General features: G+C 43.2%; 175 protein-coding genes, 5 pseudogenes, 2 riboswitches and 3 other annotated features (1 of these 185 cut by a window edge). Of the genes and pseudogenes, 131 read left to right on the plus strand and 49 right to left on the minus strand.

Annotated features, from left to right (window positions below):
* The 7 genes from H539_RS0122550 to H539_RS0122580 form a co-directional block, all read left to right on the plus strand.
* Positions 1-650: the 3' portion of a response regulator gene (locus H539_RS0122550; RefSeq protein WP_026695402.1), read on the plus strand. Its footprint begins 34 nt before the window's first position; 650 of the gene's 684 nt are visible here — the last part of the coding sequence; the start codon falls outside the window, past its left edge; it ends in the stop codon at positions 648-650.
* Between the two features lie 138 nt (positions 651-788).
* Positions 789-2111: a CitMHS family transporter gene (locus H539_RS0122555; protein WP_425414763.1), complete on the plus strand. Its 1323-nt coding sequence runs from the start codon at positions 789-791 to the stop codon at positions 2109-2111.
* A 66-nt stretch (positions 2112-2177) separates the two neighbouring features.
* Positions 2178-3101: an AEC family transporter gene (locus tag H539_RS0122560; RefSeq protein ID WP_026695404.1), complete on the plus strand. Its 924-nt coding sequence runs from the start codon at positions 2178-2180 to the stop codon at positions 3099-3101.
* On the plus strand, positions 3079-3288 hold the full coding sequence (locus H539_RS0122565) for a hypothetical protein (protein ID WP_026695405.1): 210 nt from the start codon (positions 3079-3081) through the stop codon (positions 3286-3288). The genes H539_RS0122560 and H539_RS0122565 overlap by 23 nt, the downstream gene beginning before the upstream one ends.
* A gap of 223 nt (positions 3289-3511) precedes the next feature.
* Entirely contained in the window at positions 3512-3832 is a 321-nt protein-coding gene (locus tag H539_RS0122570) for a PadR family transcriptional regulator (RefSeq protein ID WP_026695406.1), read from the plus strand.
* Positions 3829-4368 carry a DUF2812 domain-containing protein gene (locus tag H539_RS0122575; RefSeq protein WP_026695407.1) on the plus strand — a complete coding sequence of 180 codons (540 nt, stop codon included), beginning with the start codon at positions 3829-3831 and terminating at the stop codon, positions 4366-4368. Before H539_RS0122570 ends, H539_RS0122575 begins: the two co-directional genes overlap by 4 nt.
* Positions 4369-4604: 236 nt before the next feature.
* Entirely contained in the window at positions 4605-5267 is a 663-nt protein-coding gene (locus H539_RS0122580) for a hypothetical protein (RefSeq protein WP_026695408.1), read from the plus strand.
* Positions 5268-5603: 336 nt separating this feature from the next.
* Here the strand turns inward: H539_RS0122580 and H539_RS29450 are convergent.
* Positions 5604-6527, minus strand: a pseudogene (locus H539_RS29450) (patatin-like phospholipase family protein).
* A 538-nt stretch (positions 6528-7065) separates the two neighbouring features.
* Here H539_RS29450 and H539_RS0122595 point away from each other — a divergent pair.
* From H539_RS0122595 to H539_RS0122615, 6 genes are all read left to right on the plus strand, one after another.
* Positions 7066-9852 carry a glycoside hydrolase family 3 C-terminal domain-containing protein gene (locus H539_RS0122595; RefSeq protein WP_026695409.1) on the plus strand — a complete coding sequence of 929 codons (2787 nt, stop codon included), beginning with the start codon at positions 7066-7068 and terminating at the stop codon, positions 9850-9852.
* A gap of 291 nt (positions 9853-10143) precedes the next feature.
* A complete protein-coding gene (locus H539_RS33175) occupies positions 10144-10251 on the plus strand; it encodes a thioredoxin domain-containing protein (protein ID WP_425414764.1) in 108 nt (35 codons plus the stop codon).
* The gene (locus tag H539_RS31075) at positions 10229-10621 is read left to right on the plus strand and encodes a DsbA family protein (protein ID WP_081415996.1); all 393 of its coding nucleotides are present in this window, start codon (positions 10229-10231) and stop codon (positions 10619-10621) included. The genes H539_RS33175 and H539_RS31075 overlap by 23 nt, the downstream gene beginning before the upstream one ends.
* Before the next feature lie 180 nt (positions 10622-10801).
* Positions 10802-11887, plus strand: coding sequence for a D-xylose ABC transporter substrate-binding protein (gene xylF, locus H539_RS0122605; protein ID WP_026695411.1), 1086 nt, complete (start codon positions 10802-10804; stop codon positions 11885-11887).
* A gap of 75 nt (positions 11888-11962) precedes the next feature.
* Complete coding sequence (locus H539_RS0122610; RefSeq protein WP_026695412.1) at positions 11963-13483, plus strand: xylose ABC transporter ATP-binding protein; 1521 nt, start codon at positions 11963-11965, stop codon at positions 13481-13483.
* On the plus strand, positions 13480-14649 hold the full coding sequence (locus H539_RS0122615; protein ID WP_026695413.1) for a sugar ABC transporter permease: 1170 nt from the start codon (positions 13480-13482) through the stop codon (positions 14647-14649). Before H539_RS0122610 ends, H539_RS0122615 begins: the two co-directional genes overlap by 4 nt.
* 79 nt (positions 14650-14728) lie before the next feature.
* Here the strand turns inward: H539_RS0122615 and H539_RS0122620 are convergent, their stop codons facing one another.
* Positions 14729-15160 carry a VOC family protein gene (locus H539_RS0122620; RefSeq protein ID WP_245602240.1) on the minus strand — a complete coding sequence of 144 codons (432 nt, stop codon included), beginning with the start codon at positions 15158-15160 and terminating at the stop codon, positions 14729-14731.
* Between the two features lie 242 nt (positions 15161-15402).
* Here H539_RS0122620 and H539_RS0122625 point away from each other — a divergent pair, with 242 nt between their 5' ends.
* A complete protein-coding gene (locus H539_RS0122625; RefSeq protein WP_026695415.1) occupies positions 15403-15945 on the plus strand; it encodes an SF0329 family protein in 543 nt (180 codons plus the stop codon).
* An 81-nt stretch (positions 15946-16026) separates the two neighbouring features.
* Complete coding sequence (locus tag H539_RS0122630; protein ID WP_026695416.1) at positions 16027-16593, plus strand: dihydrofolate reductase family protein; 567 nt, start codon at positions 16027-16029, stop codon at positions 16591-16593.
* 338 nt (positions 16594-16931) lie between these two features.
* Here the strand turns inward: H539_RS0122630 and H539_RS0122635 are convergent, their stop codons facing one another.
* Positions 16932-17291, minus strand: coding sequence for a helix-turn-helix domain-containing protein (locus H539_RS0122635; protein ID WP_026695417.1), 360 nt, complete (start codon positions 17289-17291; stop codon positions 16932-16934).
* Positions 17292-17475: 184 nt separating this feature from the next.
* On the opposite strand from H539_RS0122635, the gene H539_RS0122640 reads away from it, so the two are divergent.
* The 9 genes from H539_RS0122640 to H539_RS30350 all read left to right on the plus strand — a co-directional run bounded on the left by H539_RS0122640 (position 17476) and on the right by H539_RS30350 (position 26368).
* Positions 17476-18486, plus strand: coding sequence for an asparaginase (locus H539_RS0122640; protein WP_026695418.1), 1011 nt, complete (start codon positions 17476-17478; stop codon positions 18484-18486).
* A gap of 14 nt (positions 18487-18500) precedes the next feature.
* Entirely contained in the window at positions 18501-19931 is a 1431-nt protein-coding gene (gene aspA / locus H539_RS0122645; RefSeq protein ID WP_026695419.1) for an aspartate ammonia-lyase, read from the plus strand.
* Between the two features lie 75 nt (positions 19932-20006).
* Entirely contained in the window at positions 20007-20804 is a 798-nt protein-coding gene (locus H539_RS0122650) for a fumarylacetoacetate hydrolase family protein (protein WP_026695420.1), read from the plus strand.
* A gap of 75 nt (positions 20805-20879) precedes the next feature.
* Complete coding sequence (locus H539_RS0122655) at positions 20880-21113, plus strand: hypothetical protein (protein ID WP_026695421.1); 234 nt, start codon at positions 20880-20882, stop codon at positions 21111-21113.
* Between the two features lie 588 nt (positions 21114-21701).
* The gene (gene fabL / locus H539_RS0122665) at positions 21702-22472 is read left to right on the plus strand and encodes an enoyl-[acyl-carrier-protein] reductase FabL (protein WP_026695422.1); all 771 of its coding nucleotides are present in this window, start codon (positions 21702-21704) and stop codon (positions 22470-22472) included.
* A 60-nt stretch (positions 22473-22532) separates the two neighbouring features.
* On the plus strand, positions 22533-23063 hold the full coding sequence (locus H539_RS0122670; protein WP_026695423.1) for an acyl-CoA thioesterase: 531 nt from the start codon (positions 22533-22535) through the stop codon (positions 23061-23063).
* Between the two features lie 6 nt (positions 23064-23069).
* A complete protein-coding gene (gene fabF, locus H539_RS0122675; RefSeq protein WP_026695424.1) occupies positions 23070-24302 on the plus strand; it encodes a beta-ketoacyl-ACP synthase II in 1233 nt (410 codons plus the stop codon).
* Between the two features lie 83 nt (positions 24303-24385).
* On the plus strand, positions 24386-26077 hold the full coding sequence (locus H539_RS29455) for a class I adenylate-forming enzyme family protein (RefSeq protein ID WP_218970928.1): 1692 nt from the start codon (positions 24386-24388) through the stop codon (positions 26075-26077).
* A 111-nt stretch (positions 26078-26188) separates the two neighbouring features.
* The gene (locus H539_RS30350; protein WP_026695425.1) at positions 26189-26368 is read left to right on the plus strand and encodes a hypothetical protein; all 180 of its coding nucleotides are present in this window, start codon (positions 26189-26191) and stop codon (positions 26366-26368) included.
* Positions 26369-26926: 558 nt separating this feature from the next.
* On the opposite strand, the gene H539_RS0122695 is transcribed toward H539_RS30350, so the two are convergent.
* Together H539_RS0122695 and H539_RS0122700 are read right to left on the minus strand one after the other, a co-directional pair.
* Positions 26927-27757: a phytanoyl-CoA dioxygenase family protein gene (locus tag H539_RS0122695; protein WP_026695426.1), complete on the minus strand. Its 831-nt coding sequence runs from the start codon at positions 27755-27757 to the stop codon at positions 26927-26929.
* A 143-nt stretch (positions 27758-27900) separates the two neighbouring features.
* Positions 27901-28890, minus strand: coding sequence for an ArsR/SmtB family transcription factor (locus tag H539_RS0122700; RefSeq protein ID WP_035323809.1), 990 nt, complete (start codon positions 28888-28890; stop codon positions 27901-27903).
* A gap of 264 nt (positions 28891-29154) precedes the next feature.
* On the opposite strand from H539_RS0122700, the gene H539_RS0122705 reads away from it, so the two are divergent.
* On the plus strand, positions 29155-30570 hold the full coding sequence (locus H539_RS0122705) for a sugar porter family MFS transporter (protein ID WP_342664032.1): 1416 nt from the start codon (positions 29155-29157) through the stop codon (positions 30568-30570).
* Positions 30571-31206: 636 nt separating this feature from the next.
* Here H539_RS0122705 and H539_RS0122715 read toward each other — a convergent pair.
* Positions 31207-31788, minus strand: a complete 582-nt coding sequence (locus tag H539_RS0122715; protein ID WP_026695430.1) for an undecaprenyl-diphosphatase — start codon at positions 31786-31788, stop codon at positions 31207-31209.
* Positions 31789-32066: 278 nt separating this feature from the next.
* Between H539_RS0122715 and H539_RS29465 the strand changes: the two genes are divergently transcribed.
* Entirely contained in the window at positions 32067-34151 is a 2085-nt protein-coding gene (locus H539_RS29465; protein ID WP_051348748.1) for a DUF4179 domain-containing protein, read from the plus strand.
* Positions 34152-34290: 139 nt separating this feature from the next.
* Here H539_RS29465 and H539_RS0122725 read toward each other — a convergent pair whose 3' ends face one another.
* On the minus strand, positions 34291-34767 hold the full coding sequence (locus H539_RS0122725; RefSeq protein WP_026695431.1) for a metal-dependent hydrolase: 477 nt from the start codon (positions 34765-34767) through the stop codon (positions 34291-34293).
* A gap of 299 nt (positions 34768-35066) precedes the next feature.
* Between H539_RS0122725 and H539_RS0122730 the strand changes: the two genes are divergently transcribed.
* The 8 genes from H539_RS0122730 (at position 35067) to H539_RS0122770 (ending at position 45761) form a co-directional block, all read left to right on the plus strand.
* Positions 35067-36806, plus strand: a complete 1740-nt coding sequence (locus H539_RS0122730; RefSeq protein ID WP_081416016.1) for a sigma 54-interacting transcriptional regulator — start codon at positions 35067-35069, stop codon at positions 36804-36806.
* 144 nt (positions 36807-36950) lie between these two features.
* Complete coding sequence (locus H539_RS0122735) at positions 36951-38150, plus strand: iron-containing alcohol dehydrogenase (protein ID WP_026695433.1); 1200 nt, start codon at positions 36951-36953, stop codon at positions 38148-38150.
* A 23-nt stretch (positions 38151-38173) separates the two neighbouring features.
* The gene (locus tag H539_RS0122740) at positions 38174-39634 is read left to right on the plus strand and encodes a CoA-acylating methylmalonate-semialdehyde dehydrogenase (RefSeq protein ID WP_026695434.1); all 1461 of its coding nucleotides are present in this window, start codon (positions 38174-38176) and stop codon (positions 39632-39634) included.
* 64 nt (positions 39635-39698) lie between these two features.
* On the plus strand, positions 39699-40991 hold the full coding sequence (gene hisD / locus H539_RS0122745; RefSeq protein WP_026695435.1) for a histidinol dehydrogenase: 1293 nt from the start codon (positions 39699-39701) through the stop codon (positions 40989-40991).
* Positions 40992-41190: 199 nt separating this feature from the next.
* Positions 41191-42624, plus strand: a complete 1434-nt coding sequence (locus tag H539_RS0122750; protein WP_026695436.1) for a GntP family permease — start codon at positions 41191-41193, stop codon at positions 42622-42624.
* A gap of 117 nt (positions 42625-42741) precedes the next feature.
* The gene (locus tag H539_RS0122755; protein ID WP_245602241.1) at positions 42742-43365 is read left to right on the plus strand and encodes a helix-turn-helix domain-containing protein; all 624 of its coding nucleotides are present in this window, start codon (positions 42742-42744) and stop codon (positions 43363-43365) included.
* Between the two features lie 15 nt (positions 43366-43380).
* Complete coding sequence (locus H539_RS29470) at positions 43381-44037, plus strand: hypothetical protein (protein WP_051348749.1); 657 nt, start codon at positions 43381-43383, stop codon at positions 44035-44037.
* Between the two features lie 512 nt (positions 44038-44549).
* Positions 44550-45761, plus strand: a complete 1212-nt coding sequence (locus H539_RS0122770) for a CynX/NimT family MFS transporter (RefSeq protein ID WP_035323821.1) — start codon at positions 44550-44552, stop codon at positions 45759-45761.
* A 273-nt stretch (positions 45762-46034) separates the two neighbouring features.
* On the opposite strand, the gene H539_RS0122775 is transcribed toward H539_RS0122770, so the two are convergent.
* Positions 46035-46766: a hypothetical protein gene (locus H539_RS0122775; RefSeq protein ID WP_026695439.1), complete on the minus strand. Its 732-nt coding sequence runs from the start codon at positions 46764-46766 to the stop codon at positions 46035-46037.
* 220 nt (positions 46767-46986) lie between these two features.
* On the opposite strand from H539_RS0122775, the gene H539_RS32925 reads away from it, so the two are divergent.
* The gene (locus H539_RS32925) at positions 46987-47217 is read left to right on the plus strand and encodes an LD-carboxypeptidase (protein WP_245602242.1); all 231 of its coding nucleotides are present in this window, start codon (positions 46987-46989) and stop codon (positions 47215-47217) included.
* Positions 47192-47416 (plus strand): S66 peptidase family protein, encoded by a 225-nt coding sequence (locus H539_RS32930; RefSeq protein ID WP_026695440.1) that lies wholly within the window; start codon positions 47192-47194, stop codon positions 47414-47416. The genes H539_RS32925 and H539_RS32930 overlap by 26 nt, the downstream gene beginning before the upstream one ends.
* 186 nt (positions 47417-47602) lie before the next feature.
* Here the strand turns inward: H539_RS32930 and H539_RS0122785 are convergent, their stop codons facing one another.
* Positions 47603-48448, minus strand: coding sequence for an STAS domain-containing protein (locus H539_RS0122785; protein ID WP_245602243.1), 846 nt, complete (start codon positions 48446-48448; stop codon positions 47603-47605).
* 690 nt (positions 48449-49138) lie between these two features.
* Between H539_RS0122785 and H539_RS31085 the strand changes: the two genes are divergently transcribed.
* From H539_RS31085 to H539_RS0122805, 4 genes are all read left to right on the plus strand, one after another.
* The gene (locus tag H539_RS31085; protein WP_245602244.1) at positions 49139-49603 is read left to right on the plus strand and encodes a hypothetical protein; all 465 of its coding nucleotides are present in this window, start codon (positions 49139-49141) and stop codon (positions 49601-49603) included.
* A gap of 193 nt (positions 49604-49796) precedes the next feature.
* Positions 49797-50459, plus strand: coding sequence for a GntR family transcriptional regulator (locus H539_RS0122795; RefSeq protein WP_026695442.1), 663 nt, complete (start codon positions 49797-49799; stop codon positions 50457-50459).
* Between the two features lie 111 nt (positions 50460-50570).
* Positions 50571-51959 (plus strand): APC family permease, encoded by a 1389-nt coding sequence (locus H539_RS0122800; RefSeq protein ID WP_051348750.1) that lies wholly within the window; start codon positions 50571-50573, stop codon positions 51957-51959.
* Between the two features lie 22 nt (positions 51960-51981).
* Complete coding sequence (locus tag H539_RS0122805; RefSeq protein WP_051348751.1) at positions 51982-52884, plus strand: acetamidase/formamidase family protein; 903 nt, start codon at positions 51982-51984, stop codon at positions 52882-52884.
* A 161-nt stretch (positions 52885-53045) separates the two neighbouring features.
* Here the strand turns inward: H539_RS0122805 and H539_RS0122810 are convergent, their stop codons facing one another.
* Both H539_RS0122810 and H539_RS0122815 read right to left on the minus strand, forming a co-directional pair.
* Entirely contained in the window at positions 53046-53588 is a 543-nt protein-coding gene (locus H539_RS0122810; RefSeq protein ID WP_026695445.1) for an NADPH-dependent FMN reductase, read from the minus strand.
* Between the two features lie 285 nt (positions 53589-53873).
* On the minus strand, positions 53874-54308 hold the full coding sequence (locus H539_RS0122815; RefSeq protein WP_026695446.1) for an Rrf2 family transcriptional regulator: 435 nt from the start codon (positions 54306-54308) through the stop codon (positions 53874-53876).
* Positions 54309-54509: 201 nt separating this feature from the next.
* Here H539_RS0122815 and H539_RS0122820 point away from each other — a divergent pair, with 201 nt between their 5' ends.
* The 7 genes from H539_RS0122820 to H539_RS29485 all read left to right on the plus strand — a co-directional run bounded on the left by H539_RS0122820 (position 54510) and on the right by H539_RS29485 (position 60957).
* Complete coding sequence (locus tag H539_RS0122820; RefSeq protein ID WP_026695447.1) at positions 54510-55382, plus strand: SDR family oxidoreductase; 873 nt, start codon at positions 54510-54512, stop codon at positions 55380-55382.
* A gap of 490 nt (positions 55383-55872) precedes the next feature.
* On the plus strand, positions 55873-56616 hold the full coding sequence (locus tag H539_RS0122825) for an ABC transporter permease subunit (RefSeq protein ID WP_051348770.1): 744 nt from the start codon (positions 55873-55875) through the stop codon (positions 56614-56616).
* A 30-nt stretch (positions 56617-56646) separates the two neighbouring features.
* Positions 56647-57420: an ATP-binding cassette domain-containing protein gene (locus tag H539_RS29480; RefSeq protein WP_035323925.1), complete on the plus strand. Its 774-nt coding sequence runs from the start codon at positions 56647-56649 to the stop codon at positions 57418-57420.
* A gap of 38 nt (positions 57421-57458) precedes the next feature.
* Positions 57459-59087, plus strand: coding sequence for an FAD-dependent oxidoreductase (locus tag H539_RS0122835; protein WP_026695449.1), 1629 nt, complete (start codon positions 57459-57461; stop codon positions 59085-59087).
* Complete coding sequence (locus tag H539_RS0122840; protein WP_026695450.1) at positions 59084-59425, plus strand: 4Fe-4S binding protein; 342 nt, start codon at positions 59084-59086, stop codon at positions 59423-59425. The genes H539_RS0122835 and H539_RS0122840 overlap by 4 nt, the downstream gene beginning before the upstream one ends.
* An 18-nt stretch (positions 59426-59443) precedes the next feature.
* Positions 59444-60463, plus strand: coding sequence for an ABC transporter substrate-binding protein (locus tag H539_RS0122845; protein ID WP_026695451.1), 1020 nt, complete (start codon positions 59444-59446; stop codon positions 60461-60463).
* Positions 60463-60957 (plus strand): peptidase dimerization domain-containing protein, encoded by a 495-nt coding sequence (locus H539_RS29485; RefSeq protein ID WP_155890218.1) that lies wholly within the window; start codon positions 60463-60465, stop codon positions 60955-60957. The genes H539_RS0122845 and H539_RS29485 overlap by 1 nt, the downstream gene beginning before the upstream one ends.
* 629 nt (positions 60958-61586) lie before the next feature.
* Here H539_RS29485 and H539_RS0122860 read toward each other — a convergent pair.
* Positions 61587-62903: a prolyl oligopeptidase family serine peptidase gene (locus H539_RS0122860; RefSeq protein WP_051348752.1), complete on the minus strand. Its 1317-nt coding sequence runs from the start codon at positions 62901-62903 to the stop codon at positions 61587-61589.
* 528 nt (positions 62904-63431) lie between these two features.
* Positions 63432-63692: a binding site (T-box leader), on the plus strand.
* A gap of 75 nt (positions 63693-63767) precedes the next feature.
* Between H539_RS0122860 and H539_RS0122865 the strand changes: the two genes are divergently transcribed.
* A complete protein-coding gene (locus H539_RS0122865; protein WP_026695454.1) occupies positions 63768-65447 on the plus strand; it encodes a glutamine--tRNA ligase/YqeY domain fusion protein in 1680 nt (559 codons plus the stop codon).
* Between the two features lie 57 nt (positions 65448-65504).
* On the opposite strand, the gene asnS is transcribed toward H539_RS0122865, so the two are convergent.
* Positions 65505-66896, minus strand: a complete 1392-nt coding sequence (asnS, locus tag H539_RS0122870) for an asparagine--tRNA ligase (RefSeq protein WP_026695455.1) — start codon at positions 66894-66896, stop codon at positions 65505-65507.
* A gap of 52 nt (positions 66897-66948) precedes the next feature.
* Positions 66949-67182: a binding site (T-box leader), on the minus strand.
* Between the two features lie 186 nt (positions 67183-67368).
* Between asnS and modA the strand changes: the two genes are divergently transcribed.
* Together modA and modB are read left to right on the plus strand one after the other, a co-directional pair.
* Complete coding sequence (gene modA / locus H539_RS0122875; protein ID WP_026695456.1) at positions 67369-68178, plus strand: molybdate ABC transporter substrate-binding protein; 810 nt, start codon at positions 67369-67371, stop codon at positions 68176-68178.
* A 6-nt stretch (positions 68179-68184) separates the two neighbouring features.
* Positions 68185-68841 (plus strand): molybdate ABC transporter permease subunit, encoded by a 657-nt coding sequence (modB, locus tag H539_RS0122880; protein WP_026695457.1) that lies wholly within the window; start codon positions 68185-68187, stop codon positions 68839-68841.
* 479 nt (positions 68842-69320) lie between these two features.
* Here modB and H539_RS0122885 read toward each other — a convergent pair whose 3' ends face one another.
* Positions 69321-69860 (minus strand): MEDS domain-containing protein, encoded by a 540-nt coding sequence (locus H539_RS0122885; RefSeq protein WP_026695458.1) that lies wholly within the window; start codon positions 69858-69860, stop codon positions 69321-69323.
* A 617-nt stretch (positions 69861-70477) separates the two neighbouring features.
* Between H539_RS0122885 and H539_RS0122895 the strand changes: the two genes are divergently transcribed.
* Positions 70478-71740: a flavin-dependent oxidoreductase gene (locus H539_RS0122895; protein ID WP_081415998.1), complete on the plus strand. Its 1263-nt coding sequence runs from the start codon at positions 70478-70480 to the stop codon at positions 71738-71740.
* Positions 71741-72037, plus strand: a complete 297-nt coding sequence (locus H539_RS0122900) for a Dabb family protein (protein ID WP_026695460.1) — start codon at positions 71741-71743, stop codon at positions 72035-72037.
* A 509-nt stretch (positions 72038-72546) separates the two neighbouring features.
* Here the strand turns inward: H539_RS0122900 and H539_RS31090 are convergent.
* Positions 72547-72690: a YjcZ family sporulation protein gene (locus H539_RS31090; protein WP_081415999.1), complete on the minus strand. Its 144-nt coding sequence runs from the start codon at positions 72688-72690 to the stop codon at positions 72547-72549.
* Positions 72691-72947: 257 nt separating this feature from the next.
* Between H539_RS31090 and H539_RS0122915 the strand changes: the two genes are divergently transcribed.
* A complete protein-coding gene (locus H539_RS0122915) occupies positions 72948-74072 on the plus strand; it encodes a DUF1835 domain-containing protein (protein ID WP_026695462.1) in 1125 nt (374 codons plus the stop codon).
* Between the two features lie 444 nt (positions 74073-74516).
* Here H539_RS0122915 and H539_RS0122925 read toward each other — a convergent pair whose 3' ends face one another.
* Positions 74517-74969 (minus strand): YfmQ family protein, encoded by a 453-nt coding sequence (locus tag H539_RS0122925; protein WP_026695463.1) that lies wholly within the window; start codon positions 74967-74969, stop codon positions 74517-74519.
* Between the two features lie 252 nt (positions 74970-75221).
* Positions 75222-75448, plus strand: a binding site (T-box leader).
* Between the two features lie 103 nt (positions 75449-75551).
* Between H539_RS0122925 and H539_RS0122935 the strand changes: the two genes are divergently transcribed.
* Positions 75552-76913 (plus strand): amino acid permease, encoded by a 1362-nt coding sequence (locus H539_RS0122935; RefSeq protein ID WP_026695465.1) that lies wholly within the window; start codon positions 75552-75554, stop codon positions 76911-76913.
* Between the two features lie 345 nt (positions 76914-77258).
* Here H539_RS0122935 and H539_RS0122940 read toward each other — a convergent pair whose 3' ends face one another.
* A complete protein-coding gene (locus H539_RS0122940; RefSeq protein ID WP_051348754.1) occupies positions 77259-77660 on the minus strand; it encodes a hypothetical protein in 402 nt (133 codons plus the stop codon).
* A 391-nt stretch (positions 77661-78051) separates the two neighbouring features.
* Between H539_RS0122940 and H539_RS0122945 the strand changes: the two genes are divergently transcribed.
* On the plus strand, positions 78052-78249 hold the full coding sequence (locus tag H539_RS0122945; protein ID WP_026695467.1) for a hypothetical protein: 198 nt from the start codon (positions 78052-78054) through the stop codon (positions 78247-78249).
* Positions 78250-78361: 112 nt separating this feature from the next.
* Positions 78362-78595, plus strand: coding sequence for a UTRA domain-containing protein (locus H539_RS32935; protein WP_026695468.1), 234 nt, complete (start codon positions 78362-78364; stop codon positions 78593-78595).
* A gap of 237 nt (positions 78596-78832) precedes the next feature.
* Here the strand turns inward: H539_RS32935 and H539_RS0122960 are convergent, their stop codons facing one another.
* Positions 78833-79192: a L,D-transpeptidase gene (locus H539_RS0122960; RefSeq protein WP_026695469.1), complete on the minus strand. Its 360-nt coding sequence runs from the start codon at positions 79190-79192 to the stop codon at positions 78833-78835.
* A 308-nt stretch (positions 79193-79500) separates the two neighbouring features.
* A complete protein-coding gene (locus H539_RS0122965) occupies positions 79501-80010 on the minus strand; it encodes a hypothetical protein (RefSeq protein ID WP_026695470.1) in 510 nt (169 codons plus the stop codon).
* A gap of 733 nt (positions 80011-80743) precedes the next feature.
* On the opposite strand from H539_RS0122965, the gene H539_RS0122970 reads away from it, so the two are divergent.
* On the plus strand, positions 80744-81970 hold the full coding sequence (locus tag H539_RS0122970) for a multidrug effflux MFS transporter (protein WP_026695471.1): 1227 nt from the start codon (positions 80744-80746) through the stop codon (positions 81968-81970).
* A 428-nt stretch (positions 81971-82398) separates the two neighbouring features.
* Here H539_RS0122970 and H539_RS0122980 read toward each other — a convergent pair whose 3' ends face one another.
* Positions 82399-82806 (minus strand): MerR family transcriptional regulator, encoded by a 408-nt coding sequence (locus tag H539_RS0122980; protein ID WP_026695472.1) that lies wholly within the window; start codon positions 82804-82806, stop codon positions 82399-82401.
* A gap of 230 nt (positions 82807-83036) precedes the next feature.
* Between H539_RS0122980 and H539_RS0122985 the strand changes: the two genes are divergently transcribed.
* Complete coding sequence (locus H539_RS0122985; protein ID WP_026695473.1) at positions 83037-84077, plus strand: NAD(P)-dependent alcohol dehydrogenase; 1041 nt, start codon at positions 83037-83039, stop codon at positions 84075-84077.
* Between the two features lie 210 nt (positions 84078-84287).
* Here H539_RS0122985 and H539_RS0122990 read toward each other — a convergent pair whose 3' ends face one another.
* Entirely contained in the window at positions 84288-85094 is an 807-nt protein-coding gene (locus H539_RS0122990) for an ABC transporter ATP-binding protein (protein ID WP_026695474.1), read from the minus strand.
* 146 nt (positions 85095-85240) lie between these two features.
* On the opposite strand from H539_RS0122990, the gene H539_RS0122995 reads away from it, so the two are divergent.
* The 3 genes from H539_RS0122995 (at position 85241) to H539_RS0123005 (ending at position 90041) form a co-directional block, all read left to right on the plus strand.
* Positions 85241-85660 (plus strand): hypothetical protein, encoded by a 420-nt coding sequence (locus H539_RS0122995; protein WP_026695475.1) that lies wholly within the window; start codon positions 85241-85243, stop codon positions 85658-85660.
* 136 nt (positions 85661-85796) lie between these two features.
* On the plus strand, positions 85797-86894 hold the full coding sequence (locus H539_RS0123000; protein WP_026695476.1) for a lactonase family protein: 1098 nt from the start codon (positions 85797-85799) through the stop codon (positions 86892-86894).
* A gap of 135 nt (positions 86895-87029) precedes the next feature.
* Positions 87030-90041 carry an Ig-like domain-containing protein gene (locus tag H539_RS0123005; protein WP_026695477.1) on the plus strand — a complete coding sequence of 1004 codons (3012 nt, stop codon included), beginning with the start codon at positions 87030-87032 and terminating at the stop codon, positions 90039-90041.
* Between the two features lie 100 nt (positions 90042-90141).
* On the opposite strand, the gene H539_RS31785 is transcribed toward H539_RS0123005, so the two are convergent.
* On the minus strand, positions 90142-90285 hold the full coding sequence (locus H539_RS31785) for a hypothetical protein (protein ID WP_155890220.1): 144 nt from the start codon (positions 90283-90285) through the stop codon (positions 90142-90144).
* Between the two features lie 83 nt (positions 90286-90368).
* On the opposite strand from H539_RS31785, the gene H539_RS0123015 reads away from it, so the two are divergent.
* The 4 genes from H539_RS0123015 to H539_RS0123035 all read left to right on the plus strand — a co-directional run bounded on the left by H539_RS0123015 (position 90369) and on the right by H539_RS0123035 (position 93442).
* A complete protein-coding gene (locus H539_RS0123015; RefSeq protein WP_081416000.1) occupies positions 90369-90779 on the plus strand; it encodes a DUF4362 domain-containing protein in 411 nt (136 codons plus the stop codon).
* A 135-nt stretch (positions 90780-90914) separates the two neighbouring features.
* Positions 90915-91286 (plus strand): DUF2500 domain-containing protein, encoded by a 372-nt coding sequence (locus tag H539_RS0123020; RefSeq protein ID WP_026695479.1) that lies wholly within the window; start codon positions 90915-90917, stop codon positions 91284-91286.
* 662 nt (positions 91287-91948) lie between these two features.
* On the plus strand, positions 91949-92728 hold the full coding sequence (locus tag H539_RS0123030) for a phosphotransferase (RefSeq protein WP_026695481.1): 780 nt from the start codon (positions 91949-91951) through the stop codon (positions 92726-92728).
* A 297-nt stretch (positions 92729-93025) separates the two neighbouring features.
* Entirely contained in the window at positions 93026-93442 is a 417-nt protein-coding gene (locus H539_RS0123035) for a DUF1284 domain-containing protein (RefSeq protein ID WP_026695482.1), read from the plus strand.
* 246 nt (positions 93443-93688) lie between these two features.
* Here the strand turns inward: H539_RS0123035 and H539_RS0123045 are convergent, their stop codons facing one another.
* A complete protein-coding gene (locus H539_RS0123045) occupies positions 93689-94381 on the minus strand; it encodes a DUF421 domain-containing protein (protein WP_026695483.1) in 693 nt (230 codons plus the stop codon).
* Between the two features lie 188 nt (positions 94382-94569).
* Here H539_RS0123045 and H539_RS0123050 point away from each other — a divergent pair, with 188 nt between their 5' ends.
* The 10 genes from H539_RS0123050 (at position 94570) to H539_RS0123095 (ending at position 101486) form a co-directional block, all read left to right on the plus strand.
* A complete protein-coding gene (locus tag H539_RS0123050) occupies positions 94570-95163 on the plus strand; it encodes a YdeI/OmpD-associated family protein (RefSeq protein WP_026695484.1) in 594 nt (197 codons plus the stop codon).
* 148 nt (positions 95164-95311) lie between these two features.
* Entirely contained in the window at positions 95312-96076 is a 765-nt protein-coding gene (locus tag H539_RS0123055; protein WP_026695485.1) for a TerC family protein, read from the plus strand.
* Positions 96077-96212: 136 nt separating this feature from the next.
* Positions 96213-96896 carry an LbetaH domain-containing protein gene (locus tag H539_RS0123060; RefSeq protein WP_245602245.1) on the plus strand — a complete coding sequence of 228 codons (684 nt, stop codon included), beginning with the start codon at positions 96213-96215 and terminating at the stop codon, positions 96894-96896.
* 762 nt (positions 96897-97658) lie between these two features.
* The gene (locus H539_RS0123065) at positions 97659-98141 is read left to right on the plus strand and encodes a DUF2975 domain-containing protein (protein ID WP_026695487.1); all 483 of its coding nucleotides are present in this window, start codon (positions 97659-97661) and stop codon (positions 98139-98141) included.
* A 10-nt stretch (positions 98142-98151) separates the two neighbouring features.
* Positions 98152-98367: a helix-turn-helix domain-containing protein gene (locus tag H539_RS0123070; protein WP_026695488.1), complete on the plus strand. Its 216-nt coding sequence runs from the start codon at positions 98152-98154 to the stop codon at positions 98365-98367.
* A gap of 37 nt (positions 98368-98404) precedes the next feature.
* Positions 98405-99226 carry a DUF817 domain-containing protein gene (locus H539_RS0123075; RefSeq protein ID WP_035323825.1) on the plus strand — a complete coding sequence of 274 codons (822 nt, stop codon included), beginning with the start codon at positions 98405-98407 and terminating at the stop codon, positions 99224-99226.
* A gap of 6 nt (positions 99227-99232) precedes the next feature.
* The gene (locus H539_RS0123080) at positions 99233-99631 is read left to right on the plus strand and encodes a hypothetical protein (RefSeq protein ID WP_026695490.1); all 399 of its coding nucleotides are present in this window, start codon (positions 99233-99235) and stop codon (positions 99629-99631) included.
* Complete coding sequence (locus H539_RS0123085; RefSeq protein ID WP_026695491.1) at positions 99609-100436, plus strand: undecaprenyl-diphosphate phosphatase; 828 nt, start codon at positions 99609-99611, stop codon at positions 100434-100436. Before H539_RS0123080 ends, H539_RS0123085 begins: the two co-directional genes overlap by 23 nt.
* Before the next feature lie 67 nt (positions 100437-100503).
* A complete protein-coding gene (locus tag H539_RS0123090; protein ID WP_026695492.1) occupies positions 100504-101070 on the plus strand; it encodes a GNAT family N-acetyltransferase in 567 nt (188 codons plus the stop codon).
* Between the two features lie 41 nt (positions 101071-101111).
* Positions 101112-101486 (plus strand): nuclear transport factor 2 family protein, encoded by a 375-nt coding sequence (locus tag H539_RS0123095; protein WP_026695493.1) that lies wholly within the window; start codon positions 101112-101114, stop codon positions 101484-101486.
* Between the two features lie 274 nt (positions 101487-101760).
* Here the strand turns inward: H539_RS0123095 and H539_RS29500 are convergent, their stop codons facing one another.
* On the minus strand, positions 101761-102978 hold the full coding sequence (locus H539_RS29500; protein ID WP_051348755.1) for a trypsin-like peptidase domain-containing protein: 1218 nt from the start codon (positions 102976-102978) through the stop codon (positions 101761-101763).
* A gap of 388 nt (positions 102979-103366) precedes the next feature.
* Here H539_RS29500 and H539_RS0123105 point away from each other — a divergent pair, with 388 nt between their 5' ends.
* The 4 genes from H539_RS0123105 (at position 103367) to H539_RS30365 (ending at position 106795) form a co-directional block, all read left to right on the plus strand.
* A complete protein-coding gene (locus H539_RS0123105; RefSeq protein ID WP_026695494.1) occupies positions 103367-104284 on the plus strand; it encodes a LysR family transcriptional regulator in 918 nt (305 codons plus the stop codon).
* Positions 104285-104408: 124 nt separating this feature from the next.
* Complete coding sequence (locus tag H539_RS0123110) at positions 104409-105512, plus strand: 5-methyltetrahydropteroyltriglutamate--homocysteine S-methyltransferase (protein WP_026695495.1); 1104 nt, start codon at positions 104409-104411, stop codon at positions 105510-105512.
* Between the two features lie 121 nt (positions 105513-105633).
* Positions 105634-106494, plus strand: coding sequence for a hypothetical protein (locus tag H539_RS30360; RefSeq protein ID WP_051348756.1), 861 nt, complete (start codon positions 105634-105636; stop codon positions 106492-106494).
* The gene (locus tag H539_RS30365) at positions 106472-106795 is read left to right on the plus strand and encodes a hypothetical protein (protein ID WP_051348757.1); all 324 of its coding nucleotides are present in this window, start codon (positions 106472-106474) and stop codon (positions 106793-106795) included. The genes H539_RS30360 and H539_RS30365 overlap by 23 nt, the downstream gene beginning before the upstream one ends.
* 88 nt (positions 106796-106883) lie before the next feature.
* Here the strand turns inward: H539_RS30365 and H539_RS0123130 are convergent, their stop codons facing one another.
* The 5 genes from H539_RS0123130 to H539_RS0123150 form a co-directional block, all read right to left on the minus strand.
* Complete coding sequence (locus H539_RS0123130) at positions 106884-108299, minus strand: PQQ-dependent sugar dehydrogenase (RefSeq protein ID WP_026695498.1); 1416 nt, start codon at positions 108297-108299, stop codon at positions 106884-106886.
* A gap of 207 nt (positions 108300-108506) precedes the next feature.
* Complete coding sequence (locus H539_RS29505) at positions 108507-109226, minus strand: glycosyltransferase family 2 protein (protein ID WP_051348758.1); 720 nt, start codon at positions 109224-109226, stop codon at positions 108507-108509.
* Positions 109227-109248: 22 nt separating this feature from the next.
* The gene (locus tag H539_RS0123140) at positions 109249-110439 is read right to left on the minus strand and encodes a glycosyltransferase (RefSeq protein ID WP_026695499.1); all 1191 of its coding nucleotides are present in this window, start codon (positions 110437-110439) and stop codon (positions 109249-109251) included.
* 564 nt (positions 110440-111003) lie between these two features.
* Positions 111004-111246: a hypothetical protein gene (locus tag H539_RS0123145; protein ID WP_026695500.1), complete on the minus strand. Its 243-nt coding sequence runs from the start codon at positions 111244-111246 to the stop codon at positions 111004-111006.
* A gap of 143 nt (positions 111247-111389) precedes the next feature.
* Entirely contained in the window at positions 111390-112283 is an 894-nt protein-coding gene (locus H539_RS0123150; protein ID WP_026695501.1) for an AraC family transcriptional regulator, read from the minus strand.
* 191 nt (positions 112284-112474) lie between these two features.
* Between H539_RS0123150 and H539_RS0123155 the strand changes: the two genes are divergently transcribed.
* From H539_RS0123155 to H539_RS0123185, 6 genes are all read left to right on the plus strand, one after another.
* Positions 112475-113344 carry a DMT family transporter gene (locus H539_RS0123155; protein ID WP_081416020.1) on the plus strand — a complete coding sequence of 290 codons (870 nt, stop codon included), beginning with the start codon at positions 112475-112477 and terminating at the stop codon, positions 113342-113344.
* A 265-nt stretch (positions 113345-113609) separates the two neighbouring features.
* The gene (gene mntA, locus H539_RS0123160) at positions 113610-114017 is read left to right on the plus strand and encodes a type VII toxin-antitoxin system MntA family adenylyltransferase antitoxin (protein ID WP_026695503.1); all 408 of its coding nucleotides are present in this window, start codon (positions 113610-113612) and stop codon (positions 114015-114017) included.
* Positions 114007-114411 carry a type VII toxin-antitoxin system HepT family RNase toxin gene (hepT, locus tag H539_RS0123165; protein WP_026695504.1) on the plus strand — a complete coding sequence of 135 codons (405 nt, stop codon included), beginning with the start codon at positions 114007-114009 and terminating at the stop codon, positions 114409-114411. The genes mntA and hepT overlap by 11 nt, the downstream gene beginning before the upstream one ends.
* 131 nt (positions 114412-114542) lie before the next feature.
* A complete protein-coding gene (locus tag H539_RS0123175) occupies positions 114543-115025 on the plus strand; it encodes an immunoglobulin-like domain-containing protein (protein WP_026695505.1) in 483 nt (160 codons plus the stop codon).
* Positions 115026-115423: 398 nt separating this feature from the next.
* Complete coding sequence (locus tag H539_RS0123180) at positions 115424-115630, plus strand: hypothetical protein (protein ID WP_026695506.1); 207 nt, start codon at positions 115424-115426, stop codon at positions 115628-115630.
* A gap of 59 nt (positions 115631-115689) precedes the next feature.
* Positions 115690-115890 carry a hypothetical protein gene (locus H539_RS0123185; protein WP_026695507.1) on the plus strand — a complete coding sequence of 67 codons (201 nt, stop codon included), beginning with the start codon at positions 115690-115692 and terminating at the stop codon, positions 115888-115890.
* A 134-nt stretch (positions 115891-116024) separates the two neighbouring features.
* Here the strand turns inward: H539_RS0123185 and H539_RS0123190 are convergent, their stop codons facing one another.
* Positions 116025-116639, minus strand: a complete 615-nt coding sequence (locus tag H539_RS0123190; protein WP_051348759.1) for a hypothetical protein — start codon at positions 116637-116639, stop codon at positions 116025-116027.
* A gap of 455 nt (positions 116640-117094) precedes the next feature.
* Complete coding sequence (locus tag H539_RS0123200) at positions 117095-117412, minus strand: putative quinol monooxygenase (RefSeq protein WP_026695509.1); 318 nt, start codon at positions 117410-117412, stop codon at positions 117095-117097.
* A gap of 389 nt (positions 117413-117801) precedes the next feature.
* On the opposite strand from H539_RS0123200, the gene dhaK reads away from it, so the two are divergent.
* From dhaK to H539_RS0123220, 4 genes are all read left to right on the plus strand, one after another.
* Complete coding sequence (gene dhaK, locus H539_RS0123205; RefSeq protein ID WP_026695510.1) at positions 117802-118797, plus strand: dihydroxyacetone kinase subunit DhaK; 996 nt, start codon at positions 117802-117804, stop codon at positions 118795-118797.
* Positions 118798-118825: 28 nt separating this feature from the next.
* Positions 118826-119458, plus strand: a complete 633-nt coding sequence (dhaL, locus tag H539_RS0123210) for a dihydroxyacetone kinase subunit DhaL (protein ID WP_425414757.1) — start codon at positions 118826-118828, stop codon at positions 119456-119458.
* A complete protein-coding gene (gene dhaM, locus H539_RS0123215; protein ID WP_026695512.1) occupies positions 119455-119847 on the plus strand; it encodes a dihydroxyacetone kinase phosphoryl donor subunit DhaM in 393 nt (130 codons plus the stop codon). The genes dhaL and dhaM overlap by 4 nt, the downstream gene beginning before the upstream one ends.
* Positions 119848-119966: 119 nt before the next feature.
* Entirely contained in the window at positions 119967-120407 is a 441-nt protein-coding gene (locus H539_RS0123220; RefSeq protein WP_026695513.1) for an HIT family protein, read from the plus strand.
* Between the two features lie 155 nt (positions 120408-120562).
* Here the strand turns inward: H539_RS0123220 and H539_RS29510 are convergent, their stop codons facing one another.
* Positions 120563-121945 (minus strand): MFS transporter, encoded by a 1383-nt coding sequence (locus H539_RS29510; RefSeq protein ID WP_342664038.1) that lies wholly within the window; start codon positions 121943-121945, stop codon positions 120563-120565.
* Between the two features lie 281 nt (positions 121946-122226).
* On the opposite strand from H539_RS29510, the gene H539_RS29515 reads away from it, so the two are divergent.
* The 4 genes and pseudogenes from H539_RS29515 to H539_RS0123260 all read left to right on the plus strand — a co-directional run bounded on the left by H539_RS29515 (position 122227) and on the right by H539_RS0123260 (position 125336).
* Positions 122227-122637 carry a type 1 glutamine amidotransferase family protein gene (locus tag H539_RS29515; RefSeq protein ID WP_051348760.1) on the plus strand — a complete coding sequence of 137 codons (411 nt, stop codon included), beginning with the start codon at positions 122227-122229 and terminating at the stop codon, positions 122635-122637.
* A 54-nt stretch (positions 122638-122691) separates the two neighbouring features.
* The gene (locus tag H539_RS0123235; RefSeq protein WP_342664033.1) at positions 122692-123786 is read left to right on the plus strand and encodes a Gfo/Idh/MocA family protein; all 1095 of its coding nucleotides are present in this window, start codon (positions 122692-122694) and stop codon (positions 123784-123786) included.
* A gap of 231 nt (positions 123787-124017) precedes the next feature.
* Positions 124018-124428 (plus strand): annotated as a pseudogene (locus H539_RS29520) (mannonate dehydratase); the annotation flags it as partial.
* A 461-nt stretch (positions 124429-124889) separates the two neighbouring features.
* Positions 124890-125336, plus strand: a complete 447-nt coding sequence (locus tag H539_RS0123260; protein ID WP_026695517.1) for a mannitol dehydrogenase family protein — start codon at positions 124890-124892, stop codon at positions 125334-125336.
* A 73-nt stretch (positions 125337-125409) separates the two neighbouring features.
* On the opposite strand, the gene H539_RS0123265 is transcribed toward H539_RS0123260, so the two are convergent.
* The 3 genes from H539_RS0123265 to H539_RS33180 all read right to left on the minus strand — a co-directional run bounded on the left by H539_RS0123265 (position 125410) and on the right by H539_RS33180 (position 128626).
* Entirely contained in the window at positions 125410-126927 is a 1518-nt protein-coding gene (locus H539_RS0123265; RefSeq protein ID WP_026695518.1) for a glycine betaine uptake BCCT transporter, read from the minus strand.
* Positions 126928-126974: 47 nt separating this feature from the next.
* The gene (locus H539_RS0123270; protein WP_026695519.1) at positions 126975-127637 is read right to left on the minus strand and encodes a hypothetical protein; all 663 of its coding nucleotides are present in this window, start codon (positions 127635-127637) and stop codon (positions 126975-126977) included.
* An 857-nt stretch (positions 127638-128494) separates the two neighbouring features.
* Positions 128495-128626, minus strand: coding sequence for a hypothetical protein (locus H539_RS33180; RefSeq protein ID WP_281171464.1), 132 nt, complete (start codon positions 128624-128626; stop codon positions 128495-128497).
* Between the two features lie 285 nt (positions 128627-128911).
* Here H539_RS33180 and H539_RS0123285 point away from each other — a divergent pair, with 285 nt between their 5' ends.
* A complete protein-coding gene (locus tag H539_RS0123285) occupies positions 128912-129880 on the plus strand; it encodes a carbohydrate kinase family protein (RefSeq protein WP_026695521.1) in 969 nt (322 codons plus the stop codon).
* A gap of 153 nt (positions 129881-130033) precedes the next feature.
* Here the strand turns inward: H539_RS0123285 and H539_RS0123290 are convergent, their stop codons facing one another.
* Complete coding sequence (locus H539_RS0123290) at positions 130034-130705, minus strand: hypothetical protein (RefSeq protein WP_162144778.1); 672 nt, start codon at positions 130703-130705, stop codon at positions 130034-130036.
* Positions 130706-130949: 244 nt separating this feature from the next.
* On the opposite strand from H539_RS0123290, the gene H539_RS0123295 reads away from it, so the two are divergent.
* The 4 genes and pseudogenes from H539_RS0123295 to H539_RS29525 all read left to right on the plus strand — a co-directional run.
* Positions 130950-132008, plus strand: coding sequence for a M42 family metallopeptidase (locus H539_RS0123295; protein ID WP_026695523.1), 1059 nt, complete (start codon positions 130950-130952; stop codon positions 132006-132008).
* Between the two features lie 147 nt (positions 132009-132155).
* Positions 132156-132485, plus strand: coding sequence for a hypothetical protein (locus H539_RS0123300; RefSeq protein ID WP_035323829.1), 330 nt, complete (start codon positions 132156-132158; stop codon positions 132483-132485).
* Between the two features lie 21 nt (positions 132486-132506).
* Complete coding sequence (locus tag H539_RS0123305) at positions 132507-132767, plus strand: metal-sensitive transcriptional regulator (RefSeq protein WP_026695525.1); 261 nt, start codon at positions 132507-132509, stop codon at positions 132765-132767.
* A 78-nt stretch (positions 132768-132845) separates the two neighbouring features.
* A pseudogene (locus tag H539_RS29525) lies at positions 132846-132993 on the plus strand (sulfurtransferase TusA family protein); the annotation flags it as partial.
* Between the two features lie 87 nt (positions 132994-133080).
* Here the strand turns inward: H539_RS29525 and H539_RS0123315 are convergent.
* The gene (locus H539_RS0123315; protein ID WP_026695526.1) at positions 133081-133728 is read right to left on the minus strand and encodes a 2OG-Fe(II) oxygenase; all 648 of its coding nucleotides are present in this window, start codon (positions 133726-133728) and stop codon (positions 133081-133083) included.
* 174 nt (positions 133729-133902) lie between these two features.
* Between H539_RS0123315 and H539_RS29530 the strand changes: the two genes are divergently transcribed.
* Together H539_RS29530 and H539_RS0123325 are read left to right on the plus strand one after the other, a co-directional pair.
* A complete protein-coding gene (locus H539_RS29530) occupies positions 133903-135159 on the plus strand; it encodes a UDPGP type 1 family protein (RefSeq protein ID WP_051348761.1) in 1257 nt (418 codons plus the stop codon).
* A complete protein-coding gene (locus H539_RS0123325; protein WP_026695527.1) occupies positions 135156-135692 on the plus strand; it encodes a GNAT family N-acetyltransferase in 537 nt (178 codons plus the stop codon). The genes H539_RS29530 and H539_RS0123325 overlap by 4 nt, the downstream gene beginning before the upstream one ends.
* 59 nt (positions 135693-135751) lie before the next feature.
* Here H539_RS0123325 and H539_RS33185 read toward each other — a convergent pair whose 3' ends face one another.
* Complete coding sequence (locus H539_RS33185) at positions 135752-135886, minus strand: hypothetical protein (RefSeq protein WP_281171465.1); 135 nt, start codon at positions 135884-135886, stop codon at positions 135752-135754.
* Between the two features lie 430 nt (positions 135887-136316).
* Between H539_RS33185 and H539_RS29535 the strand changes: the two genes are divergently transcribed.
* From H539_RS29535 to H539_RS0123360, 6 genes are all read left to right on the plus strand, one after another.
* The gene (locus H539_RS29535) at positions 136317-140798 is read left to right on the plus strand and encodes a glycoside hydrolase family 2 TIM barrel-domain containing protein (protein ID WP_051348762.1); all 4482 of its coding nucleotides are present in this window, start codon (positions 136317-136319) and stop codon (positions 140796-140798) included.
* A gap of 86 nt (positions 140799-140884) precedes the next feature.
* Positions 140885-144493 (plus strand): glycoside hydrolase family 2 TIM barrel-domain containing protein, encoded by a 3609-nt coding sequence (locus H539_RS29540; protein WP_051348763.1) that lies wholly within the window; start codon positions 140885-140887, stop codon positions 144491-144493.
* Positions 144494-144617: 124 nt separating this feature from the next.
* Positions 144618-145328: a DUF4396 domain-containing protein gene (locus H539_RS0123345; RefSeq protein ID WP_026695529.1), complete on the plus strand. Its 711-nt coding sequence runs from the start codon at positions 144618-144620 to the stop codon at positions 145326-145328.
* A 76-nt stretch (positions 145329-145404) separates the two neighbouring features.
* A complete protein-coding gene (locus tag H539_RS30370) occupies positions 145405-146277 on the plus strand; it encodes a hypothetical protein (protein ID WP_026695530.1) in 873 nt (290 codons plus the stop codon).
* A gap of 115 nt (positions 146278-146392) precedes the next feature.
* Complete coding sequence (locus H539_RS32485) at positions 146393-146569, plus strand: SE1832 family protein (protein WP_169816044.1); 177 nt, start codon at positions 146393-146395, stop codon at positions 146567-146569.
* Positions 146570-146645: 76 nt separating this feature from the next.
* Positions 146646-146957 (plus strand): hypothetical protein, encoded by a 312-nt coding sequence (locus H539_RS0123360; RefSeq protein WP_026695531.1) that lies wholly within the window; start codon positions 146646-146648, stop codon positions 146955-146957.
* A 92-nt stretch (positions 146958-147049) separates the two neighbouring features.
* Here the strand turns inward: H539_RS0123360 and H539_RS31095 are convergent, their stop codons facing one another.
* Positions 147050-147151, minus strand: a complete 102-nt coding sequence (locus H539_RS31095; RefSeq protein ID WP_026695532.1) for a YjcZ family sporulation protein — start codon at positions 147149-147151, stop codon at positions 147050-147052.
* A 468-nt stretch (positions 147152-147619) separates the two neighbouring features.
* Positions 147620-147728: riboswitch (TPP riboswitch) on the plus strand.
* Between the two features lie 104 nt (positions 147729-147832).
* Positions 147833-147942: riboswitch (TPP riboswitch) on the plus strand.
* Between the two features lie 234 nt (positions 147943-148176).
* On the opposite strand from H539_RS31095, the gene H539_RS29550 reads away from it, so the two are divergent.
* The 6 genes and pseudogenes from H539_RS29550 (at position 148177) to H539_RS0123410 (ending at position 152641) form a co-directional block, all read left to right on the plus strand.
* The gene (locus tag H539_RS29550; protein ID WP_035323832.1) at positions 148177-148794 is read left to right on the plus strand and encodes a thiamine phosphate synthase; all 618 of its coding nucleotides are present in this window, start codon (positions 148177-148179) and stop codon (positions 148792-148794) included.
* Positions 148778-149889, plus strand: a pseudogene (thiO, locus tag H539_RS29555) (glycine oxidase ThiO). Before H539_RS29550 ends, thiO begins: the two are co-directional and overlap by 17 nt.
* 4 nt (positions 149890-149893) lie before the next feature.
* Positions 149894-150097, plus strand: coding sequence for a sulfur carrier protein ThiS (thiS, locus tag H539_RS0123390; RefSeq protein WP_026695534.1), 204 nt, complete (start codon positions 149894-149896; stop codon positions 150095-150097).
* Complete coding sequence (locus H539_RS0123395) at positions 150094-150867, plus strand: thiazole synthase (RefSeq protein ID WP_162144779.1); 774 nt, start codon at positions 150094-150096, stop codon at positions 150865-150867. Before thiS ends, H539_RS0123395 begins: the two co-directional genes overlap by 4 nt.
* Positions 150864-151877, plus strand: coding sequence for a ThiF family adenylyltransferase (locus tag H539_RS0123400; protein WP_026695536.1), 1014 nt, complete (start codon positions 150864-150866; stop codon positions 151875-151877). The genes H539_RS0123395 and H539_RS0123400 overlap by 4 nt, the downstream gene beginning before the upstream one ends.
* A gap of 482 nt (positions 151878-152359) precedes the next feature.
* Positions 152360-152641 carry a DUF3784 domain-containing protein gene (locus tag H539_RS0123410; RefSeq protein WP_035323836.1) on the plus strand — a complete coding sequence of 94 codons (282 nt, stop codon included), beginning with the start codon at positions 152360-152362 and terminating at the stop codon, positions 152639-152641.
* Positions 152642-152671: 30 nt separating this feature from the next.
* On the opposite strand, the gene H539_RS0123415 is transcribed toward H539_RS0123410, so the two are convergent.
* On the minus strand, positions 152672-153070 hold the full coding sequence (locus tag H539_RS0123415; protein WP_026695539.1) for a DUF2243 domain-containing protein: 399 nt from the start codon (positions 153068-153070) through the stop codon (positions 152672-152674).
* A gap of 338 nt (positions 153071-153408) precedes the next feature.
* Here H539_RS0123415 and H539_RS0123420 point away from each other — a divergent pair, with 338 nt between their 5' ends.
* Positions 153409-154287, plus strand: a complete 879-nt coding sequence (locus H539_RS0123420) for an alpha/beta fold hydrolase (RefSeq protein WP_245602247.1) — start codon at positions 153409-153411, stop codon at positions 154285-154287.
* Between the two features lie 39 nt (positions 154288-154326).
* Here H539_RS0123420 and H539_RS0123425 read toward each other — a convergent pair whose 3' ends face one another.
* Positions 154327-155784: an aldehyde dehydrogenase family protein gene (locus H539_RS0123425; protein ID WP_026695541.1), complete on the minus strand. Its 1458-nt coding sequence runs from the start codon at positions 155782-155784 to the stop codon at positions 154327-154329.
* Between the two features lie 106 nt (positions 155785-155890).
* Here H539_RS0123425 and H539_RS0123430 point away from each other — a divergent pair, with 106 nt between their 5' ends.
* From H539_RS0123430 to H539_RS0123460, 5 genes are all read left to right on the plus strand, one after another.
* Positions 155891-156769: a LysR family transcriptional regulator gene (locus tag H539_RS0123430; protein WP_026695542.1), complete on the plus strand. Its 879-nt coding sequence runs from the start codon at positions 155891-155893 to the stop codon at positions 156767-156769.
* Between the two features lie 897 nt (positions 156770-157666).
* Positions 157667-158644 carry a VanW family protein gene (locus H539_RS0123440; protein WP_035323845.1) on the plus strand — a complete coding sequence of 326 codons (978 nt, stop codon included), beginning with the start codon at positions 157667-157669 and terminating at the stop codon, positions 158642-158644.
* Between the two features lie 645 nt (positions 158645-159289).
* Complete coding sequence (locus H539_RS0123450; RefSeq protein WP_026695545.1) at positions 159290-160252, plus strand: MBL fold metallo-hydrolase; 963 nt, start codon at positions 159290-159292, stop codon at positions 160250-160252.
* 80 nt (positions 160253-160332) lie between these two features.
* On the plus strand, positions 160333-160476 hold the full coding sequence (locus H539_RS31790; protein ID WP_155890222.1) for a hypothetical protein: 144 nt from the start codon (positions 160333-160335) through the stop codon (positions 160474-160476).
* 89 nt (positions 160477-160565) lie between these two features.
* Complete coding sequence (locus tag H539_RS0123460) at positions 160566-161348, plus strand: class I SAM-dependent methyltransferase (RefSeq protein WP_342664035.1); 783 nt, start codon at positions 160566-160568, stop codon at positions 161346-161348.
* 468 nt (positions 161349-161816) lie between these two features.
* Here H539_RS0123460 and H539_RS0123470 read toward each other — a convergent pair whose 3' ends face one another.
* Complete coding sequence (locus H539_RS0123470) at positions 161817-162140, minus strand: hypothetical protein (protein WP_026695547.1); 324 nt, start codon at positions 162138-162140, stop codon at positions 161817-161819.
* Positions 162141-162501: 361 nt separating this feature from the next.
* On the opposite strand from H539_RS0123470, the gene H539_RS0123475 reads away from it, so the two are divergent.
* Together H539_RS0123475 and H539_RS0123480 are read left to right on the plus strand one after the other, a co-directional pair.
* On the plus strand, positions 162502-162918 hold the full coding sequence (locus tag H539_RS0123475) for a DUF1641 domain-containing protein (protein ID WP_026695548.1): 417 nt from the start codon (positions 162502-162504) through the stop codon (positions 162916-162918).
* Between the two features lie 39 nt (positions 162919-162957).
* The gene (locus H539_RS0123480; protein WP_026695549.1) at positions 162958-164136 is read left to right on the plus strand and encodes an NAD(P)/FAD-dependent oxidoreductase; all 1179 of its coding nucleotides are present in this window, start codon (positions 162958-162960) and stop codon (positions 164134-164136) included.
* A gap of 596 nt (positions 164137-164732) precedes the next feature.
* Here H539_RS0123480 and H539_RS30375 read toward each other — a convergent pair.
* Positions 164733-165323, minus strand: a complete 591-nt coding sequence (locus H539_RS30375) for a hypothetical protein (RefSeq protein WP_051348764.1) — start codon at positions 165321-165323, stop codon at positions 164733-164735.
* A gap of 11 nt (positions 165324-165334) precedes the next feature.
* Positions 165335-165892 carry an ABC transporter substrate-binding protein gene (locus H539_RS30380; RefSeq protein ID WP_051348765.1) on the minus strand — a complete coding sequence of 186 codons (558 nt, stop codon included), beginning with the start codon at positions 165890-165892 and terminating at the stop codon, positions 165335-165337.
* 309 nt (positions 165893-166201) lie between these two features.
* Between H539_RS30380 and H539_RS0123495 the strand changes: the two genes are divergently transcribed.
* Both H539_RS0123495 and H539_RS0123500 read left to right on the plus strand, forming a co-directional pair.
* The gene (locus tag H539_RS0123495) at positions 166202-166732 is read left to right on the plus strand and encodes a DinB family protein (protein ID WP_026695550.1); all 531 of its coding nucleotides are present in this window, start codon (positions 166202-166204) and stop codon (positions 166730-166732) included.
* A 109-nt stretch (positions 166733-166841) separates the two neighbouring features.
* Positions 166842-167012, plus strand: a complete 171-nt coding sequence (locus H539_RS0123500; protein ID WP_155890224.1) for a hypothetical protein — start codon at positions 166842-166844, stop codon at positions 167010-167012.
* A 35-nt stretch (positions 167013-167047) separates the two neighbouring features.
* Here H539_RS0123500 and H539_RS0123505 read toward each other — a convergent pair whose 3' ends face one another.
* Entirely contained in the window at positions 167048-167908 is an 861-nt protein-coding gene (locus H539_RS0123505) for an STAS domain-containing protein (protein WP_026695552.1), read from the minus strand.
* A gap of 458 nt (positions 167909-168366) precedes the next feature.
* Here H539_RS0123505 and H539_RS0123510 point away from each other — a divergent pair, with 458 nt between their 5' ends.
* On the plus strand, positions 168367-169737 hold the full coding sequence (locus tag H539_RS0123510) for a sugar porter family MFS transporter (RefSeq protein ID WP_026695553.1): 1371 nt from the start codon (positions 168367-168369) through the stop codon (positions 169735-169737).
* A 168-nt stretch (positions 169738-169905) separates the two neighbouring features.
* On the plus strand, positions 169906-170250 hold the full coding sequence (locus H539_RS0123515) for a YolD-like family protein (RefSeq protein WP_026695554.1): 345 nt from the start codon (positions 169906-169908) through the stop codon (positions 170248-170250).
* 289 nt (positions 170251-170539) lie between these two features.
* Here H539_RS0123515 and ade read toward each other — a convergent pair whose 3' ends face one another.
* Positions 170540-172297, minus strand: a complete 1758-nt coding sequence (ade, locus tag H539_RS0123520) for an adenine deaminase (RefSeq protein WP_026695555.1) — start codon at positions 172295-172297, stop codon at positions 170540-170542.
* 20 nt (positions 172298-172317) lie between these two features.
* Positions 172318-172788: a nucleoside deaminase gene (locus H539_RS0123525; protein ID WP_026695556.1), complete on the minus strand. Its 471-nt coding sequence runs from the start codon at positions 172786-172788 to the stop codon at positions 172318-172320.
* A 124-nt stretch (positions 172789-172912) separates the two neighbouring features.
* Between H539_RS0123525 and H539_RS0123530 the strand changes: the two genes are divergently transcribed.
* Positions 172913-173377, plus strand: coding sequence for a GNAT family N-acetyltransferase (locus H539_RS0123530; protein ID WP_026695557.1), 465 nt, complete (start codon positions 172913-172915; stop codon positions 173375-173377).
* A 26-nt stretch (positions 173378-173403) separates the two neighbouring features.
* Here H539_RS0123530 and H539_RS0123535 read toward each other — a convergent pair whose 3' ends face one another.
* Positions 173404-173922, minus strand: coding sequence for a DUF4871 domain-containing protein (locus H539_RS0123535; RefSeq protein ID WP_026695558.1), 519 nt, complete (start codon positions 173920-173922; stop codon positions 173404-173406).
* 917 nt (positions 173923-174839) lie between these two features.
* The gene (locus H539_RS31795) at positions 174840-174998 is read right to left on the minus strand and encodes a UTRA domain-containing protein (protein ID WP_155890226.1); all 159 of its coding nucleotides are present in this window, start codon (positions 174996-174998) and stop codon (positions 174840-174842) included.
* Between the two features lie 126 nt (positions 174999-175124).
* Here H539_RS31795 and H539_RS0123545 point away from each other — a divergent pair, with 126 nt between their 5' ends.
* The 6 genes and pseudogenes from H539_RS0123545 to H539_RS0123570 all read left to right on the plus strand — a co-directional run bounded on the left by H539_RS0123545 (position 175125) and on the right by H539_RS0123570 (position 177326).
* Positions 175125-175304, plus strand: coding sequence for a hypothetical protein (locus tag H539_RS0123545; RefSeq protein WP_026695560.1), 180 nt, complete (start codon positions 175125-175127; stop codon positions 175302-175304).
* 11 nt (positions 175305-175315) lie between these two features.
* Entirely contained in the window at positions 175316-175660 is a 345-nt protein-coding gene (locus tag H539_RS32940) for a hypothetical protein (RefSeq protein WP_051348766.1), read from the plus strand.
* Complete coding sequence (locus H539_RS31110; RefSeq protein ID WP_245602250.1) at positions 175591-175809, plus strand: GNAT family N-acetyltransferase; 219 nt, start codon at positions 175591-175593, stop codon at positions 175807-175809. The genes H539_RS32940 and H539_RS31110 overlap by 70 nt, the downstream gene beginning before the upstream one ends.
* A 20-nt stretch (positions 175810-175829) precedes the next feature.
* On the plus strand, positions 175830-176387 hold the full coding sequence (locus H539_RS0123555; RefSeq protein WP_026695561.1) for a DEAD/DEAH box helicase family protein: 558 nt from the start codon (positions 175830-175832) through the stop codon (positions 176385-176387).
* Between the two features lie 245 nt (positions 176388-176632).
* Positions 176633-176869, plus strand: a pseudogene (locus tag H539_RS29570) (LUD domain-containing protein); the annotation flags it as partial.
* A gap of 112 nt (positions 176870-176981) precedes the next feature.
* Positions 176982-177326: a hypothetical protein gene (locus tag H539_RS0123570; RefSeq protein ID WP_026695562.1), complete on the plus strand. Its 345-nt coding sequence runs from the start codon at positions 176982-176984 to the stop codon at positions 177324-177326.
* Positions 177327-177423: the final 97 nt, after the last annotated feature.

Consider the following 177423-nt stretch of genomic DNA (forward strand, 5'->3'; position numbering starts at 1 on the left):
ATTTCCGAATTGCGGATATACATGAAAAGTTTCTACTGGAATATAAGGAGTTCCAAGTGGTTGGAAAAGCCTTGAATGGATTGGAAACGCTTCATATTCTGAGAACCCACCAGCCCGACCTTCTACTTTTAGATGTGTATCTGCCGGATATGCTGGGGACGGAGCTTCTGCCCGCCATCCGGGAAGAGTTCCCGAAAATGGGCATTGTCCTGATTACAGCCGCTACCGATAAGACAGTCATTGAACAGGCATTAAGCTATGGAGTCGATTATTACTTAATTAAACCGGTGAACAGGGGCCGATTTGATGAAGTCATCTCGGGATTTATAAAAAAACATTCCTTATTACGATCGAATCAAGAGGTCGATCAGGCGTATGTGGATGTCCTTTTTGGACAGGGAAAGAAGGAAAGAGCCGGAAAGATCCAGGGATTGCCGAAGGGGATTGATGAAATCACGCTGGGAAAAGTCAAGGGAGTTCTTTTAGAAAAAGGAAAAGGGCTCTCTGCCGAAGAGGCGGGAAAAGAAATTGGGGCATCACGGATTACCGCCCGCCGCTATTTGGAATACCTGGCATCCGTCCAAGAGGCGAAAACCGAAGTGGTATATGGAATTGTAGGAAGACCGGAACGAAAATACTTCCCCGTTTAAAGAAGATTGTGCTGGTACACAATCTTCTTTTTTTAATGGAAATATACTCCTGCTGTGAACAAAATGTACGAAATCTATTTAATGAACGTTAATAACTTTATTTTGTAAACGTTTTCATAGATAGATATTTTGATTATTATAAATTTACTAATTAAAGGGGTGAAAGCTATGCTGGCGACTTTAGGATTTTTAATGATCATATCGTTCATGGTTTTAATCATGACAAAACGCTTATCGGCTATGATTGCTTTAATGGTCATTCCCGTTATATTTGCCTTAATCGGAGGATTCGGCAAGGAAATGGGCCCGATGGCATTGGAAGGGATCAAAAGCGTTGCACCAACCGGAATTATGATATTATTTGCCATTCTTTTCTTCGGGATCATGATTGATGCAGGAGTCTTTGATCCGATTATCCGGACCATCTTAAAGGTTGTAAAAGGGGATCCGGTCAAGATTGCGATTGGAACAGCGATCCTGGCGCTATTAATCTCTCTCGATGGAGATGGAACCACAACTTATATGATTACGATTTCTGCGATGCTTCCTCTGTACAAACGAATTGGGATGAAGCCACTGACGTTGGCGGGAATTGCGGTTTCTGCTTCAGGAGTCATGAATCTCCTTCCTTGGGGAGGGCCGACTGCAAGAGCCATGACCGCTCTTCATCTCGAAATGGGAGACATTTTTAATCCGGTCATCCCTAGTATGGTGGGCGGAGTGCTATTCGTTCTATTCATGTCCTACATGCTTGGAAGAAAAGAACGCAAGCGGATCGGCGTTCTCGAAGTGGATACCAGCACCATGATGATGATGGCTGCAGCATCCGAGGATGCGTATCTGAAACGTCCTAAATTAATTGCGATTAACTATCTATTAATCATCGTATTGCTTGTTGCCCTGATTCAGGAGGTATTGCCGACTGCGGTATTATTTATGATCGGGTTCGCGATTGCGATCACCATGAATTATCCGAAGCTTCAGGAACAAAAAGAACGGATCATGCACTATGCCGACAATGCTTTATCCGTCATTTCCATGGTATTTGCTGCAGGGATTTTTACCGGGATTCTTTCCGGAACGAAGATGGTGGATGCGATGGCAAATGTAATCGTTTCCAATATTCCGCACATGATGGGCTCCCATTTTGCTCTCATCACAGCCATCATCAGTGCTCCGTTTACCTTCTTCATGTCAAACGATGCCTTTTATTACGGAGTGCTTCCGCTGCTTGCAAAAGCGGCAGGAGGCTATGGAATTGACCCGGCCATGATTGGACGAGCTTCATTACTAGGGCTGCCGGTCCATTTATTGAGCCCGCTTGTTCCTTCTACCTACTTATTAGTAGGAATGGTTGGCGAGGATTTCGGGGACCTGCAGCGGTCTTTCTTGAAATGGGCGTGCGGTGCCACTGTAGTCATGATACTGGTCGCCGTGGTATTATCCATCATACCATTCTAACAAAATAGAACAATTTACACCTTAAGCTCCCTTAGTGGGGCTTTTGGTATTTGGCAGGGGAATTCTATGTATATATTTTTTCAAATTTTAGTACAGGTGATTTTACCTATCTTTCTTTTAATCGGTACGGGTACATTGCTGCATCGGAAGTTTCATTTTGATATGAATACACTCTCCAAATTAAGCACATATTTTTTAATGCCTGCAGTGAGCTTTACCAATATTTACGAGAACAAAATTGGGGGAGCAACGCTGGTACATATTCTTGGCTTTTTAACTTTGCAATGTGTATGTCTCATGTTTTTGAGTGCAGGCATCGCTAAAGTTGCGAAACTGGAAAAAGGGACTTCATCGGTCTTCAAAAACAGCGTTGTTCTTGTGAACTCCGGGAATTTCGGTCTTCCTGTGAGCCAGCTGGTGTTCCAGCATAATCCAATCGGCGCATCCATCCAGGTCCTGGTCATGATTTTTCAAAATCTCTTAACCTATACCTATGGCCTGTTCAATTCGGTTTCCGGCGACCGGAACAATGTAAAAGCCTTAAGGGAATTTATCAAAAACCCGGTGATTTATGCCTTTTTATTGGGGCTGCTGCTGCATACAGCTCACATCAAAATTCCCGGCTTTATCTGGGAGCCTATTAAAAATACATCCGATGCTTTTCTGGCCGTGGCGCTTGTTACACTGGGGGCGCAGAGTGCGTTTCTTAGATTCAGCCGGTTTTCACTGCCTCTCGTGTTAAGCCTGGCGGGCCGGCTGGTCTTGGGGCCGGCCGTTGCCCTGCTGATCATATTTACGTTAAAGCTGGACGGAGTGACGGCAAAGGCCTTGTTTATTGCCAGCTCTTTCCCGACTTCAAGAAACAGTGCCCTCTTTGCCCTGGAGTATGATAATCAGCCGGAATACGCGGCCCAGGTGGTCCTAATGAGCACCGTTTTCAGTATGATCACGGTCACTGGGGTGGTCTATGCATCCACCATATTATTCTAAAATAGCGAGGGATCAGCATGAAAGTAAAGAACACAGACATCAAAATCAAGATGGTGCAGAACGCTACGGAAAGATAGAAGATGGAGAAGTCCTGCAATTATCCAGCAGCTTCAGTGAACTAGTAAACTATGAACTTACCTTTGACGGTGTAAAACTTACGGCAGGAGAAGTAAAGATATTGGATTAAAAACAGATACAGTAATCGGTATCCTAAGTCAATGGGATTTTCACTTAGAAGACAGAATCCTTAAAAGGATATATAAAACAAAGAGGCTTTCCAATCGTTGAGTAAAATGGGTGAGCCTCTTTTTAATTACTAAAAAATAATTCTGTATATTATTGACAGTTATATCGATGGCTGATATAGTTTATATCAACAGCCGATATAACGGGTGATGATAGGTGGTGTGATGATGGACGATAAATCTCCATTGACAGAAGGTGTTTATTACATCCTGTTATCTCTGTATGAACCAAGACATGGATATGGGATCATGCAGTTTGTTTCCGAACTTAGCAGGGGGCGTGTTGAACTTGGTCCCGGCACCATTTATGGCGCGATTAAAACATTGGTGAAGCGCAAGTGGATTGTTGCTGTAGATGAGGATGGACGTAAAAAGGAATATGTAATTACGGACGCTGGGAAGCAGATGGTTGTCTCTGAAATGAACCGGCTTTATGAGCTGCATACAAACGGTTTGCTCATTACGAAGGGAGAAGACGCGCTGTGAAGAAAGTGAAGTTTCGCTTTTATTTGGATCATGAAAAAGAAGAAAAGTGGATTAATGAAATGGCCGGATCTGGCTGGCACCTAAAGAAGTTTACTTTGGGCCGGTTTACGTTTGAAAAAGGGGAGCCGGGTACATGTATTTACCGCAATGAATTTATCTCCGGCATGTCCAACGATGAGAAAAAGGATTATTTTGAATTCCTTAAAGACAGCGGGATTACCATTGTTCATGAATTAGGTGGCTGGGTGTACATGAAAAAGGACGCAGCTGATGGCCCGTTTGAAATATATACAGATACAGAATCGAAGATCTCCTATTATAAGCGCATGCTGAATATGTTTCTTTTCCTCTTTGTTTTAAATGCTTGGCTGGGTTTCATGAACATAAGTGTTTTTGGGAATCACACTAAAATAGAATTCCTAAACTCAGCTATTGGCATTTTTAACGTAGCTGCTGCCTTGCTTATAGCTGTGCCTACCATAAAAATCATTAGGCGGAAAAGGGAATTAAACGGGAAACGGCAGTTTTTTGAATGAAATATGTCGGCTGATTCATATTCAAATGCCTCTCCTGAAGGCCAGGGGAGGCTGGATAAATGTAAGAATGGTATTGTAGATATTTAATAATTTTATTAAACTGAAATTGTTCTATTCTCCAATTTTCTATCCAAGTCTTGATATGTCCTTTTATTTGCTCCGATTAACCTTTTTCACCGCCTTTATTAATCATTCCAAAGTTGATCACTACATTTATTTAAAGATGGAGGTATGCTATGGGGTTTGAAGAAGAATACCAGGCCTTTATGAATGCTCACTTGCAGGCGAGAAAGGGTGAGCGGCTGCGGCGCTTAGAAGAAGGTCACAAACATGCTGAAGGGTTGTTTTTGAAGCAAGTATGGTGGCCTTTATTTCACCATTTTCGGTATCTGCATCCAGAATATGAAGTCAATGATTTCAAGGATGGCAAAAGGTATTTGGATTTTGCCTATATCCGCCCCGCCGTCCGGATCTGCCTTGAGATCGACGGATACGGCCCTCACCTGAAAAACATAAGCAGATGGCAATTTTCCGACAGCCTGGAGCGGCAAAACCAGCTGGTGATGGACGGATGGACCGTCATCCGCTTTTCTTATGACCAAGTTCAGGAGAACCCTCGCAGATGCCAGCAGATTGTTCAGCAATTGATCGGCCGATGGCTGGGGGATGAACTGGACCAGACCACTCTGTCCTTCGCCGAAAAGGAAGTACTCCGGATGGCAATTCGAAAAGGAGAATCCATCTTCCCTATAGAAGTCGAAAACTATTTGATGCTTAGTGCCAAGACGGTAAGAAGAGTACTTTCTCAGCTAGTTGATAAAAAGCTGCTGATTCCCGCAACTGGGACAAAAAGGATCCGCTCGTATCGGTTGGGGGATCAGGTGAAGCATCCGATTTGATAAATAAAGGGAGGAATTCCCCTTATTTAGTAAATATGGCGAAAATCTGCTGAAATAAAGGGAGAAATTCCCTTTATTGACTCAAAAAATAAGGAAAAACGTAATTTTTCTTTGAATAACGGTAAAAGCTCCCCTTATATACCCCCTGAACTAGCTCTATCCTGCGTATAACGGTAAAAATTCCCCTTATTTTACGGGCGCTGGTTCCTCAAATTAAGCAGACAGAGGTCTAATAAACAAGCAGATAGACAGAAAGACCTTTAGCAATGTCTAGCTCATTACTTAACACAAGCTGAAGCCAGGCTTCATAATACAAAAAAGTCAGCACCAATACTCCTAAATAAATCTCAATGCCGGCTCTAAATTGGTTTGGTTGGCAATTTTAATGACGGTGGGAACCACAGTCAGGTCTTGTTTGGACAGGTTGGGGATCCGTGGGTTCAGCCGGAAAAAGCGGTCTCCCAGGAGCTCGGAACTGACCAAGGATTCATAATATCCGCTTCCATTGGCGATAAGCTGAAGAAGCGGCAGTAAGGGTTCATTGGGGAACGGTCGAAAAGGACTCCCCAATGGGGAGGGAGATTTTCCAGATTTTTGGGGCGTATGTTATCTGCGCTCACCATTCCCCAACCTCTTGTATCTCTATTTAACCGAATAGGGGCTTCGCCCGTTCCGATGGATAATACTGCGATTTGGCTTTGCCTACAGCAAAGGCGATACTTGCTGTACTGGGGTTCGTTGCTACCAGGAATCCATCTACATAGTTTTGATAGGCTCGCTGCGTGGCAGGAGCGGCACTGCTGCGCAGGATCACATCACTGACTTTTTCATTTAGATAGGGAGAGCCTGGGTAGTTATGGAATAAAACAGGATTCCAGCGATTCAGTTTCGGGGAGTATAGATGAAAGGAAGGGACAACAACCCGTTTTTTTAAGTCTTTGAAGCGAAGGTTCGGCGGGAAAAAGTTTTCGACAGCTTTAATAAAACCAGAGTAAGGCAATTGTTGATTCAATACAGGTCCTCCTGGCAGGGAAATACTGAATGCCGGCAGGATTTTTTTCTTAAAGTAACGGAGTGTTTCCTTCGGCGATCTTCCGCTGGCTAACGCAAGGGCAGTGAAGGAACCGATGGAGTTTCCCGCGAAAACCTGGGTACGGCAAATTAATCCCGATGTTTGTTTAGCCACCGGTTTAAAAGCTGCAGACTCAATGCGCCCAAGGTGCCGCCTCCATCAAACGTCATAATCCGGTATTTTGTCAAAGCTGATTTCTCCTCTCTAGTTTGAACAAAGGTATCATTATATATATGTTTGTCTCACGAGGGTCGTATGGACAAAATACCTCTTGGATAAAAGCGGGAATGCGTTTTTCCTCAGTTAATTCACTTTATTTATTTGCTAGACAAACTAACTTCAGGATGATAGAATGGGGTTGATTTCAGAATATTTTAATTTTAAAATTGTAAGCGATTACTAAAAAGGGATTAATCTTTCTATCTACTTAGTTTGTAGATTGTATAAACTAACTTCCCGATCACATGATCGCTAACTAATTTTGAAAACGCCTCCAAAGAAGTTCCACTCAACTTAAGAAGCCTCACACAAACCGCACCAAGAGTTTAGCATAAACGCGATCAAGGATGAATGCAGCATTAGGATTTCGATGACGGGCAGCGCATAAAAGAGCCGAGAAATCTGGATCAACTGCATGCAGCAAGTCTATTTCTTAAGGAATCTCCCAGGCCTGATGGAGGAATCTCTATTTATCTGGTGGATATAAATTTAAGAGGAGGATCATGTATGCGAAAGCACAAAAAAGCTCTGTCTCTGTTACTCACTGCCGCTCTTTGTGGAAGTATGTTCAGCAGTATACCGGCGGGAGCAGCGAAAGTGGAATCATCAGCGGTAAATGTAAAAGAAAACCAGCCTATTTATCTGGACAAGTCCTACTCCTTCCAGGAGAGAGCAGCGGATTTAGTTTCCCGCATGACGCTGGAAGAGAAGGCTTCCCAGATGGTATCGAGCCAGGCACCTGCCATTCCGCGGCTCGGCATTAAAGCCTATGGATGGTGGAATGAGGCCCTTCATGGCGTTTCCCGTCTTCAATATAATAAGTCAGGGAATGCCACTCAGCTTTATAACACCACCTCTTATCCGATCGACCTTTCACTGGGTTCTACTTGGGATCCGAGGCTCATGTATGATGAAGCTAAAATGGTTTCCGATGAGGCCCGTGAAGTTGTACCGGAAAACAGCCGTATGCTCAGCTTCTGGTCACCGACGATCAATCTTGCCCGCGATCCTCGCTGGGGAAGAAATGACGAATCCTATGGAGAAGATCCGTTCCTTACCACACAAGTCGCTTCTCAGTTTGTGAATGGGATGGAAGGCAAGGACATGGATGGAAAGCTTCTGCCTGAGAGCAAGGGTTATGTCAAAACGGTCACCACTTTAAAGCATTACCTTGCTAACAACAGCGAAGTGAACCGTTTAAATGGTTCATCCAATGTTGATGAACGTTCGCTGAGAGAATTCTATAGTGCACCTTTTAAAGGGATCATACAGAAAACCGATGTGCGTTCTGTCATGACTTCTTATAATAGCGTGAACGGTGTGCCGGCATCTGCGAACGTGCACACCATGGATGCTCTTCTTCGTCAGACGTTTGGATTCACTGGATATATTACCTCTGACTGTGACTCTGTCATGGAAATTACAAAAGGCCATAAATGGACTCCAGAAGGATGGACCCGGCCTTTAAATGAGGTCGAACGCTCTGCTTTTGCCATGTCAGCCGGTGAAGACCTGAACTGTAATGCAGGCTACAGGGATGCATTCAACTATTCAAATACGATCCCAGCTGCTGTTTCACAGAAAATAAAAACACAGATGGGTACGTTCTCAGAAAATGAAGTCGACACCTCTTTGATCCGTCTCTTTACAGCCCGCATGGAGCTTGGAGAATTTGATGATGCAAATAGTGTTCCATGGGTGAATGAAGCACGTAAACATGTTCCAGAGGGTACATGGACAAATAGCAATGAAAATAATGCGTTGACTCAGACTGCAGAAAGATTGGATATGGCACGAAAAGTGGCCGATAACTCGTTGGTTCTGCTGAAAAATGATAAAACGAAAATGAAAGACGGAAGCAAAGGGAAGCTTCTTCCTCTGCAGGTTCCGGCTTCTGGATCATACAAAGTGGCTGTTGTCGGCTATTTTGCTAATCCGGATAAAGCCAACATGTATCTTGGCGGATATTCTAGTTCTCAGGGAAGTGCCGCTTACAAAAATATGGTGAATGGCTACGAGGGTCTTAAAACGGCCATCCAGGCGAAAAATCCTCATGCTGAAGTCACGTACTACAAAGGCTTTACGGATAGCGGGACTCGTGCATCCGATCTTAAAACGATTGATTCAGCAGCAGTCGAGGCTGCCAAAAATGCCGACGTTGTCATCGTTTATACGGGAACCGACAACACCACTGCAGATGAAGCTGGCGACCGCCACGACCTGAGTCTGCCTGGAGCACAGGCCTCTTTAATCGAGCAGCTTGGTAAAGCGAATCCTAATACCATCGCCGTTATGGAAACAATCGGTCAGGTGGAAGTTAAGTCATTTGAACCGTATGTTTCTTCTATGATTTGGAGTTCTTATAATGGACAGCGCAAAGGGGAAGCTTTGGCAGACGTTGTTCTAGGCACTCATAATCCAAGCGGACATCTGCCATTCTTATGGTACCAAAGTAATTCACAGCTTCCAGCGATTACGGATTATACATTGAGACCGACAGGGGATAACCCTGGCCGAACGTATATGTATTTCCAAGGACCGATTTCCTATCCATTTGGACATGGTTTAAGCTATACAACCTTTAACTATACGAATTTCCATATCAATAAGAAAAGCATGGATGCCAATGGCCAGGTGGCTGTGAGTGTCAATGTTACGAACACTGGAAAAGTTAAAGGAGAAGAAGTGGTTCAGCTTTATGTGAACACTCCTGATGCATCAAAAGCTTCAGAACGTCCGATCAAGCGTCTGAAGGGCTTTGAGAAGGTTTCATTGAAGCCGGGAGAAACGAAGAATGTCATGATAAAGGTCAATATTGCGGATCTAGCTTTCTTTGATGAAGCACAGAATAAATATGTAGTAGACCAGGGACGATATGGATTCCAAATCAGCACATCCAGTGCCGATGCTGATATCAAGCAGCAAGGATTCCTGGAGGTTCATGGCAGCTTAAAGCCTGAGCTCAAGGTTGTAACAGTCAAGCCGGTTCAGGAAGGCGACATAGAGGCTGATATTCCTAGCCGTGTGATGTATGAAGCAGGGAAAGAAGTCATTCCTCAGGTTACCGTTTCTATGAATGATGAGACTCTCTATGGATATATTCACAAGGGAGCAAGCAAGGAATTCCCTAAAGGCATGAAATTCGAATACAGCAGCAACCGTCCTGATGTCGTTTCTGTTGATAAAAAAGGAAACATTAAAACAGTAAACAGCGGTGCCGCTACCATTACGGCTGCTGTAAGTTATCAAGGTGTTAAAAAGTCCGCTGACTTTATTGTGTATGTAAAAGAATAGAGACTGTTCGCTCGAAAAGAATCAGCTATTGGCAGAAATTCTGTCAATAGCTGATTCTTTTGAATAAAATGGAAATCCTGATCAGTTGAGGAGTTTTAAGTATGGTGAATCAAACAAAGAGGTCAAAAGAAACCTCTGCGAAGTGGATATTCTGCACAGTCTGTTTAGTGACTTTTACATTTTGAGGTTGATTTTTTTCGTTCCCACAAAAGTGAAAATGCGGCAGTTGTAAAAAAACAGAGTGAATCTACAAAGCAGCCATACATCGGAAAACGTTCCGCACCTGCTTCCATCTATGAGTTTGGAGATTATAAATGTCCTTCCTGTAAAATGTTTAATGAACAGGTCCTCCCGAGTATTAAAAAAGAATTTGTAGATACCGGCAAGGCGAAATTATGACTCAAAACGGTCCGCCGTCTTTGCTGAATCTGTTTATGCGGTTCTTGGAAATCAGACATTCTGGAAATTTCATGATCTCCTTTATCAAAAACAGCCTGAAGGCAGCCATTATGAAAAAATGGATGTGTATACTGAAAAATTTCTTACCGATACCTTAAAAGAGGTGGCCGGTGATGAGGAAGTACATAAAGTGGTTGAATATTTTAACACGAACCAGGGCGATGCTGCCTGGCAGAAGGATATGGATCTTGTGCATCAATGGCATGTGAATAGTACGCCTACTATCCTGCTAAATGGACAGGTGGCAAAGACCCTGGAGGATATAAGAGATATGGTGAACAAGGCTTCAAAAAAGAATAAAGATGAATAGCTGCGTATGCTTTTACCGAAAGATCTTTTACAAAATGCCCTGGAGCAAAGGATGACATCACCAAAAAGATAAAAAGATTAAAAATTTTGTAAACTTAGTTTATTTGATAGACAAACTATTTAAATGGTGGTATATTAACCTTGTAATTACAGTTAGAGGAAGAAGAGGGGGAAACAGTAAGTGAAAAAGTGGAGAGGCTTAATTGCTGGCTTTGTAGTCGTTTTATTAGTGAGTATGCTGGCAGCATGCGGCGGCCAGGATCTTGGCGGCAAAAATGTAAGCGGTAACAGCAAAGGCGGCAAAAAGGCTAAAATTAAAATCGGTTTATCGGTTTCAGACTTAACGCTCGAGAGATGGCAGCATGACAGAGATATCTTTGTTGACCAGGCAAAGAAGCTAAATGCAGATGTGCTGGTGCAATCAGCGAATGGGGATGAGGCGAAGCAATTATCTCAAATTCAAAATATGCTGTCTCAAGGCATTGATGCCCTCGTAATTATCGCTATCAACTCGGATTCATTATCTCCAGTTGTCGATCAAGCTAAAAAAGAAGGAATTCCTGTTTTAGCGTATGACCGCCTGATCAATAACGCTGATGTGGATGCATATGTCTCCTTCGATAACGTCCGCGTAGGAGAAATGCAGGCAGAAGCGATTGTTAAACAAGTACCGAAAGGCAACTACTTCCTTCTTGGCGGTTCTCCAACTGATAACAACGCTAAAATGTTCAGAGAAGGCCAAATGAATGTAGTGAAGCCGCTTGTTGATAAAGGCGATATCAAAGTCGTTGGAGACCAATGGGCAAAAGATTGGGATGCCAACGAAGCTATGAAGATTATTGAAAACGGTTTAACAGCCAATAAAAATAAAATTGATGCAATTGTAGCATCCAACGACAGCACGGCTGGCGGTGCCATTCAGGCGCTATCTTCCCAGCATTTAGATGGAAAGGTTGCCATTTCCGGACAGGATGCAGACCTGGCAGCTGTTCAGCGTATTGTGGAAGGCAAGCAGACGATGACTGTGTACAAGCCGATTAAAACGATTGCAACGAAGAGTGCGGAAGTAGCCGTTCAGCTTGCAAAAGGTGAAAAAGTGAAATCTGACAGTAAGGTAAACAATGGTAAGTTGGATGTTCCATTTATCAAGCTTGATCCAATCATGGTCAACAAGGATAACGTGATGGATACGATCGTTAAAGACGAGTTCCATTCTTATGATGAAGTTTACAAGAATGTTCCAGAAAGCGAGCGCCCAGCTAAATAATAGTAAAAGAAGAAGAAAGGGGAGCTGCTTTCCCCTTCTTCTTTATTAAGAACTACAAAATGGAGGGTACATGGTATGGAAGCTTTAGCTCTACAAATGCAAGGCATCACAAAAGAGTTTCCAGGTGTTAAAGCTTTAGATAATGTAACATTTTCAGTGCGCAAAGGAGAGATTCATGCTTTATGCGGTGAAAACGGTGCAGGCAAGTCGACATTGATGAAAATATTAAGCGGTGTATACCCTAGCGGCTCCTACAGCGGCCAAATTCTGATTAATGGCAAGGAAGTTTCTTTTAAATCAATCAAAGAGTCCCAGGTGGCCGGTGTCTCGATCATCTATCAGGAGCTTGCGCTGGTGGAAGAAATGTCTGTAGCGGAGAATATCTTCCTAAGTCATGACTTGATGAGAAGAAAAGTCATTGATTGGAATAAGATTAATACCGAAGCACAAAAATGGCTGCATTATATTGGTCTGGATATTGACCCGGAAGCCAAGGTGAATCAGCTTACAGTTGGAAAACAGCAATTAATTGAGATTACTAAGGCATTGACCAATAATACGGATATTTTAATTCTGGATGAACCAACGGCCGCTCTCACAGAGAGTGATGTGGAAATATTAAAAGGAATTTTGATGGATTTACGGTCTAAAGGAGTTACATGCATTTATATCTCTCATAAGCTTGGCGAGGTCATGGCATTAGCCGACAGTGTAACCATCCTTCGCGATGGCCAAACCATCGGAACCTACCCGATTGAAGAAATGAATGAAGATAAGATTATCGCAAAAATGGTTGGCAGAGAACTCACGGAATTATTTCCTTATGAGCCGAGGAAAATTGGTGAAACGGTCTTGGAAGTGGAAAATTATTCTGTTTATGATAAAAAAGCAGATCACATGATTATTAAAAATGCTTCCTTTAACTTGAAAAAAGGTGAAATACTTGGATTCTCCGGATTAATGGGGGCTGGCCGCACCGAGCTTTTTATCAGTTTATTCGGCGGTCTGGAAGGAAAAAAACAGGGCCGGGTAGTGATTGATGGGATTGACGTACATATACAAAAACCAGCGGATGCTATAAAAGCAGGATTGGCCTATGTTTCTGAGGACCGAAAAAGGTATGGACTGATCTTAGGGATGGATATTGCAAAGAACTCTACATTGGTCGCGCTGAATAAGATCATCAAGCTTAAAGTGATTGACAGTCATCTTGAAATGATAAGGGCAGAAGAAATCACCAAAAAAATGAAGCTTAAAGCACCGAATCTTGAGGCAAAGGTAGGTCAATTAAGCGGAGGGAATCAGCAGAAAGTCGTTTTAAGCAAGTGGATCCTCAACAATCCGAAAATTCTGGTTTTGGATGAGCCGACCAGAGGGATTGACGTTGGAGCCAAATATGAAATTTACAAAATCATTAATGAATTGGCTGAACAGGGAGTGGGAATTGTGATTGTTTCCTCAGAATTGCCAGAAGTACTTGGTATGTCAGACCGGGTTCTCGTAATGTCTGAAGGGGAGATAATGGGCGAATTCAGCCGTGCGGAAGCCACACAGGAAAAAATAATGGCATGTGCAACTGGAGGAAAAAAACGATGAGCAGTGAGATCTCTACTTCCACGAAATTGAAACAGCAAAACAATGCTGGCAGATTTAAGTTTGATATACAATCGTATACCTTAATTATTGCTCTGGTTTTAATAGCAATAATTTTTGGCAGTTTTACGAACGGAGAGTTTCTATCATCTAGGAATCTTTCGAATTTATTTACCCAGATGTCTGTGATGTCTGTTCTCGCTGTTGGAATGACACTGGTCATTGTAGCCGGCCATATTGATTTATCCGTTGGTTCCATTGTAGGGTTAACCGGCGGAATTGCGGCTATCTTACAGGTATGGAATGGCTGGAGCACGGTAACCGTTGTGATTGCGGGAATTATTGTCGGCGCCATCATTGGTTTATGGCAGGGCTGGTGGGTTGCCTACCGGAATGTACCGGCGTTCATTGTGACCTTAGGCGGGATGCTGATTTTCCGCGGCGTGCTGATTGGCTTAAGCAAAGGGCAGACGATTGCCCCGCTGAGCAGCAGCTTTGGGCAGATTGGAAACAGCTTTATCCCCTATGTGGTTGGGTACATTCTTGCGATTGCCGCAGTGGTTCTATTATTTCTATCAAAAATACGTTCAAGAGCAAAACGGCAGTCTTTAGGCCTGAGTCTTTCACCGGCAGCCATGGATTATGGAAAAATCTCTGTGTACTCGATCTGTATCCTATTCTTAACGTATATGCTGAATCGTTATTTGGGAATTCCCCTGCCGATGTTGATCGTAGTGGTTCTGGCCGGATTCTTCCTCTTTGTATCACTAAAAACATCATTCGGAAGATTCACCTATGCCATCGGCGGCAATGTTGAAGCTGCGGCATTATCCGGAATCAATATAAAACGGACGGTTCTATCTGTCTTCATCATAATGGGAGCATTGGCCGGCGTAGCAGGCGTATTATTAACAAGCCGATTAAACGCAGCAACCGTAAGTGCTGGAACTTCCTACGAATTAGATGCCATCGCAGCATGTGTCATCGGCGGTACAAGCTTGATGGGCGGTAAAGGAAAAATCGTGGGTGCCATTATCGGTGCGCTCATCATGACCAGCATTGATAACGGAATGAGCATGATGAACATCGAGGCATTCTGGCAGTACATTGTTAAAGGTCTGATCCTGATTTTTGCGGTATGGATGGATGTAGCGAACCATAAAAAATAAACTCGCTGTCCAAACACTGGCCAAAGGAAAATAAGCGGGACAAGAAGCACATATGGTGGATCTTGTCCCGCTTATTCGTTTACGTATTTTGCCTGGCTTCCTCTTGCATTTTTCTTACAGAATCAGAGTGGTAAGGGGAGCCCTCCACTTCATTCACCACACTAAATGGATTCCCATCCAAATCATAAAAACTAAAATATTTCATCCCTGCAAAATCATCGATCTCATTCGTAACGATTCCCTTATTGTTAAAATGTTGATAGGCAGCTTCAATATCATCCACGACAAAATTATAATAAGCGTTCCTCTGGTTCCTCTTTGTGACAAACTCAGCAGGCTGCGGGGATTCCACCTTTACCAGGGCCAATTGGGTGGATCCAGCTGGTAAATAAAATCCGGCCCCATCTTCCCACCGCCCAATTATTTTAACACCCAAAACGTCTTCATACCAAACTGCAGATTTCTCAATATCTGTAACTGGAATAAAAATACTGCCTACTTTAAACATCATGTTCCTCCATTCCTACAAAGGATATATAGTGAAAAGTTATATCTATAAATAATATAATTAATATAAAAATAAAATTCTATAAATTACTAATCATAAATGATATTTTATATATCATCGACAAAAAAAGCATTCTAAGATTAGGGTGCTCTATTACTCATAACCTCATCAGCCTCTTAAAACAAAAATGAGCCCCGGATGGTCCGGCAAGTTTTATGGTAATGATTGAAAAGGGAGGAAGTTCATTGTTATATCATCCGAAATGGAGCAAAGCAAAGAAACATTTAATGAGTTTTGTCTGTGAATCTTTGCATTCGAGGGTGGATTTTCAAGTGATAAATTATCGAAGGGCCCACGACCAGCTAGGCAGGGCTGTCATAACGGTGGATAAAGTAGAAAAATTAAGTATGTGTACGATTACTGCCGAAAGAAAAGAATATTATAGAGAAAGAGAAATTCGCAGTCATGTAAACAATTTTAATAATGAGGATGTTACTAGTATTCGAGAAATCCAGAACCAGGCTCATGAACAACTCAAGAAGGAAGGGATTTATGGACAATACGATTTCTTTTCTGCTTTGGAAGACTATTTTCGTTCACCCATCACAGTCTCTCTACAGTCGAAGGATATGTTAATCAAAATATTGTGTATTTTGGACCGCCGTGTAGGAAAAAGAACATTATGTAAAATGAAAGAATCCATTTTAGAAGAAGGTTTATTAGTTCAGGAGTTTTACACATTACGTTGTGATGCAGAAAATATTTCTTGTTATCAAGCAGGCGAATGAATAGATAGAACTTCTATTAAATAGTAACGGGTTCTCTTTTCTGATGGAAATTAATTTAGAAAGGTAAAAGGATGAATAGTTATGACTATTAACTTAAAACAGAGAAGAATAATTTTAGATGTAGCAGTTACTTTAGATGGTTTTATTGAAGGGAAAAATGGAGAAGTTGATTGGTGCATAATGGACCCTGATATGGGGTTTACTGATTTCTTAAACCAAATTGATACTATTTTATATGGTAGAAAAAGCTACGATTTATGGGGACAATATATTCCAAAAAATGAAGACCCTGATACCGAACAGGAGCTTTGGAAATTGGTTCATAGTAAAAAGAAATATGTTTTCTCCAGATCACAAAATGAAATTGATAGTCAAGCAATATTTATAAATGATAATATTATTGAAGAAGTAAATAAATTGAAGAACAAGTCTGGTAAAGACATCTGGCTATATGGTGGAGCCAGTCTCATTACAACTTTTATAAATTTGGGGCTTGTTGATGAATTTAGATTATCTATCCACCCTGTTGTTTTGGGAGAAGGAAAACCGTTGTTTAATGATTTAAAACAGAGGTTAAATTTAAAAATGATTCATACAAGAACATTTTCCTCGGGCGTTGTGCAAATAATTTATCATTGGAATGGCTAAAGAACTCCAAATTTATCTAGTAGTATATATTATAAGGGAATACTCAACAGTGTTTTCACCTATTGAACTAAAGGGAATCCATAAATAATGGGTTCCCCTTAATAATACTCAAAGTTAAAATTTAACAGAGAGCTGTTTATTGTAAAAAAAGGAGAGTTCCAATTTATCCCAATAAACAGCAGCATTGATCGTTAACAAAGTTTAAAATAAACAAGAGGGATGTATCCTTCATGACAGCCCGCTTGTCAGGTGAACAGCCTATTAGGAGCTGCTGGCAATAAAAGAACTTTTTTATGGATAATTCTCGTATCTCAGAAGCTCGTAACGCAGAAAATCGGTTATCCTTCTTGATCTTCTCCCATTTCCTCTGTTTTTACCATTCTTTTCACCCTGACAAACGAAATGAAATCCACTAATTCATCAGGAGACAGTAGCTTTCCATCTATGGATAGTCTGTGCCGGGGGCTTTTTAAAAGACCTGTAAGTTCGATGGCGTCCAGGCTGTTGTCTGTTCTTCCTAATAAATAATCAAGGGTTGTGTCAAATAAGTCTGCGATTTGGGATAAGGAGCGGATGGAGGGTTCACGGTATCCTGATTCGTATCCGGCATAGGTGCTTTTGGCTATATCGAGCTGGTCGGCGGTTTCCTGCAGGGACCAGCCACGCTTTTTTCTTAGTTCCGATAAACGTTCGCGCATCTTCAAAAACTCCCATTTCTTAAGTTGAGATAAATTATATCACGGGAAAATAAGTGAATCTAGAAAAAAGTACGCGAATCGAGAACGATATATTGATTTTTTTTCAGATAATTATATAATATCTTATATAAAATACGCGTTATGAGGAAATCACGGAAAATCTTTTTGTAATGGAGATGCATTTATGAAGAAGATATTATTGCTTGCTACCGGTGGCACGATTGCTTCAGTAGAAGGGAATGAGGGACTTGTTCCTGGATTAACGGCTGAAGAGCTGCTTCATTTTTTGCCAGCTGGATTAGGCGACATGAAAGTGGACGGCAGAATTTTGATGAACATTGACAGCACCAATTTACAGCCAGAACAATGGGTGCAGATTGCCGAGGCCGTATATTCGCATTATCACGAGTATGACGGATTTGTCATTACTCACGGAACGGATACATTGGCATATACATCCGCAGCTCTTTCTTATATGCTGCAGGGTCTGGGGAAACCGGTGATATTGACCGGATCGCAGGTGCCGATCAGCTTTAAAAAAACCGATGCCAAGAAAAATGTTTCTGATGCCCTTCGGTTTGCCTGTGAGGATATTGGCGGAGTATTTGTCATGTTTGACGGCCGGGTCATTCTCGGAACGAGAGCGGTGAAAATGCGGACAAAAAGCTATGATGCATTTGAAAGCATCAACCATCCATATGTAGCTTATGTCACGAATAATAACATAACTTATCAATGGAAACCATCTCCTTCCTCAAAAGAGATTTCTTTAAATACGAAATTATGTACGGATGTTTTTCTGATGAAATTATATCCGGGTATGAAGCCCGAGACATTTGATGTTCTGAAAAATTTATATAAAGGTATTATTATTGAAAGCTTTGGAAATGGCGGCCTGCCTTTTGAAGGAAGGAACCTGCTTTCTAAAATTCAGGAGCTGACAGAGCAGGGGACCGCCATTATTATCACGACCCAATGCCTGGAAGAAGGGGAAGATCTGCTGCTCTATGAAGTGGGACGGAAGGTAGCCCAGCATCAGATCATTTTATCCGGGGATATGAATACAGAAGCAATCGTGGCCAAATCCATGTGGGCGCTGGGTCAGACGGATTCCCTGGCAGAAGTCAAGGAGATCATCGAAACGCCGCTGGCAGGAGATTTATCCATGAAATTAGAGATAGAGGACGATAAATAAGGAGATAGAGAGATATGGCAATAATAGAGAGCCCCATACGAACAGAGAAAGATTTCCTAGGGTCAAAAGAAGTTCCTGCAGACGCATATTATGGAGTCCAGACTCTCCGTGCTGTGGAAAACTTTCCTATCACAGGGTATAGAATTCACGAAGAATTAATCAAAGCAATGGCTGTCGTGAAAAAAGCGGCTGCCCTGGCCAATATGGATGTGAAGCGTCTTTATTCCGGCATTGGAGAAGCGATTGTCAAGGCGGCTGATGAAATGATTGGCGGCATGTGGCATGACCAGATTATCGTCGATCCGATTCAAGGCGGGGCAGGAACTTCCATTAACATGAATGTAAATGAAGTCCTTGCCAACCGTGCCATTGAATTGCTCGGAGAACAAAAAGGGGACTACTACCATTGCAGCCCCAATACTCATGTGAATATGTCTCAATCTACGAATGATGCCTTTCCTACCGCTATACATATAGCAGTCCTGAATCTTTTGGAAAAGCTGCTGGCAACCATGGAGGATATGCATTCCGTTTTCCAGCAGAAGGCCCAGGAATTTAATTCTGTCATCAAAATGGGACGCACGCACCTTCAGGATGCTGTGCCGATCCGGCTTGGCCAGGAATTCGAGGCATACAGCCGTGCAATCGAACGGGATATCAAACGGATCAAGCAGACACGGGAGCATTTATATGAATTGAACATGGGGGCGACAGCGGTCGGAACCGGATTAAATGCAGATCCGCGTTATATTGAATTGGTGGTCACATATCTTGCAGACATCACCGGCCTTCCGGTCATCGGGGCTGAGCATCTTGTGGATGCAACGCAGAATACAGATGCTTATACAGAAGTATCGGCTGCGTTGAAGGTTTGCATGATGAATATGTCCAAAATCGCAAACGACCTGCGGCTCATGGCTTCAGGTCCGCGGGCCGGCCTCGGTGAAATCTCCTTGCCGGCACGGCAGCCTGGTTCGTCCATTATGCCAGGTAAAGTGAATCCGGTTATGCCTGAAGTGATCAATCAGGTAGCCTTCCAGGTGATCGGCAATGACCATACCATCTGCCTTGCGTCTGAAGCGGGCCAGCTTGAATTGAATGTCATGGAGCCGGTGCTGGTATTCAATCTGCTGCAATCGATCAGCATCATGAATAATGGCTTCCGCACGTTTGTGGATAATTGCTTAATCGGAATCAAAGCGAATGAAGATCGCTTAAAAGAATATGTGGAAAAGAGTGTCGGTGTCATAACCGCCGTTAATCCTCATATCGGTTACGAGGTTGCAGCCCGTATCGCACGCGAAGCCATCTTAAGCGGTGCGCCCATTCGGGAGCTTTGCCTGAAATATGATATCTTGACCGAAGAAGAGCTGAATTTGATCCTCGATCCGTATGAAATGACACACCCTGGTATTGCCGGCGCGTCCCTGCTGGAAAGAGAGTAGCAGGTTAAAAGCCGCATCACCGCCAATCATACTTACTAGAGAAGATGCACATCAATAATTGGAGTGGTTATATAAATGAAGGTTTTACAAAAAACACAAACAATTGTCCGCTATCGGAATGCCAATAATCAAGTATATTTCGGAATTGTCGAAGGCGAAGAAATTTTGCAGCTGTCCAGCAGTTTTGATGGAATTGTAAAAAACGAGCTGAAATTTGACGGGGTAAGAGTAAGCTTTCATGACGTAAAAATTTTGGAGCCTGTAGCCCCCTCAAAGGTCATTAATTTTGGCTGGACGTATGCCGGACATGCCATAGAGACCGGGGGAACGGCCAATCTCAAAGAACCGTTTCTGTTTTTAAAACCGGCTACAGCCCTGGTTCCAAATGAAGGGGATATCGTCCTCCCCCCTGAGAGCTTAACGAGTCAGGTGGAAATGGAGGGAGAAGTTGCCCTCATCATTGGCAAGCGCGGGAAAAACATCAAGGAAGAAGATGCCTTAGACTATGTTTTCGGCTGCACGATCTTCAATGATGTAACGGCCCGAGACCTTACAAGAAAGGATCCCCAATTCACACGGGGCAAAGGCTTTGACACATTCGGACCGCTGGGCCCGTGGATGGTCACAGGAGTGGATCCTACGAATCTGAACATCAAGACCACCCTAAATGATAGAGTCGTACAAAACGGCAATACCAATCAGATGTCCTTATCCATTCCTTACCTCATCAGCTGGGTTTCCCAGATCATGACCCTTGAGCCGGGAGATGTACTGGCGACCGGATCGCCGTCCGGAAGCTGCCCGATGAAGCCGGGAGATGTGGTGACAGTTGAGGTTGAGAAGATTGGCAGACTGCGGAATTATGTGAGATAGAGTGAAAAACCGAATACCTGAAGTATGTAGAGCAGCTCTTGTTGGCTGCTCTTTTATTTGGGCTGGAGGATGGGGTTGGGGACACCGGCGCTGATAATAAAGGGAGAAATTCCCCTTAATTATTATTTTTTCTTGAAATGGGCTGGAATAGAGGGAGAAATTCCCTCTATTGACTCAAAATATTCAAAAATAGGGGCTTTTTTTTATATAACGGTAAAACCTCCCCTTATTTTGCCCAAAAGAAGATCCATTTTAAAATTAGCGGTAAAACCTCCCTTTATTTTACCGTGCTGTCTAATAAGGCCCTAAAATCTAGGCAAAGAAAAAACGAAGTATAAACGGAAGGAAGGTGACAAACAGTCCTGCTGGAATTACGGTTAACATTCAAGTCACTCTGTTTGCTTTTAAACCATTTAAAAAAGATCAAGAAGAATAACAGCATGATAGGCACAACATAGTATCCTGTCATGACGTCGCACCAGTTCCTTAGTTCATCCCCGTATGCAGCGTTGATAGCTATGCTCGATTTTATTTAGGCCGGTGATGAACATCATGGAGACACCCAAAATATAGATCATAAAAATTCCTTTGACCCATCGGAACAGCTCTTTGTTTAAAATTGTGATCGCCAAAACGATGGGAAAAATGAGGAATGGCATCATTATTTCTCACCACTTATCTCCATCATAATAGAACTTGTAACGAATGAAAACCTAGTATGAACGCTATCTTTAAATGAATAGACTTTTCTTCGAATAGGAATAATTTAGGTGGAATCAATATAGCTCAAGCAAAATAATTGTCTAACGAAATTAAAAGGGATTAAACTAATCCTTGTCCTATTTTACTAGTGAGAAGCGTTATTCTATAAAAGTTTTCAAGATTGGAGGGATCGCTTTGAATACTCAGCCAACCGGGAAGTATGCCGGCAAGGTGGTGTGTGTGACAGGAAGCTCCCGCGGAATCGGCAGGCAGCTGGCTTTGCGGTTTGCCCAGGAAGGCGCTGATCTTGTGATCACGTATGCGAGAAATGGGGAGGCCGCAAGGAGTGTCGCCATGGAAATTGAGGCGATGGGTCAAAGGGCCATCACGGTTCGTGCCAATTTGGCACAGGAAGAGAAGATCGGTGTGTTGTTTGATGTTATTCAAGCAGAATTCGGCCGATTAGACGTTTTCATCCATAATGCTGCTTCCGGACGGAACCGGGAGATTATGGAGGTTGATGCAAAGGGGTGGGACTGGACGATGGATGTGAACACCCGGGCGTTTCTTCTTGGAGGGCAGCAGGCCGCTAAGCTTATGCCTGAAGGGGGAGCGATGCTTGCGATTTCTTCTTTTGGCTCTGATCGGGTATTTCCTTATTATTCTACAGTCGGCCCAAGCAAGGCAGCTTTGGAATCCCTGGTCCGTTATTTCGCCATCGAATTGGCACCGAAAAAGATCAATGTGAATGCGATCTCAGCGGGAGCTGTTGAAACCGATGCTTTAAATCATTTTCCGGAGATGGACCAGACGCTTGCTTCCATTAAAGAGAAAATGCCTTATCACCGCATGGTCACCGCCGATGATATTGCCAATACGGCGATTTTTTTATGTTCAAAGGAAGCTGAAATGATGCGTGGCCAAACACTGCGCTTAGACGGCGGGCTGACCCTGCTTGTTCCATAATTTTATCTATGAGACGCAGCTTGCCTTTAAACACGGCAGGCTTCTTTATATGGATGCAGCATGAAGAGAAAACTTAATGAATTCGCCCGAGAGAGAATGGGGAAACTGGAAGGGGATGGAACCTTCACTAGTTTCTGCTTAGAAGGGAGGATGAGCGAAATGGCGATGGGAAGCGTTGATTATACAATGAGAGTCAAATGGGGCGATTGCGATGCGGCGGGCATTTCTTATTACGCGAAAAATTTTGAATGGTTCACGGATGCACGTTTTGAACTTTTCGCCCATTATGGCTTTCCCTATATGGAAACCTTCCATCATAAAGGGATATCACTCGTATGTTTAAAGGCAGAAAGCGATTATAAGAAAATGATCCGTCCTCTAGAAGAGATCACCATAAAAACATCGATTTCTGAATTAACCAGGACGAGAATGGCCTTTACTTATCAAATTGTCAAATCAAATGGGGAATTGGCTGCCGAGGGATTCACGGCCCATGCGTATGTGAACTCGGAAGGACGACCATTAAATCTAAAAAAAAGCTTTCCAGCACTTTGGAATGATTTATCAATAGCACAGAGTGAAAAGGAGTAATAAGGAATGGCCAGTGAACGAATAGCAATAACAGGGATGGGAGCCGTCACACCGATTGGGATGGGTGTGGCTGCTTATTGGGAAAATTTAATTAGCGGCAAGAGCGGCACGGGCAAACTGACCCGCTTCGATCCAGGTGAACTGCCGGTGAAAATTGCGGCAGAGGTAAAAGACTTTGAGCCGACAGATTTTTTGCCGAAAAAACTTGTGAGGACAACGGATGTATTTATGCAGTATGCCCTCATTGCAGCAGAAGAGGCTATAAAGAATAGCGGAGTAAAGGCGGATCCGAGCCGGATCGGTGTGGTACTGGGAACCGCTCTTGGCGGAATCGCGACCATGGCTCGTACTCAGGAGGAAATGACGAGAAGCGGCAGTATCCGTTTAAGTCCGCATACCGTTCCCAAGATGCTCGGGAATGTGGCGGCTGCCCAAATCGCCATTGCCCATGGCTTTCAAGGGCCAAGCCTGACAGTAAGCACTGCTTGTTCTGCCGGTGCAGATGCGGTTGGAGTAGGTTCCATGCTCATCAAATCGGGCCAGGCTGATGCAGTGGTAGCCGTAGGAGCTGAATCCATTCTTACAGGACTGATGGCTGCTGGACTGGCTTCCGCGCGTGCCCTTTCGACTTACGATGGAGATGAGTCGAAAGCCAGCCGTCCCTTTGATTTGAACCGTGATGGGTTTGTGATGGGAGAAGGCGGTGGAGCAGTTGTTTTGGAATCCCTGGATTTCGCCAAAAGGCGGGATGCCGAGATACAAGCCGAACTCCTTGGGTATGCGAATTGTTCGGATGCTTACCATGTGACCGCACCTGAACCGAATGGAAGAGGAGAAATTCATTGCATTCAAAAAGCCTTGAACCAGGCAGGACTGCTGCCTGGGCAGATTCATTATATTAATGCCCATGGAACCGCGACCAAAATCGGTGATGCCATCGAGACAAAGGCCTTAAAAGCCGTCTTTGGCGAAGAAGGGGCGGGACGCATCCCAGTCAGCTCAACAAAAGGAGCGACCGGGCACTTGATGGGGGCAGGCGGCCTTACAGAATTGATTGCGTGCATCCAGGCAGTGCGGGAGGGAATCATCCCGCCGACGATCAATTATGAAACACCGGATCCTGAATGCGATCTTGATTATGTTCCGAATACATCTAGAAAACAAGAAGTCAAAGCGGCGATGTCGAACTCATTCGGATTTGGGGGACAGAACGCCTCACTGATTGTAGGACGCTACTAAGACAAAAAACTCATGGTTACCCAGAGTTCGCTCGGCGGGAATATTTTATAAATTTGTATGGATTCAAATGGGAGGGAATGAAATTGGAGCAGTTTACCTACGATGTCACAATGTTTAAAGAAAACTTTGAGAATGATTTTACCTATATAAATGGATTCATGCGGAATGTTCACAGATTTGCGAGCCGTCCTGCATTGACTTGTCCTATTAAAGAAAAAACATGGACGTATGCTGATTTGAATAAAGACGTGAATCAGCTGGCGCATGCGCTATTAGAGGATGGAGTGGAGCATAATGAGGTGGTCATGTACCAGCTCTTGAATTCTCCTGAGTTTGTGTTCTGCTATCTGGCTCCGCAAAAGATTGCGGCGATTAATTGTATGATTAATTTCAAGCTTTCTCCGGGCGAAACGGCGTTTCTTCTGGATGACAGCAAGCCAGCCGTTTACGTGTATGATGCGGAAGTGAAAGAGATGGCTGTGCAGGCACTGGAAATGGCCGGCCATAAACCCAGAAGAGTGATCATGGTGGACTTTACCGGGACAGTGGAAGCGCCGGAGGGTCATGTGACGTTTGTGGATTATGTGAACGGAAAGTCAGAAGAAAACCCGGCTGTGAACCGTCCGAAGCATATCTATGAGGAAGTTACCCGACTTTATACATCCGGAACAACCGGCCGTGCAAAAGGGGTTCCGTTAAATAATGTGAATGAAATTCTTTCAGCTCATGATGTTGCCATGCACTTTCCGTTAAGCTCGATGGATAAGACCATGAATATGACTCCCTGGTTCCATAGAGGCGGAATCCACTCCGGAGGACCAAACCCTACGCTTTATGTAGGAGGAGAAGTGGTCATCCTGCGGAATTTCACACCGAGGGCTGCCTTGGAATCCGTAGATAAATACGGAATTACGTTTTTGGTGGGTGTGCCGGCTGTGTTAAAAATGCTTTACAATGCCCAGCAAAAGAATCCGACCGATTTATCGAATCTAAAAGGAATCGTCACCATGGGAGCGCCTTTGGAAAAAGCAGACTGTATCAAGTTCCAGGAAACTCTTACGCCGAATATCTTTAATGGCTACGGAACTTCTGAGGCGTTTTGGAATACCTTCCTGCGTCCTCATGATCTGCCGGAAATGTCGGGCACATCAGGAAGATCCTGTACCGATGATGATGTGGCAGTTGTCAAAGTGTATCCAGACCGTAAAGGAGAGCCCGATGATTTTGTGGCGAAAGACAGCCAGGAGGTCGGCGAAATTATCGTCAAAGCCACTGGTAAATCGGCCTACGCCTATGTGAATAATGAAGAAGCCAGCAAACGGGTCTTTTACAAAGGCTGGATTTACATCGGAGACATGGGAACATGGGACGAGGAGGAATTTATCACTGTAGTGGGACGGAAGAACGATATGATCGTATCCTCCGGGGAGAACATTCATCCCATTCAGGTAGAAGAAACCCTCAATCAGCATCCAAAGGTGGAGGAATCCGTCGTAGTCGGAGTTCCGGATGACGTCAGGGGAGAAGTGGTGGTAGCGTATGTGATCAAAAAAGATCCATCCCTCACTCCATATGAACTCAATAAATACTGCCTGGATTCTCCGATGCTTGCCAATTACAAGGTTCCGCGCTATTACCGGTTCATTGAGGAACTGCCCTATACCGCAACAGGGAAAAAGAAGCACTATGTCATGAGGAAGCAGGGCATCAAAGACCGCGAGCTCGGCCTTCTCGAGCGGGGAACCTCGCGCGGACAGAGTGAGAAAGTTCAATAACGTGATACACCCAGTTACGCACAGTGTTTTGATCACTGTGCGTTTTTTTTATAGTTAAGGAGCGTTTGGTAATTTATGTTAAAATAAAGATATAAAAATTGAGAGAGGGAAATGAAGTGGCTGGTTGGAAAGCCTGACTTTATTGAAACGATTCAAAAACCTGAATCGAGCTATTACATCTATGGGAATGATGAACAACATTACGATGTGGAGTTTCGCTTAGTAACTGGCAAGGTAAAGCGATATTTAATTGCCAGCGATAAATATGAGGCCGCTCAAGGAATTTCATAAGGAGACAAGAAGGAGAAGGTATTCGTTTTATATGGAAAAAATTATTATGAAAGAAGTGATACAGGCTCAAAGATTATGGGATACTTTGATAAAGGTACATAAAATCAATATTGAATTTATACTGAACAGCGGCCAAGTGAAAGGGATGGTTGTTTCAGAGATAAAGAGCCCTGGGTTTTGAGCCCCTTTTGAGCCGTCAGCAAAGCTAAATAAGGGGAGATTTTCCCGTTAAATCCAAAATGGAGCTTGCTTTGGGTGATATAAGGGGAGATTTTCCCCTTATGCCATGCAAAATCACTTATTTTCGAATTTTTTGAGACAATAAAGGGAATTCCTCCCCTTATTTAAGCTCTTTTTGGTGCCAATGATGAAATAAGGGGAATTTTTCCCTCTATTGGTCGGGTGCTTAACCGGCCACTTTAGATACTAGATTTAAGCAGCTTTGAGGTCCGTCATCTGCCAGAGTTCGTGGATCGGCTCGAGGTTGTGTCATTGAGTGAGAGAGCATACAAAAACGGAGCCCTCCATTTTAAGAGGTCTCCGTTAAATCATTTCGGTTTACGCTTCACCCATTTTAAGCAGCTCGATATCGTGGGCTTGCTGGATCACTTCTAATTCATCCACCACACGGCACATCAGATGCTTTTTCAGATTTTCAGGCAGGCTTGCATAGAAGTTCTTTGTCACTTGCAGGTCATGGCGCTCATGGTTATTGGCAGTTGGTGCATCCACGCCAAGCACGAGAGTCGGCCTTGATTTATTCGAGTTATTGGCAGTTCCGCGGTGGATGGTAAGAGCGGATCTTACAGAGATATCTCCCATGGTAGGCATCTTCCGCTGTGCGCGCTCCTCATAGCGCGGATAGAGCTCCTTCGGCGGGAACATTTCATATTCGAAATCTGTGGCATCATCCCATTGTGTGCCGGGAGCGATTTCGAACGGTCCCATATCCGGATCTACATCGACTGTTGTCAGGTTAAACGCAAGTGAGTTGATTCGTCTTCCTTTTACAGTATCTTCTGGAGCAGGGAAGTCACGATGCCAAGGCTGGTTAACGGCACCAGGATTCGGGACATCAAAACCGATTTCGACAATCTTGTAATCCTTTCCCAGAACAGCTTCACAAACTGACTGGACCCAAGGATGGGTGACAAGTTCTACGAAGCCGCGGATGTCTTCCGGGTGAATTTCGACATAATGGCGGTTTGGACCCCGGCCAATGGCACCATCTGGACGTTCTAACGCCTCTTTATATAATCTGTTAATATCTTCTCCGAGCTGTGCTGTCCATTCTCGGCTGAATGCCCCTTTTAATCCCAATGTTCCCGGTCCGTATAATGCACTCATAATTTCAGCGATATCATATTTAGTAGTAGTTGTCATTTTCATCTTCTCCTCCATTACAACCGATTTTTTTGTTTTAAAACAAAATTAACTGCATGAAAGCAATTTCATAGTACCCCATTCCCCAAATTTGTGCAACAATTTTTAAAATTTTTAACATAAAAAAACCTACCGGGGATTCCGATAGGTTATCTTGTTGATTGGTTAAGCTGTGAAGTCTGCGCAGTGCGGTCATAATCCAATCGCAGAAGAATATCGGTCCCATAGTTTCCAAACATACGGCCGAAAAGATTGAGTCCGCCTACATTCTGTGCATCCGGCTTGACGCCGATTCGTACGGTGATAAACGGAGAATCGATGTTATTCAAATCGCTCAGTACCACATCTGATATCTTCAGTCCGTCTACTAAAGTTCCTTTGTTTGATACCTGCCAGCGCTTTAACAAACCAAACTGGGCGTATTGGATATCCCACCAGCTGGGTGTTAAAAATCCCCGTTCGCCCCCGAATTCTCCCGGACTGGTCCAGGTGCCGATCTCCCTTCCATTGATCCAAATGGTGATATCAGACGGCCAATCTTTACAGTAAAGGGGAGCTTCAGAACAGAGTTCCATGGATAATTCTAAGCTCGTCATCCTGCAGCCGGGCGGAATTCGATTAGGAAATCGGTATTCCAGATATCCCTGCTTAAACCAAATGAGCTGTGCGCCTGTCCTGCTGGGCTCGGAGAAGGACCGGATGTCGTCAAACTCGCCAATGATGGACGTTTCACTGACAAGCCCGCATGTCGGTGAAACTTCATAGTCAAAAAAGTTCCCGATAGGCATGGAGGTTTTGACACAGCTTTCTTCTGTTTCTTCTTCCGTTTCCTGTGTATCGACAATGATCCGCTTGAGGACTGCTGCACACAGCTTTTGCGACCCCCGTGTGCCGGGGACCAGCTCTGTACGGATCAATCCCACTTCTTCCAGTTTTCTAATATTTGCAGATGCTGTGGATGGCGGGATTTGAAACATCTCAGCCAATTCAGCCACATTCATGGAGCCTTTTAACAGTCTGCGGAACATTTCGATCCGAAGGTCAGAAGACAGTGCTTTGGCGATTTCCAGCAAATCATCCAAGGTAACATAAAGGATTTGATTGGACTGGTCTCCATATTGATTCAGTTCGTTATTCATGGAAATCTTCCTTGTCTGAGAAGTTTTTCAGCTGATTGCATTCTATAAGAATCATACCTTAAGGACTATTTGTACGCAATTTATATCCAAAACATTGCGAAAATTTCTTGAATCTTGTAAGATGAAAATGCTTTCATTTTGATTTTATGGTTTATAAACCGAAAAAGCTGGTGCATTAGCTGGGAAGGAGGATAAAGGCTAAGAAGGTCTTTAATACGTAATGTTCATTTATGCATTCAAATTTGATCCATAGGGGGATGAAGCGTGAGGGCTATACAAAAACCAATTCATGAAACCGTTAAAGAAACAGAGAGCAGGAAAAGCAGCATTAATATCAAATTTATTATTTTAGTGTCGGCAGTAGCAGCAGTGGGCGGCCTGATGTTCGGCTATGATACGGCTGTTATCTCAGGTGCGGAAGGGTTTATTCAGCAAAGATTTCATTTAACGGATGTGATGATTGGCTGGGTTGTATCAAGTCTGTTAATCGGCGCAATCATCGGAACCGCGGCAGGCGGCATTTTGAGTGACAAATACGGCAGAAAAAAAATGCTGTTCGTCTCTGCGGTCTTTTATGGCATCGGAGCCATTTATTCGGCCATCCCAAGTTCTGTTGCAGAACTTGTTATCGCTCGATTAATCGGTGGGATTGGAGTGGGCATGGCTGTGTTCCTGGCTCCTTTGTACATAGCCGAAATAGCGCCTGCCAACTGGCGCGGCCGTTTGGGCTCTCTCGATCAGCTTGCGATTAGTATCGGTCAATCGGTCGTATTCTTTATCAATGCAGCCGTTGCAAGTCAAGGCGGACAGCACTGGAATGTAACAACAGGCTGGCGATGGATGTTAGGAATCGGTGCAGCACCCGCCATCCTCTTCTTCCTTTTGCTGTTTTTTGTGAAAGAAAGCCCGCGCTGGCTGGAGAAGAAGGGAAGATCGCAGGAAGCTCTGCAGATTTTGAATCGAATTCATTTAGAAGAGAAAGATGCAAAAAAAGAGCTTGCTGAAATCAAAGAAGCCATTTCTCAGGAAAACGGCACGATGAAGGATATCTTTAAACCTGGTTTGCGGAAAGCCCTGATGATCGGTGTGGTCGTCGCGTTCCTTTCACAATGGGCCGGCATCAACGCCATTATGTATTACGCGCCAAAAATATTCCAAACAAGCGGATCGAATATCGATTCAGCCTTCATGCAGACCACGATTATGGGCGTCGTCATGGTGGTATTCACCGTACTTGGCTTACTGCTGATGGACCGGGTGGGACGGACGAAACTGATTTCCATTGGTACAGCGGTGATGGCCATATGCTTGTTTGGTATCGGATTATCCTTTAGTATAGGGCAGTCCTCAGGTTCATTGATTCTCTTTTTTATTCTCTTGTATATGGCTGCCTTCATGACAACCATCGGTCCGGGTATGTGGGTCCTGCTGTCTGAAATCTTCCCAACCCGGATCCGCGGACTCGCGATGTCGATTTCAACCGTGGCACTCTGGGTAGCGGACTATATCGTTTCGCAGATTTTCCCTGCTCTCCTGCAGGATGCAGGACCGGGCATCACCTTCTTCATCTTTGCGGCAGGTTCAGCAATCATCTCGGTCTTTACGATTAAAGTGATTCCCGAGACCCGCAACAAGAGCCTTGAAGAAATTGAGAGGATGTTTATCCGAACGGCTAAATAAGCAGGCTGTTCACTATCTTTAAGTATAGGGGCTGTCCTAGAAAGTCAGGCTAACCGGCTTTCTGGACGGCTCTTTTTAACTCTTAAACAATAAGGGGAGAATTTCCCCTTAAATTCAAAATGGAGCATGTTTCTGAGAAAATAAAGGGAAGAATTCCCCTTATGGAAAGAAAATTCTTTCATATTCAAGCTTTTTGAAGCAATAGAGGGAAATTCTCCCTTATTTCCGCTCATTTGACTCATTATTACGGAATAAGGGGAATTTTTCCCTTTAATTAGCAGCTTGGGTGCAGAAGTCAGGTCAGCTGATCAAAAACAATAAACAGGAGGGTTTCTCCCCCCCTGTTTTAGATCCTTAGCAATAAGGGGAGAAGTTCCCCTTAAATTTAAAATGGAGCTCATTTCAGAGAAAATAAGGGGAGGTTTTCCCCTTATGGAAAGAAAATTCCTTCATTTTCAAGCTTTTTGAAGCAATAGAGGGAAATTCTCCCTTTATTTCCGCTCGTTTAACTCATCATTACGGAATAAGGGGAATTTTTCCCTTTAATTAGCAGCTTGGGTGCAGAAGTCAGGTCAGCTGATCAAAAACAAAAACAGGAGGGTTTCTCCTCCTGTTTTTTAAAATTTTATGGCTTCCTCACTTTTCTATGCTTTGTTCCGTTTTAGGAACCAAAGGGATCCGGTTATACACATGGATGATGATCCGTCCAATTGGCATAAATACCCGGCTTAATGAATAGACAAACCAGCTCGCAAATAATGATACAACTATGCTCGCGAGTATATCAAAAGGATAATGATGTCCTACATAAACACGGGATATTCCTGTAAGTATCGCTAATAAGAGCATGGCAAGACCAATTTTACGATGTTTCCGCCATAAGACTGCAAGCGCCAGCGAAAAGGCACCTGTTGTATGATCGCTTGGAAAAGAAGAGTCTTTAGCATGCTGAATCAATAGATGAACATGATGGGTTACAAATGGGCGGGGTTCATAGTAGATATGTCCTAAAACAACGTTAATGAACAATCCTATGACACCGGTTATTCCAGCAAATACAACCGTATATTTAAATTTCTCTTTACCAAAAAACCACATGAGAAGCAGTACTAACGCGAAAATAAATAAAGCATCCTTCGTAATGAATACCATGAATCCATCTAAAAAGGAATGATGGCCGGCCTGTTGGTTAATATCTTGAAATAATGTGTAATTCAATGGTCCCTCTCCTTTAGAATAATGAAGTTTCCTTAATTCTCCGCAGCATTTTCTTTTTTGTCTTTTAATTTGGGCTGGTTAAGTATAGTAAATGAACCTTTTTATTTTCTTAATACAGCATTAAAAAAAGATTAAAAAGTCGATCTAAGCTAAAAACATACAGAAAAATCCATAGATTTGCCACTTATTGTAAATATTAATGATATAATTGTATGAAAGTTTTAATTAGATATTAAGTCTTGTTTAAGAGATAAATAAGTAAGGGGGAACCCAACCTTATGATTCCAGCGAAAGCAGATTCTGTTTCGATATTGGACATGAGACAAAAAGGCGTGGATGCTATTTTGGAGTGGCTTGAGCTGCATCCGTCTTTCTATGCACTGGGCTGGTGCTATCTTGGCAATCAGCCGCAAGTGGAAGAGCTTTTTTACCAGGCGATTCTTAAAGTACAAAAGAAGCTGCCTCGGTTTAAGAATCATACATCATTTGAAACGTGGGTTACCTCCATCTTTATACATATCTGCCGTGAACTTTCTCAGAGTAGAAGTCCAGGAGTTTCAAAGGAAATTGAATATGATCCTTATCTTAAGGCTCTGAATCGTTTGGAGGAGACCGAGAAGGAAGTGCTCCTCCTGACTTATGTAAGAGGAATTCCCAGGGTGGAAGGGGCGCAGGTTCTTTCGTTATGCGCAGAACAAATGAAGGAGTTATCCTTTTCCGGCATACAGTCTCTTAATAAAGAAATGGGGGAAGGAGCCGCCTTTAATGGCTGCAGGGAGTATCAAAAGGATTATATACATTATTTAGAACGGACTATGGACCGGCCGCAGAAGATTGAGTTTGAAAAGCATATCTATCATTGTCCCGGCTGCCAGGAGGATTTGGGTTCCTTTCAAGAAGTTATGCTGTATCTTATGGATCGGGTGGATCATATATTGGTGCCAGCTGGATTTATAGAGAATATCAAGAAAAGGCTGATAGAACGAGGAAGAGGGAAGCAGCGGAAAAACAAGCACCGTACAAAGGCAGGGCTTTTGATCACAGGTGTTTTCGCATTCTTAATAGGAACAGGCTATTTTACAGGTGCGTTTTCTTTCTTATACTATAAGTGGTCAGAAGATAATCCGGAACTGCGGGCTTCTCTCCAACAAGGCATTGGGGAAAGACTGAACCTTAAAGCAAAAAGCAAAGGCATCATCATTAAGATCAAGGGTGTAATCGCTGATGATTTTCAGACGATTGTTTATTATGAAATAGAAGATACGAAAAAAGATCATCAATATGCGCTGAATTTTGATGAGGGAGTTCGGGTGGAAAATGGATATAAAATCATGAAAAGTGACGACAGTCCAAGAATCTATCCTCCTGATTTTAAAAGGGATCTAAATATTAAGGAAAAGAACGTGTACGATGGAAAGATAAGTCTGCCGCCGCTTGCCAAAGATCAAGGGACAATCAAACTGCAGGTCACAAAGCTCCTGAAATTGTCTCGTAATTCTTCTAATCAACTTGATAGTAGAATGTATGAGGATTTGAAGCCAAAAGTGGGAAAATGGGACTTTACGATCCCGGTAACCAAGCAGCCTTCCATAGAATATGCAGTGAATAAAAAAAGAAACATTGAAGGAATTACAGTCCTGATTGACAAACTCATTCTTGCCCCGACAACCACAATTCTGAACTATGAGATGGTTAATACTCTCAATGAGAAGCAGATTGATTCTCTTAACTTCGACCATATGGAAGTGGATAAAAAGAAAGTAAAGCCGGATTTGTATGGTTTCTCTTTTGCAGATCCTATAAATGAAAATGCTTCTCAAGCAAGCTTCGACCCTTTGCCTGGAGAAAGACCAAAAGAGCTGAAGATAAAATTTGGATCTGTTTCTTCAACTGTGTACAATAATAAAACCATAGAACTGGATGCTTTTAAAACATATCCACAAACGGTTGAATATGCAGGCAGTAAGATCTCAATCGATAAACAGGAAACCGGAAAGGCTGTCACTATCATCATCAGCAATCATGAAATTAAGCAGCGAAAATATGACTCGCTTCAAGTCGATGTTATAAATGATGTTGAAGATAATGCTAATGTAATGGAGACAGATATGGAAGGAGTTTATGTGGATAAAAAAGGGGCGCAATATGATCCGAATAAACTACCCATATCCTATGAAGATATGGAGCAGCCCCGTTATTTCACGACTGTTCAAAGCATAAAGTTAGAAAATGACAACAATCAAAAAGTGACTCCGAAAAAACTAGAAATTTATGGATACAACACGATGAAATATTTGGATGATGTGGTGAAGATTAAGCTGGGAAAAGGAACACGGATGAAAGAAAATGAGAGTAACGAATAAGATACTATATATCACCACCAGAGCAGATCTCTTAGGCTGCTCTTTTTTTATGCTGGTATCTAAAAGGACAAAGTACACACACAAAGGGAGCAAGCGGAAAGTATTCCACCTGGCCTCTTTGTGTGTAAAACGGTTCTCTTTATAAGTACATATGATACCCGCAATAAGCGACAAGCATAATCAGTAATGAGAAAAACACTTTCTCAAAGCTGCCGCCTGTCCGGATTCCTAAAGGCAGCCCCACCCGGATCTTGAACGGCCAGAAGAATTGAATTCCTCTAACCGTAAGGGCATCCAGGAATAAATGACTCGCCATTCCCAGCCAGATGCCGAATTCGAAGGCGGCGGGCCAAGGGGTGTATCTGAATAATAGAAACGCAGCCACTAAGAATAGCAGACTGTGTGTGATGGTCCGGTGGCCGAACGCCTTGCTGACTAGATTGTCGAGCAGGGGGATCATTCTGCCGATCGTTGAGGTCGGCGAGCAGATGTCCGGTATGAGCGAGCCGGCAATGCAGCTCGCAAAAAACATCGTATCATTCTCGATTGTTCCGCCTGTTGATAGATAGAGCGCTCCAGCGGCGATTCCGCCCACTATATGTGTTTTGCCTTCCATAAATCCTCCTAAACAAAAACAGAAATCCTTTCTATCATACTCTCTTAAAATAAGAAGGAAAAGTGTCATTTTTCCTGTTATGGATAAATGTTTATGGGGAATTAATCTGAACTAAAATAATGTTCAAGTACCGCAAAGTTTTAGCTCCAATCTTTTTGGCCGCCTGCGGAAATGTTAGAATAAAGAGAATAGTTGAATAAAAACAGCTTACTGGTGAGGAGACGATTCAGTTGATCGATTACGAGCAAAAATCCCAGCTGTTAAACGAAATCAAAAACGCAGATCCAGTATGGAAGTGGATGACGCCGGACACGCATTATGTATTTCCGCACGAGCCACTGCGTTATGTTGTAGATTTAATGGGGAAGCATCGGATTGACGGGCTTCCGGTCATAGATGGTGAGAGAAGGGTGGTCGGACTGATCACCAAGTCAAAGCTGATGAAATGTTTTGTGGAAGGGGTATCACCAGATTCCCTCGTATCAGAGGTGATGACAAAATCGGTGGTCACCATCCAGCAAAACGAGTCGATCAAGCATGCCTCTGCGGTACCAGTCGGCCGCCTTCCGGTCGTAAATGAAGAGGGAAAACTGGCAGGAATTCTAACGAGGACAGATATTTTGCGTTCCTATTCCACCCATATTGATGAATTGCATGAAACCGTGCATGCTGCCTCCATCCTGAATACCATACTGGAAACGGCCTATGAAGGCATTGCGGTCATTGATATAAACGGAATCATCCGGGAATTTAATGAATCTTATGCCCGTTTCGTCGGGAAAAAGAGAGAAGAGGCGATCGGGCAGCATGTTACCTCCATTATTGAAAATACCCGGCTGCATCATGTGATTCAGACAGGTGTCGCGGAGAAGGGATATATCCAGCGAATCCAGGGGCAGGACATGGTTGTTCACCGTATTCCCATCAAAAGGAATGGCGAGGTCATCGGGGCCATCGGCATGCTGATTTTCCAGGGAGTGACGGAGCTTTACAATATACTCGGAAGAATGCAGGAGCTTTCCCGCCAGGTGACGCAGAACCTATTGGCGCAGGAAACCCAGGAGCAGCCAGATAATGGATTTAATCAAATCATCGGCAGAAGCGAAAAGCTGCAGCATGTGAAGCGCATGGCCAGAAAGGCGGCTGCCACACCATCGACCATCTTGATCACCGGTGACAGCGGGACCGGAAAGGAAATGTTTGCGAAGGTTGTCCATCAATCGAGCGCGTATGGTGAAGGGCCCTTTATCAGCGTGAACTGCGCGGCGATTCCTGAGCATCTGCTGGAGGCAGAGCTGTTCGGCTATGAGGAGGGAGCGTTTACTGGAGCGAAAAAAGGCGGAAAGCCCGGTAAATTTGAGCTTGCCCATAAAGGGACTCTGTTTCTCGATGAGGTCGGGGATATGCCTCGTGTCATGCAGTCGAAAATTTTGCGTGTCCTGCAGGAGCGTGAAGTGGAGCGGGTGGGAGGAGTCGCGAGGCATTCCGTCGATGTCCGGATTGTGGCCGCGACCAACCGGCATCTTGAAGACATGGTGAAGACAGGGGACTTTCGGGAGGATTTGTATTACCGGTTAAATATTATCCGCCTGGAGCTACCTGCTCTCCGAGAAAGGAAAGAGGATATCCCTCTCCTCCTGCACCATCAGCTCCACCATGTATGCCAGCGCTTCGGGGTTAAAGAAAAGCAATTTTCAGAGGATGCCCTGGCGGCCCTGGTTTCCTACTCCTGGCCTGGAAATGTGAGAGAGCTGGTCAATACGGTGGAAATGCTGGTAAGTCTTTCGGACACAGCGGTCATCAGCAAGGATGAGCTGCCATCACATTTTAAAATTCTCAAAGAGAGTGAGCCTGCCGCGGCTTTTATTAGGGAAGAAGCACCTCTTAAAAAAGTCAAAAATCAAGTGCTTGAACGAGAGAAAGACGCCATCCTGCAGGTGTTGAAGGAGACAAACGGAAACAAAGCGGCTGCTGCCAGGCTCCTGGGGATCCAGAGGTCGACTCTGTATGAGAAATTAAAAAGGCATAACCTACATTAATGTCTGGATAACCATACACTAACCATACACTTGTGTATGGTGAATCGGACACTATGATTCTGTAAACCTCTTATTTTCCGCCTTTTTCAAGTTGGCACGGTTCTTGCAAGTATAGTAGGTGTACAGATAAAGGAGGCGAAAGTTTTGAAAGGGTATGCAGAATTTCGTATGCCGGGTGCCGTGTTTTACGGAAAGGATTCACTGTCAAAACTCGGTGAAGAGGCTTCAAGGCTTGGACATAAGGCGCTGATTGTAAGCGATGAAATCATGGAGAAAATCGGAAATGTGAAAAGATGCCAGGATCTTCTGGATCAAAGCGGCATTTCCCATGTGGAATATTTGAAAGTCAATTCTGAGCCGACCGATGAACATGTCGAGGAGGCGTTAACGATCTGCCGTGAGAATGGCTGTGATGTGATTATTGCCATTGGCGGCGGCAGCTGTATGGATGCGGCAAAAGCGGTATCGGTTGTCGCTGCGAACGGAGGATATATCGGAGAGTATATGGGAGGCAGAAGACCGGTTGAAAAATCGCCGATTCCGATGATTGCCATCCCGACCACGGCAGGAACTGGCTCTGAGGTCACAAATGTAACCGTCATCACGAATACCAAAGAGGATATCAAAATGATGATCAAGGATCCGGCCTTCCTTCCGAAGATGGCGATTGTGGATCCGGTCCTGACGTATTCCTCACCGCCGAAGGTGACCGCAGCGACGGGTGTGGACGCTCTATGCCATGCAGTGGAAGCCTATATCTCAAGACTTGCCCAGCCGCTGACCGACCAGCTGGCCCTTTCAGCGATCGAGCTGATTGTCCAGCATCTCCGGGCGGCCTACATAAATGGAGAAGACAAAGAAGCGAGAGAAAAGATGGCATTTGCCTCCATGCAGGCAGGGCTTGCCTTCACGAACGCTTCTGTCACCCTGGTTCATGGAATGTCCCGGCCGATCGGCGCGTTGTTCCATGTTCCTCACGGGATCTCAAATGCCATGCTCCTTCCGGCAGTTCTCGAATTCACGAAGGAACAGGCTGCCGGCCGCCTTGCGGATATCGGGAAGATTTTGAGACCTGATTTGAAAGCGCTGTCCAATGAGGAGCTTGCTGATGTGACAGTCAACGAAATCAAAAAGCTCTGCCAGGACCTGAACATCCCGAATATGAAGGATTATGGACTGGACAGTGGAAAATTTAAGGAAGCTGTTTCCAAGATGGCGAAGGATGCCCTTGCCAGCGGAAGTCCGGGGAATAACCCAAGAGTCCCGTCCGCAGAGGAAATTATGGAGCTTTATCATACCTGCTATACCTATGATTTTTCGGTGTTTGAAGGCGTCACTAACTAATAAAGGAAAAGGGGAGATTGGATATGACATCAACAGTAGAAACCGTTGTACTAAAGAATTTTATTGGGGGAGAATGGGTTTCTTCCAAATCCCAGAAGACGGAGGGAGTTCCGAATCCTGCAACAGGGGAAATTCTTGCACAGGTGCCGATTTCAACCCGTGAGGATCTGGAAATGGCTGTGGAGGCTGCCAAAAAAGCCTTTCAATCCTGGAAAAAAGTTGCCGTACCAAAGAGAGCACGTATCTTATTCCGCTACCAGCAGCTTTTAATCGACCACTGGGATGAGCTGGCCGAGCTGATCACAAAGGAAAACGGCAAGAATTATGATGAGGCTTATGGAGAAGTGCAGCGCGGCATCGAGTGTGTGGAATTTGCGGCAGGCGCACCGACCCTCATGATGGGAACTCAGCTGCCGGACATCGCAACTGGCATTGAGTCAGGCATGTACCGCTATCCAATCGGAGTCGTCGGCGGCATCACACCGTTCAACTTCCCGATGATGGTACCATGCTGGATGTTCCCGCTTGCCATCGCCTGCGGAAATACCTTCATTTTAAAAGCATCCGAGCGCACTCCGCTCCTTGCCAACCGCCTTGCGGAGCTGTTCAAGGAAGCTGGACTGCCTGACGGCGTATTGAATTTGGTCCATGGCGCACACGATGTGGTGAATGGCATTCTCGATCACCCGGATATTAAAGCCGTATCCTTTGTCGGCTCCCAGCCGGTGGCTGAGTATGTGTATAAAACGGCTGCTGCCAACGGAAAACGCGTACAGGCCTTGGCTGGTGCGAAAAATCATACCATCGTACTTCCTGATGCAGACCTTGATTTAACGGTTACGAATATTGTCGGTGCAGCATTCGGCTCGGCAGGGGAGCGCTGCATGGCCTGCTCGGTTGTAGTGGCTGTCGGGGATGTGGCAGATAAGCTTGTGAACCGTCTGGTGACGGCCTGCGAAGAAATGACGATCGGAAACGGCCTGGAAAAAGGGAACTTCCTTGGACCGGTCATCCGTGAAGCCCATAAGGAGCGTACTGTTAAATATATTGAAATCGGCGAATCTGAAGGTGCCGAGCTGCTGCGTGACGGACGCAAGGATGAAGCGGTGTCAGGAGAAGGATACTTTGTCGGGCCGACCATCTTTGATAACGTAAAATTAGGCATGAAAATCTGGCAGGATGAAATTTTCGCTCCTGTACTTTCTGTGGTACGTGCAAAAGATTTGAGTGAAGCAATCAGCATCGCCAACGAATCTGAATTTGCGAACGGCGCCTGCCTCTTCACAGACAGTGCCAAAGCTGTGCGTCAATTCCGTGAAGATATCGATGCAGGAATGCTGGGAGTGAATATGGGCGTACCGGCACCAATGGCTTTCTTCCCATTCTCCGGCTATAAGAAGTCCTTCTATGGCGACCTTCATGCGAATGGCCGTGATGGCGTGGAATTCTATACCCGCAAAAAGATGCTGACAGCCAGATACTAAGAGAATGCAGCGGAGGCCGGTGTCTGGCCGGCCCCTGCTTACATAATGGAGGAGGAAATTCAGGATGGCGAGATTTCTTAAAACAGGCAAAACCAAGGAAGAGCTGGCAGTCCAGGCTGCACAGGTGACAGAGACCGTAAAAAGCATTTTGGATGATATAGAGAAGAATGGCGATTCCGCAGTACGTAATTATTCTGAAAGGTTTGATAAGTGGTCCCCTGAAGGCTTTAAGCTTTCACAGGAGCAGATCGAGGAGATCATCAGCACGGTTCCAGGGGAGACCATCAAGGATATTGAGTTTGCCCAGGCACAGATCCGGAGATTCGCGGAGGCCCAGAAATCTGCACTGCGTGATATTGAAGTCGAAACTCTGCCGGGAGTCTTTTTAGGACACAAAAATATCCCGGTGAACAGTGTGGGCTGCTATATCCCAGGCGGCAGATATCCGATGGTCGCTTCCGCCCACATGAGTGTCCTTACCGCAAAAGTGGCCGGCGTGAAGCGTGTGATCGCGTGCACACCGCCGATTAATGGGGAAATTCCAGCGGCAACCGTTGCCGCGATGTCACTGGCAGGTGCGGATGAAATTTATCTTCTTGGCGGAGTCCAGGCGATGGCAGCCATGGCGATCGGAACCGAAACGATTCAGGGAGTCGATATGCTGGTCGGACCTGGCAATGCCTTTGTGGCAGAAGCGAAGCGGCAGCTGTTCGGCCGGGTAGGCATCGATCTTCTGGCAGGTCCTACAGAGGTATTGGTGATTGCGGATGAGACCTCGGATGCAGAGATTGTGGCGACGGATCTTTTAGGACAAGCCGAGCATGGCCCGACTTCTCCGGCCGCCCTGATCACAACCTCTGAAAAGCTGGCCAATGAAACGGTCAAGGAAATCGAACGACAGCTGGAGACACTCGAAACAGCGGACGTGGCCCGCGCAGCCTGGAACGAATACGGCAGCATCATCCTGGTGGACAGCCTGGAGGAAGCAGTGGCAGAGGCGGACAAGCTGGCCTATGAGCATGTGGAAATTTTGACAGAGGATCCGCGTTTCTTTCTTGAGAACATGACCAATTTCGGAGCGCTGTTCTTAGGACCGGAAACCAATGTGGCGTATGGCGATAAAGTCATCGGAACCAACCACACCCTTCCCACAAAAGGAGCTTCACGCTACACAGGCGGACTGTGGGTAGGCAAATTCCTGAAAACCTGCACCTACCAGGAAATCCGCACACCAGAAGCAAGCGCCATGATCGGTGAATATGCCGAGCGCCTCTGCCATCTCGAGAACTTTGCCGGACACCGCGAGCAGGCACTCCTGAGGGTCCGCCGGTATAAGAAGGAATCGGTGCATCAGTGATTGTCACATAGAGGGCGGTTTGGCCGCCCTTTTTCTCTAAAGAGTATAAAGACCAGAATCCAACGCCTGCCGGGGAAATAGTGCTTTCATCAAGCGTATGAAGACCAAAATCCTACACCCCAGCATGAAATTGGCTATTAGAAATGGATAAATGAAATCCGCTAAACAAATTTTTGCATACTCAGATAGGAGGTACGATATGGAACTGGTTGTGATTTTGCTTGCCTTAGGACTTTTAATGTTCATTGCTTATAAAGGGTTTTCCGTTATTTTATTTGCTCCGCTCTGCGCCTTGTTTGCCGTATTGCTTACGGATCCATCTCATGTACTGCCGTTCTTTTCTAACATCTTTATGGAAAAGATGGTGGGCTTCATCAAGCTTTATTTCCCGGTTTTCCTGCTGGGCGCGATTTTTGGTAAGGTCGTCGAGACCTCAGGGCTTGCCGCTTCGATTGCGAAAACAATCGTCCGGGCAGTGGGGGCCAAGCGTGCCATACTTGCGATCGTGCTCATGACAGCAATCTTAACCTACAGCGGCGTCAGCTTATTCGTGGTTGCATTCGCTGCTTATCCATTTGCAGCAAAGCTTTTCCAGGAGGCTTCGATTCCAAAACGCCTGATTCCAGGTACGATTGCTTTGGGAGCGCTTTCTTTCACGATGGATGCCATGCCGGGTACACCGCAGATCCAAAACGTTATTCCGACTTCTTATTTCAAGACCGACATCTATGCGGCTCCCGTTCTTGGAATCATCGGTGCCATTTTTGTTTTTGCTTTAGGGATGGTTTATCTTGAATCCCGCCGCCGCAAGGCTGCCGCAGCCGGGGAAGGCTATCTGGGATTTGGGGGAGAAATAGCGGCAGCTGCTGAGCCGATTCCATCCGAACCTGCTCCTTCCTTTACCTCAGAAAAGGAAAGCCCGCTCCGCCAAATTCTCGCATTTGTGCCGCTTGTACTTGTCGGGGTGATGAACAAGGTCTTTACCGTTAATATTCCTAAATGGTACCCAAATGGGTTCGACTTTTCGAAGATTGGCTTAGATGTTTTTGGGAAGGTAGAGCTGCCGACTGTCCTTGGAGTCTGGTCCGTTGAACTCGCACTGGTCATCGGAATCATCACGACCATTGCCTTTAACTTCAAAAGCGTAGCAGTGGATTTCAAAACCGGACTCAACGCCGGTATTGGAGGAGCTCTGCTTGCCGCAATGAATACGGGCTCTGAATATGGATTTGGAGGAGTCATTTCATCTCTTCCTGGCTTTGGGGTTGTCCGGGACGGCATCTCCCATACGTTCTCAAGCCCGCTTATGAATGGTGCGGTCACCACCAACGTCCTTGCCGGTATCACCGGTTCTGCATCCGGAGGAATGGGAATCGCCCTCAGTGCGATGGGGGAGAAATATGTCCAGGCCGCCCAGAGCTCAGGGATTCCCATGGAAGTTATGCACAGAGTCATAGCCATGGCCTCCGGCGGCATGGACTCCCTGCCGCATAACGGAGCGGTGATCACACTCCTGGCTGTTTGCGGGCTGACACATAAGCAGTCCTACCGTGATATTTTTGCTGTTACGATTATTAAAACAATAGCTGTATTCTTCATTATCGGTCTATATTCCATAACAGGCTGGATTTAAAAGAATAAAGACAGGGACTCAATCCCTGTCTTTATTCTTTTGTATACCAATGAAGATTCTTTCATTAAAAAGGAATTTCTTAATTACTCAAAAATGGTATCAATGGGAATTTTGTAAATGAATGGAAATATTTCGTTGACTATTATCATTAATGAAAATATAATTACTAATGATAATGATTATACAAAGAGAATAGTGGTGATGTTTTTGAAAGGAGAATCCAAAGCCGATTTGATGCTTCATCCAGTCAGGTTCCGCATTGTCCAGTGCCTGTTAGGGGGAAAAGAAAAGACCGTTCAAGAAATTAGTACCGATCTGTCAGACATTCCGCAGGCCACCCTCTATCGCCACATAAACAAGCTTCTGGAGGGCGGACTGGTAATGGTGGTCGAACAGCGGCAGGTAAGGGGAACTCTGGAGAAGGTTCTTGCCTTGCAAAGTCCCGCAGCAGTTTCCCGGGAAGATCTAGGCAGGATGTCAAGAGACGAGCATATGCATATGTTTATGATGTTTGTGTCTTCCCTTGTTGATGATTATGACCGGTATCTTCACCAAGAAGAATTCGATTTGGTCAAAGACGGTGTCAGTTACCGAAAAGCCACGCTGTATCTCTCAGATCAAGAATTTACTGAAATGGTCACGGCGATTCGTCAGGCTATTGAATCTGCCCTCCCCAATACACCAAGTGAATCACGCCGCAAGAGGATCATTTCAAATATCGTAATGCCGGATGGCAATTAAGAAAGGATGACGTGTATGAAAAAAGCCATTGCAGTGAGTCCTCTTTACCTGCTCGTCAGTATCTTATTCTGGCTGTTATTCTGGAAGGCTGGTTATCCGATGAACTGGGGCTCGTTTGGATTTGGGATATTGGGCTGGTGGATCGCCTATTTACTTCGAATACCCATCAGCCTGGTTTTAATGAAAATCCAGGGAGGAAAACAGCCGAAAGGAATCATCTATTTCTCTGGTATATTGGAAGAATCGGTCCGTCTTATCATCCTGGTTTTAACTGGATCGGCCATCCAGAAGACTCTCTCTATAGGCCAGGGATGGGCGTTCATCGAGGTAGTATTCGCCATCGTAAACCTGCTGGCATTGAACAATCTGGCCGCCAAAACAGATGAAAAATCCATGCAGGCAAAAGAAATGTTAAGCGCTGCTGGAATGAAGATGGACGGAAGTCCCTTTTGGGGAGCATTCGAACGGATTTTTGCGAGCGCATTCCATATTGGGAGCACCTTAATCATTGCTTGGAATCCATGGATGGTTCTTGTGATGATTCCGGTCCATACCTTTTATAACATGGCCGTCACATATATTATGAAACGGTCCATTGCTTATATGGAACTGGCAAGTGCTGTATTCGGGAGTGTTGTATTTATTCTTGGACTACTAGTTTATTTACATTGAAGGTTAGGATGGGCTGGTACCATGCTAGGTTCAAGGGGAGTTAGAGTCATGTGCGGAATAGATTTTGTTATGGCAGTCTCTCATAAGGAAGCTGCCAAGGCAGACAGGTAGGTTCATTTTGATGAACGAATTCATCAGTATTTACAGAAGCAAAAGGAACCAGACCTAGGCTTTCTAGTAAAAAACAGCTTAGAAAAGATAGAAATTAAACCGATTGTCGGATAAAGCTTGAAAACCCTTCAGATGCTTTTAACAGATAAGAACCAATCAGTTCTCCTGCTATAGCTAGTATAAGATATAAATAAGGCATGGACCGTGATCCTCCTAAGTCGCCTTCGTTAGAACTTTACAGTGAGGGAATCACTCTATAGGGTACTTTTTTATAAATGAAGGAATTTGCTGAATTAATCTGTAAGGATAAGAGGCTTATAGAATAATGAATAAGCAAAGTGTACAATTAGTCATGAAAGAAAGTTCAACCACTCGCACATACATAGATGGAGTTGATTTATATGCAGCAGCGGTCAAAGTCATATCGCAGGAATCAAATTCTGCTGATTGCTGGGATTATTTTCATTGCTTTTAATTTGCGTCCTGCCATTACAGCAGTAGGGCCGATTATAGGCTCGATTCGGGCGGATATGGGGCTTTCGAATGGAATCGCTGGTTTAATTACAACACTGCCTTTGCTTTCCTTTGCGGTTCTGTCCCTTCTAGCGCCGAAGATAGGGTATCTCCTTGGAAATGAGCGGTCGGTGTTTATCGGTTTAATTATCCTGATTATTGGTATATGCATCCGTTCTGCCGGGTTTAACTTCACCTTATTTATAGGCACAGCTCTGTTAGGTGTTGGGATTGCCATCGGAAATGTTCTACTTCCAAGTATTGTGAAGCAGAACTTCCCTGAACGTGTTGGGTTGATGACTAGTATCTATTCAACCTCCATGACTACCTTTGCCGCTTTTGGATCAGGGATCAGTATTCCGCTTGCACAAGGAATGCAGTTAGGATGGCAAAAGGCATTGTTGAGCTGGAGCTTATTAGCAATGCTCGCCGCGTGTATATGGATCCCCCAGCTGCAAAGGAATGCTTCAATCCAACATGTTAAAAGACAGACCCATCCTCATGCATCAATTTGGCGATCAGCGGTTGCGTGGCAAGTCACATTGTTTATGGGCCTTCAATCTTTTATATTTTTCAGCACCGTTGCCTGGATTCCTGATATATTACATAGTCATGGAATAAGTATTGCGACATCCGGCTGGATGCTGTCGTTCATGCAGTTCATTTCACTGCCAACAACGTTTCTCGCACCCCTTTTGGCCAGCCGCTTAAAAAATCAGATTAGTATTATCATAGGGATTGGTGTTTTGTATTTCCTGGGGATTCTCGGCTTATTTGCCGGGCATCATCATGTATTAGTAATGGGATCTATTGTATGTATCGGCTTAAGCCAAGGGGCTACCATTAGTTTGGCGCTTGCTCTTATTGGTCTTCGTTCAGAAAATGCTGTACAAGCGGCTGAATTATCCGGCATGGCCCAGTCCGTTGGGTATTTCTGTGCAGCGGCCGGACCGATTCTTCTTGGTTTCTTGCTGGATCGGACTCATTCATGGACGCCATCCATCCTAGTACTAATGGTAATCGTCATTATCATGACTGCAGCTGGAGCTGGAGCGGGACGGAACAAGTATGTGTTAGAATCAAAGAACATTGTACCATAGTGGCACTTTATAGAACACGCCCATTCAAATCAACACAGATGTAGTAGAGGACAGCCGCATTTACTTAACGGATTCGGTTGATGGGGAGAAAATTGCTAATAACTAAGTAAATAACAAGTTTATTAGCGTATATTTCACCAGTAAATTAGTAATGTAAATGGCAAGCAAAAACGCTCAGATTTATTCTGAGCGTTTTTGGATGTTATAATTTTTTTAACCTAATTTACCTAAAACAACCACTAAATCAGGAAATTTATACTGATTCGTAATTTCTTATTTTTTTACTTTTCTAATCGGAAAAAAAACAAGTATTAATACTAATCCTAGTAACAAGGTTAAAAATGGGAATATTAAGGGGGTGAATATTGTAGGATAACCTTCCCAAGCGTCAGTGTAATATCCAATTGAATAAGGAACAACTACACCAGCATTAAGAAGTTCTGTTTGTAAAGCATCTCGTTCGGTGAAATTAAAAGAATTATTTTTGAAATTACCATCTTCATCTAATGTGTATAGCGTGTACTTCAATTTCTCTGAAGGTACCCCACCGACTATATCTCCGTTTGGCATCTCTTTTTCTAATTCTCTTGTTTTTTTCAAAAGTAGAATGAATTGGGTTTTATCATTTTTTTTATCTTCTAAGATTAAATATGCAATTTCTCCATAGTATCTATTCAAACCTTTTTCATCTATCCTTATAGGATAACCTTTTAATGTATCTATTTCCTTCCCATCTAATTTTAATGATAAATCTGCGATGCCAATTTTATTACTCCAAGGGTCTATATAACTTTCGTCATCTATTATTGTTTCTTTAATCTCTACAATATGGTCTTTAAAATTAAATGTAGATTTAGTAGGGGGTTCACCTTTGCTTACATTTGTAATCTTATACTCTTTATTCATTTTTTGATTATGAATGAGTTCCATTATCATTTCTGTGCTTAATGGCAGAGACGTTAAAAATAAAATCGTTCCTATTAAAAAGAATACTAATCTTTTCATATCAAATTACCTCTATCCAAATTTTTGTACATTCGCATATTGTGATATAATTTTAACATAAAATTTTCCAATTCCTTATTAAAAAATCAACAGAACGAATCTACTGCATTCGCGATTTAACATACGATCTTATTCAATTATCGGGCAGTATTGTTTACCAGGAAATGGACTATTAAGATATTTTATAAAACAAAATCTGTTGTGGAAAGGCTGTTATTCTGTGTTGAAACCTAAATCGTTGAAAAGAGGAGATACAGTTGGCATTTTTACACCATCGTCTCCAGCACCAGTCCTATATAAGGAAAGATATCAAAGAGGATTAATTCAATTAGAGAAATTAGGATTTACTCTTATAGAGGGTTCTTGTACGAGGGAAATGCAATCTTATCGTTCAGGTTCAATTAAAGCAAGAGCAGAAGAAATAAATGAGTTCATATATTGGGAAGCATGACCATTTCAATGATTTAGGTTCGCCTTTTTCACTCAATGAATTACTTATTGAAATAATAGGTGATTCGAATATACCTATACTTTCAAATTTTGACATTGGACATATCTTCCCATCGCATGTATTTCCAATTGGGATTGAAGTGATTCTAAATGCTGATGAAGGAACACTCACATTCCTTGAAGATGGTGTCTTAGAATAAACATTATTCAAATAAAGAGCTTTAATCTATAATGCGAAATAGAACTTCCTGATACTTGGAAGTTCTATTTTTTTATAAACTATCAACATTAAACTTTCACAGCTTTTTAATTAAGCTATTAAAGGACGGAGTGGCTTTGCAGTAGTATAACTAGAGCTGTTTCCAGCCTTTGCTGAAAGAATCCAATTAATTGTTTTTCCCTACGCCATAAAACATTAATGCTTGTTTGAGATCTAAGAAGGTTTTTAGACGGCTGAAATCCAGTCCGATTTGAATAGATGTTTGAGCTACTTCCGGCCGGATGCCTGAAATGGTGCAGTCAATACCCAGCAGTTCCAGTACATATATTAATTGAAGCATTCTTTCAGAGACTAATGAGTCCACATAGGTTACACCTGATACATCTATAACAAGAGCGGTGACGTTGGCTTTTGAGCATTTTACCGGGATTGTTTCTAAAAGAGAATTGGCTCTTACTTCATCGATAAAACCGACTAAAGGCAAAACTGCGACACCATCCACAACTGGGATGACAGGTGAGTGGATTTCATCGATCAATTCCTGCTGAGCCTGTAATTTTTCCCTTGTCGCCTTATAATACTGCTCTGCGAATTTATTAATCAATGTATCGATGGTCGTGTGATAAGTCGCAGTCCATCTTAAAACATCCTGTTTATCAATTTCATCATGTTCTGCGCTATATTCAGTTACATAGTCCCAAATGATTCTTTTGGTTTTGCTTAATGCTTCCAATACTTCATAAATAGGTGTATCCCATTTAAGCCTGCTGGACACTACGATTTTAATCCAATCACGTATATTTTTTTCGAATACACTTTGATCCTCTAAAAAACCGCTCGCAATCGTTTCGATGGTATATATGTGCTGCTTCCTCAGCTCTTGCTCAACGGAGGAGTTTGCGTCCTTTGAATAGATGGAACCTGTTGCATTTTTTCTGGTACTAAACCATATATCACTAATATTGGAGGAATTTTCTTTAATGTTTTCAAAAAGTTCATGATCTTTTTTCATCAATTTCTCTTCCTTCCGAATCAGGCTCATATAGATATTATAACTTTTGCTTCATGGAATGCATAGAAATCTACATATTAGACAATTCGATATGTAAAATTATTCGGAAATCATAGAATAAGATCATTTTACTTAGTAAACTCTGAGTTTGGGAGCTTACTTAGTTTGGACCTTTTTCGAGCAGCTCATAACTATTCCATCAGCTGCATCCCTGGATCTATAATATCACTCTGGCAATCATGATTTCCGGACATTAGATCAAACTTTAGCCAATACATAGATGCAATACGGGTAGGGGACTGGAACCATATATCGCTTGGCTTTTGCTTTGATTATGATTTTCATCATTTTATTCAATCATTACCCATACTTAAAGTGATATCCAATAAAAGGAAAAAATGTAATTGTGTCGAATTCATTGAGAGAAGAGAGGTTTCTAACTATCTTAAACAGGAGTGGAAGATATGAACGATATTCGCAGGGAATATAAAGAGGTGGATGACTACTAGCATCAAAGAGATCGAAACGATGATCATTTATGGATGATGCTCGAAAAGAATGGCGGTTTTATCTTTATCGTGTATCTCCCTTTTTGGTGCTTGGCAGAATTTTCAATGTTACCACTAAGTTCATTAGAAATAGAGTGTGGAAAGGGATGAAACCCCCTTATCATGCAGGGAGGAGAAGGCATTGAAAAAGACAGTAAGCTCCGTTATCGTTTGTTTAATCTCCTGCAGTTTTCTTCTTCACACTGCCTCGGCAAAATGGTCTCATGCTTTAGTGGTCTATAATGACAACACGTATATTGTTTCGAACACACATATTGAACTCAGTAACATCGGTAAGAAAATAGGGGAGGTCACAAAGTATTCAGACCGGGAAGGCACGTATAGCGGTAATTTCTCAAATGAGTTCCCAAAAGGCACACATTATTATGAAATTAAGGGTGTAAACACGAAGGAAGCAATTGCAATAAAAGAAAGCAAATCATCATTTATCCAAGGTGAATTTGATGGTACATACGCTGGCAGCAGTGAAGGGGACCATACAGCAATTACTTTTAAAATAGTAGTGATCTATTTTTTTGCGGCTGTTTTGGTTGGAAGTGTTATTTATTTGGTTAAAAAAAATTCTTTTACCAATAAAAAACAATAGTTGGCCGTCTATTATATGAAGAGGGCCAAAGATGACTAAGACTTTTGGGTTGAAGCCTAAGAGTCTTTTCGATTAGGTTAAAATAACTAATCAACTTTCTAAATATATTTACTATTTAAAAAACTTTGATTATAATAACAGAAACTGTTAACAGTTTACAAAGTGAGTTTCGGAAGGAGGGATTTCTTTCGGGATGCAGGTAACGTTGAATACATTACAGCAGGAAGCCATCCAAAATATAAGAAAGCTCATTATTGATGGGAGACTCGAATTGGGTTCACGTGTAAATGAGGTGGAAGTATCCAATTTGCTAAACATGAGCCGGGGCCCTATCCGTGAAAGTTTGCGGATTTTAAATCTGGAAGGTCTAGTAACTTATGTTCCAAGGAAGGGAATGTTTGTCACTAAACTAGAACGGAAAGATATCCAAGAAATTTATGATATTCGTTTTTATTTAGAAAAAAACGCTGTGGAATTAGGTTTTCATCAAGTTACACACGATATGCTGCACAAACTTCAAGATGTGGTGAATCAGATGGAGACCGCTTCCAAAGAGAATAGAAGGGATCGGCTGGTGCAGCTGGATTACCAGTTTCATGAAGTGATCATAACATTGCCGAATTATCAGCGATTGAAGAAAAATTGGGATTCATACAGTGCGCTGGTGGACCTCATTTTTGCCGAGGTATTCCGAGTAGGCAGTGAGAGGATAGAGGATATTCCACAGGCACACCGAATATTGCTGGATGCGTTTGAGAGCGGAGATAAAATACACTTTATCGAGATATTACAAAAGCATTATAGGGATGGAAAAGAAAGTCTATTATCCGTCTGGGAAGAGAGAAGGGCTGAATAATCGATAAGAAAGGGAACGAATTCAACATCCTTTTCAGCAGGAAAAATATTTCGAAAATTCAACAAAATGATTTTGGTATAGAGAAAGAGACGACTTAAGGGGGAAAAGAATATGAGTAATCATGCAGCGGCTGCGAAGCAGACATCAGGAGCTGTGTCAAAGGGATATGATCAGCAGCTACGCCGTGTTTTATCATTTAAAGACTTATTAATCTACGGAATGGTTTTTATGGTTCCAATCGCACCAATGGGAGTCTATGGACTTGTCTCCAATCAAAGCTTCGGGATGGTTCCTTTGGTTTATTTAGTTGGAATTGTTGCCATGGTATTTACGGCCCTGAGCTACAGTAAGATGAGCAGGGAGTTCCCAATTGCAGGTTCTGTTTATTCGTATGTACAACGCGGATTAAATCCGCATGTAGGATTTTTGACTGGATGGATGATTTTGGTCGATTACATTCTGGCTCCTGCCCTTTTATATTCGTTTTCCGGACTTTGGCTCAACAGTCTGATTCCATCCATTCCCGCTTTTGTCTGGGTTTTGCTGTTTATCGTCATTAACACTGCTGTTAATGCATGTGGAGTACAGTTAGCTGCGAAAACAAACTTTATCTTATTAGGTGTTGAACTTATAGCCTTATTAATCTTCATTGGCGTTGCCGTAAAATTTGTATTTATCGATGGCCATGGCACAGGAGGGTTTTCCCTTGCACCCATCTTTCAGCCCGATCACGTTAACATGAAGTTTTTAGCTACTGCCACTTCTATTGCCGCTTTAAGTTTCCTTGGTTTTGATGGTATCAGTACGTTAGCTGAGGAAACAAGTGATCCGAAGAAAACGGTTGGGCGTGCAACCATCGCAGCCCTCATTATTCTCGGTTTGATTTTCATGATTGAAACGTACATGGCTGCCCTTATTCACCCGCACTATAAAGGCCTGAATCCGGACATGGGCTTTTTCGATATCGCGAAAGAGGCTGGCGGAAACTTCCTTTATTATCTATTAATCATTGTAAATGTTATTGCGGTGGGGATAGCAAACGCTCTTGCGGCTCAATCTGCCATTTCGCGTATTTTGTTCTCGATGAGCCGCGACAAGCTGCTTCCAGGCTCCAGTTTCCTTGGAAGAGTTCACCCAAAGTTCCAGACTCCATTTAATGCAACAGTGTTTGTCGGCGTGCTGTCCATTATCGTAGCGAAGGTATTATCCATTGAGACGATCATCAAGTTTGTGAACTTTGGAGCATTGACTTCGTTTATGCTATTGAACCTTACGATCATTGTTTACTTCTATTTTAAAAAGAACCAGCGAGGACTGGGAGGAACCATTAAAAACTTCCTTTTCCCATTATTGGGCTTTGCTGTAATCGCCTATGTTTGGTCCGGCTTTGACAAAATGACGTTTTATGTCGGCTTTGGCTGGTTAGCTGCCGGCATCATTGTAGGGGCGATCAAGTCAAAAGGATATAAAGAAGTGCCTGCATCAATAGGTGAGATTTAAACGTAAGAGGGGGATGGAAAAAATGCATCTTTTATCAAAAGAACAATCCGTATTTGCTTTTTCAAAAGAAAACGAGCCTGTTTTGAAAATTACTAGCGGGGAGCAGGTTACATTCCAGACATACGACTGTTTTTCCAATCAAATTGAATCAGAATCGGATTTAGTGACAAGCGTGGATTTTTCGAGAGTTAACCCGGCTACCGGCCCGGTGTATGTGGAAGGGGCACAACCTGGAGATGTGCTGAAGATCGAAATTGGACAAATTACTGTAAGAGAATGGGGAGTGATCAGCACTCTTCCTGAGATGGGGGTTCTGTGGCATCGGGCTGAAACGAGAACCAAGATTGTTCCGGTAGAAAATAGTTCGATCGCTCATTTCAATGAAAGAATTCACTTTCCTGTAAACCCGATGATCGGAGTGATCGGTGTAGCCCCTGCGGATGAGGCAGTTCCCTGCGGTCTTCCTGGCAACCATGGCGGCAATATTGATAACCATGTGATTACAAAAGGGTCCATTGTGTATCTGCCTGTATTTGTAGAAGGGGCATTGTTCGGACTTGGCGATGTTCACGCATCCATGGGGGATGGAGAAATTGGTGGAACAGGCATTGAGATTGCGGGTGAGGTGGAGACAAAGATCTCTGTCTTAAAAGGAACATCCATCCCGCGTCCCATGGTGGAAACCGACGACAGCTGGTATTCAGTGGCTTCCGATGAAGATACGCAGAGAGCCATTCAGATTGCATGTGAGGATATGCAGGATTTGTTAGTTGAGAATTGGGATTTAACCCCGACAGATGCCTACCTGCTTATGTCAGTAGCGGGCGATGTCCAAATGTGCCAGTGCTGTAAACCATCTCCTGTCGACGTGATTTCTAGATTTAGAATGCCTAAGCTTGAAAATCTGCCTAGATTAATTGAATAGACAAGTGGGTTTGTTTACACCTTACTTGCCGATTAGAGACAGCTGATTCTGCAGAACCATATATAATAAAGAAGAAGCGGGCTGTGAGTCCGCTTGATGTCGAGAAGCTAAATAAATATAAAAGAGAGCACAAGATGAAACTTATGCTCTCTTTTTAACACCTATCGTAAAGTTTTTAATGCTCCGCTCCAGGCTACCACTTGGTCCAGCATAAGATTTACATTGGTAAGATGCAGCTCAGCCGGCTTGAACGTACTAAAGTTTTCGAAATCAGTGAAAAGGGATAATGTTGGATGAACACGAACATCGGCAACCTCAAGTTCCCCTAAGATCCCGCGGAGGTGTTCAGCAGCACGGGCTCCGCCTGTTGAACCATAGCTGACGATTCCAGCCGCTTTGTTATGCCATTGATCGCGGGCTGAATCTAATGCATTTTTTAAAACACCTGTAATACTATGATTATATTCAGCGGCAACGAACACAAAACCATCCAAGGAGGATAACTTGTCAGTCCATGCTGTTAACGCAGGTTCCTCACCAGTGCCTTCACCCAAAAAAGACAGCTTGAAATCAGCAAGATCCACAATTTCGTAATTTGCATCTCCACGCTTGTCAGCAATGTCCTTGAGCCAATTCCCCACCTGTGGACTTACCCGACCCTGCCGCGTACTCCCTAAAATAATGCCGATATTGAGTTTTTCCATAATGCTCCTCCTCACTTCTATCTTGAAATGAAAACTCTCTAAAACAAGGTAATTGTATTATAATTCATTTTTATTGTCAAAAAATTCAATTAATAATTACACGATGTTCAAGCTAGGTGAACTCACGGCCTGATCGTAATTTTTTTTCCGGCCGCTGCGAGTGAAGAGGTTATTCAATACTACTTAGCAATTATCCAGGAATCACCATGAAACTATGCTGCCTTTTGTATGGTACTACTCGAAATTAGGTTAAAAGACAAAAAGACATTCTAGTTGAATGTCTTTTTAACAAATATTTTCTTTAACCGTAATATCCTTCACAACATCTTCTAAAGTCACATTCGTTAAAATCTTTTCCATTGCCAATTGGGCTGATATAAATAATGGTTCAATGGTATTCTGGATTTGTCTGCCCACAGGACAATCAGGATTTGGATTTTCATGTATGCTAAAGAGCTCATTTTCCTGTACGACATTCACTGCCTTGTAAACATCGTACAGGGTAATTTCAGATAATTCCTTTGCGAGTTTAGCCCCCGCAATACCTGGATGCACTTCAATCAAACCTGCTTTTTTTAGCATCCCCATCAGCCTTCTTATCACGGCTGGGTTTGTGTTAACACTTGATGCTAAAAAGTCAGAAGATGTTACTCCTTCTTTATTAAATTCAATGAGAGTCAATATATGAATTCCGACAGCGAATCGGCTGCTAATGGACATGTTCAGTCACCATCCTGCTACCTTTATGGTTATTTTTCTTATTTCTTGATCATGTAATTCATTCGATTACAAGTTTATTATACCAAATTGCGGACATATTGATAAAGAACTCATTATCCTGTTGACAAAACGAATACAGGTAACTAAAATGAATACATGTAATCAAAGTTGTTACAGGATGACGAGAAGGAGGAATAAAGGATGAAAGTATTAGTTACAGGAGCAACAGGGAAATTAGGTTCAAAGGTGGTAGAATCATTATTGAATTCTATACCTGCAAGTGATTTGGCGGTTAGTGTTCGAAATCCGGAGAAAGCACAAGGACTTCGTGATCGTGGAGTGGAAATCCGTCAAGGAGATTTTGACTCTCCAGAGTCTTTAGATCATGCCTTTTCAGGGATTGACCGCCTATTGATTATCTCTGCGGATGGTGACAATGAAACTAGAATTCAACAGCATACAAATGCCGTCCAAGCAGCTGAGCGGGCAGGGGTAAAATTTATTGCTTATACGAGTATAGCCAATGCACCAGAAAGTAAAAATTTAATGGCTCCGCCTCATGTTGCGACAGAAGCAGCCATCATAAAAACGGGTATCCCTTATTCTTTCCTTCGTAACAACTGGTATTTGGAGAACGAAACGGGAAGTATTCAAGGTGCCATGGCAGGTGCCCCATGGGTTACGTCCGCTGGAGAAGGCAAAGTGGGCTGGGCACTTCAGCAGGATTACGCAGATGCTGCAGCAGCGGTTCTTCTTGGCAGCGGTCACGAAAATACAGTCTATGAACTTTCAGGTCCTCTTTTATCTCAAGAAGAATTTGCAGCTGCTCTTGGGAAGGTATTGGGTAAAGAAATCCCTGTACAGCAAGTTAGTGACGAACAATATGCTGAAATCATGAAAGGCTTAGGTTTACCTGATTTTGTGATTCCGATTGTAGTAGGAATCCAAGAAAGTATCCGGAACGGTTCACTGGAAGTTGAGAGCAATGATTTTGAGAAAGTTCTGGGCCGCCCAGTGACATCGGTCCACGATACACTGACCCAGCTTGTTCATGCCATTTCACAAGCTAAATAAATTGAACTTGAAAAACCGGCTGTTAAGTCGGTTTTTTATTTGCAGAAAGTATGCATTTACTCATAGGTTTCCATTTAAGGATGAATGGATTTATGGTGAGTAAATAGAAAAAGAAATGGGGAGACAGAATCAATTAACTAAAATTTCAAAAAATATATTGACGATAGAGGAACTTCCCTATACAATAACTTTATTATTCTCATCAGATTAGTTGGGAATAAGACGGTGTCCAGTCAACTGGAATTTTTTAGATGATTTTAAATTAGAATAGAATAGATGATAAAGTCGACTATACGAATGGAGACTTCTCATACCTTTTGGTTAAATGAGAAGTTTCCTTTTTTATTATAGTAATCATCAGGGAGAAGGGGGGCTGGATATGCACTGTGGATCCAGCATGAAATTTTAACAAGAAAGAATTCTATTTGGGAAGGAGCTGAATATTTTGGGCAGGCTGGTACAATTAATCAAAAATGAATGGTCAATTTGGATGATACCTTTGATTTTGATTATTCTCTGGCAAGGCTTAGGACAGATTGGTTTAATTGGTCATGATATCTTACCCACTCCTATAAAAGTTCTAAAGGCATTTTATCATTTAAGCGCAGATGGAGTTTTATGGGAAAACATTGGTGTGAGTGCGAAAAGAGCTATTGTTGGATTAATCGTGGGGGGGAGCATTGGGTTTTTTCTTGGTATGCTCAATGGTCTTTCAAGGACCTCCGAAAAATTATTGGATAGTTCGATTCAAATGTTAAGGACCATCCCCCACTTGGCACTCATTCCAATTGTTATTCTGTGGTTTGGTATTGGTGAATCATCAAAATTGTTTCTTGTAGCACTAGGGGTTGCATTCCCTATTTATCTTAATACTTTTCATGGAATTCGCTCGGTAGACAAGGGACTTATTGAAATGGGAAAAGTATATAAGCTTAAATCGTTTCATTTAATCAGATCGATCATCTTACCAGGTGCATTGCCGTCCATATTGGTAGGACTCCGGTATGCACTGGGAATCATGTGGTTATCCCTCATTGTGGCTGAAACAATATCTGCTGATTCAGGTATAGGCTATATGGCCATGAATGCTAGGGAATTTATGCATATGGATATTGTCGTAGTAAGTATTTTGCTTTATGCATTACTGGGAAAGCTTTCCGACTCTATTGCCAAGTTTTTTGAAAAAAAATGGCTGCAATGGCACCCTAATTATCATAGTGATAAGAGCAGGTAATTTGCCTGAAGGAAAGAGAGAGTGGAAAAAATGCCAGAAAAAGATACAGGTTTGAAAATTGAATTGTCAAAGGTTGAAAAATCATTCAATGAACTAAAGGTACTAAAGGAGATCAATCTTTCTATAAAACCCGGTGAGTTTATTGCAATAGTAGGAAGGAGCGGATGCGGGAAAAGTACTCTCCTAAGACTCATCTCAGGACTCGAAACAGTCAGTAATGGTTTAGTTTTTACAGATGATCAAGCATTAAAAAATATTCATCCGGATACTAGAATCATGTTTCAAGACGCAAGACTATTACCTTGGAAAAAAGTACTGTCCAATGTCCAGATAGGAACAAAATCCCGCGGCAGAGGTGAAGCTAAAGCTGCTTTGGCAATGGTAGGTTTGGAAGATCGAGCAAACGACTGGCCTATTGTCTTATCTGGCGGACAACGCCAGCGAATAGCGCTGGCCCGTGCACTTGCCGGTGAACCCCGGCTGCTGCTTCTAGATGAACCTCTTGGGGCTCTTGATGCGCTTACCAGCATCGAAATGCAGCAGTTAATTGAAACATTGTGGCTAGAACAAAAATTTACGGCAATTCTTGTAACCCATGATGTTAGTGAAGCTGTAGCACTTGCGGATCGAGTGCTCGTGATTGAAGATGGTACCCTGTCGATGGATCTTTCCATTCCACTTGAGCGTCCGCGAACCAAGGATAGTAAATTCGTATATTACGAGAAAAAAATATTGGATCGTGTGATGGGAGGTAAAGAATCACATCTGCATGGAGCAGTCACCAGATTATCCCGGACTATGTAGAGCTATTTTCCACAAGGAAAAACAAGGAGGCAAGGGGAATGAGTAAACATCTTTATAACAAAGCTATTAAAGAGACTGAACGAGAAGCGGATGCCGATGTACTGGTCATCGGCGGGGGACCATCAGGGGCATGGGCGGCTATTACAGCTGCAGCAAAGGGAGCACGAGTGATCCTGGTAGATAAGGGATATTGCGGAACAAGCGGGGCGACAGCTCCTTCTGGTACAGGGGTTTGGTATATCAATCCAACTCCGGAAGAACAGGAAGCAGCTATGAAGAGCAGGGAAGCAATGGGCGGTTATTTAGCTGATCGAAAATGGATGCTGTCTGTTTTAAACAGGACCTTTTCGAATGTGAATCTGTTAGATTCTTGGGGATATCCATTTCCGCTTAATGATTCTGGAGGTAAACATCGAAAAAGCCTGCAAGGGCCAGAATATATGCGCTTAATGCGTAAACAGGTTAAAAAGGCTGGTGTAACGATATGGGATCACAGTCCGGCTCTTGAACTGCTAAAGGATGAACACGGTATTGGAGGGGCAGCAGGTGTAGTCAGTGCCACAGGGAATCAATGGGTGGTAAAAGCGGGAGCTGTCATTATTGCATCTGGCGGCTGTGCTTTTCTAAGCAAAGCTCTGGGATGCAATGTGCTGACAGGAGATGGCTACCTTTTGGCGGCGGAAGCTGGGGCCAGTTTGTCAGGAATGGAGTTTTCAAACGCTTATGCGATTGCCCCGGTTTTTTCGTCAGTGACCAAAACCGCTTTTTATACATGGGCTTCTTTTTATCACGAAGATGGAACGATAGTTGAAGGAGCTGGTTCCCAAAAAGGACGTTCCGTAATAGCGAGAACATTGCAGACAGAGCCCGTTTATGCCCGGCTTGATAAAACAAACGAAGACATGCAAAAGTGGATGCGCAAAGCACAGCCGAATTTCTTCCTGCCGTTTGACCGTTTAGGAATCAACCCATTTACCGATAAATTCCCTATTACTTTAAGATTAGAAGGAACAGTCAGGGGAACCGGAGGTATTCATATCCTAAACGAAAAGTGTGAGACGGCCATACCAGGTTTATATGCAGCTGGTGATGCGGCCACCAGGCAGCTCATATGCGGGGGATTTACGGGAGGGGGAAGTCATAATGCTGCATGGGCTATGTCGTCTGGTTCCTTTGCTGGTGAAGCGGCAGGTGAGTATGCATTAAATCTTGGTCAAAATGCGGCACACAGGAATGTAACGGGGATATCAAGTACACCTTTCACTTCTAAAACCGACAAAAACCATCAGAATAATCAGGTAGTAAAAGAAGTGATTAAAGATGTGCAAGCTGAAGTAACTCCATTTGAAATTAACTTATTTAGAAATGTAAAAAACTTAAAACCCTCATTACAGCGTCTGGATAGTATATGGAATGATATCCGCTCGGGCAAATTGGCGGACGTCTCCAATAGGGTAAAGGCGAGGGAGTCTGCCGCGATGACTGCAACAGCCCGCTGGATGTACTCTTCTGCCTTAGAACGGAAAGAGACACGCGGGATGCATAAGCGTACCGATTACAAGGAACAAAATCCAGACTTTCATTATCGCCTTCTTACTGGAGGATTAGATCATATCTGTACCAGGCCAGAACAAAATCTGCTGCATAGGGAAGGTGTTAAAGGATGATTGAACTCATTAGTGAATCGAAATGCATCAGCTGCGGTTTATGTGTTTCAGTCTGCCCTACTAATGTTTTTGAACAAAAAAAGGGAGAAGTTCCTGTAATTTCACGAAAGGATGACTGCCAAACTTGCTTTATGTGTGAAGTCTATTGTCCGGTAGATGCAATGTATGTATCACCAAATATAGAAGAGGAAGTCATTGATGAAAATCAAATTGTTCAAAGCGGTATTATGGGGAGTTATCGGAAAGAGCTTGGCTGGGGCAAAGGGCGGAGTTCCAGTGCGGCACTGGATGCTTCGTATAAAATGTTTCGTTTAATGAGTAAATTACCCGGACATTGATAAAAGGGGGACAATTACATGATTTCAAATTCAGCACGTGATAAAAATAAATTAGTAAGAAGATTATTTTGCCTACTGCTCACGGCTTTTGTTCTTGTAGCAGTCACCGGATGCACGGACAGTTCCAGTTCGGCGAATGCAAATCAGTCTAAAAGTAAGAATCAAGCTGTTCTGCGTATTGGTTTTGTTGGATCAACCAAAGACAATATTCCTGCAGGGGCAGAGGGCTGGAGTATTCAAAATAAGTTCCTTCAAAAGGATTTGAAAAAAATAGGAATTGATAAAATTGAATATCATGCATTTCCGAATGGCCCGCCATTGAACGAGGCCATAGCTGCTGGAGAACTGGATGCAGGCATATTAGGGGATACCCCGGCCATAGTAGGAAAGTCAAACGGACTAAAGACCAGACTGATCAGTCAAGCTTCCATCAACAGCAACGTATGGTTAATCACACCCAAAAACGGGGTGTCCAAGATTGAAGAGTTGAAAGGAAAGACGGTGGCCACTCAGTTAGGGTCATACATGTACCGCTATCTTGTTGGGGTACTAAAGCTTAAAGGACTGGATAAGGATGTGAAAATCGTTAATATGCTGACGAGTGATGCAGAAGCCGCTTTAAAACGGGGGGATATTGCAGCTTTTGCATTCCCAACTAACTCGGGTCCGCTCATTAAGTCAAAAGGATTTCCGGTCATTGATGAAGCAAAAGATCACCCTGAATTACTAGGCAGCTCTGTTACGGTAGTGACTGAGGATTATTTAAACAACCATCCCGAATTCATAAAAACTTGGAATAGTGCTCGTAAAGAAGCATTAGATGATTTATTTAAAAAGCCGGATGAATTTTATCGATTCCAATCGGAACAGGTAGGGTATGGAGTCAAGGTTATGAAGGAATCGCTCCCACTCAGTAATCTAAAATCTGAGGCATTGTCAGATGAGGGAACTAAAGAGTTGGAAAGTACAAAAAACTTTCTGGTAGAAGGGAAGTTTGCCAAAAAGGAATTTGAATTGAACGACTGGATCGCTAAGTAATGGTGGTGGCTGACCATTCAAAAGCTGCACATGCAGCAGGCTCCCGTGGAAAAGGAATCAACGCATTAAATGCGGTAATTCAATTATTTAATGGAATAAAATGCACGGCGCCAGCAGCTTCGGACAGATGTACGTATACATGGAATCATTACTCATGGCGGCGATGCGCGAAATTCATTCCAGAGTATGCTTCAGCCCGATTTTTTATCCGTGTAAGCACTTGGAAACGGGAGGAAAAGGTATCAGCGAAGATTCGAAATATCGCTGAAGGAGCAGCCATGGCAACTGGAAGTATGGTGAATATTGAAAGATTTCAAAACGAAGTCCATGATTTTATCATCAATCAATCATTGGATGAGATTGTTGGGGAGAAATTAACCTTATTGGGTGAAGAAGTAAAAGGGAAGGATAGCGGTATTGGGTCCACTTACGCAGGCAATGTCAGCCATGTTGTTCCGACAGCTCATGCCTATATTAAAAAATCGCCCGGATGATTTTATTGCCCATACAAATGAGTTCCGGGAGGCTGCTAAATCCAAACAAGGGGAGCATCCACTAGTAACCGGTGCAAAAGCTCTTGCTCTTACAAAATAATATGGATTTGTTCATTATTAAAAAACAGGCAGTTTTGAAGTGAACCCCTATAGCTAAACTGGTTATTTCATTAGGCATAGTGGAGGGCATGAACTCGGTATTGTACCGGGCACATGCCTTTTACTTTTGACTTAATTCGTTTTGGCTGCAGTAAGATAAGTACTATTTGATTGCTTCATTAGGATTTTTTCGGATGAAGGATTGTGTCACCGTGCTAATAAATAGAGGGAAAAATTCCCCTTATTTCGAAATGATGAGTAAAAAGAGCAAAAATAGAGGGAGGAATTCCCCTTATGGCCTGTAAAAATCAAAAAAAGAGGGGGTTTTCGCCCTATAACGGTAAAAGTTCCCCTTATATCCGCCTAAATACCCGTTATTCTTGTAATAACGGTAAAATCTCCCCTTATTCTACTTTTGGGTTAGGAGAAGAAAATGAGTTTTACATCAAAAACCGAGGGCCGTCATTTTTCTAGGGTTTTAGTCGGCACAAAAAAGGGGTGCCCGGACATTCTGGACAACCCCTTCTCCATTATTTAGACTGAGCTGCCAGCCACTCGAACAGAGTGGTGGTTTTCCCATTAATTACATCTGTTGGCTTGTTATTGTACACATAAATCCATGACCAGTGTCCAGGATATTGATAGGGGGTCCCATCAGCATTTTTGTATAATCCTGTTGTGTCGTGCACGTCATCGAATAAAGACATATGCACGTCAGCGGCGCCTGCTTGAAGATAACGTTGGTAAGTAGGTATGGTGTTGATAGCCGGCGGTAAGGTGGTATCATTCTTAGCCGCAATAAACCAGGTTGGAGTTTTGATCATATTTTTAATATCGCTATCACTAATCTTACTGTCGTTCAATCCTTCGCAAGTTGGGAATGCCGCAGCAAAATAGCCAGGGAAATCACGGGTGAGCAGCATGGTCATGTAACCGCCGTTTGAGTCGCCGCCAACATAAATCCTATTTGGATCTACATCTTTATGGTTGGCCACATAATCTTTTATCAAAGAAATGAGGGCGCTTTCATAAATGCTCGTTCCATCGGCTTTACCGGAAAATCCATTCATCCAAAAAGTAGGCGTTTGCGGAGCGAGTACGTAGGCACCGTCAAAGTACTCCTGTGTTTCTTTGGATGCAAACGAGTCAGCTTTGTTGGCAGAAATCGGTATAGTTGGATCCGTACCGCCTTCGCCGCCGCCGTGGAGCCAGATAATAAGCGGATTCTTATGGTTGTCCTGTTTTGGTGTAAAATCGGCATAGGTAAGGGTTGTATTACTGTAAGTGGCTTTTCCTGTTTGGAAATCATCGACCAATACGCGTGTCCCGCCTGCAAAAGAATTGACGGCAAGTCCTGAAACCGTTCCGGCAGGGGTAATAATGTCTTTTTGCTGGGTAATCGTATACTTATTGTCCGCCCATTCATTTAAACCGTTTGCGTAGTTCAACCCGGCACCCAAGGAGTCATTCGGGGCAATTTTTAACTCCAGCACCGCATATTGACCCATCTGCTGTGCCGGGTTTCCTTTTTTATCAGAAACGTAGGCCTTGGTCACGATGCGGTCGCCTTCTCCTAAGAACGGGTTGGTTAGACGGTTATCATATCTTGCTACATGGACCTTAAAGGTATCCGGCTTGACAGAATCAACCGGAACGGGTCTTCCCAAATCCACAATGACTTTTGTCACAGCTGCCCCCCAATCCTCAATTTCTGTAACCGTTTTGTAGGATGTGTGATGAACAGGCAGTTGTTTGGCGAATGCACCTGTACCGATTGACAAACTCAATAGAGCAGCCGAACCCACTGTTACTGCTGATTTCATCCAATGCTTTTTCTTCAATGCCATTTCTTTTCCTCCTGTCCAAAATAGTTAAAATATTCTGTAATCTATATGCAAGAAAAATATAACACACACATTAAAGCACATTAAAGCACTAAATTTTTGTGAGGAAAGGTAATTTATCACTTTACATAGGAAAATAAGACATGAATCTGCAAATAACGCATAATCTTTCAAATGGGTGTAAGAACATCATTTCGATGGACTTTTGCTCACTAGCATTAGGGAAATAAAGGTTTTTTAAGCAGTTCTTAAGTAGTGATGGCCTGTTAGAAGTTATACATACTTCGACATTCGGGGAAGTGGATTTTTTAAAAAACAGCACTTAAGGACTAGCGGGCAGATGATTGTGTACTTTGTAAGCCATATTTTAAGCTGCCAGCATGTTTACAATCTAGTAATGGACAGGGAAGTGTATGATCAAAGAGGTTCGATCCATACAAAAAAACTTCCAAGTTCCAAAAAATGTACATATATGTTCTTTACAATGAGTAGGAAGCTTGATAGTATAGTTGATAATTTAAACCAAATATTGTAATGGCGATGAAGAGAAGAGTAGATAACATTCATTCTTTACCAGAGAACTCCGGCTGCTGAAAAGGAGTAAGAATGATTTATTGAACCAAGGCTCTGAGCTCTCACAGGGGAACTTATTTTTATAAGGGATCGTGTGACAGGTGCTCCTGTTATAGAGCTAGGGTATACGTATGGATGATTACCGTACCTGAAGAGGTTAATATGGAGACATATTAATAAACTGGGGTGGCACCGCGAATTCAAAATCTCGCCCCCAAGACGGAATAGTCTTGGGGGTGGGATTTTTTTATTGTTTAAAAACCTAAAGAAAATCAACTATATGGAGGGATAAGGATGGATGGAGAGAAAAAACAAGCGGTCAATTCTATTGAAAAACTTGTTGAGGAAGATATAAAAAATGGAACCTTTCACAGGACAGTCTGCACAAGGTTTCCTCCAGAGCCGAACGGTTATCTTCATATAGGGAGTGCCTATGCGATTTATATGAATCATCGGATTGCGCAGCAATTTAATGGGACATTCAATCTTCGCTTTGACGATACCAATCCTTTAAAAGAAGATAGCGAATATGTCCAAGCCATTATTGAAGATATGAATTGGTTAGGATATTTTCCTCATGATCGGGTTTTCTATGGCTCCGATTATTCGAACGAAATATTTAATGCAGCGATTCGTTTAATAAAAAAGGGCAAAGCGTATATTTGTGAATTATCTCCTGAAGAAATCACGGAATACCGGGGGACGTTAACAGAACCGGGTAAAAACAGTCCTTACAGAAATAGACCTTCGGCGGAAAGCCTGGATTTGTTTCTTAGGATGAAAGAAGGTGAATTTCCAACAGGCTCGAAGGTATTGCGAGCTAAAATGGATATGAGTTCGCCCAATATGAATGAAAGGGATCCGATTCTTTACCGGATCATACACGTAAACCATTATCGGACAGGTAATGACTGGTGCGTGTATCCTATGTATGATTTTGCCCACCCTCTGCAGGATGCGATTGAAGGGGTAACCCATTCTTTATGCTCAATAGAGTTTAAAGATCATCGGCCGTTATATGAATGGGTGCTAACTGAACTAGAGGTAAAGGAACCTCCGAAACAAAGAGAATTTGGGAGACTGAATATAACGGGTGCTGTCACAAGCAAACGATATTTGAGAGAGCTGGTAACAGAAAACCTGGTAGATGGATGGGACGACCCTAGATTACCGACATTAAAAGGCCTGAGAAGGAGGGGATTTACACCAGAAAGTATCCAAGCTTTTGTACGTGAAATCGGCTTTATCAAGCATCAGAGTATAGTGGACTTTACGCTGCTAGAAAGTATACTCCGTAATCAACTAAAAACAAAAGTGAACAGTGTAATGGCTGTTTTGCTTCCCCTTAAAGTTACCATAACCAATTATGAAGAGACAAAGACCGAACCATTATCGATTGAAAACAACAAAGAAAATCCTGATTTAGGAAGCAGGGAGGTCCCCTTTTCAAAAGTGATTTATATTGAACGAGATGACTTTATGGAGGTGCCTGTAAAAGGGTATAAGCGATTATCGCTGCATTCGGAAGTCAGATTAAAAGGTGCTTACATCATCAAATGCAATAAGGTTATTAAAGATGAGGTGACAGGAGAGGTAATCGAACTTCTTTGTACATATGATCCCATCACTAAAAGCGGGACAGGTTTCACAGGCAGGAAGGTAAAGGGGATCATTCATTGGGTTTCAGCAGCAGATTGTCTTTCTGTCGACGTACATGTATTCAATCCATTAGTTGAAAATGAAGAGCTTTTAAAGGATCCAGAAAAAACGTGGAAAGAGAAGATTAATCCAAATTCGAAAATTGTGCTGAAGAGCTGCAAGGTAGAATCGAGTATTAGTCGTGTTAAAGTTGAGGATCGGCTGCAATTTTTCCGGCACGGTTATTTTTTTCTAGATAAACACGCAGCCAGCGACAAGTTGATTTTCAATAGAATTGTTTCACTGAAGGATTCATGGAAAGGGAAAATGAAGTGAACAAAAAAACAATAGGATGCCGCAGCATCCTATTGTTCACTTATTACATCTATAGAATTAAAAATCTGCATTTCCTGGTGTACGAGGGAATGGGATTACGTCGCGGATGTTCTTCATTCCGGTTAAATACATAACGAGTCGTTCAAAACCAATTCCATATCCGGAATGCTTGGTGCCGCCGAATTTTCTAAGCTCGAGATACCACCAATAATCTTCTTCGGGCATCCCAAGTTCTTTGATTCGATCAATCAGAACGTCTTCTCTTTCCTCACGCTGGCTGCCTCCGATTAACTCGCCGATTCCTGGAACCAAAAGGTCAGTCGCAGCAACGGTCCTGCCATCCTCATTCGCTCTCATATAAAATGCCTTAATTTCTTTTGGATAATCCGTTACATAAACAGGACGCTTGTAAATTTCCTCGCTAAGGTAACGTTCATGTTCCGTCTGCAGGTCGGTTCCCCACTCAACAGGGTAGTCAAATTCCTTGCCGGAGTTCTTTAATAATTCTACAGCTTCGGTATACGTTACTCTTCCGAAATCGGATTCCAAAGCATTCGTCAAACGGTCAATAAGGGTTTTATCAATAAAGCTATTGAAGAAGGCCATTTCTTCAGGTGCCTGTTCAAACACGTAATTTATGACATACTTGACCATTTCTTCTCCAAGGTCCATGATGTCCGGCAATTCTGCAAATGCGACTTCCGGCTCGACCATCCAGAATTCTGCCGCATGCCGTGCGGTATTGGAGTTTTCTGCTCTAAAGGTCGGACCAAAGGTATACACGTTACGGAAAGCAAGCGCAAAGCTTTCTGCATTTAATTGGCCGCTTACGGTTAAGTTGGTTTCTTTGCCGAAGAAATCTGCACTTTCATCCACTTTTCCTTCTTGAGTTTTTGGAAGCTGGTTCAAGTCCATGGATGTGACACGGAACATTTCACCGGCACCTTCCGTATCGCTTCCGGTAATGATTGGTGTATGTACATACACAAATCCTTTTTCCTGAAAGAATTGGTGAAGAGCAAAAGATGCAAGAGATCTTACTCTGAAAACGGCTGAAAAGGTATTCGCTCTTGGACGTAAATGTGAGATGGTTCGTAAATATTCAAGAGAATGTCTCTTTTTTTGTAATGGATAATCGGTATGAGATAATCCTTCAATCACAATTTTGGTCGCTTTGATTTCAAAAGGCTGTTTCATTTCAGGAGTCGGAACGAATTCACCTTCAACCAGAACAGAAGAGCTGATCGGCAGCTTTGTGATTTCTTTGAAGTTCTCAAGAGTATCCTCAAAAACCACTTGTACACTCTTGAAGAATGTTCCATCATTCAGCTCCATAAAGCCAATGGTTTTGGAATCGCGCAGAGTGCGGATCCAGCCTGAAAGCTGAACGGTCTGATCTTTGAACTTGTCTTGATTTCTGTATAAGTCTTTTACTACAGTTTTAATCATAAATAGCCTCCAAAGGGAATGTTATTGCAATAAAAAAGCCTTCTATCCCCAAAAAAGGGACGAAAGGCTAACTTCCGCGGTACCACCCAAATTGTCATACTATGACCAGCTTAACGATTGCTTACCCCAGTCAATAACGTCCTGGCAACGTCTAAGCCTACTTAAGGGATCCCATTTCGGTTAGAACTCAAAGGTGTTCTTCATTCATGCTTCATCGCCAGGCTTCCACCAGCCCCGGCTCGCTATCGAATATAGCAAAAACTACTTTCCTCATCATCGTTTTAAAAATATGTAGTTTATAAAGTAATTTTCATTGTAATAATTTATCATAAAACCTGTTCTTTTGTCTAGCAGGCCATCATCATTTTTATTTTACAAGTGAAAAATCCAAAGGCTTTCTCTACCCATTTTAGATATAACCAATTATAATTAGTTATAACTAATTATAATGAATGTGAAAGGGGAGGGATTGATGAAGAAATCCACTCTTTTCTGTTTGACGATGATGCTATTCGTATTAGCCTTATCCGGATGTTCCACGAAAGAACAATCGAACCAAACAGAAGATAAGAAGAAGGCGGATTCTGATAAGAAAGTGGAATTAACCATTTCAGCAGCTGCAAGCCTCCAGGATGCCTTAACCGATATTAAAGGAAAGTTTGAAAAGGAACATCCTGCTATCACTCTGAATTATAATTTTGGAGCTTCTGGGGCGCTTCAGCAGCAAATATCCCAGGGAGCGCCTGTTGATTTGTTCTTTTCTGCTGCTGAAGATAAGTTTCAAAAGTTGGTTCAAGATGGACTGATTGAGAAGAAGAACGGAAAAGATTTAATAGGGAACGATCTTGTCCTGGTCGTACCGAAACATTCCACTAAAGGAATTAAAACCTTTGAGGACCTTGAAAAAGCGGATAAGATCGCACTGGGTACCCCTGAATCTGTCCCTGCCGGCCAATATGGGAAGCAGACATTAGATCAATTGCATGTTTGGAAGTCCATTGAAGGAAAAGTGGTATATGGAAAAGATGTACGCCAGGTGCTTACATATGTAGAGACCAACAATGTGGACGCAGGAATTGTCTACAAAACGGATGCATTGGCATCCCAAAGAGTTAAAATTGCAGCCGCTGCCGCGGACAACACACACGATCCGATTATCTATCCAGCAGGTGTGATCAAGGCCACTACCCATCCTAAAGAAGCCCAGCTATTCTTCGACTATCTTCAAAAGGACCCCTCCATGAAGACGCTAGAAAAGTATGGGTTTAAGAAAATCCAATAGTGAAAAATGGATAATAACTTTTGGACTCCTATTGATCTATCCATTGAGGTTGCGCTTGTATCGATACTATGGGTATTGATTTTCGGTGTGTTTTTTGGAAAAGTAATGGCGGATATGAAATTCAAAGGAAAGGTATTTATTGAAACCCTTTTTCTTTTACCATTAGTGCTGCCTCCCACTGTTGTCGGTTTCTTGTTAATTATCTTATTTGGAAGGAATAGTCCGATAGGATCCTGGATTGAGTGGATCTTTAAACAGCCTTTGATGTTTACTTGGTGGGCGGCTGTTATAGCTTCCGCGGTTGTTGCGTTTCCCCTTATGTACCAATCTGCACGGACAGGATTCGAAGCAGTGGATCAGGATATTGAAGATGCAGCACGTGTGGACGGGGCAAATGAATTCAAAGTATTCGTATTCATTTCCATTCCTCTTGCTTTTAGAGCGATTATTTCAGGTGCAATCTTAAGCTTTGCCCGAGCTTTGGGTGAGTTTGGAGCCACACTCATGTTCGCAGGAAATATTCCCGGGAAAACCCAGACGATACCGACAGCCATTTATATGGCCATTGATACAGGCAATATGGAATTGGCGTGGCTATGGGTGATCAGTATAATCATCATTTCCTTTTTGATGTTAGTGTCTGTACATTTTATTCGATCTTGATTCATGTGAATTTCTTAAGCATTCCTTATATAGTAAGTAGTTCCATAAACGTGGAGAAAAACTTTAATCGTAAAGCAAATAACAGCCGATTTCGTAACATAAAAGGTAATAACAATTAAATAGCATACAAAAAGCTTGAGGGGATTTTTACAACCCTCAGGCTTTTTTTTCTTTAACTTAATCACTTCTTAAATTAAAATCCAAATTGTCTCTATCCATCCTATATACCTCAACCCATAGATTTACTGATTTTTCTTAGTAAATTATCCAGCGGCTGGATAAATGAATTAACTGTAGTTTACAATACAGTGTTATAAAATTCTTGAAGTTTCTCAAACGGGAAAGACATACCAAACAACAAGTGAAAAAAGCACAGAGGATTCAGCTGTCAGGAAATAAAAAAACCAGGCTCTGCTGTCAGGTGAGCCTGATTCTGTGAATGGACTTTGGCCGGGAGTTATATGGTATGGGGACACTGCTTACTCTTTCTCAGATATAAGATAGTTGTGGCAGTCTAGAAGGCCTTCCATAAATTCTATGCTGACGCGAGTTGAATCATAGGCGCAAACAGATAGAAGATTGGTTTCGCTGACGATTTTATCCGCCTCATTTTCAGAAGCCAATAATGTTCCGCTGATTTCCCGCTCATCCCGCCATTCTACATGAGCCCAGCTTCGGAGAACGGCATCTTGTACTGGATCACCTTCCGTGAACTTTAGGAAATAATCAAAAATCGAATTAATTCTAAAATCCCCTTTTGCATAGTAGAAGTCATAATTATTGATGAACATCACTTTTTCAAGGCTGTTTGCTTTCACCGACATGGTGAGCCTTTTTTTGATTAACGGAGTTATTCGGTCATTTTCTACTATGATCGAATATTCATTTTGTTTTAGACCGGAAAGGATAAAATCCACTACATTTGAAATATATTTCTCCAGACTCTCGTAAAAGTATAAGACATGGCCCTTAGTTAGATTTTTCGTTCCAATCACTTCTATTACCTGAGTACTTTCCAAATGTCCACCTCATTGAATGATTCAATTTGTATCTAAAGTTTACCATATAAGGGTAGGAAAAAGGCGTTCTCCGTAAAAGTTCTCTGCATGCATCCAATAATCATCCTAAAGGACTACTATCGCTGTGCGTAATGTTTCACATAAAGGACAGCTGATTATGCAGAAGGATAGTGGTAGGAAATGGTGAATATATATGAATGAACAGAACTCGCATGAAGGGTAGAAGTAGGATTTGTGATACTATAAACAACTGAATTAAAAATGAGTAAGGAGAGATCCGGAATGAGTTCTTCCGTACTGAGTTTTCAGGAGATGGAAAAAGAACAGCTTATGCTCGTTGGCGGAAAAGCAATGAATTTGGGTGAGGTAGCGATTGTGGCTTGTCATATTAAGCTTAAATGAATAAGGAAAGAAAATGGGAAGCAGTCATAGGGCTGGTTTTTTTTGCGATTTTTATAGGATGATAAGGAAAAGTAGGATGGATCTGCTTCGGAACGGGTTTTATGCTGTATTGCGATAAAGGAAAAAGAGTTCATTACCATTGATATATTTAAATATTGTGTGATAATTAAGAAAAGTATAAAAATATATAGTGTGAAAAACAGGAGGAAGCGCTTATGACCAAAATAAAAACAGCCATGATAGCCGGCGGCGGAATTGGAGGCCTTGTCACCGCCTTGAAGCTTCACCGGATGGGTATTACAGTCAGAGTTTTTGAAAGTGTGGAAACCATTAAAGCATTGGGAGTCGGCATCAATCTTCTCCCTCATTCCGTAAGGGTGCTGACAGAGCTTGGGCTGGCTGATGAACTCAAAGCGGCTGGAATTCCTACTGCAGAGCTGCTGTATGTAAACAAGTTCGGTCAGAAAATCTGGCAGGAGCCAAGGGGAGAGGCTGCCGGGTATCACTGGCCGCAGTATTCCATTCACCGCGGCAGGCTGCAGATGCTTCTGTTAAAGGCAGTGAAGGAACAAGTGGGGGAGCACTCTGTAAGGACAGGCCACCATCTTAAATCCTTTCAAATGATGGGAGGAGTCGTGACAGCCCAGTTTGAAAACCGCAAGACCGGGGAGAGCCTTGGTTCATATGGTGCAGATATCCTGATTGCGGCTGACGGCATCCATTCGGCTGTCCGGAAATGCTTTTATCCCGATGAGGGGCTTCCTAAATTCAGTGGACGGATTTTGTGGCGCGGTCTGACAGAAGCAGAGCCGTTTTTGACGGGCCGGTCCATGATTATGGCAGGTTATCAGGATCAAAAGTTTGTGGCATATCCTGTTTGTCCCCAGACCGCGCAGGAGGGACGATCTCTTGTCAACTGGATTGCGGAGCTGGCAGTCCCGGGTGAAGGACCTTCCCGTTCTGACTGGAACCGGAAAGTGGAGAAAGATGTCTTTGCAGCTCCTTTTGCAAACTGGGATTTTGGCTGGCTCAATGTTCCCAGATTGATTGAGGAAACAAAAGATGTCTATGAATTTCCAATGGTTGACCGCGACCCGCTGCCTCAGTGGAGCTTTGAACGAGTCACGCTGCTTGGAGATGCAGCGCATCCGATGTACCCGATAGGATCTAATGGGGCTTCACAGGCCATTCTGGATGCTGATGCCCTTGGAGAGGCCATTTTAGAACATGGAGATGCAGAAACTGCCTTACGGGCTTACGAAGATGCAAGACGTGGACCGACCGCAAACATTGTCTTGGCTAACCGGAAAAACGGTCCGGAAATGGTCATGCAAATTGTTGAAGACCGGGCACCAAATGGCTTTACCAGTTTAAATGATGTGATTACCCAGCGGGAGCTGGAGGACATCTCGAATCAGTACAAGCAGATTGCCGGCTTTGACCGCGAGAAACTGAATCAAATAGTGGGGGCTCTCTAGATGATTGAGCATATCGCTTTATTAAAATTCACTCCGCATACCACCGAGGAGCAGAAAGAAGAGCTCATCACCCGGACGCTTGAGTTGAAAAACATCATCCCCGGTATTGTGGAAATACAGCAGGGAACCAACTTTTCCAATCGCAGCAAAGGCTATGAAATGGGATTAACTGTCCGCTTCGAGGACAGAAGCTCACTGGAAAACTACGGCTCACACCCGGCACATCAGGAGGTCGTTTCTTATCTGAAGGAGATCGGATTAGAGGACAGCATATTTGTAGATTTTGAGATGAAGTGATTTTTTTACGACTAAGTACTTTAGTGCTTAAACGCGTTTTAGTATGAGGGATAGTTCCCTCAAGAAGATGTAGGCAGCGGATGCTTCCGCTGCCTTTTGATGCGCTGCTGCTGATTTGATAGTTCCAGGGCAGAATTCGTGTTCTCATGAAAGAGAGCATATGTTACACTTATTTTATCAGAATTTTCCAAAATTGATGCGGAGGTATTTCGATATACTTCTTCGCGATTGCTCTTCATTTTGCTGTATATGGATTCTGAGGCTTTTCTTTTAAGAGGCTTTTGATCTTGTGATTTCTTGAACATCTTGTTTAATCCATCAATATGACAGCTGGAATTAGAACATTAACTTACTCACACCATTATGTAGAGCTTTTTGTTAATTATAGCCGTTCTACTGGATTATTATTATTACAAAATAACATATACCCATTAATCCATTCACCGGACTTTTGGTACATAAATGTGTAAAAAAGGAAAACCTATCCAAAGGATAGGTTTTCCATATGATTAATAACCGCCTGCAAATGTTGCTCCGATGATGATAAGCAGGATGAAAAGAACAACGATTAAAGCAAAACCGCTGCCATATCCGCCGCCGCCATATCCGTAGCCGCCATACCCGCAGCCGCCATATCCGCCGCAAAAGCCCATACTATACAACCTCCTTTGTCCATGGATTAATAATAAGGTATGAAGGGGAGTCAGATTTGGAATGGGCAAACAACTATGGCACGGTACAAAAGGCGCTTGTATTACATCACTGTAAAAGAAAACCCCCGGAGAAGGATTCTCCAGGGGGCTATGGACTGTATTCGGCTTGGGGATAATGTATTGTATGCAGCTTGTTTACTTGTGTACAGGCATTTTATCCAGTGAGACAAAAAAGATTGGATAAGGAGTGGAGGGAAATGGAAGTAAAGGACCAATATCCGTATATTTATTTTTTTGTCCAGCATATCGTTTTCGTTTATAAAATTGAGGGAGGGAATTATTTGACTCTTAAGGATGTGAACGAAAAAGGAGAATGGCAGACCTATGAAATAGATCGGGGAGAAGAATATAAAGCCTTTCACCACAGAGACCGCTCCCCTCTCGTGGGAAAAGGATATTTTCTAAGCGAAGTAGATATGGCACGAATGGTTAAAGAGATCAATAAAAGCATTCACAGACACCGAGTGTTAACAAAGAAGCATCATGGTTCCACTCATGAATATGGTCCTTACCATCTCATTTCTTCAGAATCTTCAGCCGGGGCTTTAAAGGTTGGACTGGATCGTCCGAAGACGGTAATCGGCTTTCCAGACTTTTTTGCATTCGGTCCTTTGTGGAGTCTTCATGAAAAATCCGGCTGGGACAAGCGTTCTGAATGGTTATTTGAACATATCAATTTTGATTTTCAATCACAATATGAATATGAAACTAATATTTCTGCCGCTTTGCAGGCGATAGAAGATATCCCTGAAGATGTGCCGATTTATATTTGGTATGGAACTAATGTAGAGGAACAAATAGGGCTTCGCTTTTTTATCCATCAAGTAAAAGACAAAACCAATGAGGTTTTCCTCATAAACGCCACTGAATTTTACGAAAAGTCTATGATGCCCGCAGATCAGCATCCAAACTGCTTTCATACAAATCACATTGATCCTAAAGATTTAAAGGTGATATTCCATGAAAGTAAAAATAACCAGCCTGTTTCTCATGAAGAACTTTGCCGGCTGCAAAGGGAATGGAGGGAATTGACTTTAACGAAAGAAGTTCTGCGGATTTGGAGTCATGGTGAAATACAGGGAATGAAGGAGGACCATTATGACTCCCTTATCTTGGATGTCCTGAAACAGATGCACTATAATCAGCCCGCCAAAGACTTTATGAAGACTGGGAGTGTAATCGGAACGATCTTAGGTACAATAGATGAATTGATCAGTGACTCTTTTCTCGAGTACAGAATCCGGCATTTGGTTTATAGCGGAGTATTGGAGCTGAAGGGTGTGCCGAAATCCATGAGACATTACAGTGTGAAGGTTCGCTGACTCGATATGTTCGAATGACTGGCTGTGATTAATATCCTTAATATGGAAAAATGAAAAACGTCCATGGATTATCTTTTTTACTCTTGTCAAACATGAAAAACGTTAGTATGCAAAAGACTAGTGTAAAAAGAGAAATACCGAATTGAGGAAACAAAAAAGCAATTTTACTCATGATCAAACCTGAAATACCGTATGGATTTTGAGTTGAAATTTCATCTGTATAATCTCTATCATTGAGATAAATCATTGTTTCTATCCCCCCGTACATCTCTATCTTTTTGCCTGTTGAGGAAATCAATAATTTTTTTCATAATTTGTCACTTCTTTTGCAAAGTATTTTCCACACTTTGTAGCTGTTGTTGACTGGGGATATTGATCAATCACTAAAAAAGAAGAAACTCCCGGCAGCTCGCCGGGAATTTCTTCTTCCTAGATAAGTATTCATCAAGCTTGTTCCATTTGGGGCCTTCCACCAGCGGCCATTGCAGAAAGCTCCTCAGACCTTATGCGGTAAGAAACCACCTTCTTCTTGAACTGCTTGACAACATCGATATGCTCCTCATAACTGTAGACAAAAAGCTGTACTTGCAGTTTCTTTCTTTTAATCCCGATCACAAATGGAATGACATCTGTGTCAGGCTGAAGAAACAGTTTTTCGTTTCCTGGGAATATCCAATGTTTTTCTAAAAATGAAGCTTCATTCCAGGCGTCAATGAATGTCTGTTTTTCGCCTTCTTTTAGCTGCGTTTCGTTAAAGGTTATAACTGTATCCTTTGGTTTCAGCTTTGGATGAAGTTCGAATTTATCTAATGCCCATGCGACCAATGCGCTCGGGGGACTCAATAAAAATTTCACAACAACTGCTGCTACAATTGAAATAAATACTGTCCATGTCATACAGGTTCACTCCTTGATGATCAGTCCGATGATTTCCCTGGTTAGGTATACTAAATATAGCATAAGATAATTTGAAATAGAGTAAATATCCAATTTCTAATATTTTTAACCATCCTTTATATTATAATGGAATATTATATACTTGTTAAGGATAGGACAGGGCCGTTTTTAAAAATCATAGTTCTTGACATAAAAAAGTTCAGCATATATAGTGAAACGTATGAATTTAGAACTTTCTAATAATTTAATTTTTTGAAAGCATTGAACGGGAATAGTAAAAGCGGAAACTAGAAAAAGAGAGCTGCGGGTTGGTGTGACGCAGTCTATGATCCCTTTGAACTCGCCCTGGAGCTGCATGGCAGAAGGAATGTCCCTATGCCATGCCGATTGACCCACGTTACAGGGTGCCAAAAAAGCAGGATTCAAACAGGATCAAAAAGAGTGGTACCGCGGTTAGCTACAGGCTTATCGTCTCTTTTCTCATTAAAAATGAGATAAAAGATGATGGGCCTTTTCTATTTTTATCGGCCCTGGCTGTAAGGAAGCAGCCAGGGATGAGAGTGATCAATGGAGGTTAGAGTAATGAAAAAGGACAACATGAGTTTGCAGCGGACCATGACCTCGCGCCATATCATGATGATGGCTTTAGGGGGAAGCATTGGCGCCGGATTATTTAAAGGAAGCAGTTCAGCCATTGATATGGCGGGGCCATCTGTTATTGTTGCCTATTTAATTGGCGGAATTATTTTATTATTCATTATGCAGGGCTTAGCTGAAATGGCTGTCCGCAACAGCAAAGCTCGTACGTTCCGCGACCTGATTCAATCAGCCCTGGGACATTTTCCCGCTTATTTTCTTGATTGGATTTATTGGAAGATGTGGGTGTTAAACATTGCTGCAGAAGCCGTAGTTGCAGCAATCTTCCTTCAATATTGGCTGCCCCATTATCCTATATGGATGCTGGCTTTAGTGGTTTCGGCAATTGTTACCATCATTAATCTGCTGTCTGTTAAAATTTTTGCCGAAACAGAATACTGGCTAGCATTAATCAAAATCAGCGTTATTATGATCTTTATTCTGGCCGGATTATTGCTATTATTTGTTACATTTGGCCATCATTCAGCTCCTGGCTTTTCTAACTTATCAAGTCATGGAGGATTCTTTCCGAAAGGGCCTGGTGGTCTCATCACCGCTATGCTGGTCGTCATTTATTCCTATGGCGGTACGGAAATTATCGGCGTAACCCTGGCTGAGACGAAGGATCCGGAGAAAGTGGTGCCAAAAGCGGTTCGCGGTACATTAACAAGGATCATCGCTTTTTATCTGTTCCCTTTCTTTATTATCGTCAGCTTGATACCATGGAACAAGGTAAACTCTGTTCAAGAAAGTCCGTTCGTTTCTGTGTTTAAGATGATCGGCATTCCCGGCGCCGACCATATTATGAATGCAGTCATCCTATTAGCGATTTTATCATCGATGAACTCAGGGCTGTACGGCTCATCCCGCGTCCTGTATACCCAGGCTGTGGACGGCAGGGTTCCGCAGATTTTTGCGAAGCTGTCCGGAAAGAAAGTGCCTGTTTACTCGATCTTAATGTGCACGTCCTCCTTAAATGCGGGAGTGCTGATCTCCTTATTTGCAGGAAGCAAAACATTTGAATATCTGATGGGATCCCTTGGCTATACCGTCCTTTTCATCTGGCTGATCATCGCCTTTGCCCATTTGAAATCACGGAAGCTTCAGCCTGACGTTTCATCAGGCTATCATGTAAAATGGTTTCCCTACACAACATGGCTGGCCATCATTACATTGATTTCCATCCTGATTGGTGTCATTTTCACCACATCGGCTGTGATCACAAGTATAACCCTTGGGATTTATCTATTCATCAGCCTGACATATATTGTGAGGACCCGCTTTGTTCATGCGGCCATGGAGTCATAAAGCAGTGTAAAAAACACGAGGATAGACGTATGAATGGGCATACGTCTTTTTCTTTATATATGGCGGTTTCTGCTTTTGCTGTCCCTTGGATCATAGCCTATTCACCCTGACGGATAGATAGAGGGAGAAATTCCCCTTAATTAGTAAATTGGGTTAAAAACAGCTGAAATAAAGGGAGAAATTCCCTTTATTAACTCGAAAAATAGAAAAATATATAATTTTTCATTGAATAAGAGTAAAATCTCCCCTTATTTAACCCCAAACAAGCTCCATTCTGCATTTAAGGGTAAAATCTCCCCTTATTTTTTTGTTTGCTGATACCGGATATGTATCTTGATAAAAATTTTACCCTTCAGCCTGGGCTAAATAGTACTTTAGGTTCCCGTCATAGTCTACAATTAAAACATCATTCCGTTCTTCCGCAGAATAGATTTTGGTCCCGGCAGGAAGTGTATTGGCTGTGCCGTCTTTAAAAGATTGCTGAGATGTTTGAGAAATTTCTCCTATGAGCACTTTTTTAGTGAGCTGTAATTTATTTACCCACTCCACACCAATGGCGTATATCGTTCCATCCCATTGAAAAATGTCTGCATGCTTATTTAAACGTAAAACCTCGTCTGCATCAGGCTTCTTACTAGTAACGGTTATTTCCGCGGGTTTACTATGTATGTCAGTACAGCCGGATAAGTAGAACACACTTCCTAACAAAAATAGACTTGCTAAAACCTGCATGCCTGTTTTTCTCATTGATCTTCACCTTTCTTGAAGGGTATTTTGACATTTATTCGGACACTGGTTTAGTTTTTGGCTATTTTACAAGGCGGCGATCAAGAATGATAAAACTCATCGATTTATTTACAATACAACACATCCGAAATTAGATATATTCCTTTGAACAAGGAGTTGGGGTTTAAAACCGAGTATTTTCCATAGAGTTTATTTCAATAATATAGATAGGAATACCATCTCTCACAATTCGATGACCGATGCAGAAAGATAGATTTTAAAAAGATACAATGACTGTATTTGGGAGTATGACAGACCTGACATGGAAAAGTTATTTCATTAATGTTGTTTAGATACCTTAAGATACTCCTGTATGTATTTGGATACATTAATAGTCTGGAGGTGAACATGAATGGCGGAAAGAAACCAAAATCAGGACTATTCTTGTGAGAATACTTCGCTTGAAAATATCGATGCCACACCTGGAATGGACGCAAAGGCGACATGCGAAAATCAGGCGGAAGCGGCTAGGCACCAAGCTGGTTCATCAGGTTCAGGAACAGAATTTGCGAGTACAGACAACGTAACCACCAGAAAACTGGAGCCTTAAAATCCTAAGAGAAGACATCCAATGTGGGTGTCTTTTTTCCTGCTTCAAGGATAAATTTCATAACGAACTTTTATCGGTAAGCGGCTTTTCCGAGTTCAGCCATCAGCAGGGGATGATACCCAATTCGAGGATTTTAAGAAGTGAGGTCATACCAGCCACTAAGTATATTGCGGACCATCTCCATATCGATGAGGGAAGTCCGGTCCTTGAGCTGGCGCGCCTTATGTATGTAAATGAACGTGCCCTTTTCCATGATACCGCGCATTATTCATTAATCCGCTTTCCGGATTTAGAAAAGAAAATTGCAAGGGACGAGTCTACATATAAAATTCTATTAGAGGAATAACAGACCGAAATCGTCACCAACGATAAAATCATTGATGTGATCAGTGCCACAAAAGAGTATGCGGGTTATTTAGAATGTTATTGGGGCCAACCTTTTTAGGATTCTGAAAATTGCTTTTGATCTGAATGATGAGCCCGTCCATCTTTCAACCTTCTTATGTGAAACGAATAAGGTAAATCTTACGGTTCATCGCGCAAAATAGTTCATGCTTACCTCAGCATGGACTTTTTTCTGCATTCACGGGATGTAGTTTTGATAAAACCATTTATGAATGCGCACTACGGTTCCAATCGGGACCATTGAAGATAGCTCCTGGACATCTGCATTTTGCATCCGGATACATCCATGAGACATATCTCTGCCGATGGAAGAAGGATCATCGGTTCCATGTATTCCGTAAGTGGGCTTGGATAAGCCCATCCACATTACCCCAAACGGACCGCCTGGATTGGGCTGCTTGTTTATGATTTTATAGGTCCCCTCTGGAGTAGGAGTCAGCATTTTTCCCACAGCGATTGGGTAGGCCTTTATCAATCTGATGCCGTCCATAACATATAATTGGTGATTTTTTGTGGAGATTTCAATCCGTGCTGCCATGAGATCCACCCCATACATGGTTTTATATAGTGTATGAAGCATTCATGATTAATGAGCCGAAATTGGAAGCTTATTATTTGAGGCTCTAAGAATATGCAGCGGATGTTCGGTGAAACTTTTGAACCATTGCATTGTATACACAATGAGAAACCCATTTTATCTAAATCGAGGTGATTGTATCTGAGTTTTGCTGCCTGGTTTGGCGTAGGTGCAGTAGCTGCAAAAGGATTGTTTGGGAAATCGAAAAGGAATAAATACTCTCTGTTTCTTCATCGTGAAGAAACATTCTTTTGGCAAAGACATTCACTTTAACTGATATAAACCCGGAGACGGTTTTCCAAAATTCCGATTTCCCAACTAGTTTCCCTAAATCCAAATCGCTGGTTGATCGAAGTACGGTTTTTCAGGAGCCATTCGGCGGCAAACTCGTTGGCGTCCTCCTCGGTCCAGGCCGCATGATAGCACCCCGGTTCAGGAAGATTATGAAGAAATCGAGCTTTCTGTGTCGTGTACTGCTCATGATGACGGAGTTCATGGTAGAGGCAAAAGATGGAGTGAAGTACTTTTAAGGTGCGGGAATCGTAGGGCAGGTTAAACATATAAAGAAAGACCGACTGGTATTGATAATTGTAAATGGAAAAGATCTTGTTTTTGACGATGTGCTTAAGAATCTGATATTCTCTGTACACATTTCTCTTCATTGTGTACGAATGGATATCCTTCCATTGTTCAAAAAGATAAATTGAAGGCATTACAATATTTTTATGAGGCAGCAGCCCAATGAGATAGTGAACATCCCCCTTTGACAGAATACTCAAATAAATTCCTCCTTTTTATCATCATACACCCGATCAGGCTGGGAAGGAATATGAATTTTTGGCTTCTTTTTATAAAAATAAGCTCTGTTAAACAGCTTTGTTGAAAATCTATGAATAATAAATTTTATCATCTAATTAGATTGTAAAGATAAGGGGAAAGTAGTGATTTAAGTGACAGTAGATAATAACAAGGATCAGCCCTAAACAATGCGTTCGAACTTCTGTTTATTTACCGAAATGAATCAATTAAATGACTTAGTACATAAACTTCACAGATTTATTGAAGAACAAACTCTAGAGATTGAGAGCCTGCAGGACAGCCTAAGCTAAATGGATGTGAAATATGGAAACCAAGATCAATGGCAATTTGTTTCTATAATTTGCCGTACTAAGTATCATACCCTTACTGCATGATAACCTTATTGCAGCTTCCCTCCATTATCACTTTTACATTGTAGACCTTTTTTTATGATTATAATTTAAAAGCTGGCATTATAACCATTATCTTACTTATATTTAATGATGTATTTTCACTATAAATGGTCTATCAGATTTAGGTATATTATTTGCCGCAAATATCATCTGATATTTGTTGGTTTTTTTGTCATTTATTTAATGGTTTACCAATTGAAGTGTTCAGGTTATAATCGAGAGTGTTTAATTTAGGTTCTCGAAATACCTTGGATACCAAGCACTATAACTTTAAAACTGATGAAAGAAAGGTGAGTGCAACTTGGAAAAATCTGTGGGAAAGAAACGGCTGCAGCTTGCAGTACTTTTAGGCTCCCTTGGAATTCTGGGGCCTTTTACAATCGATACCTATTTGCCGTCTTTTCCTACTATAGTAAAAGAATTTCATACGACGGCTTCACTTGTCCAGATTAGTTTAACTTCCTGCCTGCTGGGTCTTGGAATAGGCCAATTAGTGATCGGGCCGTTAAGCGATGTGAAGGGGCGCCGGAAGCCTTTATTGTTTTTCCTTTGCATATACATCCTGGCATCCCTGGCATGCTCATTTTCACCGAATATCTATTTCCTTATTGGGTCCAGATTTGTGCAGGGATTCGCTGCGTCAGGCGGAATCGTGTTATCACGAGCCATTGTAAGGGATCTTTATAGCGGAAAGGAATTGACTAAATTCTTTTCGCTGATGGTGTTAGTAGGCAACCTTGGTCCAATCCTCGCTCCCGTTGCCGGGGGAGCCATCCTAACGTTTTATGACTGGAATGGGGTCTTTATTGCACTGACCATCCTTGGAATCATTTTGACCTTTACCGTTTCATTCAAATTAAAAGAGACCCTGCCGCCTGAAAAGCGGCTTCCAAGTAATCTGCCACAGGTTCTGGGCAACTTTGGGACATTATTTAAAGATAAAGAGTTCATGGGCTATGCCTTTACCCAAGGTTTCATCACTGCCGGCATTTTTGCTTACGTTTCTGGTATTCCGTTTGTTTATCAGAATGTGTATGGAGTGACAGCCCAGCAATTTAGTTTATTGTTTGGAATCAATGGCGTTGCTTTGATTATTGGAAGCCAGTCGGTTGGCAGGCTGACAGACATCATTTCGGAACGAACTTTCTTGAAAATAGGAATAGGCCTTGCCAATGTATCAGGTTTATCTCTGCTCATTGCACTCTTATTAAAGGCTCCGCTTATTGGAGTCGCCATCCCCATTTTCTTTTTTATCTGTTCCATTAGTCTAATTGGAACTACATCATTCACACTGGCGATTCAGTCACAAGGACATATGGCGGGCAGCGCTTCTGCATTATTGGGACTATTGCCCTTTGTCATGGGCTCGCTGGCTGCGCCGATAGTGGGAATTGGCGGAGCGTACACAGGAGTTCCAATGGCCTCCGTCATTTTTGGCGCCAGCTTTTTGGCCTTCTTGTGTTATTTTATCCTGGTAAGAAAGAAGAAAGTTCAAAAGACGGTTCTTGTGGCCAATCGAAAAGCTTAATTTTTCTTTACTTCCTTTTAAAAGGGGAGGTGGGGGATAAGAACCCATGGAATGTTTAACTCAGGCCCCTTACAGGAGGGGAAATGAGCAATAGGATGAAATAAAAATGCTGCCGTTTGGCGGCATTTTTATTTAAACGGGATTTACATGTTTAAATGAACTCCATAAAAAATAACAGCGGCCTAAGCGCTGTCACTTTATCAGATTTTTGTTGCTGTCCGGGATATGATTGACAGCTGCTTTTGCATGTCCGTGGGCACATAGTAGTAATGATGAGGCTAAAAAGGTTCCTAATATCTTTTTCATGTGTTCCCCCTAAATAGTAATACCTCATTTTAGCATCACTATAGGCCGATTGGTTCAGTTAGATAAACCAAAATACCGATACGTTTCTTTATTTGTGGAAACCTCCAAAAGGTTTCATTCGATTAAAAACTCCCTATCTTATTCACTTTATGTATATCCTCTGTTCCTGCATCCAGGGCCGTTTTATAATAGGAACATTTATGGCGGATCAAATCCATGGTCCTGTTTAGTTCTTCCAGCTGTGCTTCTACTGCCGCTTTCCGTTCCAGGAACATGTCATATCTTTGTTTGAGGGTTGCGTCGCCCTCCGAACACCACTCGATGAAACCTTTGATGTCCTTGATGGGCATCCCGGTTGATTTAAGGCATTGAATGATTTTTAAGGCTTCGATGTCAGATTCCTTAAATAATCGGGTTCCGCTGGGAGTACGTTCTACAAAAGGCATCAGCCCTTCTTTGTCGTAGTATCGCAGGGCATATACCGTAAGATTTAATTCTTTTGCCACTTCACTGATTGAATATGTGACCATTCGTCCTACCCCATTTCTTTATATGCAGACATCGAGTTATCTCTATATTTTGAAAGCATTCTCTCATGCTGACTGGGAAATGTCAAAATATTAAATCCGTCATATCCATCGAGGGGTTATTACTTGACCTAGAGTTAACTAGAGGGCTTATTCTAGTTTTGCAAGAGAAAAGAAAGATAAGCATTTTATTCTTTTTTCTCTTGGACATTTAGAATTGGAGGTACTGCATAATGGTGATAGCTAAAGCGAGAGCAGTCGATGGTCCGGATCAATCATTCCACGCTGCTGAAATTACAAGACGTGAAATTGATTCACAGGACGTTTTGATTGAAATTAAATTTGCAGGTATATGTCATTCCGATATCCATACGGCTCATGGGGAGTGGGGTCCTGTAAATTATCCGCTTGTGCCAGGGCACGAGATTGCGGGGATTGTGACTGAAGTGGGATCCGAGGTCACAAAGTACAAGGTGGGCGACCGGGTTGGAGTCGGATGTATGGTGGACTCCTGCGGTGAATGTGTGAACTGCCGCAAAGGAGAGGAGCAATACTGTCTAAAAGGAAATGTTCCTACCTACGCGGGTGTGGACAAATACGGTGAGCCTACCCAGGGCGGTTATTCTACTCATATCGTGGTAACGGAAGACTTTGTTGTCCGTATTCCGGATGGTATGGAACTGGATGCGGCAGCGCCATTGCTTTGTGCAGGCATTACGACTTATTCTCCGTTAAAACATTGGGGAGCAGGCCCAGACAAGAAAGTAGCGATTGTCGGTATGGGCGGTCTCGGCCATATGGCTGTCAAGATTGCAGCTGCCATGGGCGCAGAAGTGACAGTCCTGTCACAGACTTTGAGTAAAAAGGAAGACGGATTGGAATTTGGCGCAGAAAACTACTATGCCACCAAAGACCCGGAAACATTTGAAAAACTTGCGGGAACCTTTGATTTAATAATCAATACCGTAAGCGCGAAGCTCGACATGGATGCTTATTTTGGCCTTCTGACTCTTGATGGCACTCTCGTAAATGTGGGTGCGCCTGCGGAGCCATTGTCTGTGAATGTGTTCTCTCTCATCGGCCACCGCCGTTCATTTGCAGGCTCCATGATTGGGGGCATCCGCGAGACTCAGGAAATGCTGGATTTTTGTGCAGAGCATAATATCGGTCCTAAAATTGAGATCATCTCTGCCGATCAAATTGACGAAGCATACAAACGCGTATTAGCTTCGGATGTAAAGTATCGTTTTGTCATTGACATCAGCACCATGTAAGCTGGGTATTTCAAAGGTAAAAGGGGGTGCCAAAAGACTGGCTTTTGGCACCCCCTTTTTTGTTTGGATCCCATGTTAGCTATTAGAAATAGTGTCTGTCTTTTTCCCTGATAGGGATGGTTTAATATAAAAGTTTGTCAGGTAAATAGCACATGAAAAAAGCTGGACTGGCCGTGTACCAATTATGGTGTACGGACAGCCCAGCTTTTTTTAGTTTGAAAAAGCCTTCACTTTAATCCATGGCCGCCCATCGAGCCAATCAACTGATAAGGGAACACGGAAGGTTTCATGGAGCAATGGTTCAGTGAGCGTGGCATGCTTATCTCCCTGTGCAATGACGCTGCCGTTCTTTAATAGCATCACATGTGAAATGGAAGGGACGATTTCTTCGATATGATGAGTGACATATATCACGGCTGGACCATTCTGGGCTGAGGTCAAATCTTCGATCGTTGATAACAGTTCTTCCTTTGAGTAGATATCCAGTCCATTGCATGGCTCATCCAGGATAAGGATTTTCGGGGAAGACATCAAGGCTCTTGCTATCATCGTTTTTCGTTTTTCTCCCTGGGAAAGAGTGATGATGTTCTGATGAGCTAAATGCTCAATATTAAAGGCAGAAAGCAGTTTTAATGCTTCCTCGACATCCTCCCGGGATATCTGCTCATATAAGCCTATCGAGGCGAATTTTCCGCTTATGACGACCTCCAGTGCAGAATCACTGGGGCGGGCGTTATACTGATCGTCCAGGGAGGAGCTGACCCAGCCGATCGATTTCCGCAATTCAGGGATATTTGTTTTTCCAAAGAGCTGTCCCAGCACGGAGACACTCCCGCCAGAAGGCCACTGATAGCCCGTGATGATCTTTAAAATGGATGTTTTTCCGGATCCATTCAAGCCTAATAAAGCCCAGTGCTGTCCTGTTTTTACTTGCCAGTTCACTTGATCCAGAATCTGTTTTTCGTTCCTCTGCCAATGAATGTCCTGGAGGGAAATGATGCTTGTATGCTGCTCCATTTAAATAACTCCCTACTCTCAAATAGTTATAAAATTCATTATATTACAAAATCTAATTTATCAAAAGCGGGAAACAGATAAAAATAAAGGATTGAAAGATTCCAATCAGGAAAACCTAGAGCTAAAAATAGATGAGGGTGATATGTTTGTTTGCAAAATTACTGAGCTGTAATTTCTTAGCGATCCTGCTCCTCTGTACAAGCTCGACGGCTTTAGCTCATCATGGCCAAAAAAGCGACATAATTGCGGCAGCTTCTGCAGGGTTGAGTACAAACGATTTAGAGGAAGTCCTGATTAAGCAGCTTCACAGTCAGATTTCAGAAGTGATTATGAAGGTTTATAACGTAGAAATTCCTCAATATAAGAATGCCCGGATCCTCTTGGTGAAGAAGGAAGCCTTGCAGGAAACATCTGAACAACTAAAGCCCGCTATCATTCACATCGTAAAAGTGAGGGTCGATGTTATTGAAAGGGAAAAAACGGCTTCTCTGGACATAACTTTTACTGATAATAATTCAGAGGGCCGTTTGGCTGTTAAGAATATGAAGAAAGTTAAACTGCCATAGATAAACGAAACAAAGACCTTTCTCTAAAATGGAGTGAGGTCTTTTGTTTTTATCGTTTAGAAAACATTTGACCCGAATAGGGGAATTGAATTCGCAGATGCACCATATAAACATACGAAAGGGGGCATCGAATAACATGCAGACTCATTTCCGTGCAAATGTCAGTATGGTTTACATCATGACCAATAATGAAGCAATGAATCAAGTCATCGCTTTTTTCAGGGATATGAATGGCATGCTTACCTATATGGGATCATACCCGACTTATGGCAGGGGGACCGGTACAAAGGAGGTGTCCACAGCAACAACCAATGATGGGGTGGATCCCCTGACTTCACAGGGTGCTCTGACATTATCCCGGGATGGACGTTTTCTTCTGGCTGTGAACGCAGGCAGTCATAGTGTCAGCAGTTTCATGATAACAAACATAGGTGAGCCCGTTCTTGTGGATGTCAAGCCGTCGGGAGGTGCACAGCCGAATACCGTGGATGTGTTTGGAAATCTGGTCTATGTGGCCAATGTAGGGAACGCTGCCAATCATTTCACATCGAATGTCACGGGTTTCCGCATGGACCATAACGGACGCCTTACTCCCATACCCGGATCCACCCGCTCTCTCAGCACATTTAAAGCTCAGCCCGCTCAGTTGCTTTTTACACGGAATGGCAGGAAACTCCTTGTAACCGAGCTTACTTCAAACTCTCTAAGTGTATACGATGTTAATCCGAATGGTACCCTTACAGAACCCATCGTGAATCCTTCGTATGGGAAGGGACCATTGGGTGCATGTTTCCTGTCCGCTGGAGTGCTCCTGGTTACTGAAGCAGATTCCAATGCCCTTTCCTCCTATTTCATGAATAACAATGGGACACTTCGCGTGATCAGCGGTTCTGTCATGAACGGATATAAAACCGCCTGCTGGGTTGTCACAACCAAGGATGAACGATTCGCCTATGTCACCAATACCTTAAGCGGCACGATCTCTACATACGGAATTGATCATGGAGCCTTATCCGTTGTAAGGCATATTACCAGCACGCCAGGGGATACCGTTCCGGGGCTTCCGATGGATGTTGGAGTGAGCAAAGACGGACGGCATTTTTATACTCTAAATGGTAACCAGGGGACCGTCTCTGTATTTTCCATACAAAGGGACGGGATCCTGGTTAGAATGCAGGTTGCGGCCTGGACCGCATTCCCTTATTTGGGATCACAGGGCTTAGCGATTCTTTAATAAGTCCAAGTTTACTAGAGTTTTACATTTGGAATAAATTACAAGGATCAAAATCAAAACTTATCATATCGTACTTCAGACTTTCATGGTAAATTCTTGTTATTATATTAAAATATTCCTGAATAAGAGGTAATAATGAAAAGAATAACGAGAAGAATAACTTGTATCTTGATCGCGCCTATCTTAATGTGGACCCTATTTGCAGAATCGATCTCTGCCGCGGATCAACCGAGTGTGGATGAGTTTTCACGCCCTTATAAAAATTATGATCTCTCACAGACTATGGAGTACTATCCATATCCTTTGTTTTCATGGAATCAGGGAACTCTTAAATGGGAGCAAAAACAAAATGTGGATCTTAAGAGCGGAATGATCTCCTATGCTGCAGAAAATGAGCCGAACGCCAATCATTCCATGGAAAATGAAATGAAGGTGGGAAATGATTCATCAGGCGGCTATGAAACCTACATGAAGTTTGGAAAGTCTCTTCACCCTTTGGATGGAGGTCTTTTGGTCTGGGCGCAGCTGAGACTGCATGAACAGGGAAACGATATCGACTGTTATTATTGTGATTCATATGGCCAAAATGAGCAATACGCTATCTACAAAGTGCTGGAGCCGTGGTCAGTGGAGAGGCTTACATGGGCAGACAAGCCTGATATTTCTGAAATACCAGCAGCAGTAAAGACCAAGATGAAGGGAACAGAGAGCGGATGGTTTATCTGGGATGTTTCGGACCTCGTTTCCCAATGGTATAAGAATCCCTCCAGTGACCATGGGATTGCCATAAGGGCTGCGCATGTGGATGATTCCGGGAGTTTGCGGGTTTTTGATAAATTATCAGCTGCTCTTACAAATATGCCGGTCCTGCAGGTGAAGTATTCTCCTAAACCGGAAGCCCCAACGGCCATTACATACGGGCACCAGCCGAATTCCAGCCAGGGCACGGTAAAGCTGCAATGGACTTCCGTTACAGGGGCTAAAGGCTACCGAATGTATATGTACAATGGTACGGGATATGAAAAGATTTACGAAGGCCAGGAGACATCATGGACATCTCTTGGCAAAAATATATGGCCGACGAATCAGCAGATAACAAGCGGTGACTATTCCCTTAAAAAGGATGGAACAGGCACAGAGCTATCGGATGAACCCGGTAAGGTCTACCGTTTGAATGGTGACAGCACGAGTCAGCCAGATTCCTATTACTTCAAGGTTTCCGCCTATAATGACTATGGCGAGACAGACCTGTCTGATGTTCGTTCCGTAAAAATGCCAAAAACCTCACAGCCGGACATCCCGCGGAATGTCAAAGCATCCAGTGAACTGCTTTCCAATTTTACGCTATCCTGGGATCCTGTTACCGGCATTCAGGGCGTCAGGTATATGTATCAATTAAGCAGACCTGGAGGGCAAGTAAAATACGCGGGGGCAACCGACTCGAACCGTATCACGATCCCAGAGAACGAATTAGCTGCAAGGGAAGAGTATGATTTTTCCGTGAAGAGCGTGTATGATGGCGGATATTCCGATTATTCTGCGCCGTTACGGGTAACGGCCAGGAAAAAGCTCGATTCTGTTTTAGTCCAATCCTCAATTCCATTCGGCCCTTATAATAATTGGAGTCCCACATTGAAAATTGCCTTGAAGAATATGGGGAACGAGCCATGGACAAAGGACTCCGGATATACGTTAAAGGCCGGTCCATTTTCTGTGGAGCTGGATGGAAAAGAGGTGATCCGTCCGGGGGACATCAAGGAATTTGTGTTCCGTCTGCCTGATGATATGCCGCTTGGCACGTCTGAGGTAACATGGCAGATGTATAACCAAAACGATGGATATTTTGGAGACCGTTTATCCAAGGAGCTTACCTTAATCGATTCTGCTGTCCCATTCATCTCGCTTGCTTCCCCTGCCGATGGACATGTGATCAAGGGGAAAATCAAGCTGCAGGGAACGATTTCAGATTTTAGGTTAACCCAGTACTCAGTTTCATTCGAAGATGGACACTCTCCTGGCATCTGGAAGATGATAAGCTCTGGAACGCAGACTACATCCGAACTCGGCGAATGGGATACAACAGGGCTCGCCAATGGAACCTATAAGCTTCGAATCGAAGCCAAAGATGCAGCGGGCAATGAGGCAGTAAAGGATTATACAATCAGTGTAGGGAATCCGCTGCCTGCTCCAGCCGTAAATGGAATAACCGATCAATCGATCTTGGTATCAGGAAGAGCCGTTCCCAATTCCAGAGTCCTTGTTACTCAGAACGGGAATACTCTGGGAAGCGGTTTTGCAAGTAAGGATGGTTCTTTTAGCATTTCCTTTCCAAAGCAGCGCGCTGGCACCCAGATTCTTGTGTACTCGGAGGATGAAATCGTCGAAAGCGGGCCAGTCAGCCTGATCGTGAAAGATGTGACTCCGCCAGCTCAGCCGATCGTTCAAACCGTTACCAACATGACTGCTGCGATTATCGGGAAAACCGAGCCCAAAGCGTCTGTGACGGTTAAAATAGGAAACTCTCTGTATACAAAAGTTGCAGACGGAGCCGGTAATTTCTCGGTTGGAATACCAATCCAAAATAGTGGAACAGCGATTTCTATTACGGCAAAAGATGCAGCAAAACTTCAAAGTAAAGAAGTAAGAGTCAATGTGGCGAGAGTGGCGCCCAACATACCTGCGGTGAATGGGATACACAATAAATCAGCCGCAATCACGGGGAAAGCAGAAAAGTATGGGCTGGTATCTGCTGTGTCAGCCGGCAAAACCTACTCTGGAAAGGCCGATGCGAGCGGCAATTTCAAAATCGGCATTCCGATACAAAACAGCGGCAGTAAAGTTTCGGTCAGTGTAAAGGATGGGGCAGGGAAAGTGAGCGTGTCCCGTTCCCTCACCGTATCCCGGATCGCACCCAATATGCCGGTTGTGTATGCAGTGAAACCAACGTCCGCTTCTGTCACGGGTAAGACAGAAGGCAGCGTCCTGGTCTATGTAAAAATTGGTACCCGCACCTACAGTGCCAAGGCAGGCACTAACGGAAGCTTTAAAGTTACGATCCCAAAACAGCGTAAAGGCACTGAAGTTTATGTGACCGCGAAGGATGCGAAGAAAGCGGTGAGCGCGGCTAGGGTGGTCAAAGTTTATTAATCTGTTTGAATCCATAATGTAAAAGGCATTCCAGCTATTTGGAATGCCTTTTTGGTGTGCGTGTAATTTGAAGGCTCTTTTCTAAAAGATTGTTGTTTTTTTAAAGAGTCTGAAAGCCAATCCCATTATTAAACAGGTTGATTGGAGCGTAAGGTGCGGGACCCCGCAGGCGCAGCTGAGGATGCTCACCGCCCGCCCCGCGGAAAGCGAGCATCCTGGAGCGGAAATCAGCTTTTTGTTCCAAAGCAACAAAGGCTGCGAAAACAGCCTATTTTAAAGTGAATAATTGTTAAATAAATGATGCATACACAAGTGTAATAGAATGAAATGAAGTATTCAATGATTCTCCTATTCGCTTTATGTCTGCTAACTGGATGCAGCTTATCCCAAAAGGCGGAGTATGAGCCAGGCAAAAATGATGTGGTTTTTGAATTGGATCAAACAGTGAATAAGAATAAACTAAGAGATTTTTATTCCAATGTTGTGCTTTCTAAGAAAGATAAAGTGACCCTTGTCAATTTTACAAAAGAGGGTGACTCTGTGATCCGCCAGCTTCAGTATGATGGAGACTATTTTATACAAGTCACTGAAGAAAACACGCACAGTAAACATGGAAAACAAAAGAGTAAGAAATACAGCTGTTCGAGTTTATCTAAAACAGCCGGCGATCGAGAAAATTATTATTTTTTATCTTGTGATGAACATGATTCACCGGTGATGTTAGGGATCATTAAATAAATTGATTCCGAAATACAAATTCCCCGGCCTGGAAACTCGCATCATCTGATTCAGAGCCGGGGTTTTCAAAAAAATGCTTTTAGATGTTGTAATTAATGTTAAAATAAGGAAAAACACAGTTGGGGGGGTTATGATATGCCGGAGGAACAATCATTTGATTTTATGTTTCAGATATTGCCCATTCTTATTGGTATTTTTTTTGTATTTGTAATTGGCGCGATACTCTTCACAATCATAAAAGGGATTTCCCAATGGAATAAAAACAATAATAGTCCGGAAACCGTGGCAAAAGCCAGAATTGTGGCAAAACGATCAGAAGTACACGGGGGTGGTGAAACAAGTGCGTACACTCATTATTTTGTTACATTCGAGATGGAGAATGGTGATCGAATGGAATTCCAGGTGAAAGATCTTGAATATGGGATGCTCGCTGAAGGGGATCAGGGAGAGCTGAAATTCCGGGGAACAAGGTATCTGGGTTATAAAAGGACTGCAAACGTCAGTTAGTATTTTAGGGGGGAATGAAAAGACTGCACTCAACATTTTATAAAATGGGCAAACAGAAAGAATACGTTTTCCTCGTTAAGCGATTTATTATCCTTCCATTTAGTTTTCCTTCCATTCTACTTATACGGTTTAAAATGGGTGAACATTTCCGATTCTCATCATAATGGTGATTTTAAATGCGCTGTTACGGAATCTTTTTCATTTTGCATTAAAAGATAAAAAATATAAAAGTAAGCAGGGGATATTTTATTTTTTCAACGGCTATCGTGGGAGGTATTGCTGCCCTTCTTCGTTGATACCTTGTTCTAATACGCTTTCCGGAGAAAGATAGGGAGGTCTTCTTATTATTATTTTCAAAAAATTCATTTTGCTTTTTCCTTTGCTGCTGCTGGTTTTAAATACTATTTTCTTTGCATGTTTGTTGGAGGAGCTGATCGATGCTTCCGAACCCAATTATGGGGGCGCATGGGGCTTGTCCACGCCTGTATTTGGATTCATTTCCTTCTTATATATTAGAAAATTCCTGAACGGCAGATCCAAATCGCTGCTTTTTCTTTTACAGATACTAAATGGTTTTTTTATCCTTCTTCCTATTGCCCTGTTTATTTATGGAATAAAGATCATGATTGGCTGATTGAGAAAGTAAAAGGAGGAACTGCAGAATGGCAGGTCATGAAAACGAAGAACGGCTCACAGGAGGGAATGTCTCTATAGTTACCCGCTTGGGAAATACTGTTCGGCGGGAGATTAAAGCTGGCAGTTCAAGAATTCATAAACTATTAAAGCACCTTGAGGACAAAGGGTTCAGCTATTCCCCAAAGTTCCTGGGGATTGATGAAAAGGGTCGGGAAATCTTGTCTTTTATTGAAGGAGAAGCCGGAAACTATCCTTTAAAAGAATATATGTGGTCAAATGATGTATTAAAAGAAATCGCAGGGATGCTTCGCCGCTATCATGATTCAGTAAGCGATTTGTCTTGGGAAGCCGGCTGGAAGCCGTTAGATCATACTCCCCATCCATTTGAGGTGCTATGTCATAACGATTTTGCCATCTACAATATTATCTTTAAAAATGAGAGGCCAGTCGGCATCATTGACTTTGATGTCGCTGCTCCTGGTCCAAGGCTGTGGGACATCGCCTACACCCTTTATACCTGTGTTCCTTTGAGCAGGTATTCCCTATCTCATTCGGGCTGCGATTCTTCAGAGCTTGCCGGCAGAAGGAAAGAAAGAGTTCGATTATTTTTCGAAGCTTATGGCGGGGGAATGCAGGAAAATTGGCTGGAGATGGTGCTGAACAGATTGGAAGGACTATGCAAAACCATGACTAGAAAAGCAAATGAAGGCGACCCTGCTTTTCAAAAGATGATTGAGGAAGGACATCTTGAGCATTATCAAAAAGATATTGACTTCATAAGGGAACACGGAATAGAGTGGGTTTGAGCGGATTCTTAAAAAGGATAAACAGCGTCTAAAAGTGATAAAACTGTTTGACATCAATCTCTTTGAAAGGTTCTTTTACTTTTCGGTGATAAAGGTTTTATTTCATAGTATCTAGTCGGACCATATCTAATGATATAGAAGCCTTGCATATAAATAGAGTAATCAGTTTTTACTGGCTGCTCTTTTTTTATAAATCTAAATAAAAACACACCGATTGGCAGCTGTGTTATCATAAGGGAAATGTTAACTATTTTAAGTTAATGGTTAACAAATAATTGATTTAAGCGGGGGATCATTGTGTACAAATTACGGGGGCATCATCTGCTTTGTCTTTTGGGCTATCGGGGAATGGGCTATTCCAAGGAATATGTGGAAAATATGACCCTGGTGCACCAGACCTTGCGAGAAAACCCGGAGAAGTGGGTTTTACTTGTAAAGGGTCCCGATCATTTGTGTGAAAAGTTCCCACACACGGGGGAATATCATTGCCAAAACGATATCATTTACAAAAGGGATGCAGTGATCCTGCGGAAATTAGGGTTAAGAATCGGACAAATGCTGAGATGGAAGGACATTGAATTTCACATCCAAAGAGATATGGTGCCCGCAGACATACAGAGTGTTTGTGATTCCTGCTCCTGGAGATCCTATGGAGTTTGTGAGGAAGGGGTCCAGGAGATGCTCGAGGGGAAGGGATTAAGGGAGGTGCAATGAGTTCTTTTACTGAAAGGACCGGGCTGCCTGGCAGCCCTCTCAAAACCTAAACATGTGCCTGGACAATGAAATTGGATCCAGAGAAGGTATCTCAAGACCAAAACTCGGACTTAAGAGAGGAAACGGGTTCTGAGAAGGTATCTCAAGACCAAAACTCGGACTTAAGAGAGGAAACGGGTTCTGAGAAGGGGTCTCAAGACCAAAACCGGAGTTTGAAGCAAGAAGTTTGGTCTACAGACTAGATGGTTATTTTAAATGAGATTCTGAATACAGAGAGAGGCATAAGTTTCCTTTTGAATTGATTACGCCATAGAAAATGTCACTGATACACAGGTCTTTGCTAGAAATTTCGTCAAGCAGCCATTGCTCCCCATATTCCTTCGTCAGGTTATCATGCAGAATTCTTCCTTCCATCAGCACTTCACAGGGAAGCTGCATTCGGGCATCATTGGCATCCCCCAGGCGGTTCCTTACCGTATCAGGTTCTTCCTTTTTCTTGAGCACAGATAAAGAGCCATCAATTTCTAGAACAGCAACTTCTACTTCATGAACATTGAATACATCCTTTCCCCTTAGACCCGCCATTAATGAATCCATGGTATAGCTTATTTTCTCGAGAACTTCTTCGTCAATGACTCCATTTTTTATCAAAATATAAGGCTTCCCAGCTATCCATTGTCTGATATTCGTATATTTAGCTGCTAATTTGTTGAGGACAAAGACAATCGTTCCCATAAGTACAAAAGAAATGATAAAGTAGATGATTTTGACCCGTATATTAAAGGCTAAATTTCCAGCAATGGTTCCCATGGTAATTGAAGCGATATAAAAATGATTGGCCTTTTGAGAGATGACCTGTTTGCCTAAGTAACGGATATAGATCCATAAGAGGATAAATGCAGTGAGGGTTCGGATGATGATTTCTAAATAACCGGGCATTTTGCTTCTCCTTATATTGCTAACTTTTCTTTAGATATATTGTTTTTCCTTTCCTATGTTTTATGCTGATTGATTTGGAGAATTTATATCACTATAATTTTAATCTCAAGGCAAAAACAATGGTACAATCAGGAAAAACAAACAATCATAAAAAGGGTTAGAATGGTTGGTAGAAGGAGTGGTCCCGGATGACAAACAACAAATTAAATCCCAAAGTGGATGCATTTATGGATAAAGCGAAAAAGTGGAAAGATGAGTATGAAATGCTGAGAGGGATTATTATTGACACCGGTCTGACAGAGGATTTTAAGTGGATGCATCCCTGTTACACTTTAGAGAAGAAAAATATTGTCTTAATTCATGGATTTAAAGAGTACTGCGCCCTCTTATTCCATAAAGGATCCCTGATGAAGGATCCCGAGGGAATTCTCATTCAGCAAACAGAAAATGTACAGGCCGCGCGCCAGATTCGGTTCAGGAATGCCCGGCAGATCGCTGAGATGGAAGACACCCTGAAAGCTTATATACAGGAGGCCATTGAAGTGGAAAAAGCCGGTTTGAAGGTAGAATTTAAAAAGCATACAGAATACAGCATTCCAGAGGAATTAGAAAGCAAATTCGCTGAAATGCCTGATTTGAAAACGGCATTTGAAGCACTGACGCCCGGCCGGCAAAAAGCATATTTGTATTACTTTTCGCAGCCAAAACAATCCAAAACCCGAGTGTCAAGAGTTGAAAAATATGTTGAACAGATTCTCGATGGAAAAGGATTGAATGATTAATCGTACACACAAAGGACCAAATCGGGTCCTTTTTATTTTGATGATTTTCACTTATCCAACATAAACTGTGTCAGAGAATAAATATCCGCATCACACCGCAAGGAATTTTTCTCATGATCATATGTATAGGGGGTTAAGGGGGAATAAGATGGAATCCATCTGGCTCGAGTACGCCTGGACTTTGCTCATCCTCATTGGATTAGAGGGACTGCTGTCGGCTGACAATGCCCTTGTACTGGCCGTTATTGCAAAACATTTACCTGAACATGAGAAAAAGAAATCAATCAATTATGGAATTATCATGGCGTTCGTATTCAGGTTCGGGGCTTTGTTTGCTATTTCCTTTATCGCGAATGTCTGGCAGATCCAGGCAGCAGGGGCAGCGTATCTTCTCTATTTAGGCTTAAAGCATGTCATTCAAGCCAGATTCGGAAAAGATACAGATCATAAGGAAGACAAAAAGGCCGGGGCTGGAAAGGGCTTCTGGCCGACCGTGGGCAAAATAGCTTTGGCGGATCTGGCTTTCGCCATCGATTCAATTCTGGCGGCGGTGGCCCTGGCCCTTGGCCTTCCAGATTCACCGCTTAAGCATTTTGGCGGCATGGATGGAGGGCAGTTTATTGTGGTCCTCCTTGGAGGAATTGCCGGACTTGTTTTGATTAAGTTTGCTGCAGCCTGGTTTGTCCGGCTCCTGGGAAAGCGGCCGGCCCTGGAAACCACGGCCTATGCCATAGTTGCGTGGGTCGGTGTGAAGCTTGCCGTCATCACTCTTGCCCATGAAGAAATCGGAGTTCTGGAGCATGAATTTCCACATAGTACCTTATGGACCCTGATTTTTTATGGAGTCTTGGCGGGGATTGCTTTAATAGGGTGGTTTTCGCCGGGGAGGAAGTACATCACCAAAGATGAATAGGGCTGCTTCGGCGGTCTTTTTTTATATCCAACTGTGTATATCGCAAGAGTTTGTACAGATTAGAACTAGTCCAATCCTCAGCATGCTTTCTGCATATCCTGATGATGTACCAGCAGATTATAAAGAAGGTGATCATATGGGAGGAAAAAAAGGACAAAGCTATATGTCCCGAAAACAATCCAGCTGTTTTAAACCATTTATCAGCCCCAACCCTATTACTTCATTCAATCCAGTGCAGCGTTTTCCAAAGATTGATAAAACTGCTTTTATCAGTCCATTTTCCAGTGTAATAGGCGATGTAATAATTAGAAACAATGTTTTTGTCGCTCCCAATGTCAGTATCCGTGCGGATGAAGGCACTCCATTTTATATAGGGAGTAATACCAATATACAGGATGGAGTCATCTTACACGGCCTCTTGAATAGAAGGTTTAAAGTGGGAAGGAAAAAATATTCGATCTTCCTTGGGAATGAAGTTTCCCTTGCGCACGGAGCTCTTGTTCATGGACCTTGTTTGATAGAAGATAAGGTATTTGTTGGCTTCAATGCTATCGTTTATAATGCCATCGTCGGAAAAGGTTCTTTCATTTCTTATAATGCCGTCGTAACCAATGGCGTCCGGATTGCCCGGAATAGATTCGTACCGCCTGGAGCGAATATTGATACCCAGGAAAAAGCGGACGCACTGCCTAGAGTACCGAAGGATAGTAAGGAATTCGCACGCGAGGTGCAGCGGGTAAACCAGGAATTCCCGGCAGCATATCAGCTTTTATTCGGGGAAAAACGCTGTTCCTGTGGACTGGCCTATGATGATCATTGAACATTATTGGAAATGATAAAAAAGTAAAACTTGCCATCGTAAATTGGCAAGTATTTTTTTATTGTATGAAAATAGGTTTTTAAATAAAGTCCTAGTCTTCATTCGATTACCCATAGTAGAAAATAAGGGGAAAAATTCCCCTTAAACCCATGATGGAGCTTGTTTGAGGTGAATATAAGGGGAGTTTTTACCGTTAAGGAAGGAAAAAGCCCCCATTTTCATTATTTTTAGGGTGATAGAGGGAATATCTCTCTTTATTTCAGCCCTATTTTCATAGAATTACGAATTAAGGGGAATTTCTCCCTTTAATTATTATGAGCTGGTTTATAAGGCGCCGCCACTAGAACGAGAGTACGCCCAAAAAATGAAATGCAGGACTGTATTATCATGCAGCCCTTATAATAAAGTGCTGGTCTTCAGTCCTTTGGAATTCATGCCAAATCCTGCAATATGCCGAAAAGGTATTGCCTCTCTATGATGTCATCGATCTATTAAGAGAAACGTGGAACAAATCGCCTATCTGGGACAATTGGGAGAGTGTCATTATTTTATGTAGTATGAAGTGGTTTCAATCGTATTGTCTTCCCGGTCCTTCCGCTGGTGTTCAAATCAATAAGCCACACAGGCTGCCAATAAGGCAGCCTTTTTAATGCGTAAAATTCAATTTACAATAAAAATTTAATAATAAACATAAATTATTTATTGATTATCAATAAATAATCTGTTAAATTCAAATGGATAATAAAAATACGGGGTGCTTTTATGAGATTTGGTTCAACACTCTTTTTACGAATCGCTGTGGTGATCATCGGGCTGCCGGTTCTTGCTTTGTGTGTTTTTGTGGTGCCGGAGATCGGGAAGTTTACAGCAAAATTGTATCCGGATATGGCTTTTTTAAAGTATTTTATTTTGGCTGATTTGTATGCTGCGGCCATCCCTTTTTACTCCGCTTTGTTTCAGGCATTCAAGCTTTTACGCTTTATTGACCGAAACGATGCATTCTCGGAATTATCGGTAAAGGCACTAAGAAGTATCAAATACTGTGCAGTCATCATCAGCGGACTGATGGCGGCCGGAATGCCCATGTTCTATCTCATCGCGGAGAAGGACAACGCACCGGGGATCATCCTGATTGGCTTGATCATCATTTTTGCATCCATCGTGATTGCCGTCTTTGCTGCTGTTCTCCAGAGGCTGCTGCTGGATGCGATTACGATAAAATCAGAAAATGATCTGACGGTCTGAGGTGGATATTATGGCAATTATAATCAATATCGATGTGATGCTGGCCAAGAGGAAAATGAGTGTAACCGAGCTTTCGGAGAGAGTTGGAATCACAATGGCAAACCTTTCGATTTTAAAAAATGGCAAGGCGAAAGCCATCCGTTTTTCCACGTTGGAGGCCATATGCAAGGCGCTGGACTGTCAGCCGGGAGATATTCTGGAATACAGAAGCGATGAGACCTCTTAGAATCTGAACCAAGAAGCTAGTGATAGGGGTGGTAATTATGAATGTAATAATCCATGATGAGTCCCGGAAAAAAGTACAGATGGAAGGGGCGGTCAAACAGCTCTTTCATTTTGGCTGGGAACAGGCGCTGTCCTGTGTGTTTCCCGTTGTGATTTTTGCTTCTCTGGCCATTACGCAAGTCTTCCCGTTTCCTTTCCTGCCGCGATATGACTGGCTGCTCATCATGTTCATCCTGATGCAGGGATGGATGGTGCGTTCGGGGCTTGAGACGGTGGATGAACTGAAAGTCATTAAACTGTTCCACCTGATTGGAATTGCCCTTGAACTATTCAAGACGCATTTGGGCTCCTGGTCGTATCCGGAGGAAGGGTATTCTAAGATCTTTGGAGTGCCTTTGTATAGCGGATTCATGTATGCAAGCGTTGCGAGTTATCTGTGTCAGGCATGGCGGAGACTCAGGGTTGAACTGATCAAGTGGCCGCCGTTTTGGATGGCAGCCTCACTTGCCGCTGCGATTTATTTGAATTTTTTCACCCATCATTATTGGGTGGATATCCGCTGGTGGTTAACCGTCCTAGTATTAATTCTCTTTTGGAAAACATGGGTGGTCTTCGAGGTGGGAGGTATCCCTTATCGTATGCCGCTCGCACTCTCGTTTGTGCTTATCGGGTTTTTTATCTGGATTGCGGAAAATATCGCAACGTTTTTTGGGGCATGGAAATATCCAAATCAAGCCCATGCCTGGAGTCTCGTTGATTTTGGAAAGGTAAGCTCATGGTTCTTATTGGTGATTGTCAGCTTTCTGATTGTAGCGTCCTTAAAACAGATTAAGGGGAATATATCAAAAAGTAAGGAGTGACTTTAATTGATTAAAAATATAAGTCTATTAACAGAGACAATGAAAGATTTTTCATTTCAGAAAATCGAGTCGATCCATGGTTTCTTTTTGCATTATCAAAATCAATCTTTCCAGGACAGTTGTGTACTTGACGTCGATTTTGTGATCCGGGATCAAGCACGGGAATATATAGCCCGCTTCCGCTTCACCCATCCAAATAGCATTAAGTTTGAAAGCGGCGGCATCTTCCATCAAATGTCCATTGAAATGTATGATATAGGAGACAGAGGATGGGAAAACAAAAAATATGAAGTGATTGATTACGAAGATGAAAGTTTGCACTTTTATTGTACAGACATTGAAATTATTTCGGTGAGAGAAGCTGGGATGAAGGAGCTCTCCCATGGAAATTATACCTCTGCTTAAAGCCATCATCCTCGGGATGGTGGAAGGATTAACGGAATTTATCCCTGTTTCCTCAACAGGTCATATGATCCTTGTGGATGATATGTGGCTGAAATCCGGCCATTTTCTGACCAAGTATGGAGCCAATACGTTCAAAGTGGTCATTCAGCTTGGTTCCATTCTGGCGGTGGTTGTGGTTTTCAAAGAGAAATTCATCAGCATGCTTGGTTTAAGGAGAAGGCATGCGGCCGGATCGTCTAGAAGCCGGCTCACCGTGCCGAAAGTGATCGCGGGGCTGGTGCCGGCTGGGGTGCTTGGCATATTATATGAAGATTACATAGACGAGCACCTGTTTTCTGCCGGCACGGTCATCTTCAGCTTAGGGGCCGGAGCCCTGCTCATGATTGTGGCAGAACTCTTTAAACCGGGATGTCCGAGGGTGAAAACAGTTGATCAGATTACATATAAGCAGGCGGTCCTCATTGGGATCTTTCAATGCTTTTCCCTTTGGCCGGGCTTTTCCCGTTCGGGTTCCACCATTTCAGGGGGAGTATTGCTCGGGCTCAGCCACCGTGCGGCAGCAGACTTCACTTTCATTATGGCGGTCCCCATCATGGCAGGGGCAAGCGCTCTCTCCTTATTGAAAAATTGGCAGTATTTTAGTCTGGATACTCTCCCGTATTTTATAGTAGGTTTTATCAGTGCCTTTCTATTTGCTCTCATTTCAATCCGCTTTTTCTTGAAGCTGATTAACCGGATTGGACTATTTCCATTTGCGATTTATAGAATCATCTTAGTGGGGATCCTTTATTTAATATACGTGTAATGCTGCAGGACTGGTCTCTTTTAGCATGGGTAAACTAAGAACAACAAGATAGATGGGAGACACCACGATGAAAATCATAACGGCCGGAAACTGGGACGAAGAGCTTTGGCGGGATGCCAGCTCTCTTTATTTCGAGGCTTTTGGGAAAAAGGGGGCCAAGCCTCTTCCAATCATCCAGCATATGTTTGCACAAAAAATGGCCGAGCTTCATGTAGGATACATGGAGCAGCAAGCGGTGGCGATGGCCCTGACCGGGAAGCTGACATCTCACCATGTTATGATCATCGACTATTTGGCCGTATCGGAAAAAAAGCGCGGCCGGGGGATTGGGAGGGATTTTGTAGAATATCTCCGGCATAGGGCAGCAGCCGAAGGATTTCAAAAAATAGCAATAGAAGCGGAGTCCGAGAACACACCAGAAAACAGGAGGCGTATCTCTTTTTGGCAATCCTGCGGGTTTATTCTCACAGAGTATGTCCATCACTACATCTGGGTGCCGGAACCCTATCATGCCATGTACCTGCCTCTTCATGACGATCATGCCAGGGTGACTGGTGAGGAACTCTTTGTTTCTATCAATGCCTTTCACCGTTTATCATTTCGTGGAGCCGGGAAGGACGAAGGGCAACAATAAAGCTTATACAGCCAGCATTAAAAAAGAAAGGATGATTAACAGTGAACACTTCCTTAAAAGAAAAAGCCGCCGCGTTTTTACAGATGGCTGCATCGGGTGATGTGCGAGATGCATACCGTACATACACCAGCCCTGATTTCATTCATCATAATCCATTCTTCACTGGAGATGCTGATTCACTTATTCTCGCAATGGAAGAGAATGCGGCCAAGAATCCTCACAAAGTCTTTGAAGTCAAACATGCAATCGAGGAGGGAGATATGGTTGCGGTGCACTCCCATGTAAAACAAAATCTAGATGACAGGGGGGCAGCCGTAGTCCACCTGTTCCGCTTCCAAAATGATGTAATTGTCGAATTGTGGGATGTAGGGCAGCCTATACCTGAGAATTCTCCCAATGAGAATGGCGTGTTTTAGGTTGTCAAGTATTAGCTTAAGTAGGGTAAGCTGCAGTCATGTCCATCAGGAATAAAGCATAATAAGAAAAGGCACATTAAAAAAGCATCGCTATTGCCTATATTTTGCTACACATTCCTCAGTGACTGCTTTAAAAATAAGACAGCAACAGCCCGTGTAGTTGATGATGTCAAGGGATTCGCTTTTTGAAAGGTATCATACAACTCAAAAAGACAGCCCATAAATGAAATGGAACCGTCTTTTTTGTTACTATTCAAGAATAGGCTCATTTTATTTACTGAGTTGGATTGTTTTCCGTACTTCCCTCGGTTCCGTTTTGTTGAGAGTCTCCAGTTTCTGTAGCATCATTTTCAGGATTTTGCTCTTCCTCGGAGGGATTCACAACAGATTCATCGACGTTTTGCTCATCTGCAGATGTAGGAGGCTCCTCAAAGGCTGGATCTTCCTGGATATAATCACTATCATCAGAAGATCCTCCATAAGGATCTTCTGCAGGCAATTGATCATTATACTCATCGCCTGTTCCTGCGGGAGGATCTTCTGCAGGCAATTGATCATTATACTCATCGCCTGTTCCTGCGGAAGGATCTTCTGCAGGCAATTGATCATTATACTCATCGCCTGTTCCTGCGGGAGAATCTTCTGCAGGCAATTGTTCATTATACTCATCGCCTGTTCCTGCAGAAGGATCATCGTCATATTCTTGATATTCATTATTATATTCATCACTATAAGATCCGCCATCAAAATAGGAGTCATTTCCATATAAATCCTGATAGAAAAGGGCTCCATCCTCGTTATGAAATAAATCAGCGATTTCATTTTCACTCATCGGTGATGCGGCCCAGCTTTTTATGGTGTCCATCACCCTGAAAACGGGGATGCTGAAGCCGATGTTCGTCTCAGAGTTTAACCGGGCTGAATTGATGGCGATTACCTTCTCTGTATTTTTATCGAGCAGGGGACCTCCGCTGCTTCCGGGTGCGATGGGAGCCGAAATCTGGTAAATTCCCTCATACGTATGAGGTTCTATAACAAAGGACCTGTTGACTCCGCTGATATTCCCCAGGGTAGCGGTGTTCTCAAACCCTCTAGGACTTCCCAGTGCAATGACCTCATCACCTAATTTGGACTCTTTGGACGTTTCAAGTGTAAATGGTGCCTTTCCAGCTAAAGAATTAACCCTGATGAGTGCAATATCCACATCGTTGCTGTAACCAATAACGGTCCCTTGGAATTCTTCTCCTTCGTTATTTTCTAAAGTAACCGTAACATTCCCTTCTACAACATGTGCATTGGTTAATACATCTCCTTTGTCATTGATTAGGAATCCCGAACCCTGCCCAAGGTCGCTGAATATCGTAAAAACCTTAGGAAGTGAATCCTCAATGATTTTTGAAACATCTTTAGGAGGCTTTTCTCTTTCTTTAGGTACAGGCTTGGCAGAAGTTACAGGTGCCTTTATCGGCTCTGTTTTTTTGTCAATTGCCACTTGGGGCTTTACCTCTTGTTTAGTCTTATGTGTTTGATTGTCAGGTTTCTGTTCCTTAAATAACCCACCAAGGTATAAGAAAACCCCTAAGCAGGCTGCCAAGAGACACGCAATTACCGAAAAGAGAAACTTGTTTGATTTGTGCTGGCCCTTGTGACCGCATGATTGGCAGAATTTTGACCTTTGTGTGATGGAACCACCACAATTGCTGCAGTACATATTACCACTCCGTAATAGGGATTTTTTCCTAATACAATTTTAGCTGATGATCCAATATTTAACAATGGTGAATTACTAGATTGCTTGACTTCAAATGAATACTTATATAACTAATAAAGAAATTTCTGTATAATTCAAAATTATAACTATATAGAAAAGGAAATGAAAAATGACATTACAACAACTAAAATATGTGATCGAGGTAGCAAGAAGCCGCTCCATCAACAAGGCTGCACAGAAATTGTTCATCAGCCAGCCAAGCCTTTCCAATGCCTTAAAGGAATTAGAAGAGGAAATCGGGATCACCATCTTTTCACGGACGAATAAAGGAATTGTGATGACTTCTGAAGGTTCCGAGTTCCTGGGATACGCAAGGCAGGTAGTGGAGCAGACAGAGCTGCTTGAGAACCGCTATTCCAAGGCACGATCACTGCAGCAAAATTTCTCTGTTTCTGCCCAGCATTATGCATTTGCGGTAAGTGCCTTTGTCCGGCTGTTAAAAGACTATGATCGAGAGGAATATGAATTCACTTTCCGCGAAACGAAGACGTATGAAATCATTGATGATGTCAAAAATCTGCGGAGTGAAATCGGGATTTTATACGTCAATGAATTTAATAAAAAGGTGATTCAAAAGTTTTTACGAGAAGGAAGTTTGGAGTTTCATGAGCTGTTTGAGGCGAGTCCGCACATTTTTATCAGCTCGGCCAACCCGCTTGCAAAAAAGGAATATGTCACCTTATCCGATTTGGATCCTTATCCCTATCTTTCCTATGAGCAGGGAGATTATAATTCGTTCTACTTTTCCGAGGAAATTCTCAGCACTCTTTCCAGGCCGAAGAATATCCGGGTGACGGACCGGGCCACATTATTCAATCTCTTAATCGGGCTGAATGGCTATACCATTTCAACAGGCGTAATCAGCCATAAATTAAACAGCAAAGACATCATAGCGGTTCCCTTGAAGGTGGACGAACGGATCAATGTGGGCTATATTACTCATAAAAATGTGACGAACAGTACGCTGGCCAATATTTATATCCAGTATTTACATGAATCCATTAAAGAAGAATTAGGTCAGTTATAGCTATAGGCTATAACAAGGAATAGATTTTAGGTGTTACATTATAATGATTTCCCCGTGCTACACTTACCTTACATTACGGAAAGGGCTTCTTTAGAGGCACCTAAAGAAATAGGGGGAGTTATTGATGGTACAGACAAGAGTTAAAGCACCATTCAGAGCAGATCACGTAGGAAGTCTGCTTCGGCCGGAGAGAATTCATTCGGCAAGAAAGAAATGCCAGGAAGGCCAGATTACTGCACAAGAATTACATACAATCGAAACAGAAGAAATTAAAAAAATCGTTGATAAGCAAATCGAAGTTGGACTTCAAGCTGTGACAGATGGAGAATTCCGCCGCAGATTCTGGCATACCGATTTCCTTGAACATCTGAATGGAGTAGAAGGATATGTTCCTGATCATGGATTTGCGTTCAAGGGAGAAGAGACCGAACGATACGATGTGCGTGTGACCGGAAAAATTTCCTTTAACCCAAATCATCCTCATATCAAGGAGTTTATCGAATTCAAAGAAATTGTCGGGGACCGGGCTGTGGCCAAACAAACCATCCCGAGCCCAAACCAATTATTTAATGCCGGCATCCGGAACCTGGAGATCTATCCGGACCTTGAGGAATACACAAAGGATGTCATCCAAACGTACAGAGATGCCATCAAGGCCTTTTACGATGCAGGCTGCCGTTACCTTCAATTGGATGATGTATACATTGCCGGTCTGAACTCCCCTGAAATCCCATTCAATGACAGCGGCTATTCCCGTGAAGAATTAATAGACTTAGCTTTGCGGGTGGCAAATGGAGTATTGGAAGACAAACCGGAAGATCTAATTGTAACCACACATCTCTGCCGCGGAAATTATCGTTCCAAGTGGGCATTTGAAGGCAGTTACGCTAAGATCGCGCCAACCTTATTCGCCAAAGAAAAAGTAAATGGATTTTTCTTGGAATACGATGATGACCGTTCTGGTGACTTTGAGCCTCTTGAGTTCATACCAAATGGCGGCCCTCTAGTCGTACTGGGTGTCTTCACTTCCAAATTCGGCAGTTTAGAAGACAAGGAAAATATTAAAGCAAGGGTAGAGGAAGCAGCAGCATATGTGCCATTAGAGCAATTATGCATCAGCCCTCAATGCGGCTTTGCTTCTACGCATCATGGAAATATCCTGACCGAGGAAGAGCAGTGGGCCAAGCTGAAATATATTGTGGATATTTCCAAAGAGATTTGGGGATGAGTTTCGAAGCGGACACCTTTTATAGGGGTGTTCGTTTTTTTATTGGGGCTGTTAAAATCTTTACAGAACTCACCTCCTGTTATTAGGACACTAATTGAAAATGTAAGTGCTAGATTAGAAGATGAACAGTGAAGAAGAACAAAAAGAAATCATCTTGCTTGAATTGGATTCAGACAGCTGGAAAAGATATATCGATTCTATAGAAGAATGGCTGGAAGGTGTACTGGCTGTGCAGAATTATCTATCCAGCCTCGTGAAAAACACAGCCCTGCGCATTCAGGAGCCTCATATAAGGGAAGCTGTTAAAAAAATGAGTCTGACCCAGGAAAATCACATGAAAAGTGTGATGGACCTCTTTGAGATCATCGGGAGGAAACCGAGCCCGATAAATATGGCTGCGGGATTTGCCGTAAGCAAGATGGAGGAAGGCCTGGCCAATCTGAAGGACTTCTTGGGCGGAGGAACAGGTGTCTGGCGGGATCTTCACTATCTGATCCTGGCGAATCAGCAGGCGGTCAGTGCTTTTTCCATATCTGAACAGTTAGCTCTATCTGAGGCATCAAAGAAATCATGGAAATCACCTGGCCGATTATCCATGATAAAACCACCCGCCATTTATTATTACAGGAATACATGCTTGAAATGGTGCCTATATCTATATTATATAAACATCCTGTTTAACGCGTATAGAGGGGGAGATCACCATCAGGAAAAAAAGGCTTCTGCAGGTATTAGGCACCCGGGAAGGAATCTATATTCTGCCCATTGTCATCAAATCAAAGGCACAAATGGTGGTACTTGGAGCTTTCCTGGGAGGGATGGCCGCTCTTCTTCAATCAGCCGGAGCGCTGGGAGGAGCAGGCTATGCCTTCAGTATGGCAGCGTCGCTTCCGATAATGTTGGCAGGTGCTTTGTCACTTCAGACAGCAATTCTGACGTATCTCATAGGAATAGGATTATTGCTTATCATCCAGCCCAGTGAACTGTTTGTATATCCATTTACCACAGGATTATTGGGCCTGACGCTTGGCATTGCATTCAAATTGACTAGCCATAGACTTTATATCTTATCAGCCGGAGCAGCAAGCCTGACCGCAGGCATCTTCTTTGTTTTACATGTACTGGGGTTTCCGTTGCTTGGTCCGGATATAAAGTCCGTGCTTTCACCCAAAGCTTTCATGATTTTATTGCTTTCTTCTATTTTATACAGCGGGATCTGGCTGATGATTGGGAAAAGAGTGATCGCCATGCTGAAGAAACGGTTATATCGGGCGAAGTCTTAGAAAAGTGTAGTTTTACAATTGCTTGCCGGATTTGCCCCCCCAAAAAAGAGACATGTCTCCCAGATATGCCGCATTCTGGATACAGAAATTAAACAGAAACAATCTCGTAAATCATTCCTTGATTGCAATCAGTCACTTTCATTGATCCATATACCCCTAAAAAGAGTCTAGTCTGATTGGAATTCGCTCCCAAACTGACAAAATAGGCCGATTGAGATCCGAATGGATCATCGATTTCTATTACACTGTATTCATTTGGCCCTCCATCAGGTCTTATTCTGCTGTATGCGATCACCCCTCTGGCAGGAGCCTGGGATTCTTGATTCCTTAAAAGGTCTGTAAATACCACACTTCCCGATAAGTGGGGAATGGCTCTCCCCATATAAGGCTGAACTCCTGTTAGAGCAGTTCCTTCAAACTTATCTGGGCGGGAATCTCTATGGAAATACCAGGTTAAAGGCTGAAGCCGGCTGGTGGAAAGATTGACAGCCTCATGATAATAAGCCAGGATATTCTCATCTAATGAAGGATTTTCGGAACAATCCTTTATCGTTGAAGCAGGAATCGGGCCTTCCCATCCCCGCCAGCCAAGATTGGTTATTTCTTCTTTTTCCGTGTCATTCAGGCGGGAAGCCTGCACAAGACGGGAAACTGGAACCGGTTTATACTGCACGAAGGAGAAAATGGATTCTGCCAGATCCTGCCCCACATTCCCCGCATATTTGATATACGAATGGTGAAGAGCTTGAAAGGAAATTCCCGGTATATTGCGGACCCCTTTTGCCATGACGGTGAGCGTTTCCTGAAGGAGGCCGGGAAGCTCATCAAAACGGGTGGCTGCAGGCAGATGAGGGATGGAGACACTTTTATTTACATCAATTTCAATGATCTTGCCGGCGATTTCAAGATCATCCTGACTTAAATTAAAAGGATCATAGCCTGCGCCGCCATCCCCGGTTGTTAAAATAAGCCTGCCGGATTCAGGTGAGAAGTTTAAGCTGTTCACTCCATTATGATTGAAAAAGGGTCTTCGCAGATTCAGCAGAGTCCGCCGTTTGCGGGGAGGGGAATCCGTTTGAAGCATCCACTCTTCCACTGTATCTATATGATCATAGTGAGTTTCCCTGTTCATCCATTTTAGATGCAGAGTTTCCGGATGACATGAATCCGGCTTAAAACGTTCTGATAAAGCACCGGGACCCTGCGTTCCAGCTGCTGAATAATGAAGATAAAACAGTCCGTTATTCGAAAAGTCGGGGTGAAATGCGAGCCCCAGCAAACCCCGTTCATCATATCCGCCCCTTGTGGCACCCAGTTTGATAATCTGCGGGCGAATATCCAAGAATGTTTTTATACATCCGTCTCCTAAGTAAAAAATCTCTCCAGCCTGTGTCGCCATAAATAATCTTTCCATTGATTCGCCAGGAAGGATGGCTGTTTTCAAAACAGTAGGCAAATTGATCTTACTGACAAGCGGGCGTAAACCAACTTTAAGTTTCGTCAACAAAGGCTGCACCCCTTTTTTAGGTTCCTTATAAAGAAAATATGATGGTGATTTTTTGTTGAGTACAGTTTAAATCTGTTCAGGGTGGCAGTGGAAGATGGTAAAAGATTATGATTATGAATAAACAAGAGACAGGAAAAAGCGCCTTCTATGATATATAACTGTATGTTAACAGCCAAAAAGGACGCCCTGTTCATCGTATTTGGTTTACAAAGCGCGTTTCTTCTTTATCCTTTTTTTCTTTTTGCTTTCACTGGAAATCAATTTTACAAAGTCATCGGTATATGTGAGCAGTTCTCCCCATTGCATTAACTCTTTATCAGAGATCTTCCAAGAATGTCGATCTGTATCATGCCTGATGACGGCGAAGTCATAGGGGTCGAGAGAATAAATGGTATACCCCAGCTTTTTAGCCTGATCAAGGAAAAAATAATCCTCAGCACGATTGGTCTTTTCAAACCGGATCTTATTAAAGATTTCCTTTCTGAATATCAGGGTTGCCCCGGATACCGAGTCTGAAAAATTTTTAGCTTCTCCTGGTATAAAAACCAGCGCCTTATTTTTCTTAAAGTAAATATGATAAGAACTTTTGCCGGCAATCATCACGTCTTTATTATCAAAGGCCGCAAAAGCATTTCTTAAATAGTCAGGTCCATAATAGTCATCATCATCAAATTTAGCGATGATTTCATAATTAGACTTCAGGATACCAAAATTCAGGCAATCTCCAAGCGTGGCATTTTCATGAAGCTGATAGATTCTAATATTGGGATGTTTGTCTGCCCTTTCTTTCCATTTGTCCAGATTCATATCATCCTTATTTAATACAATAATTAATTCCTTCAAAGCAAAGCTCTGTTGGATAAAATTTTGAAATACATTTTCCATAAAGTCATCTCTGATGGTACATGTAATAACCGAAATCATTCTAAAATCACCCTTTAATGCCTTAGTTTTTGAACAAATCATTGATCAATCCGCATAGATTCGGGTAATCTCCAGTGCTCTTCATTCTTTTAAAGTTTTTGGCCAGCTTTTCTTTTTCGGCTGTTCCGTATCCGGCAGCTTTCAAAATACTAATATGCCTTACATCGATCTGTAGCATAAGGTTAATCGCCTCCAAGATGGCTGCAAATCGCACCTGGAAATTTTTGAATGCCCGGTTTTGGGTCAGGCGTTTATATTCATAAAGAATTTTATTCATTGTATATAAATCCGTTATGCGTGCAAGTTCCAGGCCGAGTATCATCACATCAATATCCGGGTGCTTGGATAGAAATAGAGCAAAATTTTCTATTGCTTCCATTCTTTTGTTTTCTCCAATGGAATGTTCCTGATGATAAGTTGCCAAATTGTCTCTTGCGAAGAATTGTCCGCCCAGTTTATATAAGCGATATCCTAATTCCCAGTCCTCATAGCCATATTTAATAAACTCTTCATCAAATAAGCCTGCTTCAACAATAAAATTCTTGGATATTGAAACATTTCCAGTTAAGAAAGCCATCCAGGGAAATTGGAATCCGGTTAAATCCTGCCCATACCTTTGCGTGATGTTTTGATACCAGGATTCACCCCTTACTATCCAGTCTTTATAAGATTGGTTTGGGATATCGGACTTTTTTAAAATCGGAAAGGGAGAATGTCCGGATGGATCATATTTTTTAAGTCTTCTCTTAAGCTTTTTGCTTTTTTTGGATACAATTTTCGGAAGAATTGACGTTCGGTTTTCCGGATAGATACACGTAATAATATTTTCGGAGTGCATAATACCAGTAAGAATGGATTTTTCATTTTCTTGATGCCCCATATAGTGATTCCTGACAAAATCAGGTTCACATAGCATTTCCGCATCCAAAAAAATAAGAATCTTGCCTCTTGAGGATTGAATGCCTAAATTTCGAACCTTTGCTCTGCCCAGATTTTGTTCATTTCGAATATATCTATAATGAAAAGGTGGCCGATAGCTTTGCAGTTCTTCCTGCGTTTGATCTGTAGATGCATCATCAATAAAAATTACTTCCATTTTGGAATGGTCAAAGGTCTGATTTTCGAGTGAATAGAGACTGAACAGATTTAGAGGATACTTATTATATGAGGGCATAATAATGCTTACTTCTATGTTTTGCTCATTTTCCGACAAGGAATCACCTCTTTGTGTACTTTAATTAACATTTATAAAGTATGAGTTGTACACCTTGGAGGACTAGGCTTGTATGGAGAAAAATTATTTAAATGATGCCTAAATGCTGCCGTTTGTTATGTTTGCGGAACTGACATCAGCAATGAAGGGTTCTGCGGTAAAATGTAAGGTGAAGGGTATGATGGAGAGGTGGTTGAATGGACAGCTGTAGACCTATGATTTGATAACTGTGCTGGGTGGCACCAATCAAGGAAAAAAGCATTAACCGAACAGTTCACTTCACTATTTACTGAGATTAGAATTATGAACGACTCCCTATTTCAAAATTGCTATACAGTAAATTCCTTTTTATGATGGTTAAGAAAATGTATACAGACTATTGATTGGTCTTGGTGAAATGCTGGGATTCACCTGGGAACAAATCGAAAAAGCCTACATGGATAAGACCAGATTAACTATGAAAGGCAGGCAACTGGGTACTAGCATCTGTCCGTTACGACTATTAAGCTGAGAAACAAGATCCTCATGGGTCTTGTTTTTTTATAAATAAAAAAAAGCAGTTGGTTAGGACTGCTTGTGATCTTGCTTGGAGAAGACTAAGTACAAACCGATGATCGAAACAATTGCCAGGAGTATGTAGACTTTAGTAGTAAGATTGTCATTCCAGCCAAAGGATACACCTGTACCTAACTTTTTAGAGACAGATGCTAAGGTGAATATGGAGACAGAAATCGTATTTAGATAGTAAGCGATAATCCCGAATAAAAATGTCTGTGAAATAATCAGTAGTCCAATAGCCCTTTTCACATTTTCACCAATCTTCCTTAAATCATAACACATATAGCAATAAATGAATCTAGATATTCAGAGAATATCTATTCTTGTTTCAACAGGTTCCAAATCTTCAATAGTGATTAAAAATAAAAAACCCGAGGGGGAATTTAGTTCCTCTAACTCATCTGGTCCCTCTGCGTCTTTTTATAGGATAACGGAGTGACTCCCATTATCTTTCGAAATGTATCAATAAAATAGCTTGTGCTGTTAAACCCTGCTTGATAGGCGGCATCTGTAATGCTTAATTCTGCTTGCTGCAGGAGGGTCAGGCTTTTTTGAATTCTATATTCGATCACATAATTCATGGGAGTCTGGTTTATCATTTTTTTGAAATACCGGCAGCACTCTGAGGTGCTCAGCTGGCCCTCTTTCGCAATATCCTTTAACAGGATCTTCTCATCGAAATGCAGGTGGATCCACTGCAGCATTTGCTTCATACGCTGATTCTTCAGCATTTCCGTATGTTCGAACTCAAGCGGAAATCCATTGATGAGGATATGCTGCCAAATGGATGTAAGCTTGTGTGTGATGCTGATTTCATAAAATGGGAGCTGTTGATTCATCAATTGATGAATGTCTGTTACGGTATCCAGGATGGTTTTCCCCCATGGTGTCTTTGTGTTTACGTGAACGTATGATAAATTCGTTGCCTGGATATATGGTTTTACATAGGTAGTATAAAGCTCTTGCGGCAATACAAAATCAGGAGAAACATTTAAGCAGATGTATACACATCCGGAAAGGCTGCTTTCTTCCGCCATATGGAGGCGGCCGCTATTAATAAAAATCCCCTCATTTTCCCCAACCAGCACTTTTTCCTCATTAATTTGAAAGAGTGCTTCTCCTTTTATGACCCGGACCCATTGGAGTTCATCATGCCAATGAAGCGGGATGTATCCATGAATATTTTCACTGATCCTGGTTTCATAGCAGGCAACGGGAAGCACGACGGTCCGGTGCGGTGTTAATTCCCGTAAACTCTGGTCGACCTCAAAATCCTTTATTTGCATGAGAACACCTCAAGATATTTATATTTTTTTATGAAATACTGATATAAATTCAAGGATTCATCCCTTATGATAATTTAATATAACACAATCCTTATATAGTAGAAGAGTGGAAAATTACAAACAGAAAAGTGGGGAAAGAGTTGAATGCTGAACAAGTAATCCAATTATCTTCAAGAAAAAAAGGGATTTCCATGGTACTTCTCGGTGCTTCATTTTGGGGAGTGTCGGGCACGGCCGCCCAATATCTCTTTCAAAAGCAGGGATTCAGTCCGGAATGGCTGACGGTGATGCGTTTGTTAATCTCTGGTGTTCTCTTATTAGGAATTGCTTATAAAAAGGAGAAAAACCTCCTATGGGGGATTTGGAAAAATAAAACCGACCGGATAAGCATTTTGCTTTTCGGGATTTTGGGAATGCTGGCGGTTCAGTACACCTATTTTGCCGCCATTAAGGAGGGGAATGCGGCCACCGCCACGGTTCTCCAATATCTTGCACCTGCCCTGATTACTTGCTATGCAGCAATTCGTGCAAGAAGTCTTCCTTCCAAAACGGTAGCTGTGAGCGTGATATTCGCCATTTTAGGCACTTTTCTACTTGTGACAGGAGGCCAGATTCATACACTCTCAATCTCCGGATGGGCCGTGTTTTGGGGAATCACCTCCGCTTTTGCATTGGCGTTTTACACCCTGCAGCCAAAGAAGCTCCTCTTGAAATGGGGCTCTGCCCTGGTTGTTGGATGGGGGATGCTGATTGGGGGGATATTTTTTAGCTTGATTCATCCGCCCTGGAGATTCTCGGGACAATGGTCGCTGTCTTCATTGGCCGCAGTAGCGTTTGTGATTCTTTTTGGTACGATCCTTGCCTTTTATTTTTACCTGGAAAGCACAAAATATATTTCGGCTACTGAAGTCAGTTTATTGGCGTCCGCTGAACCGCTGTCTGCCACCTTTATTTCGATAGTCTGGCTTCAGGTTCCGTTTGGCTTGGCAGAATGGATCGGCACTCTATGTATCGTCGGTACGATTACCATTTTATCCATCGTAAAAGCTGAGAAGAAATAATACCATATCCAGCAAGACGATAGGGGAAAAGGGACATTTACCCATATCCTATATTCGATTTTCTGGCTATTTTTAGGATCATCCAAAGAATTCCGCCAGTGAGCAGAGATGCCCGCCATGCAAAGTGGAAAGAGGGTCCAAGCTTAGGGATGAAAATATTTGCGGCAATGACCAATCCTGTCGAGAATACTCTAACAGGCCAGCCCTCAACGAGTGTGAGAATAATTTGTTATAATAAAGTATTATGAAGCTTGGAGTGATATCTATGGATGAGCAGCTGATGCAGCAAATCAAAGATTTTTTAATAAATAAATTGGATCCTTCCTTTATTATGGTCTTTGGTTCTTTTGCGAAAGACACAACGCACAAAAATAGCGACATTGATATTGCATTTTATAAACCGGCTCTTTCCTTACCTACATACGAGATTTTTTTGATTGCCCAAGAACTGGCCGATATAATAAAGCTTGATGTGGATTTAATTGATCTCCAAACTTCCACTACAGTTTTCCGGGCTCAAGTTTATTCTACAGGTATAGTCGTTTATTCAAAGGATGATCCATTACTCAGACTTGAACAAATGCGGGCTCTTAGTATGTATGCAAGGTTTAATGAAGAACGTAAAAGCATAATCCAAAAAGTGGATGAAAGCGGGTCTATCTATGAGAAATGATGTAATTTTAAATAAAATTAGTGTCATTGAACGATGTAAAAACCGAGTTTTAGAGGTATACGGCAATAATCCGGATAATCTGAATGATTATACAAAACAAGATTCCATCATACTCAACATTCAACGATCTAGTGAAGCTTGTATTGACTTAGCTATGCATATCGTGGCTGAAAAACGTCTTGGATTGCCCCAATCCAGCCGAGAAACATTTGATTTGTTAGAGTATGAATCCATCATAGACAATAAAATCGCTTCCAGGATGAAAGCTATGGTTGGCTTCCGGAATATTGCTGTTCATGATTACCAAACGATTAATATAAATATTTTACAACAGATTATCACGAATCACTTAGATGATTTCAGCCTTTTTACTCAGCAAATACTAAAATACTAATAGGGGGAAAATTGTGGGGAGAAAAAAAGGTTTAAGCAGTTTTGAAATGTACCATTTCCTATCGATATCAGAGAAGTTTGTTAAGCTGCATAAGATTGTGGATGAGAAGAAATCTGTTTAAAGGGAGATCTATGATTAAAAAGCTCGGATTAGTGCTAATATGTGTTCTGATGTTATTCCTATTAGCAGCCTGTTCTTCTGAGGAAAGAGCTGCTTGGACCAAGAAAGACTCTGGATATCAAGATTTACCGAGCAGTATTGGAATGTTGCCAGCAGAGCAGCATTCACCCGTAAAGGCAAAAATTTATACAGATAAAGCATCCTACGATCCAAAAGGAAAGGTAATAGTAAATCTTAAGAACATAGGATCAGCTCCGTTATTTTTTGGAGCTGACTATCCCATTGAAAAATACGAAAATGGAAGTTGGGAAACTTTAGTTTTTGAAGATATTCAGCCCGTTTCAATAGGCAGGGTACTTCCCCCGGAAGATACACATCAAACAGAAATCTCCCTTCCTTCCTTGCCAAAAGGAACCTATCGGATTGTTAAGACTATGAATGCAGGAGGCGCTAGTTATTCAATTACGCTTGGGGCCGAATTTAAAGTGACTTAAAATTATTTAGTCTTTTTAACATAAACCCATCCACTCAAGCATCCTAAAAAGGACCCAGCAGCTCCGCATCTTAGTAGTTTGATGATATATTCTCCTGCAGACATATATTCGGTTGTATATCAGGAAGAATCAATGGTAACAATCTTATATTTTATGAAAAGGATCCCTAAGCCAAGGCCGAATACAGGCCATAGACAGCCCCTTCAATCATGTTTTTTTTCATGTGGATCTCCTTTGAATGAACTTGATTTGGAATATATTACCTAAATAATTCCAAAATCCTTCTTTTATTAGCAGCCAGGCAAAATGTTTTTATAGGCCAAGCAATTATGCAGAGAATCTTCAGGAAGGAAAACCCTTCTATCTTGCCGAATTACATGGGCAAAGGGGAGATGATCATGGCAAAACAAATCATGAGGAAATTCACTGTGAACTTTCATTTCGATCAAGATCAGGTAAAGACTTTTGAAATGGAGGGGAGGTCACCTGAATTGCTGCTGAACTCCATTATTACCCAAAGACCTTGGTTTTTCTTTTCCAATGCGGAAGTGGAGGAGGCCATAAATATGACCAGGGTTACCCGGATCTCAATCAACCGGGAGTGAACCATTCATCACTTCAAAATGATATAATGAATCATCATAAGAAATCGGCAGGTTATACAATGAAGTTATATACATTAAGAAGAACATTCCAAGGATATAAAAAAGGAACACAGTTCTACTTGGTTGCGGAATCGGAATTTATAGGTGTAAAAGAATTTGTTTTACGGACAAAAGATTTGACGAGCAGTCTGACACTGAATGAAAAGGAACTGCTTAAGAATTTTATTTTTATAAATAACTCTTTTAATGAAAATATGTAAACTCATTAGTATAGATTAAGGCGTTTGATTTCCTCTCCAGGATGTTCGCTTTACGCGCTGTGGGGTCTCACCTGTTCCGCCTATCCTGCTAAATAGATCATCCTATTAATAAGTCCTCTTGTGCTTCCCCAAGGTTATTCGTTTCCTCCGTTAATCAATTGTCCCTTTGCGTTATACACCGATATCTTCAGCGGCAGTTTAATTTTCTCTTTTGGAAGAGCGGCATACCAAACCGACAGGGGAGCTGTGCCGGTTCCGCTGCCCTTGCCGGCCAGATCATCGCGTACATAAAATCTATTGGGCTGTATATTGCCTTCGCTATTGATGATGATGGTTTTGGCCTCGTCTCTGGAGAATCCGTAAAGAAGTGAATAGCCCTTTTGGATCGTATTTTCCACGCGCCATGTTATCGGTCCCGTTCCACTTTTTTCCTCTCTAAATTCCTGGAAGTTCAATGCTGGAAGGATCTTTTTTACCTTTGTAAATTGGTTGTTGGTAAGCATCGGAACAATTCCCGAACTATTCTCGGCAAAGGCCAGGCGTGAGTCCGCATCATATACAAAAACTCTTTTACAGTGACCATTACTGGCAGCTAGTTTACGGCAGATTCCTTCTTCCAAGGATGTTTGCGGCAAAGCGGCCGTTGATGGACTGCCGGCAAGATTTGGATGGTCAGGACTAATGACCAGGAAATAAATGGCCGCAATGATCACCAGACAGAGAGAGCCAATCCACACTTTTTTAATCATCTTCTGCCTCCCACTTGTAAGGGTTTTGATATCCCTATTATAAAGTACCTGCAGCATGATTACAGAAGGAAATAAAAAATCGGTAAGGAATTCACAGGTGACTTCATTCCCTTAACAGAATATATTCAAAACCTGAAAAAGCAGGATGCAACAACTTTCCCGGGGAAGGTTTTTCACCGTAATTAACAGGAAAACAATGGGGAATAGGGATTTAATTATGAAGCATGAAATGAAGGAGGATGAATATGCTTCAAACATTAGATGGTTCCTTATTTTTATTTGAAAAAGTATGTATGGGTTTATATATCAGACTAGTAACTTGTCTAAAACATCCTCCAGGGGACATGAAAAATGGGGGTATATTGAGACAGATATTATGATGGAAAAGAAGTTATAAATAATTGAAAAAAAGCACCAAATGGGTGCTTTTTCAACCCTATAATTATATCGCTGAATTAAAAACTTGATGATATGCCCTTACCGCCCCTTGTTGTAAGTGTGGTGATTCTTTCTATACCGGTTATCATAGGCTTTGCATGACGAATCAGGGTCTGTGCCGATTCATGTGACAGAGAGGCGCGATGGGCAGCTTCATTTCTCCATACCTCATAGACATAAACAGAATCGGGTTCTCCATCAGCAGTATTTACAAGATACAATTCACACTCATCCATATTCTTCATGCCTTCTGCGGCACTTAGAAGAATTTCTACTAAAGAATCCTGCTTGCCTTCCTGTACCGTAAACTTGTTAAACAAACTAAATGAATTCATTTTTCCCTCCAATTTTTTGTCATTCATAACTGGTTCTGCATAAAGGCTATTTTTTCCTATCATTCCTGGCATAAACCTTTATGAATATAATAGGTTTTTTATAATAATGTTATGTAAACACTTAGGGGTGGATCGAAATGATCACTTCCTTAGAATCTTTAGCGAAAAACTGGGGATGAAATAAGTATTAGAAGAAGAAATTTGGCTCCAGCCCTAATGATAAGAAATACGATTCTTTACTAAATATGATAGAGACAATCGAAACACGTAAACGAAGAAAAAGGGTTTTTGAATTCTTATGTCGAATGAACTAGATGGAATAACAGAAAACATGATGACTTCTATGACTTATGCAAGATCTAAACCATGATAAATAGGAGGAATGGAAAATGAAAAAAATCGTGAATGATCCAAATGAAGTGGTCCAGGAGATGATCCTGGGGATGGTTGCGGCGCATGGTGACCGTCTTAAGCAGGTTCCCGATTCTACAGTTTTGGCAAGGGTCCAGTCCCCAGTCAAAGGGAAGGTGGGTTTAGTCAGCGGCGGTGGCAGCGGGCATGAGCCTTCTCATGCAGGGTATGTGGGCAAGGGAATGCTGGATGCGGCGGTCTGCGGATCGGTCTTCACGTCACCGACACCCGATCAGGTTTTAGAGGGAATCAAGGCCGCCGATAGCGGCTCTGGTGTTCTTTTAATTATCAAAAATTATACTGGGGATGTCATGAACTTCGAAATGGCTGCTGAATTGGCCGAGATAGAAGGGGTGACAGTCGATAAAGTAGTAGTGAATGATGATGTCGCTGTGGAGGACAGCACCTTTACCACAGGACGACGCGGCATTGCAGGAACCGTTTTTGTACATAAGATTGCTGGGGCAAAAGCCGAGTCGGGAGCTTCCCTGTCAGAAGTTAAAGCAGCGGCGGAAAAGGCGATTTCTAATGTCCGTTCCATGGGCATGGCCTTGACTTCCTGCACGATCCCGGCTGCAGGGAAGCCTGGATTTGAAATCGGCGAAAATGAGATGGAAGTCGGAATGGGAATCCATGGGGAGCCCGGGATTGCCCGTACGGAAATCCAGTCCGCGGATGAAATTGCTTCAGTGCTTGTAGAAAAAATCCTTGATGATGGCGTCCATACTTCTGGAGATGAAGTGGCCGTCATGATTAACGGATTGGGCTCAACGCCTTTAATGGAACTTTATATCCTAAATTTGAAGGTAAACGGGCTTTTGAAAGAAAAGGGTCTTAGCATCTATAAAACGTTCGTAGGAGAATATATGACCGCGATTGATATGGCAGGCTGTTCAGTCTCGGTTTTGAAGCTTGATGAAGAGCTCAAAGAATTGCTGGATTCCCCTTCTGACACTTTAGGTTTCCGTATTTAAGACAGCTTCTAACAGGGAAAGGATGAGAATGATGGGATTAACAAACGAGCACTTGGCTAAATGGCTGGAGAAAACAAATGCCAAGATCCAGGAAAATAAAACCTTCCTGACCAATTTGGACCAGGCAATCGGGGATGGGGACCATGGAATTAACATGTCCCGGGGCTTTGATGAGGCCGTGAAAAAGATCTCATCCACTGAATATAAAACTTCCTCCGACTTATTGAAGGACTGGGCCATGACACTCTTGTCGAAGGTGGGAGGTGCCTCTGGGCCGCTATATGGAACGGCACTGCTGAAATTTTCCATGTCTATGAAGGATAAAGAGGAAGTGGACTATTCTTCACTTACTGCCGGTATAGAGGAAGGATTAAATGGGCTTATTCAGAGAGGCCAGGCACAGGAAGGCCATAAAACCATGGTTGATGTGTGGTCCCCTGTTGTGACATTCCTTAAGGAACAGCCTGCCTTCAATCCTGAAGGATTCAAAGAAATAGCCAAAGAGGCTATGGAAAAAACAAAGGATATGAAAGCCATCAAGGGGCGGGCTGCTTATCTGAAGGAACGCTCCATCGGCCACCTGGATCCTGGCTCAGTTTCAAGCTATTATCTCTTCAGCTCCCTGGCCGAAGTGATCGAGGAAGAAGGCGTTGGTTTATGAGCCGGGTGGGGATTGTCTTCATTTCTCATAGTGAGAAAATAGCCATGGGATTAAAGGAGCTAGTGACACAGGTTATCAAGGATGTCCCGATCGAAGCTGCAGGCGGGACTGAGGATGGCGGAATTGGGACAAGCCTGGAGAAAATTCAGCAGGCAATCGAGAAGGTGTACTCCGACAAAGGTGTCATAGTTTTATATGATTTAGGAAGTTCGGTCATGAACGCTGAACTAGCTATAGAAGTAACTGGCCTGGAGCATGTGAAAATAGCGGATGCCCCTTTAGTCGAAGGCGGTTATGTGGCGGCTGTGGAATCGGGCATGGGCAAGCCGCTTGACGAAGTGCTGCTGGCGGTTGAGGAAGTAAGGATGAAGCTGAAGCGGAATGAATAAATAAAGGAAAATGGCCGGCTTAGCCGGCTATTATCCGTTTTGGGGGAAAGAATTTTCTTTGCAGTAAATAGAAAAATAAAGTCTTCTAGCATGAAAGGTGATTGGGTATGAGGGTGAACATGGAATGTATTGGATGCGGTTTGGCAAACCATACCCTTCCTGTAGATATGGTATATGAAAATGATTTAATTTGTGTTGTTTTAGATCATCATCCCTACAATGAAGGGCATGTGATGATTCTGCCTAAGGTTCATGTGGAAGAGGTGGATGAGCTAGATGAAGAAACCGCAAACGCGGTTATCAAAGCAGCCGGATTAATGGCAAAAGCGATAAAAGCCCTTTATAAACCCGATGGAATAACCATTTGTCAAAATGGGGGGATCTTCAGCGATCTATCTCACTTCCATATGCATGTGGTCCCGAGATATAAACATCAATCGTTTGCGGATTTTTATAGTGATGCTCCGATCGATAACGAGAACGCCAGGAATGCTTTAGCAGAAACAAAAATGAAGTTCCTCGCTGCGATAAAAGAAATAGTTAGTTCTTCCGGATTATGAATTGCCTTCTATCTTTATTCTGCTTCTGTTATCTGTATATGGCTGTATGGCTCTGTACATAAAAATGAGAGGGAGGAAGAAATAAAAACAAAGATTGCACCATAAAGAAATCCCCTGCTCGCATAAAGCAGGGGATTTCGTTTTAAATAGTAAATCTATTTACTCTCCTGAAGTTTCTTCCTGAATCGAGCCCCGGGCATACGGACTGTCAGCAGCAGAACCAGGACTCCAATCACGACACTGACCAGCGCCATTGTATGAAGGTGGGCAGTTGTGACATGCTTGCCGAACAGGATGCCAAGCAGGCTGGAAGACAAGATGGTCCCGATATATCTTGATGTCATGAACAGTCCCGATGCTGCCCCTGTTTCAGCCGGCGGTACAAATGCATAAAGGGCGGTCTGCAGGCCCAGATTGTTAAAGCCATTGCTGAGTCCGAGGACGGATAAGGCAAAGACGAGCCATAAAATAGGGGAATTCCCCTGTACCGTTGTCAATAATAAGGAGCCTGCGATGATGGAGAAAGCTCCCGCAAGCAGGGGAGGCTTTGACCCGCTTCGGTCAATCCATCGGCCGGTGAGCGGTGACACAATCATTCCGAAGCCTGCGACAGAAAGCATGACGAGTCCTGTGGTTTTGGAATCATAATGCCTGAAATCCTGCAGATAAAGCGGAATCCCGAAGAAGATCGAGTAAAAGACAATATTCACCAGGATGAACTGGACATACACCAGACTCATATTCACATTCTTCTTTAAAGCAATGACATTCACAAATGGCTCGCTTCTTCTTTTTTCCGCCATATAAAAAATGATGGTCAGAATGACACTCAGAATCAGCTTCCAAATGCTGAAGCTGTTTTCAAGGCCTAACAGGAACAGAAGCCAGGAGATGATCATGAATGAAAACAGAATGATCCCCGCATAATCAATGCTCGCTTTTTTGCCTGAAGGCTTGGATTTTGGCAGTATTTTTATGGCCAGGATTAAGCCTGCAATGATGATTGGAAAGTTGATTACAAAAATCGCCGGCCAATCTCCGAAATGCACAAGAAATCCTCCTATGGACGGTCCGAAAGCCGCCGAGACGGAGGAGAAGATCGATAAGACTCCAAGTGCCTGTGCCTGGTTCTCGGTTATGGAGGAGCGGATCATGCCCATTCCTGATGGAAATAGGGCAGAGCTTCCGACTGCCTGGATGATCCTGATGCCGACCAGCCAGCCAAAGGAAGGAGAAAAAGGGGCAGCAACAGCGGAAACCGCGATCATAAGCAGGCCGATGATGTACATCCGCTTCGCCCCGAACGCATCCGCAAGCTTGCCCATCACAGGCTGCCCAATGCCGCTGGCTAAATAATAAGTAGAAATCAGCCATGAAGCGTCTGTAAAAGAAAGTGAAAAGTCCTCCTGGATCCTCGATAACGCAACCGCGATCATGGATGAGTTCAAGGGGTTCAATAAAACCCCCAATGCAACCGTCAAAATAAGTAAGAAATTCTTTTTATGTAGAGCAGCCAACCCATTCACCTCAATGAACACTATTTCGTAAAGCAAAATAATGTTAATTATATCGTAAAAAAGTTCATTGGAAAAATATAAGAATAAAAAGGTAAATAAAAATGATCTTAAAAGAATTTGCCTGGCAAGGATGAAAAATCCCTCTAGAATATGGAAGCGTTTTACAACAGCGCAAGCTGGATACATGAAAGATTTTAAAGGGGCAAATGTTCAGTGAAAGAAGTAAGTTGTTTTATTTAAAGAAGACAGGGTAAATCCTAATGAAAAGGAAGTTTTCACCTGGATGACAAGCGAGGTATCGGATGATATCTCTGCATATGTCGAAAACGGCGGAAGCTGGGCAGCCTGGCAATACCGGCCTTGCCTCCTTCCCGATCGACGGGAGCTATACCAAGATCCTTAGGGGCTATTTTCTCTCTCATCCTGAAAAACATCAAAATGTTTGGTATAGAAGCTGTGGTGAAAATGGTATTCTCTCTGACGCTATCGATTTTGAGATTCTGGATGAACATTATTTTGTCAGTGTCGATGAAGCCGATACAAACGTATTTCTTCGTTCCGAGTCAGTAGATGGTGAATCTATCGCAGGCTCGCATCATCGTCAGGGAAAAGGCAAAGTCATCTGCGTGACACCGGCACACAATCAGGAGGGCCTGCAGGATCCGCTCTTTCTAAAGCTGCTGGGATCTTGTGTAAACTGGGGAGTGGAATAAGGATAAAAGGGGAGATATCTCTCCTTTTTTTGTAACATAGAGGGGGGGGGCAAGATGATGGAAGGAAACCAGAAGGTACGGATCGGGCTGATTGGGACAGGCAATATCGGCCGGATCCATATCGAAAATTTTCAAAAATACCCGGAGGATTGTGAAATCGTCGCGGTCACCAATACCACCCTGTCAAAAGCGGAGGCCTGCGCGGATGATTACAGCATACCGTTTATAGAACGAAGCGCGGATGATCTGATCGCAAGAAGCGATCTGGATGCGGTCATCATCGCGGTTCCCAATCAGTTTCATACACCCCTGGCCATCCAGGCACTGAAGGCAGGAAAGCATGTTCTCCTTGAAAAGCCGATGGCGTTGAATAAGGAAGACGCAAGGGAAATCCTCTCCGTTCAGGACACGACCGATAAGATCGTTATGATGGCCCAGCAGATGCGGTTCGAATGGGCTGCAGGCCATGTCAGGGAGCAGGTGGAAAAGGGAGAACTCGGCCGGATTTACATGGCCAAAACCGGCTGGTGCAGACGTAAAGGCATCCCTGGCTGGGGAACATGGTTCACGGAACGTGAAAAATCCGGCGGCGGGCCGCTGATTGACATCGGCGTCCATATGCTCGACCTGGCGCTGTTTATCATGGGAAATCCGAAACCTGTATCCGTCTTCGGCAGCACGTATTCTGAATTCGGGCCCAAACAAAAGGGAATCGGCACCTGGGGATCACCCGACTGGGACGGCATCTATGATGTAGAAGACATCGCCACGGCCATGATCAAAATGGAGGATGGAGCCACCCTGCTTCTTGAAGCCAGCTGGGCCGCCCACATGGACTGCGACGAAGAGCCGCACCTGTCCCTGTATGGCTCTGAAGGCGGAGTCGTCCTGAAGGGAGTCGACGAACGCTTTGTCGGAGGCAAATTCCTCACAGAACAATTTGACCGTGTAGTAGATCTCGAGTTTGAGGAACCGAAAGAATTTGAGGGAGGCCGCACACTCCTCGCCAGACACTTTCTTGACTGCATCAAGGAAGGCAGGACACCCATAGCTTCCGCAATCGATGGATACAAGAGCCAGGTGGTCCTGGATGCGATTTATGAGTCGGCGAGAAGCGGGAATGAAGTAAAGCTGGATATGGGAATATGAGCAGCTTTTGGGGGCTGCTCTTTTCATTTGCAAAAGGCTTTGTTTTAACGAAATGGTCTTTCACTTTTTTGAAAAATATCCGTGAGGCATCCTCACTGCACGAATTTCATTTATGAATCATATCAGACCCTCACAGAAAAGAATCTATAAAATTCGCTCCGCGTAAAATTTTTTGGCTACAACAAAAGAATCGCCAAGTATGAAGAGTTTATATTCTGATGGTGGAAAAATAAACCGGATATTCAGCGCATACTAGATGCTGTTGACAGCCCCTCCAATGGCCTTACCTTCTGCTCGGGATCTCTTGGAGGCCATCCAGCCAATGATCTAGTGGATATCGTGAAGTCCTTCTCCGATCGGATTCCATTCGCCCATATCCGGAATGTAAAGCGTTTTGAAGATGGCAGTTTCATAGATTCCTCCCACCTTACAGAGGATGGATCAGTCCCAATCACAGCCATCGTCCAGGCATTCTACGAATGCGGATTTAAAGGCTATGCCCGTCCGGATCATGGGCGCCATATCTGGGACGAATTATGCCGGCCGGGGTATGGCTTGTATGACCGGGCTTTAGGGGCGATGTATTTACTGGGAGCCTGGGATACGAATGTACTGTTAGAAGGGAACCTGCAGGAGTCCTAACCTCTGGGTGCTGGTTTATAAAAGAATGAAAGACCTCTCCTTAAGCAGTCTAGACCAAAACTCCATGAAGAATCCGAAGAAGTGGTTCAGAGAGGGGTTCTCAAGCCAAAAACTTCATGAAGAATCCCAAGAAGTGGGTTTTATTGTTTGGCCGTACTCTTTTCGGGTGGAGGCACCTATACACCAGGGTAATTAAAGGGAAAAATTCCCCTTAATTCGTAATTCTATGTAAAAAGAGCTAAAATAAAGGGAGAAATTACCTTTATTTCCTTAAAAAACATGAAAATAAGTGTTTTTTCATTGCTTAACGGTAAAAACTCCCCTTATATTCACCCGAAACAATCTCCATTTAAGATTTAACGGGAATTTTTACCCTTATTTTCCACTGATGGGACCTGCTGGATGCCAGGGCTTTGTTTTAAAATGAAGCTGGACGAAAAACAATAAAGAAGGTACATGATGTGCGCTTCCCTAACCCTAATATTCCGGATATCCGAGAGCGGATAGCGGCAGACACAGCACAGAAGCTGCCGATCCGTTTCGGGGAAACCATTCAGCTGTACCAAGCAAAAAAGGATTTGAGTGCTTCGGATCTCATGTTCACCCCCTTAACCGCTGCGGCCTGGTGCCGTTATCTCATGGGCTTGAATGATGAAGGGGAAAAGATGGAATGGAGCCCGGATCCGCTTTTGGAAGATTTGCAGAAGGATATGGAACTCATTGAATTTGGGAAACTTGAATCTGCACAAGGACGTCTGGAGAATATCCTTTCAAATACAGGTATACTTGGTGTCAATTTGTATGAGGCAGGTTTAGGGGAAAAAACGGAACTATTTTTTTCACGTTTCATTGAAGGGCCTGGGGCAGTTCGGAAAACCCTTTCAAAGGAGTTAATGAATGAATCATAAGATGCAGAAATAAGTAAAATCCAGCAGGACAAGGAGACTGCTGGATTTTACGTTTGCAAGGTTTAATTGCGGATCAATGCGGAACCGTTCTCTTGCTTCCTCGCTGCACATCCACTTCTTCTTTCAGCCCGCGGAGTAAAGAATAGCACATGACGACCATGATAAGGGCAAAGGGGAGAGCGGCGGCAATCGAAGCCGTCTGCAGGACGTCCAATCCTCCAGCCAAAAGCAATACCGCCGCCAAAGCAGATTGGATGATGCCCCATGTCATTTTGATTTGGCTGGACGGATTAAGAGTCCCGCCCTCACTCAGCATACCGAGTACAAAGGTGGCCGTATCCGCAACGGTAATATAGTAAATGGCCACAACTGCAAAACCCAGAACACTTAATAAGGTGCTTAAAGGAAGATGATCAAAGAAAATAAAAATCGAGAGGTTTATATTTTTTACCATGGAATCTGCAAGCTCGTGATGGTTATGCACAAGCTCAAGCGCTGAACCGCCAAAAACGGACATCCACAGACAAGTGCCAAGGGTTGGGACGATCAATACCCCGACGACAAATTCCCTGATCGTTCTTCCTTTTGATACCCGGGCGATGAACATGCCGACGAACGGTGCCCAGGCAATCCACCAAGCCCAATAAAACAGAGTCCAGGAGGCAATCCATTTTCCTTCCCCAAACGGCTCGAGCCGCAGACTCATATGTATAAAATCACTCAGATAAAGTCCTGTTGTATTAAAAAAAACTTTGATCACGGTCAGGGCCGGCCCTACTATCAGAATCAAAAGCATGATAGCGAGTGATAAGAAAATGGCTGCATTGGAGAGATGTTTGATTCCTTTTTCTAATCCTGTATTGATCGAAACGATAAATAGGACGGTCGCAACCACAATGACAATCAGCTGGATAAAAGTTGTATTAGGAATCCCGAATATATCATGCATTCCCGCTGTAACCTGCATCGCACCAAGCCCAAGGGAGGTGGCGATTCCAAAGACCGTTGCAAATATGGAGAGGATATCAATGGTTTTGCCAATCGGGCCGTAAATTCTATCTCCTAAAATGGGATGGAATGCTGAGCTGATTGCCGCGGGCAGCCTTTTATTATATTGAAAAAATGCGAGGGCCAGTCCAATGACCGTATAGATCGCCCACGGATCGAGGCCCCAGTGAAAGAAGGTATATTTCATGGCCGTATTGGCTGCATCCAATGTATATGCCTTTCCATAGGGAGGATCCGTAAAATGTGTGACAGGCTCAGCGACACTCCAGTAGACAATCCCGATGCCCATGCCTGCACCAAAGAGCATCGAGAGCCAGGAGCCGGTAGAAAAATCTGGTATGTCATTCTTTCTTCCGAGTCGGATATGGCCATACTTAGACAACAATAAATAAATGGAAAACGCCACGAAAAACAGAGTAGCCCCAAGATAGACCCAGCCCAGGTAATCAATGGAGTCTTGATATATGGCATTTGTCACCTTGGTTAGATTCTTGGTGAAAAAAACTCCCCACAAAATAAAAATAAGTGTAAGCAATAAGGAGATAATAAAAACACTATTTTCTTTTAACTTAGTACGATTCATAGCAGCCTCCTGGGAAGTACGATGTTTGGATAAGTTTAGAAGTCAGGTCAGGTGTCAAAAGGGGTATACTGGAACTCCCATAGGTCTGCATCGGTAAGTTCTTCCAGTGAAAGCTCAATCCCGCCGCCAAGGTATAAGGTTTCACCCTTTATTCCCACAATCATGGCTTCGACTCTCACATCACTGTTCCTCTTTTTATAGACATCCCCCAGTTTGAGTGGGATCTCTGCTTGCGCGACTTGGCCATTCATATTTTCAAAGTCTTCGTCATTCATGTTGGACTTATCTTTATAATCGACCGGGGTGCTTCCGGGGATACGGCCAGGTACCATTAATAGATACTCATTATGTTTGATTCCATTCGAATCACTTGTAATGATGCCTTTCTGATCCACTGTTTCAACCACTTCAACATCATTTAACGAATAGTGGTCAAGAGTATCAGGCGCCGGATTATTGATCAATATTAAGTCTCCGGGTTCAGGTTTCCGGTCATTCGTTAACGTATATACCTTATGGTCAAAAATAAAACTGTCAAGCTCCTTTGGAATGTATCTTTCCACACTTGCCGCATTGGTGATATGCTGTGATAAATCTCTCAGCTTCATCAAGTGAACAGAAAGTTTGTACATATGTTTGACTCCATATACTCTGTGCAGCTCATTGTTAAAATATACAAATTGCCCTTTTCTGACTTGATATAATTTCAAGGCTCTTTCTCCCTTTCTGGATTATTCCTTATAAAACATGCCCGCTATTAGTTGTAGGATGTCTATTTTAGGAAAAAACATGAGCGGAAAACTACGAACTATATTGATTCGCTTATTTTTAGCAAAAAAAAAGACCCCGTCAATAAGGATCTTTGCCTAATACACCATATTAAATTCTGTTTCAATCCGTGAAAGGGTGGAATCAACACTTCCCATCGTGAAAACAGCAAGGGTTCTCAAGTTTGTGACTTCAAAATTAAAGTCTTTATAACATATATTCAACATTGGAAATGTATTTGTTTTATCGTTCGATGTTAAGGAGATCTCACAAGCAGAATACTGCTTTAGCGTGTTTAACATGATTCTGGTATGGTCTATCGACATATACTCAGTCTCCTTCCATTATAGGGGAGGTGACTAAAGAAAGTCTTGTAGCCCCGATATAATCAAATTTTTATATTATAATAATTATATCATGAGTTCAAGCAGAAAGGTGCCTTTTTTTTGAAAATAGGAAAAATTACATAGTCGGTATCCATCAGACTGTGCCAAAAAATAGGAGCAGCAGCAAACAAAGTATTTTATATACTTTAATTGAGTTCAATAACTGTCCATAAGATTCTGGCATACTATATAATCTAGTTTTAATGTCCTATATTGGATGTGAGTTTTCTTTGAAAGAGGTATGTATGAATATTGAACGAAGGTGGAAAATCCTCGGGTAACTACTCAGGTGCTGGACAAGGACATGCTGCTGGAAGCTATTTGAGTTGCACCTGCGATGCATCCTTTAAAAAGCTCCATACATCCAAAGTCAGCCATTCATCGTCATTAGCCAGGGGTGGCTTTATTATTGGTTAATTAAAGATAAAGTATAAAATAATGGCTGAAATGATAATTAATCCTCCAATTGTAGGGCTTCCGAAAAATGTCCTGGTCCTGCCTTCGTCTCTATCCACATCGATTCCTTTGTCTTTTTCCTTTTTCATTGCAATTCTCCCCGCTTTCTATCTGATATTTCAGCTGTATATCAAGGAAGACTTTATATAAAAATACACAAAATTCCATCTTTTTACCATTATATCTAAATTCTGCACATAAATCATAGCTTCTTTTTAAATTTTTTATCATTCATTGACCATTCAGCTTAAAAGTTCCTTTTGCCTGCCAGATTCAAACCTGCAAACCTATGCTAGAATAAGGTTGAAGAAATAAAAGGAGGAGCTTCGGTTCCTGCTTTCTTGATTTTTGAAAGAAAAGAAGAGGTGTATGGATTGGGAGCTTTATACTCGATAGGTGAATTATTAATTGATTTTATTCCGTTAGAAAAGGGAAAGGCGTTGAAGGATGTCACATCCTTTGAGAGAAGTCCTGGCGGTGCACCGGCCAATGTGGCGGCGGCCGTCGCTAAATTCGGCGGGAAGTCGTCTATGATCACAAAGCTAGGGGAGGATGCCTTCGGGGACTTTCTGCTCGAGAAGCTGGAGGATGCCGGAGTGAAGGTGGACAAGATTAAACGAACACGAGAAGCAAATACAGGGCTGGCCTTTGTATCCTTAAAAGATGATGGCGAACGGGATTTTTCCTTTTACCGAAACCCTTCATCCGATCTTCTGCTGACAGAGGAGGAAATTGATGAGGCTTGGTTTACAAACGGAGATATCCTGCATTTCTGTTCGGTAGATTTGGTTGAAAGTCCAATGAAACTTGCACATCGAAAAGCCATCAAAGCGATTACGGAAAATGGCGGTCTTGTCAGCTTTGATCCGAATATCCGTCTCCCTCTGTGGGAAGATCCGGAGGAATGCAAAAAAACGGTCAGGGAATTTCTGCCGTTAGCCCATATCGTTAAAGTTTCAGACGAAGAGCTCGAATTTATTACGGGTATACAGGACGTGGAAGAAGCCATTCAATCCCTTTTCGCTGGAAATGTCCAGGTGGTCATCTTTACAAAGGGTGGAAGCGGGGCAGATCTCTACATAGAAAAGAAGAAGTATGAGTCACGAGGATTTAAAGTGGACGTGCAGGATACTACAGGAGCCGGAGACGCCTTTATCGGCGCATTCCTATATCAGCTGCTGCAAAGGAATGCGGATGTTACAAGCCTTCAAAATGTAATCGAAAGCAGCCACACCTCCATTCTGGCTTTCGCCAATGCAAGCGGCGCGCTGACCACTACTGGAAAAGGGGCTATTTCTTCCCTTCCTTCTATTGAAGACATTCAAAGGCTTATTCGAGAGTAATGTTAAACTGATACTCGAAATGAAGCAAATATAAAGGATACCTTCTCAAGGATGTTTGAGACCATTGTAACGATTGATAAGCAAAAATAAATAGGGAACAGGCAGCATATTCAGGTATACTGCCTGTTCGTATTCCTATGTTTTAGTAATTCATTACTGATAATAATCTGGAAGGAAGATACTCTTTGTCGTTTCAACGTCTGTGCTGAAACTATGGGGAAGATTATTTCCTATAACCTGTAAGCTGAGTCCTTTTCTCGGTTTTGTATGATCGATTTTATGAATGGTTTTATTTTCTAGAAGAAAATACTCTCCCTCTAATCCGATCCTTTCGATCCAGCCGGTAGAAACGATTAATTCGTAGTTGAATTTGTTAGTATTAAAAAAGCCTTGCTGCTTCAAAACATGGAGGCTTTTAAAAAAACTCTCAGCACGCATCATTTTATCGTATTGTTTCCATTCCCTTACTGAATTCTTGCTAATATTCACTCGGTTTTCTTCCTTTGTATCACAGGAAAAACAGTTACTATAATGGTAGACTGTGATTTTGCCTGTATCTTTTTTATCTGCTAAATCGAATTTAACAGAATAAATTTTATTATTCTTATCAAGGATTAATTGGAAATTTTGTATTCTTACGTTTTCCTGAGAGAGATTTAATTCTTTTCTAAAATGCCTCCAGCTTTCTGTACTGTTTACGGAATTAAAATCATTCTCTTTAAATAAAAGAACCTCTTTTACATGGTTAGAGTTTACAAAATATATGACTGAAAGAAACAAAGCAAAAAATGCCAACACAATAAGCGGCCACTTCTTTATGTTCAACAACTCCTTCTCATCCTCCTATTTATTTTACCGTACAATTAGAAAACATAGATCTGTTACTTATTAAAATTTGAAAAAATAAAAATTCTTTTAAATGATGTATGATTGTTCTTACCTCGATGGGTAAACGGGGTATTATAGTGATTTTACTCATTGAAAACCTAAAGATGAGCGGATAAAAAACACCATATATTCGAATATTCTTTTCCATCTTCAGCATCCTAACATCAGGAAGGTGATATAGATGGATTTACTAAGAGAATTAACGGAAACCAATGCTGCGCCGGGTTTTGAAAAGCCGATACGGAAGATTATGGAACGGGAGCTTAAGCAGACGGGTGCCAATCTTGTGTATGATCATCTGGGCAGCGTTTTTGGGGAGAAGCAGGGCTCGGGTGACGGCCCTAAGATTCTGCTTGCCGGACATATGGATGAAGTGGCTTTTATGGTCAGCGAGATTACGAAGAACGGATATTTACGGTTTGTGAGCCTTGGCGGCTGGTGGGATCAGGTCCTGCTTTCACAGCGAGTCAAGGTGCTGGCTGGACAAAAAGAATATACAGGCGTAGTTGGCTCGAAACCGCCGCATATTCTTCAGCCGGAAGAGCGGAAGAAAGTGTATCCGATGCGGGAAATGTTCATTGACGTCGGTGCGAAAGATGAGGAGCAGGTCCGGGAATGGGGAATCAAGGTGGGGGATCCGATCATGCCGATCTGCCCATTTGAGCTGCTTCCGGATGGTGATACGATTTTGGCAAAAGCTCTTGATAACCGGGTGGGATGCTATATAGCTCTGGAGGTGATGAAGGAGATCAAAGGGACGACTCATTCTTCCACCGTCTACTCAGGAGCCACCGTCCAGGAAGAAGTAGGGCTGCGCGGAGCCGCCACAGCGCCTTATGTTATGGAGCCGGAGCTTGCGGTAGCCATGGATGTGGGCATTGCCCAGGACGGCCCCGGTGATAATACGAATAAACCGAAGCTTGGGAAAGGTGCTTTGATTACCTTTCTTGATTCCTCCATGGTTCCGCATACAGGTCTGCGTAATTTTATGATTGATGTGGCAGAAAAAAATCAGATACCCTACCAGGTAGACGTCATGCTCGGCGGCGGGACGGATGCAGGCCGTTTTCATTTGTTCAAAAGGGGAGTTCCGTCCATCGTGGTTGGAGTTCCTGCTCGATATATTCACAGCCATGTTTCCATGGTGAGTAAAAAGGATCTGGATCATGCGGTCAAATTATTGGCAGCTTTTATTAAGGCCATGGACAGGCAGGCGTATAATCAGATTCTGGATATTTGAAAAATAGGGGTCTGATTCCCCAATACCATAAAAATGGAAGTACAGAAGGGCTGAATGTCAGCCCTTTTTTTCTTACTGTAAGTCTAGTTGACAATATACCCGGGTGGGTATATTATGAGTGCATATCATCTTAGGGGTTGATCACTGATGTATATAATCATTATGATACTGGTCATTTTGGCCGTGATGCTTTATAGACGCTGCTTTCCTGTATATGGGGTGCCTCATAAAGCAATAGAAGGCAAGAAGAAATACCAAAAGGCCGTTATTTTAGACCTCCGGGATTATAATATCTCTTATAAGAATGAGGTAGAAGGATCCGTCGCTCTGCCTATCGCCTATTTGAACCGGAACTTTGGGGACATCACAAGCAGATGCGTACATATTATTGTGTCGGACAGGCTTGAACGGAATCTTGGTGTAAGGATTTTGCGGAATAAAGGATTTCGTGTTATTGGGTTCACGATCCTGCCATAAATAAGAGAAAGAGGAGTTATCATGAAGTATGATGATCAGACGAAAAACCGGGTCAAACGGATTGAAGGGCAGTTAAGAGGAATATTAAAGATGATGGAGGACGACAAGGATTGCAAAGATGTTGTCACTCAGCTGTCAGCCGCGAGAACAGCCATTGACCGCACCCTGGGCCTTGTAGTCAGTTCGAATCTTGTGGACTGTGTGCGTCTTGCCATGGAAGAAGGACAAGAGGCAGATGAACTCGTGAAGCAGGCAGTCAACCTGCTTGTGAAAAGCAGATAATTTCGGGATTGACATCCCGGACTGCGCGTTTTAATATCCTCCCATGGGTATATTAAAAATTTAAAAGAGGCTGCAGCAATGAATGCAGATAAATTAGTAGACGCAAAAGGTCTTGCCTGCCCAATGCCGATTGTACGAACCAAAAAGGCGATGAATTGAACTGGAAAGCGGGCAGTTGCTCGAGGTGCATGCCACTGATAAGGGTTCTGAAGCAGACTTGACCGCATCTTATATAACTACATTTTCGAGCAGCCGGAGGGCTGTTTTATTTTTGTTATGGAAATAATAATCTAGAAATTGTACAAACGCTATTTCATCTGAATTTTCGTTTTCTCATCCACTGGGTCGCCACCCATTTTTCTCCTTCAATGACAGGTGAACCGCCATGCAGAGTCAGCTCATTTAACGATTGTTCCCGATAAAAATATTCAAAATACACGGCCATTCCTTTTTGGGGTATAACAGAAAAATTCAATTTAGGGAAAACGGTTTCTCCTCCCTCTGTAACATCATTAAGATACATAATGAGTGTACTGATTCGATTATTTTCAGAGGCCCGGCTGCTTGGAGAAAAGTAATCGAAATGGGGCTTATATTCCTGGCCAGGGCTGTATTTTAAGATTTGCAGACCATCTCCATGTTCAATGGGAATGCCCATGATGGTTGAGATTCTTTTTTCAATTCTTGCAATGATAGGATTTTCGCTTTCTTCAAAGAACATCCCGCTGCTGGTCCGCATGTCATCTACACTCCGCCCAGCCCCAATTTTTGAACGCTGAAGTCGGTTGTCCGATAATTGGATCAATTCATCGCATTCTTCCTCACTCAGGACATTTCCTAAAACCGCAATAAATGGATTTTCAAGCTTTGCTACAATCTTTATTTCCCTGTCCGCTGTCTTGATGATGGGTCCTTGATGATTAAATATGGTTTGCTCTTTATTCAAAGTATCCATTGCCATCACTTCATCAACCCCTATAAAACACAGTTTCATCATTCGTTTTTTTATGATGATAATACAATTATACCATAGATGTTAAAATTTTCTGAATAATAAAAGTGGTTTCACATGCTTGGCTTTTTTGTGTTAAATTAGCAGATAATAAAACATCATTTAGTAAGAAGGAGTTAGGTCATGGAGCGCTTTTCAAAAATAAAGCAAGAATTGGCACATTATGATCAGGAACAGGTACTTGCCTTTTGGGAAGAGCTTTCTGAACAAGAACAACATCATCTGTTAGATGACATTGAGAGGGTAAACCTGGCTGAAATCAGCATCATCTCGAGAAAGCTTCTTTCCAATCATTCCCCAGAACGGAACAACATCAGGGGGGTTCCTTATGATAAATTAGAGGATTTTACAGAAACACAGTTACATAGATATAAAGAAAGAGGGCTGGAGTTAATCAGAAGAGGCAGGGTGGCAGTTGTTCTTCTCGCCGGCGGCCAAGGGACAAGGCTTGGGCATGAGGGACCAAAGGGGACATTTGATATCGGACTGCCGGGGCATGAGTCCTTATTTGAGCTGCAGGCAAAAGCGCTCCTAAAGCTTTGCAAGAAAACTGGCTGCAGGATTCCCTGGTATATCATGACGAGCCCCGCCAATGATTGGGATACTAAAGATTTTTTCAAAAAACATGGATACTTCGGCTTCTATCCAGACGATATCATGTTCTTTTTACAGGATACTGTACCTACACTGAATTCGGCGGGAAAACTGATGCTGAAAACAAAGTCGAGCCTCTCGCGTTCACCGAATGGGAACGGCGGGGTATTCCCGGCTTTGAAATCTAGTGGTGCTTTGGACGACATGGAACAGAGGGGGGTAAAATGGCTCTTTCAGTATAATGTCGATAACGCCATGATTAAACTGGCGGATCCGGTTTTTGTCGGTTATGCGGAAGAGAAGGACTCTCCAATTGCGACGAAATCTGCGTCGAAGCGAAATCCGGAGGAAAAAGTGGGAGTGTTTTGTCTGATCGAAGGAAGGCCGGCCGTCATCGAATATTCAGAATTGACAAAAGAAGAAAGCGGAAATCCAGAGATGATGAATGCCCATATCAGTATCCATTTATTCAAGCTTGATTTTGTAAAGGCCGTGGCCGATCAGCCGATGCCCTATCATCTTGCCAGCAAGGCAATCCCCACTCTTGATGAAAGAGGGGAGGAAGTGAAGCCTTCAGAGCCAAACGGCTATAAACTGGAGCAATTTTATTTTGATTTATTTCCGGAAGCCGAATCGATAGCCGTCTTGCAGGTTCCAAGAGAAAAAGAGTTTGCCCCCGTAAAGAATAAAAGCGGGGAAGACAGCGCTGAAACAGCAAGGGCCATGATTCTATCCAATGCTAATCAAGATCAAATTAGATATAGACTGGGGGGAGAAGGGTTATGAATGAGATCAAATACTTAGAAAACACCCGGATCTATTTGAGAAGATTGGAGGATTCCGATTTAAACCACTATTTAAGTGCCGTTTCAGATCCTTATATAAGAAGGCTTACAGGTACTTCTGCATTTCTCACCAAAAAAGATCTTGAAGATGCTTTTAATAAGTGGAATGCGGATTCCAGCAGAATCGATTTAATCATATGTTTGCAAAAGGATAATCAAATCATTGGGGACCTGGCTATGCTGGATATTGACCATAGGGAAAGAAAAGGGAGTTTCCGGATCGCCATTACAAAACAATACACGGGCCAAGGATATGGCAGTGAAGCATTACGGCTCATTATTGAATATATGTTTAATACTCTAAATTTAAGAAGGATCGCCATTAACGTGTTTTCTTTTAATGAAAGAGCTATGTCTACTTATAAAAAGCTCGGGTTTAAATTAGAAGGAACACTTAGGGAGGATCTCTTTTTTGATGGGAAATACCATGATAACCACATTATGGGCCTGATGAAGGATGAATACATAAGATAATTGTTTACCATAATTAACAAAAAAGGCTGGAGAGTTTTTCTCTCTAGCCATTTTCCTTTTTAATGTACAACCGCTAAATCCGCATTGGTCTTAAAAGGTGCAGAAGAATCCAATCCCAGTGCCTGCCTTAAGGTTCTGCTCACAGCTTGTATACTATTTTCATCTGGAAAGTAGTAGGAGGTTTTACCTGCCATTTGATCTTTCCCGGCGATTTCATTTTGGCAGGATGAAAGGTAGCTAAATGCTAAAACAAGTTTGATCATATCTACATGTTATTCAAAATGAAACGACCACAACATGTATCACTTCTTTTTTTCCAGCCAACTGCCTCACTCCAATTCTTTAAATCTCCCATTTCTCTCCTGTTTCAGCAATCATATTTTACCATAAAGTGACATCTGGTATCATGTGCCGATGCTATACCCATAAAAATGGTAAATTCGTGGTTTTTTAAAGGGTAAACTAGCATATTTCCCTATAAGAAGATTTTTTTTAGGTCCAAGATAAGACAATTTTCATGGAAAATATCTACAAATTTAGGGAAAATGACTCAAGGTAAAAGTATTTCTAGCGTCGAAAGATTTTAATTGTACAAAACTTAGTCTGATTGAAAGGGAGGGTACCATGAAGAATTCGAAAATGGGAAAGAAGCAATGGGTTTCTCTTGCGGCTTCGTCTGTCATGTTTTTTAGCATGGGAAATTTGAAAGGGCTTGCAGAAACGAGCTTTGCAGATGCTGAATGGAATAATCATCCTGAAGTGTTCCAAGTAAACAGAGAGCCGGTCCACGCTACCATGATGCCGTACAATGACTTGAAGTCTGCTCTTGCAGGAGTCCGAGAAAAGTCGGACCGCTATGAAACCTTGAATGGAAATTGGCGGTTTAATCTTGCTGCTAATCCTTCTTCGAGCCCGTCCGACTTTTACAAGGATGAGTATGATGTATCAAAATGGAACAATATTTCGGTTCCAAGCAACTGGGAGCTGAAGGGGTATGATCATCCGATTTATACCAATATCACGTATCCTTGGACAGGTGTCGAAAAACCGAATCCGCCGGGAGTGCCGCTCATCGACAATCCGGTTGGATCCTACAAGAGGACCTTCACCGTTCCAAAGGATTGGAATGGCGAGAAGGTGTTTGTTTCGTTCCAGGGTGTAAGCTCTGCCTTTTACCTCTGGATCAATGGGAAAAAGGTCGGATACAGCGAGGACAGCTTCGCTCCAAAGGATTTTGATATTACCAGCTATCTGAAAAAAGGAGAAAATTCGATTGCAGTCCAGGTGTACCGCTGGTCGGACGGCAGCTGGATGGAGGATCAGGATATGATCCGCCTCAGCGGGATTTTCCGTGATGTGTATCTCTATTCAACTCCCTCCATCCATGTGCGTGATTTCAAGGTCGAAACCGATCTTGACTCAGAATACAAGGATGCGGTGCTGAAGGTGAACACGAAGGTGCACACCTCTGCCAAGGAATTGCCTAAGGCCGTTACTGTTGATGCGATGCTGTATGATAAGAAGAATAAGCCCGTGCTGAAAAAGCCGATTGTAAAGCAGGTATTCTTTAACGGAAAAGATGAGACGGAGGTTGATCTCGACCAGAAGGTGGTCAATCCTCTAAAATGGTCTGCCGAGGATCCAAACCTCTATAAGCTCGTCATTACGTTGAGAGATAATACCGGAAAGATCATAGAAACGGAAAGTTCCAATGTTGGATTCAGAAAGTTTGAGTTGAAGAATGGACAGATGCTGATCAATGGCAAGCCGATTGTCTTCAAAGGGGTCAACCGCCATGAAATAGACCCCGATAATGGAAAGACTGTGTCCATGGAAAGCATGATCCAGGATGTTAAACTGATGAAGCAATTCAATATCAATGCGGTCCGGACCTCGCATTATCCGAACGACCCGCGCTGGCTGGATCTGGCAGATGAGTACGGACTGTATTTGATTGATGAGGCGGACCTCGAGTCACATGGGGCGAACGGTGTACTTCCGAAGGATGATCCGAAATGGCTGCCTGCTTCTCTGGACAGAATCAAAAGTACGGTGGAGCGGGATAAGAATCATCCATCCGTCATGATCTGGTCATTGGGAAATGAGGCTGGAAGCGGCACGACATTCAAGGAAATGGCGGATTGGGTACATAAGAATGACTCGACCCGGATCGTGCATTATGAGGGGGACAACCGCTGGACAGATGTGGAAAGCCATATGTATCCTTCCGTTGAAAGTGTCGAGGCTTATGGAAAGTCAGGCAGCCTGAAGCCTTATATTCTATGTGAATACGCACATGCCATGGGCAATAGTGTCGGAAACTTATATCAATATTGGGATGTCATCGACAAATATCCGAACCTGCAGGGCGGATTCATCTGGGATTGGGTAGACCAGGGTCTGCGGACGCCGACACCTAAGAAAATCACAGTTCAGGACAAGGGAACATCGGGTGTTACGGGACAAGTGAAGGGTGAGGTTGTATCTGGTGATGACGGGAAGGCCCTCAAAGGGTATGTGACTCTTCCTGATGATTCCAAATTAAACGTGAAAGGGAAAGCGATTACATTGGAAACCTGGGTCAAGCCTCAGCCGACCAATACTTACAGCCCGTTCGTTTCGAAGGGGGATACACAGTACGCACTTCAGCAAAACGGAAAAACGCTGGAGTTCTTCATCTATAATTCTTCATCCAAGTGGGTGACAGCGAGTGCTCCTGTACCGGCTGATTGGGACGGAAAATGGCATCATCTTGCCGGAACCTATGATGGCAGCTACCTGAAGCTTTATGCAGACGGGAAGCTTCTGACTCAAAAAGCTTATTCAGGAGACATTTCAGAGAATGCATTCCCTGTAGCGATCGGGAAAAACTCTGAACGAACAGACAGAGTTTCGAATGCAGAGCTTGACAATGTCCGGATTTATAACCGCGCGCTCTCACCGGAGGAATTAAGCGATGACAGCCGTAAACCGGATGAAAACAGCGTTCTGTGGATGGATTTTGAAGACACCAAGGAAAGCACCTACAGCATGAAGGAATATTTTGCATACGGCGGTGACTGGGGAGATGTGCCGAACGACGGAAACTTCTCTATGAACGGCCTGGTATTCCCTGACCGCACCGTCCAGCCTGAACTGTATGAAGTGAAGAAGGTATACCAAAACATAAAAACGGAGCCTGTGGATCTCGTCAATGGAGAAGTGAAGATTTCAAATCAATATTTATTCACGAATCTATCCTCGTTCAATGGAAGCTGGGAACTTAAAGCGGATGACAAAGTGATTCAAAAAGGTACCATCAGGGACTTGGACATCGATCCGCTTAAGAGCAAAACCATTAAGCTTCCGATTGACCAGCCAAAGCTTAAGGATGGCACGGAATACTGGCTGAATCTGAGCTTTACCCTGCCTGAAGATACTTCCTGGGCGAAAAAAGGGCATGAAGTGGCAAAAGAACAGTTCAAGGTTCCATTCCCTGTTCAGGACACCGCACCTGTCAGCCTTTCAACGATGGATGATATCAGCGTGAAGGAAAAAGATCAATCTGTTTCTGTAACAGGCAAGGAATTCGAAGTCCATATCGACAAAGAGAAAGGTACGCTTTCCTCGTTTAAGTATCAGGGAAGAGACCTCCTGACAAGCGGACCGTCTCCGGACTTCTGGAGAGCGCCGAATGACAATGATAAAGGAAACGGCATGCCTTCAAGGGATGCAGTATGGAGAAGTGCAGGAGACAAGCGGAAAGTGAACCATGTTTCCGTGAAGAAAATCGGTGCGAAGGCTGTCCAGGTGGATGTAGAGGCGGCATTGCCGACTGCAGCTGATTCCCAGTACAAGGCTTCCTATATGATATACGGCAGCGGGGACGTGGAAGTAAAGAGCACGCTGATACCGGGCAAGGGCCTTCCGGAAATCCCGGCAGTCGGTATGGAAATGAGGCTTCCGAAGGAATTTGAGAACATTTCCTGGTACGGCAGGGGGCCGCAGGAAAATTATTGGGACAGACAGACCGGAGCTGATGTCGGACTTTATAAAGGGACGGTCGACGGCCAGTTTGTACCATATGAGGAGCCATCTGAGACTGGAAATAAAACCGACGTCCGCTGGGTGACGCTGACGGATAAAAAAGGCTTCGGGTTGATGGCAAGCGGCTATCCTCTGATGGAGGCGAACGCCCTTCATTATGAGGAGAAGGATCTGGATAGTGTGGCCCATCCATATGAACTGACAAAAGTGGATGATGTGATTCTGACCCTGAATGCAAAACAGATGGGTGTCGGAGGAGATAACAGCTGGGGAGCAAGGACACATCCAGAGTTCACGCTATATGCGAATAAGCCATACTCCTACAGCTACAGGCTGCGCCCGATCACCAAAGAGATGGGCCGTCCGATGGATGTGAGCAAACAAAAGGTTTCAGACGAACTGATCAAAGACATCCAAATCGGCGGTAAATCACTCGAGAACTTCAGTTCAGAGGTAACCGATTATACGCAGTCTCTGTTGAAAAAGGATGGAATGGCGGTGCCGAAGGTTTCGGCATCTGCAGCAAGGGATGATGTGAAAATTGAAGTGACCCAGGCAAGGGAGCTGCCGGGAACTGCCATTGTTAAGGCCTCAACTTCAGATGGGCTTCTTTCTAAAACCTATCAAATTCATTTTGCTGTGACGGATACTCTCTATTTAAGCGATATGGATTGGAAAAGTGCAACAACCGGCTGGTCCTCCATTCAGAAGGATAAGTCGGTAGATGGCAATGCCCTGACTCTTGCTGCTGGTTCAGGCACCAGGGTCTATGAAAAGGGAATCGGTACACATGCGAACTCGGAAATCATCTATGACCTGGATGGAAAAGGCTTTTCAACCTTTCAGACCTTTGTCGGGCTTGACCAGGAAACGAATGGAAGCGGTTCGATCCAGTTCCAGGTTTACCTTGACGGAGCAAGTGTATTTGACAGCGGTAAAATGACCAAATCGACTCCGGCAAAGCTCGTAGACCTAAATGTGAAGGGGAAATCCGAATTGAAGCTGGTCGTAACGGATGCCGGTGACGGCAATTCAAATGACCATGCCGACTGGGCGGATCCGAAGCTGAAGGTGGAGTAGGTCACGATGGAGGGATAGCTGGAATCCAGCTGTCCTTTCCGTTTATTTAAATATACAGGAATACCAAAAGAGGAGGGAAGAAAGAGATGAAGCCTTTGAAAGACATGTATTCAGGACTGCTGGCCGTTCTTGTCACCGGGTCACTGATGACGGCCACGATTCCCCAGCAGGTGACAGCCGCGAAGTCTGAAGAGCCAGCTGCAGAACAGATTTCCTATCAAAAACAAAGAAGCTTGGATTTTGATCAGAACTGGAAGTTTGCCCTTGTGAACACGAAGGACATCACAGACCCTGATGGCCGCTATGAGAATGCTGAAAGCCCAGAGTATAATGACTCATCCTGGCGGACATTAAATCTTCCGCATGACTGGAGCATCGAGCAAAAGCCGTCTGCCGAGCCTCCTGCTGAGGCAGGGACAGGGTTCCTGGATGGAGGGCTTGGCTGGTACCGAAAGAAATTCACCCTGCCGGCGGCCATGAAGGATAAGAAAATCAGCATCGAGTTTGACGGGGTATATATGGACTCTTCCGTCTATATCAATGGACACTTGCTGGGAACTCATCCCTATGGCTATACAGGCTTTAGCTATGATATTTCAGAATGGGCCCATACGGACGGAAAAACTCCCAATGTCATAGCTGTAAAAGTACAGAATAAGCTTCCGACAAGCAGATGGTATTCCGGGAGCGGAATATACAGGGATGTTCGATTAACGATCACTGACTCCATTCATGTGAAGCGCTGGGGTACCTTTGTCACGACTCCGGATCTGGAGGCAACTCTCCAAAAAGGCTATGCCAATGTTCATGTTCAAACAGATATTTCAAATGAGACCGGCAAAGAACAAAAAGCCGAGCTTTTTACAAAAATAATCGATTCTGATGGAAAAATCGTAGCCAAAAACAGTTCTCCTGCTGTTCTTACAAACTCCAAAAGCATGGAGGAAACTCTTCGAGTGAAGAATCCCAAGCTTTGGTCAACAGAACAGCCGTATCTGTACAGCGTGGAATCCGAAATCAAGGTGGACGGGAAAACGGTTGACACCTATTCGACCCCATTCGGGATACGCTATTTTAAGCTTGATCCCGATAAAGGATTTTCGTTGAACGGAAGGTTTATGAAAATTCAGGGTGTGAATATGCACCACGATTTAGGTGCTCTTGGGTCGGCCACAAATTATGATGCGGTATACCGGCAGCTGAAAATCATGAAAAGCATGGGCGTAAATGCCGTCAGGACTTCGCATAACCCGCCATCCCCCGATGTTCTGCGTGCTTGCAATGAGCTGGGAATGGTCATGATGGTCGAAGCTTTTGATGCCTGGGTGACCCCAAAACGGCCAAACGATTATGCCCGTTTCTTTAATGAGTACAGCGACAGGGATATCAAGGAAATGGTGAACAGCGCCAAAAACTGGCCGGCAGTCATTCTTTGGTCCATCGGAAATGAAATACCCGATTCTACCCGAACCATTGGAGTAGGAATCACCGATAAGCTGATGCAGGATATCCGCAGCGTCGATACCACCCGGCCGATCACCATTGGCTCGGATAAGTACCGGAGTGTACCGAGAGATGGCACGGTTCAGGATCAGATTGCCAGGAAAGTGGATGCTTTGGGCTTGAATTATAATAATGCTGCTTCTGTCGATCTGCTTCATCAGAAATACCCAAATTTAATTCTGTTTGAATCTGAATCTTCCTCTGAGACGTCTACCCGGGGAGTTTATAAAGATCCAGGATCGTTAAATACGCCTGTCGATTACACGCCGGGCCAGATGGGGACTTCGTCATACGACAACAATCTTGCTTCCTGGACCTTCAGCGGCGAATACGGATTGAAAAAGGATCGTGACAGAGCGTTCTTTGCAGGACAGTTTTTATGGTCAGGCTTTGATTATCTGGGAGAGCCGACTCCATATTGGGACAACTTCCCGGTGAAAAGCTCCTTCTTTGGGGCGGTGGATACCGCCGGTTTTGCCAAGGATGCCTATTATTTGTATAAGAGCCAGTGGACAAAGGAGCCGATGGTCCATTTAGTTCCCATGAATTGGACCAATTATAAGCCCGGCGAGGAAGTTGACGTTTGGGCTTACTCGAACGTTGACACCGTGGAGCTGTTTCTAAACGGAAAATCACTCGGAGTACGAACATTTGATGAAAAGAAAACTTTAGACGGGCGGAGTTATCTTGAAACAACCGAAGCATCAGGGGATGAAAAGAACCAAAAAGACGGAGCATTCCCGGGAAGCTATACGAGCCCAAATGGAAGTGCAGGGAAGCTTCATCTGACCTGGAAGGTGCCGTTTGAAAAAGGTACGCTCACAGCCATTGCCAAAAAGAATGGAAAACAAGTCGCAAAGGATGAAATCAAAACTGCAGGTGATCCTTACACCTTGAAGCTGACTCCAGATAAAAAGGTGATCCAGGCAGACGGCAAAAGTCTGTCCTTTGTCACAGCCGAGGTTGTAGATGAGAATGGAACAGTGGTTCCGGATGCTGACCCTTCCATTCACTTTGAGGTAAAGGGAGGAAGACTTGCAGGCGTGGATAACGGACGGCAGGAAAGCTCGGAAAGCTACCAGTCCTCGAATCGCGAGGCCTTCAATGGCAAAGCACTGGCCATCATTCAATCCGGGACGAATGCAGGACCGATTACAATTAGTGCCGAATCGGAGAATTTGATTCCTCAAACCGCGGTCATTTTTGCGGACAAGAAGAGCGGGGGTCATAACCTCATTGGAATTGAGCCTGTGGAAATTCGTGTGAAAGCAGGAGAAAGGCCGGAGCTGCCTGCTAAAGTGGAAGGAGTGTATGCAGACGGCACCGTTCAATCCCTGGCGGTGAACTGGACAGGCATATCCAAGCTTGGAGGAAAGAAGCTCAGCTATACCATACATGGTCGTGTGAAAGGAACGGCAGAAAAAGCGGAAGCGGTGGTGAGCGTATATGATGTAAAGAAAATAGAAGAATATCACACAGCCGTTCCAACCGGCACAGCTCCCTCACTTCCTGATTCAGTAAAAGTGCTGTATACAGACGGTATCACGCAGCTGCAGCCAGTTTCTTGGGAAAGAATAAGCAGCCAGCAATACCAGAAGCCCGGTGAGATTTCTGTCGAGGGCTATGTTTTCGGTACAACAAGGAAGGCGAAAGCGGTGGTCCGTGTAACCAATGATTACAAAGCAGATTCCAATCTTGCACTGGCGGCAGGCCAGCTGCAGGCAAAAACAGGAGCCAGCTTCAGCGGCAGTGCGGGTACCGTTCCGGCGGCCCTGAATGATGGGAATATAGGATCAGGAGGATGGTCCAATCAATATTCCATCGCAGCTACTTCCAACCTTCCTGCGATGTCTGGTGCAAGAAAAGAAGACTGGGTGGAGCTCAAGTGGAACAGGCCGCAGACAGTGGACAACACCTCTGCCTATTTTACCGTCAATTCTTCCAATAGCCTGCCCTCCAAGATTGAGGTAACCTATTGGAACGGTAAAGAATATGTCCCGGCTCCCCATCAAAAAGTGAAATGGGCGGATGCATCAAACAAACCCGTCATGATCACCTTTGACTCTGTATCAACATCCAGGATTCGTTATACCATGACGAGCGGTTCACCAGGAAGCTCAAGCGGCAATGTAACGATTGTGGAACTGGAGGTCTTCGGAAAAGAGGTAAATTATAAACCCGGAGAATATTAAACTTCTGCAAAAAACCATCTGGCCTGGCTGGATGGTTTTTTGTTGTGTCGGACTTTAAAAAAATTCACTTGTTTATTGATACCCTAGCCGGGTATGGAATAAAGAAGCAAACGATTAAGGAGGAATGAACCCATTGAACTGGCTAACCATCATATCCTATATCTGCGTGTTCCTTGGCATTTTTTCAGCCTTGGTCATTGCAGCTGATTTATTCCATTATCCTCAGAAAATGAAGGTCATGAACATCGTATGGCCGATCAATGGCCTTTATTTGGGACCAATTGGAATATGGGCCTATTGGAAGGTGGGACGTGTCAAAAAAGACACCCATCATGGCCGCTCTTCAAAAAAGGAAGATCCTATGCATGAGGACAAGCCCTTTTGGCAGAGCGTATTTATTTCCACCAGCCACTGTTCTGGGGGATGCACACTGGGCGATGCCTTTGGTGCTCCTCTAGTCTTTCTGACCGGCTGGACGATTTTAGGATCTACCTTATTCACCCACTATACAGTTGAATTCATTTTGGCGTATGTTTTTGGGGTGTTTTTTCAGGTATTCTCCATCGTCCCCATGAGCAGAAAAATGGGAAACAAGATGGGCTGGGGGAAGGGGTTTGTCGAGGCGGTTAAAGCGGATACGCTATCTCTTATTGCATTTGAAATCGGGATGTTCGGCTGGATGGCCATTGTCCATTTTTTCCTATTTTCTAAAACACCAGAGCCTAATACCATGGTATATTGGTTTATGATGCAGATTGCCATGATCTTGGGGGCAGCCACCAGCTTTCCGGCTAATTGGTTTTTAGTCAAAAAAGGCATTAAACATGCGATGTAGGGAAGCGCTGACGCAAACCCAATCCCGAGTATCAGCTTCTATTCCGGGTAATAAAATAATAAGGGAGGGAACGCCAATGAAAACAAAATTAATTGCACTGGCGGTCACGGCTCTTGCACTTGTTTTATCGAGCTGTTCAGCGGATGAAGCAAAAGATACTGACGGAAAGAAACCTGTCAGCCAGAGCAAAGACACTAAGCAGGAAACGAATAAGGAGCAGGAGCAGACAAGTACCAATCATGCTTCAGACCCTGTAAGCACAGACAGCACTGCGGCAGAGGATGACGACGCTGCCCCGAAAAGTAATCTAACGCAGGATGAAGTCATCACGAAAGTGAAGGATGAGCTTAAAATGAAGAACACAGCTCTTCCTTCGTCATTTCCGCTTGAAAAGAGCAGACAGTTATCAGCCTCGATTGAAGAGAACGAGGATCAGTCCTATAAAGTGGTGTTTTTTGAGACTAAAGGATCGGTTCCCATTAATGATGACTCACTAACGCCAGATGGGAATGTGCCGATTGCAGCCACAGTTTCTGCAAAGACCTATCAAGATGCCAAATCTGCCGCAGAGACTTTTTCAGACATGAATCTGGACTCCATCCCGGAAGATATGCAAGTGGATCTCGGACATGGAATCAAAGGCATGGAAGAAGGAGGCGCAGGACATCACCACTTAAGCTGGCAGGAGGGGAAATGGATCCTACATATCGATACGATTTCAGAGGATCAGATGGATAATGCCGGCATTGCGAAAGTCATGGTGAATTATTTAGAGGACGATATGCTTCCTGCCCCTAAGGATCATGGCCGGGTAGAGGCTGTCTATAAACCTGGAGGAAAATCCGTACACAATGTACTTTCCTGGCAGGAGGGCCCGGTCATTTATCGGATAGAGACCGATAAAGTCCCTCTCGATGCATTAAAGATGGCGGTATCTGTAAATCCATAAATACCGCTGGTGGGTCACGGATGGGATACTGGAAGAGGGAAAGAGCAGAAGGCTGTCATCCACGGCAGGCTCTCTCAGTGCACTATAACCCTAATTGGAAGAAGGAGGATGTTCCATGGACAAAAAAGAAATCGAATATAAAATTGCCGAGTTAAAGGATGAATACCTGCAGCTTCAGCATAATCTTGAAAAATTGGAGTTTGTAAACGGAAATCTATCTCCTCTAGAAAAAAGACTGTCCGTAATCGAGGATGAATTGAGTTCCTTGAATCAGATGCTGCGGAATGTGTAAGTCGCTTCTTTAAGGCTTCATCAAATTTTTTTAAAAGGCCATACTAAAAAATATTGATGAAGTTAGGAGCGATCATATGCCTCGCAAGCCTGCACAAACGAATGAAGAAAATACAGACAAGGTTGTACCGTTGACTGCCAACTCCACTCAAGAAGATGTAAACAGCAAGCTCACCCGCATGCTGGCTTCTGTGCTGGAATATTTGTCAGATGATGAAGTAGAAGAGATTGATATTGAATACATATTGGATAAAACGGAAGGCATGCGGGAGTGGTGGAAGAATTATCAGGAAAATAACCGGCAGAAGATTGAAGAGGAAATTAGAAACCGGCTCGGCGAACTGTCTTTGGAGGACCTTCATAAGATCCGTGAACAGATAAAGGATTAGAAATTGCAGATTTTGAATAAAAATGGAGACCAGTTCATAAAATATGGACAGGTCTCCATTCTGTTGCACAAAAACAGGGACATTACAGTGTTCTAACAGCCGCCATAACCGCCAACAAAAGTAGCCCCAATAATTATGAGCAGTATGAAAAGCACTACGATTAATGCGAAACCGCCGCCGTACCCACCTGACATGTATATCCCTCCTTTTTCTTTAAGCTCAAAATACGATATGAAAGAAATAAAGTGTTGTTAAGGCAGAAGCTTATTTATCAATTAAAAAGGCTTAATATTTCTTCAGGAAAGAAGAAAACCTAGATAAAAAAATTGATACAGTACTCCTATATTCCGATTCTTTATTTTCCCCAAAACAAGAGTCCAATGATAATCAACAAAAGCAATAAAATTAAAAGAATTAAACATAGATTACCGAAAGAATATCCCTGCTGATTTTCTTCCCTTTCTTGTTCGGTATTATGATGGCCAAACCAGTCATTGAACATCTTTTCACCACCTGATAATTCATGCCTTGGGTCATAATAAGTCCTTTATCTATACATATGGCCAAGCAGGGGAGCCTGTTAAGGCGAACATCCATAAATGTAGTTTTGCAAAATCCTTTACATTTTTCTTTTCCAGAAGTAGTATAAATTTACATACATATTTACCTGCTGGGGGTGCCCTGATTTGAGGGCTGAGAGAGAAATCAATTTCTTAACCCTTTGGACCTGATCTGGATCGTACCAGCGTAGGAAAGCAACAAGAAAATGTCTTCGGTATTTTCTAGTTATCTGCGCCAGGTCCTTTCCACAGGGTCTGGCTTTTGCCGGTTTTCCTGCTATTTGGCAAGCGGTAATATGTCTAATTTGAACAAAGATCATTCACTAGGGGATCCCTTGATAAGGGCTGAGAGCAGAGTAGTTACTTTGAAACCCTCATAACCTGAACAGGTTCGTACCTGCGTAGGAAAGTGCTGAGCTGTTTTTGTGTATCTATCTTACACGAGACCAACCACCTTTCTTTTTCGGGAAGGTGGTTTTTTATTTGTAGTCTCTTTCGTAAAATCAGCGTTCCTTTATATCATAAGGCTCTTTTTTAAAAATATTGGTGTTTTTTTAAGACTTCTGAGAGAGGATCTCATTGTTAAATCAACCACCTTGTTCCAAAGCAACAAAGTTTGCGAAAACAGCCTAACTTAAAGACAAGGAGGAGAGGAGAAGTTGGACCTGATTGCAGTAACGGATGGCCGGCATTCTGACAAAGAGCTTCTGTCCATCATTATCCAAATCAAAGATCATGTGGATTTTGTACATATCCGGGAAAAGACAAAACCCGCAGGCGGGCTTTTTGCCCTTCTGCACGCGTTGATCGAGAGTGGAGTCCCGAGAGAAAAAATCGTGGTGAATGACCGGCTGGATTTAGCTCTCCTTCATAAGGTGCATGGCGTTCATCTTCCAGGGCTCGGCCTTCCAGTGAGAGCCATCCGGGAGCAGTTTCCACATTTGAAAATCGGCAGATCGGTCCATTCTTTTGCTGAGGCTGAGCTTGCTGAAAAAGAAGGAGCTGATTATATGCTGTACGGCCATATTTATGAAACACATAGTAAAAAAGGACGGATGCCTCGCGGATTAACTGAAATGAGCCTGATTACGCAATCTATAAATCTGCCAATCTATGCTATAGGAGGCGTCACACCTGAACGAGTTAATGAGCTGCGGCAGAAGAATTTGGCAGGAATCGCTGTGATGTCGGGTATTTTCGCTTCGGAAAACCCAGGAGAAGCTGCAAAAAGATATTTTGCAGCATGTAAGGAGGGACATGATGATTCCACATTATGATACAGCTGTCATAGGCGGGGGCATTATAGGGTGTGCGATTGCCTATTATTTATCAAAAGAAAAGATCCCCACCCTCGTATTGGAGAGCGGGGAAATCGGCGGAAAGGCAACCAGTGCAGCCGCTGGGATGCTTGGGGCACATTCGGAATGTGAGGATCTTGACATCTTCTATCCTTTTGCCAGAAGCAGCCAGCTTGCGTATTTCAAGCTGCGGGATGAATTGAGGGACGTAAGCGGGATCGATATCGAGCTGACTGAAGGAGGCATTTTTAAACTGGCTATTCAGATTCGGATATTAAAGAGCTTCAGCCTGCGCTTTCACTTCCAACCGTGGACTGGCTGTCCCAGAAGGAACTATCGGAAAGGGAGGGGGCCGTCACTCCTCTCATCAAAGGAGCTGCTTTTATAAAAGATGATGTGCATGTGCTGCCGCTTTCGGTGTGCAGAGCTTTCAGCCATTCCGCACAAATCCTCGGGGCATCCATTCTGCCTCACCATCATGTATTGAACATACAAAAAAGCGGATCAAGCTATCACATTGAAACTTCTAATGGGGAGTTTGAGGCAAAGCATGTTGTAATCGCGAATGGAGTATGGGGGAGTGCTTTCTTTCACTCTCTGGGGCTTGGAGAGAGCCTTGTTCCAGTGAAAGGCGAATGCATCTCTGTACGGAACGATCATATGCCGCTAAAACACACTCTTTTCCATGAGCACAGCTATATCCTGCCCAGAAAAGGAAGACTCGTGATTGGCGCCACCATGGTGGAAAACGACTGGTCCGAAACCCCGGCACTCGGAGGAATCCAAAAGCTGATCATGAAGGCGAAAAGCATGCTGCCAGGCGTGGAGGACATGAAGCTGGAGTCCTGCTGGGCAGGCTTGCGGCCGCAGACCTTTGACAGAAAACCTTTTATCGGAAGACATCCAGAACAGGAGCAGGTCTTTTTTGCAGCAGGACATTTCCGGAATGGAATTTTATTGGCTCCAGCTACCGCTGCCATGATCCGTGACCTGATTCTGGGAAGGCGTGTCCGGTCAGATTGGGCCGAGGCCTTCAAGGTAGACCGGCGTGCACCTGAACATGTAAGGAGGTGATGAGATGACCGTCATGCTTAATGGAAAAGAAGTACAGATTCCTGATCATATTGGGAGTGTACAGGACCTGCTAACGTATTACGAATTACATAATCGGATTGTGGTAGTGGAAGTGAATGCTGAGATAGTTTTAAAAGAACATTATACATCGCTTGGATTATCACAGGGTGACCGGATCGAAATGATTCATTTTGTAGGAGGAGGATGAACATGTTAAAAATTGGAGAACAAGTCTTTCAATCACGCCTGCTGCTTGGCACGGGCAAATATCCATCTTTTGAAATCCAGAAGGAAGCTGTGGACGTTTCAGGTGCGGAAATCCTGACATTTGCCGTCAGAAGAATGAATATTTTTGAAGAATCACAGCCCAATTTTCTGGAACAGCTCGATTTAACCAAATATAAACTGCTTCCCAATACGGCAGGAGCAAAAACAGCCGAGGAAGCTGTACGGATTGCCCGGCTGGCAAAGGCGTCCGGCTTATGTGACATGATTAAGGTCGAGGTGATCGGCTGTCAGAAATCCCTTCTGCCAGATCCGGTGGAGACGCTTAAGGCTTCTGAAATGCTTTTAGAGGAAAGATTCATTGTACTGCCTTATACATCGGATGATGTGGTCCTGGCCAGACGGCTGGAGGATCTGGGTGTCCATGCCATTATGCCCGGTGCATCGCCCATCGGATCTGGTAGGGGCATTATCAATCCATTAAACTTGCAATTGATCATAGAGCAGTCAAGAGTGCCTGTCATTGTCGACGCCGGAATAGGGTCGCCAAAGGACGCGGCGCATGCAATGGAGCTCGGGGCAGATGGAGTATTGTTAAATACCGCCGTATCAGGAGCAAAGGACCCTGTCAAAATGGCCTCAGCCATGAAATTAGCCATTGAAGCAGGCCGTCTTGGGTTTGAAGCCGGAAGGATCAGCGAAAAAAACTATGGCGTGGCCAGCAGTCCGTTAACCGGGATGGTTACGTCTTGAACGGGAGGTATTCCAGGCAGGAATTGTTTCCCCCTATCGGAAAGGCAGGACAGGAAAAAATCCAAAACTCCAAAGTCGCGATCATCGGTGCTGGCGCCCTTGGTTCTGCCAGTGCCGAGATGCTTGCGAGAGCCGGAGTCGGCCATATTACGATCGTGGACAGAGATTATGTGGAATGGAGCAATCTGCAGAGACAGCAGCTTTATACAGAGAGAGATGCAGAAGAACAAATCCCGAAAGCTGAAGCCGCCAAAAACAGGCTGAAACAGATCAACAGCGGGATAACGATTGCAAGCAAAGTCATGGATATCCATGGTATGAATATTGAAGCGGTGATTAAGGGCCACACCGTTATAGTGGATGCCTCTGATAATTTTGAAACAAGGCTGATTGTGAATGATGCGGCCGTGAAGCAGGGAATTCCGTATATATATGGGGCTTGTGTAGGAAGCTACGGACTCACATATCCGGTTATCCCCGGTCAGACGCCCTGCCTTCAATGCCTGATCGATCACCTTCCCGCACAAGGAATGACCTGTGATACAGCCGGTGTCATCAGCCCGGCGGTCCAGACGACAGCCGCCTATCAGGTAACCAGCACGCTCAAGGTGATCACAGGAAACTCCCTTGAGGCTGTGATTCAATCCTTTGATATGTGGAACGGACAGCATACTTCCATTCATGCACGACGGCTTCTCAATAAAAATTGCCCTGCCTGCGGAAAAGATCCAAGCTTTCCGTATCTGAACTATGAAAACCTGACCAAAACCGCAGTCTTATGCGGAAGAGATACCGTCCAAATCAGGCCGGCTTCACATCGTGATTTGTCCCTGGAGGAAGTATCTCTTCACTTAAAGGAAGCGGCCGAGAAAATCAAGGTGACTCCGTATCTGGTGTCCTTCATTTATGAGAATCATAGGATTGTCCTGTTTAAGGATGGCCGAGCCTTGATTCACGGAACCAATGATGTGAGTACGGCGAAGGGAATTTATAATCGGATCGTGGGGTAGTTTAGAAGCTGTCCCGACCTGCTTTTGTTTTTTGTCTTGTCTGGAGGATCATCAGCATATGCCCGGGGTAATAAATAGCGGGAGTAATTCCCCTTATTTTGTAATTACGCATAAAAAGAGCCGAAGTAAAGGCAGAAATTCCCTCTATTGGCTTCAAAAGTTTAAAAATGAAGGAATTCCCTTTCAATAAGGGGAAAACATCCCCTTATTTTCCCCGGAAAGAGCCTCATTCTGGATTTAACGGTAAAATCTCCCCTTATTTTTCTTTAGGTAACTGGGACTCAAGGGAATGCAAGCTATGGCTGGAGAGAATGGTTCCATAAAATGACTTTCCTTTCGGCACAATTTAAGAAAGCCTAATAGGAAACGGAACTTTTTACAAAAACATCACTAAACTCCTCTTGTTCTGAAAGTCTTTATGTATTTAGGAAACTTTTCCCTTCTGCTTCCGTATAGAAGATTATAGGAAGGTGAGAAAATGGATGCTGGTACTGGTAATTGGAATAGCTCTTATTCTTATAGCCTATTTAACAGCCGTAAAGAGACAAACCTGGTTGTTGGCGGGATTTAATGAAAAACATATAAAGAATAAATCCATATTAGGGAAAGTGACAGGCGGGGTCTTTTTCCTGCCCCTTGGACTGCTGGTCATTCTTCATAGTGTCATAGACTATCCTTATGAAGGTACGGTTCTGGTCATTATCATCCTGGTATTGCTGACGGCTGTGTACCTATTTATCAACAGAAAACTACTTGATAAATAAAAAAACACGGAAATCCGTGTCTTCCTGAGGTTAAGCAATTCTATTGTCAGGTGATTGCTGCTTGCCTGATACTCCTTTTTCCTGCTTTAAACCAAACCAGATTGTGATGAGTCCTCCCAGGACAAAAAGAGGTTCAAGCCAGTTCGCTTCAGGACCGTTTGTGATGCGGTGGAGCTGAAAGATCCAGTGGAAAACGACAATATCAAAGCTCAGGAATAAACCTACAGCCACCGTGAATCCATTAAAAAAGGATCTGGAAAAAAAGCGCCGGATAAAAAACATGAAAACCAGAAGAATCAACACACCAGAAAAAACAGCACCAATCCGCCCGGCTGGTGTTTCCGCCTTGAACCCGGCCGCAAACGCATCAACCAAATGAAACAAAAAATCAGTTAGCAAAAAACCTGCCAACGCACCCAAGACTCTCAACTTTTCTTCCTCCATTCCCTCATTCTGCGCTGAGGACTATTTTATCATACCTTGTGGGGCCTGTCCTCATTTCCGGGGAGAGGAAACGCTGATACACCGCTATTTCCATTGGGGTCCGGCCCTATTGCTCAACTTGATTTCCAACCTTTATCAGAAAAATGTAAAAAAATCACAAATTATTTCCATAAATGTGGTAATATAGGGGTATATTAAATATGGTGCTGGATTTTTTTTGAGGAGCCTGTCAAGTAAGGGATTTTTATGTCTCCCTTTTGACAGGCTTTATTCATTTTACAGCAAGGGCTTTTGTAAACTTATGGGGAAAGGCAGGCATGGGCATGAATTATTCCATTTATAAGAATGAAAAATCGAAAAAGAGAATTCTCGGTCATTATGATGAATATCTTCACGAGCTGCATACAGATGTCGAAAGGGAATATGTAATCACACGTTTTGGCAAAACCCATATGCTTATCTGCGGGCCGGAAAATGGGAAGCCGCTGTTCATTCTGCAGGGAGGAAACTGCATCAATCCTATGACTCTTTCCTGGTTTTCAGGTCTTTTAAAACAATATCGGATTTTTGCGCCGGACACATTAGGACATCCGGGATACAGTGATGAGATCAGGCTGTCGGCAGGGGATGAAAGCTTTGCTTTATGGATTACCGATTTAATGAGCCACTTTAAAATAAATCGTTCTGCTTTTATAGGTCCTTCCTATGGAGGGGGGATCCTTCTCCGCCTGGCGGCTCATTCACCGGAAAAAATCGCCTGCGCCATTTTATTTGCACCGGCAGGGATCGTGATGGGTTCAAAGGTGGATATGATCAAAAGAATTCTCCTTTCACTGATGATTTATAAAATGAATGGATCCAAAAAGAGGCTGAAATCGATTACGGACGTGCTGTCAGATGGGGAAATGAAGGGCATTGACCGAAAGATTATCGGAGAAATCTTTAGGGGAGTGAGCCTGGAAAACGATATGCCCAAGCTGACCACAAGCGAGGATCTGAAACATTATAAGGCGCCCACCATGATTATCGGAGGAAAAAAGGATATCTTTTTTCCAGGAGACAAGCTGAAGGAGCGTGCAGAAGAGGTCATACCGAATTTAGTGGAAGCGGCTATCTGTGACGGCGGCCATTTCACTTCCCGTCAGCAATTGGAAAGCCTGAACACTGAGATGAGCAAATTTCTGGATCGATATTATGCATAAAAAAATCATCCCCCTAAACAGCAGGGGATGATTTCTTCATTAAAATGGATATTGACGAGTTTTAGACTGAACCGAAATCCACTTGGTAAACGTAAATTCTTCCACGATCCAAGGATTACCAAACTTGCCCATCCCGCTCATTTTGCTTCCGCCGAATGGAACATTAGGAGCATCGTTCACGGTTTGGTCATTGATGTGGGTCATTCCGCTGTCAATCTGAAGGCCAAAGCGCTCTCCTTTTTCCAGGTCACTTGTGAAAATAGCTGAGCTTAAGCCGTAGATGGTATCATTTGCGATTTCGATCGCTTCTTCATCAGAATCAGCAGAGATGATCGATACAACAGGTGAGAACATCTCTGTCTGGGCAATCCTATCCGAGCTCTTTACATCACGGAAGATCGTTGGAGTCAGGATGTTTCCTACACGCTCTCCCTCTAGGGCAAGCTTAACTCCAGCTTGTTTCGCTTCCTCGATGATGCCCTGGACTTTTTCAAGCTGGCGGTCATTGATAAGAGGTCCAATAACCGTTGAAGGATCCAAGGGATTGCCGTATGGAAGTGATTTCGCGCGTTCCACGAATTTAGTGATGAATGTTTCGTAAAGATCCTTGTGCACAATGATCCGGTTGATACACATGCAGATCTGCCCCTGGTGAATGTACTTACCAAAGATCGCCGCATTAACGGCCTGGTCGATATCCGCATCTGAAAGGACGATGAACGGGTTGTTTCCGCCAAGCTCCAGGGCCACACGTTTCAAATGCTTTCCTGCAATGGCGCCGATGTGCTGGCCGACTGGTGTGGACCCAGTGAAGCTGATCAAACTTGGAATCGGGTTATCCAGCATTCCATCTCCAATTTCCTCTAAGTCTGTAAGAATCATATTGAAGACGCCTTTTGGCAGTCCGGCATATTCAAAGGCTGCCGCAAGGATGATTCCGCCTGTGTATCCTACTTGGACGTCTGGTTTGTGAACGACCGTATTCCCAAGTGCAATGGCAGGTGCGATCGTCCTCATAGACAGGTTCATCGGGAAGTTGAATGGAGAAATCGAAGAAATGACTCCAAGAGGCAATCGGTGAATATGATTGATTTTCCCCTCCATACCAGACGGTACTTCACGGACCTGATAAATCTCATCTGTCATATTGGCTGCTTCTTCGATGATTTCAACGGTAAGGTGATGCTCGATATTTGCTTTAATCTGGGATCCGCCATTTTCACGGGAAATCATTTCAACAATGTCTGCTTTGTTATCATTCAGATATTCAGCAGCCTTCAGCAAAATCCTTCTTCTTTCTTCTGCAGATGTTTTTGCCCACTCCTTCTGCACCTGCTTGGCCGTTTCAAATGCTCCTTCTAGCTGAGTGGAAGTGGCAAGGCTTACATTTGTAATAATAGAATGATCGTATGGGTTTAAGATATCATATCTTCGGGGACTTAATCCTTCCGTCCATTCTCCATTTATGTAGCTTTTGTTTAATGATATAAATTTCATAACGGTTACACGCTCCTTTATAAAGAGCGTACCACTTATTGTAATATATGAAAAATATTAATATACTTAATTAAATATATGAATTACATATAAATAGGGAGGATATATGGATTTACGACAATTACGCTATTTTATCGTCCTTGCTGAGGAAGGGCAGATATCCCGGGCCGCTAAGAAACTGAATATGTCCCAGCCGCCGCTCAGCCAGCAGCTGCAAATGATGGAGGAGGAGCTGGGTGTCACTTTATTAGAGAGAAAGAAGCATGGCAGGAGCATGAAGCTGACAGAGCCGGGCAGGGTACTCTATGAAAAGGCACGCAGCCTCCTGCAGAATTTTGAAGATTCGATGCATGAGGTAAAGGAAACCGGGGAAGGGGTCAGGGGAAATCTGCTGATAGGGTCTGTACTAGCCTATGTTTCCTATCTGCCTCAGAAAATCAAGATGTTCAAGGAAAAAAATCCTTCCGTAGAGATTAAGCTTTTTGCAGGAGATCCCACGCTGGTACAGGATTATCTGGAAAAGCAGGACATCGAGCTTGCCATAGTATACCTGCCGGTGGAGCTTGAGGGCCTTTCCATCAAAAAACTGGATCAAGTTCCGAATGTCTTTGTAGTCCCAGAGTCGTGGGGTGAGTTCCAGTCAACAGAAAAAATCAAGCTGGAGGAAATCGGGAATTCCCCCCTGGTTATGCTGCATAGAACTAAAGGCACAGGGATCTTTGATGAAATCATCAAAGAATTTTCCGAGAGAGGTATTGAACCGAATGTCCTTTGTAAATGCCCGGATGTGAATGTTCTCCTGTCCCTTGTTTCGGCCGGGATAGGGGCCAGCATTGTGCCAAAATCGGCTGTTCCCCCGTATATGTCTCATAAAGTCAGAGTGCTTGAGATCAAGGATTCCCTCGTTCACTCCAATGTGGCCCTGGTTTGGAAAAAGGAGCGCTATTTATCAAAGGCGACCCAGCAGTTCATTGAATTATTTTAATAGACTTAAAAGCAGAGGACTCCTTCAGATTCTCTGCTTTTTTACAGGGATAAAACCTTTCAGTCATTCCTATGTAGCTGCAGGGGTAAAAAATGCGGTTCTTTATATAAACTCCAAAGCTGGAGCAAAAAAGAACCCTGGCCGAGCAAAAAAGGAAGATGCAGGAGCAAAAAACAGGGAAACTTAGCAAAAACCCTAGTGCTCGGAGCAAAAAACCTGGTTCATGGAGCAAAACCAAGAAGTTGAGCAATAATGAATTCCGCCTGAGCAAAAATTCCGTGCTGTTGAGCAAAAAAGCGGGTCTTTCGAGCAAACCAAAATCCTGGAATACAAACCGATCAGCCGCCAAAAGCTGCTGCTTAATTTCGTTGTTAGATTGCCACGCTCTAACTCTTGCTGGATAGACTCTACAAAAACTAGATGAGAACAGGGTTCAGAACCAAAACTTTGATCGGACGCTGAAGAAATGGTTCAGAGAAGGGTAGAACCAAACCTCTTACCGGCAGCCACAGAAACGGTTCAGCCAAACCTCTGGTCATTAGCCTCAGAAATGGTTCAGAAAAGGATGATCAGAACCAAAAAGCGGCCCATCAGCTGAAGAAAAGTACAGGAAGAAAAATTGGGGAGATACATCTCTGGCTAACGCAGCGGGGCCCCTTTTAAGAAAAAACTGAAATCAGCCCCTAAAGGAGCAGATTCTCCCTTCCCATTCTGGCGAACAGTGACAAAATCTAACAAAACTCAACGTATTCCTCTCCTCTCGTGTTAGTCCTGGCAGGTATTTGTCGAACGAATCTAGCGGACAGGACTGGATAATTCTGTACAATTATAAGGTAATAACGAATCAATTGTTCAGTGCTGAACTTTTCGATTTTAAGGAAAGAAGGCAGAGAGGAAATGTCAAAGTTAAAATGGGTCATACCATTCATCATAACGGCAGGATGCTATGGGATGGGAGGCTGTGCCAAGGAAACGGCTAATTCGGCGAAGGAAAAGGAAGTACCTAAAAAGAGTGCCGAAGAAAAAACGAAACAGCCTATAATAGAGAAACAAAGAGAGATGGTTGTCAAAGTCATGAATCCTCTGACCAAAACGGTCGTCAAGACATTTGTTTCAAAGGACTTACAGCTCGGAGACAATTATGCTTTATACGAGGATTCAGTTAAAAAGTGGGCTTACACCGCTGCCAGGGGAGATGGAACCAATCCGGGATTCGATCAAAGAAACGTCCCGGATCGAATCGATGGTAAAGGTGCCGTTATAAAAGGCAAGCCAAGGACCATCCTGGATGAAGAAGGCTTGGTCCAACGAATTCTGGCCGCCTCTAAAACCGGCGGTGAGGTTGAATTGCCTCTGGAGGTTTCTCCAAGCGGCTATCAGCCAGAGGAGGTACCTCACCTTGCCGAAAAGGTTGTCGCTGCCTATACAACTCATTTCTCCAGCAGTGTGGCTGGCAGAACGAGGAATGTCGAGCTTTCCGCCCAGGCGATCAATAATGTCATTATCGGCCGTCAGGATTATTTTTCCTTTAATACGACAGTCGGACCCAGCGATCAAGCCCATGGATACCAGCCGGCAAAAGAGGCAGTAGACGGAAAGCTCGTCGATGGAATTGGCGGAGGAATCTGCCAAACCTCTTCGACTTTATATAATGCCATTGATCAATTAAAGGTAAGTTATGTGGAAAAACATCACCACTCCCTTACAGTGGGATATGTGCCTAAAGGCAGGGATGCAACCGTCTCTTACGGAGGACTGGATTTCAGATTTCAAAACACAACCGGAGCTCCTTTATTATTAAAGGCTTATGTGAATAAGGCAAGAGGTGAGCTGACAGTAGAAGTCAGAACATCCAAATCGAGCAAAATCAGCTGATTGGAAGATGAAAAACTTAATTTGCGGGGAGTTGGATCTATGGTATGGTTTTTTTGCCCTGAATTCCTTGGGAAAATTAAGAATAAAATAAGGAAAGAAGGATAGTATATCCCTATACCCCTTAGTTTTCATAAAAGCCATGCCGCCGTGCATGGCTTTTTGTTTTTTTCTGAAAATTTTTCATGTTTTTTCTTTCCATTAGACTGAATGTACATTTAAATAGAATAATAGGCAGTCATAGGGATGGAACAGTAAGATCATCAGGCAGGGAGAATGGAAGGATATCGAACAAGGAAACGGCGTAAGGCATTTAAGGTGATTGCTGGTATCGTGAGACTGTAAAAAAAGCTGATCCAGCATTCATGCTGATCAGCTTTCACTTTGTTCATCGGATTGTATCTTTTCAAACAAGGTAGATATGTACCCCTTCAATTCAAATCCTTCTTCATTCATAAATTCTGTAATCTGTTTCATTGTAATTTCCTCCTTTAATTTGCTGTTGGTATATGTATTCCCTTCTATCAATCTTTTAATCACCCAAAATATAGAAAGTATGGCAGAGTTGTATTCATCAAAATCTGATTCATCTGGATATTTTTGCATGATATGATAAGGATGTAGGTTTTAAAAAAGGAGTGGGATGAGATGGGAAATGCAATAAAAGTTTTTACGGAATCCAGGCATTTTACACTGGATACGGTGACAGAGGGTGTGTATGCGGCGATAGCAGCGCCTGGAACGGGGTCAGTTGGAAATGCGGCCATCATAGACCTTGGTGATTCTTTATTGGTCATCGATACTTTTAATACGATTGAGGCGGCGGAGGATCTGCTAAAAGTCGCAAGAAGCCTTAATGGCAAGCAGGTTTCTTATGTCCTAAATACACATTGGCATGGCGACCATACTAGCGGGAATCAGGTGTTTGCTTCTGAGGCAGCCATTATTTCAACAAAAATAACGTATGATATCATGGCCGACTTCGGCAGGAAGAGACTGAATCAGCATCTGGCAGATTCGGAACTCATTTATCAGGGATTGGATGAAGAAGAAGAGCAAGCAAAACAAGAAAAGAATCAAAAGCTAAAGCGGGACATGCAGTGGGATATAGCCAGTAACCGCGAGTATATGAACATGCTTCCTCAACTCGACTATACACTGCCAGCTCTAACCTTCGATAAGGAATTGACCATACATAGCGGTACGCGGACTGTACAGATTCTCACCTTTGGAGGCGGCCATACCGAAAGTGATGCTTTTGTCTATCTTCCTGAAGAAAAAATCGCGGTCACGGGGGATTTGGTTCTTTCGAAGCATCATCCTGTCCTGATGAATAGCAATCCCAAAGAATGGCTGAACATTTTAGAGAAACTTGCAAGGATGGAAATCAAAACCATTATTCCTGGACATGGTGAAGTTTGTTCCAAGCAGCAGCTTCATGAAGTAAAAAAATACAAACAAGCCATAACCGCATTGGTTGAGGAGTCTGCTGAAAATAAGGAAAGCTTGGAAGCCATAACAGTGCCTGAAGCGTATCAGGATTGGTGTTTCACCAATTATTTTCAGCTGAATCTGAATAGAATTTACGATTTTATGGAAAAAAAGGGCTGAATACATAATTGGATTTTTTACACCTAACTCAGATGCGGACGAGTTCACAAAATGGCCCAGCTGAGGGAAGGGGGACAGGAATGGGCAGCTTTCCAATTTCTAAAATTGTCGGAATGATTACAGGAGTCAATACCACCGCACTGGGGTTCTTGGTTCTCGGCATGAGCATCTTATATTTCTTGTTGGGGTATCTGGTCCATAAGGAGAAAAAAATAGGGGAATGATAATTTTTTCTTATAGAGTTTGATAAAAAAACGGTCATGTTACCAATCATCATTCTGTTATAAAGTAAAAGTAAAGAAATGATGGCGGGGTGAAAGAGCTGGATATTAAAAAAGATGTTCAGACGCAATTTGGCCAAAGCGCAGATTCTTATGTAGAGAGCAAGATTCATAAAGAAGGACGCGATCTGCAGCTATTAGTCCAGCTGGCGGATTTAAAGGGTACAGAAAAAGTGCTGGATGTTGCGACTGGGGGAGGCCATACGGCCAATGCCCTTGCTCCCTGTGCAGCCAGGGTGACAGCGCTTGATTTGACCCGGGAAATGCTTGCAGCAGCAGAAAAGTTCATCAAAGGAAATGGCTTCGGGAATGTAGAATTCAAGCAGGGTGACGCAGAGAATCTTCCATTCGCTGACTCATCCTTTGATCTGGTAACCTGCCGGATTGCTCCTCACCACTTTCCAAATGTGAAAGCATTCTTATCACAGGTCTATCGAGTGCTAACACCGAAAGGGATCTTCCTGCTGGATGACAATGTGGTTCCCGAGGATGATGAATTGGACCGCTTTTATAATCAAATCGAGAAAATCAGGGATTACAGCCATTTCAGAGCCTGGAAGAAAACCGAATGGATCTCCATGCTTGAAGCTGTTGGCTTCACTTTAAGTCAGCTGCACCATTTTGAAAAGAACTTTCAATTTGCCTCATGGTGCAAACGGATGAATCTGCCGCAAGAAGATCAGCAAAGGCTCCAGACTGTTTTCAGGCAGGCACCCCAAAAAGCCAAGGACAAATTTCGGATTCGAATCGATGGGGGAGAAGTGGTTTCGTTTGCCGGGGAAGCGATGGTGGTGAAGGCGGTAAAAGGTATATAATGGCGCTGAGATTTTTTTGCGATCATAATGGTTGACTTGAGTCCTTAATCGGGTAACCGGCAAGAGTAAAATAAGGGGAGTTTTTCCCCTTAAATGCAGACTGGAGCTGATTTCAGGGAAAATAAGGGGAGATTTTCCCCTTATATTGAGAAAAAGCATCCATTTATTGATTTTTTAAGTCAATAAGGGGAATTTCTCCCTCTATTTCAGCCTTTTTTACTAAGTTTTTTTAATTAAGGGTAATTCCTCCCTTTATTTTATCAGCTCTGGCGCTTTCCTGATGGTTCATCCGGTAAGTGCCCACTCATGCGCCGACAGGACCCCCGCTTTTACCATTCGTTCCAAGGTTAATTGAATTTTTATATTGCGTTTTTGCAAAAGGAATCGAAAACGTCCTGGGGGTTCAATTTTTTACATTGACGTTCGTACATAGAGCTGAAACATAGGCAATGCTGTCCGGCCCAAAGGTTACCCAAGGGTCCGAAGCGCGTTCATATGGAAAATTCGATACGGCGCATCTGCTGACAGGCAGAACCGTATGCTCCCGCGTTTTTCCTCCATCAAAGGATGAACCGGCCACCAGCCCTTTTGCCGATCCATTCGACCACCGATCGCTGCCAGACTCCTACGAAATTTACATTGTCCAGTTTCCTGTCCACTGTCAATGGATTTACCGCAACTATATGGTTCGATTTCCGTGTTCCCGTATGAAATTCCGGGACCTCTAAAACGGTAGTTCAGAAAAGGGCTTACCGCGGATACACGAGTATTCGAAGATTCTTTTTTTGTCATCAGCATCCTCCTGTTCAGGTGCATCAATGAACGAGACCATCTGGGGGTTTGGACATAGGGGAATATAAGTGGAATGTTATTAAAACATCATTTAGTTTCTAAAAAACATCCAAATAAAATTTTTTACAAAAAAAAAGTCTCTTATTCTTGAAAAAAATGGTCAATTAGTTTATCATTTCACAATGTGAAGTAGTTAAGATTGTGAAATACTGAACGATGTCTTAACCGAAAAGTGCAGACCGAAAAAATAGTTCTTACCAGGAAATGAAATACGATCTGTATGTTATTTCTGCAGTGCCCCTTTCAAAGGGGCGTGTGCATAACCACTATTCTTAACGGCCTATTGAAAGGGGAATTAGATATGGTAGTAACAAACAAACCGTCAGAAGAAACAAGAAGAGAGCAGAATGATGTGCTTGATCAGCTGTTGAAGCCCGAGGTTCAGGAATCTCTGTCAACCCTAGTGGATCAGCTGCCAAAATTAAATGAGATTGTGAATCTTTTAACAAAGTCGTATGATTTTGCACAAGCTGTTGCAACAGATGACGTGTTAAAAAGCGATACAGTCGGCGCCATCACAGAAATGGTAGAGCCCGTTAAAGATTCTGTGAAGAATATTGCCCAGACTGTGATTGAAGCAAAAGACCGTGCAGAAAGCAGCAATGAAGTGATCGGTCTATTCGGTCTATTAAGAATGATGAAGGACCCTCAAGCTCAGAAATTATTCCGTTTCATTAATTCTTTTCTTGAAGTTTCAGCAGAACGTTCTGCTAAGTAATTTTTTCTACATTAGATCCACGAGGACGGGGGAGATATTATGTCAAAGAACATTGTGATTTTAGGTGCCGGTTATGGCGGAGTATTAGCTGCAACAAATATTCGTAAATACTTGAACAAACAACAAGCGAAAATCACGGTTGTCAACCAGTATCCTACACACCAGATCATTACAGAGCTGCACCGTTTAGCAGCAGGAAGTGTTTCTGAACAGGCTGTTGCCATGCCGTTAGAAAAGCTTTTCAAAGGAAAAGACATTGATCTTAAGATTACTAAGGTTGACTCTTTCAATGTTGACAAGAAAGAAGTAAAGCTGTCTGATGGCTCAGCTCTTTCTTACGATGTATTGATTGTTGGTTTAGGAAGCAAAACAGCTTACTTCGGAATCCCAGGATTGGAAGAAAACAGCATGGTGCTTAAATCAGCTGCGGATGCCAACAATATCTTCAAGCATATCCAAGAGCGCATTGCTGAATATGCCAGAACGAAAAACGAAGCGGATGCAACGATCCTTATCGGCGGCGGCGGCCTGACTGGTGTCGAGCTTGTCGGCGAAATCGCTGATATCATGCCAAAGCTTGCTGAAAGCCATGGTGTGGATCCTAAAGAAGTGAAACTTATGCTGGTTGAAGCAGGTCCTAAAATCCTGCCGGTCCTTCCGGATCATCTGATTGAACGTGCAACCAAGAGCCTTGAAGCACGCGGCGTTCAATTCCTGACTGGCCTTCCTGTAACCAATGTTGAAGGCAATGTGATCGATCTTAAAGACGGACAAAAAATCACATCCAATACATTTGTATGGACTGGCGGAGTACAAGGAAACCCTCTTGTTGGGGAATCTGGTCTTGAAGTAAACCGCGGCCGTGCGACTGTCAACGAATACCTGCAATCCACTTCTCATAAAGATGTATTTGTTGTCGGCGACAGCGCTGTTGTCTTTGGTGAAGATGGCCGTCCATTCCCGCCAACTGCACAAATCGCTTGGCAGATGGGTGAGCAGACTGGCTACAACGTGTATGCATACCTTGAAAACAAAGCCTTCAAACAGTTTACACAAGTAAACTCCGGTACTCTAGCAAGCCTTGGCCGCAAGGATGCCGTTGCTATTATCGGGGCGAACTCAACTCCTCTTAAAGGACTTCCTGCGTCACTAATGAAGGAAGCAAGTAACGTACGCTACCTTACGCACATTAAAGGATTATTCAGCCTGGCTTATTAATCCTTTATAAAGAAGATATATTGATAAAGCAATTTATTTGCAAGGCTTATCAATATACTCATATAATAGATAGTGAGAATGGCTTTCTCACGATTGAACCACAGACTCTTTGGGCTCTGTGGGCTTTTTTTGTTTTTAAAAGAGAACGGTATATCAGTATATTAGTTTCAGCTGATTGATTGAATAAATGCTTGAATACATATATGAGTGAGATGTATCCAGTGGGGAAGCTCTTCTTGCTGCGGATGAAGACTGAAAAAGAGGGAGAGAACAGAAAAAAAGGTCTTCATATCGTTGATGAAACCGAAAAAGAGGGAGAGCCCAGATAAAAGCGGTCTTCATACCGTTCATGAAGACCGAAATAAAGGGAGACTACAGGAAAAAAGGTCTTCATACCATTGATGAAGGCCACAAGCGTCCCATGTGAATTAAAAAACCGGCTTTGTCCATAACTTTGATAAATCTACATACCCAAAGTGCTTCATTTCAATATTCTTTAATTGAATGGAAAATGGAGTCTGCCGTTTTTCATAATAAAGAGGGATGCAGAGACACTCCTCTATCAAATATTTCTCAATCTGGAGATGCTTTTGGTTCTACCTCTCAAAAGGGATCTGCGGGTAATCCAGGATGGCACTCTTGAGCCTTGCATCCCTTTGGATGATTCTTTGCATAGGAGAATACGAGTTTAGCAGAAAGTAATAATACGAAAAGGTTTGGTTGTTTTCAAATACTTCCCCATGAATGTTAAGGTCCGTATCCCGAAATACGTCAGGATTATATAGGGTATCCAGAAAAGGGACCTCCTGAAGCACGGCCATAAGGCCTGCGTCTCCTAGGATTTGCTGTAACCAGCGGGAGGTATCGCGATTATAGCTCGAATGAGTAATTTTCAACGGCCTTGTCAAAATAGGTCTGGCTGCATCAGGGATGGAATAGACTGGGGACAGTCCGATTAAGCAGCCCTCATGATTAGCCCTGATTCTGGAGTCCACACTAGAAAGCTCATGGCGATGCTCGGCTATGACTTTATGGACATAATCTCTGACTTCTTTACGGTTCATGTCGGAGTCGGGAACACGGTTCACGATAAGGATCCCAAAACCTGAATCGCTTTCCACCTCAAGAGTTTCCATATCCTCCGGTTCATCTGCCCCGTGATAGACGGCTTCCAGCTCTCTTGGCACCTGAATGAGCTCTACACGGTCCAGCAGGGGCCGAAAACCGAAATAGGACTTAAAGGCGCAGAGAACAAGCTTTTCTGTGATTCTTCTGCTATATAAAAGCTCCCAGTTCCGGTCAGCTTCCCGTTAACCTCCTTATAAATACTTGCATTCAGGGTGCTTAAAAGCTGCAGAATATAGCTGCAGCCTGCCGGGAAGTCCAGCCTTACAACAAGCGGGGCAGGAGAAGAAAAGCTGGTTACGGGCTCCCAGAGCTTTTTGAAATGCGGTTCCTCCTTCATCTTTTTTAGTTCCCCCATCACATCCTCTGCTTTTAATACCGACCCATCATGAAAGGAAACATCCTCCCGTAAATATAGAAGGAGGTGGGTATTCTCATATTCCCAGCTGGCCGCATCCAGTGTTACAAGCGTGCTGAAAATATTCGCCATAAGACTTGCACTGTGCTTATCCGCTGCCTCTAAAGGATGATAGGTAATGAGCGGGCTGAATCTCGGAATGATGAGATGGTCCTTGTCCTCCTGCTGAAATCCGATTTTTTCCTGAAATGTGCTCGCACGCACTACGATCATACTCGGTTCCTATCTCGCTCCTAGCATGATGAGCGTATATATTGGGGTCACCCTCATGGCGGGCTCCGTCCTACTTTACAGCGGCTTGTTTGTGTTTCCGAAGGAGAGGGAGCACGACTGGCGGTGCAGAAGGGGAGTTGATGGGGAAGGGGGATGGTAAAGCCTGCAGATGGATTCTGCAAATGGACGTAAGGCCATAAAAAACCAAACTTCTCTATACTTTTTTTTCCAGACCTTTTAAACTATAAGTACACAGAATCTACCTGCTAAAAGATGTTTCTTTGCCGAAAAAATGAAAGGAGGAGTTTCATGAATTTTTCTTTATCAGAAGCAGCGGAGGTCCTGGAGCGGACACCGGGAACCCTCGAGAGGCTGTTGTCAGGGCTCTCGGCTGGCTGGCTTGAGAGTAATGAGGGGGAAGATACCTGGAACGCCAGGGAAGTGGTTAATCACTTGATTGAAGCGGAGAAAACGAATTGGCTTCCGCGGCTTAATTGTATCCTGGCAGAAGGTGTGAAGAAGGCGTTTCCTCCATTCGACCGTTTTTCCCATTTAAGGAATCGGGATGAACGGGAAATGAAACAAATTTTGGATGAATTTACATTGATCAGGCAGCAGAATATTCAAACCCTCCTGGATCTTGAACGCCAGGGACTGGATCTTGAAAAAACGGGGATTCATCCTGAGTTTGGAACCGTCAAGGCTAGGGAGCTTCTTTCTGCCTGGGTGGTGCACGATCTGACCCATATTTCCCAGATTGTCAGAATCATGGCGGAAAGATACCGGGAAAATACGGGACCATGGGTGAAATACCTAAGTATCCTGAGAAGAAAATCCTAAAATCATGGCAGCTTTTAAATCTTACTTAACGCCTCCTGTCCATTAACGGAGAACAAGTTTGACGCCTGTCTCATATCATTTCGGAGGAAATGAAGAAAGAAGGTATGAGATGGCTGAAACAAATTTACCCCAGCTGAGTCCTCCTGAAGTAACCTATTTTAATGAAGTGAAGAATTCGATTGGAATAGATTTTTTTGTGAATGTCGGGGATTTGACCCAGCTTCGTCAGGAAATCAGCGGGTTTGTGATCAATCCTTCCACACAGGCAAGAAGAGCATAAAAAGAAAAGAAGAAGCGCCCGCTTCTTCTTTTCTTTTATTTTTGTAGGCTTTTCATGGCCTGGATTTCCGTGAAAGCCTGCTGGAGATTGGCTTTTATCATGACATTTTCCAGGTTGATTCCGAGGTTTACAATGGTTTGTGCCACCTCCGGCCTAATGCCGGTAATGATGGTAGCCACGCCGGTCAGGGCCAGGGCATCCATGACCTTGAAAAGCTGGTCTGCCACCATGGTATCAACGATGGGTACTCCGGAAACATCCAGGATTAGATGGGATAAATTCAGCTCAGCCGAGCGTCTCAGTGTCTCTTCCATCAATAGGCTGGCTCTCTCAGTATCGATATTTCCGATTAGAGGCAGGACGCCTACACCCTTAATTAAGGGAACAACCGGGACGGAAAGCTCAAGGAATGCGCTTTTTGAATTCTCCAAAGTCTTTTGGAATAATCCTACATATGTGAGGCTAAAGTAGTAAACAGCTCTGTCTAAAAGAGGGTCAATGATTCGTAGGATTTCAAAAATAACAGCGGAAGATAAATCCCGTGCTTTCACTTCCTCTTCAATCACTTTCCAGATATAGATCCGGTAATAGCTTGTATCCTTTAACGCTTCATCAAGAGGAGCTCCCAAATGGTATAAAAACATGCCGGTTTCGCTGCCCCATTCCCGGATTCTTTGATTTGCTCTCTCTTCGTCCATGTTGTGGATGAGCGCCTCACCGAACAACGTGATGAAATTCTGACGAATCTCCATGATCGTGTTTTCGATTCTATTAAATTCTCTTTCTTCTTGTTCTGTAAGGACGACTCCTGACATTCGCTTTTGATGGATGATTTGGGCGATTTCTTCCTTCTTTTGAATAATGACATCGCCAATAAGCTGTAATTCGGTTTTCACTCCCGTTCCTCCCATAAGCTCGATATTCCTATCCTTTATCGTACCCTTATTTCTCCTTATCTGTCCATTTTTTTAAGCAGGAGGCTATCGTTTATTTTGGTCATTCTCGTTGTTTCAGCGTTGCTGACAGGAAACCTTTGCCGGTACAAAGATGATGAATGTGCCATCCCATATCGAAGGGGAATGAGTTTTTTAAAACAATACGGTTGATTTATTTTCGCTATTTCACTATAATAACTAAGTTAAAAGGTTACTTTTTGTTCCTGCGTTACTTTTAGTTTTCTCGAAAATGATAGCGGATAAATGTCTCAATTTTAAGACTTTTAGAGTAAAGTTAACTTTTCTGGAATAATGGGTATTGTAACTTTTAAGCACAGTGGGAAATTGGATTCATTTTTTAAGATGAAAATGAACGGCCCACATCTATTTTACTGTTACTTGAGTAGGGGGGAATTAAAATGGCAAATGGGGCAGAACCTAAAAGCGGGGGAAACACCAAATTTGTCAGTCTTGTATCGTTAGTAGCGGCTGTAGGAGGTCTGTTATTCGGATATGATACGGCTGTTATTTCAGGAGCCATCCAGTTTCTGCAGGAGAAGTTCTCTCTGAGCAGCTTTATGGTAGGTTGGGCAGTGGCAAGCTTGATTGTCGGGGCAGCCATCGGCACAGGTTTTGCAGGAAAGCTCAGCGACCGTTTTGGGAGAAAGAAAACACTGCTGCTCGCTGCACTTTTATTCACAGTGGGATCCATTTTTTCAGCGATCGTGAATAATTTTACACTGTTTATCATCTTCCGGATCATCGGGGGAATCGGCATAGGGATATCTTCTGTACAAGCTCCGCTTTATATTGCAGAAATCGCTCCATCCAAAATCCGCGGCAGACTCGTGTCCTTGAATCAGCTCGCTGTAGTAACGGGTATTTTTGCGGTATATTTTCTTAACCTTGGCATTGCCAATCATGGATCGCATGCCTGGAACGTTTCCACCGGCTGGCGCTGGATGCTGGGCTTTGGGGTCATACCAGGTGTTATCTTCTTTCTTCTACTGCTCATTGTTCCTGAAAGCCCAAGATGGCTTCAGCTGCAGGGTAGGAAGGATGAGGCTTTTAAAATCCTCAAAAAACTGATGGGAGAAGAAGAAGCCAAGAAAGAGATTGGAAAAATCGATACCTCTGCAGATGAGGAAGGTTCATCCATCAAGAAGCTTTTAAAGCCGGGCCTAAGAAAAGCGCTCCTTATAGGAGTCGTGCTTGCCATCCTTCAGCAGGCCACCGGAATCAATTCAATCATGTATTATGCACCGGAAATCTTTAAGAATGCGGGTGCCGGCGATAATACATCCTTAATTCAAACCGTTCTCGTGGGGGGCATCAATCTAGTCTTTACGATTATCTCCCTTTGGCTTGTGGACAGGGTGGGCAGGAAGGTTCTGCTTTTAATTGGATCTGCACTTATGACCATCAGTCTTGGTGTAGTCAGCTATGCCTTCCATATCGGATCTACAGGAACATGGGTGCTGTTCTTTATCCTGTTGTTCGTAGCAGCCTTTGCGGTTTCCATGGGACCGATCGTTTGGCTGATCATTGCCGAAATCTTCCCGAACCGGGTTAGAGGTGTGGCATCATCAATTGCCTCTGTTTCCTTGTGGCTTGCAGATTTCCTAGTTTCACAGGCATTTCCGGTTCTGCTGGACACCATTGGCAGCTCCCTGACATTCTTGATTTTCGGAGTTTTATCCGCATTTGCCTTCTTCTTTACACTAGGAGTCGTACCGGAGACAAAAGGGAAATCACTCGAAGAAATCGAAAATATGTGGAAACAGTCATAAATGATACTTAGGAGGCTGCCCTTGGCTTGTCCCGGGGGCGGCTCCCTTCTTTATTGAAAAACATACATAATCTAAGCATTTGGAAGCTTAAGGCTTCTATTTTTTATAAAATAAAAAAGAACGTATGTTCCTTTATTTGCGTATACTAAACGGAAGGAGGGGAAAGGCATGAGTTTAAAGGACCGGGGCAAAATCAAGTGGCAGAGCGCTTTTTTTATGCCGGAGCATGTGAAAATGCTTCGGGGCATGAAGGAGGACTATTATAAAGAGGCAAAACCCATTCTTGATGAATATCAGATTGCTGAATTCGAAACTAAGCTTTGCTATGCCATGGAGTTCAGCTTCTATGTAACCGTGACCCTCTGGGAGGACGGCTTTGAAAAAAAGTATACAGGGAGGGTGCACAGACTGGATGAATGGCAAAAAAAAATCTACCTGGAGGAAAAGTCTCCGGATGCCTTTTTGGCGGTGATTTTATTTGAGGATATTATTGGGATAGAGGTCCTGGAATAAGCATGAGAGGCTGTATCCGAAGGAGCGGGGCACCTTGGAATAAAGCCTCTTCACTTATACCTGTTTTTCCTTTTTTGCTTTTTCATAGTCTCCTTCTGGTATTCCTAATTCAAGGAGAATATCATTCAGCTTCTTATACAGATCATTGTTTCCCCGGATAGAATCCTTTCAGCGGTCATTGACACTTGTCAGCTGGCCGTTAAATTCGAATGCAATGCCATCCCGGTGATGGGGGGTCACACCACCGAAGGTATGAGGCCTTTTTCAATTTACAGCTTTCCTTATTTTATCAAAGAATGGAAGGGGAGGATCCGTTGGGATGTTTTTCAGCTGCTGTCCCAATCAGCTTAAATACGGCAGCGTCAAAAAGACCATGGACGGTAAGCTTCAACTTGGGAATGACCGGCAGTGCGAGAAAGGATAAACAGAGAAAAGGATCGAAGCTTTTGGCTGCACCCATTTCATCCAGTGCGAGATCCAATTCCTTCAGCTTATGATAAACATCTTTATATGAAGAAGCGGACATCAATCCTGCAATCGGCAATTCAATTCGGGCAAGGATCTCCCCATTTTTTACGGCAATCAGGCCGCCCTGCATCCGTTTGATTTCCTGTGCTGCAAGCTGTATGTCTTCGTCATTTGTACCGGCGATGATGAGATTGTGGGAATCATGGGCAACTGTTGAGCCGATGGCTCCTGCTTTCAGACCCAGCCCGTGGACAATGCCAAGGCCGATAAGCCCTGTATTTCTGTGCCTCTCAATCAAAGCCAGCTTAAGGAAATCTCTCTCGATCGAAGGAAGGAAATTTCCTTCCTGGTCCGTCCCGGCTTCTGCGACTTTATGGAGTGTCATCAGGCTGTTTGGCACAATTTCAATCATATTGGCTTTATTGGAACCGATAGCCAGCTGAAGGTCCAATTCATCCGGGTAATGGACAGTAGGGAGAATAGGTTCGGATGTATTCCTTACAGGAAAAGGAGTGAGGTGTCCGTCCTTTGCAACCGGCCTGCCATCCTTAAACACATGCTTGATGGTCATGGACGGGAGATCCTCAAGCAATATGAAATCCGCGCGGTACCCCGGGGCAATTGCCCCTTTGTCATGGAGGCCGAAATATTCAGCGGCATTCAGGCTGGCCATCAGCACGGCCGTGATAGGATCCAGGCCGCAGGAAACGGCAAGCCTGGCATTATGATCGATGCTGCCTTCTTCAATAAGATCATCCAGATGCTTATCATCGGTGACGAAAAAGCAGCGCCTGGAATTTCGGCTGGTGACTGCTCCAATCATGCTTTTAAGATCCTTTGCTGCAGTCCCTTCCCGTATCATGACATACATGCCTCGCTGGAGCCTCATTTTTGCATCCTCTGCTGATGTTCCTTCATGATCGGACCGGATGTTCGCTGCCATATAGATATTAATATCCTCCGGAAGAAAACCTGCTGCATGGCCATCGATCCTCTTTCCGGCCTGAAGCGTATTCTGGATCTTCTCCAGCATAGAGTCATCGGTATATTTCACAGCGGGAAAATTCATGACTTCCGCAAGTCCCAACACTCTGGGATGATCCAGAAAAGGAAGGAGATCTCCGCTGTTTAGAACGGCTCCCGAATGCTCAAAATCAGCGGCTGGCACGGAGGAAGGCAGCATGATCAGAATATCCAGCGGCAGTCCTTCGCTCGCATCCAGCATGTATCGGATTCCCTCTGTACCGAGGACATTGGCGATTTCATGCGGATCTGCAATAACGGTAGTAACGCCATGGGGCAGGACAGCCTTTGCGAATTCCTCCGGCGTAACCATCGAGGATTCGATATGCACATGTCCGTCAATAAATCCTGGACATATGAAAAGACCTTCCGCATCAATCACCTGTATTCCCTCATAGCTTCCGATCCCGGCAAAATATCCATCTGCCAACGCCACATCTCCCTCAATGATTTCCCCATTGAATACATCGATGATTCGTCCGTTTTTTATGACGGTATCGGCAGGCTCCAATCCCGCTGCAACGGCGATCCGCCTTTTCAATTGCTCTTTATTCATCAAACCACCCCGCTGGATTTTTAATATGTTATTTTTGTGAGAGAGGAGACCCATGCCTGAAACGGATCCTGGGACTCCTGAACGAACAGCTGCTTCATGATGATTTGGCGCTCTCCTGCAGCGAGGGCAAGCTGTTCGTAAATGAACTGGTCATCAAAGCCGGCTGCGGCTGCATCCTCCTTCGTGGATGCGAAATACACTGCTGTCGGCCTCGCCCAGAAAATGGCCCCCATGCACATAGGGCATGGCTCGCAGCTAGAATAAATTTCGCAGTCCTCCAGCTGGAAGGTACCCAGATTGGCGCAGGCAGACCGAATGGCCTGAATTTCTGCATGTGCTGTCGGATCATTGGAGGACGTGACTTCATTTCTGCCGATTCCCACAATTTTACCCTCTTTTACAACCACGGCCCCGAAAGGCCCGCCATGATTTTCCGACACATTATCCACGGCCGCCTGTATGGCCATTTTCATGAAATTTTCCATTCCCATCTCCCTCTCTATCCCTTTTAACTGAATAATTCGTTATTATATCGTTATAAGGGTCTCATGGAGGATGAAACTGGCAGATTATCTTCCGTACAATTTTTGAATAAAGCGGGGAAGTGTTGAAGTAATGAAGATTACAATAGAACGAATTTTATATGAAAAAAAAGCGGTTTTAAGGAAGCTTATGGAGTTGTATCAGTACGACTTCAGCGAGTATACAAGTGAGGATGTCAATGAATGGGGAGAGTATGGATATCGCTATATGGATCATTACTGGACAGAGGAAACCAGGTTTCCTTATTTTATTAAGGCGGATGGGAACTATGCAGGGTTCGCTCTAGTCAGGGAAATCGAAGACGGTTATTCTATGGCCGAATTTTTCATCCTGAAAAAATATCGGCGGAACGGAGCCGGCAGGCAGGCAGCAACTGCAGTATTTGAACAGCATCTAGGTGTATGGAAGGTATCGGTCATAAAAGAAAACCTGCCGGCAAAAAAATTCTGGAGGAAGACCATCACCATATATACGGGTGGGAATTTTAAAGAAGCAGGTAGGAGCTGGGAAGGTGCGGTTTTTACGTTCAGGAGCTAGCTCGAATTGGATTCATATGGGCCAGGTTAAGCGTCAACGTTTACGACAACCTGGCCGTATAGCTTTTTATCAATGAACGCATTCAAGGTCCATAAACCTTTGGAAGGCAGGCGCATGGACGCTGGCATATCGTAACGGCGGTCGACGGGGGCTCCGACAGATCCAACAGACCATCCCTGCTTGTTGGAATCAGGAAAAACAAGCGCCTTGCTGACCGCCCCGGTATCCTTCTTGACCGCAATCACAGAAAAACGTCCTGCTGGAATCGAATCACCGAAGAAAAACCACATATATTTATTCACTGTATCCGCCTTCCACGGAGTAGACAGAATCGCCACCTTTCCTGCCTCACCGCGAAGCTCCAGCGAATCATACGAAAAAATAGGGCTCTCCTTCCAATCTACATCCTTCATCACAGATGAATCAAAATAACTGGGTACATCCTTATCTGAAACATAAACTTCCTTTGTATTTTCAATAGAGGTATCGGCAACGCAGCCGGATAACAAGAATAACACAGCAATGGAGCAGCAATATACTTTCAATGGGCACCCTCCTTATTTCGGCGTTTCCATTACTGCATTCTACCCAGGATGTGGAAAATCCTTCTTTGTAGGTGGAGGATTTGGGGATTGTCACTACTCCCCAACTATTTCCCGCATGTCTCAAATGAACACCCTAAAGGCCCCAAATACTGGAGGTAGTCGAGAATGAGTTCAGAGAGGGCCAGTCAGTACTAAAATTCCTTCAAGCAAGCGGAGAAGAGGTTCAGAGAGGGCCTTCAAGACCAAAATTACTTAAAGCAAGCGAAAAATTGATTCAGAGGGGGCCTCTCAAGACCAAAATTCCTTTAAGCAAGCGGAGAAGAGGTTCAGAGAGAGCCTCTCAAGACCAAAATTACTTAAGCAAGCGGAGAAGTGGTTCATAGGGGGGCCTCTCAAGACCATAATTCCTTTTAAGCAAGCGGAGAAATGGTTCAGAGAGAGCCTCTCAAGACCAAAATTCTTTTAAGCAAGCGGAGAAGAGGTTCAGAGAGAGCCTCTCAAGACCAAAATTACTTAAGCAAGCGGAGAAGTGGTTCATAGGGGGGCCTCTCAAGACCATAATTCCTTTTAAGCAAGCGGAGAAATGGTTCAGAGAGAGCCTCTCAAGACCAAAATTCCTTTAAGCAAGCGGAGAAGTGGTTCAGAGAGGGCCTCTCAAGACCAAAATTCCTTTAAGCGAGTGGAGAAATGGTTCAGAGAGGGCCTCTCAAGACCAAAATTCCTTTAAGCAAGCGGAGAAGAGGTTCAGAGAGTGCCTCCTCTCAAGACCAACATACCTTTAAGCAACCCAAGAAAGGGTATAGAGAGAGGGTGCTCTTTCTAAACACCTTTGGTCTGTCTAAGCTGTGTGTCATCATTGCCTTCCAAGGACAGCAGGATGACAGCGCTCGCTAAAATGTCAATACTTATTTCACTTTTTACTTCGGTGTGTAGCTTTGTTTGATGATAAACTTGGTGCGGTCGCCCCTGGAGATGATCTGTGCATACTCGATGGCTTCCTGGTTTTGATTGTATGTAAGTGATTCTGATAAGAAGGAAGGCGAGCTGAACTTGATATTCAGCCATCTGCTCACAATTCATCAGTTAGACCGCCTGTGGGTGATCGTTAATGATCCAAAGGCTGTGGCTCAGCAGACAGCCTTACAGACCAGCATCGACCTAAATACCATGCCCCACAGGTATATGCTTCAAGAAATATCCTGTTGTCGTCCATAACCAGCCTTTCCATAGCCCTGGTCGGTCTTACAGCGGATACCCTTGGAGTAAGAATGGTTTATATTCACGGAGCTGCCTTGATCGCGGTATCGGCCTGTTTATCATTTACCATTCTGCATATCCAAAAGGGAAACTTTGCTTCTGAAGAAGTACAGAAATTATCTTAAGGAGGATCAGGATGTTTCAAGTAGTTACCTTTGACGGAAGTAAATCGATTCTAAATGAAATGGCCCAACTCTATGAAAAGATTTGGGGGCACAAAAGAATCTGTGAAAGAATAGAAAAGCATTCAGGTTATAACGGCTTTAAAGGGTATCTTGCGTATACAAAAAACCAGCCAGCAGGTTTCTGCTGTGGATATAGCTCAGAGAAAGGCCAGTATTATCACGGATTACTAGAAAGCGCACTGTCTGTAGAAGAGTCTGCATTTGGCTCGAGGACTGCTTCGAAGTGGTGGAATTGGCCGTACATCCCTCTTTTCGTAAAAAGGGATTGGGAGAATTATTTATCAAAAATCTATTAAAGAATACAAGAGCGAAAACAGCTATTCTCACCACCAAGGCAGATAATATTAAAGCAAAGAATTTATATAGGAAGTTAGAATGGGAGAATGTGAAAGAAGACTTTTATCCAGGTCAGGATCCATATGTCATTATGGGGAAAATAATCTGAAATCATCAGGAGAGAAAAACATGAAATTCATCTTACTATTCGGCCCGCAGGCTGTAGGAAAAATGACCGTAGGGCAGGAGCTGGAGAAGATCACCGAACTAAAGCTGTTCCATAACCATATGACCATCGATCTGCTGCAGCCGCTCTTTGGCTTCACTCCTGAAATGTGGCAGCTGTGCCATTCATTCAGAGAATCTGTCTTTAAAACATATTCAAGCACCAGCCAATATGGAATGATTTTCACCTTTGTATGGGCGTTTGACCAAAAAGGGGACTGGCGGTATGTCAAAAAAATCACGAATATCTTCAGATCCAAAGGGGCGGAAATCTACTATGTTGAGCTTGAGGCAGATATAGAGGAAAGGCTGCTTCGAAACAAAACTCCCCACAGGCTTCAGCATAAACCAACCAAGCGCAACATCGGAGAATCAGAAGGACATCTCCTGAGCACGATGGAAAGGCTGAGATTGAATTCAAATCCAGGAGAAATCAAGGAAGAGCATTACATAAGAATTAATAATACTAGATTGAGTGCAGAAGAAACCGCCCAAAGAATTAAGGAAGCGTTTCAGTTATGAATATGACCGAAGGAACGTCTTCCATGAAGGACAAAACTTTAAGGAAGTCACCAAGAAATGTCCTTCCTAAGGAGGATGAAAGACAAAATCGTTTCAGAAAGCCTGAAGAGTGTCTTTCATAAGTAGACTGAAGGAAAAAACCCAGACAAAATCCATGAGAAGTGTCCTTCATTAAATTAAGTTCAGGAAAAAATTTAATAATAATATCTTGTGAAGAGACAAATTGTCTCTTTTTATTTTGGGAAAGAACTGTCAGCTTCCTGCCAGCTTGCTATATTGCGCTCATTCCGAAAAACTCCCTTGTGCCAAGGATGACACTGGCTGCCCGGAAGATGAGGAAAATCCACGAGAGGACCGGGCATGTGGCATCCTGCATAAACTTCATTACCGGACCAAGCAACTCGGCGGATATCGAGCTGAACCTGGTCGTCGGGGTACATGGAACGGTGAAAGCTGCTTATATTGTCGTGGATGATTTATAAAAACTGGTTTAACCCTTCAAATCAGTTTGGAGGGTTCTTTCTATGGTCATATAAGAGGTTTATCATGAATAAGCGTAAAATTGAATGATCATTTTTAAAGGAGACAATTCAAATGACAAATGGGTATTTATTTAGAAAAAGGTACGTGGAGCCCGTCTTGTTCCTGATTTCATTTGCACTTATCTTTATCATCTCCAATCCAACCCAAGCCCGTTTCGAACACTGGGCAGCCAGGGAATTGCAGAGAGACGAGAGTCTGCGGGGCTTTGGGAAACAGTTAGTGATTGCCGGGAAATATGAAAAGGTGCTGAAAAAGAAAAATTACCTCTTATTTTCGGTCTATTATGCACAGGCAGCAGACTCGTATTCAACAAAGAAATTCCATGTAGTAGGAATATTAAACCGCTATTATCCTGTCGATGTTGAGCAGAGTTTGATTAAGCAGCAAGTGCAATAATAGACAGCTCCTTTTATACCTTGGAAGTTTCGTATATTATGTATCGGAAAATTCGGACAGGTTGCGGCATCAGAGGAGGAAAGTAGTCCGAAGCTGG

Source organism: Peribacillus kribbensis DSM 17871 (assembly GCF_000430765.1).
GTDB classification, from domain to species: domain Bacteria; phylum Bacillota; class Bacilli; order Bacillales; family DSM-1321; genus Paraperibacillus; species Paraperibacillus kribbensis.

Bases quoted from the DNA above. Each gene is read 5' to 3' on its own strand.
- H539_RS0123525 (WP_026695556.1), bottom strand. From the start codon at position 172,788: ATGGGAATGGAAAATTTCATGAAAATGGCCATACAGGCGGCCGTGGAT.
- modA (WP_026695456.1), top strand. From the start codon at position 67,369: ATGAAGAAATCCACTCTTTTCTGTTTGACGATGATGCTATTCGTATTA.
- H539_RS0123325 (WP_026695527.1), top strand. From the start codon at position 135,156: ATGAATGAGATCAAATACTTAGAAAACACCCGGATCTATTTGAGAAGA.
- H539_RS0123000 (WP_026695476.1), top strand. From the start codon at position 85,797: ATGCAGACTCATTTCCGTGCAAATGTCAGTATGGTTTACATCATGACC.
- H539_RS0123075 (WP_035323825.1), top strand. From the start codon at position 98,405: ATGAATGTAATAATCCATGATGAGTCCCGGAAAAAAGTACAGATGGAA.
- dhaL (WP_425414757.1), top strand. From the start codon at position 118,826: ATGATGGGATTAACAAACGAGCACTTGGCTAAATGGCTGGAGAAAACA.
- H539_RS0122845 (WP_026695451.1), top strand. From the start codon at position 59,444: ATGATTTCAAATTCAGCACGTGATAAAAATAAATTAGTAAGAAGATTA.
- H539_RS0122825 (WP_051348770.1), top strand. From the start codon at position 55,873: ATGATACCTTTGATTTTGATTATTCTCTGGCAAGGCTTAGGACAGATT.
- H539_RS0122650 (WP_026695420.1), top strand. From the start codon at position 20,007: ATGAAGGTTTTACAAAAAACACAAACAATTGTCCGCTATCGGAATGCC.
- dhaK (WP_026695510.1), top strand. From the start codon at position 117,802: ATGAAAAAAATCGTGAATGATCCAAATGAAGTGGTCCAGGAGATGATC.
- H539_RS31790 (WP_155890222.1), top strand. From the start codon at position 160,333: ATGGGCAGCTTTCCAATTTCTAAAATTGTCGGAATGATTACAGGAGTC.
- dhaM (WP_026695512.1), top strand. From the start codon at position 119,455: ATGAGCCGGGTGGGGATTGTCTTCATTTCTCATAGTGAGAAAATAGCC.
- H539_RS0122985 (WP_026695473.1), top strand. From the start codon at position 83,037: ATGGTGATAGCTAAAGCGAGAGCAGTCGATGGTCCGGATCAATCATTC.
- H539_RS29480 (WP_035323925.1), top strand. From the start codon at position 56,647: ATGCCAGAAAAAGATACAGGTTTGAAAATTGAATTGTCAAAGGTTGAA.
- ade (WP_026695555.1), bottom strand. From the start codon at position 172,297: ATGAATAAAGAGCAATTGAAAAGGCGGATCGCCGTTGCAGCGGGATTG.
- H539_RS0122925 (WP_026695463.1), bottom strand. From the start codon at position 74,969: ATGACATGGACAGTATTTATTTCAATTGTAGCAGCAGTTGTTGTGAAA.
- H539_RS0122740 (WP_026695434.1), top strand. From the start codon at position 38,174: ATGACATCAACAGTAGAAACCGTTGTACTAAAGAATTTTATTGGGGGA.
- H539_RS0122915 (WP_026695462.1), top strand. From the start codon at position 72,948: ATGGAAGTAAAGGACCAATATCCGTATATTTATTTTTTTGTCCAGCAT.
- modB (WP_026695457.1), top strand. From the start codon at position 68,185: ATGGATAATAACTTTTGGACTCCTATTGATCTATCCATTGAGGTTGCG.
- H539_RS0123055 (WP_026695485.1), top strand. From the start codon at position 95,312: ATGGAATCCATCTGGCTCGAGTACGCCTGGACTTTGCTCATCCTCATT.
- H539_RS0123015 (WP_081416000.1), top strand. From the start codon at position 90,369: ATGAAGTATTCAATGATTCTCCTATTCGCTTTATGTCTGCTAACTGGA.
- H539_RS0123480 (WP_026695549.1), top strand. From the start codon at position 162,958: ATGTCAAAGAACATTGTGATTTTAGGTGCCGGTTATGGCGGAGTATTA.
- H539_RS0123475 (WP_026695548.1), top strand. From the start codon at position 162,502: ATGGTAGTAACAAACAAACCGTCAGAAGAAACAAGAAGAGAGCAGAAT.
- asnS (WP_026695455.1), bottom strand. From the start codon at position 66,896: ATGATTAAAACTGTAGTAAAAGACTTATACAGAAATCAAGACAAGTTC.
- H539_RS0123425 (WP_026695541.1), bottom strand. From the start codon at position 155,784: ATGAAATTTATATCATTAAACAAAAGCTACATAAATGGAGAATGGACG.
- hepT (WP_026695504.1), top strand. From the start codon at position 114,007: ATGAGAAATGATGTAATTTTAAATAAAATTAGTGTCATTGAACGATGT.
- H539_RS0122630 (WP_026695416.1), top strand. From the start codon at position 16,027: ATGACTATTAACTTAAAACAGAGAAGAATAATTTTAGATGTAGCAGTT.
- H539_RS0122730 (WP_081416016.1), top strand. From the start codon at position 35,067: ATGACGCCGGACACGCATTATGTATTTCCGCACGAGCCACTGCGTTAT.
- H539_RS0122755 (WP_245602241.1), top strand. From the start codon at position 42,742: ATGAATGGAAATATTTCGTTGACTATTATCATTAATGAAAATATAATT.
- H539_RS30360 (WP_051348756.1), top strand. From the start codon at position 105,634: ATGAACAGTGAAGAAGAACAAAAAGAAATCATCTTGCTTGAATTGGAT.
- H539_RS29470 (WP_051348749.1), top strand. From the start codon at position 43,381: ATGAAAAAAGCCATTGCAGTGAGTCCTCTTTACCTGCTCGTCAGTATC.
- H539_RS0123300 (WP_035323829.1), top strand. From the start codon at position 132,156: ATGTATATAATCATTATGATACTGGTCATTTTGGCCGTGATGCTTTAT.
- H539_RS0123005 (WP_026695477.1), top strand. From the start codon at position 87,030: ATGAAAAGAATAACGAGAAGAATAACTTGTATCTTGATCGCGCCTATC.
- H539_RS30380 (WP_051348765.1), bottom strand. From the start codon at position 165,892: ATGATCGTAGTGCGTGCGAGCACATTTCAGGAAAAAATCGGATTTCAG.
- H539_RS0122570 (WP_026695406.1), top strand. From the start codon at position 3,512: ATGATGGACGATAAATCTCCATTGACAGAAGGTGTTTATTACATCCTG.
- H539_RS0123430 (WP_026695542.1), top strand. From the start codon at position 155,891: ATGGATTTACGACAATTACGCTATTTTATCGTCCTTGCTGAGGAAGGG.
- H539_RS0122860 (WP_051348752.1), bottom strand. From the start codon at position 62,903: ATGGCATTGAAGAAAAAGCATTGGATGAAATCAGCAGTAACAGTGGGT.
- H539_RS0123500 (WP_155890224.1), top strand. From the start codon at position 166,842: ATGGCTGAAACAAATTTACCCCAGCTGAGTCCTCCTGAAGTAACCTAT.
- H539_RS0123265 (WP_026695518.1), bottom strand. From the start codon at position 126,927: ATGAATCGTACTAAGTTAAAAGAAAATAGTGTTTTTATTATCTCCTTA.
- H539_RS0123420 (WP_245602247.1), top strand. From the start codon at position 153,409: ATGAATTATTCCATTTATAAGAATGAAAAATCGAAAAAGAGAATTCTC.
- fabF (WP_026695424.1), top strand. From the start codon at position 23,070: ATGGCCAGTGAACGAATAGCAATAACAGGGATGGGAGCCGTCACACCG.
- H539_RS0123495 (WP_026695550.1), top strand. From the start codon at position 166,202: ATGAATTTTTCTTTATCAGAAGCAGCGGAGGTCCTGGAGCGGACACCG.
- H539_RS31090 (WP_081415999.1), bottom strand. From the start codon at position 72,690: ATGGGCTTTTGCGGCGGATATGGCGGCTGCGGGTATGGCGGCTACGGA.
- H539_RS0123570 (WP_026695562.1), top strand. From the start codon at position 176,982: ATGACAAATGGGTATTTATTTAGAAAAAGGTACGTGGAGCCCGTCTTG.
- H539_RS0122895 (WP_081415998.1), top strand. From the start codon at position 70,478: ATGACCAAAATAAAAACAGCCATGATAGCCGGCGGCGGAATTGGAGGC.
- mntA (WP_026695503.1), top strand. From the start codon at position 113,610: ATGGATGAGCAGCTGATGCAGCAAATCAAAGATTTTTTAATAAATAAA.
- H539_RS0122835 (WP_026695449.1), top strand. From the start codon at position 57,459: ATGAGTAAACATCTTTATAACAAAGCTATTAAAGAGACTGAACGAGAA.
- H539_RS0123085 (WP_026695491.1), top strand. From the start codon at position 99,609: ATGGAAATTATACCTCTGCTTAAAGCCATCATCCTCGGGATGGTGGAA.
- H539_RS0123190 (WP_051348759.1), bottom strand. From the start codon at position 116,639: ATGATTAAAAAAGTGTGGATTGGCTCTCTCTGTCTGGTGATCATTGCG.
- H539_RS0123090 (WP_026695492.1), top strand. From the start codon at position 100,504: ATGAAAATCATAACGGCCGGAAACTGGGACGAAGAGCTTTGGCGGGAT.
- H539_RS0123295 (WP_026695523.1), top strand. From the start codon at position 130,950: ATGGATTTACTAAGAGAATTAACGGAAACCAATGCTGCGCCGGGTTTT.
- aspA (WP_026695419.1), top strand. From the start codon at position 18,501: ATGGCAATAATAGAGAGCCCCATACGAACAGAGAAAGATTTCCTAGGG.
- H539_RS0122960 (WP_026695469.1), bottom strand. From the start codon at position 79,192: ATGGCAGCACGGATTGAAATCTCCACAAAAAATCACCAATTATATGTT.
- H539_RS0123045 (WP_026695483.1), bottom strand. From the start codon at position 94,381: ATGCCCGGTTATTTAGAAATCATCATCCGAACCCTCACTGCATTTATC.
- H539_RS0122800 (WP_051348750.1), top strand. From the start codon at position 50,571: ATGAGTAATCATGCAGCGGCTGCGAAGCAGACATCAGGAGCTGTGTCA.
- H539_RS0123440 (WP_035323845.1), top strand. From the start codon at position 157,667: ATGTCAAAGTTAAAATGGGTCATACCATTCATCATAACGGCAGGATGC.
- H539_RS0122595 (WP_026695409.1), top strand. From the start codon at position 7,066: ATGCGAAAGCACAAAAAAGCTCTGTCTCTGTTACTCACTGCCGCTCTT.
- H539_RS0122865 (WP_026695454.1), top strand. From the start codon at position 63,768: ATGGATGGAGAGAAAAAACAAGCGGTCAATTCTATTGAAAAACTTGTT.
- H539_RS0122565 (WP_026695405.1), top strand. From the start codon at position 3,079: ATGCATCCACCATATTATTCTAAAATAGCGAGGGATCAGCATGAAAGT.
- H539_RS0123315 (WP_026695526.1), bottom strand. From the start codon at position 133,728: ATGGCAATGGATACTTTGAATAAAGAGCAAACCATATTTAATCATCAA.
- H539_RS0122980 (WP_026695472.1), bottom strand. From the start codon at position 82,806: ATGGTCACATATTCAATCAGTGAAGTGGCAAAAGAATTAAATCTTACG.
- H539_RS0122770 (WP_035323821.1), top strand. From the start codon at position 44,550: ATGCAGCAGCGGTCAAAGTCATATCGCAGGAATCAAATTCTGCTGATT.
- H539_RS0122580 (WP_026695408.1), top strand. From the start codon at position 4,605: ATGGGGTTTGAAGAAGAATACCAGGCCTTTATGAATGCTCACTTGCAG.
- H539_RS0123180 (WP_026695506.1), top strand. From the start codon at position 115,424: ATGGCAAAACAAATCATGAGGAAATTCACTGTGAACTTTCATTTCGAT.
- hisD (WP_026695435.1), top strand. From the start codon at position 39,699: ATGGCGAGATTTCTTAAAACAGGCAAAACCAAGGAAGAGCTGGCAGTC.
- H539_RS29485 (WP_155890218.1), top strand. From the start codon at position 60,463: ATGGTGGTGGCTGACCATTCAAAAGCTGCACATGCAGCAGGCTCCCGT.
- H539_RS0123555 (WP_026695561.1), top strand. From the start codon at position 175,830: ATGAAATTCATCTTACTATTCGGCCCGCAGGCTGTAGGAAAAATGACC.
- H539_RS0122945 (WP_026695467.1), top strand. From the start codon at position 78,052: ATGGCGGAAAGAAACCAAAATCAGGACTATTCTTGTGAGAATACTTCG.
- H539_RS0122640 (WP_026695418.1), top strand. From the start codon at position 17,476: ATGAAGAAGATATTATTGCTTGCTACCGGTGGCACGATTGCTTCAGTA.
- H539_RS0123060 (WP_245602245.1), top strand. From the start codon at position 96,213: ATGGGAGGAAAAAAAGGACAAAGCTATATGTCCCGAAAACAATCCAGC.
- H539_RS0123155 (WP_081416020.1), top strand. From the start codon at position 112,475: ATGGTACTTCTCGGTGCTTCATTTTGGGGAGTGTCGGGCACGGCCGCC.
- H539_RS0123050 (WP_026695484.1), top strand. From the start codon at position 94,570: ATGACAAACAACAAATTAAATCCCAAAGTGGATGCATTTATGGATAAA.
- H539_RS29530 (WP_051348761.1), top strand. From the start codon at position 133,903: ATGGAGCGCTTTTCAAAAATAAAGCAAGAATTGGCACATTATGATCAG.
- H539_RS0123105 (WP_026695494.1), top strand. From the start codon at position 103,367: ATGACATTACAACAACTAAAATATGTGATCGAGGTAGCAAGAAGCCGC.
- H539_RS0122700 (WP_035323809.1), bottom strand. From the start codon at position 28,890: ATGAATAACGAACTGAATCAATATGGAGACCAGTCCAATCAAATCCTT.
- H539_RS0122900 (WP_026695460.1), top strand. From the start codon at position 71,741: ATGATTGAGCATATCGCTTTATTAAAATTCACTCCGCATACCACCGAG.
- H539_RS0123175 (WP_026695505.1), top strand. From the start codon at position 114,543: ATGATTAAAAAGCTCGGATTAGTGCTAATATGTGTTCTGATGTTATTC.
- H539_RS0122695 (WP_026695426.1), bottom strand. From the start codon at position 27,757: ATGAAAATGACAACTACTACTAAATATGATATCGCTGAAATTATGAGT.
- H539_RS0123185 (WP_026695507.1), top strand. From the start codon at position 115,690: ATGAAGTTATATACATTAAGAAGAACATTCCAAGGATATAAAAAAGGA.
- H539_RS0122940 (WP_051348754.1), bottom strand. From the start codon at position 77,660: ATGAGAAAAACAGGCATGCAGGTTTTAGCAAGTCTATTTTTGTTAGGA.
- H539_RS0122820 (WP_026695447.1), top strand. From the start codon at position 54,510: ATGAAAGTATTAGTTACAGGAGCAACAGGGAAATTAGGTTCAAAGGTG.
- H539_RS0122610 (WP_026695412.1), top strand. From the start codon at position 11,963: ATGGAAGCTTTAGCTCTACAAATGCAAGGCATCACAAAAGAGTTTCCA.
- H539_RS0123515 (WP_026695554.1), top strand. From the start codon at position 169,906: ATGAGTTTAAAGGACCGGGGCAAAATCAAGTGGCAGAGCGCTTTTTTT.
- H539_RS30370 (WP_026695530.1), top strand. From the start codon at position 145,405: ATGAAAACAAAATTAATTGCACTGGCGGTCACGGCTCTTGCACTTGTT.
- H539_RS32485 (WP_169816044.1), top strand. From the start codon at position 146,393: ATGGACAAAAAAGAAATCGAATATAAAATTGCCGAGTTAAAGGATGAA.
- H539_RS0123070 (WP_026695488.1), top strand. From the start codon at position 98,152: ATGGCAATTATAATCAATATCGATGTGATGCTGGCCAAGAGGAAAATG.
- H539_RS30350 (WP_026695425.1), top strand. From the start codon at position 26,189: ATGAAGTGGCTGGTTGGAAAGCCTGACTTTATTGAAACGATTCAAAAA.
- H539_RS33185 (WP_281171465.1), bottom strand. From the start codon at position 135,886: ATGGCAGGTAAAACCTCCTACTACTTTCCAGATGAAAATAGTATACAA.
- H539_RS0123395 (WP_162144779.1), top strand. From the start codon at position 150,094: ATGAACATGTTAAAAATTGGAGAACAAGTCTTTCAATCACGCCTGCTG.
- H539_RS0122935 (WP_026695465.1), top strand. From the start codon at position 75,552: ATGAAAAAGGACAACATGAGTTTGCAGCGGACCATGACCTCGCGCCAT.
- H539_RS33180 (WP_281171464.1), bottom strand. From the start codon at position 128,626: ATGAAAAAGGAAAAAGACAAAGGAATCGATGTGGATAGAGACGAAGGC.
- H539_RS0123150 (WP_026695501.1), bottom strand. From the start codon at position 112,283: ATGCAAATAAAGGATTTTGAGGTCGACCAGAGTTTACGGGAATTAACA.
- thiS (WP_026695534.1), top strand. From the start codon at position 149,894: ATGACCGTCATGCTTAATGGAAAAGAAGTACAGATTCCTGATCATATT.
- H539_RS0122670 (WP_026695423.1), top strand. From the start codon at position 22,533: ATGAAGAGAAAACTTAATGAATTCGCCCGAGAGAGAATGGGGAAACTG.
- H539_RS0122815 (WP_026695446.1), bottom strand. From the start codon at position 54,308: ATGTCCATTAGCAGCCGATTCGCTGTCGGAATTCATATATTGACTCTC.
- H539_RS0123510 (WP_026695553.1), top strand. From the start codon at position 168,367: ATGGCAAATGGGGCAGAACCTAAAAGCGGGGGAAACACCAAATTTGTC.
- H539_RS0122775 (WP_026695439.1), bottom strand. From the start codon at position 46,766: ATGAAAAGATTAGTATTCTTTTTAATAGGAACGATTTTATTTTTAACG.
- H539_RS0122615 (WP_026695413.1), top strand. From the start codon at position 13,480: ATGAGCAGTGAGATCTCTACTTCCACGAAATTGAAACAGCAAAACAAT.
- H539_RS0122840 (WP_026695450.1), top strand. From the start codon at position 59,084: ATGATTGAACTCATTAGTGAATCGAAATGCATCAGCTGCGGTTTATGT.
- H539_RS29505 (WP_051348758.1), bottom strand. From the start codon at position 109,226: ATGATTTCGGTTATTACATGTACCATCAGAGATGACTTTATGGAAAAT.
- H539_RS0122810 (WP_026695445.1), bottom strand. From the start codon at position 53,588: ATGGAAAAACTCAATATCGGCATTATTTTAGGGAGTACGCGGCAGGGT.
- H539_RS0123305 (WP_026695525.1), top strand. From the start codon at position 132,507: ATGAAGTATGATGATCAGACGAAAAACCGGGTCAAACGGATTGAAGGG.
- H539_RS0123030 (WP_026695481.1), top strand. From the start codon at position 91,949: ATGGCAGGTCATGAAAACGAAGAACGGCTCACAGGAGGGAATGTCTCT.
- H539_RS0122725 (WP_026695431.1), bottom strand. From the start codon at position 34,767: ATGGAAGGCAAAACACATATAGTGGGCGGAATCGCCGCTGGAGCGCTC.
- H539_RS0122750 (WP_026695436.1), top strand. From the start codon at position 41,191: ATGGAACTGGTTGTGATTTTGCTTGCCTTAGGACTTTTAATGTTCATT.
- H539_RS0122795 (WP_026695442.1), top strand. From the start codon at position 49,797: ATGCAGGTAACGTTGAATACATTACAGCAGGAAGCCATCCAAAATATA.
- H539_RS29515 (WP_051348760.1), top strand. From the start codon at position 122,227: ATGATATCTCTGCATATGTCGAAAACGGCGGAAGCTGGGCAGCCTGGC.
- H539_RS0123110 (WP_026695495.1), top strand. From the start codon at position 104,409: ATGGTACAGACAAGAGTTAAAGCACCATTCAGAGCAGATCACGTAGGA.
- H539_RS0122785 (WP_245602243.1), bottom strand. From the start codon at position 48,448: ATGAAAAAAGATCATGAACTTTTTGAAAACATTAAAGAAAATTCCTCC.
- H539_RS0123450 (WP_026695545.1), top strand. From the start codon at position 159,290: ATGGGAAATGCAATAAAAGTTTTTACGGAATCCAGGCATTTTACACTG.
- H539_RS32930 (WP_026695440.1), top strand. From the start codon at position 47,192: ATGAGTTCATATATTGGGAAGCATGACCATTTCAATGATTTAGGTTCG.
- H539_RS0123235 (WP_342664033.1), top strand. From the start codon at position 122,692: ATGATGGAAGGAAACCAGAAGGTACGGATCGGGCTGATTGGGACAGGC.
- H539_RS0123410 (WP_035323836.1), top strand. From the start codon at position 152,360: ATGCTGGTACTGGTAATTGGAATAGCTCTTATTCTTATAGCCTATTTA.
- H539_RS0122805 (WP_051348751.1), top strand. From the start codon at position 51,982: ATGCATCTTTTATCAAAAGAACAATCCGTATTTGCTTTTTCAAAAGAA.
- H539_RS31095 (WP_026695532.1), bottom strand. From the start codon at position 147,151: ATGTCAGGTGGGTACGGCGGCGGTTTCGCATTAATCGTAGTGCTTTTC.
- H539_RS32935 (WP_026695468.1), top strand. From the start codon at position 78,362: ATGATACCCAATTCGAGGATTTTAAGAAGTGAGGTCATACCAGCCACT.
- H539_RS29535 (WP_051348762.1), top strand. From the start codon at position 136,317: ATGAAGAATTCGAAAATGGGAAAGAAGCAATGGGTTTCTCTTGCGGCT.
- H539_RS0123345 (WP_026695529.1), top strand. From the start codon at position 144,618: ATGAACCCATTGAACTGGCTAACCATCATATCCTATATCTGCGTGTTC.
- H539_RS29540 (WP_051348763.1), top strand. From the start codon at position 140,885: ATGAAGCCTTTGAAAGACATGTATTCAGGACTGCTGGCCGTTCTTGTC.
- H539_RS0122635 (WP_026695417.1), bottom strand. From the start codon at position 17,291: ATGCGCGAACGTTTATCGGAACTAAGAAAAAAGCGTGGCTGGTCCCTG.
- H539_RS0122560 (WP_026695404.1), top strand. From the start codon at position 2,178: ATGTATATATTTTTTCAAATTTTAGTACAGGTGATTTTACCTATCTTT.
- H539_RS32940 (WP_051348766.1), top strand. From the start codon at position 175,316: ATGTTTCAAGTAGTTACCTTTGACGGAAGTAAATCGATTCTAAATGAA.
- H539_RS0123360 (WP_026695531.1), top strand. From the start codon at position 146,646: ATGCCTCGCAAGCCTGCACAAACGAATGAAGAAAATACAGACAAGGTT.
- H539_RS0123530 (WP_026695557.1), top strand. From the start codon at position 172,913: ATGAAGATTACAATAGAACGAATTTTATATGAAAAAAAAGCGGTTTTA.
- H539_RS0123065 (WP_026695487.1), top strand. From the start codon at position 97,659: ATGAGATTTGGTTCAACACTCTTTTTACGAATCGCTGTGGTGATCATC.
- H539_RS0122620 (WP_245602240.1), bottom strand. From the start codon at position 15,160: ATGATGTTTAAAGTAGGCAGTATTTTTATTCCAGTTACAGATATTGAG.
- H539_RS0123020 (WP_026695479.1), top strand. From the start codon at position 90,915: ATGCCGGAGGAACAATCATTTGATTTTATGTTTCAGATATTGCCCATT.
- H539_RS0122990 (WP_026695474.1), bottom strand. From the start codon at position 85,094: ATGGAGCAGCATACAAGCATCATTTCCCTCCAGGACATTCATTGGCAG.
- H539_RS0123200 (WP_026695509.1), bottom strand. From the start codon at position 117,412: ATGAATTCATTTAGTTTGTTTAACAAGTTTACGGTACAGGAAGGCAAG.
- H539_RS0123220 (WP_026695513.1), top strand. From the start codon at position 119,967: ATGGAATGTATTGGATGCGGTTTGGCAAACCATACCCTTCCTGTAGAT.
- H539_RS29465 (WP_051348748.1), top strand. From the start codon at position 32,067: ATGATTCCAGCGAAAGCAGATTCTGTTTCGATATTGGACATGAGACAA.
- H539_RS0123470 (WP_026695547.1), bottom strand. From the start codon at position 162,140: ATGACAAAAAAAGAATCTTCGAATACTCGTGTATCCGCGGTAAGCCCT.